Source organism: Acidihalobacter prosperus (genome assembly GCF_000754095.2).
GTDB lineage: Bacteria > Pseudomonadota > Gammaproteobacteria > DSM-5130 > Acidihalobacteraceae > Acidihalobacter > Acidihalobacter prosperus.
In genome coordinates, this window is sequence record NZ_JQSG02000002.1 from 392,333 (window position 1) to 564,464 (window position 172,132).

Sequence of the window (172,132 nt, forward strand, 5' to 3'; positions counted from 1 at the left end):
GGTGTCTTTCTGGATTACGTCTGCCCCTTCTGCCATATCGGCAGCGCGCGCCTGCTGCGGCTCGGCGAGCGCTTCGATCTGCGCGTCAACTGGATGTTCATCGAGCTGCGTCCGGAAACGCCGCCCGAAGGGCAGGGCCTGGACACGCTGCCCTACAGCGAGGCCGAGTTCGAGGTCATGAACCGCAGCCTGGCCGAACTCGCCGCCGAGGAAGGTCTCGCGCTCGCCCGGGATCGCCGTCTGGCCAATTCGCATCGCGCGCTGCTGCTCGCCGAGGCGGCCAAGTCGCTCGGCCGCGAACCCTTCTACCGGCTCCACCGGCGCCTGTTCGAGAGCCATTTCGCGCGCGCCCGCAATATCGGCGACGAGTCGGTGCTGCGGGACATCGTCGCGGCCTGCGGCCTGCCCGATTCCCTGCCCGACCAGGCCTGGTCGGATCCGTCGCTGGAGACCCGTCTCGCGCACTATCGCCAGATCGCCGCACGCCACGCGATATCGAGCGTACCCACCTATATCTTCGGCGATCGCGTGTTGAGCGGCGTCCAGCCTTTCGAGGCCTTCGAAGACGCCGCGCGCTCGATATCGTCGGGCTGATTCGCCCGTCGGGCAGGTCCCCTTTCAAAGGCCGTCGCCGTGCTGATAGAGTACGCGTCCGGTCCCCCATGCCACCGCGTTCGCGGGCGGCAGCGCATACCGCACAAGCACCCGGGCACGTCGCGCGACGCCAGCCCCTACGTCAAACCGTTTCGCATGAAGGAGTCGACGCGATGCTGAGACTCGTGGCCTCGTTGTTCAATCTGCTCTTCGGCATGTCGGTGCTGCTGACCGGCGTCGGGCTGCTCGGCTCGCTGCTCGGAATCCGCGCAGGGCTGGCCGGCTTCAGCAGCGAGGTCACCGGCGTGGTCATGGCTGCCTACTTCGCCGGCTACATCCTCGGCACCTATCTGTGCCCGCGCATCATCCGGCGCGTCGGCCATGTGCGCGCCTTCACCATCTTCGCCGCCCTGGGTTCGACGGTTTCGATCGCCCATGCGCTGTGGATCGATCCCTGGTTCTGGGGCGTCCTGCGCTTCGTCAACGGCGCCGGCATGGTCGGCCTGTACATGGTGATGGAAAGCTGGCTCAACTCGACGGTGAGCAACGAGGGCCGCGGCCGGCTGTTTTCGGCCTACGTCATGTCCACGCTGCTCGCCATGGGCCTTGGCCAACTGCTGCTCACGGTCGGTCCCGCCGGCAGTTTCGTGCCCTTCGCCCTGGTATCCATGCTGTTTTCGCTCGGTTTGATCCCGGTGGCGCTGACCCGCGTGCCGCAGCCCACCCCCATCGAGCACCCTAGCCTGCACCTGCGCCAGCTGGTCGGTTTTTCGCCACTGGGCACCGTCGGCACCCTGATTGCGGGCGTCACCAGCGGCACCTTCTGGGCGCTCGGCGCCGTTTTCGCCCACGGCGTCGGCCTCGCCACGGCCCAGATCGGCGCCTTCATGGCGGTCAGCATCGCCGGCGGCGCCTTCCTGCAATGGCCGCTCGGCAAGCTGTCCGACCGCTTCGACCGGCGTACCGTGTTGCTGTTCATCTGCGTGGGTGGCGCCCTACTGGCCACCGCCATCGCCCTTGTCGGCGCGCGCAGCCTGCCGCTGCTGCTGGCCCTGAGCTTCGTCTACGGGGGCTTCTCGTTCACGCTCTACGGCGTCAGCGTGGCGCACATGAACGATCAAATCCGTGTCGAGGACATGCTGGAGGCCTCGTCCGGCCTGTTGATGCTCTACGGCATCGGCGCGGTGGTCGGCCCGGTGCTGGGCGGTGTGCTGATGTCGCACTTTGGCAGCCCCAGCCTGCCCTTGTACCTGGCCTCGGCCTTCGCCCTGCTCGGACTGTTCGGGCTGTACCGCAACCGCGTCAGCGACGCCCCGCCGCGGGAGGAACAGGGGGAGTTCGTGCCGCTGGTCCGCACCTCGCAGGCGGCTATCGAATTGTCGCACCCGGAAGCGACCGCCGCCGATACCGGCGAAGCAGCGCCGGAGCGGCAAAGCGCGGCCTGATCCGCTTCAGCCCGCGGCGCGCCCGGCCCGGATCCAGCCAACCGCCGTGCCGGCCAGCAGCAGGACCGCGAGCAGGTACAGCAACGGTCGCGCCTGGGCATAGCCGCCGTCGTGGAAGAACAGGGCCAGCGCGCAGGCGACCAGCAGGGCGGTGAAGCTGCGGTGCGGCCACGGCCGCAGCCCCCAATGCCAGCGCCGCGCCCAGGCGACGCCCGCCCAGGCCGACAGCCAGCCGCCGAAGGCGCCGCCCAGCTCGTCGAGCGGCCAGTGTGCGCCCACCGCCGAACGCGACGCACCGATCAGCACCGCAAAACCCAGACAGGCTGCGCGCCAGCCGGCACCGCTGCGCGACAGTGCGAGCACCCCGGCAAGCACGAAGATCGTGGTCGTGTGCCCGGAGGGGAAGGAATTGGCGAGCAGCCGCGGACCGATCACGTGCACCAGATCCGGCGGCAGCAGCGCCGCCGGGCGAGGATGGTGCAGCAGCGGCTTGAGCACGTCGACCCACAGCGTTGCCGGCAGCGCGGCGAGAAAGACCGCCCACACGATATCCGGACGGCGCCGCGCCCAGGGCAGCAGCAGGGCGAAGGCGACGACCGTATCGCCGAACATCGTCAGGTTGGCCCACAACGCGTCGCCGGTGTATTCGGGCAGGCGATTGAGCCATTCGAAGACCCGCGCATTGGCGCCCAGGGCCGCAATAAGCGCGCCGAGGAGCAGCGCGGCCAGCGGCGGCGCCCAGCCCCAGGCGCCGGCGCCGCCGCGCGGCGCGGGATACGCGTCTGCGGTCCATCTGGAAACGCCTGTCACCTCTTCGTCCGAGTGGCTGCGAAGCCGCGATTGCAGCAACCCGCAGCCGCTTTGGCAAGCCCGCGCCGGCGTACGCCATTCCTGGCGCGGCTTTGGTAAAGTGATGCCCCTTCGGGGACCGCCCCGCAGCCCAACCCAAGGATCAGCCTTGTCCCGCCGATTCCTCAAGCTCGATGCTCCGCAGGCCACCGCGCTGCTGCTCGGCCTGATCACCCTGCTGCATCTGGCCGCCGGCGCCCGCGTGGGCCTCACCGGCGACGCCGCGCACTACGCCCTCTACGGCGCCAAGCTCGCCTGGAGCTACTTCGACCACCCGCCGATGATCGGCTGGCTGCAGGCTACCGTCGAACCCTTCTCGACGGCCAACCTGGCTCTGCGGCTGTGGCCGATCGCCCTCGGCACGCTCAGCGGCGCGGCGCTCTACCGCCTCGCCCGCCGTCTCTACCCCGAGCGCACGCCCTGGCTCGGCTTCGTCGCCGTGGCGGTGATGCAGTCGGCCGTGATCCTGTCGCTGATGGGCATCTCGATGCTGCCCGACGACCCGCTGCTGCTCTTCTTCCTGCTCGCCGCCGGCGCGCTTCATCGCACGCTGATCGAGGACGAGCCGCGTGCCTGGCTGTGGGTCGGCCTGTGGTTCGGGCTCGCCGGGCTTTCCAAATACACCGCCGTCGCGCTGGTGTTCAGCGCGATCTGGCTGATGATCTCCGAACGCCGCTGGGCGCATCTGCGCACGCGCTGGCCCTGGCTCGGCATCCTGATCGCCCTGCTCGCGATCCTGCCGGTGCTGGGCTGGAACGCCGCGCACGACTGGGTATCCTTCCGCTACCAGATCCTGCATGTCAGCGACCCCGACCGGCACTGGCGGCTGATGCACTTCGTCAAGTCCCAGCTGATCCAGTTCTTTTCCTACTCCCCCGGGATTTACCTCTTCGGCCTGATCGCCCTGGTGCACGCGTTACGCCGCCGCGACGACCCGCGCAACCGCCTGCTGCTGGCGATGACCGTACCGGTGTTCGTCATCATCGACGGCTCTTCCGGCACCACGGTCTCGCTGCCGCACTGGACCGCCGTGGCCTGGGCGGTGCTCAGCATCGGCATCGCCGCCTGGCTGCTCGACCACTGGCGACGGCGCGCGGTACGTATCGGCGCCGCCGCCTCGGGCGTCTATTCCGTGCTGCTGATCGGCGTGCTGCTGAGCGAGCTGATCCATCCCTGGATACCGTTCAAGGCCAACGCCTACCCCTTGGCCGACCTCTACGGCTGGCGCCGCGCCGCCACGCAGGCCGAGACGCTGCGTGCGCAGATGGCCGCGACGCCCGGCACGCGCCCCATGCTCTACGCGGGCAACTGGTCCTACGCCAGCCACATCGCCTGGTACGCCTATCCGCAGCCGGTGCAGATCACCGACCGCAAGATGCACCAGATGACCCTGTGGTACGGCAACGCCGCCGACGGCGGGCGCGGCATCCTGGTGGTGCCGCAGCAGTTCCACGGCCATGTCCCCGCCTGGACCGCCAAGTTCGCCCGCTGCGCGCCGGCCGGCGACCTGCCGATCCCGCTGGAGGGCAAGGTGGCGACGACCTACTACTTCTATCGCTGCGAGGGCTACCATGGCTGAGGTCGCGCAAGACCCGCGCCGCGCCGCGCTCGCGGACTGGCTGGCCGGGGTCGCGCCGGGGTCGCGCGATCTGCGCCCGGCCTCGGGCGACGCCAGCTTCCGCCGCTACTTCCGCCTCGACACCGACGGCGGCCCGCGCATCGCCATGGACGCGCCGCCCGCGCAGGAACCGCTGGCCCCCTTTCTCGACGTCACCGCACGCCTGGCTGCCGCGGGCGTGCACGTGCCGCGGGTGCACGCGGCCGACACGGACCTCGGCTTCGTCCTGCTCGACGATCTCGGCACGCGCCACTACCTCGACGCGCTCGATGCGGACAACGCCGACGCCCTCTACGGCGACGCCCTCTACGCCCTCGTGCGCATCGCCGCCGCCGACAGCGCCGGGCTGCCGCCCTACGACCGCGCGCTGCTCGCGCGCGAGATGGCGCTGTTCCCCGACTGGCTGCTCGACCGCCATCTCGGCCTCACGCTCGACGGCGCGCAGCGCGCGGCCCTGAACGCCGTCTGCGAGGCGCTGATCGCAAGCGCCCTGGCGCAGCCGCAGGTCTTCGTGCACCGCGACTACCACGCGCGCAACCTGATGCTCACCGAAGAACACAATCCGGGCGTGCTCGACTACCAGGACGCCGTGCGCGGACCGCTCGCCTACGACCTTGCGTCCCTGCTGCGCGACGCCTACGTGAACTGGCCCGAAGCGCGGGTGCGCGGTTGGGCGCTGGCCTACCGCGACCGCGCCGTCGCCGCCGGACTGTGCGCGCCGACGGCGGACGACGACTTCCTGCGCGCATTCGACCTCATGGGCGTGCAGCGCCAGCTCAAGGTGCTCGGCATCTTCGCCCGCCTGTGGCACCGCGACGGCAAGCCGGGCTACTTAGGCGACCTGCCGCGCGTGCTCGCCTACGTCGAGGCGGTCGCCCCGCGACATCCCGAAACCGCGCCGCTCGCCGCGCTGATCGGGCAACTCGACCTGCGCCGCCGGCTGCAGGAGGCCGCCCGCCCATGCGCGCGATGATCCTCGCCGCCGGCCGCGGCGAACGCATGCGACCGCTCACCGACACCCGTCCCAAGCCGCTGCTGGCGGCGGGCGGCGAGCCGCTGATCGTGCATCTGCTGCGCCGCCTGGCCGCGGCCGGCTACAAGGAGATCGTGATCAACCTCGCCTACCGCGGCGAGATGATCCGCGAGGCGCTGGGCGACGGCGCCGCCTACGGTGCGCACATCGCCTACAGCGACGAGGGCAAGACCGCGCTGGAGACCGGCGGCGGCCTGCGCCGCGCCCTGCCGCTGCTCGGCGACGCGCCGTTCCTCGCGGTCAACGCCGACGTGTGGTGCGACCACCCGCTCTACCCGCACGACCCCGGCGACGACCTCGCCCATCTGGTGCTGGTCGACAATCCGCCGCAGCATCCCGGCGGCGACTTCCACCTGCAGGGCGACCGCGTCGACGACGCCGGCGAGTCCCGCCTGACCTTCTCGGGCATCGGCTACTACCGCCCCGAACTCTTCGCCGGCACCCCCGACGACGCCTTCCCGCTCGCGCCGCTGCTGCGTCGCGCCATGGCCGCCGGTCGCGTCGGCGGAGAGCACCACCGCGGGCTGTGGCTGGACATCGGCACCCCCGAGCGGCTGGCCGATCTGGACGCGCGACTCGCGACCGGGCGTGCGCACGCCCCCCACGCCACCCCCCACCGGAGCTGAATCCATGGCCTTCGACCCGGCGCGCGTCAGCGCCTCCTTCGACTTCGACCGCGACACCCTGGACGGACTGCGCCGCGACTGGCTGACGCTGCTCGATCTCAGCGTTTTCGGCGCGGTGAAATCGAGCAAGATCGGCGCGGTCGACCGCCTGCGCCGGCGCCTGCTGGAAATTGGCGAAGGCCTGCGCTCGCTGACCAACGACCGCAGCTGGATTCCGCACCCTCGAGAACAGATCAAGGGCGCCATGGGTGCCAGCGTGAAGCTTCGCGACACCTTGCTCGGCCTCGAACGCGCCGCCCAGCCGCTCGACGGCGGCGACGATTTCCCGCGCTTCGAGCACGAACTGCTGGATTTCCGACGGCGCCTGCTGCAACTGATCGAGCGCCACGAAACCCTCTGGGCGGCCCTGCTCGACGAGCAGTACGAAGAAGACACCGAAGAAGACGACTAGTCAGCCAGTCCGTATGTCGGCGAATTGACGCCGCCCGTCGTGAAACGGCGACAGTTGCCGGCGCTGCGTCAGCACCCGCATGATGGACGTTAGCGGCCCGCATCGACGCAGGCTGCGACGACAACCGCACCTTCATGGAGGCATCATCATGCAACAACGTCCGCTGACACACGCACTGGGACGCATCGCCCTGGGCGCGAGCTTGGCCCTGCCGCTCTCGGCCTTTGCCGTACCCGGTTACTGGACCGACAGCGCCGGGCAGCTGGTCCACACCGGCAACGGCGAATGCGTGCGTACCGGCACCTGGAAACCGGCCGACGCCAACAGCAGCTGCGATGCCGATCTGATGCCCAAGCCGGCGCCGGCGCCCGCGCCGATGCCGACCGCCATGCCGGCGCCCAAGCCCGCACCGGTGATGCCGCCACCTCCCCCTGCACCGAAGATCATCACCCTCAACGAGCAGGCCAGCGGCAAGGCCCATCTGGGCTTCAACAAGTACAAGATCACGCCGGCGCAGCAGAAGCTGCTGGACGCGCAGCTCAAGTCGGTCGACCCGAACAGCGTGCAGTCCGTCGTCGTCACCGGCTACACCGACCGCATCGGCAGCAAGGCCTACAACATGAAGCTGTCGCAGAAGCGTGCCCAGTCGGTCGCCAGCTACATCGAGCAGCGCTACAGCATTCCGGCCGAGAAGATGACGGTGGTGGGCAAGGGGCCGGCCGATCCGGTGGCCACCTGCACCGGCGTCAAGGGTCGCGCGGCGCTGATCAAGTGCCTGGCGCCCAATCGCCGCGTCACCGTGGCGATCAGCTGGATGCACAAGGTCGTGCAGCATCCCGAAGGCACGATGACGGCACCCCAGCAGTAAGCTTGGGGTCCGATACGGCGGCGCCTCCCCGGAGGGAGGCCCGCCGTCCTATCTTCTAGTCGCCGGCCCGCCAAGCGCGCAGGCGATACCACATCAGACCCACCACCTCGTGCGCGACCTCGGCCATGGTGGTGGCCGCCCGCGTCTGTGGGATCCAGCCCAGCGCGCCGCGCTGTGCCCAGCTACGGTTGGCGAAGCCGACCGGCGCCGCCACCGGATCGAGCCCTGCATGACGGAAGGCCCACATCGCGCGCGGCATGTGCCATGCCTGGGTCACCAGCAACACTCGGGTGATGCCCAAGGGTTTGAGAATTTTCGCGCTCTCGCGCGCATTGCCCCAGGTACTGCGACTGCGCGTGTCTTCCCAGCGCGTCTTCAGGTGGAATTCGTCGGCGAGCACGTGCGACATCAGTTCCGCCTCACTGTAGCGTTCGCCAAACCAGTCGCGCCCGCCGCTGACCAGGATCGGCAGACCGCTGCGACGCGCCAGCCAGGCGGCATAACGCACGCGTTGCAGGGTCAGCAGGGTCACGGTGTCGCCGTCGCCATAGGCCGGCGCCGGGCGGCTGCCCCCGCCGATGACCACAATCGCCTGCGCATTGTCCGGCACCGTGCGCAGCGGTGGGTTGTGCGACTCCCACACGTCGGCCAGCGGATAGACCACCGCGGGGATGCTGCCCGCATAGGCGAGGACAAAGCCCACACCCGCAAGCGCGCCGCCTATCCGGCGCCGGCGCAGCAGCAGCAGAAGCAAGCCCAGCCCCAACACCAGCAGCGGGCCGGCCGGGGGCAGGATCAGCAATTCCAGCAAGGTTCTAGACCACATCACGGGGTTCCCTTGGCGCGTGCCTCACGCAACCACGACAGCAGCGTCTCGGCATCCATCGGCCGTGCGACGAGATAGCCCTGCAGCGCCGGGCAGCCGTGCACCTGCAGGCAGGCCCGTTGCGCTGGGGTCTCGACGCCTTCCGCAATCACGTCGATATCCAGTTCGCGCCCGAGCTGGAGGACCGTGCGTACCGCAACCAGGCTTCGCGGATCGTCCGGCAGGCGCTGCACGAATGTCTTGTCGATCTTGATGCCATCGACGTTGGCACGACTCAGGTATTCCAGGCGCGCATAGCCGCGCCCCCAATCGTCGAGTATCAACCGGTGCCCGGATTCGCGCAGCGACGACAACACCCGCTGCTGCGCAGGCGAGTCCTCGATCAGGACGTTTTCCAGGATTTCGAAGGCCAGCCACTCGCGATGCAGCAGCCCGCTACGCTCGATCGCCGCGGCCACCCGTGCCGGGTAGGTCTGATCCGAACACTGTGCAACCGAAAGATTGACCGCCACACGCATCATGTCCAGCCCGGCGCGCTCCCATCCACGGAGTTGCTGCAACACGGCATCCAGCACCCAGTCGTCCAGCTCGCGCATCATGCCGACGGCCTCGGCCGTCGGCACGAACTGGTCGGCGACGAGCAATCCCAGCCCGGGATGACGCCAGCGGACCAGTGCCTCCAGACCGAGCATGCGGCCATCGTCGCTTGCGACCACCGGCTGGTAATGCATCTCAAGCTGATCGCCGATGATCAGCGCGTGACGCAGATCGCGCTCGATGGCAACCTGCCGTTCGGCGTGCTCGCGCATCCAGCCCTCGAAGACCACGCAGCGGTTGCGGCCGTCGTTCTTGGCGTGGCGCAGCGCCCGATCCACGTTCTGCCGCAACACTTCGACGCGATCACCATCGTCCGGGAACAGCGCGACCGCTGCGCTCGCGGTCACATGGATCTGGCGGCCGTCGACCGAATAGGGCGATTCACCCAGCCGCTCCACCAAGCATCTACCGAGTCGCGCCGCTGATTCGCGATCGGCATCGCGGGCGATCACGGCGAATTCGTCGCCACCCAGCCGCGCCGCCAGCTCATCACGGCCGACGATCTTGCGGATGCGCTCGGCTGCCGCCTGGAGAATGCGGTCGCCCACACTATGCCCCTGAGCGTCGTTGACGCGCTTGAAGTGGTCGATATCGATGAACAGCAAGGCCGTGCGGGTCTGCTGCAACAGCAGCCCGGCCAGATATTCGTCGACACGGTAACGGTTCGCCAGCCCGGTCAGCGCGTCATGATAGGCCAGATGGCGCACCTGCCGCTCCAGTTCGCGCTGCTCGCCGACGTCCTGGAATACCGCGACATAGTACGTCCCGCTTCCCGCATCGCCGTCGACGCGCGCCACCGAGCCGGCCAGCGGGCAGGTGCTGTCGTCGCTGCGACGCAGCACCGTATCGCCGCGCCAGTACCCCTGACCGAGCAGCGTCCGGGTCATGGCACGCATACCGGAGCGCCGGCGCCCCCATGGCAGCAGCGCGTAGGCGCGGATACCCCGCAATGCCTGCGGCGCGTAACCCGATATGCGGCTGAAAGCCGGGTTGGCGGAGACGATGCGCCAGCGATCGTCCAGGATCACGATGGCGTCCGCCGAGCTGTCTACGGCGCGGATGTTGAGTTCGAGGCGCAGATCGCGGTGCGCATTGTCGGCTGCGTGAGCGATGTCCTGCGCGGTTTCGGCGAGCAGGCCGTGCAGACTCGCGTCGTCGCTGCTGGCCTCCAGCGACACCAATAGCACCGCCATGCCGCCGCCCGTCGGGTACAGCGGCAAGGCCGTCATGAGCCTGTCCGGCCGATCCGAGCAGGTGGCCGTGGCCGCACGCGCTTCGACGACGGCCTGGCGCAGCAGACGGTGGGTAGGACCCTCGCCGCGCCGTTCGCCGGCTGCGTACGGCGCGGCGCCTGCCATGGCCCGGACCGTGAAGGCGTCGTCCGCCGTCGAGAAGATACCGATCATCGCGCCCGTCATCGACGTTTGCGCGGTCAGCACGTCGCAGGCATCGCGCCACAGAGTTTCCTCGTCGGGGCGCTGTGCGATCAGCCGATTGAGCGCGCCCACCGCCCGATAATGCTGGGTCATGCGTCGCAGGGCCGATTCCGTGGCATTCGCGCGGTCCGCCTCGCCGCGCGCATGCCACGCCAGGCGGACGAAAAAATACAGCAGCGGCAGGCCGACCAGGGTGGTGGTGACGGCTGTCGTGACGATCACCGCAAACGGCAGGTACCCGGTCAACGCCAGGAAGACCAGAGGGGCGATGATCTCCGCGCCGGTCAGCGCGGCCGCCAGCCCGAATACCACCAGCCAGGTCCCCGGCAGGCGGCGGCCTCTCGGTCCAGACGGGCCGGCTGACGCTGCCTCGCTCATCGGCACCTGCTGGCCGGCGGGCTGGATGCCCGGCGGTTAGCCCCCAACCGGCGCCACATGCTCAGAGCACGCCGCTTGCCTGCCGGTCGGCATGATAGGAGGAACGCACCAGTGGCCCACTGGCCACGTGGGAAAAACCCATGGCTTCGCCGACGGCACGCAGGTGTTCGAATTCGGCCGGCGGCACGAAACGGCTGACCGGCAGGTGGTGGCGCGACGGCTGCAGATACTGCCCCAGCGTGAGCATGTCGACCCGGTGCGTCCGTAGATCGTGCATCACGGCCTCCACCTCTTCCAGGCTTTCGCCGAGACCGAGCATCAGCCCAGACTTGGTGAGCACGTCCGGATGCGCGCCCTTGAAGCGTTCGAGCAGCGTCAGCGACCATTGATAGTCCGCACCCGGGCGCGCCTGTCGATACAGACGCGGCACGGTTTCCAGATTGTGGTTGAACACGTCGGGCGGCGCGCTCGCCAGCGCTGCCAGCGCGGGTTCCAGACGGCCGCGAAAATCGGGCACCAGCACCTCCACCCGCAGCGAAGGGTTGAGCGCGCGCGCGCGCGCCACGCAGGCGGCGAAATGTGCCGCGCCGCCGTCGCGCAGGTCGTCGCGGTCGACCGAGGTGATCACCACGTAGGACAGCCCCATTTCGCGGATGGTGTGCGCCAAATGATCGGGCTCCTTCGCATCCAGTGGATTCGGACGGCCGTGCGCCACGTCGCAGAACGGGCAACGCCGGGTACAGATGTCGCCCATGATCATGAACGTGGCGGTGCCGTGATCGAAGCACTCGCCGAGGTTCGGGCAGGAGGCCTCCTCGCACACGGTATGCAGCGCGTTCTCGCGCAAAATCCGTTTGAGACGTTCAACGCGCGGGCCGCCCGGCACCTTGACCCTAATCCATTCCGGCTTGCGCGCCGGCCGCTCGGTAGGTGCGATCTTGATCGGTATGCGCGCCATCTTCTCGGCGCCGCGCTGTTTATGACCGCGTTGCGGTCCGCCCTTGGCGATCTCGCTCATGCCCTGTCGATTCCGTGATGACTGTGTCCAGAGGCGGCAGTGTACCCCAGTCGGCGGGCCAGGCGCTCGGCAAGCGCCTGGCCCGCCGTCCATAGATCGAGCGTGATGCCGTAGTCGGCCAGCCGCGCCACCTCGAGACCACGGTAGCCACAAGGGTCGATGCGCGCGAAGGGCGCCGGATCGAGATCGACGTTGAGCGACAGGCCGTGATAACTGCAGCCATGGCGCACGCGCAGGCCGAGCGCGGCGATCTTGCGCCCGTCCACATACACCCCGGGTGCCTCCCGGCGCGACTCGCCGGCGATACCGTGGGCGGCCAGCAGTTCGACCACGGTCTGCTCCAGGTTTTCCACCAGCGCGCGCACGCCGAGACGCAGGCGCCGCAGATCCAACAAAACGTAGAGCACCACCTGACCGGGGCCATGGTAAGTCACCTGACCGCCGCGATCGCTCTGCACCACCGGGATGTCGCCGGCATCACGCACATGCTCGGCGCGCCCGGCCTGGCCGAGCGTGAAGACCGGCGGATGCTCCACAATCCAGAATTCGTCGGCCGTATCCGCGCCGCGGGCGGCGGTGTAATCGCGCATGGCCTGCCACACGGCGGTGTAATCACGCCGCCCCATGTAATGCACGCGCAGTTCCGGCGACATGTCAGAGCGCCATGGTGACCAGTTCGCAGGCCGTCAGCGCACGGTAGATGGCATCGAGCTGCGCGCGGTCGGTGGCTTCGATGGTCACGGTAAGGCTGAGATAGCGCCCGCCGCGACTGAGATTCTCGCGCACCGCGTCGTCGTCGACCGTGGCCGCGTGCTCGCGGATCAAGGCGAGCACGCGGCCACGGAACTCGGGCACCGCGGGCCCGAAGACCTTGATCGGGAAACGGCAGGGAAATTCGAAGGAGGTCTCTGCCCCGTCCTGTTCCCGATCGCTCATGGACACTCGCCTCCGGCACGCAAGGCGGCCTTGCAGTCTTGGTACCACTCCGCCATGCGGCGCCACACAGGCCCAGGCCGGCCGTCGCCGACCGGCTGGCCGTCCAACCGGGTCACGGCCATCACCTCGCGGGTCGAACTGGTCAGCCAGATTTCGTCGGCGCGGCGCAGATCGGTTTCGGAAATCGCCCTTTCCGCCCACGGCAGGCCGTGGCGCTGCGCCAGTTCGAGCACCAGATCGCGCGTCACGCCGGGCAGTAGCGCGGGCCCCTTGGGCGGCGTCGACAACATGCCGTCCGCAACGATGAACAGACTGCTGGCGCTACCCTCGAGCACGGCACCGTCGCGCACCAGGATGGCTTCGTCGTCGCCGGCATCCAGCGCCGCCTGGCGCAGCAACACGTTCGGCAGCAGGGTGATCGCCTTGATGTCGCAGCGCGCCCAGCGCGTATCCGCCATCAACCGTGCCGACGCGCCCGTCTCGAGCCGTGCCGGCTCCGGTGCGCGCAGCGGATGGGTCATGGCAAACACCGTCGGCTTCACATCCGCCGCCGGGAAGGCATGGTCGCGTTTGACGTCCGCGCCCCGGGTCACCTGCAGGTAGACGCTGTGATCGCCGGGGCCGGCCGTCGCGACCAGCTCCTGCAGCAGTGCGCGCCACGTCGCACGGTCGTGCGGGTTGCCGATGCGGACCGCCGCCAGACTGGCGTCCAGGCGGTCTAGATGCGCTGTCAGACGGAAGAGATGCCCGCCATAGGCCGGGATCACCTCGTAGATGCCGTCGCCGAAGAGAAACCCCCGGTCGAGGACCGGCACGCAGGCTTCGGCCAGCGGCAGGAAGCGCCCGTTGAGATAGACGCGGCTCACCGCTGCGCCTATTTGTGCTCGAACCACTGCAGCACGGTATCGCGCACCCGCTGCCACAGATTGCCCTCGGGATCGGCCTCCAGCGCCACCAGCGGCACCTGCGCGACCGGCTTGCCGGCCAGGCTGACCTTGACCTCGCCCACGGTCTGACCCTTGGCAATGGGCGCCTTGAGCGTCGGGTCGAGCGTCATTTCGGCCTTGAGATTACGGTACTGGCCAGAGGGCACCGTGACGTAGAGATCCCGCATCAGCCCCAGTTTGACGTGCTCGTGCGCGCCGCCCCATACACGCGCCGTGTTCAGCGACTGGCCGGCACTGTACAGCTTGTGGGTGGAGAAAAAGCGGAAACCGTAGTTGAGCAGGGCTTCGGACACGCGCGCGAGGTTGATGTAGTTCTGCTCGCTGCTGGCCTTGGGCAGATTCACGCCCATCACCACAGCAATCAGCCGGGTGTCGTTACGCACCGCCGACGAAGCCAGGATGTAACCGGCCTCGCTGGTATAGCCGGTCTTGAGTCCATCGACGCTGGGATCGCGCCACAGCAACTTGTTGTAGTTGTACTGCTTGATCTTGTTCCAGGTGAACGATTTCTCCGAGAAGAAGTGATAATACTCGGGAAACTGGGTGATGATCGCGCGCGACAGCTTGGCCAGATCCAGCGCCGAGGTGTAGAGATCCGGCTCCGGCAGGCCGTTGACGTCGGAATAGTGGGTGTTCGCCAACCCCAGCTGTTTGGCGTAGGCATTCATCAGCGACACGAAGGCGCCGGTAGTGCCGGCCACGCCCTGCGCCAGCGCCACCGCGGCGTCGTTGCCCGAAGGCACCAGCAGACCCTGCAGCAACTCCTTGACGCTGACGGACGAGCCGGGGTTCAGGAACATCCGCGAGCCGCCCTGACGCCAGGCCTTGTCGCTGACGTGGAACTTGGTATCGAGCGTGATGCGCCCGGCCTTGAGATCTTGGAAGACCACGTAGGCGGTCATCAGCTTGGTGGTACTGGCCGGTGCGCGACGCTCGTCGGGATCCTTCTCGGCCAGAATCTGCCCGGTACGGTAGTCCATCAGCACATAGGATTTGGCACCGATCGGCGACATCGGCGGCACCGGCACGGGCAGTGGCGGCGTCGGGCCAGGAGCCGCCGGCGACGCGGCGAGCGCCTGACCGGCGAACAGGCTGACGAAAAGCAGGACCAACGAGCGGAACACTAGGCGCATATCAACGGACCTTGACGGGTGAACGAGGGAGGATGTGCATCGGGGCCTGCGATTCTAACCCCGGTGCCGCGATTGGGAAACGCCGACGCCTCATCTCACTCCACGCCGACGCGAAAATGCTGAATACCGAGCGCGTTCATGCGCTTGGCTGCGGCATCCGCGGCCGCCACGTCCGCGAGCGGGCCGAGACGCACGTAATACAGCGTCTGGTTGGGGCCAACCTGGCCGGACTGGATGATCATCGGCCCGAAACCGCGTAACGCCAGTTTGGCCTGGTAGCGCTTGGCATTGGCCAGTTCGCCGAAGGCGCCGACCTGGATGTAGATGTGCGGCGTCGGCCCGCCGTGAGCGGCATCCAGCGGCGGCGGCGGGTTGGCGGCGGGATTGCGCGGGTTGATCGCCTGCACTTCGACCAGCGCCGTACCCGGGCCGATCATGCCCAGCCGTTTCGCGGCGGTATAGGACAGATCGATGATGCGATTGGCCACGAAGGGGCCGCGGTCGTTGATCTCGACCACCACCTTCTTGCCGTTCTCGAGGTTGGTGACCCGCACCCAGGTGCCAAGCGGCAGCACCTTGCTCGCGGCGGTCATCGCATACATGTTGTACGGCACACCGCTGGCAGTCAGCTTGCCGTGGAAATTGGGACCGTACCAGGAAGCGATGCCGCGGCGTGAGTAGTCCTGGGCGGTCGGCAGCACGTAGTAGCGCTTGCCGAACACCACATAGGACTGACCGCCTCCGGAGGGTGGCGGACCCGCGCTCGGCGGCGGCACGACGGCACAGGCTGACATCAGCAACACCGGCGCGAGCGCCGCCGCTAGACGCCAGCGCGGGCCTTCGCATCTGCTCATGGCGCGTGTTTGCCGGCGGCCTCCGCCGCGCCGGCCGGATGCCGGTAAGCCTGTTCGATCGCTTCGCTGAGCTGGTACACCGCCATCGCATAGAGCGCGCTGGCGTTATAGCGCGTGATGACGTAGAAATTGCGCCCGGTCACCCAATATTCGGAATCCTGCCGCAGTTGCAGGCCGACCAGCGCATAGCGCCCTTCGGCCGGCAGGGCGCGGCCGGGGCGAACACCCGCCGCGGCCAGCATCTTGGGCGTCAGCTGAGGTTTGACGCTGCTGGACAGCCGCTCGTAACCCTTGCCCTTGACGCGTGCCGGCACCGCGACAAAGCCCCCCGCCTGCCAGCCGTGGCGGGCCAGATAGTTGGCGACGCTGCCGATCGCATCGACCGGGTCGTTCCACAGGTCGCGCTCGCCGTTACCGTCGAAATCGACCGCATAGTGTCGGTAGCTCCCCGGCATGAATTGCCCCTGCCCCATGGCGCCCGCGTAGGATCCCTTGGGCTTGAGCGGGTCGATGCCCTCCTGCCGCGCCAGGAGCAGGAACTGCGCCAGCTGGCGGCGGAAATAATCCGCCCGCGGCGGGTAGTCGAAACCCAGCGTGGCCAAGGTGTCGAACACCGGATAGCTGCCCATGCGCCGTCCGTAGAAGGTCTCGACGCCGATGATCGCGGTGACCACCTGCGGCGGCACGCCATAGGCCTTCTGCGCGCGTTCGAGCGCTGCGCGGTGCTGCTTCCAGAAGACCACGCCCTCGCGTATCCGCTTCTCGGTCAGGAATATCGGGCGGTATTTGTACCAGGGCAAGGCCTCGGCCGGGCGCTTCATGGCGGCGATCACCGCGGGCTGCGGCTGCGCCTTGTCGAACAGGCGTTCCAGATAGGCCTTGTCGAATTTGTCGTGGGTCACCAGCTGCTGGATGAAACTCTGCACCTCTGCACGATGCGCAAAACCGGCGTCGGCGGCGCGGGCGGCGGGCAGGCAAGAGGGGATGAGGACGAGCAGCGCGGCCAACCGGCGGACCGGGGCGGGGAGGAAGCGATTCAATGGGCCACCAATCTGCGATGCGAGTGTATGCCCATGAGCATACCGAAAGCCGCCAGGATGGTCACCATCGAGGTGCCGCCGTAGCTCACCAGCGGCAACGGCACGCCCACCACGGGCAGCAGGCCGATGACCATGCCGACGTTCACGAACACATAGACCGAGAACATCATGCTCAGGCTGCCGGCCACCAGGCGCGAGTAGGTGTCCTGCGCGCGCAGCGCGATATCCAGCCCACGCAACACAATGAACACGTACAGGGCCAGCAACAGCAGCACGCCGATCAGACCGAACTCCTCGCCGAACACCGAGAAGATGAAGTCGGTCGAGCGCTCGGGCAGGAAGTCGAGCTGGGCCTGGGTGCCGTTGAGCCAGCCCTTGCCGTAGACGCCGCCGGAACCCACCGCGATCATCGACTGGATGATGTGGTAACCGGCCCCCAGCGGATCGCGTTCGGGGTTGAGGAAGGTGAGTACGCGGTTGCGCTGGTAGTCGTGCATGAAATGCCAGATCACCGGCAGCGAGGCCAATCCCAGCAATACGAACGCCGCCAGCGTCCGGTATCGCAGCCCGGCGAAGAAGATCACGAACGCGCCGACCATGCCCACCAGCAGCGCGGTGCCGAGATCGGGCTCCTTGGCGATCAGCATCACCGGCAGCAGCACGATCACACCGGCGACCGTGAGCTGGCCCGGCGTCGGCGGCAGGGCTCGTTCGGCGAAATACCAGGCCAACATCATGGGTACGGCCAGCTTCATGACCTCCGAAGGCTGGAAACGCATGAATCCCAGGTCCAACCACCGCCGCGCGCCCATGCCGATCTGGCCGACCAGCAGCACGGAGACCAGCAGCAGCAGCCCGGCAAGATAGATCCATGGCGCCCACTGCCGCAGACGCTCCACCGGCACCTGGGCGATCAGGAACATCACCAGCAACGCGATCATCAGCCGCGTGGCCTGGCGGGTCACCATGTCCGCATTCTCACCGCTCGCGCTGTATAGGATGAACAGCCCGGTGGCGATCAGGGCCAGCAGCGCCAACAGCAGCACCGGATCGACATGCAGGCGGCGCAGCCAGTACGTCAGCCCCGAATCCATGCCCTGATGCCTCATGAGGCGTCGCCCGTCGCCGGCGCGCGCGTGGCCGTATCCCTGGGCTCGGTCGGCTGCAGATCGAGCTGCGTCGGCAGGTTCGACTTGAGCACCAGGCGTCCGTTGCGCAGCTCGGTGTTGTGCTTGAGGTAATAGTCGATCATCCGCCGCGCGACCGGAGCGGCGCTGACGTCGCCGCCGCCGCCATGCTCGACCACGACCGCGACCGCAATCAACGGATGATCGGCCGGAGCGAAGGCGATGAACAGGCCGTTGTCGCGCAGACGATAGGGAATCGTGCCTTCTCGGGCATTGTCGGAATGGATGTGCGAGGTCACCTGCGCGGTGCCGGTCTTGCCGGCCACCACGTAATCGAAGCCGCGGAACTGCCGATAGGCCGTGCCGTCAGGCCGCTGCGTGACATTGCGCATGCCCTTGAGCACCGCGCGCCAATAAGCGGCGTCCTTGAGGCGGATCGCCGGCAGCGTCTCGGGCGGACGCGCCCGGACGTCGCGGGTCACCGGATCGCGCACGGCGCGCAGCAGACGCGGGCGGAATCGCTCGCCGCGCATCGACAGCGCCGCCGTGGCATCGGCGAGCTGCAGCGGCGTGGCCAGCATGAAGCCCTGACCGATGCCCGCGACCACCGTGTTGCCGGGATACCAGACCGTATTTTTGGTGCGCCGCTTCCAGGCCGGCGTCGGCAGCAACCCGCCCATCTCGCCGGTAGTGTCGATGTCGGTTTGCCGGCCGAGCCCGAACCGCGACAGAAAATCGTGCATGCGCTCGATGCCAAGCTGATAGGCGAGTCGGTAGAAATACACGTCGACCGACTGGGTGATCGCCTTGGAGACGTCGGTCATGCCGTGGCCATAGCGGTTCCAATCGCGATACTTGCGTTTCGCCGGATCGCCGGGAATCTGCCAGTACGGGCCGCAGAAAATGCGCTGATCGGTGGTGACCACGCCGTTGTTCAACCCTGCCAGCGCCATGAACGGCTTGATCGTCGAACCCGGCGGGTACTGCCCCGCGAGTGCGCGATTGAACAGCGGGCGCCAATCATTCCCGCGCAGTTCGGCGTAGCGCTTGCTGGAAATGCCGTCGACGAACCAGTTGGGGTCGTAGCTCGGCGCACTGACCATCGCGAGCACGTCGCCGTTGCGCGGATCGATCGCCACGGCTGCGCCTTCGCGCCCCTCAAGCGCCGCCTCGGCGACGGACTGCAGCCCAGCGTCCAGGCTCAGGATCAGGTCGTCGCCCGGGACCGGTGGCTGATGCGACAGCACCCGGATCTGCCGGCCCTTGGCATTGACCTCGACCTGATCGTAACCGACCCGCCCGTGCAGGCGGGTCTGGTAGTAGGCTTCGATGCCGGTCTTGCCGTAATGCGTGGTGCCTTCGTAATTTTCCGCGTCGACCTTCTGCAGCTCGGCAACATCGATGCGGCTGACATAGCCGACCGCGTCCACCATCGCGCCGCCAAAGGGGTAGTAGCGACGCAGTCGCGCCTTGATGTCCACGCCAGGAAAACGATAGCGCTCGACCGCGAAGCGCGCCACCTCCTCGGGGCTCAGATCGAAACGCAGCGGCACGGCCTGGAAGGGCCACTTGCGGCGCATGGTCTGCCGGAAACGACGGATATCGTCGGGAGTGAGTGCGACGACCGACTTGAGTGCCTCCAGGGTGCGCGCCATGTCCGGCACCTGTTCGGGCGTGACGTCGAGGCTATAGGAAGGCACGTTTTCCGCCAGCAGCACGCCGTGACGGTCGTAGATCAGACCTCGAGGAGGCGGCACCGCCACGATATGCACGCGGTTGTCGTGCGACAGCGTGGCGTAGTGCTCGTGATCGATCACCTGCAGATAGATCAGGCGCGCAGCCATGGCCCCGTACAGGCCGACCACGACCAGCGCCATGACCAGGGCGCGCCAGGCGAACTGGCGGCGCTCCTGACGCGGATCCCTCAGCGACTGACGGTCGGACACGTCTCCCCCCCAGGTTCAGGCCCGGCTCAGCCCTTGGCGCGCGCGGCGCTTGACAGGATTTCGGCGCGTGCCGCCTCCAGCCCCTCGATACCGTCGACCTTGACCCATTTGCCTGCTTCCAGCGCCTTGTACTGCTCGAAGAAGTGCCGAATCTGGCCAAGCAGGAACTCGGGCAGGTCGTCCGGCCCCTTGATGTGCGCGTAGGCCGGATACAGCTTGTCGACCGGCACCGCGATGATCTTGGCGTCCGGGCCCTTTTCGTCGGTCATCTGCAACATGCCCACCGGGCGACAGCGGATGACGCTGCCGGCGTAGAGCGGGATCGGCGTGACCACCAGCACGTCCACCGGATCGCCGTCCTCGGACAGGGTGTGCGGTACGAAGCCGTAGTTGCAGGGATAGACCATGGAGGTGCCCATGAACCGGTCGACCATCAGGGCGCCGCTGTCCTTGTCGATCTCGTATTTGACCGGCGGCGCCAGGGCCGGGATCTCGATGACCACGTTGAAATCGTCGGGCAGGGCCTCACCGGCCGGCAGATTGGCGAGATTCATGATTGTCCTCAAGCGTTTGATGTATGAATGGATGGATGGCTGAGGGGCGGCGCGCCGGGACGGCCCCGCACGCCGGGAACGCGCCCTCTCAAGCGCTGCGGGGCATTATACCCGCGGCGGACGCCCGGCGCCTGCACGCATGCCGGGCGTCCGCCTTGCTTGCGCGCCCACCGGCCAGCCGGTATAAGTGGCGCCCACCATCTCCATTATTCAAGACGGCAGAGGTTCGCGCGGCATGAGGATCGTACTCCTGGGAGCGCCCGGCTCGGGCAAAGGCACGCAGGGCCAGAAACTGGTCGAACGCTATGGCATTCCGCAGGTCTCAACCGGCGATCTGCTGCGCGCCGCGGTCAGCGACGGCAGCGCACTCGGCCGCGAGGCCAAGGGCTATATGGACGCAGGACAGCTGGTGCCGGACAGCGTCGTTCTCGGCATGATCCGCGAACGCCTGACTCGCCCCGACGCCGCCCGCGGCTACATACTCGACGGTTTCCCGCGCAACCTCGTCCAGGCCGAAGCGCTCGACCAGATGCTTGCCGAAACCGGCCAGCCGCTGGATCTCGCGCTACTGATCGACGTCGACATCACCACGCTCAAGCAGCGCCTGCTCGGGCGGCTCACCTGCAGCGCGTGCGGGGCAGTCTACAACAGCTACACCTCGCCGCCGCGGCGTCCGGGCGTGTGCGATCAATGCGGCGGCGAACTGGTGCACCGCGCCGACGACAACGAAGCGACCATCGACAAGCGCCTCGGCGTCTATGAAGCGCAAACCATGCCGCTGATCGAATACTACGCCGGCGACAACCGCCTGCGCCGCATCGCCGGCATCGGCGACATCGACACCATCTTCGCGGCCATCACCGCCGACATCGAAGCCAGGCTGTCCCAGCAGACGGGCCGCTAGGCCGGTGCGGCACCTTTGCGACGGCGGGCCGCCCGCAACGTGCCGATGCGACTAGCCCGCTTCGCCGGCATCGCGCTGGCGGCGGTATCGCTGCACGCCCCCGCGGCCCATGCGGCCGGCGGTGAAATCGGCGAATGGGCGCTGTGCCCGATCGAGCCGCGGACGCCCGTACCGCGCTATGGCGACCACCTGGTGCATATCCATGCCGACCGCGCATTCCTGAACCCGCGCGGCGTCTCGCGGCTGGAAGGCCGCGTGCAGCTGACCCGCGGCGACCAGACCCTGCTGTCGGACGCGATTGACTTCGACAATGCCACCCAGCTCGCCATCTCGCCCGGCCCGCTGACGCTGGAAACGCCGGACCTTAAGATCAACGGGCAGCACGGACGTTACAATTTCGGCGGTCAGACCGGCACGCTCGACCTCGCCCGCTACCATCTTTACCCCGCGCACGCGCACGGCGAAGCCAGCCGCATCCGGCGCCTCGGGCCGGACCGGACCGCTCTCAGCCAGGCCACCTACAGCACCTGCCCCATCGGGCACCGCGCCTGGCAGCTGTCGGCCAGCGACGTGCACCTCGACCAGCACGACGATATCGGTACCGCACGCAATGTCCTGATCCGATTCAAGGGCGTCCCGATCCTGTACACGCCCTATCTGAGCTTCCCGCTGAGCAACCGCCGCAAATCGGGCCTGCTCCCACCGGTCATCGGCCAGACCACCAACGCGGGCTTCCAATATCAGCAGCCGATCTACTGGAACATCGCACCGCAGGCCGATGCCACCCTCACGCCAGAAATCTTCAGCAGCCGCGGTTTCGGACTCGGCACGCAACTGCGCTATCTCGGCACTCGCAGCTACAGCGAACTCAACACCAACTATCTACCCCATGACCGGCTCTACGGCGGCGCGCGCTATCTGTTCTCCTTCCGCCAGCACGCCAATCCGACCGACGACCTGTCCACCTACGTCGACTACAATCGCGTTTCCGACCCCAACTATTTCAACGACCTCGGCACCACGCTGCGCAACGTGGACACCACCTTCCTTGGCCAGGGCGCAGGCATGAGTTATTACGGCGGAGACTGGTCGCTGTCCGCCATGGGCCAGCAATACCAAGTGCTGGACCCCGCCCTGCCCGCCAGCGCCGCGCCTTATGCGATCCTGCCCCAGGTCGATTTCAATGCACGGATCCCCACGCCCGGCGACCGCCTGCGGCTGAGTCTGCGTTCGCAATGGTCGCGTTTCGAGCGCCCGGGCAGCGTGACCGGCAATCGGCTCGACCTGATGCCGACCGCGCGTCTGCCGTTGAGCGGCGCGGCCTGGTTCCTCACGCCCGCCGTATCCTATCGCTATACCGCCTACCAGCTGCAAAACCAGCTCCCCGGCGACCCGGCGGCCCCCAGTCGCAGCCTGCCGATCGCCAGCCTCGACGGCGGCCTCTATTTCGAACGCAGCGCAGGCGCGCACACCCTGCAGACCCTGGAGCCACGCCTGTTTTATCTGTATGTGCCCTACCGCAACCAGCAGGCATTGCCGGTGTTCGACACGACCGCCTTCCCGCTGACCTTCAGCCAGATGTTCGCGGACAACCGCTTCGTGGGCCCCGACCGCGTCAGCAACGCCAACCAGCTCACCGCAGCCCTCACCACGCGCTTCATCAACACCGACACCGGGCGCGAACTGATGAGCGCCAGCCTGGGCCAGATCTTCTATTTTCAGCCGCAGCTGGTTACCCTGCCAGGTCAGCCTGTCGATACCGCGCGGCGGTCGGATTATGTCAGCCAGCTCAACGTGGCCATCGCGCGCAACTGGTGGGCCAATGCCGGCATCAACCTGAACCCGACGACCCATGTCGTCGACACCGCCACCTTCAATGCCCAGTACCGGGTGTCACAGGACCAGCTCATCAATCTCGGCTATCAGTTCTATCGCCAGCAATACGATCAGGCCAGCGTGTCCCTGGCATGGCCGATCACCCAGCGCTGGCAGATCGCGACCAGCCTGAGCTATTCGCCACAGGCCAAGCGTCTGCTGCAGGCCTTCGCCGGCATACAGTACGATACCTGCTGCTGGGCCTTCCGCCTGCTCGCGCAGCGCTACCTCACGACCCTCAACGGCAGTTACAATGAGGGCATTTCCTTCGAACTCGTCCTCAAGGGGCTGGGCAATCTCGGCACCCCGATCGGCACCTATCTACAACGGACCATTCCCGACTATGTACCTCCTGCCTAAACCGATTTCGCGTCTCGTCCCAGCACTGCTCGCCCTGACACTCGCCTTCGCGGCGACGCCGGGCGCCCGTGCCGACACCTCGCCGCAGCTGATCGACCGCATCGTCGCCGTCGTCAACGACGGCGTCATCACCCAGCGCCAGCTTGACGAAAAGACAGCGGAAGTCGCGCAGCAGCTGCAGGGCTCCGGCGAGACCCTGCCCAGCCACCAGGTACTCGAACGCCAGGTACTCAAGCGCATGGTCGTCGACAAGTTGCAGCTGCAAACAGCCAAGCAGATGGGCATCCAGATCGACGACGCCACGCTCAACGACACGCTCAACACGATCGCCGCGAACAACAACATGACGCTTGACCAGCTGCATCGGCGCGTGGTCGCCAGCGGACAGCCCTGGCCGCGCTTCGTCCAGAACATCCGCGACCGCCTGACCGTGCAGAAACTGGAGCAGCGCGAAGTCGGCGACCGTGTCCACATCACCCACCAGGACGTGCGGGACTTCCTGGCGCAGCATGCCAACCAGCTGGATCCCGGTGTCGAATATCATCTGGCGCAGATCCTGATCCCGATCCCCAGCGCGGCCGACCCCAAACAGATCGAGGCGGCCCTGAACAAGGCCGAGGCCATCCGCAAACAAGCCGAATCCGGCACCGCCTTCAGCAAGCTGGCGATCGCCGACTCGGCCGGGCAGAACGCATTCAAGGGCGGCGACCTCGGCTGGATGACCTCCGACCAGATGCCGACCTATTTCGTACGCACCGTCAACGTGCTCAAGACCGGAGAGGTCAGCCGACCGATCCGCAGCCCCAGCGGCTACCACCTCGTCAAACTGCTCGGTACGCGCGGCGGCAAACAGGAGAAGATCACCGAATACAAGGCGCGCCAGATTCTGATCACGCCCAACGCCACCCTCACCAACGCTCAGGCCAAGGCCAAGATCGAACGCCTGCGCAACGAAATCCTGCACGGCGCCAGCTTCGCCAAACTGGCACAGGCCAACTCCATGGACCCCGGCAGCGCCGCCAACGGCGGTGACCTGGGATGGCTCAACCCGGCGCAGCTCGTACCCCAGTTCAGCAAGGTCATGGAATCGATACCGCTGGACCAGCTCAGCCAACCCTTCCATTCGCCCTTCGGCTGGCATCTGATCGAGGTCACCGGCAAGCGCGAGGTCGACAGCACCGAGAAAATGCTGCAGGCGCAGGCGCAGAACATCCTCTACCAGCGCAAGCGCGCCGAAGCGCTCGATATCTGGCTGCGCCGACTGCGCGACGAGGCCTACGTCGACATCCGGCTCGCCCCGTCCAGCGACGGCAAGCCAGCCGCCGCCGCGTCCTGAGCGCGTGAACCCGGCACCACTGGCGATCACCCCCGGCGAACCCGCCGGGATCGGCCCCGATCTGATCGCGCAGCTCGCACAGGTCCGGCGCTGCGACGACTGGGTCGCCGTCGCGGCGCCGGACCTGCTCGCACGCCGTGCCGAGCGACTCGGCCTGCAACTCGATCTGCAGATCGTCGAACCCGACATGCCGCTGCCGCCGGCACGCAAGGGCGCGCTGCGCGTGCTGCCCGTGCCGCTGCGACGCATCGAAACGCCCGGCCATCTCGACCCCGGCAATGCCGGCTACGTGCTCGACACCCTGCGCGAGGCCATCGACGGCTGCCTGCGCGGGACGTTTTCCGCCCTGGTCACCGGGCCGGTCCACAAGGGCGTCATCAACGATGCCGGCATCCCCTTCAGCGGGCACACCGAATTCCTCGCGGAACGCTGCGGCGGCGTCCATCCCGTGATGCTGCTCGCCGCCGGCAAGCTGCGCGTCGCGCTCGCCACCACCCATCTGCCGCTCGCGGAAGTCAGCGCCGCGATCAGCGCCGACAGGCTGACGCGCGTACTGCGCATCCTCGATCACGACCTGCGCGCCCGTTTCGGCCTCGCACACCCGCGCATTCTGGTCTGCGGGCTCAACCCCCATGCCGGCGAAGGCGGCCACCTCGGGCGTGAGGAAATCGACACCATCGCCCCGACCCTGGAATCTCTGCGCACCGAAGGCCTGAACCTCGTCGGTCCACTGCCGGCGGATACCCTGTTCACGCCGCGGCACCTGCCCCATGCCGATGCCGTGCTCGCCATGTACCACGACCAGGGGCTGCCGGTCCTCAAATACGCCGGCTTCGGCGAAGCCGTGAACATCACCCTCGGACTGCCGATCGTACGTACCTCGGTGGACCACGGCACCGCGCTGGATCTGGCGGGCAACGGGCGGGCCCAGAGCGGCAGCCTGGCGGCGGCCATCGATCTCGCCGCCGTGCTGGGCGCGCGCGCGACCGCGGCCGCATGAGCCACGTCCCGCGCAAGCGCTTCGGGCAGCACTTCCTGCACGACCACCAGGTCATCGAACGCATCGCCGCGGCCATCGCGCCCCGCGCCGAGGACGCCCTGATCGAGATCGGCCCCGGCGAAGGCGCACTGACCGCCGCACTGCTGGCGCGCATCGACCGTCTCGATGCGGTGGAGCTCGATCGCGACCTGGTACCGCGCCTGCGCACGCGTTTCGGCGGTCGTCTCGACGTGCACGAGGCGGATGCACTGCGCTTCGACTTCGCCGCCCTCGCACCGGCACAGGGGCTGCGCATCGTCGGCAATCTGCCGTACAACATTTCCACTCCGCTGATTTTCCATCTGCTCGAAGCCGCACCGCACATCCGCGACATGACCTTCCTGCTGCAGCGAGAGGTCGTGCAGCGTCTGGCCGCCACGCCCGGCAGCAAGCCCTACGGCCGGCTGTCGGTGATGGTGCAGTACCGCTGTCGGGCCGAGTCCCTGTTCGAGGTCGGCCCCGGCGCCTTCACGCCGCCACCGAAGGTCGATTCCGCACTGGTACGCCTGACACCCTGGCCGGCCCCGCCCCACCCGGCGCAGGACCCGCGCCTGTTCGCCCGCTTGGTCGAGCAGGCCTTTTCCCAACGCCGCAAAACCCTCGGCCGGGCGCTGCGAGGCCAGGTCGAGGCCGAAGATTTCGCGCAGGCCGGCATCGATCCCGTACGCCGGGCCGAAACGCTGTCGGTAGCCGAGTTTGTCGCCCTCGCCAACACAGCTCGAACTCGCACGGCCATCGGCAGTCCTAGTTCTTAGGACGCGCGCGACATCTCGGCAGCCGACGGACCGCAATCGCCGGCAACCGCGACACGCAGACTGCTAGACTTGCAGCAACCACCTGTCAGGGAGGCACGCATGTCGAACCCCACTCCGCCCAATGCGCTCGCCGAACTGGGCCAAAGCATTTGGCTCGATTACATCCGCCGCGACCTCATGAGCTCCGGCGAATTGCAGCGCATGGTGAGCCAGGAAGGGCTACGCGGCATGACCTCCAATCCCGCCATCTTCGACAAAGCGCTGTCAGAAGGCGGGCTCTACGACGCAGCCCTGGTCGAGGCCTACCGCAGCGACCCGCAACTGACGCCCCAGGAACTCTTCTTCGCCCTCGCGGTGGAGGACATCCGCGCCGCCGCAGATCATTTCGCCGACGTCTATCGCGCCAGCGGGCGTCGCGACGGCTTCGTCAGCCTGGAGGTTTCCCCCGAGCTTGCCCACGATGCCGACGCCACGGTCAACGAGGCGCTGGCGCTGCACAATCGGGTCAATCGTGCCAACGTCATGATCAAGGTGCCGGCCACCCGCGCAGGCCTGCAGGCCATTCGCCACCTCACCGAAGCGGGCATCAGCATCAACGTCACCTTGCTGTTCTCCGTGTCGCGCTATGCCGAAGTGGTCGAAGCCTATCTCGACGGCCTGGAAGCCCGCCTGGATCGCGGCCTTGCGCTGGGCGGCATCAGCTCCGTCGCGAGCTTTTTCGTCAGTCGAGTCGACAGCCTCATCGACGACCGTCTTGCGGAGCACCCAGCCCCCGAGGCGCAGGCCCTGCAAGGCCGTGCCGCCATCGCCAACGCACAGCTCGCCTATGCCCATTTCCTCGTCGTCGCAGAGAGTCCCCGCTGGCGACGTCTCGCCGAGGCCGGCGCCAACCCGCAGCGCCTGCTGTGGGCCAGCACCAGCACCAAGAACCCGGACTACCCGCCCCTGCTCTACGTCGATGAACTGGTCGGCGCGCAAACCGTGAACACCCTGCCGCCGGCCACCTACCGCGCATTGTTGCAGCGCGGCCAGGCGCCCGTCGCCACGCTGCCGGGCGACGTCGACGCCGCGCGCGAAGCCGTTTCGCGCCTCGCCGAGTTCGGCATCGACCTGCCAGCGGTCACCGACCGACTCGAAAGCGACGGCGTGGCAGCCTTCGCCGACGCATTCCAGCACCTGCTCGGCGGCATTGCGGCCCGCCTCGACCGCATCAAGGCCGATGCATGAAGGATGGTGCCCGCTGCCACACCCTCGCGGACGCCGACAGGCTTTACGCCGCCGTCGCCGACCGGGTAATCGCGCTGGCCGAGTCGGCCGTTGCCGCACGCGGCCGCTTTCACCTGGCCCTTGCCGGCGGCAACACCCCGAGACGCCTCTACGAGCGCCTGGCCGCGCGTGACGACACCGACTGGAACCGTTGGGAAATCTGGTTCGGCGACGAGCGCTGCGTGGCGCCGGAACATCAGGACAGCAACTACCGCATGGCACGCGAAACCCTGCTTGCGCATGTCCCCATTCCGGCCTCGCAGGTCCATCCGATGATCGCGGATCCAGCGATCGCACCGGAGCGCGCGGCCGCCGACTATGCCGATGCACTGAGCGCGCATCTGCCGCAGCAGGCCGGCTGGCCGATACTCGACGCCGTGCTGCTGGGGCTCGGCCCCGACGGGCACACCGCCTCGCTGTTCCCCGGCACGCCCATCCTGGACGTGCTGGACACGCCGGTCGCGGCGGTCCATGTGCCGCGCCTGTCCGCCTGGCGCATCTCGCTGACGCTACCGGTGCTGGCGCACGCGCGTCACCTGCTGTTCGTGGTGGAAGGCGCCGGCAAGAGCGACGTGCTGGCACGCCTCGCGCGCGGCCCCGCCGCCGGCGAGCCGCCGCTGCCGGTCGAGCGCGTCTCGGGACCACGCGCCGAGTGGTATCTCGATGCGGCCGCGCGGGGCAGCGCATGAGGTTGCTGGCCGGCGACATCGGCGGCACCAAGACCTTTCTGGTGCTCGCCCGCTTCGACGAGGAGGGCGGCATGGAACGCCTGCACGAGGCGCGCTATCCCAGCGCGGCACATGCGGATCTCGCGCCCATGGTCTCCGATTTCCTCGCCACCGCCCCTAGCGGCCCGCAGCGCATCGACGCCGCCTGCTTCGCGCTTGCAGGCCCGGTTCAAGACCAGGGTGGACACCAGCAGGCCCGCCTCACCAACCTGCCCTGGCAGCTCGACAGCGAACGCCTCGGTCGCGTCCTCGACATCCCCTACGTCGCCCTGATCAACGACTTCGCCGGCATCGGCCACGGCCTGCCGACTTTGTCCCCCGATGCGCTTGCGACGCTGCAGGCGGGTCTCCCTGATCCTGCCGCGCCACGCCTGGTGGTCGGCGCCGGCACCGGGCTGGGCGTGTGCACGCTCTGTCCTGTCGGCAACGGGCCGCCCCGCTTGCTCGCGGCCGAGGCCGGTCACGCCAATTTCGCGCCGGCAGACGCGCGCCAGCTCCGCCTTGCCGAACACGTCCTCGCCCGCGAAGGCCGCTGCACACGGGAACATCTTCTGTCGGGCGCGGGCCTGCGGCGCGTCTATGAATTCGTCTGCGCCGAAGCCCATCGCCCTCCCGGACCCGCCCTCGCCGCCGGCGATCCACCCGCCGCGATCGCTGGCGCGGCGCTGGCCGATACGGACCCGCTGGCCGCCGACGCGCTCTCGCTGTTCGTCGCAATCTACGCCGGCCAGACCGCCGACCTCGCACTCGCCGTGCTGCCCTTCGGCGGCGTCTATCTGGCGGGCGGCATCGCTCCCAAGATACTGCCGCGACTGCGCCAGCCCGACGTCGTCGCCGCCTTCACCGACCGGCCGCCCATGCAGGCGCTGCTTGACGCAATGCCCCTTCACGTCGTGCTCGACGAGCATGCCGGTCTCGCCGGTGCGCTCGAATACGCGCGTCGCCTGGCAGCGGCGGGCGCTGACAAGAGTTAAGACCGCGACCGGCGGTGCCGGTATAATGGCCCCATGACGACGACCCCAGACTATGCCATCGAAGTGGATGTGGAGACCGAATACCTGTCCGGCGAATCCGACCCGGCAGGCAACCGCTACGTCTTCGCGTACACCATCACCATCCTTAACCGCGGCGTCCATCCCGCACGCCTGCTCTCGCGCCACTGGCTGATCACGGATGCCGACGGCGCGATTCAGGAAGTACGCGGCCCCGGCGTGGTAGGCGAACACCCGTATCTGCGCCCTGGCGAAGCCTTCCGCTATACCAGCGGCACCCAGCTGCCCACCGCGGTGGGCAGCATGCAGGGCAGCTATCAGATGATCGCGGACGACGGCACCCGCTTCGACGCCACGATCGAACCCTTCGTGCTCGCGGCGCCGCGCACCCTGCACTGACCGCCATGTCGCTGCGTGGCGCCTACACTCTTTGGGCTCCCGTCTACGATGCCCTGCTGGCCAGCGGCACGCACGCGCTGCGCGCACGCAGCCTCCGGCGACTCGGCTCGCAAAGCGGGCGTGACATTGTCCTGCTCGGCATCGGCACCGGTCTAGACCTGCCCTCCCTGCCGCCCGGTAACCGCTATACCGGCATCGACCTCACGCCAGCGATGCTCGCCCGCGCAAATCGGCGCGCGCAGCGGCTGGATCTGTCGATTTCGCTACAACTCGGCGATGTCCATCGACTCGACCTGCCCGACGCCAGCTTCGACGCCGTGATCCTGCATCTGATACTGGCCGTGGTTCCCGACCCCGTCGCCTGCCTGCGCGAGGCCGCGCGCATCGCCAGGCCCGACGCGCCGCTGCTGATCCTCGACAAATTCCTCAAGCCCGGACAAGCGGCGCCGCTGCGGCGGCTGATCAACCCGCTGATGCGACGCCTGGCCACGCGCACCGATGTAGTCTTCGAGGCCGTGCTTGCCCAGGTACCCGGGCTGCGCCTCCTCGAAGACCGCCCCGTCGCCGCCGGCGGCTGGTTCCGCGAAATCACCCTGGAGCGGCGCTAGATGGCCGTGTACGCCATCGGTGACCTGCAGGGCTGCCTCGACCCGCTGCAGGCCCTGCTCGAACGGTTGCGTTTCGACCCCGCCGCCGACCGGCTGTGGCTGGTCGGCGATCTGGTCAACCGGGGGCCGCAGTCGCTCGAAACCCTTCGTTTCGTGCGGGCCCTAGGCGAGGCCGCGGTGTGCGTGCTAGGCAATCACGACCTGCATCTGCTTGCCCTGGCAGCCGGCGTCGGCACCCTGCGCCGCGGCGACACCCTGCAACCGGTGCTCGACGCGCCGGATGCGGCCGAACTACTCGGCTGGCTGCGTCTGCGCCCCCTGCTGCATCACGACACCGCACTCGGCTGGACCCTGGTACACGCCGGCCTGCCACCCGAGTGGGACGTGCCGCAGGCACGCGCCCGCGCCGCGGAGGTCGAGGCCGAACTGCGCGACGCACCCGCAGCGCTATTCGAGCACCTTTACGGCGACCAACCCGACCGCTGGTCGGAGACGCTCGGCGGCGCGGCGCGACTGCGCTTCATCGTCAACGCGCTGACCCGCATGCGCTACCTGGACCCTCAGAGACGCCTCGACCATCGCTGCAAGGACGCGCCAGGGGCGGCAGCAGACGGACTCACACCCTGGTTTCGGGTCGCCGGTCGCCGCAGCGTCGATGCGCGCATCGTCTTCGGTCACTGGTCCACGCTGGGACTGATCAACGAGCCCCACCTCGTCGCACTCGACACCGGCTGCGTCTGGGGCGGCACGCTCAGCGCGGTGCGCCTCGACGCCCCTCACCGCCCGCTCACCGCCATCCCCTGCCCTCAGGCCCACCGGCCCAATGGCGGGGCACGCTAACCGAAAACACCTGAATCCGGAAGCAGCGTCACTCAGCGGGAAATACGCGCAAGACATCCGATGCCTCGCCGAAAATCAACCGAAACGTCGCCCCAGAAACACAAAAGGCCTACCGGTCAAGGTAAGCCTTTCATCAAATAATGGCGCGCCCGGAAGGATTCGAACCTCCTACCACCTGGTTCGTAGTCAGTAATTTACCTGTTTCAGACAACATCAGCCAATCCCAATAAACAGTATATCTAGTTGATTTATATAGGTTAGAAATATCAACCCATCTCAGCTAGAATCACCAAAACTCAAGCCAAGTGTAACCCAAGGTGTAACCCAAGAATGCCTGGGTTACACATCTAGTCCATACGTATACGTAAACATATAGGTATACGTATAGGGCTACGTATAAGGCGCTACGTATAGGGGCTACCTGTAGGAAGACTGGCATGGGCAAACTGAACGCGAAGGTGGTACAGAACGCCAAACACAGCGGGCCGGGATTCGCCACCCTGCGTGACGGTGACGGGTTGGAGTTGCGTGTCAGGGCCTCGGGCACGAAGACCTGGTTCTTGCGCTATCAGTTCCAAGGTCAGCGCCGTGTACCGCGCATCGGCGACTACGGAGACGGAGAAGGCCTCCTCACGCTCAAGCAGGCGCGAGACGTGGCCGAGGACATGCGCCGCAAGCTGCGCGAGGGTGTCGACCCTGTCGAGGAACAAAAACGCATCGACGCCGAGCGCAAAGCCGCCGAGGAAGCCGAACGCGCCCGCCTTGAGGCTGAACGCCTAGCGCTGGAGAACCGACGCACCTTTGCGAAGGCTTTGGACCGCTGGGCAGAGCTGGAGCTATCCAAGCGCAAGGACGGCGGCGCGGAGAGCCTGAGAGCGCTTCGCAAGGACGTAGTACCGGTATTGGGCAATCGCACGCTCACCGAAGTCGGTCGGGGCGATGTGGTCGACATTCTGGACAGCATCACCAGCCGTGGGTCGCGGATCATGGCAAACCGTGTGTTCGGCGACCTGCGCCAGTTCTTCAACTGGTGCGATACCCGCGAGTGGATCGACCGCAACCCGCTGCGCGGCATTACCAAGGAGCGCATCGGCGGACGCGAAACGGAGCGTGACCGCGTCTTGTCACCGGATGAACTGGTGGAACTGCGCGACAAGCTGCCGAGCGCGAATTTGGAACTCCAAACCGAGGCCGCGATCTGGATCATGCTGTCAACGCTCTGCCGAGTCGGCGAACTGATTCAAGCTCAATGGGCGGACGTGAACTTTGAGGCAAGCACGTGGCGGATTCCGCCCGGCAACAGCAAGAACGCCCGCGAGCATCTCGTTTACCTATCCCCTTTCGCCCTGCGCTGGTTCAGAGCCTTGCACAAGCGCACGAAGTGGAGCGACTGGGTGTTGCCGTCCGTACTCAAGGACGGCGAGCACGTTTGCCTCAAGAGCATCACCAAGCAACTGCGCGACCGGATGCGCGACACCCCCATGAGCAACCGCACCAAGGCCACGGGGGCGCTGATCCTGAGCGAGGGGACATGGACGGCGCACGATTTGCGCCGCACGGGCGCAACGCTCATGGGCGAGCGCGGCGTTCTGTCCGAGATCATCGAGCGCTGCCTAAATCATGTGGAACCGAGCAAGATCCGCCGCACCTACCAGCGTCACGAATACAAAGCCGAGAAGCGCGATGCCTGGGAACGCCTGGGTGCGTATCTGGATGAACAGCTCAATGGCACCGCGCGCATAGTCGTGAACATCGGCGAGGCGATCAGATAGCGCCAGAGCACAAGACAACACCGTACAACCAAACCAATATCGATAAGGACAGGTCGTGGATGGCAACAAGGCAGGCACCAAGGGACGCATTGAATGCACGCAGGACGGTGACGAATGGGTAGCGCGTGACCTGGACACGGACGAATGCGCTTACGGTGGCACCCAAGCCGAAGCCCTCCTTGAACTCATTACCCAGAAGAAGCATGCATGGAATCAGTCGCAAATTTCGCCAGCACCCCAAACTGACGGCGCGCTATCCCAAGAGGCACAACTGAGGGACGACATATCCCAGATGTTTCGGACAGGGCGAGCTGCCATTGCGGATATCAAACAGATTCAGAAGCAGATGGCAGCGGACGGTCCAGGGGTACTCGCCGTTAATACGACATTGCGGCGACACTTCACCCAAATCTTCCGCATGCAAGCGCTTGAAGATGCGCTTTTGCTCTCGGAAACGAAAGATGCGGCCATCATGAACCTGCTGCTGATCAACGTGCTCGTGCTCAGCACAACGGTTTCGATATTCACGATACCAAGCCTGATGATCGCCACACAGGCTATCTCTTCCGAAGAACAAACCCTCATCAATGGGATAAAAAGCTACCTCGACTCCCTCACCGCGGTGCCGAATATCCTGGTGAACGAGCCGTTTGCGCAAAATAGGAAGAATCTTGAGGCCACAGTGGCCACGCATGAGAAGCAACTCGAATTTGCTCAAAAGGTCCTGAACTCCCCCCTTGGCACAGCCGGGAAGCTGGCTACTCGGGGAGGCGCAGCTAAAAACCCGGAAGGGGCCGCACGCGGCGCGCTGATACGTGCCCTAGATCAATGCATTCCGCCCAGCTACAGCAGCGAGCATGGTTACAACCGCTTTGCTCTGATCAAACAGCTCCTGGGCATCGCACGCATCGAGGCCAGTCCTGCCCTGATCCGACGGCTGATATATGGCTAAACAGTAAGCCGCCCTCGCGCCTTGCCAACTGTTTAATCGCCTGTAGGTAAACAGAAAATCCAATCAATCCGCCCGCTTCGCCTTACCAAAGGTGGCAATGACATGCTGACTCTACAACATCAACTGGAGTCAACGAATGCAAAGCCATCGCATCATCCGTAACAAGGCCGCCTGGAACTATCTGGGTATTTCTTCGAGTACCTACTGGCGCTTGATCAAGGCCGGCGAACTGCCCGCTCCTGTGCAAATCTCCAAACAGGCCTCCGGACAACCCGAGCATGTGCTGGTGTCCTTCATCGAACGCCGGGCAGGTGCCAAATGAGTCGAGGGCTGGCGCAGATAGATCAAAATTCCGAACTAGAACTGATCAACGCATCCAGCATTCAGCCTGAGCCGATTGACTGGCTGTGGCCCGGTTGGCTGGCACGCGGAAAGCTGCACATCCTCGCTGGCGCACCGAGCACTGGAAAAACAACGCTCACGCTGGCCATGGCTGCGATCATCACACGCGGCACAGCATGGCCGGATGGAGCACCTACGGCTCCTGGCCGCGTTGTCATCTGGTCCGGCGAGGATGATCCTGCGGATACGCTCACCCCTCGCCTGCTGGCAGCCGGAGCCGATACGGAGCGAGTCCACTTCGTTGGCTCAGTGCATGAGGATAACGGCGCACGCACATTTGATCCGGCAACCGACGTGGGCAAACTCGCGGAAGCGCTCGCCAAGCTCCCCGAGCCCCCTGCTCTGCTGATCGTGGACCCGATTGTGTCCGCTGTGGCCGGTGACAGCCATAAGAACGCTGAGACGCGCCGTGCCCTGGCCCCGTTGGTCAATCTGGCACAGCTTCAGGGCTGCGCCCTGGTCGGCATTACACATTTCACCAAGGGTACGGCAGGCCGCGAACCCTTGGACCGCGTGACCGGGTCGCTGGCATTTGGAGCATTGGCACGTATCGTACTGGTCACCGCGCGCCGCCCCGATGACCATCCTGAAGGGCCCGCGCGACTACTTGTGCGCGCCAAGTCCAATATCGGGATCGACGGTGGTGGTGTTCAGTACGAGATCGAGGAAACAGAACTCGCCCTGTATCCGGGCCTTTGCACCTCTCTTGTCCGTTGGGGCGACCCTATTGAGGGCACGGCGCGTTCGCTGCTCATATCGGCCGAGACGCTGTCGGACGACGGTATCGAAACACCCACTAGTGCACCGGAGAAGACGCGAGCCGAAACATGGCTGCGGGACTTTTTGAGCTCGGGCCCGCTGCCGTCCCAGCAGGTCATCAAAGAAGCCAGGCGCGAAGGTATCTCCGAACGGACGCTGCACCGAGCAAGGAACGCCCTCGGGGTCGAAAGCGTATGCACAGGGTTCGGCAAAGATCGCCAATCCAAGTGGGTCATGCCCAAAGGGACGTTCTCGGCATCTGTGCCAGCCATCTGCCAACAAAATTAGGGTGGCAGAGATGAGAACCATGGCAGAAATGGGTTCCTATGCGGGTTTCAGCCGGCAGGACTATTCAAAGCGGCCATGCCTGCCATCCGCCAATGTTTTGGAAAAGATGGCAGGCATGAAATTTACGCCGTTTGATTTTATTAGCGTCGCGCTAACGCAACGAAATATAGAACCATTTCGGTTACTGGGTTTTGACAAACACCCGTCTGGACTTCCCGTGGACCATCAGAAGCTCATCTCGAATAACGGCCCTACGATAGAGAGTCGCCACCTTTTTCAAACGACTGCGGCACATTTTGACAAGAGACTGACCGCTAATGGTCGTCGAGATCAGAAACTGAATCCGATTGAGGACAGATCTCCGCAGTCTGTCCCCTTCAATGGTTATCGAATACTCACCCGCAAACGTTTGGCGCGCTCTTTGAAAGCTTGCTCTCCACCTTCAAGGATATCGCACACGTGCTGCCGGATGTGGGGGTTTTCGAGACCCCCGCTCTCATACGTAATGAGCGGCAACTGTCCTTGTCTGTGCGGTCCGCACTTCGCCACGATCACCTGATCCGCATCGGTGTTCACCACCAAGTTGGCGTTGTGCGTAACAATGATGATCTGGCGTCCCTTCTTAGCGTCTCGGAAGCGATGCACCAGCTCTTGATAGATGGACTGAGGGTCCAAGTTCTCCTCAGGTTGGTCGATGATCAGTGGTCGGTCATCTTCCGCATCGACTGCCAAGTACAGCAGGAGCAAAACAATACCGCGCGTGCCCGGTGACAACTGCTCAATCTCTACACCGTCATACTGCACTCCGTAGCCAACGGTGATGTGATCGGTGCTATACAGCCAGTCTGAAATATTGCGTGCCCAAGCGCGTAACTCAGCGTTCTCCGGCATGTGGGTTCGGAGCGCCCCCTCATTGTCCCTAACGAAACGGAGCAAGGCGGCTGCGGCTTCTTCAGCGTCACCGGATTCCCATGACGCCAGCAGTCCAATGCGTGCCGACTTAAGCAACTCGCCGCGCCCCTTGAAAGGACCGGCCGTCCGTAGGTCCAACAGTGCCTCTCCCTTGGCAGCCCACTGAGCAAGGTTGACCTTCCGACGCACATTGAACGACAGCTTCGACAAGGAGCCGGCCGCCTCGTCGATACGCGTCTTTATAGGCGCGTAGAGATTCGCAAGTTCCTGCTCTTCCTCAACGATTGCTTCAAAGATGGCGGTATATGAGCTGCGTCGCGCTTCGATCAGCGCGCGAATCCGCTCGTCTGCACCGTGAATGCGTTCGATCTGCCGGACCACGTTGCGTAGCGCGGTCTCGGACTTGGTGATCTTTTCCGAGAGCGTGGCGAAGCGTTTGGCGTTCTGTTCGTCGACACCAACCAACTTGCGCAGGCGAGCGAGCTCCTGCTCAAGGAGTGAGAGCGGCTGATCTTCCAGGTTGGCGTTCTCGGGAATCAACGCAACAGTCGGATCAACATTGGTCTGAGCCTCCGAACCTGTTCTCACAGGGCCGTTCAGCGCAGCCACAGCAACTTTCGCTTGTTCGATGCGTTCAGTCAGCAATGCGTCGACCGGGCCGGCATAATCGAGCCTGAAGGCTTCCCAGTCAGAGGCGCTGAGATCGGCGTCCTCGCGCAGTTGTTTCAGGTCTGCGAGCAGAGATGACGCCTGACGGGCTCGGAAATCGCGCACGTCGTTTTGCAAGTGAAGCAGGGTTTGGTGTCGGCGTTTCGCTTGGTCTACCAATTGTCGCTTCGCATCGACCGCGAGCGATACCTGTTCATGACGCCTCGCGCGCTCTTCGTTGCCCTTGGCAACCAGCGATTTGCGGTCGGTTTTGTCCTTGTTGATCGCACGCGCCTTCTCGTCCCGCTCCTTCTCGAGTGCCTTGAGGGCGTCCTTTTTAACACGCTCGTCGGTGAGATCCGCTGATGCCTTGGTCAGGGCCTGTTGCTGACGCTCACGCTTCTGACGCGATGATTCCAAACGAAGGCCCAGAAACTCCTGGAAAGAAGTGGCGCCTTGTCGTTCATTGATTGGGTGGGCATTGAAGATCACCCGTTCGATCTCGGTGACCAACGCATCGTCCAAGCCTTCCGCTGAGCAGAGCTGGTCAACGAACTGCTGCGACAAATACTGGACATAAGGACTGGCCAGCATTTCCTCCATATCGGTCTGCGTAAGTTCATTGCCAGTTTGTTCACCAGACGCCCATTGCAGTTCGGCTTTACTGTTCCCAAGGTATTCTTTCGCGCGCAGGATAAAGGAACGCTCGTTCAAGTGAGGGGAGAGAGCAAGACCGCCTGCCGCAATTAGATCAGCTAAGGCGGTTTTTCCGGATCCTCGCGCGCCGATTACGGCAACCAGCCCCGAGTTCAGCACAACGCAATCGTTCGCAATCCAAGGGGCATTCGCTACAGACAGAGACCTAATGGTCTGGCCGTCCAATGCGCCGCGCGGTGGCTCGGCGCCGACAAAAACGCGTTCTCCGGGTTCTATGCAGGCCTGGCGTAGCGCCTCGAACACTAGGTCTCCCTTGATCCATGAACGGCGATCTCCATCAGGCTGTCCGACCTTGCTGACGGAATGCGCATCGGAGCCGTGCAGGCAGGGCTTGCAGCCGTTGTACTGGCTTTCGAGTTCTTCGACGGTGAGTGAACCCTTGCCCAGCCAAAAGCGGATCTGCTGAGGATTGGCGCTGAAGATAATTTGGGCAAGGCCCTCGACATTTTTTCGCTGCGCTGCGAACGAGGCGGTAGCGTCGCGCAGACCAGACGTCCCGTCCTTCTCTCCGCCGGCGACAGCGATTAGTGTGTTCTTTTTAACCCACTCGTTTTTTGACAATGCCTGCTTGAGCTGGTCGAAGTTCACCTTGAACTGGTTGGCGCCTTCGGATCGGGCCGCATCGTCATCTGTCAGATCGGGGTTATGGGCGCGGCCCAGGCGAATCAGGTCGCTGCGCTGGCAGCGGTAGGACTCTCCCAAATAGATGAATTCAAACTCCAACAGGAAACGTTTGATCCGGTCTACGTGGTCGACGTCGTGCGGTGAGAAGAGCAGGTGAATGTTGACTGCCGATGCCTTCCTCGTTTCGATGCCCAGTCGCAATTCAACGTTGGGAAAGATCAAGCCGACCCCGGACAGACGCCCACGGTGCTTTTCGTTGACAACCTGCTCGTAGCCTTCAATGCCGAAGTAGTCGGTGATCCCTATCGCACGAATCGGGGGGTTCGACGTTTCAATGGCGTCTAAGAACGCTGGCCAAGGATCCGAACCGGAATACTGATCGTTCAGAGCGGTGCCGGGCGTGTGGATGTGAGGGTCCCATCGATGCCAGACGGAGCCTCGTTCGCTTTGCACTTCGTATGATGTCTTCATCTGCTCCGGGGCGGGGGTCGGTTCTGCCCATCAGTCTGTAGGTTGCGTCGAGTCGATAAAACTGAACTAGAAGATGAATGCTACCAAGAGCGCAAACTCAGGCGTTCTCTTGTAGCCACTCTAAGTCGTCTCGTTGCCCACTTCGTCTCTAGTCGCCCTCTCCTGCAGGTCGTGTGCCGATCATAGTTCCGTCCGCTCTAGACAGCAAAACACCCGGTTAACGATCCACCTGAGCCGCAGCTTGCCTTAGAGCTCAGCGGAATTATCAGCCGCCGGGGTCAAAGCTGTGATCGGTCGGCTTGAAGAGTTGCTACCACACCTTAAAGCGATGCTCCTATGGCTTTTAGCCTGTCTGAGTACACACCTATCCGCATGCCCCCGGGTGTCGCGACCCGAAGGTACTTACCAATCGAATTAATGTTATTAGTGCCGATCTCAAGCCCCGAGTTCGTGCATGTCGGCCCAGTAACAAGAGCGCGAACCTTATTGTTCATGACTTTCCTAGAACTTGCACTGTTATGGGCAATGCAATTTCGGATAGCGTGCGCTGCATCGACTAGAGCCACGTCCGAAGCTGAGAGAGCGGAAAACGCCTTTTCATGAGTTGGCGCGAGCCACTCTTTAGCTCTTACTTGCATAGCCGCCACGTCTTTAAACGTTACATTCCAGCTGGTTGGATCAAGAAGATTTGAAAGTTGAGCGGACGCAATGTGCTTAGGACCGCTGAAGTTCGTGTGCGTTGCGTGCCAAGGCGAATACTTGTTACTTATAGAGTTTTTGATCTTTGATTCGATATTGGAGAGATATGTTTTGTTGCTGTTGTTTATATAGCCATGGAAGAGATCTGAGACCAGACACTCAAACTCTACATAAATTGAGGCGAGATAGTTCTCGCACAGGAAGTTTAGATCTGAAAGCTCTGTTGGCGTGCCCATCACGTGCGCGACTAAGCGATCGAACGACGCGCGTTTGGCAGTGATGCGACCAGAGTAGTCAGAGATGATCTTCTTCGTGTTGATCTTATTCACGAGAGCTCCCCTGCATTGGTTGGCGGGTGACCTGAGCTCCGAGAGCCCCACCAGTTCCCTAGACATTTTCGAGGCGTACATAGTTTCCGCATTCAGAAACAGACGGTCTAATGACGTAATCGGACGAAGGATCAGTGCCCGCTGTTTGGCCGGAATAAGGCCTACCGCACATCTACGCGTGCGATGCATGATCGGCCTGTTAACCCTGGCGATGACTGGATAACCGAGGCGCCGGTCTCCCTTACGCTGAGTGATGCCCGCGATAGGCTGCTGGGGCAATGTTGTATGAGGAACGATAACCGTTGAGTTCAACTAGGTCGTAACACTTCACTTCCCAACGGCTCGGGGATCTGAATGAAGGTCATAGCGCCCGCACATGACGATGAGGCCTCAACGCTTCTGAGCCCCTAGCCAGGCCCTTACGTCCGCGACGTGTAACCCAAGGTGTAACCCAGAGAGTGTAGAAATAAAAAAGGGATTAGAGACGAAATCTCTAACCCCTTGATTATATGGCGCGCCCGGAAGGATTCGAACCTCCGACCACCTGGTTCGTAGCCAGGTACTCTATCCAGCTGAGCTACGGGCGCGTAAAGGTGGCGAATTATGGTGAAGCTTTTCTTCGCCGTCAAGCTGACGCAATGTATCTATTTGTATATGGCGGAGAGAGAGGGATTCGAACCCTCGATGGAGCTTTTGACCCCATACTCCCTTAGCAGGGGAGCGCCTTCAGCCTCTCGGCCATCTCTCCAGTTTATCTCGACCTCCTCCCGCCTCTGGAGCGCGAGAGGGCGTAAGGATACCCGGCGGGGGACGATAGGTAAAGCCGGCTGGCATGGGCGTGTTAACACGCCCATGCCACGGGCTTCAATCGCCGCCCGCCCCTCCGACATCGCCGTCGGGCGGAACCTCGCCGTGAATACGCTGATAGACCTCCTCACGGTGCACGGTGACATCCTTGGGCGCCTTGATGCCCAGCCGCACCTGATTGCCCTTGACACCCAGCACGGTCACCTCGATGGCATCGCCGATCACCAGCGTTTCACCCACCCGACGCGTCAATATCAGCATCTCAGCCTCCTGCTCCTGTCGTCCGTCACCCGGACATTCCATCCGCCGACGGGGCGTCCCACCGACATGTGCTGCGACACGCGGTGGGCGGCCCGGCGCGAACTGCTCCGCATCAACCCGCCGAATCGTTCGTGCCGGCCATGCGGACGAGCATCGCCCTTGCGTCGATACGGCCCAGACTGCCTGGGTTAGGCATTCGGCAGGTCGGTACGTTCCTCAGGATGTCGGGCGAGATCGAAGGCATCGTGTAGGGCGCGGACGGCCAGTTCCAGGTATTTTTCCTGGACGACCACCGAAATCTTGATCTCGGAGGTGGAGATCATGAGGATGTTGACACCTTCCTGTCCCAACACACCAAACATCTTGCTGGCAATGCCGGCATGCGAACGCATGCCCACGCCGACCAGCGAAATCTTGGCGATGCGGGTGTTGCCGACCACCTCGCGCGCACTCATGTCCTTGACGACCTCGCGCAAACGATCCATGGCACGATCATAGTCGTTACGGTGGACTGTGAAGGTAAAATCGGTCAAACCTTCGGCACTGACGTTCTGCACGATCATGTCGACTTCGATGTTCAGCTCGGCAATCGCGCCGAGGATGCGATAGGCGATGCCAGGCTCGTCGGGCACGCCGGTGATCGTGAGCTGGGCCTCGTCGCGGCTGAAGGCGATGCCGGAGATCAGGGCGTCTTCCATGGTATTGTCCTCGAGGGTGATCAGGGTGCCGGGTCCGTCCTTGAAGCTGGACAGCACACGCAGCGGCACGTTGTACTTGCCGGCGAACTCGACCGAGCGGATCTGCAGGACCTTGGAGCCCAGGCTCGCCATCTCGAGCATTTCCTCGAAGGTGATGCGATCGAGACGGCGGGCATCGTCGACCACACGCGGATCGGTGGTATAGACGCCATCGACGTCAGTGTAGATCTGGCACTCGTCGGCCTTGAGGGCCGCGGCCAGCGCAACGGCGGTGGTGTCCGAGCCGCCGCGGCCAAGCGTGGTGATATGGCCCTCGGCATCGACGCCCTGGAAACCCGCGATCACCACCACGCGGCCCGCCTCCAGATCCGCGCGTACCCGCGCCTGATCAATGTCGAGAATGCGCGCCTTGTTATAGGCGCTGTCGGTGAGAATGCGCACCTGCGAACCGGTATAGGAACGCGCCGCACACCCGCGCCTGGCCAGCGCCATGCTCAACAGCGCGATGGTCACCTGCTCGCCGGTGGACAACAGAACATCGAGCTCGCGGCCACGCGCCTTGGGATCGATCGCATGGGCAAGCTCGATCAGCCGGTTGGTCTCGCCAGACATGGCCGACACCACGACCACGACCTGGTGCCCTTCGTCCACGAAGCCCTTGACCTTGTCGGCCACGGCCTCGATGCGTTCCGGCGCGCCTACCGAGGTGCCGCCGTATTTCTGAACAATAAATGCCATATGGATCCCGCAGTGGCGCCGTCAGCCGGCGCATTTCTATGGAGTCTCAGGAAGTGACGGCCTTGAGCTGCGTCTCGACCCAGGCGGGCACGGCCGCGAGCGCGGCGTCGAGACCCGAGGGATCGTTGCCGCCGGCCTGCGCCATGTCGGGGCGGCCGCCGCCCTTGCCGCCGACCTGGGTGGCGACGCTGTTGACGAGGTCGCCGGCACGCACGCGCGCGGTCTCGGCCTTGGTGACTCCGGCCACGATGCTGACCTTGCCGTCGGCCCCGACCGTCGCGAGCACGACGGCGGCGCGACCGAGCTGGTCCTTGAGGCGATCGACGGTCTCGCGCAACGCCTTCGGATCCACGCCGTCGAGACGCGTGGCCAGCACCGCGATGCCGTCGACCTCGACGGCACGCTGAACCAGTTCGTCGCCAGCCTGCGCGGCCAGCGTGCGCTGCGCCTCGTCCAGTGCCTTTTCCAGAGTGCGCTGGCGCTCCAGCAGCTGGCGCAGTTTATCGTCCAGGCCGTCGCGACCGGTCTTGAGCAGACCGGCGATGGCATCCAGGCGCTCGTCCACCGATTCGAGGTAGTTCAGCGCATTTTCGCCGGTGATCGCCTCGATACGGCGCACGCCCGCGGCGACGCCGCTTTCGGAGACGATCTTGAACAGCCCGATGTCGCCCACCCGGCGCACGTGCGTGCCGCCGCACAGCTCCGTGGAGAAGCCGATGCGCAGCACGCGCACGCGGTCGCCGTACTTCTCGCCGAACAGGGCCTTGGCGCCAGTCTTGCGCGCCTCGTCCAGCGACATCTCGTCGGCGCTCGCGTCCAGATTCTCGCGGATCTGGGCGTTGACCAGCCGCTCGACCTCGCGCAGCTCGGCCGCGCTCACCGGCGCGAAGTGGGCAAAGTCGAAGCGCAGGCGCTCAGGCGTCACCAGCGAGCCCTTCTGCTCGACGTGATCGCCCAGCACGCGGCGCAGGGCCTCGTGCATGAGGTGAGTGGCCGAGTGGTTGAGCACGATCGCCTGCCGGCGGGCCGCGTCGATGCGCGCCTCCACGCGGTCGCCGACGCGCAGTTCGCCGGACGCCACGCGGCCGACGTGGACGAAGGCGCTGCCGCGCTTGCGCGTGTCCTCGACGGCGAACTCGACGCCCTCTGCGCGCAGCGCGCCGGTGTCGCCCACCTGACCGCCGGACTCGGCGTAGAAGGGCGTGCGGTCGAGCACCACGCCGCCGCTCTCGCCCTCCGCCAGCCGCTCCACGGGCGCGCCGTCGCGCAACAGGGCGACGACCTCGGCCTGATCCTCGGCGCGAACGTAGCCGCTGAATTCGGTGTGCGCGTCGATCTGCGCCTGCTGGCCGTAATCGGCCCCGAAGCGGCTGGCGTCGCGCGACTTCTCGCGCTGCGCGTCCATGGCCTTCTCGAAGCCGTCCATGTCGAGCGCGAAGCCCTGCTCGCGGGCGATGTCCGCGGTGAGATCGACCGGGAAGCCGTAGGTGTCGTACAGGCGGAAAATCAGCTCGCCGGACAGCATGGCGCCGCCGAGGTCGGCCACCGCGTCCTCCAGCAGCTTGAGCCCCTTCTCCAGGGTTTCGGCGAAGCGTTCCTCCTCCTGCTCGAGAACCTTCTCGATGCGGTTCTGCGCCGCGGCGAGTTCCGGATAGGCCTCGCCCATCTCGTCGACCAGCGGCGCGACCAGCCGGTGGAAGAAGGGGTCGCGCAGGCCGAGACGATGGCCGTGGCGGGCGGCGCGGCGGATGATCCGGCGCAGCACGTAGCCGCGCCCCTCGTTGGAGGGCAGCACGCCGTCGGCGATCAGAAAGCTGCACGAGCGGATGTGGTCCGCGATCACGCGCAGGGACGGATTGTCGGTTTCCGTCATCCCGGCCAGCTTCGCCGCCGCTTCCATCAAGTGACGGAACAGGTCGATCTCGTAGTTGCTGTGCACGCCCTGGAGGACCGCGGCCAACCGCTCCAGGCCCATGCCGGTATCGACCGAGGGCTTGGGCAGCGGCGTCATCACGCCTTCGCGGTTGCGGTCGTACTGCATGAACACGAGATTCCATATCTCGATGTAACGGTCGCCGTCCTCCTCCGGGGAACCCGGGGGACCGCCGGCCACTTCAGGGCCGTGATCGTAGAAGATTTCGGTGCACGGACCGCAGGGGCCGGTATCGCCCATGGTCCAGAAGTTGTCGCTTTCGAACGGGCGGCCGCCGGGCTTGTCGCCGAGGCGGGTGAAGCGACTCGGGTCGACGCCGATGTCCTTGAGCCAGATGTCGGCGGCCTCGTCGTCGCTTTCGTAGACGGTCACCCACAGCTTCTCGGCCGGCAGGCCGAGGTCGGCGGTCAGGAACCCCCAGGCGAAGGCGATGGCCTCGCGCTTGAAGTAATCGCCGAAGCTGAAATTGCCCAGCATCTCGAAGAAGGTGTGATGCCGCGCGGTGTAGCCCACGTTTTCGAGGTCGTTGTGCTTGCCGCCGGCGCGCACGCAGCGCTGCGCCGTGGTAGCCCGGTTGTAGGGCCGCTGGTCCTGCCCGAGGAACACGTCCTTGAACTGCACCATGCCCGCGTTGGTGAACAGCAGCGTGGGGTCGTTGCCGGGCACCAGCGAGCTGGAGGGCACGGCTTCGTGCCCGCGCTGGATGAAGTAGTCCAGGAATCGCCTGCGCAGCTCAGCACTCGTGATCATGTCGGTCCATTGATAATTGAGGTCTAGTCGTCATCCCCGTCGCCCTCGTGGTCGAGAACGGTCGCCAGGGTGTCTGCGTCGAATCCGCGTTGTTGCATATGCCGCCAGCGCCGCGCGCGTTCGCGGTAGTCCGCCGGCGGTCCACTGAAATGCCGCTGGTAATACTGGCGCGCGCGGGCACGCCATGCTTCCGCATCGAGCGCCAGGGCCTCCCGGGCAGCGGCCTCGGAGGCGCCGCGCTGGCGCAATTCGGCCAGGATGCGCAAGGGGCCGTAACCGCGGTCGATCCGGCTGCGCACGTAGGACTCGACGTAGCGGACCTCGCTCAGCAGCCCCTGCGATTCCAACGCGTCGAGCGTCGGTTCGACCTCGTCGACCCCGAATCCGCGTTGCGCCAGCTTCCTAGCCAGCTCCGCGCGGCCGTGCTCGCGCCGGGCCAACAGCCCGAGCGCCAGCTCCCGCGCGGAAGCCTCAGGCGTCGACTTCCTGCCCGGCCGGCGCATGCTCGGCCTCACCGCCCCGTTTGGGCAACAGACGCTCGCGCAATGCGCGGTCGATCTCGTCCGCCATCTCCGGGTGCTCCTTGAGGAAATTGCGCACGTTGTCCTTGCCCTGCCCGATGCGCTCGCCGTTGTAGCTGTACCACGCGCCGGACTTGTCGATCAGACCCTGCTGCACGCCGAGCTCGATCAGCTCGCCCTCGCGCGACACGCCCTCGCCATAAAGGATCTCGAACTCGGCCTGCCGGAAGGGCGGCGCGATCTTGTTCTTGACCACCTTCACCCGGGTCTCGTTACCGACCACCTCGTCGCCCTTCTTGATCGAACCGATGCGGCGGATGTCCAGGCGCACCGAGGCGTAGAACTTGAGCGCGTTGCCGCCGGTGGTGGTTTCGGGACTGCCGAACATCACGCCGATCTTCATGCGAATCTGGTTGATGAAGATAACCAGGGTGTTCGAGCGCTTGATGTTGGCGGTCAGCTTGCGCAATGCCTGCGACATCAACCGGGCCTGCAAGCCAACGTGCGAGTCGCCCATCTCGCCCTCGATCTCGGCCTTGGGGGTCAGCGCCGCCACCGAGTCGACGACCACGAGATCGACCGCGCCGGAGCGCACCAGCATGTCCGCGATCTCGAGCGCCTGCTCACCGGTATCGGGCTGCGACACCAGCAGGTCGTCGACCTGCACGCCCAGTTTCTCGGCGTAGCTGGGGTCGAGCGCATGCTCGGCATCGACGAAGGCGCAGGTGCCGCCAGCTCGCTGGCACTCCGCGATGGTCTCCAGCGTCAGCGTGGTCTTGCCCGACGACTCCGGCCCGTAGATCTCGACCACGCGCCCGCGTGGCAGGCCACCGACGCCCAACGCCACGTCCAAGGCAAGCGAACCGGTCGATATCACCGCCACGTCGCGCGACGCAGGGCTGTCGCCCATGCGCATGACCGAGCCCTTGCCGAACTGCTTCTCGATCTGTCCAAGCGCCGCCGCGAGGGCTTTTTTCCGATTTTCGTCCACCTTGAACCCTCTCCCCGCCGGCCGTTCCGGCAACTGTCCGAAAGGCGTCGATTATCCCACAGATGGACCCGCCGACAAAGGCATGCCCGCATCCTGCGGATAGCGCGCCAGCACCTCGTAGCGCACGCCGGCAGGCGTATGGCGCGAGACCATCAGGGCGAACGCATCCGCCTGCCACTCGATCGGCGCGAACCGAGCCGCCGCCGGCATCTCGCGGGCCGCGTGCGAGAGGGTTACATGCGCGCGCAGGGGGCGCTCCTCCTGCATGGGTCCGCACGGAACGAGCGCCGCCGCCAGGCGCGCGGCCAACGACTGGAGGGCCGCATCGGCCGCGTGCGGCCCCAGCCACCAAACTCGGCTGCGCGCGAAGCCGTCCAGCCAATCGAGCCGGATTCGTATCGGCGAGAAGGCCACGCCGGCAGCGCGCGCATGCAGGCAGGCCAGCCGCGCAGGATCGGCCTCGCCAATGAAGACCAGCGTCAAGTGTAGATTGGCGGATGGGACGGCGCGGCCCGCCTGCGGCGGCAAGGCGGCGACCACGTCGCCCAATGCCCGCCTCGCCGCCTCATCGGGCAACAGCGCAAAAAAAACGCGCACGGCGTCCGTCATCCAACCCCGACGCGTGCAAGCAGCCCGCGCAGGGCTCTGTCGACCGCAGCACGTCTGACGGCGTCGCGATTTCCTTCGAATCGATGGCATTCGGCCTCGATCGTGCCGCCATTCTGCGCATAGCCGAACCAGACCGTACCCACCGGTTTATCCGAGCTGCCCCCCCCCGGACCGGCGATCCCGCTGACCGCGACCGCGATATCGCCACTTGCCCGCTCGAGCGCACCGGCGACCATCGCCCTGACGCATGCCTCGCTCACCGCCCCGGCGCTCGCGAATACGGACTCTGGCACTCCGAGCAAGGCCGCCTTCATCCGATTGCTGTAGGTCACGAAACCGGCCTCGAACCAGGCCGAGCTGCCAGACACGTCGGTCACCCGCTTGGCGATCCAGCCGCCGGTGCAGGACTCGGCCGTCACCAATCTCATCCCCCTGGCCGACAACGCCCTGCCCAGCAGCTCGGCGACATCCGATCTATCGTCCTGCATTGCCCCTCCCATGAACCCGCAACTTCCGTCACGGTCAATTCATCAGGAATATACTTCAATACATCAATCGTTTAACCCCAGCATCACGAGGTTTGCGATGTCTCTTGCAACCCGCCCCACGGTACCGCCGCACACGCACTGGCATCTCGAAGACGTCCCATTCCACGCCATCGACGGGCGCAGGATCGCCAGCGACACGTTCTACTTCGATCTTCTCGTATCCGCGTCCTTCGTGGAAATCACCACCGAACTCTACACGCACAATCTGATCGAATATTTCGAAGGCGACGACAACCTGCAAAACTGGCTCCGCACACAATGGCTGCCGGAGGAAATGCAGCATGGCCACGCCCTGCGCCGCTACGTTGCTGCCGTCTGGCCGGCATTCGACTGGGAGGTCGCCTATCGGGGCTTCTACGCCGATTACGCCCGCTTCTGCAAAACCGAGCTGCTCGGACCGACGCGCGGACTGGAAATGGCGGCCCGCTGCATAGTCGAAACCGGCACCGCCTCGCTATACACCATGCTGTATCGCGCCAGCCCCGAGCCTGTGCTGCGCGAGCTGGCCAAACGGATTCGCACCGATGAAACCTATCACTACCAGCGCTTCCATGAGGCCTTTCTGCGCTATCGCGAGGAGGAGGGCCTCCCGCGCCACGCCATTCTCAGGACCGTATTCGGGCGCATTCGCGAAATCGACAGCGAGGACGCCTATTTCGCCTTCAAGCATGCCTATCGCGCGCGCTGCGCCGACGGGGATTTCGACGCGGCCTATCGGCAGTTCAGCCGGCAGGCACGTCGACTCGCACGCGTCCACTACCCGTACCGCATGGCTGTGCACATGGGTCTCAAGCCGCTCGCCCTGCCGGATGCCGTACGCCGCCTGACCGAACCCATGGTACGCGCCGCCACCCGCTATCTGCTGAGCCGATGAGCCGATGAGCGACCGGACACGGCATGCCAGCATTGCTGGATTTGCTACAATTTTCATCAAAATCAACAAAATATACCAACACAACGCGATCCCATGAAGGCGTGACAAGACCAGACCGACGAAAAAGTGTGCTGCCAAGGCGCTGTTCAATGCGGCCGGCAGCCTGGGCATCCGGCTCGAGGCTCCGCCCTGCGATGCCCATGAAGCGCGCGTCTCGTCGATAACCGATTACACCGACGCCCAGCGGCTCGGCAATGCCATGCGCCACAGCGGCGTCGAGGCATCCCGCTACGTCTCTGCGCGGGATCCCGCGCGCGGCCGCAACCTGGTGATGTTCGCGCCCGACACGTTCAGCGCCCCCTCCCCCCGCGACCTGCGCGGATGGCACTGCACCACGACGAGCGATCGCGTCATCTTCGTTGCCGCGCACTGCGACGATGGCCGGCAATTCGAGCGCGACCTCTTCGAGGTCGACGTCGGCCTTCCCGCCCCAGCCCCCTGATACCCGACCTACCCAAGCACCCGATCGAGCGGCTACCATGGCGCGCTAAACGGCATCCGGCAACGGCGGGCATTCCATTGAACAAGGCACGAGAAAAGACCGCCAGCAAGAGCGGCGGCGAACACACACCGATGATGCAGCAGTATCTGCGCATCAAGGCGGAACAACCTGAGCGCCTGCTTTTCTACCGCATGGGCGACTTCTACGAACTGTTCTACGAGGATGCGCGCAAGGCCGCCAAGCTGCTCAACCTGACCCTGACCGCGCGCGGTCAGTCGGCCGGCGAGCCGATCCCGATGGCGGGCGTGCCGGTGCATTCGGCCGAGCAGTATCTCGCACGCCTAGTACGTCTCGGCGAATCCGTCGCGATCTGCGAGCAGATCGGCGATCCGGCAACCAGCAAGGGGCCGGTCGAGCGCGAGGTGGTCCGCATCGTCACGCCGGGCACAGTGACCGACGACGCTCTGCTCGACGCCCACCAGGACAATTTGGTGGCCGCCGTTGTCCCCGGCGCGGCGGGCGGTTACGGCGTGGCCGCGCTCGATCTCGGCAGCGGCCGCTTCAGCGTCTGCGTGCCGCAGGACGACGAGGCGCTGCTGGGGGAACTGGAACGCCTGCACCCCGCCGAACTGCTGGTGCCCGAAGGCTTCGCGCCGCCCGGCGGCGACCGCCCCGGTCTCACCCGTTATCCGCCCTGGCACTTCGAATCGGCCACCGCCTTCGAACTGCTGACGCGGCAATTCGGCACCCGCGACCTCAGCGGCTTCGGCTGCGACGACCTGGGCGATGCGATCGGCGCCGCCGGCGCGCTGCTGCAATACGCCGGCGAAACCCAGCGCAGCGCCTTGCCGCACATCACCGGCCTGGTGGCCGAACGCCACGACGACGCCATCATTCTCGACGCCATCACCCGGCAGAACCTGGAACTCGAACGCAACCTGGGCGGCGGCGAAACGCATACGCTGGTCAGCGTGCTCGATCGCACCGCGACGCCCATGGGCAGCCGCTGCCTGCGGCGCTGGGTCAACCGTCCGCTGCGCGACGCCGCCGTGCTACAGGCCCGCTACCAGGCCATCGGCACACTGATCGAAAGCGGCGCATATGAATCCCTGCATGAAGTGCTGCGCGGCGTCGGCGACATCGAAAGAATCCTCGCACGCGTCGCCCTCAAATCCGCCCGCCCGCGAGACCTCGCGACCCTGCGTCGCGCACTGGATACGATGCCGACATTGCACGGGATACTCGCGCCGCTGGACGCGCCGCTGCTTGTCCAACTGGTCACGGCACTCGACACGCACCCGCAGGTCCGCGATCTGCTGCGTGACGCGCTGGTCGAAGAGCCGCCCGTACTGATCCGCGATGGCGGCGTCATGGCCGCCGGTTACGATGCCAAACTCGATGAACTCCGCGCGCTCTCGGAAAACGCGGATCGGTTTCTGGTCGACCTGGAAGTGCGCGAACGCGAGCGCTGCGGCATCCCCACCCTCAAGGTGGCGTATAACCGGGTGCATGGCTACTACATCGAGATCAGCAAGGCCCAGGCCGCCAAGGCGCCGGCGGACTACTCCCGGCGCCAAACCCTCAAGGGCGCCGAGCGCTACATCACGCCCGAGCTCAAGGCCTTCGAGGACAAGGTCCTATCAGCCCGAGAGCGCGCACTCGCGCGCGAAAAGGCGCTCTACGATGACCTGCTGGACCTGCTGGCGCCATCGCTCGACAGCCTGCGCGACGCCGCTGCCGCGCTCGCCGCGCTCGATGTGCTTTGCGCCCTGGCCGAACGTGCGCGCAGCCTGGACTACACCCCCCCAGAACTGACCGACACCCCGGTCCTGCGCATCGAGGGCGGGCGCCACCCCGTGGTCGAGCAGGTACTGAAGGAACCCTTCGTCCCCAACGATCTCGACCTTGGCGACGCTCGCCGGATGCTGATCATCACCGGCCCCAACATGGGCGGCAAATCCACCTATATGCGCCAGACCGCCTTGATCGTGCTGCTCGCCCACATCGGCAGCTATGTTCCGGCCCGCCGCGCCCTGATCGGACCCATCGACCGGATATTCACCCGCATCGGCGCGGCCGACGATCTGGCCTCGGGGCGTTCCACGTTCATGGTCGAGATGACCGAAGCGGCCAACATACTGAACAATGCCACCCCCGACAGTCTCGTGCTCATGGACGAGATCGGCCGCGGCACCAGCACCTTCGACGGCCTCTCCCTGGCCTGGGCTTGCGCCCAGCATCTGGCCGAACACAACCGCGCGTTCACGCTCTTCGCCACCCACTACTTCGAGCTGACCACGCTGCCCGAGGAATGTCCCGGCGTGGACAATGCCCATACCGAAGCCGTCGAGCACGGCGACCAGGTCATCTTCCTGCATCGCCTCAATCCGGGCCCGGCCAGTCAGAGCTATGGTCTGCAGGTCGCTCGCCTGGCGGGTGTCCCGCCGGCGGTGATCCAACGCGCCAGGCAACGCCTCGCAAGACTGGAGGATCAGGCCGCGGCGGTTACCGAAAATACACAGCAATACAGCCTGTTCTCCGCGCCGGCGCCCGATCCCATGGCCGATGCGCTTGTGCGTTCATTACGCGAGACCGACCCGGACACGCTGACGCCACGCCAAGCACTGGACCTGATGTACCGATTACGCGACATGATCGACGACATCCACGAAGCTTGATCCGAACGCCCCCGGTGGAACCTGCCGGGCCTATTAACCGCGCGCCACCTCCAGAGCGCAACGAAAGGGGGGCGGCTCATCGATGAGGCGCGACAATGCGAAGGCGGCCGCCGGCCGCATGTGCACTACCACCATTTCGATATTGGCAATACCGCAAAGCGCATGCACCGCAAGCAGCCAGCGGTAGTAAACCTCATCGATCAGCGGCACGTTCTTGAGATCGTAGATCAGACGGCAAGCGGCGCGTCTCTGAATATGTGCCAGCAACGGCTCGAGATAGGCGTCGGGATCGGCCGGGTCGAGCCCTTCGCCGGGCTCCAGCAGGATATTGCCCAGGCCGATCCGCGTCAGGTGCATGCCCGAAAGCGTCGGCGTCTCGCGACCGTCAGCCGCCGGCACCCGACACCTCGATGCCCATCTGCCTGAATGCGAGCTTGAGTCCCTCCGACAACGTCGAGCGCGTGGTGACGGCACCAAGGTCGATGTTCAGGCTGGTGATCGCGCGCGCGATATCCGGCCGAATACCGGTCAGAATCGCCGTCGCGCCCATCAACCCGATCGCCCGGATCATCTGTATAAGATGGTGCGACACTTGGGAATCGATCGCGACCACACCCGTTACGTCGATCACCACGACCTGCGCCCGATCCGATTCGATGCGCGAAAGCAGTTTTTCCATGACCACCATCGTCCGCGAGGAATCCAGACTACCGATCACCGGCAACGTCAACACACCGTCCCAGATCTCCGTGATCGGGGTGGCTGTTTGTCGCAATTCCTCCTGCTGTGCCTGGATGGTTTTTTCTTTTTCCTGCAAATACACATGAAACACGTCAAGAATGATGTCGTTGAATACATTCGACAACAAAAGTGAAATATCGCGGATCAACTGAATATCCAGCCCTTCCTCAGCCTCGAGATTCCCGAGAAATACACGCTGCAGAAACTGGATGTACCTGACGAACTCGTCAAGCGTACCGCCTCGCATCAATATCTGGCGTGAACAAACCGTAAAGAACTGCCTTAGCGCCTTGAACTCAACACCCTCGGGATCAATCTCATCGCCTGCCTGCAGCACCACGACAAACAGCTCGAGGAACTCGAGGCTGTAGTCGTTGATTTCATCCTTGGATAAAAGATTGACCTCACCGAAGATGTCGTTTCCCTGCGCCTCGATGATCGCCGATATCTTTCCCACATTCGTCATCAACTGCTCGATAAGGGCGCGGTTTACCGCCTTTCTTTTTGTTTTATCGGAATTCATGTTTTCGCTCCCGCTGCGACATGGGTTCTCTGACAATGAAAAGCGAGCGGTCGTCATTGCCCCTCGATACTACCTGCCCCAGAAAAAAAGCTATCATCTGGGGGTGCAATTCCCAAAGCCCGGGAAACGTCGATAGCAGCCAATTTCTGCGCATGCCATCCGAAGCGCTCATGCACAAGTCGCCCGGCCGCATTTCGGCAAACTGGATATCGGCACGCCGGTGTGCATGCCCGAGTATGCCAGACGCGAGTGGCATCTCCCGGCGGACATTACCGCGCAAATGGTAGGCCGCCAAGTCGCCCACACCGCAAACCGCGACAGTGCCGGCCGACGAGTCCCATTCGCCAACGATGCCGACAGCGCCGCGTCCGCCGTGAAGATGATGGCCGATCTCGCGCAGCAGTACATCGAGGGACTCGCCCGACAGCAGCATTCGGCGTACGGGCGCCACGGCCTCGGCGGCGGCTTTGCCGTGACCCAACCCATCCAGATGCATCCAGCGCACGCGTTCCCGCAGCGGTTGCACATGCAGGCAATCGCCGTTGTAGCAATCGTCCTGATAAGCCCGCAGATACTGCCCGATATCCGACGCCCATTCGGACGCAGGCGCATCGTCCAGATGAAAACGCGCCCACACCGCCATGCCATGCCAGCCGGTCGCGGCGGATTCACGTACGGACTGGGTATAAAACGCACTATCGTCCGACAGCCGACGGACCGCCCCCAGACCCTTCCCCATGGTACCGGCAGTGGTGTAACCGTCCCGCTCGGCCAAAGCCAGATCGTTCACGCCTGGGCCGTAATCGAGCACGAATAGATCAAGCCCCCTGGGTTCATCCGATTCCCACAACTGGATGACACCCGTGCCTGTCGCGAATTTGAGCTGATTCGACGTCGTCTCATTGCATACGAGTTCCATGCGCTCCCGCGATGCGCTCGAAAACCCCATGCGCCTCGCCACCGCTCGCAGCCGTGAGCGCAACAGCACCTGATCACTTTCATCCTTGATCAGTTGTTCCACCAGCAACTTCACTCGGCGTGCTCCGAAACGGCCACACAGACACGTCCGCGCCCCTGGCGCTTCGCCTCGTATAACGCCGCATCGGCGCGCCCGATCAATGATTCGTGGCTGTCGGATGGCAACAGGCAGGCGATTCCGATGCTGACCCTGCCCAGCATCCCTGTGAGGATACTTTCAGCGATGCGGCGCGCGGTCTCCACACCGGCAAACACCATGATCGCGAACTCGTCCCCGCCCATACGGCAAGGGATATCGACATGCGATCTGACGTGTTCACGCATCACCTGCGCCATGCGCTTGAGGTATTCATCGCCATATTGATGGCCATTTTCATCATTGATCTGTTTGAAATAATCCAGATCCAGCATGATCAGGCAAAGCGGTTCCTGCTGACGTGCGCAGCGCGTGACCGCTTCCATCAGGCGATCGTCGTAAGCCCCTCGATTGTACAGTCCAGTCAGACTATCGGTTGCCGCTGCGCGAAGCGATGCCTGTAATTCCGCTTTTTTGCTCTCAAGTCTCGCTTCGAGTTCGGCAAACTCGGCGGCGGCACGCACCTTGGCATGTTCAAGCTCCATTTCAATCTGACGATTTCGGCGAACCAAGAGATCCGGATCGGTGGATTCGCTGGCCAGGCGAAGCTGTTCACTCAGAATCTTCAGCTGCTGCGTATCCGGCACCGGATCCAGCCTGCAAATCGAGACTCGCTTGCCGTTCCATTCGCAATACAGTGTTGCCTCGATGACCAGGAGCGAAATCTCCAGCCGCGCACCCACATGGCGATAGTCTTCACGCAGCCTGGGCATGAGATTCACCAGTATGGATGCGCTGGAAAACGCACTGGCGCCAAATGCCTCAACGGCCTCGAATACGAATCGTGCAAACCGGTAACGATCCGACTCGGCGACGATGGCCAACCTCAGCAAGGCGGTCATGAAAGGTATCGGGCCTCATGGGTGGGCGGACAGCATACTTATAGTCCACCCCGTACCGTCTTGCCGACAGCCAGGAAAACACGCGGTCGGACTCGCACGGGCTTAAGAATAGATTTAATATTGCGCCATTGGGCAGTCCGCCTGACGCAACACGCGCACGGCGGTACTTAGCATACTCTGAATCTGGAGAGCATCATGACGTTCGTCGTCACGGAAAACTGCATCAAATGCAAATACACCGACTGCGTGGAGGTTTGCCCGGTCGACTGTTTCCACGAGGGTCCCAACTTTCTCGTGATCGACCCGGACGAATGCATCGACTGCACGCTCTGCGAGCCTGAATGTCCAGCCGAAGCGATCTATCCCGAAGATGATCTCCCCGATGGTCAGGAACAATTCCTGGAACTCAACGCGGAACTATCCCGTAGCTGGCCTGTGTTAACGACACGCAAGGAAGCGCCGGCTGACGCCGAAGAATGGGACGGAAAACCCGACAAGCTGCAGTATCTGGAACGCTGACAAGCGCCGGCGGCCCCTCACGACGCAAAGGGGCGGGGGACTGTTGGGAAGCCGCCCCGCCCCTTTGCTTTCAGGTCAGCCCCCGCTCAGTCCAACTGATCGTGGTCGACCGTACCGACATCCTCACCGGCCATCTGGCGCTTCACGAACCCCACATCCTGCGCGTTCAAGGCGAAGGGGAAAGAGCGGATATCCGTGGGACTGGAATCGCCATAAGGCCGGTTGCACGCCGAGATTTCCTCGTCGGTCTTACCTGGGCAACCTGAGGTCTGGAAAGGCTTGCCCGATGCGATCAGGGCTTCAAGCTCGTCCTCGCCCATGCCGAAATCGATAATCTGCCCTTGCTCGTTGAAGCGCATGTCATCGATACGGCCACCAGCATAGTCGATGATGAAACGACCCAGCTGCACACGGCGCCACTGATCCTTCGGCACCGCAGGCCAGTCCTCCATCAAAGACCCCTGCTCGGGAAAGAAGGCGAACATGTGGTTGTGACCGCCCATGTCGCGCATCTTCTGGCAGATTGCCATCATTTCCTGCTCGGTCTCACCCATGCCGGCGATCAGGTGCGCACCAAACTTTTCAGGTCCGAAAATTTCGGCCGCCCATTCAATGGCCTGCCAGTACTTGTCCCAACGGTGCGGGCTGTCCACCGTCTTGCCACGCGTACGCTCGAAAATCTCCGGCGTAACCGCATCGAGCGCCACAGTGAAGATATCAGCCCCCTCATCCCGCAACGTGACCAGATCCTCGTACTTCATCGTCGTCGGATTGGAAAGAATCGAGACGGGGATGTGCGGAACCGCCTTCATCCACTTGCGCAGCAGCAAGAGCGTGTCATGATCGGAATTCGGGTGCGTAATCATTGAAATGCACATCCGCTCGAACTGACCCTTGTCGGCATTCGCCTTGACCCGTTCGATCACCTCATCGTAACCCACCGTCGGCCAGTCGACACGAATGAAATTGCGGTCGGCATAATCACGCGACTCTTCGCGATGCCGGGCAAGACCGCAATAACTGCAGTTCGCCCGGCATCCTTCCGGATAGGTGACCAGCAGGTTCAGACAGTGGGTACAGGATGTCCGGTGCATGCTGCCAGGCACCAACCCGAGCGTGATGGCCGCAGCGGTCGAAAGCTGCACGTATTCAGGAGAACGCATCTCCGGTGTTTTCACATGATAATCCGGGCGATAGAAATTCACCGGAATCGTCAGGGTTTCCGCGCTCGCACTCATTTACAATCCTCCAAAATATTCACATCCCATGAGCGGCGGCCCCGATTTGACCGCACGTTCCGTTTTACTTGCCTTGCCCGACACGGATTACCACGAACCCGTTAGGCTTCTACCGATGAAAAATATTCCGAAAACGCTATCCAGCCTTTACGCATGGTGTCATCGCTTTGCGCAGCCTGGGTACGCCATTGACGATTCAGGTAGGCACGCCGAGCCACGGCGCGCTCGATCGTCGCCTCGAACTGATCACGCACATCTTCTTCATAATCGTCGAAGGCGTCGTCCGCTCCACTCACAAAGGCGCCAGCGCACTCTCCTGCACGCTCGCCAGACACCACTGCCGCGGAGATACCGCCGCCCGTGATCGGATGCGTTAAGCCGGCGGCATCGCCCACGAACAGGCAGCGCTGGTGGACCAGCCGCTCACGCAAGCCCCCCACGGGAATCGCGCCGCCAGTGCGATAATAAATCTCCTCGCCGACCAGACCCGCGGCAACAAGTTGTCGATGCAGCGATTCGAGCGGCTTTTTCAGGTCGTCCTCGAAACGCCTGTCGGCGCCCAAACCCAGATTGGCCCTGTTTCCCTTGGGGAACAGCCACGCATACCCTCCGGGGTATTCGTCGGACAGCCAGATATCCGTATCCGCATATTGCGTCAGCAATGGCACCGTATACTGCCTGGTGTTCACGGTTGCCAGCGCGGGCAGGCCCAAGAGCTTCGCCACGGTCGAGTGCGGCCCATCGGCGGCGATCAGCACATCGTAGGAGACCGACTCCGTACCGTCCGCGTGACGCAACAGCGCCACACGTGCGGTCGGGTCCAGACGCTCGATCCGCGTCTGTACGCGCAGACGTGCACCCGCCTGTTCCGCCTGCTCGGCAATCGCCTGATCGAAACGCGCACGGTTGATCATGAAGCCAGGGAAATCCGATTGATGCGCTTCGCCGGATGGCAGTATGCTCTTCATGCCGCTGATGCGCTGATACAACACCTGATCCGCACGCGTGTAGGCGCCCATCGGCGTCGGCACAAACTCGGCGCATTGCACCGGCTCGCCGATCGACCGATTGCGCTCGATACCCAGCACCTCCAGGCCGGCCTCGGCCGCCTTGCGGGCAGCGGAAGCGCCCCCCGGCCCAAGCCCGACCACCAGTACCTGCACATGCGACATCAGTGTTCCCCCGGTGCCGCAACCGACTGCAAGGGTGTCTCATCGACAGCCAGCCGTATCAGCTTGATAAAATCTCCGGGCGTCAGGCGTAGCATCTGCGTCTGGGTGCCGGCAAAAAAACCATTGACGTTATCTTCCAGTGCCGTGATCGGCGTATCCTTCAGCGCCGCCTCGAGATCCAGCACCAGGCGGTTGGGACTGACGAAGAAATCGCCCGTGATCCACACCTGCTTGAGGTGGTTGCGTGAGCGATCAACCGCGACGCAAGCGCGCATAAGACCGCCTTCCGAGCGATAAACCGACTCCAGCATCGGCGCTTCGTCAATGGGCCGGTTATGCTGAAAAACCCATTCAGGAGAATCGATCTCCGCGAGCGCGTCGGCATATGCGCCCTGCTCGCAGACATTCATTTCAGACGCACTTTCGAAACGCACGCCGAATTCTTGCGCAAAGGCTTCCGTCATGGCCTGCTGTACGCGAGACATCGACGGCGCGCTACCGAGGAGCTCGCCCAGATTCACGACACGCTCGCGTGCGGAGGAAATGGCCTTGTCCGAAAGTTTCTCCGCAGGGATACGTAGCACCTTGAGCATTTTTTCGACGTCGAATTCGATCAGCAGAGTCCCCTGATACAAAATCGAATCCCCATCAAAAGCGCCGCCCGTGCCGGAAATTTTTCGACCGTCTACTTCTATATCATTGCGGGGTCGGAAATGCGCATCGACGCCCAGGCTCGAAATCCCGCTCGCTGCTGCCGTGCATATTCGCGATGCGATGGCTCCCATGTCGGCCGTACCCAACGTGCGTTTATCGAGATAAAGCTCCCATCCCAATTGCGTCTCGTCAAAATACAGCGCACCACCGCCGGTAAGGCGACGTTGGATGTCGATGTCCTGCGCCTGGCAGTAGTCGATGCGCAATTCCTGTTCCACATTCTGATGAAACCCGACGAGAGCCGATGGCGTAAATCTCAGAAATCGCAGAGTATGGGGAGATTTCCCCGCCTGGTGACAACTCAACAATGCCTGATTGATGGCGAAATTCTCCGCCGGGCGGCGCAGTCCGGTATCGATCACGCGCCAGGCTGCACCAGCGCGGACGCTCACGTCGAGCAGCACCCGGCAGCCGCGGCGTCGCTGCCCTGCTCGGCAACGATGCGGATACCGTTGAGGCCGTGACTGGCCATTTTGGCCATCCGCCGACGGTCACGCTCCTGCGCTATGATGGCGTCAAGATCGATATCGAGTCCTGAATCCACGCCTTCGATTGCCATAACCTCGTCCCCCACTGCGATCGAGCAGCAGGCTGGCGTAACCTTGACTTGGCGGTCCAATCGCGCGGCGAGTTCAACCGTACCGTCGGAAGGATGGGCAATGCCGTTCAGCCCCGCCATCACGGCATAGGTATCGATCTGCAACTTCGTCATGCCCGGCGGTCTCGCGCAACCCAGCAGCAGCGGAGTCTCCGGCAGCGCTTGTCGTGCATCCATGAAGAAACGACCGACCGCATGCGCATCCGGCGTCGCGAATGGGCGGCTTTCCGGAGCATAGAAAGGCATGACGACAACCAACACGACGGCGTCGGGCAGATGACGACGAATCATTTCCAAGGCGTTCCACTCGCCTAGCAGACGACCGTAATGCAGGCCGATGACGATATGCGGCACCACCTTCATGTTGGTCGCAACCAGATGTTCCAGTGTCTGCTCGAAATCATCGACACTGCGGCGCAGGTGGTAGACCTGCGTGATGGTGTCCTGCGAACCGATCACATCCATCATTGCAGCATCGATACCGGCTTGCTCCATGCTCAATGCGATATCCGCATCGACCAGCGCGGTATGCATGGCAATCTTGAAATCCGGAAACTCGTCTTTGATTCGGCGGATGGTGCCGTAGTATCGATCGTACTCGACTTGATTCTGATGGTTGGAGCCTCCGGTCAGCAGCATTCCCTGCGCACCATCTTCGATAATACCATTGACCACACGCCACAGATCTTCCGGCGTCCGCGCCGGCAGCATCGGCTCAAGTATCTTGGCCTTGCAGTGATCGCACTGCAGCTTGCAATCGCCGCCCGTGATCGACACCGCCGGCCATGCGCTCTTGCCGCAATCCTTCAGTTCCGAGGTCTGGAAAGCCTTGAACGTGGGCGTGTAGAAATTGATGCCTCGACTGGCACCCAAACCCGCACCGCCCCAGGACTGCTCTAGTTTGCCGACGAGCGACTCGTCGACCGGGACGTCCTCAAGGGGTTCAACGTGACGCAAACGATCAAGCCAATCGGACATGCCGCACAACCTCTTCATGGGGAGCCGATAGACGGTTCCGGAACCTGCGCCAACGGCGGGTGTCGGCCGGTCGGCCGATCGGACCCCACCGTCGATAAGGGGTACGTTCTCGACTGTTCCCCGAAGCGCCTCGCAGCGCCTCGGGGAACAGTCCACGCTACGACATCAGCAACCGCCGAACCCGTCTGCTTCCATCTTGGCCTCGAAAGCGGCAAGCGCATCTGCACCCGTGGTCAGGTCGGCGCTATCGCCAGACCAGTCGGCAGGCTTGATCTTGACCAGCCAACCTTCGCCATAGGGATCTTCGTTGATCAGCCCGGGCTGAGCAGAAACCGCGTCGTTGATCGCAATCACTTCGCCGGCAACCGGTGCCTTGGCCGGCCCCACCCACTTGCCGGACTCCACCGTGGCGCAGGACTTGTCCTTCTTGACGTCCTTGCCCACTTTTTTCGGGGTATAGGAGACAATCTGGCCCGCCAGCGAGCAGGCGTAGGAAGTCAGGCCGACGGTGGCAGAACCATCACTCTCCTGGCGCACCCACACATTGTTATCCACGCTGTACATCAGATCTTCCGGAATGTTGCAACCGCGCACCGCGCCCATGGAATTCCTCCTAAGTTTCGTATGTCAAAAGGCCCGACTGTCCAATAGTTGAGCCGGAATCGTGGTCAAAATGTGATCACATTGTCACTACGCAACACCAAATCCGCCAGCACGCTGGCCCTGGAGACATGATCCACTTCCTCGATCAGATCATTATCCTCATCGATTTTATAACCCGGCAAAGCAGGCTGGCAAACGTGCAGTGTCACGCCTGCCCTTTTGGCGTCGCGGATAAAATCGATGATTTTTTTCCCATCTTCCATTGCCGCAAATGACTCCGCCACGCCGCGCTGCATCAAACGAACGCCTTCCATGGTGAAAAAGACGTGCACCTCCACATCCATGGAGGCCATGATCGCCCCCAGGTAGAAAGGCGTAGCGCATCTCTGCGGCGTAGACGGACCGCTGGTCATCACGATAACGACGGTTTTCTCGTCGTTGTCGAGGTAATGGTCCACGTCGGCAGACACGCTCACCTCACCTTCCGCTGGCAGTGGATATCCTCGTCGCGTGCTCGCCGGCAATAGCCTTCATGGGCCTCGTCGCCGGTCAGGAATGCCTCCAACGCCGCATCCACCCCCGCACTCGCCTCGACGCGCGCTATCCAGGCATTGTAGGGATCGCTATTGAGCAGAACCGGGTTTTCGAGCACCTCGATATTCCCCTCCAGGATCACGCAGTGAATGAAATTGGGAATGGGGCCAGCCCATTTGCCGCTTTCAATCGTGGCGACAGGTTTGCCCGGTTCTCGAATCGTGCCAGGGCGTCTGACCCTGACATGCAGAATTTTGCCGGCGATGGTCTGGGAAATATCCGTCATGCCCACCGTCAACGAATCGTCGTGCTCGCGACGCAGCCAAATCTGGTATTCCGAGTCGTAATAGAGCTCGGAATGGAATTCGCAACCGTTGCACTCCATAAAACGCGCTGTCCGCTTGCTGGACGGATCGAACGAACCATCCGCCATAAAAAACGAAACAAGGGCGGGATCACCCCGCCCTTGTCATCCGGCGCAGTCAGATCACGCCCTTTTCCTTGAGGTAACCCACCGAGTCACTGATATTCTCGTGGATGCCGAGTTTGCGCGGCGACAAGCCCAGCGCCAACCCCAGCAACTGGGTGAAGTACAGAACCTTGACGTTGGTCTTGATCCCGAACTCGGTTTCCGCCCTGATCTGGTGCATTTCCAAACCCGAGTGGCAGGTTGGGCATTCCGTCGCGATCACCTCCGCGCCGGCATCCTCAGCCGCCTGAATGATGTTGAGCACCAGTTGGGTCGATGTATCGGAATCGGACAGGGTATGTGCACCGCCGCAGCAAGCCGTTTTCAGGGGGAAATCCACGTTGACGGCACCGGCCGCGCCCAGGAGGTCATCCATGAAATGCGGTTTGTAGCTCGACTCCGAACCGGGCCCCTGATCCTTCTCCGGGAAGATCTGGCGCGGACGGACATACATGCAGCCGTAGTAGTTGGCGATCTTGATACCGTTCAGGCTCTTGCTGATACGCTGCTTGATGCCCTCGGTGCCCAGTTCTTCCATGAGCCACTCGAGCAGATGCAATGTACGCACATCGCCTTTATAGACCGGGTCGTCCGCCTTGCGGGCGAGATCCTGCACGGTCTCCATCGCCTTTTCGGAGGTCGCAGTCTCGTATTCGGCTTTCTTCAGGTTATGGTAGCAACCGTTGCAGGGCGCCATCACGGCGTCGAGTCCCATCTGCTCACTGGCAATGGCCATATTGCGCGCGGACAGGTACGTCTGCAGCATCGGGTGAATATTCTTCACCTCCATGGCGCCGCAACAGTTGTAGTCCTTCAGGTTCTCCATTTCCAAGCCGAGCGCTTTGACCAAGGCGCGCGTTGACTTGTCGTAAGGTCCGCCGGATCCCTCCAGCGCACATCCGGGGTAATACGCAACCTTACCCATGTGCGGCCTCCTTCTGTTCCTGAACGTATGCCTTCAAGACCTCGCCCGTCTTACCCCAGGACTTGGTACGCGGCTTGGCAATGAAATTAAGCCCCATCTTGGCCATCTGCGCGATCGGCAGGTATTTCATCATTCGTTTCCCGAAAACGACCAGCCAGTCCTGCATCAGAGGCTGATTGGTTTTCTTGAAGAACCCCATCATGACACTGGCGTCTTCGATACGGCCAGTATGGTAAATCTCTTCCCAGAAGGTCTCGTCAAAGTGCGTCGAGGGAGTTTTTTCCGTGATGGACTGTTCTTCCATCCAGTGTGCCAGGGCTTTCATCACGCCTTCCGGCCGGACGTCCTTCGGGCAGATATTCGTGCACTTGTTGCAGGAAACGCACTGCCAGATGATGTCCTTGTCCTTGATGATTTCGTCCTTCAGCCCAAGGCGGGTGAGATAGATCCAATAGCGCGGATTGAACTGTACGTTCTGCGCGTACATCGTGCATGAGTTCGTGCAGGACCCGCACTGCCAGCAGCGATGTACATTCTCACCGCCCGCATATTTCTGTATCACTGCCTCGAAATCATCATCGTAGTCGCGGAGATATCGCGGGGTAATCATTGTATTCCACGAACCGGAAACGTCGACTCCGTCGACCACGAGCTTTTCTTCGGAAAGAATGCGCTCCGGTTCAATCAGTGATTTTTCATGAATCGCCATTATGCTCTCCGTAATAATCACACTAGCCAGTGACTAATGCAGCGTCGGCTCCCCGGCTTTGCCAATACCACGCCCCGTGGCCGGATCCACCCCTAGCAGCTTGATCAGCAGTTCGAGGGGGTGATGACTCTGGCCAAACTCGGCCTGAACCATACCCAATCCGCTAGACATCGCCTTCACGTAATCCGAATAGGCTTGCGCCAGCAACAAATCGATCAACATCGGTACATCGCGGTAAAAACCCGCTTCGGCCAGCATTTCTGCGAACCAGACCCTGGCACCTTCGAAGGTCTCCGCACGATTGTCGATGGGTATTTCCGGCAATCCGTCGTTGCCACGAATGAATTCGCGCAACGCGCCGCTCGCCGTTGCTTCGTCCCAAACCCAGCGGGTCATCAGCGGCATACCCTCAGGGTCGCGAAAATGCAGAATTTCAGCCGCAAGATCGCGCATCGCACGTCGTTCCTTCTTCATCTCCTCGGGCACCAACGACACGAACCCGAGCAGGCGGTCCTGCAGCGACTTATCGCCATAAACCAGATCGACCACGCCATCGCCAAGCGCTTGCGCGCCGATGGCAGCATGGATAGCGCCCAACTTTCGCCTCACCTGAAATACCGCAGCATACACGGCATCCAGTGTCTCCTGCGTAAGGCTCCAGCCGCTCGGGCGCTTCGCTGGGAAGGCCGCCCCGAACAAAAGGCATTTCGCGTTCAGTGATTCGATCAGGTTTTCCACGCCGCCGACGTCTTTCGACTGCTCCAGCAAGGCATTCAGCTTGCTTTCCGCAATCGATCGATCGAAATCAACGGCCAGCTCGGCGGGGACGATGGCGTCATCGCCCCCGCTTTGCTGCGCTGTGGCGTCAGCCTGCTTTTTGTACCAGAGCATTGAGGTCTGCCACCGCGCGCGAGCCTGCAGCCGCACCCTGCGAAATCGAATCGTCGATCGTCTCCGGCCCATAGGCCGCGCCGGCTGCGTAGATGCCGCGTCGAGTCGTGCCGCACGTGTTGGTGTAGTGCTCGGCACGCTCGATGAAGCCGTGCTTCTCGAGTGCGACGCCGAAAACGGAGGCGAGCTCGGGGTTCTCTTCGTTCGGGTCCATACCGATGGCGTGCACCACGATGTCGAAGGGAATGATGATCGGGCGCTTGACCAGCGTATCTTCGCCCTTGACCAGCAGGCGTCCGTCACCCGAAGCGGTCACTTCCGCAATACGGGCCTTCACGAACTTGGTCTTGAACTCTTCCTGCGATTTCCAGTAGAACTTGTCCTCGTACAGACCGAACGTACGAATGTCCATGTAGTAGATGAACACGTCGGTCTGCGGAGACAGCTCCTTGATCTCCATGGCCAGATTCGCCGAAACGGTGCAGCAGATCTTGGAGCACCACTCGCGGCCGATCTGGCGATCACGCGAACCGACGCAGAGCAGAATCGCAACACGCTCTGGCACACGGCCATCGGAAGGACATGCGATCTTGCCGGCCGACACCATCTGCTCCATCTGCGTCGTGGTCAGCACGTCCTCGAAGGTACCAAAACCCCATTCCGGCTTGTTGATCGAATCGAAGTGAGTGAATCCGGTCGCCAGAACCACCGCGCCGGCCTCAACCTTCTCGCCATTGCTCAGCGTCGCCGTGAAGCTACCCGGCTCACCGTCGAACTGGGTCACCTTCGCGCCCTTGTGCACGGTGATCGCCGCATCCTCTTCGACACGACTCACCATCCGACCGATGGCATCCTTCGCCCACTCGCCGGAGGGCACCAGCTTGGCATAACCGGAGAGGATGGGCGCGCCGCCCAGGATGTCCTCTTTTTCGACCAGTACGGCTTTGTATCCGGCCGCGCTCACCGTTGCAGCAGCGGACAGGCCAGCCGGACCCGCCCCCACTATCAGCACTGAATCCTGCATTACGCCTGTCCTCCGTATGCCAGCTCAGGGTTATAGAGATATTCGATGTTGCCCTTTTCGACTTCTTTCAGATATTCCTGGAAATTCTTCTTTGCTTCGGACCAGGAAATACCCATCTTCTCCACCAGGTCCTCGCAGGGCGAGGCATGCCACTGCAGTTGGACGATCTTGAACGGATCGGCGCCGCAGGCAAGCGCGGCGAACTGCACATCCGCCACGATCGGGATCGAGAAATTCTGGTCGTGCGCCTTGCCGATCCACTGGTTCTTGTCCATGGTCGTCACGCAGCCGGTATCGTTGGCCAGCATCACGTCGGCGTTCGCCTCCTCACGAGCTACGCGGATCTTGCGGTCCATCGTGAACGAGCGAGTGAATTCACGTTCGGAAATAATGTGCCGGAAACCGAAGCCGCAGCAGTCGTACCAGGTCGAGTAGTCGATCACCTGCGCACCGAGTGCCTGCGCCACCGAAGTGATGATCGCGGTACGGTTGCCACCCAGCACCTCGGGATCGTACACCGCATCCTCGTGCACCATCTTGTAATAGTGACAGGCCACGTGGGCGGTCGCGCGGATGTTGGAAACGTCGATCTTCTGAAGCTCGGACGCAATACGGTTACGCATCACGTGCACCCACTCGGAGTAGTGCACGATCTCTTCGGGGATCACCAGCTTACCGTCGACCAGACGCCCCAGCTTGCCGAGAATTTTGGTGACCTTCTCGCGCAGCTCGGCGGATTCGATCAGGTACTTGCGGATCTCCTTGTAGTTACCGAAGGATGTGCCGCAGTGGACCAGCGGGTAAAAGTGGCCCAGCTCATGTCCGTGCTGTTTTCCCGACACATAGGCCTGATGGAAGTTGCGCAGGAACACCGCGGCCAACGACTCCACGTTGCCGATGCCCGAACCGTGATAGTTCCAAGCCGTGCACGAGGTCTGGTCAGTCTCGTCGAGGTAATCCTTACCGGGAACAAAACCGAACTCGTTCATGAACCACAGCAGCGAGGTCGGATAGCCGGGAATATTGCCGCATTGGCCGCACGACTTGTGGTGCCACAGCTGCTTGGTGGGCACCTTCTTCTCCCAGCCAAAGAGCGTCCTGACAGCCATCGGCTCGTGTTCATCCGTGATGCGATGGATGATGATCTCGCCTTCCTTCTCCAGCTCGTACATATGCTCGCGCACATCGTCCATGCGCTCGCCAAGGTCCACCGTACGACGATCGACGTGCTTGCGCACCCAGTCCGTGGCGCGCACGGCCTCCTCGCGAGAGAGGTTGGTTTCCTGGAAGAAGGAACCGTGTCCGGCGATGCCGGTATCGGGGCTGCCATTCTGATCAGTTGGTTTCATAGCGACTCTCCTTGAATGAGGTCTGTCCGGCCCCTCGCCGCCATCGGCGGCCGCGGGGCCGGACGTGTATCAATCGTCGTCTTCCTGCTCCTCGAGCCATTCGTCGTACTCTTCGCGCTTCTCATCGATGAAGTCCTCGATGACGTCGAAGAGGTTCTCGTCCATCAGCTCAAGCGATTTCAGGACGCCGGTCATCTCCCAGATGGTGTACATCTCGACGGACGTCTTCAGGGAGACTTCCCACGCGGTTTCGACGGTTTGCAGCGTCTTCACGGGGATGGCCTTGCGCAGAACCGTCAGGTCGCCCTCGACCTTCTGGATGTTCGGACCCCAGTCGGGGAAATGGTCGGGCTGAATCATGTCGGGCGACAGCTGGTTACCCGTGGTGATCAGCTTGAGCATGACGCGACCGAAGGGACGCAGGACGTCCTTGGCGGACTGCATCTCATGCTTGATGGCCACTTCGCGCATGATCGCGACCAGCCCGCCCGGGGAGTTCTTGAAGGGGCAGCGCGCGGCGCAGGTCATGCACTGGGCACAGGCCCAAATCTTTTCCTGCATGGCGTCATAGATCTGCTCGACATTCTCGGTCCAAAGCAGCTGGACGATCTCGCGGGGGCTGTAGTCATAAAAATGAGCCGCCGGGCAGGTCGCGGTGCATATCCCGCAGTTCAGACACCCGTTGAGTTCGTTGTCGTACCTGAAATCTCCACGAATATCATCGTAGATTTGCTGCATCTCAGCATATGTCGCCATACAAGCACCTCACTTACGAATTATAGGCCAGCATCCTCACTGCAACATCGCTTGCCCGATCATCTGCCCTTCCGCCTGAGGACGGAACGTCTCTTCTGGTGACAACGGGCGCGTACGGACGGTTCCTTCTCTCACTCACTCAAATCGATACCGTCTCGGGCGGAGACAGGCGATGACCCGCCGACATCCAGCCCATGACGCCGGCGCGAAGATTGTAAACTTCGGCTCCGTGCCGCTGCGCGACGAAGGCGCAGGCCTGCGCGGAACGCGCACCGCTTTGACAGTAGAACACCAGGCGCGCGTCTCCGTCGCGCATCAACTCATCCAGCTTGACCGGCACCAGATGCAAAGGCATCAGCCGCGCACCCTCAATGATCCCGCGCGACATCTCGGCCGGCGTACGCACATCCACCAGACAGACGGACTCACCAGCCTCCATCCACTGCTTCAAGGTGCCGGCATCGACCTCATGAAATCCATACATGTCGCGGCGCTCCACCAGGGAATTAAGAATATTACCACATTCTGCTTATGTGGCCAGACGCAGGTCAAGACCCGCGCCCGTTGGGATTGTCGCTTATTAGAATCTGGTGTTACTCTAGATCAGTTTAGACATGACGGCAACGATGGCGCGAGCCAAGCGCCGCGCCGATTCCCAACGATCCCACTATGCAGGAGTCGAGGCATTGGACAAGAGCAGCTTTCGCGAAAACACCCGCTATGCCATCGCCATGAAGGACGAGAGCGGCAAACTTCGCCCCGCCAACATCTACGTCTACAAGCTCCATGACGACTTCATGGTCGCGCGATTCACCGACAAATCCGGCACGCTGCACAAGATCGCGTACGCCGACGTGACCAAGATCGTCAAAACCGTCGAAGTCGAGCCCCGCGCGCGCTTCTTCGTGCCGGACATCCTGCTCTCCGCCAAAACCTGGCAGGGCCGCACGTCGATGCAGGCTTACGGCTCCAGCCCCCGCGTCGGCAAGTGACCCTTGGTGGCGCGGCCCTCACGGTCGCGCCACCGGCCCCGGCGCAACCGACCACGTGGCCGCATCACGCCAAAGCCCATCTTTGCTGAAGCGCTGGCTGGCCTTCCTGGCCACCATTCCGCTCCTCCTTCCCTGCACCCTAGCCGACGCAGACCCTCTTTTTCCCGAACTGCCCACCCTCGGCGAAACGTCAAGCCGAAGCCTCACCATCGAACAGGAGCGCCGTCTCGGTCACGAGGCCCTGAACGAGATCCGCCAAAAACTCCCGTTACTGCAGGATCCGATCACCCAAGCCTACCTGGACGGGCTCGGCGCCCGACTACTCGCCAACGCGCGCCACGTACGCTTCGACTTCCGTTTCCTCATCATCGACGACCCTGCCATCAATGCCTTCGCCGCGCCCGGCGGCATCATCGCGATCAATACCGGCCTCATCAAGGCGACGCGCAACGAATCGGAACTGGCGGCCGTCATCGCGCATGAGATCGCCCACGTCACACAGCGCCACCTCGCCCGCAGCCTTGAACACGGTCAACAATTTGGCGTGCCATCGCTGCTGGTCGCTCTCGGCGCGATCCTGGCAGGCATACACGACCCCGCCCTCGGCCAGGCAGCGCTCGCCTCCACCGTGGCCGGCAACGCCCAGCGCCAGCTGAATTTCTCGCGCGCAAATGAACGCGAAGCGGACGATGTCGGCATGCGCATTCTCGCCGAGAGCGGCCTGGACCCAGCGGCCATGGCGCATTTCTTCGCCACGCTGTCGCGAAGCAGTCACACGGACGAGGGCAAATTGCCAGCGCTGCTGCTCACCCACCCGGCGACCGGAGAAAGGATCGCCGAAAGCGCTGCGCGTGCCGCACAGTATGGCGGGCGCTACCGTGACGACAGCCTGCGGTTCGCGCTTTTCAAGGCGCGCATCAGCGCTCTGACCACGCCGCCGGATCTTTTGATCGAAGCCTACGCGGACACGCCGCCGCACGCCACGGATGCCGCAACCCGCTACCGCACGGCGATCGCCATGCTCCGGGCCGGCCAGACGCCCACCGCCCTGATGCTGCTGAGAGCACTCCATCGGGCGTATCCGAATGACACCATGCTAACCGTCACCCTCGCCGACGCGCTTTCGTCGGCTGGCCGCGGCAGCGAAGCGATCACGCTACTCCGGCGCCTCGACGAGCTGTACCCCGAGCAGACGCTGGTGGTCACCAGCCTGGCCAATGCAATGCTGTCATCCGGGGATGCGGACGAAGCTTACGCCCTGCTTGCCAGACACACGCGCTACGGGCACGACCAGGCCACCACGCTACACCTACTCGCGCGCGCCGCGGCAGCCGCCGGCCACCCTGCGACCAGCCATGAGGCGCTGGCGCGCTATTACGCAAAAATCGGCGACTTCGCAGCCGCCAAACAACAGATCGAAATCACCCTGCAGCAAAACACCATCGACGAGACGGCGCGCGCGCGGCTACTCGCCGAGAAGGCGCGTATCGAACAGGCGGCGCGCCTGGCAGCCATGGAATAAACCCACAGCATGCGACATCTTTATCCTTGAAGAGAGCATCGTCGGAGCCAGCAGACAGGGCTCGCGGAAGGTGGCCTTCCTTGCTTTGCGAGGTGTTCAGGATATAGTTATAACGATGCGGACACATCAGGCTCGGCAACTCACGACACATGTGGCCCTGCATGCAACGATATCCGATAACGCCGTTACATTAAGACACAAGGCACAAAACGAAGGAGGCTGACAAATGCGGTACCCCGCGAAACTCATCTCGACTATGGCCTCGGCGGCCGTGTTGACTGGAAGCTTGTACGCTCTACCCGGTACCGCGAGTGCCAGCGAGCCCACGGCAGCCGATATTGCCCAGGGCAAGGCGCTGGCTTTCAACCGCTCGGAAGGCAACTGCCTTGCCTGCCACGCGATCAAAGGCGGCAACATGCCGGGTGATATCGGCCCGCCACTGGTCGCCATGAAGGCCCGCTTCCCGGATCGGGAAAAATTGTTCGCTCAGATCTGGGATCCGCGCCACAACAATCCGCAGACGGCGATGCCCCCCTTCGGCGCCAACCACATCCTGACGAAAGAGCAGATCAACAAGATCGTCGATTTCCTATACACCTTGTAACGAGAAACGGAGCATCACGCATGAACATGAAACGCCGAGTTTTCCTCAGGGGCACGTTTACCGCGAGCGCGATCGGCGTGGCGGTCGGGGCCGGTCTGCTGACGCCGCAGACGGTCTTGGCCGCCTGGCCCAAGGACGCATTCCGCACCAAGGACATGAAGGAAGCCATGAAGATCATCGACGGCACCGATGCCGTCGAGAGCGGGCATGTCACCGTGCACGCGCCCGATATCGCCGAGAACGGCGCCGTCGTGCCGGTCACGATCTCCTCAGACCTCAAGGGCGCCAAGACCGTATCGATCTTTACGCCCGACAACCCCTACCCGCTGAATTCAAGCTATGAGCTCATGGGTGCCATGCCTTATGTTTCCACCCGAATCAAATTGGCCAAGACCATGAAGGTGATGGGTGTGGTGCGCTCTGCAGACGGCAAGCTGTACAGCGCCAGCAAGGAAGTCAAGGTCACCATCGGTGGCTGCGGCGGCTGAACCAGCCATATCCAATTCAAGAGGGAACGACCAACATGCCTAGCAATACCATCCGAATCCGCGCGAAAATCAGCGGCGGCGTCACCGACGTCAAGAGCCTGATCAGCCATCCGATGACGACCGGGCTGCAAAAAGACAAGAAGACCGGCAAGGTAATTCCGGCGCATTTCATCGAACAGGTCACCGCCGAGCTCGACGGCAAGCAGGTTTTTGTCGCGAACTGGAGCATCGGTATCTCGACCAACCCCTTCCTGTCTTTCAAGGTTGAAGGCGGCAAGCCGGGGGAAACCCTCAAGCTGAGCTGGGTCGACAACAAGGGCGAGTCCGACTCGACCACGACCAAACTGTCCTGAAGGCTGTAAGGCGGTCGTGACGCAAGAAGGGGTGGCCGAACAGGCCACCCCTTCTTGTTTTTAGGGCACGCATGGCAAAGCTACCGCCAACACAACAACCGCATGCCGCGCATTTGCCAGCCCCCTGGTGAAGCCCCAGCAGGCTTCTAGAAATAGTGCTCGACTTGCAGCGAATAGCGGTCGCTGCCGTAGGTATAGATGCTAAACGTCGAATGCGCGTGGGTATGCTGATATTCGCCCACCAGATACCACCCGCTCGACAAACGATATTGCGCGCCCAGTGATTCCAGGTACCTATCGTCCACCCGCCGCTTGCTGACCAGATTTCCACCCTGGAGCGTGATGTCGGGTGAACCGTAACGGCTGTGCTGATAACTCGCGTGCGCGAAAATCTTGACCTTCCCCGATACCGGCCAGCTTGCGCGCAGATAGACCTCCTGGCGCGTCGGAGAGGCGCTGTAAAACTGGTTGCCGATTGTCAGATCTGAGCGGTTGTTGAGTTCCAACTCGTACCCGAGACGCAGCTTGAGCTGCCCCGGCGTCCAACGTGCCTGCGCACCCAACTGCTGCTGCCCCCCGGACAGATAGCCATAGGTCGCCAGCCCGGTAATCCTGCTATAACGGTAGCGCAGGCGAACCCGCCAATCCTCGCCGAGCGGATGCCACGCCCGAAATTCCAGTGAGTTGAACTGCTCGAATGCGCTGCCATGCAGATAGCTGTAATTGAGATAGGCAGCCGCCTCGGTCGCCCAGCCCGACATCGGCTGGCGGTAAGCCAAGCCCAATCTAGCAAGGGTCTGGTTATAGGCGCTCAGCGAGGAATAGCTGACATGGTAGACCGTACCGATGAGCCGCAGCCCATGGTCCGGCGTCCCCTGCAGCTGGCCGATAGCGCCGGCGAGCAGCTGCACGAAATTCGAACCTTGCCCCGCTGCGGTAATCAGATTGGAGCGCGACAACAACGAAACGTTGTTGTCGTAACCGCCGCCCAGATTGGCAAAACCCACCCAGCGTGGGGCCGGGCTGGCCGCCGTCGGATTCAGACGCTGGATCTGCTCGTAGGCCAGGGCCCTGATCTTGTCGGAACCCTCCGAGGCAGTTGCCCGCTTGAATGCCGCCATGGCTTGACGCTTTCGGTGCTCGGCGAGGGCTATCAGGCCAAGGTTGTAATGGGCTAGCGCCGCAAGTGCCGGCTCGCGGCTCAGTGCCTCGAATTCGCGGGCAGCCTCGCGGTAGCGCCCGAGTTTGAAATAGGTGGAACCCAGGTCGTAACGCAGGTTGGTGCTATCGATTCCCGAAGCCCGCGCCTTGAGAAAAGCCGATAGCGCGGCTTCGTAATCGCCTGCGCGAAAAGCCGTGACTCCCCTTCCGAAGGCGTCCATGCCTGGCGAGGCCTGGGCGACACCCGCAGATAATGCGAGGCATGTCGCCATGGCGATTGGCGCGAGCTTGAACCCCGGTCGCATCAAACACTCCCTGTGCAAGACGAAAAGGCACCGACTACCGGGCGCCTTTTCGCGATCGATTGTTCATCCGTGTTTAGACTAAGCGCTAGCGACCTTCAACTCAATCGGTATCGAGCTCCCTGTCTTGCGGAGCCTGGGCGCTTTGCTGAGCCTGATTCATCAGTTCTTGGGTCTGGTTGTGATTTTCCATCGCGCCCGCTTCCTGCCCGGCGCCCTGCCCAGAGAATTCCGGCGGCTCCGGCGCTTCGCCGACATCCGCGTGCCCTTCGCTTCCCTGGCGCTCGCCTTCCACATGAGCCAAGGCTCTGCGCGCGTCACTGCGACCCGCAGGCATCTCGATTTCATGTTCGATGACATCCCGCACGTCCTGCCCCGGGGCCACCACGCTGATGGTCACATCGAGCCCGTCGTCGGCCAGAACGGGTAATGGCAATGCCATGGCGAGGCAGAACGATGCGCCCGCCAACAGGATCAACAGGCCTTTACTTTCACTATGGCTTTTTATGATTGAAATTCGATTCGACATTATCCCACACCCATTCGCCCGGATGTTGCCCTTTAGATATTGGACATCGTACGGTTACCCTTCACGTGCACGCCCACCTGAATCTCCCGTGCATACTCGCCGTACTGGACCTCGGCCCTCAATACGCCGCGCCCGCTTCGCTCCGCGACCAGTGGCAGGCTCAGCAGGTTGCGGCCCTGCTTGAGCTGACCATGCCAGACGATTTCACGCTGCCCCGGGTGACCGGCCACTTCTACACCGGCGGGCAGGATTACGGTGAAACGCACGCCTTGCACAGGCTTCGAGGCATTGAACACCAGCCGGATCGTATCCTTGCCTTGTGCGAGCTGCACCGTCGGCGCCCCCCCTTCCTGAGCCTGCCGCTGCACGCCGATGCCAATAGCGATACCGGCGAGCAGGCTCGCGGCGACTGCCAGCCCTACCATGCGCTGGCGGATAGGCTTGCGCACCGAGGGCTGGCGCACGGCCCTTGCGATCGCACGATCGGCGAACCCGGCACGCATCGGCGGCACGGACAGCTTTCGCAGATCGCTCCAGACCCGTCGCTCCCAGCTCAACTGCTCACGGCAGGCCGGGCAGTAGGCCAAATGCTCATCCAGCTCGCGACGATCATCTGCAGAGATCGTGCCATCCAGATACCGATCAAAACGCCTACGATAGACTGGGCAGTTCATCGGTCATCCCCTCGTCCAAAAAATAGAGTTCCTTCTGACCCACCTTGCGAGCCATCAGGCTGTCCTTGAGCGCACGCCGAGCACGGAACAGGCGCGATTTGAGCGTCCCCACCGGAACATCCAGCGTTTCCGCCAGTTCGACCAGGCTGTAGCCCTCCACGTCATGCAGCATGAGCACCGCCTTCTGTTCCTCGTTAAGCGCCTCCATCGCCTCCATGATGTGCCCTTCGAGCAGGCCTCGTTCGACGGTGGTTTCCGGACCGGCCTCCGACGAAGCCATGCGATCCCAAACGCCGGTGCATCCTCCGTCATCCTCGGACTCGGCATGTAGATCCAGATGCCCGTGGGGGCTTCTTGCATGCCGGCGCCTCCCGTCGACGAACAGGTTGTACAGCGCGCGCATCAACCAAGGACGCAGCACATCGATCGCGGCCAGCTCCGTCGACTTCGGGTACAGTTTGATCAACAGATCCTGCACCAGATCCTCCGCATCGTCCTGATGTCCGGTAAACCGATAGGCCACCCGGTACAGGGTCTCGATGTGCGGAGCCACCAGCGCCTCGAAATCGTCGGGCGGCAGCGGTCGGCTAAACCATTTGCTGAGTCGTTGGCTGTTCATCACCTGTTGACACGGCAGATGTCTGAAAAAGGTTCCATGCCTGGTCCGCAGGACGGCCCGATCAATAGACTATCCGAATCAGCACATCATTCAAACTGATTGGTGGCCGGGATGAAGCCGCAAGGGCTCAGAAACCGGTCTTGACGCTGCCCAGATAAGCATCGGCGGGATAGCCCTGCCGCTCCCAGGTACCCGTGACCGGCTCGGCGGTGGCGACCACACGATCCACCCATTTCACCGACTTGTAGCCGTACATGCCCGGCACCACCAGGCGCAGCGGGAAACCGCCGCGACCAGGCAGCGGCTCGCCGGCGATACCGTAGGCCAGCATGACCCCACGCACCCGCGCCTGTTGTAGGCTGAGGCAGTCGACATACACGCCGTCGGCCGAATAAAAGGCGAGATAGCGCGCCTGCGGCAGCACACCGGCATGCGCCATCAAGGCCTCCACGGCGATCCCGTCCCAGGGCACGTCCGGCACGCTCCAGCCGGTGACGCAATGGAAATTGCTTCGAATCATTACCGGATCCAGTGCCCTGATCTCTTCGAGACGCATCGTGACCGGATGCTCGACCAGCCCGCCTATGGACAGCCGAAAGCCCACCGGATCGATCTCGGGGTAGATGCCGGTATAACTGTAGTGCTCGGGAAAGGCCCATTGCGCCGCCGCATCACTGGTGGCCATGCTGTCGACCCCGCCGGATGTCGGATCCGGCCTGCGCCGCATGCCGGCCAGCCCCAGCAGGCCAAAACTGGCGCCCACCAGCGACACGCCCATCGACAGGAAACGTCGCCGGGTGAAATCGACACGCCAGTTCAGCGGATGGCCGCTGCGTTGGAACGAGAAGGTGCGCAGAAACCCATGCACCAGCAGCCACGCCAACAGCGCATACGCCACCCAGCCATGCCAGCCGAAGGCGATGGCATTCCAGTACACGGGGAAGGTCGTGTCAAACCACAGCACGTAGCCGCTCACGCCGAGAAACAGACTTCCTGCGGACACCAGCGTCCAGTCGACGAGCCGCACGCGCCGCACCAGCCGCGGCGACGACAGCAGCGCAATCAGCAGGGCAACCAGAAAGGCCGTCCCCAGCCACACGTGCAACGCGTAGATGGTCTGCAGCCAGGGCAACAGCACCGCATGCAGATCGGGCAGATAGATCGCCACCCCGCTGAGCATCAGCACGATGAAGGACGCCAGCAGAAACACGTGGACGATGCGCAACGTCCACGGCCAGGTCCGCCGTCGCAACCAATCGCCGAGCGCCGGCCAGCGAACGGCCAGGGATTTGTGCGCCAGCAGGCCGATGCCCAGCAGGCCGAGCGGGACAAGACCCCAGAGATAAACAGGTGACGGCACGCTCATTGGATTCCCCCGGGTGACGGCCGCACGGCCGCGTTCAATCCTTAGACGTTTGAACGGGAAAAATATTACAGCGATTTAGTCGGTTATTTTTCACCCGTGGGCTTGCGCCCCTTGAGTCGCGCCAGAATCTCCTCGCGCGCCTCGCGCAGCATCGAGTCGCGATCCAGCGAATCGAGAATCTCGCGCACCATGCGCTTGGGCCCGCCCTCGCCCCAGGATTTGCCGGCCGCCAGATAACGTTCCGCCGCGCGGCCGACGACGTAGGTTGCGAAGTAGGCCACAGCGCCCTGCGCGGTACCCGTGGCCAGCGTGGAGAGGCCGCCGCTGCCCAGCTTGAGCAATCCGGCCACCAGGTTCAGCGTCCACGCCGTACCCATCAGCGCCGCGAGCTGTGCGGAGATCACCGCCACCAGACGGCCCGCCTCCACCCGCGAGAACGGCATGCCATAGACCCGGCTCAGGTGCACCACCATGCCGACATCCAGCATCACCGCCGCCACCAGATCGGCGCCCGGGATCGGATTGAAACCGACGGCCACCCCCTTGGACAGGCAATACAGGCGGATCACCCGTTCGCCGATCGCCTGCTTGGCCGCGAGGATGCGTTCGGCCACCCGTTCGCTCAGGCGGCCGGCGAAGAGACCGGCGTTGAGCGCCGCCAGAGTCTTGCCCTCGGCCTCGAGCACCGCCCACAGGCGCAGCTTGAGTTCGTCGACGTCGACCGGCGGACACACGCGTTCCTCGGTTTCGTGTCCCTGCGCATCCACGCGTATGCGGATGCGTTCGGCGGGTGCGGCGGAGGTAAGCACCAGCCGCTCCTCGGGCAGGCGGCCCAGCAGACGCGACAGCAATACCTGACGCAGGGTCGCGCGCTCGGCTTCGGTATAGCGGTCGGCCTTGTTCAGCACCAGAATCACCGCGCTCTGCTCGTGCATCACCCAGCCCAGAGCCTCGTGCTCGGCCGCGGTGAGGTCGCCGTCGACCACGAACAGCACCAGATCGGACTCGGTGGCCACCTCACGCGCCAGGCGCTCCCGCGCCTCGCCGGCCACCTCGTTGATGCCGGGCGTGTCGATGAGATAGACGCCACCGGCGTCGAAGGACTCCCAGCAGGCCTCCTCGCTGCGCCGGGTTTCGCCGTGCAACGGGCTGGTCGCAAAGCGCGGCTCGCCGAGCAATGCGTTGAGCAGGGCGGATTTGCCCACACTCACCCGCCCGAACACGGCCACGTGCACATGACCGTGCTCGATCTTGTCCAGCAAGCGCTGGACGCGCGCGTAGTCCTCGGCCAGTTCCTCGCGCACGCCGGCAGGCACGCGCTCGTCCTCGAGCAGTTCGCGCAGGCTTTCGCGCGCCAGCGCCAGGTGGCGCTCGCCGCCCTGCCCCGAGGTTACGTCTGCCCCCTCAGTCTCCGCGTCCGCGCTGATTCTTGACCAGCCACTCGGCCAGACGCCGCGCACGCGCTTCCAGATCTTCACCGAGCACCTCCCTGAATGCCTGGTCGACCGCGGTCTGATTCAGGCGACCGCGGGTTTCCAGTGTACGCGCCAGCGCACGCCCCAGCGCATCGAAGATCAACCCGTAGGCGATCGCCTGCACCACGCCGCCGACCACCGTGCCGAGGCCGGGAAAGGCCTTCAGGCCATTGCCCACCACGCTCAGCACCAGCGGCATCACCCGCCCGACCCGGGTCTGCACGCTCTTGAGAAACTGCTGGATGTCGATCGTCTGCACGGGAATCTCGTACAGCTCGCACAGCTCGCGCACCAGTGCCGTGCCGATGTAACCCTGCACCAGCACGTCCGCCCCCGGCGCCACCGTGGCCAGCGCCGCGAGGGCGGCCTTGCGCGAACTGGATCGGATCACCCGGTCGGCTGCCTGCCGCCGCCAGTCGCGCTCGGCCACCGCCAGCCTTTCGGCGGCGAGGGCGAAGATCGCACCGTCGCGCAGCCGTTCCAGCAGCTGCGGATCGCCGTCGACCGCACGCTGCAACGCATCGCGCAACGCCTCGACCTCCGGCGGCGCAGTGCGCAGCTCGCGCGTCTCGCCCCCGTCCGGCAAGGCCCGCAGCACCTCTCGCTGCGCGCCCGCACTGACCGCGACGACCGGCGCCGCCACGCCAGCCGCGGCGAGACGCTCGCGCAGACGCGCGGCCACGGTCTCCAGTTCGGCCGCGCCGTAGCGGTCGCTCTTGTTGAGCGCGAGCAGCAGCGGCTTGCGCAGCGCGGCCAGGCGTTCGAGCGCGGTCTGCTGGCTGCGCGTGAGGTCGCCGTCGGTCACGTAAACCACCAGTTGCGCGCGCCTCGCCTCCTCCGCGGCCAGCTCGTCCAGCTCGCCACCGACCTCGCCGGTGCCCGGCACGTCGGCCAGCACCAGCGCGTCGCCAGCCGGGCTTTGCCATCGGTAGTGACGCACCTCGCGGGTGACGCCCGCCTCGACGCCGACCTCCGCCTCGGCACCCGGAATCAGCGCGCGGATCAGACTGCTCTTGCCGACGCTGACCTCCCCGAACAAGGCCACATACAGATGGCCCGTGGCACGGCGCGCACCGAGTTCGGCCAACTCCGAACGTGCGGCGGCGACATCGATACCGCGCGCCTCGGCGGCCTGCAGACGCGCCTCCAGGCCGGTCTCGTCCAATGGCGCATCCGACAAGTCGGCGGACGCACGGCGGGGCGAACGCAACAGGCGGTAGAGCAGCCAGAAACCGGCGCCGAGGAAGACCACCAGCAGCACCCCGTAGGTCACGTAGACCCAGGGCGGCAGGGCCGACAGACGCTGCCAGACCCGCAGTGCGAGATCGGTGATCGCCAGCGACAGCAGGAGCGCCAGCAGCAGCACCAGCAGGAGGCCGAGTGCGAGCAACTGACGTAAACGAGGGGTCAGATTCATGCGCCGATTGTAGCGAGCCGCGGCGCCGGCGTCAGAGCGTGGGAAAATCCAGCGTCACCGCGAGTCCGGGCCCCGCATCGCCAAGACTCACCGTGGCGCCATGCAGCTGGGCAACGGCCTTGACCAAGGCCAGCCCCAAGCCGTTGCCGGGCGAACTGCGTGCGGCGTCGAGGCGCACGAAGCGCTGCATCACCCGTTCGTACTCCGCATCCGGGATACCCGGTCCGCTGTCGCTGACGCTCAATCTCACGTGCCCGCCTGTGCACGCCAGTTCCAGCCTGACGCGTCCACCGGCGGGCGTGTATTTAATGGCGTTATCCAGCAGATTGCCCACGGCCTGGGCGATCAGGTCGCGATGCCCGCTGACCCAGGCCTCGCCGCACCCGTCGATATCGAGCACGAGCCCCGCCTCCTCGGCGAGTGCGCCATAGAGTTCCCCCAGATCTGCAGTCAAGGCCACGAGTTCGACCGGCGAAAAATCCTTGCGACGCATGCCGGCCTCGGCCTGGGCGATGCTAAGCAGGGCGTTGAAGGTTTGAATGATGCCTTCAAGGTCCGCGACCGCCCCCTCGATCACCTCGCGATATTCGGCTGGCTCGCGTGCCTCCAGCAGGGCAACCTCAAGACGGTTGCGCAGCCGCGTCAGCGGACTGCGCAGATCGTGCGCGACGTTGTCGGTCACCTCGCGCATACCGCAGACGAGCTGGTCGATACGTCTGAGCATGGCGTTGAGCCGCTCTGCCAGCTCGTCGAATTCATCGCCACGCCCGGCGACCGGTATGCGCTGGGACAGGCGCCCAGCCATGATTTCGCCAGCAGCCTCGCTTACCGACTCCAGCCGGCGCAGCACGTTGCGCCCCATCAGCACGCCGCCAAGCAAGGACAGCAACGCAATCACGCCGACGCCCCAGGCCACCAGCGCGAAGGTGTGGTCGGCCAGCTGTTCCTCGCTGCTGAGCGCCTGGCCGATGAGCAGGGTCACGCCCTGCTTGAGCGGCGTGGCCAGGGTACGCACATCGACGTCGTCGTCGTCCGCGCGCTGCGGCTTGGGGATGCTCATGCTGTCGAGATTGATGTATCCGAAGCCGCCCGACCGCCCCAGCCCGTCCGGCCAGAACAGGAAGTTGCCCGCCAGATGCTGGCTGCCCTCGCCAAGCAGCAGCCAGAAGTGGCCGCCGGTCACTTCATCCCGCGTACGCCGGTTCACGGCCGCCTGGAGCGCCGACAGCCCGCCCTTGCGGTAATCGTGGATCAGCGCGTCGCGCTCGATGGCCAGCGCGGCATCCACCTGCGCGGTGATGTAGCGCGTGGTCGACCAGTAGATCACGCCCAGGGTGATCGCCGTCAGCAGACTGTAGAGCAGCACGTAGAACAGCGACAGCCTGAAGGCCGTGGTCTGGAACAGGCCGTAGCGGCGCGGCATTCGCCGTCTCAGCGGATTCACGCCAGCAACCCAGCGGACGGCAGCGCCTCAGTCCAGCGGGAGCTTGGCATCCCAGGTCTCGGTCAGTGCGCGTTTGCCATAAGCGAGGTGGGCGCGCACGCGCGAGGCCGCGTTGCCCTTCTGCTTGATCGTAAACTCCAGCCGCCAGTCACCGGTCGCCTCGTTCTTGGCCGTCCAGGATCTGATCAGCTTGGCGTCGCCGTCGACGGAGACCACTGGCTCGAGATGGACCCAGGCCGGCAGATCGTCGAGATCGCCGCCGCGAAAGTTGATCACGTAGGTCTCGTCGCCATCCGCCGCATGGCCGGAGCGGGTGCTGACTACATGTCCGAGCGGCGGCAGGGTCTGCTGGTCGCCCTGCCAGGCGATACGGTAGCTGAACTTCAGCTCCTCGCCCGGTTTGGGGCGATCGGCAGGTTCCCAGAAGGCGGTGATGTTGTCGTTGGTCTGGGTGCGCGTCGGCAGCTCCACCAGCACGACCCGGCCCTTGCCCCAATCGCCTCCGGTCGGCGTCACCCAGGCACTGGGGCGCTTCTGATACTCCATGCCCCAGGCCTGATAATCGGCATAGCGGCGCGCGCGCTGCATCAGGCCGAAGCCCTTGATCCCGTCGAATGACATCTCGTCCACGGCCAGGCGTTTGGGGTTGCGCAGAGGCATCCACAGCCAGCGTCCGTCGGCGGTCTCGATCGAGAGGCCATCGGAATCGTGCGCCGCACGCACCAGAGGATCGAAACGCGGACCGCCGTCGCGCCCCTGTAGATACATGCTGGTCAGCGGCGCGATGCCCAGGCGCTTGACGGATTTACGCACGAACAGCGTCATATCGACGTCCACCACCGTCTGCGTCCCCGGCTGCACCACGAAGCGATAGGCGCCGGCGAAACTGGGACTCGAGAGCAGGGCATAGAATTCCAGCTTATTCGCGCCCGGGCGGGGCGGAACGATCCAGAAATCGCGGAAATAGGGAAATTCCTCGGCATGGTGCGGCACCGCGGTATCCACGGCCAGGCCACGCGCCGACAGCCCCCAGGCCTGCCCCTTGCCCAGCGCGCGGAAGTAGCTCGCGCCGAGAAAAGAGAGAAACTCGTTGACCCCCGCCCCTTGGTTGAACGGGTAGTAAAGGCTGAAACCGGCCAGCGGCACCGGACCGGCGATCTGCTTGGCGACAGCCGTATCGAAATTGAAATCGCCAACCGGGAATTCCAGCGCTACCGGTTTGTCGCCCTCGAGCAGATGGATCTTCACGGCATGATGGAACAAATATCCAGCCGGGTAGAAGCTCGGATGCAGCAAGGCGGCATCGGGCCAGCCGGGCACCGCCCCCTTGAATCGCAGGCGTTCATAAGCCGGATAATCCATCCCGGTCAGCACCGTGGACACGGCCTTTGGCGGCTGGTAGGGATGCGCCGCGGCATTGCGCGCGCGCTTGACCAGGGTCGCCATGAAATCGGCCTCGGCTGGCTCGCTCACCGCGACCGGCCCGGTCGCCGGCGATGGCTGCGCGGCACGGGCTTCGAGGCTCGCAAACCGACGTTTGTAACGCGCCTCGTCCGCCGACAGACGGGCATCCGTGGCGGCCAGACGCCGGGCCAGGCGCGTCTGATCCGCGCTCATCGTCTTGAGGCGCGCATCGAGATCCGCCGCCAGCGCCTGGCGGGCCTGCCGCTCCGCCGCGACCTGCCCCTCAATGGTCGTACTATGAGCCAGGGCCGCGTCTGCCTTGGCAGACGCGCGTTCGACGGCCTGCGGCGTCGCGCAACCGCCGATCACCAGCACGGAGGCGCCCAGCACCAGCCACCGCATCGTACCGCGCGCGCGGCCCGTGCCCATCCCGTACCCGTCTTGCCTCATTCCGCCTCCTGTGTGACTGTCAGACGCCAGCGCTGCGCAAATTCCTCGCGTAGCGACCACACCCGCCAATGCAGCTCGCGCATGGCCGCGCCATCGACGAGCAGCTGCATGCGCGCCCGCCGGTCCAGCGCATCAGGCCCCTGCTTGAGCGCATCGAGCAGCAGCCTGCGGCGGCTTAGCGCCACCTCCTCGCTGATACTGCCGGTCCGATCCCGTAGCAGCGCGCAATGCATGGCGTTCACGCCGGGATCGACCACGGCGGCAACAAATCCGCCGCAACCACGCCCCGCACCGTCCTCGCGCTGCCGCGACGAGAGGGTTTGGAACGCTGCGAGCAGCGGCGGCGGCGTCACTTCCTCCGGCGTCAGCAGGATGCCGGCACGGCGTAGCGCGACGCCGGGACCCACCCGACTGGTCCAGACCGAAACGGGGATGGCGATCACCCAGGCGCCCATCACCGGAATCAGCCACCAGAAATAGCCTGGGCTGAGCAAATAGACTGCCGTCGCCCAGGCGAGGCCCAGCAGCGTGCCGGGCGCATGATGGCGCAACGCGTCCCGCCAGCCCGTGCTGGCATCGCCGCGCGTCTGGGTACCCCAGCGTACTTGACGGCCCAGCATGATGGCGAGCACGAACAAGGTATGAAACAGCATCCTGACGGGCGCCAGCACCACCGAAAACACGCTTTCCACGACGGCACTGGCCACCAGCCGCACGGGGCCGCCGAACTCGCGCGCGCGGCCGCGGATCAGGGCGACCAGCACCGCCAGCACTTTTGGCAGGAAGAGCACGGCGAGCGTGAAGCCGGCCAGGGTCACGGCCCAATGCGGGTGCCAAACCGGCCAGACGGGAAACAGCACGTGCTTGTCCGGAAAATAGTCCGGCGGTATCAGGGCGTGCAGCACCGCCTCAAGACTCGACAGCAGCAGAAACACGAACCACAGCAGCGAGGATACGTACGCCATGATGCCATTGAGAAACACGGCCCTGTGCGCCGGATTCAATCCGCTGGCGAACAGCAGGCGCATATGCTGCAGATTGCCTTGCGCCCAGCGCCGGTCGCGCTTGAGCTCGTCGAGCAGCGTCGGCGGGGCTTCTTCGTAACTGCCGTCAAGGTCGTGCGCCAGCCATACGCTCCAACCCGCGCGGCGCAGCAACGCCGCCTCGACGAAATCGTGACTGAGAATATCGCCGCCGAGCATGCCCTTGCCGGGTAGGCGCGGCAAGGCGCAATGGCGCATGAACGGCTCGATGCGAATGATCGCGTTGTGCCCCCAGTAGTGCCCCTCGCCGAGCTGCCAGAAATGCATGCCTGCGGAAAACACGGGGCCGTAAAGCCGGTTGGCGAACTGCTGCAAGCGCCCGAACAGACTGTTCTGGCGCACGGTCGAGGGCACGGTCTGGATCAGACCGACGCCGGGATTGGCGCGCATCGCATCAGCGAGGCTGGCCAGGGTCTCGCCGCTCATCAGACTGTCGGCGTCGAGTACCACCATGAATTCGTAATGCGCGCCCCAGCGACGACAGAAATCGGCGACGTTGCCGCTCTTGCGCTTGATGTTGTTGCGGCGGCGCCGGTAAAACACCTTGGCCGCACCACCGAGGCGCTGGCGCAGCCGTACCCAGGCAATTTCCTCGTCGACCCAGGCGTCGGGTTCGTCGCTGTCGCTCAGCAGGAAAAAGTCGAAGTCCTCGATGCGACCGCAGTCGCGCAACGAGCGGTACATCACCTCCAACCCGGCCGCCACCCGCTCAGGCTGTTCGCGGTAGGCCGGCATGATCACCGCGGTCCGCCCGCCGGCACGCCGATCCGCCGCCTCGGGCGGCGCAAGGGCGACCCAACGGCGCGCCCCGAACAGCAGCATCGCGGCCCCGAAGACCGAAGTCCACAGACCGATCGACACCCAGCCGAACAGCAGGCCAAAGACGATCGCCAACGCGTCGTCGATCAACGCAAACCCCGGATGCGGCAGGATACCCACCATGAATTCGCTGGCCACCACGCTGGGAATCAGCACCAGCAGCGCCAGCAGGGCACGCCGCCACAAGGCGGCACGTGCCCAGGGATAGGCGTGGGCGGGCGTTTCGTTCATGGCATCAGTCGTCCCACGATTCCGGCAGCATCGGGCGGCGGCGGATGGCAGGCAGCTCGAACAGGCTGTCGATCTGCAACGGGCAATCCGGCCTCTCGCCGCCTGTGTCGCTGGCCAGCCAGCGACACAGGCGGAACTCGGCATCCGCCAACATGCCGTCTCGGCCCGGCTCTCCGGCAGCCCAGTGGTCGGCCATCAGCATGCGCAGGCGTGCGAAGGCTTGCCCCGCATCCGCGCCGCCGCGCTGTGCGTGCGCGATCCATTCCGACGCCAGCGCCTCGGGTATCGACAACATCGAGAGATACCCACGCAGGCGACGCGCCAGATCCCGGCCGGCGGGCTCGTCGAGTTCGGCCCGATGCACGTGCGGACTCGAATCGGGGTCGTCGATCGGCAATTCCATGGCGTTGGCGGATTCCATCCGGAAGATTCCGGGGAGAGACGGCTATTCGATGGGGCCCAAACGGTAGCCGGCACCCCTCACGGTATGCAGCAGGGGCTGCGAAAAATCACGATCCATCTTGGCCCGGAGACGGGACACATGCACGTCGATCACATTGGTTTGGGGGTCGAAATGATAGTCCCATACGTGCTCCAGCAACATCGTTCGCGTCACCACGTGCCCCGCGTGCCGCATCAGGTATTCGAGCAAACGGAATTCGCGCGGTTGCAGATGGATGGCCTGTCCCGCTCGGGTCACGCGGTGACGGGCGCGATCCAGCACCAGGTCGGCCACCTCCAGGTGGTCGTCGACGGCCTGGTCGGCACGCCCCCGCCGTTGCAGGGCCTCCAGCCGCGCGAGCAGCTCGGAAAAGGCGTAGGGCTTGGCGAGGTAGTCGTCGCCGCCGGCCTTCAGACCGGTAACGCGGTCGTCGACCTCGCCCAGCGCGGACAGGATCAGTACCGGCGTGGCGCGACCGGCGGCGCGCAGCGCCGATATCAGGGAAAGCCCGTCAAGCCCGGGCAGCATGCGGTCCACCACGAGCACGTCATGCTCGCCGGACACCGCGCACGTCAGGCCATCCGAGCCGTCCGCAGCGAGATCCACCTCGTAGCCGCTTTCCCGCAATCCGCGCGCGAGATGGGCCGCCGCCTCCCGATCGTCTTCAACCACGAGTACACGCATGGGCGCATTCTACTCAAGCCCCGGGCGCGGCGCATTGCGATCCGTTAATTATTCGGTAATGACCGCAGCGGGGCGGTCGATGGCAAACTGAATGGGTTATTGCCCCGCCGGGGAAATCGTGTCACCAGACCTATAAAACGGCACACCACCCTAACCCTAAGGATGACCGCATGAGCTTCGCATCGAAATGGAGCCAACCGATACGCTGGCTGCACCTGGGCCTGTTTCTCACCATCACGGCGCAGCTGTTTCTGAGCCTGGTCATGGCCGGCCCCGACGACAAGCACCAGAGCCTGCTCGAACACAGCACGCTGATCGCCCACGAATACATCGGCCTGGTCGCCGCCGCCATCATTCTCGCGCACTGGGTCTATCTCGCGCTGGCCGAGCGCGTCACCTTCGAGCACCTGTTCCCCTGGTCTCGCGCCGGCCTCGCCGGCGTCTTCGCCGAGATCGGCGGGCTGTTGCGCGGCCGGCTGCCCGACGACAACGAACAGGCCGGCCTCGCCGGACTCATTCACGGCCTCGGCCTGCTGCTGGCCACCGCGATGGGATTCACCGGCACGGTCATGTACTTCCTGCTGCAGGCCGGCAAGATGGAAAGCACCGGCTACGACGTCGCCGTGTACATCCACGGCACGCTGGCCAACCTCATGTGGGCCTACTGGATCGGCCATGGCCTGATGGCGATCATGCATCAGCTCCTCGGCCATGACACCCTGCGCGGCATCTTCCGCCTGGGACGCTGATGTCGCGCTTCCCAGCAACGATTCTGCATGGGCTGGCGGCGATCGGCGTAGCCACGCTCCTGGGCGGCTGCGCAACCTACCGGCCGTCGCCGCTGCCCGTGCGTCCCGATCTGGCCGCCGCGCCCACGGACGCGCAGGGCGCACCGATAAAGGCCCTGAGTCTCGTGCAGGCCGCGCGCCGCGCGGTGGCCGACGATCCGTCCCTGCGCGCATCGCGCTTGAAGATCGGCGTCAGCGCCGCCGCCCTGTACCAGGCGGGACTGATCCCCGACCCGAGCTTCGGCTACAGCTTCGACCGCGTCACCTCGTCGGGGCCTGGTCTGGTCAACGCCTACAACGGCGGCCTGTCCGAGGATCTGAAATGGCTGGTCACGCGCGGCGCGCACATCGACGCCGCCCGCGCCGCACACCTGCAGCAGGTGCTGCAGGTCGCCTGGCAGGTCTGGCAGGTCAGCCAGCGGACCCAGCAGCTGTATGTCCGCCTCTGGTCATTGCAGCAACAGGCGCATCTGTTGACGCGTACCCGCCAACTGGAGCGGGCCCGGCAGCGGCATGTCGAGCGGGCGCTACGGCATGGCGACGTGACGCTGGATGCCGCCGCCGCCGACCTGGTCACCCTGACCAACACCGAATCCCAGCTTGCCCAGGTGCGTGAATCGATCATCACCACGCGCAGCACGCTCAACGGTCTGCTGGGCCTGCGCGCCGACGCGGCCTGGACCCTGACGGCGCCGCAGCCTGCGGCCGTTCCTGGCGCGCACGCCATCGACGCCGCACTGCGTGACTTGCCCCGACGGCGGCCCGACCTGCTCGCGCTGCAGGCCGGCTACCGCAGCGCGGACGATCGCTATCGCGCCGCCATCCTCGGCCAGTTCCCCGCGCTCAATATCGGCATCACCCGTGCCTCCGACACCTCAGGCATCAAGACCACGGGCATCGGCATCACGCTCAGTCTGCCCTTTTTCAACGGCAATCGCGGCCAGATCGCGATCACCCGCGCCACACGGCGCATGCTACGCGCACGCTATCAGGCCCGCCTGGACCAGGCGACCCGCCAGGCGCGCACGCTGGCCGCGCAACTGCGCACCGTCAGCGCAACCCAGCAGACCCTTGCCGACCGTCTGCCAGAACTGCGCCGGCTGGCCGCCAACGCCAGTCGCGCATTCGCCGCCGGCAACCTCGGCGGGGCAAGCTACATCGCCATCGAATCCAGTCTGATCGCCCGCGAGCGTGAAGCCATCCGCCTGCGCCAACAACGGATGGAAGATGAAATCGCGCTCGACGCCCTGCTCGGGCATGTGCCGACCGGGGCGCCCAAGCCCCCCTCAGCCACATGAAGTCCGCTACCGCCCGCAGCCTCGCATTCGCGTTCTGCGCCTGGCTGGGCGTCGCTTGCGCCCATGCGGACACAACCGCACAGGCAAAATCGACGCCGAGTGTGCTGATCCAGACCGGTCAGGTACGCCGCGAAGCGCTCGGCGCCATGCTTACGGTTTACGGACAAGTCGTGCCCGATCCCGAGCAGGTGACCGGCATCAGTGCCGCCCACGGTGGCCAGGTCACCCGTCTCTGGGTCGGCCTCGGGCAGCAGGTGACCGCCGGCCAACCCCTGCTGCAGCTGGCGACCGACCCCACCGCGCGCCTGGCCTTCGAGCAGGCGAAGGCGCAGGTGGCCTACGCCCGCAAGAAGCTCGCGCAGGTCAAGGGCCTGTTCGCCGAACAGCTGGCCACGCGTGCCGAGCTGGCCAAGGCCGAGCAGCAACTCGTCAATGCGCGCGATGCCCTGCGGGCCCAGCGCAGGCTGGGGGCCGATCGCGCGACCCAGACCCTGCGCGCGCCGCAGGACGCGATCGTCACCCAACTCAACGTCGCCCCCGGCGATCGCATCCGCGCAGGCGTCGCCCTGCTGGCGCTGGGCGCACGCCACCGCCTCTGGGTCAAACTCGGCATCGAGCCGGAGGACGTCGACCGCCTGCGCCCCGGCATGCACGTGACGCTGCAACCCGTATTCGGCAGCGCCCCGTCGTTCAAGGCCCGGCTGAGCCAGGTTCACGCCGTGATCAATCCGGCTACCCATCTGGTCGATGCCATTGCCCCCCTGTCCGGCCAGGCCACCCGTAACCTGATTCCGGGCATGTGGATGCGCGGCCACATCGCGCTTGCTCGCCGGACGGCGCTGACCGTGCCGCAGACGGCGGTGCTGCACGACGCGCGCGGCGCCTATTTGTTCGTGGTCGAGCCCGACCAGCATGCCCACCGGATCGATGTTGTCACAGGCCTTGAGGCTCGTGGACGAGTCGCCGTGAGTGGTCATGGAGTGCACGCGGGCCAGACCGTGGTCACCGTCGGCAACTACGAACTCCGCGACGGCCTGTCGGTGCGCACCGCCACGCCGCCGTCATGAGCGGGCGCGAACGCAGCTTCGCGGGCTGGTTGCTGGCTCACCGCCGCTCGGTACTGTTCCTGATGCTGCTGCTGGTGCTCGGCGGCATTTATTCCGCCCTGCGCATGCCCGTTTCCCTGTTCCCCGCCATTGCCTTTCCGCGCGTGGAAGTCTATCTCGACGCCGGCGACCGCCCGGCCAGCCAGATGGCGCTGGAAGTCACGCGCGTGGTCGAACGGGCCCTGCGCGGCGTACCCAAGGTCACCGCCATCAGCTCGGCCACCAGCCGTGGCTCGGCCGACGTCGATGTCCGCTTCAACTGGGGCACCGACATGCCGCGCGCGGTCCTGCAGGTGGAGGCGGCGCTCAATCAGGTGCTGCCGCGGCTGCCGGCCGGCACCCACTTCGAGGTCCATCGCATGGACCCGACCAAGTTCCCGGTGCTGGCCTACAGCCTGACCTCCACGCACCTGGGTCAGGTACAGCTGCGCGATATCGCGCGCTACCAGCTGGTGCCGCTGCTTTCCAGCGTGCAGGGCGTGCGCCGCATCGGGGTGATGGGCGGCAAGACCGCGGAATACCGCGTCACCGTCGATCCCGCGCGCCTCGCCGCCCTCGGCCTGTCCATGGGTGATGTCGAGCGCGCGCTCACCGCCGCCAACATCATCCGCGCGGTCGGCCGCCTGCAGGCCCACGACAAGCTGTTCCTGCTGCTCTCCGACACCCGCTTCAAGGACCTCGCCGAGATCCGCCACACCGTGCTGCGTACCGGCAAGGACGGCGTGGTGACGCTCGATGACGTGGCCACCGTGCGGCTGGCCACTCGCCCGCAATGGATCACGGTCACCGCAGACGGCCATCAGGCCGTGCTGGTGACCGTCTACCAGCAGCTCGGCGGCAACACCGTAGCCATCGACCGCGCGATCCAGGCGCGACTGAAATCCATAGAGCCGCGCCTGCCGGCCGATCTGCACATCCACCAGTGGTACAACCAGAGCGGGCTGATCCTCGATTCGGCGGGTTCGGTGCGCGATGCCATCATCCTCGGCGTGGTGTTCGCGACCCTGGTGCTGTTCCTCATTCCTGCGCAACTGGAAGCTCACTTTGATCGCGCTGCTGGTAGTGCCCGGCGTGCTCGCCGCCGCCAGCGCCCTGCTCTACGCGCTGGGCATGAGCTTCAACATCATGACCTTGGGCGGCATGGCCGCCGCGGTCGGCCTGATCATCGACGATGTGATCGTGATGCTCGAACACCTCGTCCGACGGCTGATCCAGCAGGGCCACGGCCCGCGCACGGTGCTCGACGCGGCGCGCGAATTCACCCAGCCGCTGGCCGGGTCGAGCACCGCGACGGTGATCATCTTCGTGCCGCTGGCCTTTCTCTCCGGCGTGACCGGCGCCTTCTTCAAGGCCCTGGCCCTGACCATGGCCACCTCGCTGATCATCTCCTTCCTGTTCGCCTGGCTGGCCCTGCCGCTGATCGCCGCCCGCCTGCTCGGCCCAAAGGACGCCCAGCACGACGCCGGCGGGCGCATCACCCGCGCCACCCAACAGGTATACCGGCGTCTGATGCAAGGTTTGATGCGTCGCCCGCTGTGGCTGCTCGCCGGACTGATCCCTCTGCTCGTCGCCGGCGCGATCGCCTTCGAGCACGTGCCCTCCGGCTTCATGCCACAGATGAACGAAGGCGGCTTCGTGCTCGACTATCAAACGCCGCCCGGTACCTCGCTGGCAGAGACCGACCGGCTACTCGACCAGGTCGCGCACATCCTGCGCACCACGCCTCAGGTCGACACCTGGTCGCGGCGTACCGGCACCCAGCTCGGCGGCGGGGTGACCGAGGCCAACCAGGGCGACTTCTTTGTACGCCTCAAGAGCCCGCGCGGACAGCAGGCGGTGATGGACCGCATCGCCCGGCGCATTCGCGACGACGTGCCGGGTCTCACGGTGCAGGACATGAACCAGCCGATGCAGGACCTGATCGGCGACCTCACCGGTTCGCCACGGCCGGTGGTCATCCGCCTGTTCGGCGACGACTGGCAGCAGCTCGTCAAGCTGGCACCGAAGGTGGCGGCACGCATCCGGCAGATCCGCGGGCTCAAGGAAGTGCAGGACGGGCTGGTAATCGCCGGCGACGCGCTCAATATCCGCGTCGACCGCGTCAAGGCCGCACTGGAGGGCCTGACGCCCGCTGCAGTCACCGCCCAGCTCGACGCCTACCTGAGCGGCGTCGTGACCACTCATATCCAGCAGGGCGAACAGATCATCGGCGTGCGCGTATGGACCGCAGAAGGTCTGCGCCAGAGCCGGCACCGCATCGAGCATCTGCTGCTGCGCGCGCCCGACGGCCACCAGGTGCCGCTGTCGCGCATCGCCACCATCCGCCGCGTGACCGGCGTGCCCGAGATCACGCGTTACGACCTCAAGCCGATGGTCGCCGTCTCCGCACGCATCGAGGGCCGCGGCTACGGCGGCGCCATCGCCCAGGTACGTCAGGCCCTGGCGGCGCCGGGGCTGCTGCCCAAGCACGTCTATTACACGCTCGGCGGGCTGTACAAACAGCAGCAGATCGCCTTCCACGCCCTCGGGCTTGTGTTTGCCGCCGCCGCCGCCCTGCTGTTCCTCGCCCTGCTGTTCCAGTACGAACGCTTTCGTGTTGCGCTGGCCATCATCAGCGCGCCGCTACTCGCGGTCTCGGGGGTATTCGTCGGCCTCTGGATCGGCGGTCAAACGCTGAACATCACCGCCTTGATGGGCATGACCATGATCCTCGGCATCGTCACCGAGGTTGCGATCTTCTATTTCTCCGAACTGGTCCTGCTCAGCGCCAGCCTGCCGCCGGCCGAGGCGTTGATCGAAGCCGGCGTCAATCGACTGCGACCGATCGCCATGACCACCTTGGCCGCCATCCTCGCGCTGCTGCCGCTCGCACTCGGCATCGGCCAGGGTTCAGCCATGCAACAGCCGCTGGCGGTCGCCATCATTGCCGGCCTGGTCGTGCAGATGCCGCTGGTGCTGATCGCGGTGCCCGTGATCTTCCGCCGCGTCTTGCGCGCCCGCCCGGAGGAACTGTTATCCTAATGCCCCAAATTCACTGGGCTTATCAATACGGGGCGCACGCACGAACCGCGAATCGGTTATCGTAATGCGCACGGCGCCCATACACATGACGACAAGGCAGGCGAGCGCATGATCCAAGGCCGAGGGTTCTGGCACTTCGCACGCGAGTTCATCGCCCACCCGCGCCAGACTGGCGCCCTGTTCCCCAGCTCACGCGCACTCGCACGCCGCATGGCCGGGCAGGTGCCGGAGGGCGAAGGCATCGTCATCGAGCTGGGTCCCGGCCTCGGCTCCGTCACCGCCGCCCTGCTCGCGCGCGGCGTCCCCGCCGAGCAGCTCTGGGCGATCGAATATTCCCCCCGCCTGGCGGCCCAGCTGCGGCAGCGCTTTCCCGGCGTGAACGTCATCGAAGGCGATGCGCGCCATCTGTCGCGGCTGATCGAACCGCGGCCGGAGCGGATCCGCGCGATCGTCTCCAGCCTGCCGCTGCGCAGCCTGCCCAAACCCACGGTACACGCGATCTTCGGCGAATTGCGCAAGGTCGCCGCGCCGAGCACGGTTTTCGTGCAGTTCACCTACCATTTCCGCAGCGCCTGCTCACGCCTGCCGATGGACTTCGTGCCCTGCCACCGCAGCTTCGTGCCGCTGAACCTCCCGCCCGCACGCGTGGACGCCTATTGTTATCAGAAATAGCCTCGCCTAGGCGCAGGAGGATATCGACATGCGACTCTACGACCTCGAAGTCTCGGGCAACTGCCACAAGATCCGCCTGATGCTGGGATTGCTGTCCCTGGACTACACGCTGCAGTCGCTGCAGCGCGACGACACCACCAGCGAATCCTTCCTCGCCATCAACCCGCGTGGGCAGGTACCCGTGCTGGAAGACGCCGGCGAAATCGTCTGGGACTCGATGGCGATACTGGTCTATCTGGCACGCCGCTACGGCAGTCCGCAGTGGCTGCCGGAAGAGCCGCTCCCGCTGGCTCGCGTCATGCAATGGCTGGCGGTATCGGAAAACGAGATTCTCTACGGCCTGGCCCGCGCCCGCGCAGTGCTCAAGATGGGACGCCCCTTCGATCTCGCGGAATGTCAGCACATGGGCCGGCGCGCACTCGACATTCTGGAGGCCCATCTCGCAGACCGCGAATGGCTGGCCTCCGAAGGACATCCCACCATCGCCGATGTCGCCTGCTATCCGTATGTCGCGCTGTCGCCGGAGGCCGGCCTGCCGCTGGCCGGCTATCCCGCGGTCCGCGCCTGGCTGGGGCGCCTCCAGGCGCTGCCGGGATATGTCGGCATGGCCGGCATCGACGACTACTGAGCGCGGCTCACTCGTCGTACTTCGGCGTCGCGCTGATGCGGTGAATGCTCAGGTCCGCGCCCAGGTACTCCTGTTCCTGGGTCAGGCGAATGCCGACGGTCAGCTTCAGCGCACCATAGACCGCCAGCCCGCCGCCGAAGGCGATGGCGACGCCCAGCCCGGTCCCCACGAGCTGTGACCAGAAACTCACACCGCCGGTGCCGCCCAGCGCCTTGAGGCCGAAGATGCCGGCGGCGATCCCGCCCCAGGCGCCGCACAGCCCATGCAACGGCCAGACGCCGAGCACGTCGTCGATGCGCCAACGGTTCTGCGTCAGCGTGAACAGCCAGACGAAAAGCCCCCCGGCCACGGCGCCGGTGATCAGGGCGCCGATGGGATGCATCAGGTTGGAGCCGGCACACACGGCCACCAGCCCCGCGAGCGGGCCGTTGTGCACGAAACCCGGATCGTTGCGCCCGGCGAGCAGGGCGGCCAGCGTGCCGCCGACCATCGCCATCAGGCTGTTGACCGCGACCAGGCCGCTGATGTCCTGGATGTTCTGCGCCGACATCACGTTGAAACCGAACCAGCCGACAGTGAGTATCCACGCACCCAGCGCGAGGAAGGGGATGTTCGACGGCGGATGCGCGTAGATCTCGCCCTCGTTGCCGTAGCGGCCATGACGCGGGCCGAGCATGAGCACCGCCGCCAGCGCGATCCAGCCGCCCATGGCATGCACCACCACGGAGCCCGCAAAGTCGTGGAACGGATGGCCGAAGTGCGCCGTGAGCCAGGCCTGGAAGCCCAGGTTGTCGCCCCACGTCAGCCCCTCGTAGAAGGGATACACCAGCGCCACCAGGACGAAGGTGGCGGCAAGTTGCGGATAGAAGCGTGCGCGCTCGGCGATCCCGCCGGAAACGATGGCCGGAATCGCGGCGGCGAAGGTGAGCAGGAAGAAGAAACGCACCAGCCCCCGGCCGTTGTCCTGGGAAAGCTCGCCGGCTGCATGCAGGAAATTGGTGTGATAGGCAATCGCGTAGCCGATGAAGAAATAGGCCAGCGTTGAAATCGAAAAGTCGGCCAGAATCTTGACCAGGGCGTTGACCTGATTCTTGCGTCTGACCGTGCCCACCTCGAGGAAGGCGAAGCCCGCATGCATGGCCAGCACGAGGACGGCGCCGAGTAACAGAAACAAGGTATCCAGAGCCGGGGTGAGGTTGTTCATCGCATATGCACCGATAGCCGCCCAAAAACGCACTATATTAGTGCATAGACGTTAGCTTGCACAGATTAAGTGCAATCCCGGATCTGCATCGTTGCGATACCTACATGGGCGTTGAAGATGGATACCGCCAGCGGATTCGTTCATCGAGGACTGAAGGATCTCGGATGGCGATTGACCACGCACAAGGCTGTAGTGACCGCTCTTGGTACTAGTCAGGATTAGCAGCACACGACCCCAAGCTGCCAGTTCCTTGTACGTGACGCGCTGTCGGTTCCAGGCTCAACAGCAGCCGTTCAACGCCAAGGGAAAGACGCGCGTGCTTTTTGCGCGTCGACCTTGACCCGCTTGTTAGCTTGCGCCAATGAATAGGTGACAAAAAGTATCATAATCAATGATTTCTATATTATGGTACCTTCGTTGTGCCTGCTTTACTTCTTCTGGCGATGAATTTTCCCAGCTGCCTACAACAAGTACCAGTTTTGGTTCTTTAACCTCAATACCATATTTCTCTTTAGCATGCTTCGCATTCTTAGGATAAGTAAAATACTCTTCATAATTTACAAGTTGCGCTACGCCTTCCTCGACATAATCTATGAATCGCCTTCTCTTTCTACCGCCTTTAGTAACATTTTTCTTTGCTAAAGCTGCCGTTTTGAGGTCGTAGATATCATAATATCCATCGGGCCTCCGAACTAACAAATCTGGGTTTATCGCAACATCCTCACAAGTACCATCATGTTCCAACCACTGTAAATATGGTTCGTATTCAAAATGCTCCGTTTTAAATGCGCTCTTTATTATTTCTGGGTGTAGCTTGAGGAACTCTCCAATTGTTGTTTCATGTAGCCCAGGTAATAGATACATGCTTTGTAGCTGTCCGGCTACTATAAGCTGTTCTTCAGGCTTGCCTTGAATGGTATGAACACCTTTTACTTCTTTTTCTTCTAAGCCTTTCTTGAAAAATTCAACCAACTTAGGCTTTGTGACTGTGCTTTTAAAAATATACGCAGCCAATATGTTTTTACACCTATATAAATGGCCCAGCCTATTTACGAGGATACTGTTTTCTATTAAGCAAGATTCGAAATTCTCCCCAAAAGAGAAAACGCTACCCTTACCACCAGTCCTATTAAGCTTTGACCCGTAAAGCTCAATTGTAGGAAAACGTTTTTCTAAAGCTTTGAAATCTGCTTTTTGCGCTAAACATAAAAATCTAAAACCATGATTACTACCATCCATGTGCACTAAAGGGTCTGGTTCAGAATCATCAAATTGACTTAGATAACGATAAATTGATTTTTCTTTATGCCTTTTAACGGTCAAGCCATTAAATATTTTCGTCACCCCAACAAGCTCCGCGACATAAAATCCTGAGCAGTTTGTAACTAGTAAGATATTTGGATATAAAACACTACCGCCATTTGAATCTAAGTTTCCATTGGCTTGCATTGTTGAAACGTATGCAAGATATTGCACCCAAATAGACTTAGTCTCTGTTACAAACGTTTCGAATATCATTATTATCCTTAATTCGACAAGTAAGCTAACAATAAATATAGAGACCCACGAAAACAGAGATTAACCAGCTGATTCTTCATCACTTTATCATTACCTCTATCTCTATATGCATGTATGAATACGGGGACACAACGCTAACGCCCATCCAGAGTTAGACTAACGACTGGTTCCCGCTGTAATCCTGCCGCCCAACGGGTTGATATGGCAGGAACATGAACGACCGGATGTAGCTGATTGCGGAAGTCTCGATAATTCAAACCAGTCATTTGTTTGAGACATCAAGCACCCCATGCATTGCTCACAGATAACGCATGGGGTTGAAGAATATCGCCTTAATTCCAAATCCGTCAGAGCGCGCCGTCGGCGCCTGCCTTGATGATTTTCATCAAGCCGGCAATCACCGAATCGGCACTCCTCTTGAGCGCCGGAGGCATCTTGCGGGACAGCAGCAATTTGGGGTTCAGCATGGTCAGCCAGTAATGGCCGTGCTTGCCTTGAACCACGGCGATGCGACAGGGCAGATAAGCGGCATAGGCCATATTGAAGGAGACCATTTCATAGGCCACCGTGGGCTTGCAAAACTGGTAGATGTCCAGCATGCGCACATGCTTTACGCCCATGGCCTTTAGCTGGGCGGACAGGTCCTGGTGCGCGACCAGTTTGAAGTTGAGGAAATTGGCGCGCAGCTTCATGGACTGGATGGCCTCACTCGGTGTGACACCCTTCGCCAAAGGCAGTTTGACGACCGTGGCCGGGATATCGATATGAGTCACTTTCTCTGCGAACGCAGGCTCTGCGCCCAGCAAGCCGACAACCAGCAACGAAATCAGGAAGGCACCCCATTTCACGGGGGAGAAATTACCGGGCATAACTGAATCTCCTGGGTGGATATCGGGCATTGCCAATTCATGTCTGGTAATGCCTCTAAGCGTTCGTTAGACAGCACGCATGAACTTTATATCCACACCACCAACGAGAGATTGCGACGATCACTCGCTGGCTCGGCAAGCCCGGCAGGGTCGATACCCATTCCGGGCATTAAGGCTGCCGTCCTGGTGACATAGGCAGGCAAGAAGCCCCTCCTTCAATGCATGAAAGGGGATTCGATGATTAGCCCCGAATATTCGAGGCATGCGGGATTTTTACGCGGGGTTGCTGAAGCTGGCGAGCGGGCATCGCACCAGCCTGGGTCAATCGGCAGCGTCGCGCGCTGAATCCTGGGTTCGGCCCACCACGGTCAAGCCGCGCATCGCGGGCTGTGTTATTGCCGGGCGAATCCCAAACGGCACATCGCGCCGACCTGGTGCGCACCCACTTGGGGCGCGTTCAGGTCTGAGGCAGCGTGACGCCTCGCTGGCCCTGGTACTTGCCGCCGCGATCCTTGTACGACACCTCGCAGACCTCATCCGACTCCAGAAAGAGCATCTGGGCGACGCCTTCGTTGGCGTAGATCTTGGCCGGCAACGGCGTGGTGTTGGAAAACTCCAGGGTCACATGGCCCTCCCACTCGGGTTCGAGCGGGGTGACGTTGACGATGATGCCGCAGCGCGCGTAGGTCGACTTGCCGAGGCAGATGGTGAGCACGTTGCGCGGGATGCGGAAGTACTCGACCGTGCGCGCGAGCGCGAAGGAGTTGGGCGGGATGATGCACACGTCGGACTGCACGTCGACGAAGCTGTTCTGGTCGAAGCCCTTGGGATCGACGATGGCCGAGTTGATGTTGGTGAAGATCTTGAACTCGTCGGCGCAGCGCACGTCGTAGCCGTAGCTGGAGGTGCCGTAGGACACGATGCGCTGCTCGCCGCTGTGGCGGACCTGGCCGGGCTCGAAGGGTTCGATCATGCCGTGGTCTTCGGCCATGCGGCGGATCCAGCGGTCGGACTTGATGGACATGCGTCGGCTCCGGGCCAGGGCGGCGCCGGAGCGCCGCGTGACGGTCAGCTGTTCTGGATCACAATGTTGGGGAACTTGCTGCTGTAGTCCTTGGACTGGCGGGCAAGTTGCGCGGCCGTGCGACGTGCGATGTCGCGATAGATCTCGGCAACGCGTCCGTCCGGATCGGCGACCACGGTCGGCTTGCCGCCATCCGCCTGCTCGCGGATACGGATGTCGAGCGGCAGCGCGCCCAGCAGTTCGACGTTGTAGTCCTCCGACATGCGCTGGCCGCCGCCCTCGCCGAAGATGCGCTCCTCGTGGCCGCAGTTCGAGCAGATGTGGATGCTCATGTTCTCCACGATGCCGAGCACCGGCACCTCGACCTTCTCGAACATCTTCAGACCCTTGCGCGCATCCAGCAGGGCGATGTCCTGCGGCGTGGTGACGATGACCGCGCCGCTGACCGGAATCTTCTGCGACAGCGTGAGCTGGATGTCGCCGGTGCCCGGCGGCAGATCGATCACGAGGTAGTCGAGCTCGCCCCAGCGGGTTTCGGAAAGCAGCTGCTCCAGCGCCTGGGTCACCATCGGACCGCGCCAGATCATCGGCGTCTCCTCCTCGATGAGGAAGCCGATGGACATGGCCTTGATGCCGTAATTCTCCATCGGTTCGAGCATGCGCCCGTCCTTGGTCTCCGGCTTGCCCTCGATGCCCAGCATGCGCGGCTGGCTGGGGCCGTAGATGTCCGCGTCGAGCAAGCCCACGCTGGCGCCCTCGGCGGCCAGGGCCAGGGCAAGGTTCACCGCAGTGGTGGACTTGCCCACGCCGCCCTTGCCGGAGGCGACGGCAATGATGTTCTTGATTCCGGCCAGCGGCTTGAGGTTGCGCTGCACGGCGTGCGAGACGATGGACCATTTCACGTCGACCTCGACCCGCTCGACGCCGGCAATGCGACCGACGCATTCGCCGATCTCGGCCTGGATGGCCGGCACGCGCTCCCTGGCGGGATAGCCGAGCACCACATCGACGGCCACGCGCGCCCCTTCGATGCGGATGTCGCGGATCTGGCCGGCAGCGACCCGGTCCTTTTCGAGATAGGGATCCTGAATTTCCTTCAGGGCGGTTTCGACCTGCAAACGGGATACGTCAGCCATCGCGTACGTGCCTCCAAGAATCGTGTCAGGGCCGGGCGACCCAAGCTGCGGGCGATTGTACACCATGCCCCCGCCCCCCGATAAACCGCATGAATGCAGGGTTTGCGACCACGCGCGCATGGCCCGTCGGCGCCGGACCTGATATGTTTACAGGCTTTTCGAAACGCGGACGAGCCATCCCATGACGCGCGACATCCTGGTCACCAGCGCCCTGCCCTACGCCAACGGATCGATTCATATCGGTCATCTGGTGGAATACATCCAGACCGACATCTGGGTACGCTTCCAGCGCATGCGCGGACACCGCTGTTTCTATGTCGGCGCAGACGACGCGCACGGCACCCCGATCATGCTGCGCGCCCAGGGCGAGGGCATCACGCCCGAGGCGCTGATCGAACGCGTCGGCGTGGAACACCGCGCGGACTTCGACGATTTCGGCATCAGCTTCGACAACTACTACAGCACCCACTCGCCCGAAAACCGCGCCTTCGCCTCCGACATCTATCTGAAGCTGCGCGACGCCGGACATATCGCGCGGCGCACCATCAGCCAGTTCTACGACCCCGAGCAGAAGATGTTTCTGCCCGACCGCTTCATCAAGGGCGGTTGCCCGCGCTGCGGCGCGCCGGACCAGTATGGCGACAACTGCGAGGTCTGCGGCGCGACCTACGACGCCGCCGAACTCAAGGACCCGCGCTCGGTGCTCAGCGGCGCCACGCCGGTTAAGAAGGACTCGGAGCATTATTTCTTCCGGCTGTCCGATTTCGAGGACATGTTGCGCAAGTTCGTGCGCGGCGCCACGCAGACCGAAGTCGCGAACAAGATGAACGAGTGGCTGTCCACCGGCCTGAACGACTGGGACATCTCGCGCGACGCGCCCTATTTCGGCTTCGAGATTCCCGATGCGCCGGGCAAGTATTTCTACGTCTGGCTGGATGCGCCCATCGGCTATATGGCGAGCTTCAAGCAGCTCTGCGCGCGGCTGGGGCTGGAATTCGACGACTGGTGGAAGGCTGACGCCAAATCCGAGCTCTATCACTTCATCGGCAAGGACATCCTGCGTTTCCACACCCTGTTCTGGCCGGCCATGCTCAAGGGCGCCGGGCTGCGCATACCGACCGCCATCTACGCGCACGGCTTCCTCACCGTGGACGGGCAGAAAATGTCCAAGTCGCGCGGCACCTTCATCAAGGCGCGCACCTATCTGGATCACCTCGACGCCGAGTACCTGCGCTACTACTTCGCGGCCAAGCTCGGCGCCGGCGTCGACGACCTCGACCTCAACCTCGAGGACTTCACCGCGCGCGTGAACGCCGACCTCGTCGGCAAAGTGGTCAACATCGCCAGCCGCACCGCCTCGTTCATCGCCAAGCGCTTCGACGGCAAGCTGTCCGACACCCTGCCCGAACCCGACATGTACGCCTCCTTCGCCGCCTCGCGCGACGAGATCGCCGAACACTACGAACGTCGCGAATTCGGTCAGGCCATGCGCAAGATCATGGGACTGGCCGACCGCGCCAACCAGTACATCGACGAAAACAAGCCGTGGGTGCTGATCAAGGACCCGGAGCGGGCCGCCTCGGTCCAGGGCACCTGCACCCAGGGGCTCAACCTGTTCCGCGTGATCGTGAGCTTCCTCAAGCCCGTGCTGCCGCGCGTCGCCGGGAAGACCGAAGCCTTCTTCGGCGCCGGCGAACTGGCCTGGGACGACATCGCCGAACCGCTGCTCGCGCGCCGCATCAACGCCTTCGAGCCGCTCATGACCCGCATCGAGCCCGCCGCCATCGAGGCCATGATCGAGGCCTCCAGGGAAGACCTGCAGGCCGCCGCGCCCAAGCCCACGGGGCCGCTGGCCGACGATCCGATCCGTGACGAGATCGCCTACGACGACTTCGCCAAGCTCGACCTGCGCGTCGCGCGCATCGTCAAGGCCGAGCACGTCGAGGGCGCCGAGAAGCTGCTGCGCCTGACCCTCGATCTCGGCGGCGAGACGCGCAACGTATTCGCCGGCATCAAGTCGGCCTACGCACCCGAGGACCTGGAAGGCCGGCTCACCGTCATGGTCGCCAACCTCGCCCCGCGCAAGATGCGCTTCGGCGTGTCCGAGGGCATGGTGCTGGCCGCCGGCCCCGGCGGAAAGGACCTGTTCGTTCTCAATCCGGACGAAGGCGCGGAACCGGGCATGCGCGTGAAATGAGGCGCGGCGGGGCCGACACGTCCAAACCAAGGAGGAACGCCCCATGAGCAAAACCCAACCCCTGGCCATCGTCGCCGGCGTGGGCCCCGGCCTTGGCGCCGCGCTGTGCCGACAGCTCAGCGCGGACGGCTATGCCGTGGTCGGCCTCGCGCGCACCCGCCACTACACCGACGAACTGGCTGCGGAACTCCAGGCGCGCGGCGCCGACGCGCTCATGCTGGCCTGCGATCTCACCGACGAAACGGCGGTGCGTTCGGCGCTGAGCGAGGCCGTGGAACGCTTCGGCCCGCCCGAGGTGCTGGTCTACAACGCCGGGGCCATCGCCATGCACGCCTTCGCCGAGACGCCCGTGGAGGATTTCGACCGCCTGTGGGCGATCAACTGCCGCGGGGCCTTCCTGTGCGCCCGCGAGGTCGTGCCGCCCATGCTGGCCCGCGGCCGGGGCTGCATCCTGTTCACCGGCGCCAGCGCCGCGACCAAGCCGGCCGCCCGTTTTGCCGCCTTCGGCGCCGCCAAGTTCGCGCTGCGCGGCATGGCCCAGTCCATGGCCCGCGAACTCGGCCCGCAGGGCATCCACGTCGCGCACGTGATCATCGACGGCATGATCCTGACACCCAAAAACCGCAGCCGGCCCGGCGTCAGCGCGGACAACGCCCTGGACCCGGATGCCATCGCCCGCACCTATCTGGCACTCATCCACCAGGACCGCTCCGCCTGGACGCAGGAGATCGACCTGCGCCCCGACGTGGAAAAATTCTGAGCGCCGCGCAGGCAGGAACGGCATTCAAAACGGCGCACCGATTCGCGGCTGCCTGTTCTTGAATACGCGCGCGAGCGCAGCTATGCCGCTTCGAATCTCAAGCCCGAGGGACGCGAAGCTCCACATCGGTGCACGAACCAACGATTCCTCGCGCTTATGGTGCGCACACGCCTCTCACCCCGAGCAATGCCCTGACGGCACGACAGCCGGCAGCCCTCGCCTCGAAAAAATATATCCAAGCAAATAAGTGGGTTAAAGGCCGAGCCTGGTCATGGACCCGCCGTATGCCACCGTCATGGCATAGAACATGCTCTATTGCTTAGCGCACTAAGCATTAGGACACCGACCTACCCATGATGACGCATCCCAGCTACGACCGCCCGATACACCGGGACGTGCGCGCAGCATGAACTACGACCATCTGCTGCATTACCTTGCCATGCCGGTGTTGTGGCACGGGCTATGGCTGGCCGTGGTCATCGCCGTCTGTTCGTTCGGCGCCGCGCTCGTGCCCGGACTGCTCGTGGCGATTGCGCGCATGTCCAACAATGCGCTGCTGCGCGTGCTGCCCGCCCCTTTCATCTGGGTCATGCGCGGCACGCCCGTGTTGCTGCAGCTGCTGTTCTGGTACAACGTCCTGCCATTGCTCGGCCTGCGCCTGAGCGCACTCATGACCGCGATCCTCGGCCTCGCGCTCAACGAGGTCGCCTTCATGGCGGAAATCTTCCGCGGCGGCCTGCAGTCGGTGAAGCGCACGCAGCGCGACGCCGCCGCGGCACTCGGGCTGACGCCGTTCATGGTCATGGCCCGCGTCGTGCTGCCGCAGGCGCTCAGGGCCATCGCGCCGGCCATGGGCAACGAGGCGATCACGGTCCTGAAAAACACCTCGCTGGCCTCGGTCATCACGGTCGGCGAACTCACGCTGACCAGCGAACAGGTCGTGTCGACGAACTTCGAATACGTCGAGGTGTTCACCGCGGCCGGGTTGCTCTACCTGCTCGCCACCACCGCGATCTCCCTCGCGCAGCGGTATTTCGAAAACCGCCTCAACTACGAACGCCACACGACCCCGCTGGGCCCTCGCTCCAGTGTCCCGACGGCGGATGCCGTCGGCACGGCGAGCGCCGCCCAAGCGAGGCTCCCCTTGTCCGAAACCCCGCATCCCGCGGCACGACCGACACCGTCCGGTCAGACCTTCGTGGAGATCAGGCACGTCCGCAAGTCCTTCCACGGCAACCTGATCCTGCGCGACATCACGCTGAAGCTCGACCAGGGCGAAATGGTCTTTCTCATCGGTCCGAGCGGTTCGGGCAAGACGACCCTGCTGCGCACGATCAATCACCTCGAATCCATCGACAGCGGCGAGATCCTGGTCGACGGCCAGCACATCGGCTACCGCCAGACGTCCGCCGGCCTGCGCCCCTCGCGCAGCGCCGCCCGCGACCGCGCGCGGGTCGGCGTCGGCATGGTGTTCCAGCACTTCAACCTGTTCGACCACATGACCGTGCTCGAAAACATCGTCGAGGCGCCGATCCGGGTGCACGGCATCGACCGCGCCACGGCCTACCGCGAGGCGCGCGAACTGCTCGCCTGGGCCGGCCTGAGCGAGCACGAACAGCGTTACCCACACCAGCTCTCCGGCGGCCAGCAGCAGCGCATCGCCATCATCCGCGCCGTCGCCACGCATCCGAAGCTGATCCTGTTCGACGAACCGACCTCCGCGCTCGACCCCGAACTGGTCAACGAGGTGCTGGTGCTCATGCGCAAGCTGGCCGCCGCCGGCATGACGATGGTCATCGTGAGCCACGAAATCGTGTTCGCGCGCGACTGGGCGGATCGGATCGTGTTCATGGAAGACGGGCAGATCGTCGAGCAGGGCAGCCCGGACGAGCTCTTCAACCGCCCGAAAAGCGCCCGCACCCGCGCCTTCATCGAACTCGTCGAAGGTCGCCTGGGCCACCACGCCGAACCCACTCCCATCGAGGCCGCGCCATGAACGTCGCAGAACCCGGAGACTTCGTCCTCGCGCCCGCAGGCTGCGTCGCCCTGGCGCTGCGCGCGGGGCAGTCGCTGCAGATCACCGACCTGGAAGGCCAGCAGGTCGCGGACATCGTCGCCTTCACGCGCCCCGAGCTCGACGACCGCCTGTGGGTCTCGAACACCGTGCGCCTGAACGGCACCGTGTTCCTGACCGCCGGGCACGTGCTCTATTCGGAGCTCAGCCGGCCGCTGCTGCGCATCGTCGAGGACACCTGCGGCCAGCACGACATCCTCGCCGGCTCCTGCAACGCGGAGATCGACAAGGTGCGCTACGGAGTCGACGGCCACCACGGCTGCGTCGAGAACTTCGTCGAGGCCCTGTCCCCCTGGGGGCTGACGCGGGCGGACATTCCGATGTCCTTCAACGTGTTCATGAACTGCCCCGTCGCCGCAAGCGGAGAGTGGCGCATTGCCGAACCGGCCTCCAAGCCCGGCGACTTCATCCGCTTCGCCGTCGAGACCGACGTCCTGCTGGCGATCTCCAACTGTCCGCAGGACCTCAACCCCTGCAATGCCGGGCACCTGAAGCCGCTCGGCATCACCGTTTCATAACTACTAAAAGCGCATCGCCAGGTGGAGTTGTTCCCTATGTATGCAACGAAAACCCAAACCTACGCATCGACTCTTTCAATTGCATCGCGGAGACAGCCATGAGGATCAACAAACGCACACAACGCATCGTCGCCGGCACGCTCGCCCTGCTCGGCCTGGGCCTGGGCGCCTACTCGATGCCCGCGCAAGCCGCCAAGACCTACGTCATCGCCACCTCGGCGGACTTCCCGCCGTTGAGCTTCCGCTCGCCCAAGGACCCGGCGAAGATCGTCGGTTTCGAGATGGACATGATCAAGTCCATCGCCAAGCACGCCGGCTGGAAATACAAGATCGTGACCAGCGACTTCAGCGGTCTGATCCCGGCCGTGCAGAGCGGTCGCGTCGACATGGTCGTGTCCGACGTGTACCACACCGAGGCCCGCCAGAAGATCGTCGACTTCGTCGACTACCTGAAGAACGGCTTCGGCATCATGGTCAGCGCGGCCAACGCCGGCAAGATCAAGTCCTACGCCGACCTGTGCGGCATGGACGTCGGCGTCCTGACCGGTAGCGCCCCCGAGTTGCAGGCGGTCCAGGCCGCCAGCGAGGCGAACTGCACCTCCAAGGGCAAGCCGGCCATCAAGCCGCGTTCCTATCCCGCGGTGGCACAGGAACTGCCGCAGCTGGAGAACGGCCGTCTCGGCGGCATCTTCGAGAGCGTCAGCACGCTGGGCTACGTCGAGACGCAGAATCCGGGCAAGTTCCACATCGCCGTCATCGACCCCGACACCACCAACGCCGGCATCGTGCTGAAGAAGGGCAGCCCGCTGGTGGCCGCCGTGCAGAAGCAGATGCACTGGTATCTCGGTTCGGCCGCCGCCAAGGCGGATGCGAAGCGCTGGGGCCTGCCGGTCAGCACGCTGCTCGCACCGTAAGCGGCCGTGGCCGGGCGGCGCGGCGTGAGGCCGTCGCCGCCCGGACCGGCAAACGACGTCCCTGACGCCAGGGCACCACGAAGAGGCACGAGAGGCACATGAAGCAACAAGGCATCGGCGCGCGACTGCTGCGCAAGGAGGACGACCGCTATCTGCGCGGGCGCGGCGAGTTCATCGCCGACATCGTCCTGCCCGGCCAGTGCGAAGTCGCGTTCCTGCGCAGCCCGCTGGCGCATGCGCGCATCCGCGGCATCCACGTGCCCGAGGCGATCGCCGCGCAGACCTTCACCGCAGCCGATCTCGCGGACGTGCAGGCCATCCGCGCCGTCTCCAAGCTGCCCGGCTTCCGGGTCTCCGAGCAGCCCGTGCTGGCCGCCGACAAGGTCCGGCACGTGGGCGAACCGCTCGCGCTGTGCTTTGCCGAGGACCGCGCCGCCGCCGAGGACGCCGTCGGCCTCGTCGAGGTCGACTTCGAGGAACTGCCCGCCGTGCACGACATGCTGCAGGCGCGCGAACCGGACAGCCCGCTGCTGCACGAGGACTGGGACCGCAACGTGTTCCTGGAGACCTTCGTCGACGGCGACATCGAGACGCCCGCTGCACACGCGGCCGCGAGCGTCACCCGCGAATACCGCACCGCCCGCCAGTGCATGGCTCCCATCGAGGGCCGCGGCGTGGTGGCCTACTGGGACAGCCGCAAGAACCTGCTGACCGTCTACACCTCCACGCAGATGCCGCACGTGGTGCGCTCCGGCCTGTCCGAATGCCTCGGCCTGGAGGAGGACGCCATCCGCGTGATCGCGCCCGACGTCGGCGGCGGCTTCGGCTACAAGGGCATCCTGCTCGCAGAAGAGGTCTGCCTCGCCTGGCTGACCCTGCGCCTCGGCCGCCCCGTCCGCTGGATCGAGGACCGGCGCGAACACCTCATCGGCAACGCCGACTGCCGGGAGCATCACTACCGCATCACCGCGCACGCCGACGCGAACGGCAAACTGCTCGCGCTCGACGCCGAGGTCACGGTCGACTCCGGCGCCTATTCGGCCTATCCGTTTTCCGCCTGTCTGGAGGCCGCCCAGGTGGCGAGCATCCTGCCCGGCCCGTACGACTTCAGCGGCTACCGCTGCCGCACCTTTTCCGCCGCCACCAACAAGTGCGCCATCCTGCCCTACCGCGGCGTGGCCCGTACCGGCGTCTGCTACGCCATGGAGCTGACCCTGGACGCGCTCGCCCGCGAGCTCGGGCTGGAGCCCTGGCAGGTGCGCATGGCGAACCTGGTGCCGCCCGAAAAGATGCCGTTCGACAACATCACCCGCAAGCACTTCGACAGCGGCGACTATCCCGAATGCATGCGCCGGGCGGTCCAGGCCATCGATCTGGACGCCTGGCGCGAGCGCCAGCGCACCCCGGAACCCGACGGCCGTCTGATCGGCGTCGGCTTCTCGATCTACTGCGAGCAGAGCGCGCACGGCACCTCGGTGTACTCGGGCTGGGGCATCCCCATGATCCCCGGCTACGAGGAGGCCTTCGTGCGCGTCACCCCGAACGGCGGTCTGGACATCCGCGTCGGCGTACAGTCGCACGGACAGAGCATGGAAACCACCTTCGCCCAGCTCGCGCATGAGATTCTCGGCGTGGACACCGACCGCGTGCGCGTGATGCACGGCGACACCGCCGACACCGCCTACTCCACCGGCACCTGGGGCTCGCGCTCGATGGTGATGGCCGGCGGCGCGGTGGCCACCGCCTGCGACGCGCTGGCGGCGCGCCTCAGGACCGTCGCGGCGAGCATGCTCGGCGTCGATCCCGAGGGCATCGTCCTGGCCGACGGCGAGGCCCGCAGCCAGGGCGGCAGCCTGTCGCTGCGCGAGCTGGCCTACCTCTGGTATCGCCGCCCGCAGGACCTGCCGCGCGGTCTCGGGGTCACCAGCCTGGAGACGAACGCCGCCTACAAGCCCGTGCACGACCACGGCGTGTTCAGTTATGCGGCGCACGCCGTGGCGGTCGCCGTCGACCCCGAGCTGGGCACGGTCGAACTACTGGATTACGCGATCGTCGAGGACGGCGGCGTGCTGGTGAACCCGATGGTGGTCGACGGTCAGATCATCGGCGGCACGGCCCAGGGCATCGGCACCGCGCTGTACGAGGAAATGGCCTTCGACAGCGCCGGACAGCCGCTGGCCTCGACCTTCTCCGACTACCTCCTGCCCGGCGCCTGCGAGATGCCGGACATCCGCATCGAACACATGGAAACGCCCTCGCCCTACACCCGCTTCGGGGTCAAGGGCGTCGGCGAGGGCGGCGCCATCGCCCCGCCTGCCGCCATCGGCAATGCGGTGAACGACGCGCTGCGCTTCGTCGGCGCGGAGATCACCGAGACCCCGATGACGCCCCGGCGCATCCTCGCGGCGATCGCCCGCGCCACGCAACCCGACACGGAGACAGGCACATGAAACCGGCGCCGTTCGAATACGTCCGCGCCGCCAGCCTGGACGAGGCGGCTGCGCTGCTGCGCCGGGGCGACCTCGACGCTCGGCTGATCGCCGGCGGCCAGTCGCTCGGGCCCATGCTGAACCTGCGCCTGGCGCAACCCGGCCTGCTCGTGGACATCACCGGCGTGCCGGAACTGCTCGCCGCCGAACGGACCGCGGACGGAGTCTACCTCGGCGCCTGCGTGACCCACGCCAACGTCGAGGACGGCCGCGTGCCCGATGCCACCGGCGGCATCCTCGCCCGGGTCGCGGGCGGCATCGCCTACCGCGCGGTACGCAACCGCGGCACCCTCGGCGGCAGTCTGGCGCACGGCGACCCCGCCGGCGACTGGCCCTGCGTACTGCCCACGCTGGGTGCCGTACTGCAGATCGACGACGGCCGCAGCACGCGCGAGCTGCCGGCCGGCGCCCTGCTGCGCGCCGCCTTCGAACCCGCGCTCGCCCCCGGCGAACTCATTGCCGGCATGCGTCTCCCGACCCTGTCCCCAGCCGCGCGCTGGGGCTACTACAAGCACTGCCGCAAGCCCGGCGAACTGGCCGAGGCCATGGCCGCGGTGCTGTGGGACCCCGAGCGCGACATCCTGCGCGTCACCCTCGGGGCGCTCGACGACGCCCCCTGCGCGCTCGACGACGCGAGCGCACTGTTCGGCCGCAGTGGCAGCCGCCTGAGCGACCGCTTCGACTCCGACGCGGTCGACGCGCTGCTGCAGTCGCGCGGCATCGACGACCCCATCGCCCAGCAGATGCACCGCGTGGTGCTGCGCCGCGCCGTAGAGAGGGCCTGCGCATGACCGCCATCGCGATCAACCTCAACGGCCGACGCTTCGAGGCCGACGTCTCCCCGCGCACCCAGCTGGCCGAACTGCTGCGCGACAAGGCGCTGCTCACCGGCACCCATCTCGGCTGCGAGCACGGCATCTGCGGCGCCTGCACGGTGCTCGTAGACGGCGCCCCGGCACGCGCCTGCATCACCTACGCGGTCGCCTGCGACGGCGCGGACGTGGTCACCGTCGAGGGCCTGGACGACGATCCACTGGCCGCCGAATTGCGCGCCGCCTTCCGCGAGCAGCACGCCCTGCAGTGCGGCTTCTGCACGCCGGGCATGCTGATCACCGCGCGCGACATCGTCGCCCGCCTGCCGGGCGCCGACAGCGACCGCATCCGGCTCGAACTGGCCGGCAACCTGTGTCGCTGCACGGGCTATCTCGGCGTGATCCAGGCCGTGAAGCAGGTGGTCGACGCACGCGGCGAGGTTGCGCCCCTGCTGCCCGCCGAACGGCTCGGCCCGGTGGGCGCCCGCCCCTGCGCGCAGGCCGTAGCGCCGCCGACACCCATCGCGACGACGCCCGAAACCGTTGCCAAGGTCGCACCGGTTCCCGTCGCTTCCGCACCTACGGACGGCCCCGCGCCGCAGCACGCGCTCGCACGCAGCCTGGCCGTGACCGCGCCCGTGGATGCCGTGTGGGCGCAGTTCGCCGACGTCGTCGCCCTGTCGCGCTGCCTGCCCGGCGCCGAGTTCGGCGCCCCCGACGCGCAGGGCGTGCTGCACGGCCGCCTGCACGTAAAGTTCGGCCCCGTGCGCGCCGCCTTCGAGGCCAGCGCGCGCCAGACGACAGAGCCCGCCGAACGACGCGGGCGCCTCGTCGGCCAGGGCCGCGACCGGCTGACCGGCACGCGCGTGACCGCCGAGATCGCCTATGCCCTGCACGCGGCCGACGCGGACACGCGCGTCGACATCGAAGTGCGCTACGGCCTGTCGGGACGCCTTGCGCAGTTCGCGCGCGGCGCCCTGGCGGAGCGTTTCGCCGACCGGCTGACCGCCGACTTCGCGTACAACCTCGAACGCCTGCTCGCCGGCGCGCCGCCCGACGCCACCGCGCCGGCAGCGGACGGACTGTGGGCGCGCCTGCTGAAATGGCTGCGCCTTAGCAACACCTGATTCCGCACACCAAAGGCCACACATCCACGCCAAGGGACGCCCCGTGAACCAGACCAGCACCGACGACTACGACCTCATCCTGCGCGGCGGACGCGTGATCGATACCGCCAGCGGATTCGACGCCGTGGCGGACCTCGCGATCCGCGACGGGCGCATCGCCGCCCTGGCGCCGCACCTCGAGGCCACGCCCGGCGCGCGGGTGATCGACGTCGGCGGCAAGCTCGTGACCGCCGGCCTGATCGATACCCATGCGCACGTGTTCCAGCACGTCACCGGACGCTTCGGCCTGAACCCCGATCTGTGCGGCGTGCGCTCGGGCGTCACCACCCTGGTCGACCAGGGCGGCCCCAGCCTGATGACCCTGCCCGCTTTCCGCCACTACGTCTCGGAACCCGCCGACAGCAGTGTGCTGTGCTTCCTCTCAGCCTACCTGGTCGGCGGGCTGGAGGGTCACCACTACGCGCAGCTCTACGGCCCCGAGATGGTCGACGTGAAGCGCACGATCAAGATCGGCCGCGAGAACCGCGATCTGGTCAAGGGCATCAAGGCGCATGCCGAGATCGGCGGCAAGTCGCGCTGGGGCATGGACGTGATCAAACAGGCGGCCGAGATCGCCGTCGGCATCGACGTGCCGCTCTACATCCACCTCGGCCAGCTGTGGCCGGAGCGCGAGAAGGGCGTGGTCGACCCGGACAGCGTGATCGAGGAACTGGTGCCCATCATGCGGCCCGGCGACGTGCTCGCGCACCCCTTCACGCGCCACCCCGGCGGTTTCATCTCCACCAGGACCGGCGAGGTGCATCCGATCGTGGAGGCGGCGTTGGCGCAAGGCATCCGCGTGGACGTGGGCCACGGCTCGCACTTCAGCTTCGAGATGGCGGAGAAGGTGCTCGCCCACGGCATCCGGCCCTACACGCTCGGCGCCGACATGCACGGCTACAACACCTACGCCGGCGAGGACGGCGCGGACGACCGCGAGAGCAATCCCTTCTACGGCGCCCAGCGCTTCTGCCTCACGCTGGCCATGAGCGAGCTGCTGGCGCTCGGCATGCCGCTGCACGACGTCGTCGCCACGGTCACGCAAAACGCGGCCGCGCTGCTGGGCCTGTCCGACGAGATCGGCAGCCTGCAGCCCGGATTGCGCGCCGACGTCAGCGTGCTCGATCTCGCCGAGGGCGAATTCCGCCTGCGCGACAACGGCGGGGCCGAGGCGACGGCCGCGGCCCTGTTCGTGCCCGCGCTGACGCTGAAGGACGGCCGGCCCATCGAGGTCGACAGCCCGGTGGTGGTGCGCCCCGAACACCTCCACTGAAACGGGCACGGATGCAACAGGAGGACGCGTGCGGATGCATGAACCCGACATCCAGGACGACAGCGAAGACGAGAACGGCAGCAACTACGCCCAGCTCGCCTCCCGGCCCGGCTTCCTGATCCGGCGGCTGCACCAGATCCACGTCGCCCTGTTTCTCGAGGAATGCCGGGAATTCGGCATCACCCCCGTGCAGTACAGTATGCTCACCGCGCTGCACGAGGGCGCGCTGGATCAGACCGGCCTCGCCAACCGGGTCGGCATGGACCTCGCCACCACCACGCATGTGCTGAAGCGCATCGAAGCGCGCGGCTGGATCACCCGGACCCGCAACGCCGACGACCGCCGTCAGCGCATCGTCCAGCTCACGGACACCGGCACGACCCTGCTGCAGGACATCGACCGTTTCGCGCGTCGCGCGCACGAGCGCACCGTCGCCCACCTCGGCGCGGAGGATCGGGCGCGTTTCACGGACTACCTGATCCGTCTGGTCGAGGCCAACAACCGCTACTCGCGCGCGCCGATCAAGCTGTCATGACCGCCGCCACCAACACCCCGGAAACCCTGACCGCCGCCGAACGCGTCGCGGGCGTCAGGCCCGAATGGCGCAATACGGTGCCCGCCGGCCCGACCCTCGGTCTGCGCGAGGGCGAACTGCTGCACGCCGGTCCGCCCATTGATACGCCCGAGGACCTCTGCCCACCGCTGCGCCATGCGGTCTGCGCCGCCCTGGTGTTCGAAGGCCTGGCTGGGAACCTTGAGGCGGCGGATGCACTACTCGCGGCGGGGAAGGTCCGGCTGCGGCCGGCGCAGGATCTTGGCGTCGCCACGCCGCTCGCCGCCGTCGTTTCATCGTCCATGTGGCTGCATGCGGTGGTCGATGCCGCGCACCCCGGGCGCGTGGCCTACGCACCGTTGAACGAGGGCCCGGGCCCGGCACTGCGCTTCGGCCTGGCAACGCCCGAGGTCGTGGCAAGACTGCGCTGGGTCCACGGCACGCTCGCGCCCGCCCTCGCCGATCTGCCCGAAGCGATCGAACTGCTCCCGCTCGCCGCCGAGGCGCTGGCGCAGGGAGACGAACTGCATGCCCGCGTCGGCATCGCCTCGGGCCTGCTGGCGGACCGGTTGCACCCGGACCGGCTCGACGAGGCGTCGGCGTCCTTTCTGCGCGCCCACACCCACCTGTTCCTGAACGCGTGGATGGCCGCGTGTCTGTGCATGCTCTCGGCCGCGCGCGACTACGGCAAGGGCGATCTGGTGATCGCCGCGGGCGGCAACGGCAGGACCTTCGGCATCCAGCGCGCCAGTGCGCCGGGCGAGTGGATCGCAGCGCCCGCATCGCCGCCCCTCGGCCCAACGCTGCCCGACATGCCGCCCACGCTCGAGAGGCTCCCCACCATCGGCGACAGCGCCCTGATCGATGCGCTGGGTCTGGGCGCCATGGCCCTGGACGCCGCGCCGGCGCACGCGGCGAATTTCGATCCGGCACGGGTCGCGGCACTGGCCGAAACGGCGAACGCCGTGCTGCTCGCCCGCCACCCCGTCCTCGGGCGCAAGGTCGGCCTGGATGCGGCACGGGTCACGCCGACACACCTGCCGGGCGTCTGCCTGGCCGCGCTGGATGCGCAGGGCGTGCGCGGACTGGTCGGATTCGGCATCGCCGCCCACCCGGCAGCCCTGTATGGGATGGCGGGCGACGGGGATGCGTGATGAGACCACACCCCGACACGCAACCCATTCGCAGCTTGCCAAGCATGGATAAATTCCGCCAAGAATGATTCAAGCCCAACAAATGATTTCGCATGAAAATCCATACCAATAAAAACACGCATGAAATACGCAGGAACAGCCGGCCGTTGAATAGGCATTGCGTCCCATGACAGCCCAGCCGTCAGGTCATTTCTGACCCATCAACATGACAACGGAGATCACGGTGAAAAAATTTACGTACGCCATATTCGCACTGCTCGGCCTATTGGCATTCGAGTCGCCGGCCCATGCCGCCCAGCTCACGAAATTCACGTTCGCGGGTGATTCATGGCCCGGTTTCGCCCCGATCTGGGTGGCGGAAAAGGAGCATTTCTTCAAGGGCATCGAATTCAAATACATCAACATGGAATCCGGCCGCGATGCGCTGCTGCTCGCAGGCAAGCTGGACTCCACCAACCTCAGCATGAATCAGGTCATTGAAAATTACCGGAAGGGTTACAAGACCCCCATCGTGCTGCCGATGGATTATTCCGACGGTGCCGATGCGATCCTCGCGGACAAGAGCATCAAGTCGGTCAAGATGTTCAAGGGTCAGAAAATCGCCCTGAACACGATGTCCTACTCCGAACTCCTGCTGCTGGGCGCGCTCAAGCACGCGGGCCTCAACCTGCATGATGTCTCCCAGGTCAACATGGAGGCCAACGCCGTCCCGACCGCGCTGATGTCGCACACGGTCAAGGTCGGCGTGACCTGGCAGCCCAATGTCAGCGTCGCACTGAGCAAGGACAAGAACGTCCGCGTGATCTTCTCGTCGCACGACGTGCCGGGGCTGGTGACGGACAACATCGTGTTCGCCGAGGGCTACGCCAAGGCGCACCCCATGGTCGTCAAGCACATCATCGAGGGCTATCTGGCGGGCTTGAAGTTCATCAAGACCCACCCGGAGGCCGCCTACAGGATCATGGGCGACAGGATGGGCGTGAGCCCCAAGCTCGCGAAGAGCATCTACCTCGGCGTGCACAACGTAACGCTGCCCGAAATGAAGACCATGTTCTCCGGCATGGGCGCCATGTCGTACAAGGTCAGCATCGGCGACGTGCTGCAGGTCATGAAATTCCAGAAGGAGGTACCCATGGCGTACAGCCCCGACTGGAAGATGTTCGTGGACCCGCATTACGTGGACGCCATGACCCACACGTCCTGACCGACGCGCAGGCGACCGCCCGACCGGACGGTCGCCTGCCACTATCGCCCAGATGCCCATACCGATGACGGATGCAGAATGGTCCCAGCGAGTCCGGCTGGCCGCGGCCTATCGGATCGCCGCGCTCGAAGGCATGGACGACGGCGTGTTCAACCATTTTTCCTGCGCCGTGCCCGGCGAACCGCAGCACTTCCTGCTCAAGCCCTTCGGGCCGCTGTTCTCGGAGGTCACCGCCAGCGGATTGATCAAGGTCGATGCGGAAGGACGCGTGGTCGCGGGCGAAGGCGAATGGGAACCGACCGCCTTCCACATCCACGCCCGCATCCATGCCGGCGTGCCGAGGGCGCGCTGCATCTTCCACACGCACATGCCCTACGCAACGGCCCTCGCCTCCCTGGCCGACATGCGCCTGCTGCCGGTCAACCAGAGCAGCCTGCGCTTCGTCCGCAGAACGGCCTACCTGGAAAATTACGGCGGCCTGGTGCTCGACGACGGCGAGGCGAACCGGATCGTGGAGGCGCTTGCCCGGTATGATGTCCTGCTGATGGCCAACCACGGAGTCACCGTCATCGGCGACGACATCGAGGGCTGCGTGTACGACCTGCATTACCTGGAATGGGCCTGCCGCGACCAGTACCTTGTGTATGCCTCCGGCCAGCCGCCTCGGTTGATTCCCGATGCCGTCGTCGCGCGCACCGCCGAACAGATGATCGAGGAGAAACGAATGGCCAAGGCGAACCACTTTGCCGCCATGCTGCGCCGTCTGGACGCCGTCAACCCAGGCTACGACCGATAGCCACGCCGGACACGCCTCTTCGCGGACGCTCGTCTGACGTGATTGATTCCGCTGACGTTTATTCCGAGAAAAACAACCTCCCGGTTGCGGCACCGCCGTCACCCGCTCGGCGTTCCCCGGCCGGTCCGTCGGCGTACTCGCGACCGTGCGCGTGGCCGGCCGTACAACACGATGCGCCGTTCGCCGCCATCGGCCATCCGGACCACGCCGCGGCGGCGCACGTCCTCAACGGGATATTGCGTGAACTGCGCGCCGCGAAGACGGCCTGATCAGTCATCGGCAGGCAGTCGGCCCAGACGTTCGTCGAACACCCAGAGGTAGGGGGCAAAGGTCTTTTGGGCGATGGCTTCGCTGGTCAGCCCGAAAGGTTCGGCTGTTGCCTCGGCATGGCGGCCGGCATCCGCGATGCGCCAGGGCCTGGAACCTCGGCAGCACGTGGTAGCCAGGGAATTCCACGGCGCCTCGGTCCAGCCAATGTAGCGAGTTTTCGTAGTCGCCGATATTGCGGTAGGACGAGCCAAGGCCGACATAGGCAGGCAGTCGGCGCGATTTGCGCAGGCCGAGGACCAGAGCCTGTTCGTACAGCGGGATCGCCTCGCTTTCCCTGCCCGCCTTGTCCAGGGCAAAGGCCGCATCCAGAATGTCGTCGGCGTCCATGGCGCTCCTTCCTGCCGCCCGGTTGCGGCTATTGCGTTTGGATGCGCCAGCGGGCGGAACATTGCGCTCGCGCGGTGCAGGCTTAGATGAAACCCAGCACCGCCCCTTCGATCGCGGCCTTGTCGATCACCTCGCCCTGGGTGACCGGCTTGTCGAACAGGGCCTGGATGCGCGCGGGGATGCGGGTACCGGCGCGCGCCGCAATGGCCGCGAGGGCGTCGATGTCGCGGGCCCCGGTCTCGCCGGTCAGTGCGTTGGCGATGGTCGGCGAGAACTTGGTCCACTCGGCGGTGGAGTAGGCGATGGTGACGAGCGGCCGCTCGCGGCAGGTGTCGTAGGCCTTGAAGCAGGTGGCGGTGTGCGGGTCCATGAGGTAGCCGCCGTCGAAGGTCTCGCGGATGTAACGCCGGCCCTCGTCGTCGTCGCACCAGTCGGCGGCGAAGATCGCCTGCAACCTGGCGAGTTCGTCGGCGGCAAGCTCGTAGTAGCGTTCCTCGTCCAGCTGCCGCATCAACTCGCGGGTGCGTTCGGGACCGTAGAGGTCGAACAGCACGCGCTCGACGTTGGAGGACTTGAGAATGTCCATGGCCGGCGAGCTGGTGGGGATCACGCCGCGGCTGCGCAGGTCGTAGCGGCCGTTGCGGATCAGTTCGGTGAGCACGTTGTTGCGGTTGGAGGCGATCAGGATCTTTTCCACCGGCAGCCCCATGCGCATCGCGTAGTAGCCGCCGAGGGCGTTGCCGAAGTTGCCGCTGGGCACGTCGAGGTAGACCTTGTCGCCGAGCGCGATTGCGCCCTGGCGCACCAGTTCCAGGTAACTGTGGATGTGGTAGATCTGCTGGAACACGATGCGTCCGAAGTTCACCGAGTTGGCGGCCGAGAGCAGGGTGTGCTTTTCCTTCAGCCTGGCGCGGAAGGTGTCGGAGCCGAGCAGGTTCTTGAGCGCCGACTGGGCGTCGTCGAAGTCGCCGTGGATGCCGATGACCTTCAGGTTGGCGGCGTCCTCGGTGACCATCTGCAGGCGCTGCACGTCGGAGGTGCCGCCGTCGGGGTAGAGACAGGCGACCTTGACGTTGGGCCGGTTCTTGAAGGTCTCCAGCGTGGCCGGGCCGGTATCGCCGCTGGTGGCGGCCATGATGAGATAGTGCTCGCCGCGACGCTGCGCCAGCGCCGACAGGATCGCACCGAAGGGCTGCAGGGCCATGTCCTTGAAGGCGCGCGTGGGGCCATGGTACAGCTCGCTGACGTAGAGATCGTCGCGCACCCTGACCACCGGAACCGGGTTGCTCGGGTCGTCGAAGCCGTCGTATAGGCCCAGCGCCTCGTCGATGAGGGCTGCATCGACGTCGAGCTCGAAGGCGGCGAGCACGTCGCGGGCGAGGGTCTTGTAGTCGCTGTCGAGGTGTGCGCGCAGGAATTCCAGGCCCAGTTGCGGCAGCCGTTCGGGCACGTAGATGCCGCCGAAGGACGACATGGGATTGAGAATGGCCTCGGAAAAGGCGACCCGAGCCGGACGCCGGCCGTCGTTGCCGCGGGTTTCGATGAAGTGCATGGCGGACCCTGGGGATATGACAAGCGCGCGATTATAACCGAGCCGCGAAACGCGCGTCCGGCTGGCCTGCCGCCCCCGCTCGGTGGCCGCGCATTGTGCACGGCTGATGCCCGCCTACGCCGTCACGCCCCCATGACGGCGGCGCGACTCAAGCGGCCGCAGGCAACCGCCGGGCGGGCGACAGCGCCTGCGCCAGTGCGCTGTCCTCGCCGTCGAACAGTTCGGCGAGCAGCTCGCCCGTCGTTGGCCCAAGGGTCAAGCCCTGATGGCCGTGTCCGAAGTTGAACCAGAGCCCTGGGTGCAGAGGCGCGGCGCCGACCACGGGTAGCATGTCCGGCATGCAGGGACGATGGCCGAACCACGGCTGCGCCTCGACCGGCTCGCCGAGCTCGAGAATCTCGCGCGCCGCCGCCCGGCCGCGTTCGAGTTGACGCGGATTGATGCTCCCGCCGCGCGCCACGATTTCCGCGCCGGTGGTCATGCGCAGACCCTGCTGCATCGACGACAGCACCACACCGTTCGCAACGTCCATCAAGGGGCGGTTCAATGGCGTCGGGTGTTCGAAATGGCGATGATAGCCGCGCTTCCAGACCATGGGCACGCGATAGCCGAAACGGGCCAGCAGATCCGGCGACCAGGGTCCCAGCGCGACAACGGCGGCGGCGGCCTCGAACGCGCCGCCGTCTCCGGGCACGCGCCAGACATTGCCCTGGCGTTCAAGCCCGGCGGCATCGCCCGTGACCAGTCGCCCGCCGCGCGCCTGGAATAGACGCACATAGGCCTCGACCAGCGCGGCCGGGTCGTTGGTCGACCAGCTGTCGGTCCAGTGCACCGCACCCGCCAAGGACTTGCGCAGCGCCGGCTCCTCGACCATCAGCGCGGCGCCGTCGAGCAGGCGCGAAGCGACGCCATAGGTCTGCCGCAACCGTTCCGCCTCGCGCGTCGCCCCATCAAAGGCCCGGGCCTCGCGATACACCTGGTAAAAACCGGCGCGGCGGATCAGCCCCTCCGCATCGGCCGCCGCGATCAACGGCGCATGGTCGTCGGTCGAACGGGCGATCAGCTGCGCGTAGGTCCGCGCAATGGCGCGATGCCGCGGCGTGGCCGACGCGCGGAAATAGGACCACAGGGCCGGCGCGAAACGAAACACGTCGCGCAAGTGATATGTCACGTCGTTGCTCTGGCCCGTCAGGTAGCGCCACAGGGTCGGCAGTTCACGCGGAATGGCGTACGGTTCCACGGCCTCCCGCTGAATCAGCCCCGCGTTACCGTAGCTCGTCTCCCGCCCAGGCTCGCGGCGGTCGACCAGCGTGACCGCATGTCCGCGTGCCTGCAGCGCGAGTGCCGTGCCGATACCCACCATACCGGCCCCGAGAACCAATACCTCGGCCATCCTTTCCACCCCGTTCAGCCCGCAAAATGGCATCATGCGTCGGCGGCAAGGGACAATTCAATCCTTGCGGCATCGCGCGGCCCAAGAGAACGGGCGCGCGATGCGTCTTATCGGTAGAATGCGCGCCATGAACACTCTGGAAATCGCCTGCAACGCCCTGGCCACGATTGGCCGCGAATGCCACGCGCGCGGCTGGGTGCCGGCCACGGCGGGCAACTTCTCGGCGCGGCTCGACAACGCGCGCATCCTGATGACCCGTTCGGGACGTCACAAGGGACACCTGGATTCAGGCGACTTCATGCGCCTGGACAGCCTCGGGCAACCGCTGGACGAAGGCACGCCGTCGGCCGAGGCGGGACTGCATCTGTCACTCTACCGGCGCTGGCCCGAGGTCGGCTGCGTGCTGCACACCCATTCCCCGCGCGCGACGGTGCTCTCGCGCCGCCGCGGCAAGCAGATTGCCCTGGCGGGCTACGAGGTACTCAAGGCCTTCGACGGCATCCAGACTCACGAGGCGGAAGTGACGTTGCCGGTATTCGACAACGATCAGGACATCCCCCGCCTCGGCGCGCGCGTCAATGCCTGGCTGGACCGCCACTCGATGCCGCCGGGCTACCTGATCCGCGGGCATGGTCTTTATACATGGGGCCGCGACATCGCCGCCGCCGAGCGCCATCTGGAGGCGCTCGAATTCCTGTTCGAGTGCGAATTGCTGGCCAATCGCTAGGAGCAAGCCATGAGCCGACTGAGCATCCATCCGCAGGACGCGTCCACGCCGCCGCGCGTCCTGACCGAATTCGACGACATTGCCGACGTGCTCGGCGGGGTCGGCGTCCGTTTCGAGCGCTGGGCCGCCGACGCGCCGCTGTCGCGGGGCGCCGGGCAGGAAGAAACCCTGGCCGCCTACCGCAACGACGTCGAGCGACTGATGACCGAAAGCGGCTACCGCTCGGCGGATGTGATCAGCCTGACGCCCGATCACCCGCAACGCGACGCCCTGCGCGCCAAGTTCCTCGACGAGCACACCCACGGCGAGGACGAAATCCGCTTTTTCGTCGAAGGCCGGGGGCTTTTCTACCTGCACATCGACGGGCGGGTGTACGGCGTGCTCTGCGAGAAGGACGACCTGATCAGCGTGCCCGCGGGCACGCCGCACTGGTTCGACATGGGCCCGCGCCCGCACTTCATCGCCATTCGACTGTTCGGCAATCCAGACGGCTGGGTCGCTCGCTTCACCGGCGACCCGATCGCGGAGCGCTTCCCTCGGCTTGAGGGCTGACGTCTTGATCCGCGCCGTCATCACCGACATCGAGGGCACGACCTCCAGCCTCGCCTTCGTCAAGGACACGCTGTTTCCCTACGCCGCCCAGGCTCTGCCGGATTTCGTCCGCCGGCATGGGGACGACCCGGAAGTCGCCGCGCTACTGGCCGAAGCGGCAGCGGAAGCCGGCGTGGAGCAGGGGCCGGCGGTCGTCGACACCCTGCTCGGCTGGATACGCGAGGATCGCAAGGCCACGCCGCTCAAGGCGCTGCAGGGTCTGATCTGGGCGGAAGGCTATGCCGACGGTCGCCTGCGCGGCCACGTCTATGCCGACGCCGCCCGCCGCCTGCGCGCCTGGCACGCCGCCGGACTGCGCCTGTACATCTACTCGTCCGGCTCGGTGCGTGCGCAGCAACTGCTGTTCGCGCATACCGCCTTCGGCGATCTCACGCCACTGTTCGACGGCTATTTCGACACCCGCATCGGCGGCAAGCGCGAAGCCGCCAGCTACCGCGGCATTGCCGCCGCACTGACACTGCCGCCGGCCGAGATGCTGTTTCTTTCGGATGTCTGCGCGGAACTGGATGCGGCGCGCGAGGCCGGTCTGCAGACGCGCCAGCTGCTGCGCGAAGGCGTCGATCCACGGCCCTGCGGACATCCCCAGTCGACCGATTTCGACGAGGTCGCGCGGGACCAGGCAGGCCTCGCCACCGTCAACGTATCGGCGGGCTAGTCACGGCCTCGTGCACGGCGACATCGCCGCCGCCCACCGCCTTGACCCGGTACATGGCCTCGTCCGCATCGCGGATGGCGGATTCGCTGCCCACGGACTCGGGGCCAAGCAGGCGCACACCGATGCTGGCGCCGATCTCGACCGTGACTCCGCGCGTCTCAATGGCTTCGCTAACCAGGCGGATCAGCTTGCGCGCGGCTTCCTCCGCCCTGACCCGGGCGATCGCGGCGTCCGGCGACAGCTGATGCAGCAGGACCACGAACTCGTCGCCTCCGAGCCGACTGACCAGATCCTCGCGGCGGGTCGCCGACAGCAGGCGCTGCGCGGTGACGATCAGCACGATGTCGCCGAATTCGTGGCCGTGGTTGTCGTTGATGGCCTTGAAGCCGTCGAGATCCACCAGCAGCAAGGCCCCGTAGGCCGGCGAACGTCGATAGCCCGCCAGCGCGCGCTCCAGGTAATCGGCCAGCAGGCGGCGATTGGGCAGGCGCGTCAGTGGATCGTGGTAGGCCAGATGCGTGACCTGGCGCAGCAGCGCGTCGTGCGCGGTGATGAACGGACGCACCACCCACAGATAGATCAGCGGGATCGATATCAGGCCCAGCAGCGCCGCATCGAGCAGGGTTTCCGTCAGCGAGTGGATGCGCAGCGGTACGATCGCGAGCGCCAGCATGATGGCGCCCTCCACCAGGACGATGATCAGCGAGATGCGCAGAATCACCTTACGAACGGTGAGCACCTCCGCAGCCACGGCCTGCCTGTGATCCGCACCGCCCCCTGTAGCCACCAAGCCGTCTCCCCTCGTCCGCGTGGAACCGCCCTTCCCGGCCAACTATAAACCAGCGTCAACCGCGCAACCCATCGGATAAGTTCGGGACGATCTCTACGAGGTCCGTTTCGCCGAAATCCACGCCGGCCTGGGACAACAGCGTCGTCACCTGCCCTCGATGATGCACCTGATGCAGGAACAAGTGCAGCAGGAGATCGCCCAGCAGGCGCACAAACGGCTCCCCCCGTGTGTTTTCATAGTGCAGCGGCAACTCCAGATCGGCCTCGCCAAGACTCGCGCACCAATCGCATAGCACGTCGTCAAGATGGCGCCGCACCGGAACGAGCGCCTCGAAAACGGGATAAAGACATTCATCGAGCGCCTGCGGCCGGGGCATCGACGACAGCGCATCATGCAAGGGAAGGCCAGCCTCGTGGCGGGAAAAACGCCCCAGCCAGAGCAGATCCCCCACCAGCAGATGGTTCAGAGTGCCGAGCACCGAGCCGAAAAAGGCGCCGCAGTCGGCATTCAGCGCCTCGACATCGAGCCGGGCACAGACCGCGTACTGCCGGGCGTTCATCAGGCGGTTGTAGTCGGCCAGCAGTCGCATCCGTTGCGTTCCCATCCTTGCCCCCAGCCGCCGCCCATGTCCGGGGCGCGTCACGCAAAGTGTAGCGCAGCGTGGTTGCGTCCCGCCGCAGGCTGCCGGATACTTGCCCGCCCGTTTCAACCGACTGGCGCAAGCCGATGCCGCCTACCGCCGCCATCCTGTCGGGGCTGCTCCTGACCGGGCTCATGCTGACAGGATCGATCCTCGCCTTTCGACTGGCCGCACGGCGACGCGCAGCGGCACGCGCCCCGCTGGCCGAGCGGCTCGACGCACTGCTGCCCCAGACGCAGTGCGGCCAATGCGGCTACCCGGGCTGCCGTCCCTATGCCGACGCCATCGCCGCCGGCGCGGCGGACATCAACCAATGTCCGCCGGGCGGCGAAGCGGGCGTACGCGCCCTGGCCCGCCTGCTCGACCGCGCCCCCAAGCCGCTCGATCCCACGCACGGCGTGACGAAACCGCGTGCCGTGGCGCGCATCGACGAAGCGGCCTGTATCGGCTGCACGCTGTGCATCCAGGCCTGTCCGGTGGACGCTATCGTCGGTGCCGCCAAGCGCATGCACACGGTGATCACAGCCGAATGCACCGGCTGCGAACTCTGTCTCCCGCCCTGCCCGGTGGACTGCATCGCGCTGCTGCCCGCCCCACCCGATGCCTGGCGCTGGCCGCACGCCGTCAGCCCGCACCGCCAGGCCCGCCAGCGCGCCGAGCGCGCACGGCAGCGTTACCAGGCACGGCAACGCAGGCTTGCCGCAGAACGGCTTGCGCGCGAGGCGAGGCTCGCGCGCAAGCGTCTCCCACCCGCGCCGGCGGCGGTGGCCGAAGATCCCAGGCAGACCGCCATCCGCGCAGCGGTCGAGCGGGTCAGAGCCAAAAAGGCGGCCATCAGGGCCGCCGCACGGCCGACGCCCCCGCAGGATCAAGACTGAGCCGCCGAGGATGTAATTCGGCAAACTCTGATATACTTCGGTGCCCTTGAAAGACCTTATGGTCGGCAGGGGCACGCCCCGCCGGCAGTCGAGATGCATGGCTGAAGCGACCGTTTCGAACATCCGACCGCAAGACCGCAGGCACTGCACCCAGGCCTCGTCGAACGGTCAGACCAACGGGGATTTTCCGGTCCGGCAGCACCGGACCGCGTGCGTCGTGGCGGGCTGCCACGATCGCGCAGAGCGTTCCCATAACGACATCGACGCATAGGAGAACCAGAGTATGTCCGGCCACTTTCCCTTCGCGGGTACCCGCGGCACCCGTTACGGCCTTGCCCCCCGCATGACCATCAGCGCCTTCTACGAGAAGCAGCAGTTCAACTACACGCTGCAGGAAGCCTATTACAAGTGGTGGTACGACTGGACCAAGGCCTTCGTCGAGCAGGATGCCGACCTCAAGGCAACCATGGGCGACCGCTTCAACCATTACCCCATGGGCCAGCATTCCGAGCACAGCTTCCATCTCAACGACCGTTACTGGGCGAGCTGCATGGACGACCTTGGCGCCTTCATCCGCAACACCGTCTTCCCCAAGCTGGACGACAAGGCCATGCACAAGCTGGAAGCGGATCACGACAAAATGCTCAAGGACCTCAAGGCCCGCGTGCAGGAAAGCGGCTACGAACCGGCCCCCGACGTCGGCCACTTCCGCCACGTCTGAGCCTGCCCGGGAATCGTGTTCCGCGCGTCCGATCAGGGCGCGCGGAACACGCAGCGGATGAACAACGACACCCGACGACAATTCTTCGAGCGCCTGCGCGCCGCCAACCCGGCACCGACCACCGAGCTGCACTTCAGCACGCCGTTCGAACTGCTGGTGGCGGTCGTCCTGTCCGCGCAGGCCACCGACAAGGGCGTGAACAAGGCCACGGCGCGGCTGTTCCCCGTCGCCAACACACCGCAGGCCATCCTCGATCTCGGGCTCGGCGGCCTCAAGGAGGCCATACGCACCATCGGCCTCTACAACGCCAAGGCCGAAAACATCATCAAGACCTGCCGGCTGCTGATCGAACGTCACGGCGGCGAGGTGCCGCGCGAACGCGCCGCGCTGGAAGCCCTGCCCGGCGTGGGCCGCAAGACCGCCAACGTGATCCTCAATACCGCCTTCGGCGAACCGACCATCGCCGTGGATACACATATCTTCCGCGTGTCGAACCGCACTGGCCTCGCGCCGGGCAAAAACGTGCTTGAGGTCGAGAAGCGTCTGCTCAAGGTGGTGCCACGCGAATTCCGCCAGGACGCCCATCACTGGCTGATCCTGCACGGCCGTTACGTCTGTACCGCACGCTCGCCCAAGTGCCCGAGCTGCACGGTCGCCGATCTCTGCGATAGCTGGCGCCGTGCGTCGCCGCATCGCGCACGCAGTGCCACCCCCTAGCGCGAACAGGCCTTAGCCACGCGCGCGCGTATCGAGCAGTTCCCGCGCCGCCAGGATCAGATCGCGCGGCACGAAACCAAACGGCGAGCGGCCGCCACCCGCCTCGCACCACGACCAGGCCGCACGCAAACCGTATAGCCAGATCAGCGCAGCATCGTGCCCGCCGAGGTCGCCCAGCACACGCCGCGGCAGCAGCCGGCGCGCCAACCGATCGAGCGCCTCGCCATCAGGTCCATTCGCCAGACCGGCGATACGCCGCAGTTCGAGCGCCATCTCGAGCCGCAGCCGCCGTCGTCGCCGCAAGCGGCGGGCGATGCGCACATAACGGTGCACCTGATCCAGCAAGGGCGCCTGGGCGTAATCGGCGACATCAAGGGTGGCCAGCCGCAGAAAGTCGCTCAGCCCGGAGGCCAGCGCGCGGCGTCCGCCCAGCGCGAATTCGGTGGATGCCGCGTCCAGCCGCAGAACCACCGTGACGATCCGCGGCCGTACAGACCGTGGCAGCCCTTCGCGGGCGTAGCCGGCTGCCTGAACCATGGCCGCGACGGCCAGCGCGCGATCTCGCATCGCCTCGTCGTCGCGGCGCCGGCCGCGCGCACCGTGCAGCCCTCCGAGCAAACCCAGCGAGAGCGCCGCGATCAGCAGCCGGCCCGGCAGATCCAGCAATGCAATCTCTCCTGCGCGTGCGTTGCAGGCGGGTACGAACCGGGCGGTGCCCCTGGCGGGCACCGCCCGGCATGCCGGCCTAGTCGCCGAGTACGGGCTTGCGATCGCCCTCGCCGTAGAAGGCGTAGGCTTCCTCGCCATGCACCGCATCGTCGCCGATCAGCAGGCTTTCCTCGTCCATTCGCAACGGCGTGATGAAGGAAATGATCTTGAGCAGCACCGCGGTCATGACGACATTGAGCACGATGATAAAGGCGGCACCGAGGATCTGCAGCAGGAACTGATGGAAATTGCCGTAGAGCCAGCCGCCCGGCGTGCTCAGCCCAAACGCCTTGCACAAATCGGGTGTCGCCAGGATGCCTGTGAGCAAACCGCCCAGCACCCCGGCGACGGCGTGAGTGTGGAATACACCAAGAGTATCGTCCACCTTGCGGAACAGACTCATACGCTTGCCCAGCACGTTCATGGTGAACCACGGCACGCTGCCCGAAACGAGGCCGATGACGATCGCCCCGTAACCGTTGACCACGCCGGCCGCCGGCGTGATCGCGACCAGACCGGTGATCATGCCCTGGATCGCGCCGATCACCGAAGGCTTCTTGAAGTACATCACGTCGATGATCGTCCAGGTCAGCAGGCTCACCGCGGTTGCGATATTGGTATTGAGCACGGCGACGCCGGCATCGGCGCTGGCCGAATAGGGGTCGCCGCCGTTGAAGCCGTCCCAACCCAGCCACAGCAGGCCGGCGCCGACCAGCGCCAGCAGGATATTGTTGGGCAGGAAGCTTTCACGGTCGCGCGGCAGGCGCGGCCCGATCATCGCCGCGGCCACGAAACCCGCGATGCCGGCCGAGAGATGGATCACGTAGCCACCCGAGTAGTCGATGACGCCCAGTTGCGCGAGCCAGCCGCCGCCCCACAGGCTGAAGGCGCCGACGCAATAGGAAAAGGTCAGCCACAACGGCACGAACAGCACCCAGGCCTTGAAGCTCATGCGCCCCAGCACCGAGCCGGCAAGAATGATCAGGGTGATCGCCGCGAACACGAACTGGAAGAAAATCATGGTCGCCATGGGAAACGCGGCCGTGGCGCCGGCGGCGGGTATATCCGCCTGCGAAAGTTCGTAATGCCCCATCAGCGCCGGCGACGGCATGCCCAGGAACGGCCAGAGCTTGGGGCCGAAGCCCATGTTGTAGCCCCAGAGTATCCAGGCCACCAGTACCGCCGCAAAGGCGTAAAGCGCCATGAAGGCGGAATTGATCGCCCATTTTTTCTTGACGATGCCGCCATACAGCACCACCAGTCCCGGCACGCTTTGCAAGCCGACGATCGTGGCCGCGGCAAGCTGCCACGCATTATCACCCGTATTGAGCCAATGACCCGCCATCTCTACGCTCCTTGTCCGTCATGAGTAGAAAATCGCGCTCGATCCAACGCGAAAATCGCCACTCAAACAGGCAATTTGCGTACCATTCAATAACCCCAAGCGGCCTCGCCAAACAAACATAATATATTGTTTTTTCTAATTAAATAAAGCGCAAATCCGGTGCAGCGAAACGCATGCGCGCACCCAAAAAATACATCCGAAATTTTTATTTATAAAAACTTATTCGGAGCCGGCCGGCGGGCTTCAGCCCACCCCGATGGCCAGTGCGCCCATCAACAGGCAGTAAACGGCATAGGGCCTCAATGCGCTCACTTCGTGGCCGCTGAACCAGCGCATCAGGAACCAGGTCGAGAGCCAGGCGAACACCCCGGCCAGCAGCCCTGCAAGCACGATGACGTGCAGCAGGCCGCCGGGTATGCCGTGATGCAACAGCTTCGGCACCTCGAGCACGCCGGCGGCGGCGATGATCGGCGTGGCCAGAAGGAAGGAAAAGCGCGCAGCAGCGGCGTAGTCGAGGCCGGCGCCGAGCCCCGCGACCAGCGTGGCGCCCGAGCGCGACATGCCCGGGATCAGTGCGACGGACTGGGCGACACCGATGAGTACGGCCTTGCGCCAAGTCAGGGTGCCGAGTCCGCCATCCGGCGTACGCCGTTTCAGGCTGTCGCCGATCAACAGCATGAGGCCATTGACCATCAGGAAGATGGCGGCAAGCTCGAACAGACCGAACAGACGGCTGATCTGATGATGCAGGGCAAGCCCGATCAATCCGGCGGGAATGGTCCCGACCACCAGCATCCAGAACAATCGAGCCTCCGCATTGTTCGCGCCTCCGCGCGCGCGCCACAAGCCGGCTAGCAGCTGCCACCAGTCGCGCCAGAAATAAAGCAGCAACGCCGAGGCCGTGCCCAGATGCAAAACCACGATGAAGGGCAGAAACCAGGGAGCATCGCGATCGAGCGGCCAATGCAGCATGCCCGGCACCAGAACACTATGCCCCAGGCTGCTGATCGGAAACAATTCGGTCACGCCCTGCAGGACGGCCATCAGAAACAGGTGCAGGCTGGAGGGTTCGGTCACGATGGTCTCTCGGCTGTCAAACGGTTCGCCAGTCTAGCGAAGCCCCGGGCGGCGGCAAAGCGTCGCGGATGACGATTTCGCAAGACTGCACCGACGCTCGGGACGCTTGAAGCTTTGCGCGGGCGCCAGCATAGTTGTGCCCCTGCGCGAGACAACATCAGGAAATGCTCATGGACCAATGGTTGGAAGGCCGTGTCATCGAGAAACGGCAATGGACGGACAAGCTGTTCACCCTGCGTATCGAAGCGCCCATGGATTCGTTCAAACCCGGACAGTTCGCACGCATCGCGCTAGACATCGACGGCGAGCGCATCGCGCGCCCCTACTCGTGCGTCAACACGCCCGACGAACCCTATCTCGAGATTTACTACAACACGGTCGAGAACGGCCCGCTGACCACTGCGCTGCTGACGGTCGACGTGGGCGACACCCTCTGGGTCGGTCGCGCGGCCTCCGGCTTCTTCACGCTCGACGAGGTGCCTGATGCCGAGAATCTGTGGATGATCTCCAGCGGCACCGGGCTTGGCGTGTTCATCTGCCTGCTCAAGACGGAGGCGACCTGGCAGCGCTTCACCAATATCCGCCTGATCCATGCCGTACGCCACGCGCAGGAACTGAGCTATCGGGAAGCCATCGACGGGTTTGCCGCCGCCCACCCCGGACGCTTCGACTATGTCCCTTTCGTCAGCCGCGAGTCTGCCGCCGAGACTCTTGAGGGACGCATCCCGCAGGCCATAGAGGATGGCAGGCTGGAGGCGCGGGCAGGCCTGCGCTTCGATCCGGAAAATACTCAGGTGATGATCTGCGGCAATACGGACATGATCCGCGACACCAGCACGGCGCTCAACGCTCGCGGGCTGCGCCGCAACCGACGCAGGGACCCGGGGCATATCACCACCGAGAAATACTGGTAGCCGGCCGGCGGCCCGCGCCGCTCAGTCTGGACCGTGCAGCACCGGCTCGACCCGCTTGAGCGCATCCGCTCCGCCCCTCAGCACCAATACGTCGCCGGCCTCGATTCGCATCTCGTCATCGGGATGCTCGCCGCGAATGCCACCGCGGCGGATCGCCTCCACCCGCACGCCGGCGGCGTCGAAATCCAGGGCAGCCAAGGTGCTGCCCACGGCGCGGCTTTCCGGGTGCACGGTGACGCTGTGCAAGCGTTCGCGCAGGGCCTCGGCCTCGCCCGCGAATAGACCGCGCAGGCTGCGGTAGTGATCCGCGCGTTCCTGCTCGATACGCTCGCTGATCAATTCGTCCGGCACGTTCAGGCGCTGCAGCAGCACACGTGCGAGCAGCATGCTCGATTCCAGCGTCTCGGGAACGACCTGGGTCGCGCCGGCCTGTTCCAGGCTTTCCAGATCACCCTCGTCGCGCGTGCGCACCAGAATCGGCAGGTCGCCGCGCCGCTTGCGCGCGGCCTCGATGATGCGCTGCGCGGTATGCGCGTCGTCGAAGGTGATGACCATCGCACGTGCGCGACCCAGTCCGGCGGCGCGCAAAATCTCGCCATGGGTGCTGTCGCCATAGAACACATGCTCTCCAGCCTCCCAGGCATCGCGGATCAGATAGGGATCGAGATCCAATGCCACGTAATCGATGCCGTCCGCACGCAGAAAGCGCGACAGGTTCTGGCCGATGCGGCCGAAACCGCAGATGATGACGTGGTCGCTCAGTTCGCGTGCGGCCCAACCGAGATGACGGGTCTCGGTGTAACGGCCCTTCAAATACGAGCGCGAGAACAGCGCCTTGGCCATGCGGCCGTTGTAGCGCAACAGCGGCGGCGCGATCAGCATGCTCAAGATGATGGTGGCAAGAATGGCCTGACTGTCGGTGGGCGACAGCAGCTGGCGGTTGAGCGCCAGGGCCAGCAGCGCAAAGCCGAACTCCCCACCCTGGGCCAGCGCCAGACCGGTACGCAGCGCAACGCCGTTCTCGTACCCCGCCCAACGCGTGAGCGCCATCACCAGCAGTCCCTTGCCCAGCACCAGACCGACCAGCATCAGCAATACCAGCGGCCAGACCTGGATCAGGGTGTGCAGATTCAGCTGCAGTCCGATGCTGATGAAAAACACGCCCATCAGCACGTCGCGGAAGGAACGGATGTCGGTTTCGATCTGATGCTTGTATTCGGTTTCGCTCAGCATCATGCCCGCAAGAAAGGCGCCCATCGCCAGCGACAACCCCAAGCGATAGGTCAGCCAGGCGGCCGTGAGCGTTACCAGCAGCACGGTCAATGTGAACAATTCCGTGGAGCGGGCGGCGGCGATCACGTGAAACAGCGGGCGCAACAGCCAGCGCCCCGCCGCAAGCATGATGGCGAGCGCCAGGGCGCCCTTGAGCAAGGCAATGCCGAGCGACAGCCACAAGCCTTCCAGCGCGCCGCCCGCCAGTATGGGTATGGCCACCAGGAAGGGCACCACCGCCAAATCCTGGAACAACAGCACGCCGAGCGCCAACCGGCCATGCCGTGAATGCATTTCCAATTGTTCGTTGAGCTGCTTGACCACAATGGCGGTCGATGACATCGCCAGGGCGCCGCCGGCTACCAGCGCTCCCGCCCAATGTACCCCGGACAGCCAGGCGATGCCGCCGCCCGCCAACGTGGACAGGAGCACCTGCGCGCCGCCCAGGCCGAGCACCACGCGGCGCATCGCGAGGAAATGCCCGATCGAGAATTCGAGCCCTATGGTGAACAGCAGGAATACCACGCCGATTTCGGCCAGCAGGTGAATCAGTTCGCTGTCCTGCAGCAACCCCAGCGCATGCGGACCAATGACGATCCCCACGAACAGGTAGCCCAGTACCGGCGGGAGGTGCAGGCGCCGAAACATCGAAACGCCGAGCACCGCGCAGGCCAGCAAGATCAGGACCCCTTCAATGGCGTGGTGTTCCATCCCTCCCCCTAAACGGTATGACGCGCCCGGGCAATGGCGCTTCCGCTGGCGCCTCGGGCGCAGTACGGCTCGGCCAGTCGGCTCTTACCAGCTGCGGCGACCGCCCCAGGCAGACCGCCTCGCCCTGGCGGCGGTCTTGTCCGTCCACACTGAATTCGAAGCCATAGGTGCGACGTACACGCACCCTCCCTTCTGTATCCCGTGCGAGCCCCAGACGGCGCACCGTAACGGTTTCGTCGAGCAGCTGCACCTGCTCCTTCGTACAGGCGCGCCGACAGGCCCCGAGCGCCGCCTCGCGGGCGCGCAGCGACGCCAGCCACCACCACACCAGTAAGCCCAGTATCACCAGCAGAGACATGCTCATGGGAACCGAGTGTACCCCAGCGGGGATACGCAACGGTGCGGGGAATGTGGCAAAGTGTGTAGCGAATCAACCCTCGGAATCCCCATGACGCCCACAATCGAGCAGCTGTCCGATCTGGTCGCCAGCACGGCATGCGGCGAGCTGAAACCCCGCTTCCGGCACGTCGCCGCCGAGCGCAAGGCGGACGGCAGCCTGCTGACGGAAGCCGACCTGGCGATGGACCGCGCCCTGCGCGATGCCCTGACACGCGCCTGGCCCGACATCGATTTTCTCAGCGAGGAGATGGCGCCATCCGACCAGGCCGCCCGCCTCGCCTCCGGGCGCCCCGTCTGGTGTCTCGATCCGCTGGACGGCACCAGCAACTTCGCTGCCGGCCTGCCGCTGTATGCGGTATCCCTGGCGCTGCTCGCAGAAGGCCGGCCCACGCTCGGCGTCGTCTACGATCCGGAGCGCGACGAATGCTTCACCGCCACCCTCGGCGGCGGCGCCCATCTCAACGGCCGAGCCCTGCCGACACGGACAGTGCGGCAGACGCTGCAACGCGCGGTCGGCATGGTCGACTTCAAGCGCCTGCCCGCCGCGCTCGCCGAGCGACTGGTTCGAGAACCGCCCTACCACTCGCAACGCAACCTCGGCAGTTGCGCCCTTGAGTGGTGCTGGCTTGCGGCCGGGCGCGGCGACTTCTATGTCCATGGCGGTATGCGCCTGTGGGATCTCGCTGCCGGCAGCCTGATACTGGCGGAGGCCGGCGGCCAGGCACGGACGCTCGACGGCGAGACCGTTTTCCGCCCGACAACGACCGCCCGCTCCGTGGTTGCGGCCCGCGATACCGGGCTATTCGAAACGTTGTGCCACACCCTGACCATCCCCGCGAGGCAAAGCGCATGAGCGACAAACCGGACATCTCCGCACATGAGGCCGACTGGCGCGAAAAACTTGCACCCGAGCAGTATCGTATCGCCCGGGAGGGCGGGACCGAAGCGCCCTTCACGGGCTGCTACTGGGATCATCACGAGACCGGCCTGTATCGCTGCGTCTGCTGTCACGCACCACTGTTCCGCAGCGAGGAGAAATTCGATTCGGGCAGCGGCTGGCCAAGTTACTGGCAACCCGTCGACGACACCGCCGTCAGCACCCACGAGGACCACAGCCACGGCATGCGCCGCGTCGAGGTTCGCTGCGCCCGCTGCGACGCTCATCTCGGTCATGTCTTTCCGGATGGGCCTGCGCCCACTGGGCTACGCTACTGCATCAACTCGGCATCGCTCGATTTCGATCCCGGCGACGCAACTTGAGGACGCCCTCGCATGAGTGAAATCCAACACTGGCTGAGCGGTCTGCGGCATCTGCTGCCAGGCTTCATCCTTTTACTCGCCGGGGCTCTGGCCATTCTGTTGCTGCAGCGCTGGCTCGGCCGTGCGCTGGCCCGCCTGCGCCGGCACACCCCGATATCCATCGACACCGCATTGTTCCTGCAACGACTAGGCGCCGGCCTGCTGTGGACCGTGCTCGCCCTCGTCGCATTGCGTTTCATGGGCATCAATGTCGACGGGCTCTGGGCAATCATCGCCAGCACGCTCGCCGTGGTTGGCGTCGGCCTGCTCGCGGTCTGGACCATGGTCAGCAACATCACCGCCAGCCTGTTCATCTGGATCTGGCGGCCCTACGAGCTGGGCGAGCGTATCGAGCTGCTGCCGGACGGACTCAAGGGGCGCGCGGTCGACCGCAGCCTGATGTTCACCGAAATACGCGAAGAGGACGGCAGCACCTTGATGGTGCCCAACAACCTGTTTTTCCAGCGCGTCATCCGCCGCGCGCCCAACGACGGCCGCAAGGCCGCGCTCGAGCGCTGGGAAAGCGAGGACCCCGGCGCCAATCCATGAGCGCCTAGCACTGCTCCCAGGGCAGCCCCTCGAAACGCCAACCGGCCAGCGTGCTACGCCGATGATGGGCATCCAGCGGCCCCTCGAACCCGCCTTCGACGTAGTAAATCCGCGCAAACCCCGCATCGAGCAGTGCCTGCCCCGCTTCCAGGGACCGGCGCCCACTGCGGCAGATCAACACCACGGCGGGACAGTTGCCGTCGATGCAACGGCTGCCGCCGAGCATCAATTCGCGCAACTGGGCCACGAAACGTGGGTTTGGCGTCCAGTCGGGTTCGTCCAGCCAGGCGATATGCACCGCGCCCACTGGATGCCCGACCATGAGGTATTCCATGGTCGAACGCACGTCGACCAGCAGGGTTTGCGGTTCTTCCTGCAACAGCCGATTGGCCTCGACAGGCATGAGTGCCGCCGGTTTGCGCGCTTCCCCGTCGCTCATGCGTTCACGCGCCGCCGACGCGGGCTTGTCCATATATTATTAATATCCATGGATACGAAATATAAATGATGACCCCGCGATTGTCACCGCCGGCAACGCCTTACAACCTCACCCGGCAATCACCCGGCGCCGGGTCGCGGCGCCAAAATCGAGATCGGGACCGCCCGGTATGAGTCCTCGCGGATTGAGCTCCGGGTGACTGGTGTAGTAATGGCGCTTGATGTGATCCATGTTGACCGTATCGGCGATCCCGGGCGCCTGGTAAAGCGCGCGCGTGAAATCCCAGAGCTCGGGGTAATCGACCAGACGCCGTTTATTGCACTTGAAGTGGACGTAGTACACGGCATCGAAGCGGACCAGGGTGGTGAACAGACGCCAATCGGCTTCGGTGAGGTGGTCACCGGCCAGCCAGGGCTGATCGCGCAGACGCGCCTCCAGGCGATCCAGCGTCCCGAACAAGCCCATGAAGGCGCGCTCGTAGGCTGCCTGGGATTCCGCGAATCCGGCCCGGTAGACGCCGTTGTTGACGTTGTCGTAGACCTCCGCGTTGATCGCGTCGATGATGCTGCGCAACTCGGCGGGATAGTAGTCGGTCCCCGGTTTCGCGAGCGCCGAGAAGGACGCATTGAGCATGCGGATGATCTCGGAAGACTCGTTGTTGACGATGGTTTCACGTTGCTTGTCCCAAAGCACCGGCACGGTCACGATCCCGCTGTAGTCCGGTTGCGCACGCACATAAAGCCGGTACAGGTAATCGGCATCGTGCAGCGCATCGCCCTCGGCCCCCGGATAACGATCGAATGACCAACCATTGGGTCCCATGTAGGGGTGCACCACGGAATACGAGATCGCCGACTCCAACCCTCTCAGCGCCCGGAAAATCATCGTCCGGTGCGCCCACGGACAGGCATGTGAGATGTAGAGATGGTAGCGGCCGGCCTCGGCAGGGAAACCACCCTCCCCGCTCGGCCCCGGGCGGCCGTCCTTGGTGATCCAGTTCCGGAACTGCGAGTCCATACGCACGAACTCGCCATTCTCGGTTTCGTGCGCCATCCAGTCGCTCTGCAGTTCGCCCTTGATCAGCAGACTCATTTCCGCCTCCTCAGTCGCGCCGGGCCAAGCCGTCCAGGCTGATGCGCCCGGCGCCGACCACGGCCACCACCAGCAGGCCGCCGGCGAAGGACAGATCGCCCATCAGCAGGATTTTCTGCATTCCGTTGGCGATGTCGTGGTGGAAGATGATCGCCGTGACGATGCTGAAGGCAGAAAGGGCGAGCGCAATCCAGCGGGCCTGCCAGCCCAGCATCAGTGCGACACCGCCACCGACCTCAAGAAGAATCACCAGCGGCAGCAGCACCGAGGGCACGCCGTATGCGGCCATGTATTGAGCGGTGCCATGATAGGCCAGGATCTTGTCCACGCCTGCTATTACGAATATCTGCGCCAGCAGGATGCGCCCAACGAGCATGGCAAGGTTACGCATGTCAGACTCCTTATAATCAGCAAGGGCCGCACTGTATGTGCGGCCCTTGCTAGGTTATGGCAGATACCCTGGGGCGCCGCCGGAAATTCCTGAGCAAGTCGCTCAGAAAATTTGCACGGCGGCGCGCTGTCCGGCCGTCAGGAAGCCAGCGCCTCGTCCTCGTCTCCGAGCAGCGGGTAGACACCGTCGGCGTCATGCACCTCATGCCCCGTCAGCGGCGGGTTAAACACGCACAGGCATTCGAAATCGCTGATCACATGAAGATTGTGTTCCTCGTGCCCGTCGAGGGTATACAGCGTGCCCGGGGTGATCCGGTAACGCTTGCCATCCGCCAGGGTCTCGATCTCGGCCTCGCCGGAGATGCAATACACCGCTTCGACGTGATGCTTGTACCAGATATGCGTCACGCTGCCGGCAAACAGCACGGTGTGGTTCAGCGAAAAGCCGACACGGTCCGCGCGTACCAGCAGGCGATTGCTCTCGAAGGTGTCGGTCCGCACCGACTTTGACGTGCCGCGCACGTCCTCGACCTGTTTGACGATCATGTTGCTGACTCCCTGTCTCTTGGTTCAAACGGCTTCGTCGAGCACCGCCTGCGGCGCACCCAGCACGTCGCGAACCGCGGCACGCAGCAGTTCGAGGCCGGCCTCCAGCTCGCCCTGCTCGATGGTGAGCGGCGGCATGAACTTGGCGACTTCGTCGTCCGGGCCGGCGGTCTCGTGGATGAGCCCGTGCTTGAAGGCCGCCTGCGAGAGCTGCTTGGCCAACGCGGCTTCGGTGCACACCAGTCCCTGCATCATGCCGCGCCCACGCACCCCGGAAAAACTGTCCGGATAGGCCGCCGCGAGGGCATCCAGCGCCGCGCGCAGTGTCTTGGCGCGGGCCGCGATATGCGACTCGAACTCGCCCGTCTCCCAGAAATCGAGTGCCGCGGTGGCCGTCACGAAGGCCGGATTGTTGCCACGGAACGTACCGTTATGCTCGCCGGCATCCCAGAGGTCGTGCTCGGGGCGAATGAGCGTGAGTGCCATCGGCAGACCGTAGCCGCTGATGGACTTCGACAGACAAACGATATCGGGACGGATGCCGGCTTCCTCGAAGCTGAAGAAGCTGCCCATGCGGCCGCAGCCGGCCTGGATATCGTCGACGATGAGCAGCATGTCGTAGCGCCGGCAGAGCGCCTCCAGGCCGCGCAGCCATTCGGGTTCGGCGACATTGATGCCGCCCTCGGCCTGCACGGTCTCGACGATCACCGCTGCCGGCAGATCAACGCCGCTGCCGTTGTCGCTGAGGAATCGGTCCATGTACTCGATGGTATCGGTATCCTCGCCGAAGTAGCCACTGTAGGGCATGGTATCGCTCAAGGTCAGGGCGACGCCGGCACCGCCGCGCTTGAAGGCGTTGCCGGTTACCGACAGCGCTCCCAGGGTCATGCCGTGAAAGGCGTTGGTGAACGAAATCACCTTTTCGCGACCGGTGATCTTGCGCGCCAGCTTGAGCGCGGCCTCGACTGAGTTGGTGCCCGTCGGCCCCGGGAACTGTACGCGATAATCCATGCCACGCGGCGCCAGGATGACGTCGCGAAAACGTTCCAGGAATTCCGCCTTGGCGCGCGTGGCCAGATCGAGCCCGTGCGTGATGCCGTTGCGTTCGATGTAGTCGATCAGACGTGCCTTGAGCGCAGGGTGATTGTGGCCGTAGTTGAGCGCGCCCGCGCCGCTGAAGAAGTCGGTATAGCGGCGACCGTCGACGTCGTAGAGATGGGCGCCCTCCGCGCGGTCGAAAACCACCGGGAAGTTGCGAATGTAACCGCGGACCTCGGATTCCAGGGTTTCGAATATCTCCATCATTGCCTTACCTCGCTGAGTCGGTTCAGGACGGGACCCCCGAGCGGACGCTCGCGGTAGGGGGGTGAAAACGGGCCGATATGGATGCGCGGCTCGGGTTCGTGCCCATCCGGGAAATGGTGAGCCTCGAAGCCGTCGCTCTCCAGCATCGGCGCACTCAGCTCGTTGGCGAGCGAGGCAAACAACGCGCGCGAGGCCTGATTGCCGGGCTCGATGGTGGCTTCGACATGGCGCAGGTCGTCGTGCCGGGTCAGGACATCCCGCAGCAGACGCTTGGCCAGCCCCTGTCCGCGCGCACGCGGAGCCACGCCGATCTGCCAGACGAACCACACATCGGGACGTTCGGGCGGGCGGTAGCCGGTCACGAAGCCGGCCAGCCCGTCGGCATCCTCGGCCACGGCGGCGGTATCCGCATAATCGCGGCATTGCAGCAAGTAGCAATAGGCCGAATTGATGTCCAGTACGCCCGAATCGCGGACCAGGCGCCAGATGCGTCGACCATCGCTGAGCTTCGGTTTTCGAATCTTCATGCAGTGACTCCCTTGGAATCGTCTTTATTGGTGCGCTTGCGCGGCGCGGACAAACCGGCATCCGTAATCGGGCCGCTGGTCAGCAGGGGTGCCGCATCGATATCGCCGGCGTCCATCAGGCTTGCGATGCGCTGTAGCGAAGAGAGCAGCAGCGTGCGCTCCCAGTCGGCGAGCGTTTCCAGGCGCGCGGCAAAGCGCTCCTGCAACAGCGGCGGTGCGTGACGAAAGATCTCGACCGCCTCTTCGGTGGGACTGACGTAGACCCGTCGCTTGTCGACGGTCGAGCGGTGCTTGGCGACCAAGCCATGGCGCTCGAGGCGCTGCACGATTTCGGTTGTGGTGGCCTGCCCCAGCGTGACCTGCCGCGCCAGATCCCCGACCGTCAGTTCGCCGGCCGAGATCAACGCCTTGAGCACCATGGCCTGCGGACCGGTCAGCCCGTGGGTGTGGGCCAGACGGCGCGAATGGATGTCCACCGCCCGCATGATGCGCCTCAACGCCACCATGATTTCGTCGCTGACGCTCTGATTCAGTTCACTCATGGCGCAAATTATATTGTGTACGATTTAATTTCTCAAGCCGAAGACCCCAAAAGCGCACTCGAAAGAGGCATTATAGGCTTTTATTATCATCAACTTGCGCAATAATAGTGCGAATTATCGCCTTCAAGATCCAAAACCGGTGGCAACCGTCATCAAAATTTAATTTGTTCACGAACTATATATCGAGTGGTAAGGCCCATGCCTTACGATGGCCGGGCGCGGCATGGAAACAGGCGTGACGCGCCCACACGGGGGCGTCCGGCGCCGCGAGCCGGGCGACCAAGGGGTGGAGGATCATCAGGGGAGGGATGCCCGCAGTGACTGCGGGCAGTCGGCGCAACGATCAGCTGTTGGCGAAATACGCCGCGATGTACTCGTCCAGGGTCTCTCGCTCGCCGGCTTCCAGAGCCGTCTGGCTACGCCTGGACTCAACGGCCAAGCGCTCGAAGAACGCCTGACGGGCGACCGGCAAGGATTCTTCCAGAAAAAAGTCGCGATGCGATTCGGACATCCGCAGAGCAAATGCGTGGAAGCCTTCGCCACGCTCGCGCATTTCGCGCAACATGCGTGCCGACGGCGTCTCCTCCGGGTCCAGCACCTTTGCGCGTTGCCGCTCGAGCGCTTGGCAATAGATACCCCCGCTGCCGCCGTCGAGCAGCTCGCAGAATGCCGCCATCATGTCCAGCAACTCCAGCGCCCAGGCGCGCATGTCGCATTCACGCCCCTCGCGCAGCAGGCTCAAGCCGGGCTCGCGCCCGCGATGCGCCACACGCAGGAAATTCTCGTCTATGCCCCGGCGCTCGTCCCGCCCCACCAGCGGGCTGTCGCAGAACAGCGCAAAAATCAAAAAGGCCTCGATAAAACGCATCTGTTCCGGGCTCACGCCCAGCGGGTGATAGGCATTGACGTCAAGCGAACGCAGCTCGATGTAGCGGACACCTCGGCGGCGCAGGGCAAGAGACGGGCGCTCGCCGCCCTCAAGCAGCTGCTTGGGACGCACGCTGCTGTAGTATTCGTTTTCGATCTGCAGGATATTGCTGTTGAGCTGGCGGTACTCGCCATCGACCTTCACGCCGATCTCCGCGTAGCGGGCACTCGGCGTACGGATGGCGCGCTCAAGACTGTCGATGTAACTGTCCAGCGAGTCGTAGCACACCTTGACGCCACTCTCGCCCTCCTTCGCATTGGTATAGCCGATGTCGCCCATGCGCAGCGAGGTGGCGTAGGGCTCGTAATGGGTGTGCTGGTCGAAACGCGGCAACCGCGTATCCCTCCCCTTGAAGAAAGAGGCGCATACCGCGGGGGACGCGCCGAACAGATAGGGCATCAACCAGCCGAAGCGTTGCAGATTACGCAGCATGCCCATGTAGGTCGCGGACACGAAATCGGCCTGACCGACGGTCTCATCAACGCCTTCGAGCGTCCGGAACATGGGCCAGAACGCGTCGCGCATGGAAAAGTTGAAGTGCACGCCGGCGATGACTTGCATCACCCGGCCATACCGGTAGCCCAGCCCCCGACGATAGATATGCTTCATCCGCCCTGCGTTGGACTTGCCGTACTCGGCGATGGGGATGCTCGCCTCGCCGCTCAGCACGCAGGGCATGCTGGTCGCCCACAAAAACTCGTCGCCGAGGTGACCGTAGACGAAACGGTGCGTATCGCAGAGGAATTGCAGGGTTTCGGCACTATCGTCGCCCGGCGGAGTGATCAGTTCGAGCAACGCCTCGGAGTAGTCGGTCGTGATGTAGGGATGCGTCAGCGACGATCCCAGAGCCGATGGATGCGGCGTCTGCGCGATCGCGCCGTCGGCCCGCACGCGCAGGCTCTCCTTCTCCAGGCCGATCCGGTTGCGGCAGGCCAGCTCGGCCTCGCCCTGATCCATGAGTCTGCGTAAACGGCGTTCGGCTGAAGCGTACAAAATAGGGAATCCTGCATTCGATGTAGACGCGCCGGCAGTGGCCGGGCGCATTCTAGCGCATACGTCCGCGACCGGTGTTCGGCGGTTGGCGGCGGGCGCCTCCAACGGCTAGTATCCATAGCACCAAGGTGCGCCATTTCAGCACAACGCCAATAGACCGCACAACGGCTTGAGGGACCAGCCATTCGCACGCACCACCCATCGAACACGCCCGCCCGTGCCGCACGCCGGCTGTGGTGGCCGCTGGCCGCGCTGTTCATCACCGGCGGCCTCGCCATGCTGGCCGGCGTCAGCCTGTGGGCGTGGCAGCAGACCCGTTCGGAAATGCTCAGCAACCTGCGCGTGGTCGCGCAGTTCGTGTCCGACAACGCCCAGGCCGTCTTCGACGAACTGGGCAACGACCTCCCTTATCTGAGCCGGCAGTTGCGACGGGAACAGGGCGATCTCGCCGCTCATTACGCCCTGCTCAAGACCTACCAGGACTTTCACCCCAGCGTCGCCAGCATGGCCCTGTTCGCCCCGGACGGCAAAATGCTGCTCAACACGGACCGCCCCTTCGGCAGCCGCCTACCCGACCCGCGCGACAATCCCTCATTCGGCGCCAGTCTGCGAGCCACGCTGGACGCGAGCGGCCCCTGGATCGGCCTGACCCAGTTCGGGCTGGTCCTCGGCGCCTGGCGCATACCCGTGCGCTACGTGGTCCGCCAGCCTGACGGCGAACCCATCTACATCATCCAGGCCGCGGTACTGCTCAAGCACATCACCTCGGCCTGGGCCCACATGACCCTGCCGACGGACACTGCCATCGGTCTGATCCGCACGGACGGCTACCATATCGCCCGCCTGCCCACCTCGGATCCGCAACGCATCTACAGTACGCGCATGACGGGTGCGCTCATCCAGCAGCTCAACCGCCACCCGGAAGCCAAGATCGGCGCCTACCAGGGCAAGGTACAGACCGACGGCACGCGACGCCTGGGCATCTACGTACACCTTTCGCGCTTCCCGGCCGTGGCTTACGCGAGTCTTTCATCCCATCAGATCGTGCTCGACTGGGGCCGGCGCATCACGCCTTTCGTCACGCTCGGCGTGCTTAGCATCGTCGGTTTCCTCGGCCTCGCCTATCTGCTGATCGCACGCGAGCAGCGGCACGCCACCGAACTGAGCGTACAGTCGCGCCGGCAGGTGCTCACCGGGCTTCCCAACCGGATCGGTGCCCAGGAATGGATCGAGTCCGAGCTCAACCGCGGCTGCATCACCCTGAGCGTGCTGCAGATCGACCTGCTCAATTTCAAGGACATCAACACGGCGCTGGGTACCGAAGCGGGCGACCGCGTACTGCAGGAAATCGCACGTCGCCTGCGCATGCACGCCGAACGCCTCAACGGCTTCGTCTCGCACCTCGATGCCGACGAGTTCCTGCTCGGCCTGCCCGGCTCCGGCCTGATCAACGCCCATGCGGCCGCACAAGCCATCCGCCGGACCGTCAACTCGCCCTATGAAATCGAGGGACGCACGCTGCGCCTGCAGGCCAGCATCGGCATTGCCTGCATTCCCGACGACGCCCACAGCGCGGCCGGCCTGCTGCGCGCGGTGGATGCGGCACTGCACGCGGCCAAGCGTGGGCAATCGGGCGTCTCCTTCTACGACCCCCAGGCCGGCCGCCTCAGCGATGCCCGGGTCAGCTTCCAGCATGCGGTCGAGCGCGCACTGGAGCACGATGAATTCAGGCTCTACTATCAACCGATCATCGACCTCGCCAGCGGCCGGATCGTCGGCGCCGAAGGCCTGATACGCTGGCACGACCCCGAGCGCGGCCTGCTGCCGCCGAGCGAATTCATCCCCCTCGCGGAAACCACCGGCTGGATCGCCCCGCTGGGGGAATGGGTATTCCGGCGCGCATGCTCCGACGCCAAGGCCTGGCAACGGATCGGCCTCGACCTGCGTATTTCGGTCAACCTGAGCGCCTCGCAGTTCAACAGCCCCGAACTGATCGAACAGTTGCAAACCGAGCTCGATGTCGCGGAACTCGCCGCCCGGCACATCGAGCTCGAAGTCACCGAGACCGCGGTCATGGACGACGTGCTGCACAGCGCCGAAATCATGCGCAAACTCAGCGCACTCGGCCTGCGCCTGGCGATCGATGACTTCGGGACCGGCTACTCCTCGCTCGCCTACCTGCGCAAGCTTCCGGCCCAGACCATCAAGATCGACCAGAGCTTCATCCGAGACATCGACAACGACCCCGAGGACCTGGAAATCGTGAAGGCCATTGTGGCCCTGGCGCACGTGCTGGGCCGCCACACGCTCGCCGAAGGCATCGAAACAGAGGCCCAGTACCAGTTGCTCAAGGAGCTGGGCGTCGACCTCGGACAGGGGTACTGGTTCAGCCCGCCCCTCCCGGAACCGAAATTCCTGGAACGCGCGCTCGGCTGGCAACATCAGCCCGACAGCGCGATCAGCGGCGACTAGCTGACTGAGCTAACGGGGAATCATCGATGGCGAGCAGGTCATGGCCAAGCCGAGCATCACTCGGCCGCGGATGCAGAGCCCGCCCGAGAAGGACACACACCCGCTCACCGCTTCGAATTCCGTTCGCCGACCCTCCCCAGCGCTCTCCGTTTTACCGGCTGCCCGAGCAATTCAGCCAATTGCATGTGGCTCGCCTCACGGATGAAACCGCGGCTCAACCGTCGCTGCGACGGCAGTATCAGCCGCATCAATGCCTCATCGACGAACAGGCACTGCTCGGCATCTGGCGAATAGGCGCGGTCAATGCTGACACGCATGATCCGCCCAAGATTCAGCCCACGCCCGTCGTCGAGCAGTAGCAAATGCGGGAAAAGACGCCGGGCCGGATCCGGTCGGGGGAAATCGATGACGCCGAGCAACTCATACGCCCGGCCACTGGCGCTCGCACTCGGCAACGGCGTATCGAAGCGAGCCTCGAGCAGGTAGATCGGATGCCCGACGGCATCGCGCAAGCGGGCAACCTGGCGATCGTATGCGGCCGCCGGCCAGAGCAGGACATCCTCCGCATCGGACCGCGTCGCACCGTCCGAAGAGAACGCTCGATCGGGATCCCGCCCATCCGCCGTCATCATCCGCCCGCCTTCTCATCGCGCCAACACCGAACGCGCCGTCTATGATGTCGGAAGCGATCAGCCGAATCGGAATCCCCCATTACCCGCCACTCCGGGAGAACATCGCATGAAACGCATCAGCGCCCTTGCACTGACCCTCTGCCTATTCATGTTGGCCGAATCCGCCGCGCAGGCACAAGGCAATGGCATCGTGACCCTGCGCAGCCATCATAGCGTCGCCGTAACCCTCGACCGGCTCGAACAGGCGCTCAAGGCCAAGCACATGACCATATTTGCGCGAATCGATCATGCCAAGGGCGCGCACGGCGTAGGCCTAGCCTTGCGCCCGACCGAGCTGCTCATCTTCGGCAACCCCAAGATCGGCACCCGACTGATGGAATGCAATCAGATCGCGGGCCTCGATCTGCCGCTCAAGGCGCTCGCCTGGCAGGACGCCAAGGGTCAGGTATGGCTAAGCTACAACAGTCCTGAATATATCGCCAAACGCGACCGGCTGGGCCGATGCGGCAGACAGGCGGTCAACATCATGCGCAAGGCCTTGCATGGCTTCGCACGGGCCGCAACCCACTGACGCGTGACAGGCCCGACGCGAGTCGTATGCGGAGGGAAGCAAGATGGTGGGCCGTGTTGGGCTCGAACCAACGACCATCGGATTAAAAGTTCTGCCATAAATCAATAACTTAGCGCAAATCAAGCACTTAGTAAGCAAACTGTCGCAAACATAATATAGGCTGTTTGTTAATACAAAACAATGACTTAGCGCTAACGACTGCAAACTAGGTTTTTCTAGCGGATGCACCGCGAGTGTACCGCGAGCGCGGGGTGTACCCCACCCCTAATCCACCACGATCACGAAGCCGCCCTTGAGGCGGCTTTTTTTGTTTTCGAGTTTCGCGCTTGCGTTTTTGGGGACATAGAGAAAATGGACTTGAGGCCGCCGGACTGCGCAGGAAATTGAGAAAAAGGCCCGTATTTAGGGTTATTTAGACATTTTTGCGCTGTTTGGCGGGTTGAGAATAGCTACTACAGCAAACCATAGGAGAGATAAGGCTATGGACCTAATCCAAGAGAAACAAAAAAAGATAGAAGAGATGTACGGGACAGACCTGCTTTCATATTCGCGGGTCGCTGAAATCATCGGCCTAAAGACTGATTCGATCAGAGCTATTTGCGGGTCGACGATCAGGAAAGAGCAGCCCTGGGTGAAGAGATTGCAGGCAGGAAAAGTCAGGATGGGGAGAAGGGTCTTTTTCCAATCCTGGGCTGTTGCGCGGGTTTGGCGCCTGGGAAACTCCCCTCTGACACCAGAAGAAGAACGGTTAACAAGTGAGGGCGCGGTTGCCGCCGCGCCCTCCGCCCAAAACCCTTGCCCCCGCTGAGAGAGAAAGAGAAGAGGTAAAGATCATGGGTAAGCAGCACTTTACACCCACGCGCGCCGGCGGGGAAGCGACCCCGCCCCATTCCATCGAAGCCGAACAGGCTGTCATCGGCGGACTCATGCTCGACAATGCGACCTGGGATCAGGTAGCCGATCTTGTCAGCGAGGCCGATTTCTACCGGCACGATCACCGCTTGATCTTTGGGGCGATCCGGGCCTTGGCCGAAGCCGGGCGGCCGGTAGACGTGGTCACTCTGGCCGACGCCTTGGAACGGGCCGACGCCTTGGAACAGGCTGGCGGGCTGGCCTATCTCGGCCTTCTGGCTCGAGATACTCCCAGCGCTGCCAACGTTCGCGCCTATGCAGATATTGTGCGCGAGCGATCTGCGCTTAGGCAGATCGCGGCGCTCGCCCAAGCCTCCGCGGCGCGAGCGTTCGAGCGGGGAACTGCTGCGCTGGAAGCGCTTGAAGAGCTTAGGGAGGAAGCCGACTCACTAGCAGAGCGGGAAGCGGCGCGGGGGGGTAGGGACACGTCTCTCAAGGCCGCGCTCCGGGCCGCACTCGATTGCATCGAGCTTCGCCATGAAGCGGGGGCTCTTCCAGGTCTGGCGACCCCTTGGCCTGACCTGGACGACATCACCACAGGCCTGCATCGGGGCGAGATGATTGTCCTGGCTGGCCGGCCATCGATGGGTAAAACGGCCTTGGCACTGAACGCCGCGCAGCACGCGGCGGAAAACGGCGCGCGGGTAGCTGTCATCTCGCTAGAAATGACCGCGGCCGGCCTTGCGGACCGCATGATCGCCGCCGCCAGCGGCCTGCCTCTCTCTCACATTCGAGACCCCAGAAAACTGGACGGCGGCGGGGAAGCCGCATGGGCGCAGCTGACGGCTGGGGTGGCTAGGCTGTCAGCCATGGAGGGAGAGCTATCCCTTGATGATCGCCCGGCCCTGACCATCCCCCAGATTCGCGAGTCCCTGCGCGGTATGCGAGCCAGCATGGGCGGCCTTGATCTGGTCGTAGTGGACTATCTGCAACTCGTTGTTTCAGAGGGTGAAAACCGCACGCAGGAGGTGTCCAAAATCTCGCGCGGACTCAAGGCCATCGCCAAGGATTTTGACGTGCCGATGGTCGCGCTCTCACAGTTGAACAGGGGCCTTGAGCAGCGTACGGACAAACGGCCAACGCTGGGCGATCTTCGCGAGAGCGGCCAGATCGAGCAGGACGCCGATCTCATCGCCTTCATCTACCGCGACGAGGTCTACAACGAGGACAGCCCGGACAAGGGGACGGCAGAGATCATCATAGCCAAGCAGCGCAACGGCGCCACGGGCACGGTGCGGCTCGCATTTTTGGGTGAGACGTGTTCATTCAAGCCACTGGCGCGGGATTGGAAGCGACCGCCGCCGCCGATGGCGGAGGCTAAAAGAGGATGGTCCAATGACGCGCCATGGTGAAATGATAACCACGGCGGGCCACGCCTGCCGGGTGCCGATTTTCGCCCCCGTGCGCCGGGTCGGGCGCGGCCTAGTGAGACAGCGCGTCGAATCCGCCTGGGGGCATGCGACCATCACCGGCCATCTGGGCCAGCGCGAGCGCGACGCACTCGACTCAGTGTGCGAGGCGGCTCAGGCGTGGCGCCCGGAGTCCACGGGCGACGTGACCGCCCTGGTGGACTCCGCCCGACTGCGGGCCAGCCTGGGCTGGGATCGATGGAAATATTCGCAGATCAGGGACGCCCTGCGCGCGCTACGTGCCGCCGAGATCGAGCTCATCATCCACGGTGAGCGATCAGAGTGGAGTGGGATCATCACCCACATTGTCGAGGCCGGCGACCCCCCGCCGGAGCGAGTGGGATCACGGTCGCGCTGGAGAACCGCGCCGCCGGTTCCTGAGCCTGGCCGTACATCGCCCAGGGACGGGATGATGTGGGAAATCACGATCTCGCGGGCATGGATTGCGCTTATGCGGCGGTTGCAAGTACGTTACCCGGCGGCCGTATTCCACATGCGTTACGGCGTAAGCCAGGCCGCCGCCCGCTTCATACTGTCCCACAAGCCGGGCGCGACAATGCGGATCGATACCGTGCTTGACGCCGTGGGCGTGCAGAGCAGAGACCGGGCCCGCGCACGGCGCGAACTCGCCGCCGATGCGTCGCTCATGGCAACGGCTGGCGTTCACATCGACTGGGCGGCTGGCGTCATGACGACGCACCCAGCCCCGGAGACGACGCGCCCAGCCCCGGAGACGACGCGCCCAGCCCCGGAAAATACGCGCCCAGCCCCGGAGCCTATAGATCTATAGGCCCTATAGGCCTATAGGAGGCAGCCGCCGCCGCTTGCGGGCGCGGCGGCTGCCAGAGGCCAGAGGTCGACAAATAGCCGTCTTCGGCCGCGTCCAGGCCCCATCCGCTTGGCTGATCAACCACGGCCCAACTCCTTCATCTGCGTGACGCCACCAAACACCGGCCCGGTCTCCCGTACCCGACCGTTACCCGTCAATGCACTGACCTGACCGTACAACTCCTTCGCACTCCACTCCGCTCGCTGCTCCATCCTTATCGCTTCGCCCATGATCTCGCTTCGACGACCCTCGCATTCCAGCAACCTCACGACCACCGTATCCACATCCCGCGCGGCATCCTTGACCCCGAATACGCCCGCGCCAGTCCAAATATTTTCCAATTAATTTCCCGCTAAACCCCGCTTTAACCCACTTTAATACACGCTTAAAAACTCGTTTGCAATTGTTAGCAAATAGGGGGTTTTTTCACCTTATAGCTCATGGTCTAATTAGCCAAGACAGCCGGTTAAGCTGGCTGTTTTGAGCGAAGCACTCGGAGGTTCTCATGACCATGACTTTGACTATCGATAAAGAATTGCCTGATGAAACGGTCGCGCCGTTGTATTTCCGCTTTGATGGCGCGTTTGAACCCGGGCTGGCGCATTTGTGCCTGACCGAAAATGGCCATGTTTTTTTTGCGACGAACGGCGAACCGGGCGGCGGAGTACCGATGCATGTCCATGAAAAGCGAACGCTGCAATGGAGTGTGTCACCTTATCTGAACCGCGAAAGGGCGCTTGCGCTGCTGGATGACTCCGGCCTTCAGGCCGCGTTGGAGCGAGTGCATCGTGGTCATTCCGTGCATAGGCGCGCTTGTGGGCCGACAGATGTGAGCTTTACTGAAGACGCCAAGGCGGCTACACAGGACGTACAAGCTATCCTCGATCTCGCGTGCGCCGAGCCTGAGAATTTGGTGCAGGTGTGGGATCTGGACGACTGGCTATTCTCTAATGGGCTGCACGAGGCTTGGCCTGCAGACGTACCGCTCGATAAGGCGTGTGAAGCGCTGGAACTGGCGGCGGTGGAAGATGAGCCTCATGCCCACGTCAGCGGAGCCTCGAAGGCAAACATTCGAGACAGCTTGATCGACCGCGTCACGTGGTGCGAAGACATCGAGGACCTGACTGGCGAGCATCTGAAGACACGCCTAGAAAATCGCCCAAGCGACTAGCATCATAACGACGAAAAACGAAAACGTGGCCGGGATACACCGGCCTTTTTTGCGCCTGGTGTATTGCTCCAAAGCCAAAAACAAACAAAGATCGCGGCGCGGCGGCTGCCGGTGCCCGACGCAAGTTCTGCGACGCAAACGCGAGGCCGCTGACGCTGACGCTGAACCGTATTAGTTTGATTGATAATTGACATGTTTAGTCATCTTTCTCTTAAGTTTTCGTCTAACTTCGGTAGGCGTTTAACAAGCCGCTGCGTCTCCACGCTCACTCGCACTACCCGCTTGACCAGATCGACGATGTAGCGCGGATCGTTGTGTTCGTCACACCACAGGTTCGGGTCGTTCTTGATACTGCTGTCCTTGGCTGTCGTGACCTGATAGCGCTCCATCACCCATTCAATCGCGGACTTGCCGTTGACGACATACTCGAATGCCTCTGGCGGGATGCCTTCCAGGGTCAGTTCGCTGTTGTAGATGATCTTGGATTTGTCCTTCTTGCTGGGAAACCGCATCTTCGCCACGCGGTAATTCGGCTGTTCAGGAGCATCCAGCAGACCGTGCTGCTTCTGTTTGTAGCGCTCTTCCAGCGGCCACGGCTCAATCGTTTCATAGTTCAGGTGCAGGTCGGCCAGCTTGCGGCCCGCCGAGGCAAATGCCCTGAACGTCTCGATGCTGGCAGGCTTAGGAATACGGGGCAGCATGCGCTTGAGGTCGGCGGCATACTGCTGCCGATACTCCGGCGAGTGCAGCAGTCCGTAGACGTGATAGAACAGGTCTTCTTTGGTGATCGAGTCGTCACCGTAATGCTTGCGATAGGCTTCCAGGGCTTCGTCTGTGATTCCATCACGGCGCACGTAGCCGTCACTGTCTGGGACGGCGTCATCCTGCTGCTGGAACAGGTCTGAATCGCCGGATGGTCTATCTTTGTCCGTTTTTTCGTAGACATATAGAGGGAAAAATTGACCTGCCTGAATCAGATTCAAGTCTGGAACACAATCTACTATCAAGCACGAATAATCCTTGGTTACTCCAACGCCAGATACTGAGATCGCCAGATTCTGGTGACGCGGTGTTGGGAATAGGCGTGGCATCTGATACACCATGTCGTTCAGGCGACGATTGAAATACGACCACGCTTTCGTAAACGGCCTATAAATACTCATCACAACAGAGTTCTGCTCAAGGTCGTATTTCCGTCCACGTTCGGCATCGGACTTCAAGCCACGCGACCACTTGATCCGCTTTGGATCGCTGTCCACGATGGTATCGACATCCGGCTTTTCCGTCGCTCCAGCACATGCGGCAGCGTAGCGGTCTACCTCGGTGTTATAGTTGTCGATCATTCGCCGCATGTTGCTCTCAAGCGCCACACGCGAGAAGTTGTAGGCCCAGTCGTCGCGGCTTGTTGAGATTCCACGCGAGTATGTCTCGAAGATCGTTGCAGCGTCTTTGTCGCTCTTGTCTCCAAGCGCCACGAACCCCTCAAACTCCGGATTCCGCTGATTGATCCAGTCACCCGCCTCATTCGGCGTGATGCGCGTCCACGGCACCTTGTCGACGCTGCCAAAGTCCGCAATGCGGCTGAGCTTTTCTTCACGATCCAGATAATCACCGATGTCTCGATAGAACAACTCACATGGGCCGGTATGCGCAGGGTTTTTCACCATCAAGATAATCGCTACCGTGTTGCGTGAACCCGACCCAAACACCTTGCCGCCTTCTTTTCGAGAAAGTTCACCAGCAGTGCGCTGATTTCCTCTCAAATTAAACACATACAGATGGCTGAATTCCTGTGTCAGGCGCTTGCGCAGTCCATCTGCCGTGTTGCCGTCGATGAAGGAGCCGTTCGTCACAAAGGCGACCACGCCCTCCTTGCCGATACGGTCAGAGGCCCAGCGCATCGCCTTGATTTCGGATGCGTAGAGGCTGTTCTTGTTTATCGCAGACGACTGTGCCGCATAGGTTACGCGGATACGCTCATCCAGCTTCGGGTATGCCTGATTCTGGTTGTTATCGTTGGCGCTTGTCTGTCCGGCGGAATACGGCGGATTGCCGATCACCACCCGGATGGGCTGCTTCTTCTGCCGTTCAACCCGCTCGGCGTTCTCTCTGGAGAACCCACCCTCCAGATGATCACTCTGATCAGCCTCGTACATCTGGAACGTATCCGTCAGCACGATGCCATCGAACGGCGCATTCTTGCCGCTCACGCCGTGATAGGCCGTCTCGATATTGACCGCTGCCACATAGTAGGCCAGCAGCACGATTTCATTGGCGTGTAGTTCGTTCCGATATTTGCGCTCTATGTCGTCTGGCTTGATAAGACCAGATTGCAGCAGGCGCACGATGAACGTGCCCGTTCCCACAAAGGGATCGATGATCTGCACGTCAGGCGACGATACGCTAATGCCGAAGTGCTTGTTCAGGACAGCCTCGACGCTGTGAACAATGAAGTCCACCGGCTCGATAGGCGTGTAGACGATGCCCAGCCGCTCGGCCATGCGTGGGAAGGCATTGTTAAAGAAGGTGTCGTACAGGTTCTTGATGATTTCCTGACGAGACTTGTCGCTCTTGGCGAGCGCCACGCGGCCGCGCACGTTATCGTAGAACCGTTCCAGATCGTCCGTTTCGCTGTCCACGCCATGATCATCGACGTGATCGATGATTCGCTGCATGGCTTGGGAGATGGGGTTGTCGTCCGAAAATCCGCGTCCCTCGAACAGTGCATCGAACACCGGGCGGGTGATGATGTGCTGGGCCAGCATCTCGATGGCTTCTTCCTCTGAGATACCGGGATTGATGTTCTTGCGTAGCCCCTTGAGGTAGGCGTTGAACGCCTTGCGCCCGTTGCTGTAGGGCCGCTCGATCAGCTTTTCGATGCGTTGGGTGATCCTGTGGGCGATCTGGGCCACGCTCTTGGCCCATTCGGCCCAATACTCACGGTCGCCCAGCTTGCGCGGGATCGCGGCGTACACGGCCTGCTGGATGTCCTCGACAGGAACAAGAGGAATGTCCAGCGGAAGCTGCCCGCCGCCTCCCTCGCTGCCTTTGCCTCCTTTGCCTCGCCCAATGACCTTGATGCGCCGCCGGAACTCCGCTTCATCGACCAGGCGTTCATCATGCGCCCGCAGCGCCTTGATGACTTTCCAGATGCCCTTAAACTGCGGATTACTCTCAAGATAACTGTTGTAGTCCTTGACCTTTTTTGTCGGGATCGCGACCGGCAGGATGATGTACCCATACTGCTTATCGGGCGCTTTGCGCATGACGCGGCCGACCGACTGCACGATGTCCACAATGGATTCTCGGGTGTCGAAGAACACCACGGCATCGAGCGCCGGCACGTCCACACCTTCGGACAAACACCGGGCATTGGACAGGATGCGGCACTGGCCTGCGTCGGGTTCATCCTTGAGCCAGTCCAGTTCGTCCTTGCGCCGGGCCATGTTCATGGTGCCGTCCACATGATGTAATGTGGCATTCACCATGCTGTCGTCGTCTTCGTGCTCCTGGCGGTAGAGCCTGACCAGATCGGCAAAGACTTTCGTGGCCTCATGGGACGCCTTGATCGACTTTGAGAACGCCACGGCCCGGCGCATCGGCGCGGTGTCTTCCTCCAGATCGCTGACTTCGCCATCGTCGATGACTTTCAGGCCCTGCTTGGATAACCCCTTCCAGCTACCGATGATGCGCGTGGCAAAGTCGATGTCCACGGCATTTTTCTCGTCGATCTTGTAGGCGTTGTTGAAACTGTTGGCGACCGATGCCATGCGGTCTTCGTCCACCGCGACGATCAGCACCTTGTACTCGGCCAGCAAGTCGCGCTGCACGGCCTGCCCGAAGCTCAGGCGATAGAACTCGGTGCCAAAAGTGGCCTCATCGTCCATGGAATAGAGTACGGCGTTCTTCTCACCGGCTTTGGTTTTGCTCGCTTCGGCGAAGATGCGCGGCGTCGCCGTCATGTAGAGGCGCTTGCTGGCCCGCAGCACGGCATTGTCATGGACTTTCACGAAATCGGACGCATCTTCCTTGGGAAGCGTCAGTCCGGTGGTTCGGTGGGCCTCATCGCAGATCACCAGATCGAAGGCCGGCAGACCGCCGCTGCGCTGCGCGTCGATGACGACCTGAATCGACTGGTACGTGGAGAAAACCACACGGCGGCGCGTGTGGCGTTGCCCAGCCTGAACGATGGCGCGGCCCAGCCGGCGCGCATCCGTGGTGGCCGGATACGCCAGTTCCGCCGTCTTGATGTCCTCTTCCTCGCGGCCCACGCGCGAGTCGGAGCACACCACGAAGGCATCGAAGGGCTGTTCGGCTTCGGCTGACCATTCACGCAGGGTCTGCGATACCAAGGTGATGGAGGGCGCAAGGAACAGCGTCAGGCCGGTATCGGGCGTAACGGTTTCGTTCAGACGCAGCGCGGTGAAGGTCTTGCCGGTGCCGCAGGCCATGATGAGCTTGCCCCGATCAAGCCCGGCGAAGCCGTCCACGGTTTCGCGGATGGCCTCCTCCTGATGCTCGCGCAGGTGCTTGCGCGTCCGGCGCTTCATCTGCTCCGGTTTGAGGACATCCAGCTCTGACCAATCGACGGGGGCTTCCGCGAGGTCTTCGCGATACAGAATGCCGAAGTTCGGTTGATCCGCAATGACGCCTTCCGCGCCTTTGCCCAGCCGAGCCGTTGTGCTGACGAACAGCCGGTAGGCGAAGGACTGCTCTATGCCGTCAACGGTGAAGACCTTGGCGCTGTCGGCGAGGAAGGACGAGACGTGCGCCTTGTCGAGCGTCGAGCCGGCGTCGTAGAACTTGCACTGGATCGCCCAGAAGGTGCCCTCGTGCGTTTGGCCGACCAGATCGATGCCGGTGTTGTCGGCTTTCCAGTCGGCGGGACGTTGCGGCCACTCCGCCCAGGTCCAGACGTGGGCGAGCGTGTTGGCATAGGTCGGGTCGGTCTTGAGGTACTGGACGATCAGGCGTTCAAACAGCTTGCCTTTGTGGAGTTCGTCATGGGATCGAGCGCGTAAGTTATCCAGAACTGCATCGATGGAATCTGGCCGTGCCGCTTCGTCCATTGCGCATCCCCTTGGCGGTTGACTCTATGTGTCTAAGGGCGCCAAGGATACATCAAACGACGTTTGCTCACGGCAGCGAGGCAGCACAGTCCGAGACAGCCCGAGGCAGCCCGAGTCCTCGTTCTTCGCGGCCTTCATTCATTCTAGTGTTGATCGAGAAAGCGTCTACCTCCCTGTCCGCTGTCGGCCATATTGTCCCCAGCATGTCCTGTCCCTGCGTATGTGGTGTCAATCATGCTGCTGTTGACGTGGATAGGCCGTGATTTCTTTCCCCTGACGGTCACAGCGATGATCGTCGAGCTAGGTGCTTCCTGCCAAGGACAAAATCTCGGCTGAACATTGGTGCGCCAGCGCGCCCATCGCCCAAATATTTTTCAAAAAATTTCCCGCTAAACCCCGCTTTAACCCACTTTAATACACGCTTAAAAACTCGTTTGCAGGCGTTAGCAAATAGGGGATTTGTTCGCGTGCTCGCTTCTTAAATAATCAGTTCAGACAGCTGGTTAAACCTGCTGCATGAATGAAATTATTAAGGAGCCAAAAAATGAAAAATCTTCAAATGTTCGTCGCCTCCGCCGCCATGGCGGCTGCCATCCCCGCCGCGCATGCTGGGACGACCGACCACGTTTCAATTTTCGCTGGCGATGCCAGCCAGGGTGCGGTGTTTTCTCAGACCTGGGGAAATCCCTCCTTTGGCCCCTGGGCGCGAGTGGGCAGCACCATCAAGAGCTTTTCTGCTCCTCCCTCCCTTAGCTCCTGTCCTCCTCGATGCCTGACCGGAGTGGTGTTTTTGACCGGCACCACTACCCCGCCCCCTTCCCGCCGGTCGGCTCAGGGATCGGCCGATGCGACTGTCAACGGAACGATTGGCTTTGCTTATCTGCCGCTGGTGGACCTGGGCAGCGGCTTCAATGGAGGCCTGTCCGGGTCGATCTCACCGACCCTGACGATCACCCAGCAGGCCAAGGCCCTGGGTGGGCTGGGCTTCACCGGGCGCCTCGATCTGGCGGACGGCTTCGCCCAGGCCCGGCGCGCGGGCTGGCGTCTTGAGCAAGTACAGGCCCCGGTGACGGTGTCGGCCGGCGTGCGCTACATCCCTTTGATAGGCATGGATTATCTGTCCGCCAGCGTGGGCGAAATCCAGCCGCAAGGCCCGGCCGCTCCCCGTGCGCGCGGGGTGGTCGCCTCTCTGGTCATCCATGCCCCGCGGTGGAATGCGAAGGTCTCCGCCCAGCGCCTGCCGGGCGGCAGCGAGATTCCCCTGGCTTATCAGCCGGTCGGCCCGGCGCGGCTGGTGGGAGACAGCTATGCCTCGCAGGTGGTGGCCGTGTCTGGTGCGTGGAAGGTGCCGGACGGTGCGGTGGTCACTGCCACCGCCGCAGACGTGGACGGCGGCAAAGACATGCAGGTGGAGATGGGCGTGCGGATGCGATTTTAACAGCCAACCCGCCCGGCAAAACCGGGCGGGACTTGCGTTATTCGGAAATTCTGGAAAATGGCAGTAGGTAATTTTTAGGTAATTTTTGAGGGTTTCGTCATGGCGTTCTACCGCACGGATTTTTACCAAAACCTTCCCACTCCCGGCGACCGCGCGGACGCGTTCGACCAGTGGCTGGCAAGCCAGCGAGGACCCGTCCACCCCGTGATCCAGCGGGTCGTGGAGAAGTCCAGGCAGGGGCGGTACGACGCAGAGCAAGAAATGATGCTGTGGGGGCCGTGGGCGCGATTTTTGGAGATTTTGAAAATCAGAAATTTGCGCTGGTGGCACCTGCATGGCGGGCCGTGTCGGCAGGTGACGCATATCACCCATACCCCCCGCGCGCGCGGTTGGGGATGGGCTGCGGTGATCGGGCTGGCAATGCTGCTCGCACCGATCTTCTCGTGATTTTCTATGACGTGGATTCCGTCATATCAAATAGGTGGTGAATGACATGAATAAGAAAATGTTTTTAGTAACCCCCGTGCTTGCCGCGCTGCTGGTGAGTGGATGCGCGAGCTACCGGGCGGATGAGTACCAGGGTGGACTGCAAGCCATGCAAACCCTGACAGGCGTCGTGGTGAATGATCGTGTGGTGCACATCCAGGCCCCGCGCGCCGGGGTAGGCAGCATGGCCGGAGCCGCCATCGGCGGCATCGGCGGCGCGGCTCTGGCGCACGGCTCGGGCGGCCTGGGCCAAGCCCTGGCCGGCACGGTCGGAGCCATCGCTGGCGGGATCGTCGGGCAGTCCGTGGAGAGTCAGGCGACCGGCCCGGCCCAGCAGGTGACGGTGCAGCTCGCTGGAAGCGGACGGCTTTTGACTGTCGTCGAGCAAGGGCCACTGCTTCACCCAGGCGAAGCGGTTGGCATCACCATTTCCCCCCGCGGCCGCGCGCGAGTTTTCCCAATGCCGCAGGAGAAGGCCAAGGGAGGGGCAAATGAATAAAAGGACGTTGGTCTTGATCGGCGCGGGCGTCCTGGGAGGCCTGACCTTGGCTGGGGGCTGGGTTGTCTCTAGCCAGTCTTCCAAGACTATTCCCACAGTGGACATCTTCCCTCCCGCTCCCTACGTCCCGCCGCGCGGCGAGGCGGTAGTTAGACATGGAACTGTGTCCTTGGTGGGTGATCGCGCAGCTCAAATAGTCCTGGACTCCGGGAGAATAGTGGTGGCCCAAAACCCGTCTGGCATCCCCCTTAGCTCGGGAGAGAGGGTGGATGTGAAGCAGACCGGCGAGCGGTTTCGCGTTGTGGGAGGCAGCCATGGATGAGCGGACAAAACCCGAGATCCGTCGCGCGGCTTGCCCGCGCTGCGGGGATGATCTCAAGCGCGTGTGGTCCTCCAAAAAACAGCGGTTTTACTGGCTTTGCCTGAATGGCGAGGATGAGTGCGGTGCGATCTATTCAGACGATGGCGGCGAGCCCAAAACGACGCAGATCACCAAGGAAGCCGTGCCGGATTTGACGTGTCCTGAGTGCGGACAAGCGTCACTGGAATATATCGAAGGCGCCAAGTTCGGCGCGTTTTTGAAATGCCCTGACTGCGAAGCGACTTTTGATCTTGCAGACCAAAGCCTGCCACCGTCTCAAGAAAACCTGGCTCCGCTCTGCCCGGATGACGAAGGCCACGGACACATGAAACGGCGCTCGGGCAGGAATGGCGCCTTTTGGGGCTGCCGCCGCTTCCCTGAGTGCCGTGGCACGCGGCAGATAGAGGATGAGGGCTGATGGGACGCATCACCGAAACCGATTCGGCCGGCCAAGTCGCCCTGCGCTGGTCCATCCGCGCGACGGCGGCGGTCGCCATGACCATCTATTGCCTGCATTGGGTAATGGATGATCGTGAATGGCGGGGCCTGATGACGTGGCTGCACGAGGGCGGCCGCTTCCCCGCATGGGCGATCTTTTCGCCCTGGGTGGCGGGGGTGCTGATGGTGACAGGCGCATGGCTTTTTGTGTGGGCATGGCGGATGCCAAGCAGAAAACGCTCGCAGAAAACCGAACGCGGCGCACGCGCCGCGACGGCGGAACAGTTGAGAAAAATGACGGAGAAAGTGAAATGACCAAGGAAATTTTTCGATTGGTTTTGAGAGGTGGCGCTGCCTTTTTTGCTGGTGCGGTCACGGCCGCCGGCGTCGGCGGTTGGGTTTTTGTGGGCGCGGGGCTTCTGGCCCTCGCGAATCGCGCGATCTGGCGGCAAACGGCGAATTTTGCGGACAGTCTCAGATGGGCGATCCGCGCGCCATTGATCGCCTGGGATGTGCTGGTCTCGATAGGCGCAGTCCAGAATCTGATCGCCCACCCTCCTACCCTGGGTGGGCTGGGAACTGATGCTCTCTCGATTATTTATGGATTGATCCTGCTCTCGCCTTTGGTCGCTTTCTTTTACCGCCACCGCATCGCCAAGGCGCTCGGCATCGGTCGCGCTGAGGAGGAACACAAGCGCGGCAGCAAGGCCGCTACGGCCGAAGATCTGGCGGCGATGACTCGGGAGCAAGACTGAAATGTGGCCCTGGCAGAAACCTCAGAAACCCCGCCCGCGCAGCGACCGAATCCAGATCGGCGGCGTGCCCGTGCCGCCGAGTTTGGAGCCGCTGCACTTCCTGATCGCAGGCAGCACAGGTACGGGCAAAAGCCAGGCGATCAGCGCGAATCTAGACGTAATTCGTGAGCGCGGCGACCGCGTGATCATGGCTGACCCCGGCGGGCAATATATGAGCCGGTGGTGGCGCGAAGGCGACACCATCCTTGCGCCGCTGGACCAGCGGTCGGTGCCGTGGTCGCCTTTCTCGGAAATGCGCGGTCAGGAAGACGCGGACAGAGTGGCGAAGTCGATCATTCCCGATATTGAAACAAGCGGCGACGCAGCAGAGTGGCAGAAATACTCGCAAGGCCTTGTGGCCGCAATTTTGGAAAGGCTGTGGGAGTCTGGTGGCGCGGCAAATGAGAAATTTGTGCGTCTTTTGACCGTCGCCAAAAGCGATGAAATCGAAGCGATAGTCCAGGGGCTCCCTGCTCAAACGCTTTTCGATACCGGCGCCGCAAAAATGTTGTCGGCGGTGCGCGGCATCATCGGATCGGCTCTCCCCGCGTACAGGTTTTTACCGCCGGATGCGGGCGCGGATGCGTGGTCGATTCGGCGATGGATAGAAGGCGGCTCGGGTTGGCTGTGGCTGCCCTATAAGGACAGCCAACGCGCGGCCATGGCACCGCTGATAAGCGCATGGCTCGGCGAAGCGGTGTCGGCCATCCTCGATCTGGAACCTAGCCGTGAACGGCGAATCTGGCTGGTGCTGGATGAGGTCGCGCTTTTGGGCAAAGTGCAGGCGCTGTCCGACGCACTGACCAACGGGCGGAAATATGGCCTGCGCGCCATTTTGGGCCTGCAATCTGTCGCGCAACTTCGACAAGTCTATGGCCGTGAGGGCGCGACCGTCCTGCTGTCGTGCCTATCCAGTCAAGTGATTTTAAGGTCGCCTGATCCCGAGACGGCCGACACGATGAGTAGGGCGCTCGGCGAGCACCAGATCAGTCGCGAGCACAGCAGCCATGGGCCAAGTGGGTCGAGCACATCAGAGCATGTGGTGATCGAGCGCGCCGTGCTGCCGAGTGAACTGCAATGCCTGCCGGATCGGGTGGGATATTTGAAACTGGCGGGTGATTATCCACTGGCAAAAGTGTCGATTGGTATCACTCACAAAGAGCCTGCGGTGCCCTCATTCATCCCCCGTGCCGCAGCGCAGAAAGCGCCGCCGCCGGTGGTGAAGGAAGTGCAGCAGGAGAGCACTGCGCCCGACGAAAAGATCGTCGCGCCGGGGCTGTCACTCGAACTCATCCCCGCAACATGCGCGGGCGAAAACCTGAGACATATCCTCACTGCTGATCAGTGGCAGCGCCTCCAAAAGCGCACGGCTGCCGAAGCTGGCGGCGTGTGCGAAATCTGCGGAGGTGTGGGCGACAAATGGCCGGTGGAAACGCATGAGGTGTGGAGCTATGACGATCAAGCCAAGGTGCAAAAACTAGAACGACTGCAAGCCCTTTGCCCTTCCTGCCATCAGGCAAAACACCTTGGCCATGCCGCGCAGAAAGGGCAAGAGCAGGAAGCGATGAAGCGACTGGCTGAACTGAATCAGTGGGACGCTGAAACCGCACGAAAGTACATCGATCAGGAAATGAAGATTTGCCGCGAAAGATCGCGGCATAAGTGGACTCAGGATCTCCAAATCCTCGAGTCGAAGTACGACCTGAAAATCCCGAAAGGAGAATGAAGATGACTGAATGGAACGACGGAAACACACCCACCGGCGATGAAAATCTTTGGTATCTACTGACCCAGGTGCCGCCGGAAGATCGCGAAGATTGGGACCCCAAGATCAGAATGAGCGTCGAGGGTCTTGAGGCGCAGATGGCAAAACAGGCGGCGGCGGACGCTGACAACGAACGGCCCGCACCCGCGAATGTGATCGCGGCTCGGGAGCTAATGGCGGGTGTGGAACTTGATTTCTTTTACGTCACGAAGCTGCTGGAAAAAGTGCTCGCCCGGTGCGTCGATCATGCGACAGCGATCGACGGATTTTGGACCAAGGAGCGCGCGCAGGAATGTCTCGGACCGGTGATTCGTGATGCGGACATTGAGGCCGAAATTCGGGAAGTTTTCCGCGGTCTCGTGCTTCAAATCCTGTTCGTGATCAACCATGAACCGCAGCACTGAAACTCAAACCAAAACCCCGGAATTCGGGTCGGAAAACCCGGCCGCTGGCGCGGCCGAGTTTTCCTCACACCCCTGCACCTTCCGTGCAAACACCGCAACCCGCAAAGCCAGTACTGGCGCGGCTTGCGGCTGTTAACACCCTGAAAACAGGTGCAGGGCTAAATCCATCTAAGCCATTGAATTGACAGCAAAATAGGTGTTAACACGATGAACGCAAAGACGATGAGCAAATCCGAACGACTGCTGATGCAAATCGAATCGCTGAAAAAGGCCGCGAAGGAAGCGGAGAAACGCGAGCGCGAACAGCGGAAACAGGCGATTGCCAGGGCGGCCGTTAAGGCCGGAATCGACAAGCTGGACATCCCGTATTCTGAACTTGAGGCCGCGTTCCGCGAACTTGTCCAGAAACTGGAATCCGCTTGCGTAATTCAGGAACCGGGAGAAGATCGTGGCGAAGAAACAAGCGAGGAAGTCGAAGATGAAAACCAAGACGATTTCAGTGCGACTTAGCCCAGGCATGGAAATGGCGCTGCGCAAATTCCCCGGCAAAACGGACTCGGATCGCGTGCACGCCGCGCTCGTCCAGGGCGCGCTGGCGGATGAAATTCTCGACGGCGTAGCGCGCGAGATTCATTCACTGCGACCAGTGATCACGGATGAGGTGCGCAGGGCAATGGCAGACGTTCTAGGCGGCAAGGATTTGAGCGATGACTAGCAAAATGGTGGGTGTGCGCCTTGACGCCAGCGGCCTCGCCGCTCTGCAAAAATTCCCAGGCGAAACCGACTCGGAAAAACTCCGTGCAGCCGTGATGCGCGGCACGATTATCGACGAATGGCGGCGCACTCAGGAGGCCTTGCTGGAAGCCCATCGAAAGGGGCTGGCGATGATGATCAAGGAAGCGATGAAGGATACGGCGGAGGCCGTCGCAGACATGGAGCGCGAGATCATGTCCGCCCTCCGAGACCTGCCGACCCCGGATGAAAAAGTCGCCAAGAAGATCGCCGGCAGCCTGTCCCGCGTGATCGCCCACGGCATCATGCCGCAGGTCGACATGGGCCGGAAAGAGCCGCTGAGAAAAGAGATTGCGGCCCTTGCCCATGCATCGGGAGAACTCGACGAATGATGAGCGTTTCGGCCCGCAACGCGGGCACGGCCAAATCGTACTACGCCCACCTACAGACCGACGCGCACCGCGCCGGCGGCGAGGCCGAGCGCGAAGATTACTATTCCAAAGACGCGGCCGGCGAATGGTTCGGCGAGGGCGCGGAAGCGATGGGCCTGACCGGCGCTGTAGCGGTTGCTGACTTCCACGCGCTGGCGGATGGATACCACCCAGAAACAGGTGAAGCACTCGTGCAAAACGCGGGTGAGCGCGACAGGGTCGCGCTGTACGACTGCACGTTTTCCGCACCAAAAAGCGTGAGCAATGTCTGGGCCGTCGGCGACGAAGAAACGCGCGCCACCGTCGAGCGTGCGCACGATGAAGCTGTGCGCCAAACGCTCGCAGAAATGCAAGAGCGCTTCATCAGCACCCGACGCGGCCAGGGCGGCTCGGAATTTGAAAAAGTCGGCATGGTCGCAGCCATGTGGCGGCATGGTACGTCGAGAGAACTGGACGAAGATCTGCACACCCACGCAACGATCATGAACGTCGCGGCGCGAGCCGATGGCACATGGGGAACCCTGGACGGCCGCAGTCTCTACGAGCATCAAAAGATCATGGGTGCGGCGTACAGAATTCATCTCGATGAGAAGCTGCGAGAAGCCGGTTTTGCCACCGAACGCGATGGGGAGAGTTTCCGGATCTCGGACGTTCCGCAGTCGCTCGAAAAAGCATCAAGCACCCGACGCGAACAGATCCTCGAAGCCATGGCCGAGCGCGGCGTTTCAGGCGCAAAGGCCGCACAGGCGGCGGCGCTGGATACTCGAAAGGCGAAAGACCACAACCAAGATATTGACCAACTCCGCGAACGCTGGAAAGCACGAGCCGCCGAGCACGGCTTTGATGCAGATAAAGCGCGTGGCGCGGGCGAACCGATCCCCCCAGCAGAGCGTCGGGCATCGGTGGAATTCGTGCAAGAAATCGTGACGCAGAACAAAGCCGTTTTCACTGAAAAGGATCTCGAATACGCCGCACTGGTCGCCGCCCAAGGCATGGGCCGTGGTAGAGAAGATGCGCGAGAGCTTTTTCACGACACGCTGGCTGAATGCGTGATCCTCCGCGCGCCTGACGGAACGACGCGCTACAGCACCCCCGAACTGGTCCAGAAAGAGCGCGAAACGATGGAAACCGCGCAAGCCGGGCGCTTCAAAACAGACTGGACGCTGACCCCGGAGACCGTCGCCCAGGCGCGGGCGAAAGCCGAAGCGGCAGCAGGGCACGCACTGAGCGACGAGCAGGCAAAGGCGCTCGAATATCTCACCACCGGGCGGGGCCAAATACAGATCCTCGTGGGCGACGCAGGAACCGGCAAGAGCACCACCATGAACGCCGTGCGTCAGGCATATGAGGATGCGGGCTACACAGTGATCGGCGTCGCGCCGCAGGGAAAGCAGGCGGCGGATCTAGGTCAATCGGCGGGCATGGAAAGCAAGACCATTCATCGACTGCTGAGCGAAATCGAGCGCGGCAAAACCCGGCTCGACGAGCGCACCGTGATCGTCGCGGATGAGATGGGCAAAACCGATTCGCGACTCATGCACGACCTCACCCAAGCAGCCGACCAGTCCGGCGCGAAGGTGATCATGCTGGGCGATCACAAGCAAATGCAGCCAGTCGGGCCGGGCGCGGTTTTTCGCCATCTGGCAGATGCTGAGAAAGGCGTCGGCCATGTCCGGCTGGAAGAAATCCACCGCCAGCGCGACGCAGGCGACCGTGAGGCAGTGCGCAGCATGAGCAAGGGTGAGAGTGCGCAGGCGCTGTTGCATTTCATCGACAAGGGCCAGGTCAGCATCGAGAAAAACCACCGCGCGGCCGTCAAGGAGATCGCGCGGAAGTGGGTGGATGCGGCGCAGGAGGTCGGCAAAGAAAAAACGCTTGCTCTGGCATCGACGAACCAGAGAGTAAGCGACATAAACCAGGCCGTCAGAGCGGCGCTTAAGAATGGCGGCGAACTGCAAAACGGGCAGACGTTTGAAGCCGTCCGTGAGCTTGGCTTAGATCCAGAAACCAAGCAAATGCGCACGAGTACCGAGCGCACGGAGTATGCCCCCGGCGACCGTGCGCTGTATGCAGGCACGAACGACTACGCGTCGGACCTCCGACGCGGCGATCTCGGAACCGTGGTCGGCGTGGACGAAAGAGGCGTAGCGGTAAAACTGGATCGGGACGAGAGCGTGAAGCTGATCGACCCCGAGAAACAGGATCTGCGCCACGGCTATGCCATCACCGCTGACCGCTCGCAGGGCGCGACGGTGGAGCGCGTCGTGGCCTACGCCACCAGCGATTCCATCCACCGCGAAATGAGCTACGTCATGGCCTCGCGCGCAAAGGAAAGCACTGAGTGGGTGACCACCGAAGCGCAAACAAAGAAGATCGAGGACAAGACCCCGCCGACAGAGCGGATGCTGTCCTGGGCGGACGATCTCGCCGCCCGTGGTGAAGCGCCGGCGCTGACTGACGAGCAACGCGCCAGCTTCGCCGCCGTGCGCGATCACCTTGACCGATACGCGGACTATCAGATAGGCCGCGAGGGTGGCTCGCAGACCGGCCTTGCCGACGAGAAGCTTGAGCGCTTTAGGGACGTGGTGGAGGCCATGAGCGTGAGCAGGCAGAAGGAATCCACTCTGGATTATGAAGCCCCGGCCATCGACCGTGACCGCGAGCGAAACGATCAAATGCCGGAGCGCGAACACGGTAATGATCGTGAGCGCGCCACGGAGCGCGACCGCGACGAAGCGCACGAACGGCATCAGCCGACCGGCTGGGACGAGAAAGCGATCAATGCCGCCGCCGAGATCGAGGCGCGGCAGGCGGACAAGGCCTCAGAGCGTATGGCGGTCGAGTGTCTTAAGGACTACCAAGCAGCGGCCGACCTGCACAGGCAGGGGCGGCATCTCGAACGGCAGGCCGAGAGCGAGCCAGACAAGGATCGTGCAGCGGAACTTCGCGACATGGCCCGTGCCGCGCACGGACAGGCGGAGGGCGTGCGCCTGCACGCGGACCACAAGCGCGACTGTCTCCCGGACGAATACCGGCAGGTCGTGAAGGACGCGGAGCGGGAGGCCCGCAGGGACGAGAAGCAGGCGGCGAAGCAGGAAGATCGTGCGGCCACCCACTATGAGCGAGCCGCCGAACATGCGGCGCGTGCAAATGACTGGAAGGAATCTATCCCGTCTCAAGCCCTGAACGCCGCTGAGGCGCGGCTCGAACGCTGGATGGCGGAACGCGCCGCCACCGCCGCCAAGGAAGGCATGTCGGCAGGTCGTCAGGATCGCAGAGATGGCATCGAGGACGTGCGACAGATGACGAAGGATCGGGAGCAGGAACGCCAGGCCGAGCGCCAGGCGGCAAGAGAGGCGAGCCGCGAGCGCGGCCGCGAACAACAGATAGAGAGGTGAACGACATGGGCATGAGCAGCGACAGTGAAAAACCCAATCAGCAGACGCGGCCGGAACATCAGCCGGCGGATCGGCTGAAACCTACCCCGCCTGATCTCATCAAGCAGCCCGAGCCGCCGAGCGGCGCGACCAAGGCGGACCAGATCAGCCATGCTGTCGGCCACCATGATCCCAACAAGGGCAAGGCCATGGATCGTGACCTGGATTTTGGGCTGTAGCCATGGGCGCGGGGCTTATTCTCGATCTCGTGCGCGGGCTGCTATGGGGCGCCGGCTTCGCCATCGCGCGCGCGCTCTGGCTGCCGATCCTGCTGGCGCTGCTGGTGCTGGGCGGCTGGGCGTGGTGGTGGTCGGCAGTCCACCACCTCCCCCTCCTGGATGGTGCCCAGCACATCCTGGGATGGGCGCGGCAGACGGCCGCATGCGTCATCCCAGCCGCAAGGAGATACCCATGACATCAAGACTCAGCGGATGGATAGAGGGCATCGCCATGGCTTTGCTGGTCGGCTTGCTATGGGCAGGCGTATCGCTCACATGGCTGGCGATCCCCCTTGGGTTGTTTTTATTACCCACGTTTCTTGAGGAAGATGAAAATGAACAAGGCAGAAAAGGCAAGGATAACCGCTGAGGCCATGGCAGGCGTGCAGGATCTCTTTGCCTCCATTGACCAACCAAGAGAAGCCCCGCCGGCAACCACCGTGCCCAAGACCATCCCTCCAGGCGCCGTGCGTGATCTCGTGGAGGCAGAACTGTCCCGCCCCGCTCCCAGGGGCGGGTACTTCCGTGGACTGGCGGCGGTGGAGATCGACAAGAAGATCAGAGCCGAGTTGATGCGGCTCGCAGCAGAATACCGATAACCCCTCCCTCTAAGGGGCGCTGCCCCTCGCGTCTGTCAAGGGTGCGCTTTGCCCTTCGGCCCGGCCCGTGTCCTGCTCCCTGCGGTCGTGTGGGCCGCGCCAGCCGGCCCTCCCGGCCCTTGACCTTTGCTACCCCCGCGCTTCGCCAGCGTGGCAGGAGCCATGCGCGGCATGACCCCATGCCCGACCAAAGGCGAGGCAAAGACAATGAACCAGCAAGCGATCGACTTCGGCGGTTTTGTTCAGGATGCAGCGGGCAACTATGAGATGGCACGAGCCGTCAGCCCGGACGAGATCATCCACCAGGCGCGGCAGATCCTCGCTGAGCGTGTGAAACGAGAGAACGTCATCGACAGCCCGCAGACCGCACGGGACTTTGTGACGATGAACCTGTCGGCACGCGAACGCGAGGTGTTCGCGGTGCTTTGGCTGGACAATCGCCACCGCGTCATCGCCTTCGAGGAACTGTTCCAGGGAACGATTGATGGCTGCTCGGTCTATCCCCGTGAGGTCGTGCGCAGGGCCTTGGAACACAACGCGGCGGCCTATGGCGGGCCATGGGATCGAAAGGCGTTACGCATCGGATGGCGGTTCACGCCTTACTTCGGCGTGTATGCGAAGTACAGCCGGAACCGGTTCCAGTTGAATGGACAGACCATCAGTGGCCCCGTTGAGACGGTCGGCATCCGCTTGGGCTGACACCATGGCCCGGCCTCTGCCGGGCCTTTCTTTGTCCGTGTCCCGAAACGGGACAAAACCGTCCCGATAGTGGACACTGAACCGCCGGATTGTCCAAAAGTTGAACAATTTTCGCTTTATCTGTCCCGAAACGGGACAAAAGCGTCCCGATAAGGGACGCCCAGCGTCCACATCGGGGACGCCATCGAGCTTTCCCTACCCTTTGCAAGGGGCATACTCCGCGAGGGCAAAGCGCGTGAAACGCTCTGTAAGCGCATATGAGCGCTTTTGAGCGATTTAAGCTAGGGGATGTAGCCAAAACCAAGGAAAACGCGCCAGAGGCGCTAAAAACGGCCTTAGTCGAGCTTTTCCACCAGGTCTTCGGCTCTCAAATGCGTATATCGCCGCAGCATCTGCATGGACTTGTGGCCGCTGATGGCAGCGACTTCCTGATCCGATAGGCCGCGCTCCACCAGTCGGGACACGGCCTCATGCCGCAGGTCGTGGAACCGCAGGCCCTCGATGCCCGCGCGCTTGAGCGCGTGCGCCCAAACACGGTTGATCACATACGGCCCGCGCTCGGGGTTCTCCCGCCCGGCCTGCCCGCGCTTCGGTTCGCCGGGGAACACCAGCGGCGAACCCCGCCGCAGTGGACACGTCAGCGCGTCCCGCAGCACGTCCACCGCCGCACGAGATAGAGGCACAGTGCGCGCCGAACCGTTCTTGGTCATGCTCAGGCGAACCACGCGGCGGTCAAGGTCCACCTGGTCGGCGGTGAGGCTCAGTATCTCTCCCTGCCGCATGCCAGTATGCAGCGCCAGGCGAACTACGGCGCCCAGCATGGGGTTTGAATGCTCATCGCAGGCTGCCAGCAGCCGCCGTTCCTCGTCACCCGTCAAGCGCCTGTTCCGGCCCTCGCTCGGCTTAGGCCGGCGGATATGCTGAACGGGGTTGATCGTGAGCCCCAGACCCCACTCGCGTATTGCAGTCGAGTACAGATGCCCAAGCAGGGCCAGTTCGAGGCGCACGGTGGACGCCGACAAAAGGCGCCCGGTTTGCGGGCTGATGGTTGCCAGGCGCTTGTCGCGGTAGTCGGCGACTATGTCCGGCGTGATGGCGGCAAGCGCATACCGACCAAGCGCTTCGCGCAATGGCAAGGCATGATGCGCTTCGCGTGCAGCGGTAGAGCTTTTCTTGGTGGGCGTGACCTCGCGCAGATACCTATCAAGCGCCTTGTCGAGCGTCATGCGCTCACCATGGCTGCGCTGCACGTACAGACCTCGCACCATTTGATCTTCTGTGGTGCGTGCCCAGTCTTCCGCGTCGCGTTTGAGGCGGAACGTCTTGATGGTGGTCGGCCAGCCCTGGCGGCGGATCATCGCCTTCCAGGTGCCGCTTTGAGTCTTGGTGATGGTCGCCACGGTACACTCCGGTACAGGTCAAAGTGTACCGAAATTGTACCGCAGGACTTTGAGACTTTTCGAGAGTTGCCGTAAGTCTTTGATTTTATGGTGGGCCGTGTTGGGCTCGAACCAACGACCATCGGATTAAAAGTCCGGTGCTCTACCAACTGAGCTAACGGCCCATAGCAAGCTGCGCAGTATAACGCCTCTGGCGCGTCCCCGGAATCCCGGAGCGCACCAGAGGCATGCAACAGCCCGACTGGCTAACGGACTAGACCGCCTCGAGCTTGCGCAGCTTGCCTGGCACCAGATGGAAGTCGGCCAGCGCCGCGACCAGCGCGCTGAAGAAGGTGGCCTCGCCTTCGTAGACCATGCGGTAGTACTCGATCTTCATCGTCAGCGCGCTCCCGAAGATGATCGAGATCAGGGTCATGTACGAGCCCAGCGCCAGAGTCGAAACACCGGTCACACCCTGGCCGATCGTGCAACCCATGCCCAGCACGCCGCCCACGCCCATCAGGAAGCCGCCCACGATATGGCGAGCAAAATCGGTCACCGAGGAGAACCACTCAAGCCGCAGCTTGCGCGTGAACAACGCGTACAGGAAGGAACCGAGCACCACGCCCAGCGCCACCATCATGCCGAAGGTCACGAGCTTGGACTTGAAGCCCGCGCTGAGGAAATACAGCACCTGACCACTCGGCGAAACGAAGGTGAACGACTGCGCACCCGGCGCCGCCGGCGGCGTATCCATGAATTCGATGTCGCTCAGCCAGTGCTGACCGACAGGCCCGGCGGTCAGCCACCACCCACCGACCACGATGAGGCCGACGATCAGACCGCCGATCACATTATCGCGACTGCCGCGGAAATCGCTCGAGCGCAACGCCCACACAATCAGCGCGAGACTCAGGAGCACGCCGACCACGTAGCCGACCACCTGCGGCGAATGGATACCGAACATCGCCGCAAGAATGCTGCCGATGCCCTGGTTGCTGGCTCCGAAACTGCTGACGTCGATGAAGGCCGGGGTCATCCACTTGAGGAAGACGTGATAGCCGAAATTGGTATACATCATCAGATAGGCGCCAACGCCCATCATCGCGAACACGAACAGCGACTTGATGTTGCCTGCGCCGATCCGGACCATGGTTTTGTTGCCGCAGCCGCTGCCCAAGGTCATGCCGACGCCGAACAGAAAGCCGCCGACCAGATAGCGCGGCCACGCCAGCGAGCTGGTCAGGTATGGCGGAAAGGATTTGCTGTTGTCGGCGACCATGGACATGTTGGCCTGACCGGTCCACTGCAGGATGAGCACGCCCGCGATCGCCACCGCGATCGCAAACATCCAGGCGCGAATGCGTCCCGTGTCGCCCATGTTGACCCAGTCCGATACCGCGCCCATGGTGCAGAAATTGGTCTTGTTCACCACCGCGCCCATGACCACTGCCAGCCCGAGCCCCCCGAGCAAGACCTGTTGTGTCGTTGTCAGATCCATTAGCCGTCCCTCTGCAAATAAGTTCTCATTGTAGTCGCGCAGGGCACACTCGGCCCTGCGGCCTGATCGATCGCGAACACTAGGATGCGTCAGGCCCGTTTTTTATTCCGGCATGTTTTATTCCGGCATGCGCCGCGCCCTTCAGCCCTGGTATCGGGTCGGGTCCGGCACACCAGCGTCATCGAAGCCTGCCGCGCGCAGCCGGCAGGCGTCACAACGGCCGCAGGCTCGGCCGGCATCATCCGCCTGATAACAGGAAACCGTTTGCGCATAGTCGACCCCAAGCGCCATGCCGCGTCGGATGATCTCCGCCTTGGTGTCCTCGATCAGCGGTGCATGAACATGGATCCGTCGGCCTTCCACGCCGGCCTTGGTCGCCACATTTGCCAAGCGCTCGAAGGACTCGACGAAGGCCGGGCGACAATCCGGGTATCCAGAGTAGTCCACCGCATTCACGCCGACGAAAATGTCCTGGGCCTCCAGTACTTCGGCCCAGCCAAGCGCGACCGAGAGGAACACGGTATTGCGCGCCGGCACGTATGTCACGGGAATGCCCTCGCCCGGCAATTCGGGCACGTCGATGCTTGCGTCGGTCAGCGCGGAACCGCCGATCGCGCCGAGATCCAGTTTGATCACGCGATGCGCCGCCGCACCGCCGCGCATTGCCACCTCATGGGCGGCGTGCAGTTCCGCCGCATGGCGCTGGCCATAATCGAAACTCAGTGCATAGCACTCGAAACCGGCCGCGCGCGCGATGGCCAGCACGGTGGCGGAGTCGAGCCCGCCGGACAACAGGATCACAGCCTTGTTCATCGCCCCGGTGTGTCTCCCCATAGGTATTTGTGCAATTGAATCTGGAAACGCACCGGCAGGCGATCGGCCAATATCCATTCGGCCAGCAGCGCCGGCTCAAGCTCGCCGTGCACTGGCGAAAACAGCACCTCGACGCGCGCCGCAAGATCGAATGCCTTGAGCTGGCTTCGAGCCCACTCGTAATCGGCACGCCCGTAGATCACGAATTTGACCTGATCATGCGGACCCAGGTGACGCAGGTTCTCCAGGCGGTTTTTCCCCGCCTCGCCGGAATCGGGACATTTGAGATCGATCACCTTCACCACTCGCGGGTCCACGCCCGCCACGTCCAGTGCGCCGCTGGTTTCCAGCGAAACCGCATGGCCGGCATCGCACAAGGCCGTGAGCAGGGGCAGCGCGGCCCGCTGCGCCAGCGGCTCGCCGCCCGTCACCGTGACGTGGCGCACTGCATGCTCCGCCACCACCTTCAGCACCGCTTCGACCGACATGGATGTGCCGCCGGAAAAGGCGTATGCGGTATCGCAGTAGCGGCAGCGCAGCGGGCACCCCGTCAGCCGCACGAACACGGTCGGCCTGCCGACGTCGCGCGCCTCTCCCTGCAAGGAAAGGAATATCTCGGTGATACGCAGGCGGTTGAGTGCCGATGGCTCGGCGACCGGCTCGGCGCGTGTCTGGCTAGTGACCTTCACGCTGCATGCGTCTCAGGCGATCGGCAGCCAGTCGGGCCGCACTGGTACCGGGATAGTTGTTCACCACGTTCTGCAACGTCTTGCGCGCATCAGGCCACTGCTTGAGTTCGTATTGGCTGTAGCCGATCTTGAGCATCGATGCCGCGACCTTGTTGCTCTGCGGGTATTGGTTTACCACCAGGCGGAATTGCGCGAGCGCCTGATTGAAATGCTGCTCGACATACAGCGCCTCCCCCATCCAGTACGCCGCATTGGGCACATATGGACTCTGCGGATACTGCTTGATGAAGGTCTTGAAGGCATCGATGGCCTCATGATAATGGCTGTTCTTCAGCAGATTGAAGGCCTGCTGGTAGGCATCGAGGCCATTATTGCCGCTACTCGCTGGCGCGGCCTGTGCCTGCGGCGCGGTGGTGGCGGCGGCAGCCTGTCCCGTCTTCGCGACCGGCATCGGCGTGTTGCCGCCTGTGGCGGGCGTACCCGACGTGCCCGCACCGGACGATGCGCCTGCACCACCTGAAACCGCAGCCTCAAGCGCCTGCAACCGCTGATCCGTATTCATATACAGCTCGCGCTGACGCTTGCGCAGGTCATCGATCTCGTGCGACAGCTCCTGATTTTGGCCGCGCAACTGACGAATTTCCTGCTGCAGACCGGTGATCTGTTGATAGAGCTGGATCACCGCCTGGCTGTCGTCTGCATACGCGGGAAGGCTGGGGGCGGCGAATGCCGCCCCCAGCAGAACTGCAGGTACCCATTGAACTGAACGCATAAATCGAGTTCCGTCGTCTGTTGGCTTACTGCCCCGTCGTCGATGACGGCGAGCTGCCATTACCCATCATGGACTGGCCACCGCTCATCGATCCGCCCGTCGACGCCGAGGACGTTGTCGGCGTTGCATTCATCGGCGAATCGCCGCTGACCGGCAGCCCCGGATAGACCAGATCCACGCGGCGGTTCTTCTGCCAGCAGGCCTCATTCTGCTGCAGGCAGACCGGATTGTCTTCGCCATAGCTGATAATGTCGAGCTGGCTGGGCTTCACGCCCTGCAGTTCCAGCAGCTTGGCCACCGCCTGCGCGCGCCGCTCGCCGAGTGCCATGTTGTAGGTGTGCGAACCGCGATCATCGGTATTGCCTTCAAGCTTGATCGTCGTGGCGGGATGCGCGGACAGGTACTTGGCGTGCGCACTGATGATGGAAAGATACTGAGGCGCGATCGCACTGCTGTTGAATGCGAAATAGATCGTGCGCTTGAATAGCGGGCTGGCAGGATTGCTGAACTCGCTCGCGCTCATCCCACCCTGGCCCTGCAAAGCATTAGCCTGTCCCTGCTCACCCGTCGTACCGGTACCCGCTCCCATGCCGGCCGCGCCGCCGGTCGATGCCGGCTTGACCGTTTGCGAAGTCGGCGCGCAGGCGCCCAGCGTAGCGGCCAGACCGGCAACCGCCAGAACCCTGTACAACTTGTTCATAACCACTCTCCTTGGAAAGCCCGTAATGGGATACATATCCCGTTCAACTACCTAATTGCCATACGGCGACCAGGCCGGCTGGCTGACGTACTCGGGTCCACTCAGACGCTGACGGACACGGCCGTCGACGCTGACCACACCCAATACCTTCTTGCCGCCATCGACGGTGCTGTAGATGATCATTGCGCCGTTGGGCGAAAAACTCGGCGCATCGTCCAGAGGACCCTGGGTCAGTACCTGCATCTGCCCGGTGCCCAAATCCATCACCGCGATCTGGAAGGCGCCGCCGGCCTGGTGCACGAAGGCGATCTTCTTGCCATCGGGGGATACGCTGGCGCCGGCGTTGTAATTGCCGTCGTAGGTCAGACGCTGCGCAGGACCGCCGTCCAGTGTCTTGACGTAAAGCTGCGGCGAACCGCCCCTGTCCGAGGTGAAGACGATGGATTTGCCATCCGGCATCCAGGCCGCGCCGGTATTGATCGACGGGTCGTGCGTCACCTGCGTCAACTTGCGGGTGGCGAGGTTCATTACGTAGACCTCGGCGTGACCGTCGTGCGTCAATGTCAGCGCCAGCCGCGTGCCATCCGGCGAGAAGGCCGGCGCGCTGTTGAGTCCCGGCTGCCCGGAAATCAGCTCGCGCTTGGCCGTTGCGAGGTTCTGCAGATACAGCTTGGGGCTGCCGGAGGCAAAGGAGACGTAGGCGATGTACTTGCCATCCGGCGACCAGGCCGGCGAGGAAAGCGGCCGGGGCGACGAATAGACCACTTGCGGATCATGACCGTCGTAATCGGCCACCATGATCCTGAATCGCTGTATGCGGCCGTCTTGCACCTGGGTGCTGACATACGCGATGTGCGTATTGAAGGCCCCACGCTGCCCCGTGAGCTGCTGATAGACCAGATCGCTGATCCGGTGGGCTGCCTGACGCAGCTGACCGAGTTTGGCCTGGAAGCGATAGCCGAGCAGCTGCTGGTTCTGCAGGGTATCGAACAGCTGGAAGTGCACGCTGTACTGACCGCCGCCGAGCGATTCGAGCCCGCCGATGACCACGTCCCCGACCCCCATTTTGCTCCAGGCCGTGTTGTTGATCTGGCTCGGCTGCGTCGGCTGCTGCGGCATCTTGCCAGGCGGTACTGGTGCAAACAGGCCGCTGCGCGCCAGATCGTCGGCGACGATATGCCCGATACGCTGCGGCGGCTGCCCCGTCCCGGACCAGCCGAAGGGCACGACGCCTATCGGCGTCGCGCCCACGGCACCCTGAGTAATCGTGATATTGAGCGCGGCGTGGGCCGGCATCCATGCCAGACCGAGCAGCAGACACAGAAATACCGTAAGTCGTCGTATGAGCATCGTCATCTCTGAGGCTTGAAGTCGAATATCAGGGTACGCTGAAAGACACTTGGATTGGGAGCAAGCGGCAATGGTTCCGAACGCCGGACCGCGACCTCGACCGAATGCTTGAACAACTCGTCTCCGGTGCAGTCGGTGATCTGCAGGCTGAGAATATACCCCGCCGGGTCCTGCTGGACCATGACACGGCAGCTCTGTCCCGGCTGGTACCCCGGCGGTATCACCCAGTTGTTTTGAACCCGCGCCTGGATAGCCGCCAACCACGAATTCTGTAGTTTTTGGTTGCGCGCGGCGGTCGCCGCCATCTGTTGTTTTTTGAGCGCAGCCGCCTCAGCCGCGATCTGCGCCTGCAGGCGTCGTTTCTCAGCCGCCTCCTCGGCCTTGCGCTTGGCTTCCGCCGCCGCCTGGGCCTTTGCCGCCGCCTCGGCCTT

At 64.0% G+C, this 172,132-nt stretch carries 168 protein-coding genes, 3 tRNA genes and 1 pseudogene (1 of these 172 only partly in view); 83 read left to right on the forward strand and 89 right to left on the reverse strand.

Annotation, left to right across the window (positions count from 1 at the left end; translation table 11 throughout):
- Nucleotides 1-594, forward strand: the 3' portion of a protein-coding gene (locus THPRO_RS05900) for a DsbA family oxidoreductase (protein WP_038088369.1). Its footprint begins 51 nt before the window's first position; 594 of the gene's 645 nt are visible here — the last part of the coding sequence; its start codon lies off the left edge, out of view; the stop codon is at nucleotides 592-594.
- A gap of 173 nt (nucleotides 595-767) precedes the next feature.
- Nucleotides 768-2,039: an MFS transporter gene (locus tag THPRO_RS05905; RefSeq protein WP_052064167.1), complete on the forward strand. Its 1,272-nt coding sequence runs from the start codon at nucleotides 768-770 to the stop codon at nucleotides 2,037-2,039.
- A gap of 6 nt (nucleotides 2,040-2,045) precedes the next feature.
- Here the strand turns inward: THPRO_RS05905 and THPRO_RS05910 are convergent, their stop codons facing one another.
- Complete coding sequence (locus THPRO_RS05910) at nucleotides 2,046-2,849, reverse strand: phosphatase PAP2 family protein (protein ID WP_065089399.1); 804 nt, start codon at nucleotides 2,847-2,849, stop codon at nucleotides 2,046-2,048.
- Between the two features lie 148 nt (nucleotides 2,850-2,997).
- On the opposite strand from THPRO_RS05910, the gene THPRO_RS17150 reads away from it, so the two are divergent.
- The 5 genes from THPRO_RS17150 (at nucleotide 2,998) to THPRO_RS05935 (ending at nucleotide 7,484) form a co-directional block, all read left to right on the forward strand.
- Nucleotides 2,998-4,467, forward strand: coding sequence for a glycosyltransferase family 39 protein (locus THPRO_RS17150; RefSeq protein WP_065089347.1), 1,470 nt, complete (start codon nucleotides 2,998-3,000; stop codon nucleotides 4,465-4,467).
- Nucleotides 4,460-5,479 (forward strand): aminoglycoside phosphotransferase family protein, encoded by a 1,020-nt coding sequence (locus tag THPRO_RS05920; RefSeq protein WP_065089348.1) that lies wholly within the window; start codon nucleotides 4,460-4,462, stop codon nucleotides 5,477-5,479. The genes THPRO_RS17150 and THPRO_RS05920 overlap by 8 nt, the downstream gene beginning before the upstream one ends.
- Nucleotides 5,467-6,165, forward strand: coding sequence for an N-acetylmuramate alpha-1-phosphate uridylyltransferase MurU (gene murU, locus THPRO_RS05925; RefSeq protein WP_082954470.1), 699 nt, complete (start codon nucleotides 5,467-5,469; stop codon nucleotides 6,163-6,165). Before THPRO_RS05920 ends, murU begins: the two co-directional genes overlap by 13 nt.
- 4 nt (nucleotides 6,166-6,169) lie before the next feature.
- Complete coding sequence (locus tag THPRO_RS05930; protein WP_038088375.1) at nucleotides 6,170-6,616, forward strand: hypothetical protein; 447 nt, start codon at nucleotides 6,170-6,172, stop codon at nucleotides 6,614-6,616.
- A 148-nt stretch (nucleotides 6,617-6,764) separates the two neighbouring features.
- The gene (locus THPRO_RS05935; RefSeq protein WP_052064171.1) at nucleotides 6,765-7,484 is read left to right on the forward strand and encodes an OmpA family protein; all 720 of its coding nucleotides are present in this window, start codon (nucleotides 6,765-6,767) and stop codon (nucleotides 7,482-7,484) included.
- Between the two features lie 55 nt (nucleotides 7,485-7,539).
- Here THPRO_RS05935 and THPRO_RS05940 read toward each other — a convergent pair whose 3' ends face one another.
- From THPRO_RS05940 to ppa, 12 genes are all read right to left on the reverse strand, one after another.
- The gene (locus THPRO_RS05940; protein ID WP_038088378.1) at nucleotides 7,540-8,310 is read right to left on the reverse strand and encodes a YdcF family protein; all 771 of its coding nucleotides are present in this window, start codon (nucleotides 8,308-8,310) and stop codon (nucleotides 7,540-7,542) included.
- A complete protein-coding gene (locus tag THPRO_RS05945) occupies nucleotides 8,310-10,721 on the reverse strand; it encodes a putative bifunctional diguanylate cyclase/phosphodiesterase (RefSeq protein WP_065089350.1) in 2,412 nt (803 codons plus the stop codon). Before THPRO_RS05945 ends, THPRO_RS05940 begins: the two co-directional genes overlap by 1 nt.
- 61 nt (nucleotides 10,722-10,782) lie before the next feature.
- A complete protein-coding gene (lipA, locus tag THPRO_RS05950) occupies nucleotides 10,783-11,739 on the reverse strand; it encodes a lipoyl synthase (protein WP_038088388.1) in 957 nt (318 codons plus the stop codon).
- Nucleotides 11,736-12,392: a lipoyl(octanoyl) transferase LipB gene (gene lipB, locus THPRO_RS05955; protein ID WP_065089351.1), complete on the reverse strand. Its 657-nt coding sequence runs from the start codon at nucleotides 12,390-12,392 to the stop codon at nucleotides 11,736-11,738. Before lipB ends, lipA begins: the two co-directional genes overlap by 4 nt.
- A gap of 1 nt (nucleotide 12,393) precedes the next feature.
- A complete protein-coding gene (locus THPRO_RS05960) occupies nucleotides 12,394-12,675 on the reverse strand; it encodes a YbeD family protein (RefSeq protein WP_038088391.1) in 282 nt (93 codons plus the stop codon).
- The gene (locus THPRO_RS05965) at nucleotides 12,672-13,541 is read right to left on the reverse strand and encodes a D-amino acid aminotransferase (RefSeq protein ID WP_038088394.1); all 870 of its coding nucleotides are present in this window, start codon (nucleotides 13,539-13,541) and stop codon (nucleotides 12,672-12,674) included. Before THPRO_RS05965 ends, THPRO_RS05960 begins: the two co-directional genes overlap by 4 nt.
- 8 nt (nucleotides 13,542-13,549) lie before the next feature.
- Nucleotides 13,550-14,755, reverse strand: a complete 1,206-nt coding sequence (locus THPRO_RS05970) for a D-alanyl-D-alanine carboxypeptidase family protein (RefSeq protein ID WP_065089352.1) — start codon at nucleotides 14,753-14,755, stop codon at nucleotides 13,550-13,552.
- Between the two features lie 95 nt (nucleotides 14,756-14,850).
- The gene (locus THPRO_RS05975) at nucleotides 14,851-15,609 is read right to left on the reverse strand and encodes a septal ring lytic transglycosylase RlpA family protein (RefSeq protein WP_052064173.1); all 759 of its coding nucleotides are present in this window, start codon (nucleotides 15,607-15,609) and stop codon (nucleotides 14,851-14,853) included.
- Nucleotides 15,606-16,649: a lytic murein transglycosylase B gene (mltB, locus tag THPRO_RS05980; RefSeq protein ID WP_161489937.1), complete on the reverse strand. Its 1,044-nt coding sequence runs from the start codon at nucleotides 16,647-16,649 to the stop codon at nucleotides 15,606-15,608. The genes THPRO_RS05975 and mltB overlap by 4 nt, the downstream gene beginning before the upstream one ends.
- The gene (gene rodA, locus THPRO_RS05985; protein ID WP_038088396.1) at nucleotides 16,646-17,743 is read right to left on the reverse strand and encodes a rod shape-determining protein RodA; all 1,098 of its coding nucleotides are present in this window, start codon (nucleotides 17,741-17,743) and stop codon (nucleotides 16,646-16,648) included. The genes mltB and rodA overlap by 4 nt, the downstream gene beginning before the upstream one ends.
- 11 nt (nucleotides 17,744-17,754) lie before the next feature.
- On the reverse strand, nucleotides 17,755-19,722 hold the full coding sequence (mrdA, locus tag THPRO_RS05990) for a penicillin-binding protein 2 (RefSeq protein ID WP_065089353.1): 1,968 nt from the start codon (nucleotides 19,720-19,722) through the stop codon (nucleotides 17,755-17,757).
- Nucleotides 19,723-19,748: 26 nt separating this feature from the next.
- Nucleotides 19,749-20,276: an inorganic diphosphatase gene (gene ppa / locus THPRO_RS05995; RefSeq protein WP_038088400.1), complete on the reverse strand. Its 528-nt coding sequence runs from the start codon at nucleotides 20,274-20,276 to the stop codon at nucleotides 19,749-19,751.
- A gap of 235 nt (nucleotides 20,277-20,511) precedes the next feature.
- On the opposite strand from ppa, the gene THPRO_RS06000 reads away from it, so the two are divergent.
- The 15 genes from THPRO_RS06000 to THPRO_RS06070 all read left to right on the forward strand — a co-directional run bounded on the left by THPRO_RS06000 (nucleotide 20,512) and on the right by THPRO_RS06070 (nucleotide 35,551).
- A complete protein-coding gene (locus THPRO_RS06000) occupies nucleotides 20,512-21,180 on the forward strand; it encodes an adenylate kinase (protein ID WP_038088403.1) in 669 nt (222 codons plus the stop codon).
- A gap of 45 nt (nucleotides 21,181-21,225) precedes the next feature.
- On the forward strand, nucleotides 21,226-23,415 hold the full coding sequence (locus tag THPRO_RS06005; RefSeq protein WP_082954472.1) for an LPS-assembly protein LptD: 2,190 nt from the start codon (nucleotides 21,226-21,228) through the stop codon (nucleotides 23,413-23,415).
- Entirely contained in the window at nucleotides 23,399-24,751 is a 1,353-nt protein-coding gene (locus tag THPRO_RS06010) for a peptidylprolyl isomerase (RefSeq protein ID WP_065089354.1), read from the forward strand. Before THPRO_RS06005 ends, THPRO_RS06010 begins: the two co-directional genes overlap by 17 nt.
- Nucleotides 24,752-24,755: 4 nt before the next feature.
- A complete protein-coding gene (pdxA, locus tag THPRO_RS06015) occupies nucleotides 24,756-25,751 on the forward strand; it encodes a 4-hydroxythreonine-4-phosphate dehydrogenase PdxA (protein ID WP_065089355.1) in 996 nt (331 codons plus the stop codon).
- Nucleotides 25,748-26,545, forward strand: a complete 798-nt coding sequence (gene rsmA, locus THPRO_RS06020) for a 16S rRNA (adenine(1518)-N(6)/adenine(1519)-N(6))-dimethyltransferase RsmA (RefSeq protein WP_038088406.1) — start codon at nucleotides 25,748-25,750, stop codon at nucleotides 26,543-26,545. The genes pdxA and rsmA overlap by 4 nt, the downstream gene beginning before the upstream one ends.
- A gap of 99 nt (nucleotides 26,546-26,644) precedes the next feature.
- The gene (tal, locus tag THPRO_RS06025; protein ID WP_065089356.1) at nucleotides 26,645-27,772 is read left to right on the forward strand and encodes a transaldolase; all 1,128 of its coding nucleotides are present in this window, start codon (nucleotides 26,645-26,647) and stop codon (nucleotides 27,770-27,772) included.
- A complete protein-coding gene (pgl, locus tag THPRO_RS06030) occupies nucleotides 27,769-28,500 on the forward strand; it encodes a 6-phosphogluconolactonase (RefSeq protein WP_038088409.1) in 732 nt (243 codons plus the stop codon). The genes tal and pgl overlap by 4 nt, the downstream gene beginning before the upstream one ends.
- The gene (gene glk / locus THPRO_RS06035) at nucleotides 28,497-29,513 is read left to right on the forward strand and encodes a glucokinase (protein WP_038088412.1); all 1,017 of its coding nucleotides are present in this window, start codon (nucleotides 28,497-28,499) and stop codon (nucleotides 29,511-29,513) included. Before pgl ends, glk begins: the two co-directional genes overlap by 4 nt.
- Before the next feature lie 33 nt (nucleotides 29,514-29,546).
- A complete protein-coding gene (gene apaG / locus THPRO_RS06040; RefSeq protein WP_038088415.1) occupies nucleotides 29,547-29,930 on the forward strand; it encodes a Co2+/Mg2+ efflux protein ApaG in 384 nt (127 codons plus the stop codon).
- 5 nt (nucleotides 29,931-29,935) lie between these two features.
- Nucleotides 29,936-30,538 carry a class I SAM-dependent methyltransferase gene (locus THPRO_RS06045; RefSeq protein WP_038088418.1) on the forward strand — a complete coding sequence of 201 codons (603 nt, stop codon included), beginning with the start codon at nucleotides 29,936-29,938 and terminating at the stop codon, nucleotides 30,536-30,538.
- A complete protein-coding gene (locus THPRO_RS06050) occupies nucleotides 30,539-31,378 on the forward strand; it encodes a symmetrical bis(5'-nucleosyl)-tetraphosphatase (RefSeq protein ID WP_038088421.1) in 840 nt (279 codons plus the stop codon). It begins immediately after the preceding gene.
- Nucleotides 31,379-31,815: 437 nt separating this feature from the next.
- Nucleotides 31,816-33,150: a tyrosine-type recombinase/integrase gene (locus tag THPRO_RS06055; RefSeq protein ID WP_052064177.1), complete on the forward strand. Its 1,335-nt coding sequence runs from the start codon at nucleotides 31,816-31,818 to the stop codon at nucleotides 33,148-33,150.
- A 55-nt stretch (nucleotides 33,151-33,205) separates the two neighbouring features.
- Complete coding sequence (locus tag THPRO_RS06060; protein WP_038088424.1) at nucleotides 33,206-34,102, forward strand: hypothetical protein; 897 nt, start codon at nucleotides 33,206-33,208, stop codon at nucleotides 34,100-34,102.
- Nucleotides 34,103-34,238: 136 nt separating this feature from the next.
- A complete protein-coding gene (locus tag THPRO_RS17155; RefSeq protein WP_038088427.1) occupies nucleotides 34,239-34,424 on the forward strand; it encodes a helix-turn-helix transcriptional regulator in 186 nt (61 codons plus the stop codon).
- Entirely contained in the window at nucleotides 34,421-35,551 is a 1,131-nt protein-coding gene (locus tag THPRO_RS06070; RefSeq protein ID WP_052064178.1) for an AAA family ATPase, read from the forward strand. The genes THPRO_RS17155 and THPRO_RS06070 overlap by 4 nt, the downstream gene beginning before the upstream one ends.
- A 384-nt stretch (nucleotides 35,552-35,935) precedes the next feature.
- Here THPRO_RS06070 and THPRO_RS06075 read toward each other — a convergent pair whose 3' ends face one another.
- The 11 genes from THPRO_RS06075 to THPRO_RS06120 form a co-directional block, all read right to left on the reverse strand.
- Nucleotides 35,936-38,923, reverse strand: a complete 2,988-nt coding sequence (locus tag THPRO_RS06075; protein ID WP_038088430.1) for a TrlF family AAA-like ATPase — start codon at nucleotides 38,921-38,923, stop codon at nucleotides 35,936-35,938.
- A 320-nt stretch (nucleotides 38,924-39,243) separates the two neighbouring features.
- Complete coding sequence (locus THPRO_RS16620) at nucleotides 39,244-39,951, reverse strand: hypothetical protein (protein WP_145930707.1); 708 nt, start codon at nucleotides 39,949-39,951, stop codon at nucleotides 39,244-39,246.
- A 510-nt stretch (nucleotides 39,952-40,461) separates the two neighbouring features.
- Nucleotides 40,462-40,538: transfer RNA gene (locus THPRO_RS06080), tRNA-Arg, on the reverse strand.
- Nucleotides 40,539-40,606: 68 nt separating this feature from the next.
- Nucleotides 40,607-40,699 (reverse strand) — tRNA-Ser (locus THPRO_RS06085).
- Nucleotides 40,700-40,815: 116 nt separating this feature from the next.
- Nucleotides 40,816-41,019 carry a carbon storage regulator CsrA gene (csrA, locus tag THPRO_RS06090; protein WP_038088432.1) on the reverse strand — a complete coding sequence of 68 codons (204 nt, stop codon included), beginning with the start codon at nucleotides 41,017-41,019 and terminating at the stop codon, nucleotides 40,816-40,818.
- Nucleotides 41,020-41,207: 188 nt separating this feature from the next.
- Nucleotides 41,208-42,455 carry an aspartate kinase gene (locus tag THPRO_RS06095; protein ID WP_038088435.1) on the reverse strand — a complete coding sequence of 416 codons (1,248 nt, stop codon included), beginning with the start codon at nucleotides 42,453-42,455 and terminating at the stop codon, nucleotides 41,208-41,210.
- Between the two features lie 46 nt (nucleotides 42,456-42,501).
- A complete protein-coding gene (gene alaS / locus THPRO_RS06100) occupies nucleotides 42,502-45,138 on the reverse strand; it encodes an alanine--tRNA ligase (RefSeq protein ID WP_201786946.1) in 2,637 nt (878 codons plus the stop codon).
- Nucleotides 45,139-45,161: 23 nt separating this feature from the next.
- Nucleotides 45,162-45,641 carry a regulatory protein RecX gene (locus THPRO_RS06105; RefSeq protein ID WP_038088440.1) on the reverse strand — a complete coding sequence of 160 codons (480 nt, stop codon included), beginning with the start codon at nucleotides 45,639-45,641 and terminating at the stop codon, nucleotides 45,162-45,164.
- A complete protein-coding gene (recA, locus tag THPRO_RS06110; protein ID WP_038088443.1) occupies nucleotides 45,610-46,650 on the reverse strand; it encodes a recombinase RecA in 1,041 nt (346 codons plus the stop codon). Before recA ends, THPRO_RS06105 begins: the two co-directional genes overlap by 32 nt.
- Before the next feature lie 51 nt (nucleotides 46,651-46,701).
- Nucleotides 46,702-47,247: an RNA 2',3'-cyclic phosphodiesterase gene (thpR, locus tag THPRO_RS06115; protein ID WP_161489938.1), complete on the reverse strand. Its 546-nt coding sequence runs from the start codon at nucleotides 47,245-47,247 to the stop codon at nucleotides 46,702-46,704.
- Nucleotides 47,248-47,255: 8 nt separating this feature from the next.
- The gene (locus THPRO_RS06120) at nucleotides 47,256-47,747 is read right to left on the reverse strand and encodes a CinA family protein (protein WP_065089357.1); all 492 of its coding nucleotides are present in this window, start codon (nucleotides 47,745-47,747) and stop codon (nucleotides 47,256-47,258) included.
- A 97-nt stretch (nucleotides 47,748-47,844) separates the two neighbouring features.
- Here THPRO_RS06120 and THPRO_RS06125 point away from each other — a divergent pair, with 97 nt between their 5' ends.
- The 3 genes from THPRO_RS06125 to mutS all read left to right on the forward strand — a co-directional run bounded on the left by THPRO_RS06125 (nucleotide 47,845) and on the right by mutS (nucleotide 51,861).
- The gene (locus tag THPRO_RS06125) at nucleotides 47,845-48,681 is read left to right on the forward strand and encodes a ferritin-like domain-containing protein (RefSeq protein ID WP_065089358.1); all 837 of its coding nucleotides are present in this window, start codon (nucleotides 47,845-47,847) and stop codon (nucleotides 48,679-48,681) included.
- A gap of 169 nt (nucleotides 48,682-48,850) precedes the next feature.
- Complete coding sequence (locus THPRO_RS06130) at nucleotides 48,851-49,183, forward strand: RES domain-containing protein (RefSeq protein WP_269085351.1); 333 nt, start codon at nucleotides 48,851-48,853, stop codon at nucleotides 49,181-49,183.
- 131 nt (nucleotides 49,184-49,314) lie between these two features.
- On the forward strand, nucleotides 49,315-51,861 hold the full coding sequence (gene mutS, locus THPRO_RS06135; protein WP_065089402.1) for a DNA mismatch repair protein MutS: 2,547 nt from the start codon (nucleotides 49,315-49,317) through the stop codon (nucleotides 51,859-51,861).
- A gap of 33 nt (nucleotides 51,862-51,894) precedes the next feature.
- Here the strand turns inward: mutS and THPRO_RS06140 are convergent, their stop codons facing one another.
- Genes THPRO_RS06140 through THPRO_RS06155 form a run of 4 tightly spaced genes read right to left on the reverse strand, consistent with a single transcriptional unit; the run spans nucleotide 51,895 to nucleotide 55,081 of the window.
- Nucleotides 51,895-52,260: a hypothetical protein gene (locus tag THPRO_RS06140; RefSeq protein WP_236717258.1), complete on the reverse strand. Its 366-nt coding sequence runs from the start codon at nucleotides 52,258-52,260 to the stop codon at nucleotides 51,895-51,897.
- On the reverse strand, nucleotides 52,247-53,125 hold the full coding sequence (locus THPRO_RS06145) for an STAS domain-containing protein (protein WP_038088447.1): 879 nt from the start codon (nucleotides 53,123-53,125) through the stop codon (nucleotides 52,247-52,249). Before THPRO_RS06145 ends, THPRO_RS06140 begins: the two co-directional genes overlap by 14 nt.
- A complete protein-coding gene (locus tag THPRO_RS06150; RefSeq protein WP_236717259.1) occupies nucleotides 53,112-54,158 on the reverse strand; it encodes an ATP-binding protein in 1,047 nt (348 codons plus the stop codon). The genes THPRO_RS06145 and THPRO_RS06150 overlap by 14 nt, the downstream gene beginning before the upstream one ends.
- Nucleotides 54,155-55,081 (reverse strand): GGDEF domain-containing protein, encoded by a 927-nt coding sequence (locus THPRO_RS06155; RefSeq protein WP_065089360.1) that lies wholly within the window; start codon nucleotides 55,079-55,081, stop codon nucleotides 54,155-54,157. The genes THPRO_RS06150 and THPRO_RS06155 overlap by 4 nt, the downstream gene beginning before the upstream one ends.
- Before the next feature lie 195 nt (nucleotides 55,082-55,276).
- On the opposite strand from THPRO_RS06155, the gene fdxA reads away from it, so the two are divergent.
- Nucleotides 55,277-55,600: a ferredoxin FdxA gene (gene fdxA / locus THPRO_RS06160; RefSeq protein WP_038088450.1), complete on the forward strand. Its 324-nt coding sequence runs from the start codon at nucleotides 55,277-55,279 to the stop codon at nucleotides 55,598-55,600.
- Between the two features lie 86 nt (nucleotides 55,601-55,686).
- Here fdxA and THPRO_RS06165 read toward each other — a convergent pair whose 3' ends face one another.
- The 14 genes from THPRO_RS06165 to THPRO_RS06230 all read right to left on the reverse strand — a co-directional run bounded on the left by THPRO_RS06165 (nucleotide 55,687) and on the right by THPRO_RS06230 (nucleotide 68,044).
- Complete coding sequence (locus tag THPRO_RS06165) at nucleotides 55,687-56,838, reverse strand: radical SAM protein (protein WP_038088453.1); 1,152 nt, start codon at nucleotides 56,836-56,838, stop codon at nucleotides 55,687-55,689.
- A 101-nt stretch (nucleotides 56,839-56,939) separates the two neighbouring features.
- Entirely contained in the window at nucleotides 56,940-58,010 is a 1,071-nt protein-coding gene (locus tag THPRO_RS06170; protein ID WP_038088455.1) for a geranylgeranyl reductase family protein, read from the reverse strand.
- Nucleotides 58,010-59,116, reverse strand: coding sequence for a lipoate--protein ligase family protein (locus THPRO_RS06175; protein ID WP_038088701.1), 1,107 nt, complete (start codon nucleotides 59,114-59,116; stop codon nucleotides 58,010-58,012). Before THPRO_RS06175 ends, THPRO_RS06170 begins: the two co-directional genes overlap by 1 nt.
- A complete protein-coding gene (locus THPRO_RS06180; RefSeq protein ID WP_038088457.1) occupies nucleotides 59,113-60,300 on the reverse strand; it encodes a radical SAM protein in 1,188 nt (395 codons plus the stop codon). The genes THPRO_RS06175 and THPRO_RS06180 overlap by 4 nt, the downstream gene beginning before the upstream one ends.
- A 165-nt stretch (nucleotides 60,301-60,465) precedes the next feature.
- Complete coding sequence (gcvH, locus tag THPRO_RS06185) at nucleotides 60,466-60,903, reverse strand: glycine cleavage system protein GcvH (protein WP_082954476.1); 438 nt, start codon at nucleotides 60,901-60,903, stop codon at nucleotides 60,466-60,468.
- A gap of 65 nt (nucleotides 60,904-60,968) precedes the next feature.
- On the reverse strand, nucleotides 60,969-61,373 hold the full coding sequence (locus THPRO_RS06190) for a DsrE family protein (protein ID WP_065089361.1): 405 nt from the start codon (nucleotides 61,371-61,373) through the stop codon (nucleotides 60,969-60,971).
- Between the two features lie 2 nt (nucleotides 61,374-61,375).
- A complete protein-coding gene (locus THPRO_RS06195; protein ID WP_038088703.1) occupies nucleotides 61,376-61,822 on the reverse strand; it encodes a glycine cleavage system protein H in 447 nt (148 codons plus the stop codon).
- Nucleotides 61,823-61,919: 97 nt separating this feature from the next.
- Nucleotides 61,920-62,831 (reverse strand): CoB--CoM heterodisulfide reductase iron-sulfur subunit B family protein, encoded by a 912-nt coding sequence (locus THPRO_RS06200; RefSeq protein ID WP_038088460.1) that lies wholly within the window; start codon nucleotides 62,829-62,831, stop codon nucleotides 61,920-61,922.
- Nucleotides 62,824-63,540: a 4Fe-4S dicluster domain-containing protein gene (locus tag THPRO_RS06205; RefSeq protein ID WP_038088461.1), complete on the reverse strand. Its 717-nt coding sequence runs from the start codon at nucleotides 63,538-63,540 to the stop codon at nucleotides 62,824-62,826. Before THPRO_RS06205 ends, THPRO_RS06200 begins: the two co-directional genes overlap by 8 nt.
- A 33-nt stretch (nucleotides 63,541-63,573) precedes the next feature.
- Nucleotides 63,574-64,431, reverse strand: coding sequence for a hypothetical protein (locus THPRO_RS06210; protein ID WP_038088704.1), 858 nt, complete (start codon nucleotides 64,429-64,431; stop codon nucleotides 63,574-63,576).
- Nucleotides 64,406-65,434: a CoB--CoM heterodisulfide reductase iron-sulfur subunit A family protein gene (locus THPRO_RS06215; RefSeq protein ID WP_038088705.1), complete on the reverse strand. Its 1,029-nt coding sequence runs from the start codon at nucleotides 65,432-65,434 to the stop codon at nucleotides 64,406-64,408. The genes THPRO_RS06210 and THPRO_RS06215 overlap by 26 nt, the downstream gene beginning before the upstream one ends.
- A 20-nt stretch (nucleotides 65,435-65,454) precedes the next feature.
- Entirely contained in the window at nucleotides 65,455-66,804 is a 1,350-nt protein-coding gene (locus THPRO_RS06220; RefSeq protein ID WP_038088462.1) for a heterodisulfide reductase-related iron-sulfur binding cluster, read from the reverse strand.
- A gap of 69 nt (nucleotides 66,805-66,873) precedes the next feature.
- The gene (locus THPRO_RS06225) at nucleotides 66,874-67,542 is read right to left on the reverse strand and encodes a 4Fe-4S dicluster domain-containing protein (protein WP_038088706.1); all 669 of its coding nucleotides are present in this window, start codon (nucleotides 67,540-67,542) and stop codon (nucleotides 66,874-66,876) included.
- A gap of 157 nt (nucleotides 67,543-67,699) precedes the next feature.
- A complete protein-coding gene (locus tag THPRO_RS06230; protein WP_038088707.1) occupies nucleotides 67,700-68,044 on the reverse strand; it encodes a rhodanese-like domain-containing protein in 345 nt (114 codons plus the stop codon).
- 130 nt (nucleotides 68,045-68,174) lie between these two features.
- On the opposite strand from THPRO_RS06230, the gene THPRO_RS06235 reads away from it, so the two are divergent.
- The 5 genes from THPRO_RS06235 (at nucleotide 68,175) to soxZ (ending at nucleotide 71,519) form a co-directional block, all read left to right on the forward strand.
- The gene (locus THPRO_RS06235) at nucleotides 68,175-68,552 is read left to right on the forward strand and encodes a hypothetical protein (RefSeq protein ID WP_236717261.1); all 378 of its coding nucleotides are present in this window, start codon (nucleotides 68,175-68,177) and stop codon (nucleotides 68,550-68,552) included.
- A 55-nt stretch (nucleotides 68,553-68,607) separates the two neighbouring features.
- Nucleotides 68,608-70,074 carry a beta-barrel assembly-enhancing protease gene (locus THPRO_RS06240; RefSeq protein ID WP_082954477.1) on the forward strand — a complete coding sequence of 489 codons (1,467 nt, stop codon included), beginning with the start codon at nucleotides 68,608-68,610 and terminating at the stop codon, nucleotides 70,072-70,074.
- Between the two features lie 226 nt (nucleotides 70,075-70,300).
- Nucleotides 70,301-70,678 carry a sulfur oxidation c-type cytochrome SoxX gene (gene soxX, locus THPRO_RS06245; RefSeq protein WP_082954478.1) on the forward strand — a complete coding sequence of 126 codons (378 nt, stop codon included), beginning with the start codon at nucleotides 70,301-70,303 and terminating at the stop codon, nucleotides 70,676-70,678.
- A 20-nt stretch (nucleotides 70,679-70,698) separates the two neighbouring features.
- Nucleotides 70,699-71,166, forward strand: coding sequence for a thiosulfate oxidation carrier protein SoxY (gene soxY, locus THPRO_RS06250; protein ID WP_038088468.1), 468 nt, complete (start codon nucleotides 70,699-70,701; stop codon nucleotides 71,164-71,166).
- A gap of 35 nt (nucleotides 71,167-71,201) precedes the next feature.
- Nucleotides 71,202-71,519, forward strand: a complete 318-nt coding sequence (gene soxZ / locus THPRO_RS06255) for a thiosulfate oxidation carrier complex protein SoxZ (protein ID WP_038088471.1) — start codon at nucleotides 71,202-71,204, stop codon at nucleotides 71,517-71,519.
- A 146-nt stretch (nucleotides 71,520-71,665) separates the two neighbouring features.
- Here soxZ and THPRO_RS06260 read toward each other — a convergent pair whose 3' ends face one another.
- From THPRO_RS06260 to THPRO_RS06315, 12 genes are all read right to left on the reverse strand, one after another.
- The gene (locus THPRO_RS06260) at nucleotides 71,666-72,985 is read right to left on the reverse strand and encodes a tetratricopeptide repeat protein (protein ID WP_145930709.1); all 1,320 of its coding nucleotides are present in this window, start codon (nucleotides 72,983-72,985) and stop codon (nucleotides 71,666-71,668) included.
- 100 nt (nucleotides 72,986-73,085) lie between these two features.
- On the reverse strand, nucleotides 73,086-73,511 hold the full coding sequence (locus THPRO_RS06265; protein WP_038088483.1) for a hypothetical protein: 426 nt from the start codon (nucleotides 73,509-73,511) through the stop codon (nucleotides 73,086-73,088).
- A gap of 32 nt (nucleotides 73,512-73,543) precedes the next feature.
- Nucleotides 73,544-74,185, reverse strand: a complete 642-nt coding sequence (locus THPRO_RS06270) for an anti-sigma factor family protein (protein ID WP_082954479.1) — start codon at nucleotides 74,183-74,185, stop codon at nucleotides 73,544-73,546.
- Nucleotides 74,163-74,804 carry an RNA polymerase sigma factor gene (locus tag THPRO_RS06275; protein WP_052064185.1) on the reverse strand — a complete coding sequence of 214 codons (642 nt, stop codon included), beginning with the start codon at nucleotides 74,802-74,804 and terminating at the stop codon, nucleotides 74,163-74,165. The genes THPRO_RS06270 and THPRO_RS06275 overlap by 23 nt, the downstream gene beginning before the upstream one ends.
- 127 nt (nucleotides 74,805-74,931) lie before the next feature.
- Nucleotides 74,932-76,170, reverse strand: a complete 1,239-nt coding sequence (locus THPRO_RS06280; RefSeq protein ID WP_082954480.1) for a molybdopterin-dependent oxidoreductase — start codon at nucleotides 76,168-76,170, stop codon at nucleotides 74,932-74,934.
- 83 nt (nucleotides 76,171-76,253) lie between these two features.
- Nucleotides 76,254-77,648: a GTP-binding protein gene (locus THPRO_RS06285; RefSeq protein WP_236717262.1), complete on the reverse strand. Its 1,395-nt coding sequence runs from the start codon at nucleotides 77,646-77,648 to the stop codon at nucleotides 76,254-76,256.
- Entirely contained in the window at nucleotides 77,575-79,062 is a 1,488-nt protein-coding gene (locus THPRO_RS06290) for a GTPase (RefSeq protein ID WP_065089364.1), read from the reverse strand. The genes THPRO_RS06285 and THPRO_RS06290 overlap by 74 nt, the downstream gene beginning before the upstream one ends.
- 31 nt (nucleotides 79,063-79,093) lie before the next feature.
- Complete coding sequence (locus THPRO_RS06295) at nucleotides 79,094-80,485, reverse strand: ATP-binding protein (protein WP_038088490.1); 1,392 nt, start codon at nucleotides 80,483-80,485, stop codon at nucleotides 79,094-79,096.
- Between the two features lie 48 nt (nucleotides 80,486-80,533).
- Nucleotides 80,534-82,360, reverse strand: coding sequence for a glucan biosynthesis protein (locus THPRO_RS06300; protein WP_082954481.1), 1,827 nt, complete (start codon nucleotides 82,358-82,360; stop codon nucleotides 80,534-80,536).
- A complete protein-coding gene (gene mdoH / locus THPRO_RS06305) occupies nucleotides 82,357-84,453 on the reverse strand; it encodes a glucans biosynthesis glucosyltransferase MdoH (RefSeq protein WP_038088493.1) in 2,097 nt (698 codons plus the stop codon). Before mdoH ends, THPRO_RS06300 begins: the two co-directional genes overlap by 4 nt.
- Before the next feature lie 4 nt (nucleotides 84,454-84,457).
- Nucleotides 84,458-84,874 (reverse strand): hypothetical protein, encoded by a 417-nt coding sequence (locus tag THPRO_RS06310; RefSeq protein ID WP_038088496.1) that lies wholly within the window; start codon nucleotides 84,872-84,874, stop codon nucleotides 84,458-84,460.
- Between the two features lie 24 nt (nucleotides 84,875-84,898).
- Nucleotides 84,899-85,579 carry a response regulator transcription factor gene (locus tag THPRO_RS06315; protein WP_038088499.1) on the reverse strand — a complete coding sequence of 227 codons (681 nt, stop codon included), beginning with the start codon at nucleotides 85,577-85,579 and terminating at the stop codon, nucleotides 84,899-84,901.
- Between the two features lie 170 nt (nucleotides 85,580-85,749).
- On the opposite strand from THPRO_RS06315, the gene THPRO_RS06320 reads away from it, so the two are divergent.
- From THPRO_RS06320 to THPRO_RS06345, 7 genes and pseudogenes are all read left to right on the forward strand, one after another.
- Nucleotides 85,750-86,328, forward strand: a complete 579-nt coding sequence (locus THPRO_RS06320) for a cytochrome b/b6 domain-containing protein (RefSeq protein WP_065089365.1) — start codon at nucleotides 85,750-85,752, stop codon at nucleotides 86,326-86,328.
- Nucleotides 86,328-87,665 carry a TolC family protein gene (locus THPRO_RS06325; protein WP_052064190.1) on the forward strand — a complete coding sequence of 446 codons (1,338 nt, stop codon included), beginning with the start codon at nucleotides 86,328-86,330 and terminating at the stop codon, nucleotides 87,663-87,665. Before THPRO_RS06320 ends, THPRO_RS06325 begins: the two co-directional genes overlap by 1 nt.
- The gene (locus THPRO_RS06330; protein ID WP_052064191.1) at nucleotides 87,662-88,732 is read left to right on the forward strand and encodes an efflux RND transporter periplasmic adaptor subunit; all 1,071 of its coding nucleotides are present in this window, start codon (nucleotides 87,662-87,664) and stop codon (nucleotides 88,730-88,732) included. Before THPRO_RS06325 ends, THPRO_RS06330 begins: the two co-directional genes overlap by 4 nt.
- 62 nt (nucleotides 88,733-88,794) lie before the next feature.
- Nucleotides 88,795-89,730 (forward strand): annotated as a pseudogene (locus tag THPRO_RS17485) (efflux RND transporter permease subunit); the annotation flags it as partial.
- A gap of 85 nt (nucleotides 89,731-89,815) precedes the next feature.
- Nucleotides 89,816-91,792, forward strand: a complete 1,977-nt coding sequence (locus THPRO_RS17165; protein WP_201786947.1) for an efflux RND transporter permease subunit — start codon at nucleotides 89,816-89,818, stop codon at nucleotides 91,790-91,792.
- Nucleotides 91,793-91,900: 108 nt separating this feature from the next.
- Complete coding sequence (locus tag THPRO_RS06340; RefSeq protein ID WP_065089366.1) at nucleotides 91,901-92,464, forward strand: class I SAM-dependent methyltransferase; 564 nt, start codon at nucleotides 91,901-91,903, stop codon at nucleotides 92,462-92,464.
- Between the two features lie 28 nt (nucleotides 92,465-92,492).
- Nucleotides 92,493-93,092 (forward strand): glutathione S-transferase family protein, encoded by a 600-nt coding sequence (locus THPRO_RS06345; RefSeq protein ID WP_038088502.1) that lies wholly within the window; start codon nucleotides 92,493-92,495, stop codon nucleotides 93,090-93,092.
- Nucleotides 93,093-93,099: 7 nt separating this feature from the next.
- On the opposite strand, the gene THPRO_RS06350 is transcribed toward THPRO_RS06345, so the two are convergent.
- From THPRO_RS06350 to apbC, 5 genes are all read right to left on the reverse strand, one after another.
- Nucleotides 93,100-94,296: an ammonium transporter gene (locus THPRO_RS06350; protein ID WP_065089367.1), complete on the reverse strand. Its 1,197-nt coding sequence runs from the start codon at nucleotides 94,294-94,296 to the stop codon at nucleotides 93,100-93,102.
- A gap of 348 nt (nucleotides 94,297-94,644) precedes the next feature.
- Nucleotides 94,645-95,814, reverse strand: a complete 1,170-nt coding sequence (locus THPRO_RS16240) for a Shedu anti-phage system protein SduA domain-containing protein (protein WP_082954482.1) — start codon at nucleotides 95,812-95,814, stop codon at nucleotides 94,645-94,647.
- Nucleotides 95,815-96,161: 347 nt separating this feature from the next.
- On the reverse strand, nucleotides 96,162-96,683 hold the full coding sequence (locus THPRO_RS06355) for a DUF302 domain-containing protein (protein WP_161489939.1): 522 nt from the start codon (nucleotides 96,681-96,683) through the stop codon (nucleotides 96,162-96,164).
- A 457-nt stretch (nucleotides 96,684-97,140) separates the two neighbouring features.
- Nucleotides 97,141-97,707 (reverse strand): dCTP deaminase, encoded by a 567-nt coding sequence (dcd, locus tag THPRO_RS06360; protein WP_038088505.1) that lies wholly within the window; start codon nucleotides 97,705-97,707, stop codon nucleotides 97,141-97,143.
- A 44-nt stretch (nucleotides 97,708-97,751) separates the two neighbouring features.
- Nucleotides 97,752-98,843: an iron-sulfur cluster carrier protein ApbC gene (apbC, locus tag THPRO_RS06365; protein ID WP_038088508.1), complete on the reverse strand. Its 1,092-nt coding sequence runs from the start codon at nucleotides 98,841-98,843 to the stop codon at nucleotides 97,752-97,754.
- Between the two features lie 181 nt (nucleotides 98,844-99,024).
- Here apbC and metG point away from each other — a divergent pair, with 181 nt between their 5' ends.
- The 13 genes from metG (at nucleotide 99,025) to THPRO_RS06430 (ending at nucleotide 114,753) form a co-directional block, all read left to right on the forward strand.
- Nucleotides 99,025-101,040 carry a methionine--tRNA ligase gene (gene metG, locus THPRO_RS06370; protein WP_065089368.1) on the forward strand — a complete coding sequence of 672 codons (2,016 nt, stop codon included), beginning with the start codon at nucleotides 99,025-99,027 and terminating at the stop codon, nucleotides 101,038-101,040.
- Nucleotides 101,041-101,083: 43 nt separating this feature from the next.
- Nucleotides 101,084-101,800, forward strand: coding sequence for an SDR family NAD(P)-dependent oxidoreductase (locus THPRO_RS06375; RefSeq protein ID WP_038088511.1), 717 nt, complete (start codon nucleotides 101,084-101,086; stop codon nucleotides 101,798-101,800).
- Nucleotides 101,801-102,206: 406 nt separating this feature from the next.
- Nucleotides 102,207-103,796: an amino acid ABC transporter permease/ATP-binding protein gene (locus THPRO_RS17555; RefSeq protein WP_038088513.1), complete on the forward strand. Its 1,590-nt coding sequence runs from the start codon at nucleotides 102,207-102,209 to the stop codon at nucleotides 103,794-103,796.
- Nucleotides 103,793-104,392 carry a DUF1989 domain-containing protein gene (locus THPRO_RS06385; protein WP_052064194.1) on the forward strand — a complete coding sequence of 200 codons (600 nt, stop codon included), beginning with the start codon at nucleotides 103,793-103,795 and terminating at the stop codon, nucleotides 104,390-104,392. Before THPRO_RS17555 ends, THPRO_RS06385 begins: the two co-directional genes overlap by 4 nt.
- Before the next feature lie 98 nt (nucleotides 104,393-104,490).
- The gene (locus THPRO_RS06390; RefSeq protein WP_038088516.1) at nucleotides 104,491-105,306 is read left to right on the forward strand and encodes an ABC transporter substrate-binding protein; all 816 of its coding nucleotides are present in this window, start codon (nucleotides 104,491-104,493) and stop codon (nucleotides 105,304-105,306) included.
- 98 nt (nucleotides 105,307-105,404) lie between these two features.
- On the forward strand, nucleotides 105,405-107,756 hold the full coding sequence (locus THPRO_RS06395; protein WP_065089369.1) for a xanthine dehydrogenase family protein molybdopterin-binding subunit: 2,352 nt from the start codon (nucleotides 105,405-105,407) through the stop codon (nucleotides 107,754-107,756).
- Nucleotides 107,753-108,586: an FAD binding domain-containing protein gene (locus tag THPRO_RS06400; RefSeq protein ID WP_038088719.1), complete on the forward strand. Its 834-nt coding sequence runs from the start codon at nucleotides 107,753-107,755 to the stop codon at nucleotides 108,584-108,586. The genes THPRO_RS06395 and THPRO_RS06400 overlap by 4 nt, the downstream gene beginning before the upstream one ends.
- Complete coding sequence (locus THPRO_RS06405) at nucleotides 108,583-109,734, forward strand: 2Fe-2S iron-sulfur cluster-binding protein (protein ID WP_065089370.1); 1,152 nt, start codon at nucleotides 108,583-108,585, stop codon at nucleotides 109,732-109,734. Before THPRO_RS06400 ends, THPRO_RS06405 begins: the two co-directional genes overlap by 4 nt.
- A gap of 43 nt (nucleotides 109,735-109,777) precedes the next feature.
- Entirely contained in the window at nucleotides 109,778-111,046 is a 1,269-nt protein-coding gene (locus tag THPRO_RS06410) for an amidohydrolase/deacetylase family metallohydrolase (RefSeq protein WP_038088519.1), read from the forward strand.
- A 34-nt stretch (nucleotides 111,047-111,080) separates the two neighbouring features.
- Complete coding sequence (locus tag THPRO_RS06415; protein ID WP_052064197.1) at nucleotides 111,081-111,581, forward strand: MarR family winged helix-turn-helix transcriptional regulator; 501 nt, start codon at nucleotides 111,081-111,083, stop codon at nucleotides 111,579-111,581.
- Nucleotides 111,578-112,753 (forward strand): oxamate carbamoyltransferase subunit AllG family protein, encoded by a 1,176-nt coding sequence (locus THPRO_RS06420; protein WP_065089371.1) that lies wholly within the window; start codon nucleotides 111,578-111,580, stop codon nucleotides 112,751-112,753. Before THPRO_RS06415 ends, THPRO_RS06420 begins: the two co-directional genes overlap by 4 nt.
- A gap of 223 nt (nucleotides 112,754-112,976) precedes the next feature.
- A complete protein-coding gene (locus THPRO_RS06425) occupies nucleotides 112,977-113,957 on the forward strand; it encodes an ABC transporter substrate-binding protein (RefSeq protein ID WP_161489940.1) in 981 nt (326 codons plus the stop codon).
- Between the two features lie 52 nt (nucleotides 113,958-114,009).
- On the forward strand, nucleotides 114,010-114,753 hold the full coding sequence (locus tag THPRO_RS06430) for a class II aldolase/adducin family protein (RefSeq protein ID WP_065089372.1): 744 nt from the start codon (nucleotides 114,010-114,012) through the stop codon (nucleotides 114,751-114,753).
- 273 nt (nucleotides 114,754-115,026) lie between these two features.
- Here THPRO_RS06430 and THPRO_RS06435 read toward each other — a convergent pair whose 3' ends face one another.
- The 3 genes from THPRO_RS06435 to THPRO_RS06445 form a co-directional block, all read right to left on the reverse strand.
- Complete coding sequence (locus THPRO_RS06435) at nucleotides 115,027-115,410, reverse strand: tetratricopeptide repeat protein (protein ID WP_082954484.1); 384 nt, start codon at nucleotides 115,408-115,410, stop codon at nucleotides 115,027-115,029.
- Between the two features lie 82 nt (nucleotides 115,411-115,492).
- Complete coding sequence (gene thrC / locus THPRO_RS06440) at nucleotides 115,493-116,962, reverse strand: threonine synthase (RefSeq protein WP_038088525.1); 1,470 nt, start codon at nucleotides 116,960-116,962, stop codon at nucleotides 115,493-115,495.
- Nucleotides 116,963-117,110: 148 nt separating this feature from the next.
- Nucleotides 117,111-118,355: an NAD(P)/FAD-dependent oxidoreductase gene (locus THPRO_RS06445; RefSeq protein WP_065089406.1), complete on the reverse strand. Its 1,245-nt coding sequence runs from the start codon at nucleotides 118,353-118,355 to the stop codon at nucleotides 117,111-117,113.
- Between the two features lie 127 nt (nucleotides 118,356-118,482).
- Between THPRO_RS06445 and THPRO_RS06450 the strand changes: the two genes are divergently transcribed.
- The 3 genes from THPRO_RS06450 to mtnC are packed head-to-tail and all read left to right on the forward strand — an operon-like array spanning nucleotide 118,483 to nucleotide 120,349.
- A complete protein-coding gene (locus tag THPRO_RS06450; RefSeq protein WP_038088722.1) occupies nucleotides 118,483-119,082 on the forward strand; it encodes a methylthioribulose 1-phosphate dehydratase in 600 nt (199 codons plus the stop codon).
- A 9-nt stretch (nucleotides 119,083-119,091) separates the two neighbouring features.
- Nucleotides 119,092-119,634 (forward strand): 1,2-dihydroxy-3-keto-5-methylthiopentene dioxygenase, encoded by a 543-nt coding sequence (locus THPRO_RS06455; protein ID WP_038088528.1) that lies wholly within the window; start codon nucleotides 119,092-119,094, stop codon nucleotides 119,632-119,634.
- Entirely contained in the window at nucleotides 119,624-120,349 is a 726-nt protein-coding gene (mtnC, locus tag THPRO_RS06460) for an acireductone synthase (protein WP_407922444.1), read from the forward strand. The genes THPRO_RS06455 and mtnC overlap by 11 nt, the downstream gene beginning before the upstream one ends.
- Here the strand turns inward: mtnC and THPRO_RS06465 are convergent.
- Nucleotides 120,330-121,136, reverse strand: a complete 807-nt coding sequence (locus THPRO_RS06465; protein ID WP_145930710.1) for a GGDEF domain-containing protein — start codon at nucleotides 121,134-121,136, stop codon at nucleotides 120,330-120,332. The genes mtnC and THPRO_RS06465 overlap by 20 nt on opposite strands.
- Before the next feature lie 58 nt (nucleotides 121,137-121,194).
- On the reverse strand, nucleotides 121,195-121,743 hold the full coding sequence (locus tag THPRO_RS06470) for a DinB family protein (protein ID WP_038088531.1): 549 nt from the start codon (nucleotides 121,741-121,743) through the stop codon (nucleotides 121,195-121,197).
- A 122-nt stretch (nucleotides 121,744-121,865) separates the two neighbouring features.
- Here THPRO_RS06470 and rsxB point away from each other — a divergent pair, with 122 nt between their 5' ends.
- The 3 genes from rsxB (at nucleotide 121,866) to nth (ending at nucleotide 124,095) form a co-directional block, all read left to right on the forward strand.
- Nucleotides 121,866-122,657 (forward strand): electron transport complex subunit RsxB, encoded by a 792-nt coding sequence (gene rsxB, locus THPRO_RS06475; protein WP_201786948.1) that lies wholly within the window; start codon nucleotides 121,866-121,868, stop codon nucleotides 122,655-122,657.
- Between the two features lie 283 nt (nucleotides 122,658-122,940).
- Complete coding sequence (locus THPRO_RS06480; protein WP_038088534.1) at nucleotides 122,941-123,378, forward strand: hypothetical protein; 438 nt, start codon at nucleotides 122,941-122,943, stop codon at nucleotides 123,376-123,378.
- A gap of 57 nt (nucleotides 123,379-123,435) precedes the next feature.
- The gene (nth, locus tag THPRO_RS06485) at nucleotides 123,436-124,095 is read left to right on the forward strand and encodes an endonuclease III (protein WP_038088537.1); all 660 of its coding nucleotides are present in this window, start codon (nucleotides 123,436-123,438) and stop codon (nucleotides 124,093-124,095) included.
- A gap of 12 nt (nucleotides 124,096-124,107) precedes the next feature.
- On the opposite strand, the gene THPRO_RS06490 is transcribed toward nth, so the two are convergent.
- The 3 genes from THPRO_RS06490 to THPRO_RS06500 form a co-directional block, all read right to left on the reverse strand.
- A complete protein-coding gene (locus tag THPRO_RS06490; protein ID WP_065089373.1) occupies nucleotides 124,108-124,761 on the reverse strand; it encodes a hypothetical protein in 654 nt (217 codons plus the stop codon).
- Nucleotides 124,762-124,840: 79 nt separating this feature from the next.
- Nucleotides 124,841-126,148, reverse strand: coding sequence for an ammonium transporter (locus tag THPRO_RS06495; protein WP_038088545.1), 1,308 nt, complete (start codon nucleotides 126,146-126,148; stop codon nucleotides 124,841-124,843).
- Between the two features lie 243 nt (nucleotides 126,149-126,391).
- A complete protein-coding gene (locus tag THPRO_RS06500) occupies nucleotides 126,392-127,225 on the reverse strand; it encodes an undecaprenyl-diphosphate phosphatase (RefSeq protein ID WP_201786949.1) in 834 nt (277 codons plus the stop codon).
- A 170-nt stretch (nucleotides 127,226-127,395) separates the two neighbouring features.
- Between THPRO_RS06500 and THPRO_RS06505 the strand changes: the two genes are divergently transcribed.
- Nucleotides 127,396-128,139, forward strand: a complete 744-nt coding sequence (locus THPRO_RS06505) for a ferredoxin--NADP reductase (protein ID WP_052064220.1) — start codon at nucleotides 127,396-127,398, stop codon at nucleotides 128,137-128,139.
- A 21-nt stretch (nucleotides 128,140-128,160) separates the two neighbouring features.
- Here the strand turns inward: THPRO_RS06505 and THPRO_RS06510 are convergent, their stop codons facing one another.
- Complete coding sequence (locus THPRO_RS06510; protein ID WP_038088551.1) at nucleotides 128,161-130,122, reverse strand: monovalent cation:proton antiporter-2 (CPA2) family protein; 1,962 nt, start codon at nucleotides 130,120-130,122, stop codon at nucleotides 128,161-128,163.
- The gene (locus THPRO_RS06515) at nucleotides 130,103-130,486 is read right to left on the reverse strand and encodes a DUF3301 domain-containing protein (RefSeq protein WP_065089374.1); all 384 of its coding nucleotides are present in this window, start codon (nucleotides 130,484-130,486) and stop codon (nucleotides 130,103-130,105) included. The genes THPRO_RS06510 and THPRO_RS06515 overlap by 20 nt, the downstream gene beginning before the upstream one ends.
- 84 nt (nucleotides 130,487-130,570) lie before the next feature.
- Between THPRO_RS06515 and THPRO_RS06520 the strand changes: the two genes are divergently transcribed.
- Genes THPRO_RS06520 through THPRO_RS06530 form a run of 3 tightly spaced genes read left to right on the forward strand, consistent with a single transcriptional unit; the run spans nucleotide 130,571 to nucleotide 132,369 of the window.
- Complete coding sequence (locus THPRO_RS06520) at nucleotides 130,571-131,374, forward strand: inositol monophosphatase family protein (RefSeq protein WP_038088554.1); 804 nt, start codon at nucleotides 130,571-130,573, stop codon at nucleotides 131,372-131,374.
- Nucleotides 131,371-131,781, forward strand: coding sequence for a peptide-methionine (R)-S-oxide reductase MsrB (gene msrB, locus THPRO_RS06525; RefSeq protein WP_038088557.1), 411 nt, complete (start codon nucleotides 131,371-131,373; stop codon nucleotides 131,779-131,781). The genes THPRO_RS06520 and msrB overlap by 4 nt, the downstream gene beginning before the upstream one ends.
- A 12-nt stretch (nucleotides 131,782-131,793) precedes the next feature.
- Complete coding sequence (locus THPRO_RS06530) at nucleotides 131,794-132,369, forward strand: mechanosensitive ion channel domain-containing protein (RefSeq protein ID WP_052064207.1); 576 nt, start codon at nucleotides 131,794-131,796, stop codon at nucleotides 132,367-132,369.
- A 4-nt stretch (nucleotides 132,370-132,373) separates the two neighbouring features.
- Here THPRO_RS06530 and THPRO_RS06535 read toward each other — a convergent pair whose 3' ends face one another.
- The 8 genes from THPRO_RS06535 to gshA form a co-directional block, all read right to left on the reverse strand.
- Entirely contained in the window at nucleotides 132,374-132,808 is a 435-nt protein-coding gene (locus THPRO_RS06535; protein WP_145930730.1) for a rhodanese-like domain-containing protein, read from the reverse strand.
- A gap of 108 nt (nucleotides 132,809-132,916) precedes the next feature.
- Nucleotides 132,917-133,900 carry a glutathione S-transferase family protein gene (locus THPRO_RS06540; RefSeq protein WP_065089375.1) on the reverse strand — a complete coding sequence of 328 codons (984 nt, stop codon included), beginning with the start codon at nucleotides 133,898-133,900 and terminating at the stop codon, nucleotides 132,917-132,919.
- A gap of 10 nt (nucleotides 133,901-133,910) precedes the next feature.
- Nucleotides 133,911-134,291: a DoxX family protein gene (locus tag THPRO_RS06545; protein WP_038088563.1), complete on the reverse strand. Its 381-nt coding sequence runs from the start codon at nucleotides 134,289-134,291 to the stop codon at nucleotides 133,911-133,913.
- A 137-nt stretch (nucleotides 134,292-134,428) separates the two neighbouring features.
- Complete coding sequence (locus THPRO_RS06550; RefSeq protein WP_038088565.1) at nucleotides 134,429-134,836, reverse strand: ectoine synthase; 408 nt, start codon at nucleotides 134,834-134,836, stop codon at nucleotides 134,429-134,431.
- A 24-nt stretch (nucleotides 134,837-134,860) separates the two neighbouring features.
- The gene (gene ectB / locus THPRO_RS06555) at nucleotides 134,861-136,141 is read right to left on the reverse strand and encodes a diaminobutyrate--2-oxoglutarate transaminase (protein WP_038088568.1); all 1,281 of its coding nucleotides are present in this window, start codon (nucleotides 136,139-136,141) and stop codon (nucleotides 134,861-134,863) included.
- Nucleotides 136,138-136,668 carry a diaminobutyrate acetyltransferase gene (ectA, locus tag THPRO_RS06560; protein ID WP_065089376.1) on the reverse strand — a complete coding sequence of 177 codons (531 nt, stop codon included), beginning with the start codon at nucleotides 136,666-136,668 and terminating at the stop codon, nucleotides 136,138-136,140. Before ectA ends, ectB begins: the two co-directional genes overlap by 4 nt.
- The gene (locus THPRO_RS06565; protein ID WP_038088571.1) at nucleotides 136,665-137,210 is read right to left on the reverse strand and encodes a MarR family winged helix-turn-helix transcriptional regulator; all 546 of its coding nucleotides are present in this window, start codon (nucleotides 137,208-137,210) and stop codon (nucleotides 136,665-136,667) included. The genes ectA and THPRO_RS06565 overlap by 4 nt, the downstream gene beginning before the upstream one ends.
- Before the next feature lie 343 nt (nucleotides 137,211-137,553).
- Nucleotides 137,554-139,095, reverse strand: coding sequence for a glutamate--cysteine ligase (gshA, locus tag THPRO_RS06570; RefSeq protein WP_052064208.1), 1,542 nt, complete (start codon nucleotides 139,093-139,095; stop codon nucleotides 137,554-137,556).
- Between the two features lie 312 nt (nucleotides 139,096-139,407).
- Between gshA and THPRO_RS06575 the strand changes: the two genes are divergently transcribed.
- Nucleotides 139,408-141,603, forward strand: coding sequence for a putative bifunctional diguanylate cyclase/phosphodiesterase (locus tag THPRO_RS06575; protein WP_065089377.1), 2,196 nt, complete (start codon nucleotides 139,408-139,410; stop codon nucleotides 141,601-141,603).
- A gap of 104 nt (nucleotides 141,604-141,707) precedes the next feature.
- On the opposite strand, the gene THPRO_RS06580 is transcribed toward THPRO_RS06575, so the two are convergent.
- Nucleotides 141,708-142,235: a hypothetical protein gene (locus tag THPRO_RS06580; RefSeq protein ID WP_236717263.1), complete on the reverse strand. Its 528-nt coding sequence runs from the start codon at nucleotides 142,233-142,235 to the stop codon at nucleotides 141,708-141,710.
- Nucleotides 142,236-142,341: 106 nt separating this feature from the next.
- Here THPRO_RS06580 and THPRO_RS06585 point away from each other — a divergent pair, with 106 nt between their 5' ends.
- From THPRO_RS06585 to THPRO_RS17170, 3 genes are all read left to right on the forward strand, one after another.
- A complete protein-coding gene (locus THPRO_RS06585) occupies nucleotides 142,342-142,806 on the forward strand; it encodes a DUF302 domain-containing protein (protein WP_038088576.1) in 465 nt (154 codons plus the stop codon).
- Nucleotides 142,807-143,639: 833 nt separating this feature from the next.
- Nucleotides 143,640-145,070 (forward strand): replicative DNA helicase, encoded by a 1,431-nt coding sequence (gene dnaB / locus THPRO_RS06590; protein WP_065089378.1) that lies wholly within the window; start codon nucleotides 143,640-143,642, stop codon nucleotides 145,068-145,070.
- Nucleotides 145,054-145,917 (forward strand): hypothetical protein, encoded by an 864-nt coding sequence (locus tag THPRO_RS17170; protein WP_201786950.1) that lies wholly within the window; start codon nucleotides 145,054-145,056, stop codon nucleotides 145,915-145,917. The genes dnaB and THPRO_RS17170 overlap by 17 nt, the downstream gene beginning before the upstream one ends.
- Nucleotides 145,918-146,033: 116 nt before the next feature.
- On the opposite strand, the gene THPRO_RS06600 is transcribed toward THPRO_RS17170, so the two are convergent.
- The gene (locus THPRO_RS06600) at nucleotides 146,034-146,297 is read right to left on the reverse strand and encodes a hypothetical protein (RefSeq protein WP_038088578.1); all 264 of its coding nucleotides are present in this window, start codon (nucleotides 146,295-146,297) and stop codon (nucleotides 146,034-146,036) included.
- 164 nt (nucleotides 146,298-146,461) lie between these two features.
- On the opposite strand from THPRO_RS06600, the gene THPRO_RS06605 reads away from it, so the two are divergent.
- Nucleotides 146,462-147,127, forward strand: coding sequence for a hypothetical protein (locus tag THPRO_RS06605; RefSeq protein WP_038088580.1), 666 nt, complete (start codon nucleotides 146,462-146,464; stop codon nucleotides 147,125-147,127).
- Nucleotides 147,128-147,327: 200 nt separating this feature from the next.
- Here the strand turns inward: THPRO_RS06605 and THPRO_RS06610 are convergent, their stop codons facing one another.
- Entirely contained in the window at nucleotides 147,328-152,196 is a 4,869-nt protein-coding gene (locus THPRO_RS06610) for a DEAD/DEAH box helicase (RefSeq protein ID WP_038088583.1), read from the reverse strand.
- Nucleotides 152,197-152,740: 544 nt separating this feature from the next.
- Here THPRO_RS06610 and THPRO_RS16630 point away from each other — a divergent pair.
- The 17 genes from THPRO_RS16630 (at nucleotide 152,741) to THPRO_RS17560 (ending at nucleotide 164,497) form a co-directional block, all read left to right on the forward strand.
- A complete protein-coding gene (locus tag THPRO_RS16630) occupies nucleotides 152,741-153,634 on the forward strand; it encodes a hypothetical protein (protein ID WP_145930711.1) in 894 nt (297 codons plus the stop codon).
- Nucleotides 153,635-153,733: 99 nt separating this feature from the next.
- Nucleotides 153,734-154,081 (forward strand): hypothetical protein, encoded by a 348-nt coding sequence (locus THPRO_RS06620; RefSeq protein ID WP_038088589.1) that lies wholly within the window; start codon nucleotides 153,734-153,736, stop codon nucleotides 154,079-154,081.
- 46 nt (nucleotides 154,082-154,127) lie between these two features.
- Nucleotides 154,128-154,619 carry an outer membrane lipoprotein gene (locus THPRO_RS06625; RefSeq protein ID WP_052064210.1) on the forward strand — a complete coding sequence of 164 codons (492 nt, stop codon included), beginning with the start codon at nucleotides 154,128-154,130 and terminating at the stop codon, nucleotides 154,617-154,619.
- A 314-nt stretch (nucleotides 154,620-154,933) separates the two neighbouring features.
- Nucleotides 154,934-155,398 (forward strand): topoisomerase DNA-binding C4 zinc finger domain-containing protein, encoded by a 465-nt coding sequence (locus THPRO_RS16955; RefSeq protein ID WP_082954486.1) that lies wholly within the window; start codon nucleotides 154,934-154,936, stop codon nucleotides 155,396-155,398.
- The gene (locus THPRO_RS06630) at nucleotides 155,398-155,733 is read left to right on the forward strand and encodes a hypothetical protein (RefSeq protein WP_065089380.1); all 336 of its coding nucleotides are present in this window, start codon (nucleotides 155,398-155,400) and stop codon (nucleotides 155,731-155,733) included. Before THPRO_RS16955 ends, THPRO_RS06630 begins: the two co-directional genes overlap by 1 nt.
- The gene (locus THPRO_RS06635) at nucleotides 155,730-156,173 is read left to right on the forward strand and encodes a hypothetical protein (protein WP_065089381.1); all 444 of its coding nucleotides are present in this window, start codon (nucleotides 155,730-155,732) and stop codon (nucleotides 156,171-156,173) included. The genes THPRO_RS06630 and THPRO_RS06635 overlap by 4 nt, the downstream gene beginning before the upstream one ends.
- Nucleotide 156,174: 1 nt before the next feature.
- Nucleotides 156,175-157,938: a type IV secretion system DNA-binding domain-containing protein gene (locus tag THPRO_RS06640; RefSeq protein WP_065089382.1), complete on the forward strand. Its 1,764-nt coding sequence runs from the start codon at nucleotides 156,175-156,177 to the stop codon at nucleotides 157,936-157,938.
- A gap of 2 nt (nucleotides 157,939-157,940) precedes the next feature.
- Complete coding sequence (locus THPRO_RS06645; RefSeq protein ID WP_145930712.1) at nucleotides 157,941-158,381, forward strand: hypothetical protein; 441 nt, start codon at nucleotides 157,941-157,943, stop codon at nucleotides 158,379-158,381.
- Between the two features lie 207 nt (nucleotides 158,382-158,588).
- Nucleotides 158,589-158,891 carry a hypothetical protein gene (locus THPRO_RS06650; RefSeq protein WP_038088600.1) on the forward strand — a complete coding sequence of 101 codons (303 nt, stop codon included), beginning with the start codon at nucleotides 158,589-158,591 and terminating at the stop codon, nucleotides 158,889-158,891.
- A complete protein-coding gene (locus tag THPRO_RS06655; protein WP_145930713.1) occupies nucleotides 158,860-159,096 on the forward strand; it encodes a hypothetical protein in 237 nt (78 codons plus the stop codon). The genes THPRO_RS06650 and THPRO_RS06655 overlap by 32 nt, the downstream gene beginning before the upstream one ends.
- 13 nt (nucleotides 159,097-159,109) lie before the next feature.
- On the forward strand, nucleotides 159,110-159,505 hold the full coding sequence (locus THPRO_RS06660; RefSeq protein ID WP_145930714.1) for a hypothetical protein: 396 nt from the start codon (nucleotides 159,110-159,112) through the stop codon (nucleotides 159,503-159,505).
- Nucleotides 159,502-162,942: a MobF family relaxase gene (gene mobF / locus THPRO_RS06665; RefSeq protein WP_065089384.1), complete on the forward strand. Its 3,441-nt coding sequence runs from the start codon at nucleotides 159,502-159,504 to the stop codon at nucleotides 162,940-162,942. The genes THPRO_RS06660 and mobF overlap by 4 nt, the downstream gene beginning before the upstream one ends.
- A gap of 5 nt (nucleotides 162,943-162,947) precedes the next feature.
- A complete protein-coding gene (locus tag THPRO_RS06670) occupies nucleotides 162,948-163,160 on the forward strand; it encodes a hypothetical protein (RefSeq protein ID WP_038088615.1) in 213 nt (70 codons plus the stop codon).
- A gap of 2 nt (nucleotides 163,161-163,162) precedes the next feature.
- The gene (locus THPRO_RS06675) at nucleotides 163,163-163,396 is read left to right on the forward strand and encodes a hypothetical protein (protein WP_038088618.1); all 234 of its coding nucleotides are present in this window, start codon (nucleotides 163,163-163,165) and stop codon (nucleotides 163,394-163,396) included.
- Nucleotides 163,393-163,569: a hypothetical protein gene (locus tag THPRO_RS16960; RefSeq protein WP_161489942.1), complete on the forward strand. Its 177-nt coding sequence runs from the start codon at nucleotides 163,393-163,395 to the stop codon at nucleotides 163,567-163,569. The genes THPRO_RS06675 and THPRO_RS16960 overlap by 4 nt, the downstream gene beginning before the upstream one ends.
- Complete coding sequence (locus THPRO_RS06680; RefSeq protein WP_145930715.1) at nucleotides 163,535-163,798, forward strand: hypothetical protein; 264 nt, start codon at nucleotides 163,535-163,537, stop codon at nucleotides 163,796-163,798. The genes THPRO_RS16960 and THPRO_RS06680 overlap by 35 nt, the downstream gene beginning before the upstream one ends.
- Nucleotides 163,799-164,065: 267 nt before the next feature.
- Nucleotides 164,066-164,497: a JAB domain-containing protein gene (locus tag THPRO_RS17560; protein ID WP_456236353.1), complete on the forward strand. Its 432-nt coding sequence runs from the start codon at nucleotides 164,066-164,068 to the stop codon at nucleotides 164,495-164,497.
- Nucleotides 164,498-164,832: 335 nt separating this feature from the next.
- Here the strand turns inward: THPRO_RS17560 and THPRO_RS06690 are convergent, their stop codons facing one another.
- The 9 genes from THPRO_RS06690 to tolA all read right to left on the reverse strand — a co-directional run.
- Nucleotides 164,833-165,897: a tyrosine-type recombinase/integrase gene (locus THPRO_RS06690; protein ID WP_038088624.1), complete on the reverse strand. Its 1,065-nt coding sequence runs from the start codon at nucleotides 165,895-165,897 to the stop codon at nucleotides 164,833-164,835.
- A gap of 88 nt (nucleotides 165,898-165,985) precedes the next feature.
- Nucleotides 165,986-166,061, reverse strand: a tRNA-Lys gene (locus tag THPRO_RS06695).
- Nucleotides 166,062-166,150: 89 nt separating this feature from the next.
- Nucleotides 166,151-167,377 (reverse strand): YeeE/YedE family protein, encoded by a 1,227-nt coding sequence (locus THPRO_RS06700; RefSeq protein ID WP_065089386.1) that lies wholly within the window; start codon nucleotides 167,375-167,377, stop codon nucleotides 166,151-166,153.
- Between the two features lie 141 nt (nucleotides 167,378-167,518).
- Entirely contained in the window at nucleotides 167,519-168,190 is a 672-nt protein-coding gene (queC, locus tag THPRO_RS06705) for a 7-cyano-7-deazaguanine synthase QueC (RefSeq protein WP_038088633.1), read from the reverse strand.
- Nucleotides 168,187-168,879: a 7-carboxy-7-deazaguanine synthase QueE gene (queE, locus tag THPRO_RS06710; protein ID WP_052064213.1), complete on the reverse strand. Its 693-nt coding sequence runs from the start codon at nucleotides 168,877-168,879 to the stop codon at nucleotides 168,187-168,189. The genes queC and queE overlap by 4 nt, the downstream gene beginning before the upstream one ends.
- Entirely contained in the window at nucleotides 168,866-169,651 is a 786-nt protein-coding gene (ybgF, locus tag THPRO_RS06715) for a tol-pal system protein YbgF (protein WP_161489943.1), read from the reverse strand. The genes queE and ybgF overlap by 14 nt, the downstream gene beginning before the upstream one ends.
- 25 nt (nucleotides 169,652-169,676) lie before the next feature.
- Nucleotides 169,677-170,351 carry a peptidoglycan-associated lipoprotein Pal gene (gene pal, locus THPRO_RS06720; protein WP_052064215.1) on the reverse strand — a complete coding sequence of 225 codons (675 nt, stop codon included), beginning with the start codon at nucleotides 170,349-170,351 and terminating at the stop codon, nucleotides 169,677-169,679.
- Nucleotides 170,352-170,402: 51 nt separating this feature from the next.
- On the reverse strand, nucleotides 170,403-171,701 hold the full coding sequence (tolB, locus tag THPRO_RS06725; protein WP_236717264.1) for a Tol-Pal system beta propeller repeat protein TolB: 1,299 nt from the start codon (nucleotides 171,699-171,701) through the stop codon (nucleotides 170,403-170,405).
- Between the two features lie 2 nt (nucleotides 171,702-171,703).
- Nucleotides 171,704-172,132, reverse strand: a 429-nt coding sequence (gene tolA, locus THPRO_RS06730) for a cell envelope integrity protein TolA (protein ID WP_065089388.1), incomplete at its 5' end; no start/stop codon positions are given.

Excerpts from the sequence above, each read along its gene's own strand:
- THPRO_RS05905 (WP_052064167.1), top strand. The coding sequence starts at position 768 with ATGCTGAGACTCGTGGCCTCGTTGTTCAATCTGCTCTTCGGCATGTCG.
- THPRO_RS05920 (WP_065089348.1), top strand. The coding sequence starts at position 4,460 with ATGGCTGAGGTCGCGCAAGACCCGCGCCGCGCCGCGCTCGCGGACTGG.
- murU (WP_082954470.1), top strand. The coding sequence starts at position 5,467 with ATGCGCGCGATGATCCTCGCCGCCGGCCGCGGCGAACGCATGCGACCG.
- THPRO_RS05930 (WP_038088375.1), top strand. The coding sequence starts at position 6,170 with ATGGCCTTCGACCCGGCGCGCGTCAGCGCCTCCTTCGACTTCGACCGC.
- THPRO_RS05935 (WP_052064171.1), top strand. The coding sequence starts at position 6,765 with ATGCAACAACGTCCGCTGACACACGCACTGGGACGCATCGCCCTGGGC.
- THPRO_RS05940 (WP_038088378.1), bottom strand. The coding sequence starts at position 8,310 with ATGTGGTCTAGAACCTTGCTGGAATTGCTGATCCTGCCCCCGGCCGGC.
- THPRO_RS05945 (WP_065089350.1), bottom strand. The coding sequence starts at position 10,721 with ATGAGCGAGGCAGCGTCAGCCGGCCCGTCTGGACCGAGAGGCCGCCGC.
- lipA (WP_038088388.1), bottom strand. The coding sequence starts at position 11,739 with ATGAGCGAGATCGCCAAGGGCGGACCGCAACGCGGTCATAAACAGCGC.
- lipB (WP_065089351.1), bottom strand. The coding sequence starts at position 12,392 with ATGTCGCCGGAACTGCGCGTGCATTACATGGGGCGGCGTGATTACACC.
- THPRO_RS05960 (WP_038088391.1), bottom strand. The coding sequence starts at position 12,675 with ATGAGCGATCGGGAACAGGACGGGGCAGAGACCTCCTTCGAATTTCCC.
- THPRO_RS05970 (WP_065089352.1), bottom strand. The coding sequence starts at position 14,755 with ATGCGCCTAGTGTTCCGCTCGTTGGTCCTGCTTTTCGTCAGCCTGTTC.
- THPRO_RS05975 (WP_052064173.1), bottom strand. The coding sequence starts at position 15,609 with ATGAGCAGATGCGAAGGCCCGCGCTGGCGTCTAGCGGCGGCGCTCGCG.
- rodA (WP_038088396.1), bottom strand. The coding sequence starts at position 17,743 with ATGGATTCGGGGCTGACGTACTGGCTGCGCCGCCTGCATGTCGATCCG.
- ppa (WP_038088400.1), bottom strand. The coding sequence starts at position 20,276 with ATGAATCTCGCCAATCTGCCGGCCGGTGAGGCCCTGCCCGACGATTTC.
- THPRO_RS06000 (WP_038088403.1), top strand. The coding sequence starts at position 20,512 with ATGAGGATCGTACTCCTGGGAGCGCCCGGCTCGGGCAAAGGCACGCAG.
- THPRO_RS06005 (WP_082954472.1), top strand. The coding sequence starts at position 21,226 with ATGCGACTAGCCCGCTTCGCCGGCATCGCGCTGGCGGCGGTATCGCTG.
- THPRO_RS06010 (WP_065089354.1), top strand. The coding sequence starts at position 23,399 with ATGTACCTCCTGCCTAAACCGATTTCGCGTCTCGTCCCAGCACTGCTC.
- rsmA (WP_038088406.1), top strand. The coding sequence starts at position 25,748 with ATGAGCCACGTCCCGCGCAAGCGCTTCGGGCAGCACTTCCTGCACGAC.
- tal (WP_065089356.1), top strand. The coding sequence starts at position 26,645 with ATGTCGAACCCCACTCCGCCCAATGCGCTCGCCGAACTGGGCCAAAGC.
- pgl (WP_038088409.1), top strand. The coding sequence starts at position 27,769 with ATGAAGGATGGTGCCCGCTGCCACACCCTCGCGGACGCCGACAGGCTT.
- glk (WP_038088412.1), top strand. The coding sequence starts at position 28,497 with ATGAGGTTGCTGGCCGGCGACATCGGCGGCACCAAGACCTTTCTGGTG.
- apaG (WP_038088415.1), top strand. The coding sequence starts at position 29,547 with ATGACGACGACCCCAGACTATGCCATCGAAGTGGATGTGGAGACCGAA.
- THPRO_RS06045 (WP_038088418.1), top strand. The coding sequence starts at position 29,936 with ATGTCGCTGCGTGGCGCCTACACTCTTTGGGCTCCCGTCTACGATGCC.
- THPRO_RS06050 (WP_038088421.1), top strand. The coding sequence starts at position 30,539 with ATGGCCGTGTACGCCATCGGTGACCTGCAGGGCTGCCTCGACCCGCTG.
- THPRO_RS06055 (WP_052064177.1), top strand. The coding sequence starts at position 31,816 with ATGGGCAAACTGAACGCGAAGGTGGTACAGAACGCCAAACACAGCGGG.
- THPRO_RS17155 (WP_038088427.1), top strand. The coding sequence starts at position 34,239 with ATGCAAAGCCATCGCATCATCCGTAACAAGGCCGCCTGGAACTATCTG.
- THPRO_RS06070 (WP_052064178.1), top strand. The coding sequence starts at position 34,421 with ATGAGTCGAGGGCTGGCGCAGATAGATCAAAATTCCGAACTAGAACTG.
- THPRO_RS06075 (WP_038088430.1), bottom strand. The coding sequence starts at position 38,923 with ATGAAGACATCATACGAAGTGCAAAGCGAACGAGGCTCCGTCTGGCAT.
- csrA (WP_038088432.1), bottom strand. The coding sequence starts at position 41,019 with ATGCTGATATTGACGCGTCGGGTGGGTGAAACGCTGGTGATCGGCGAT.
- THPRO_RS06095 (WP_038088435.1), bottom strand. The coding sequence starts at position 42,455 with ATGGCATTTATTGTTCAGAAATACGGCGGCACCTCGGTAGGCGCGCCG.
- alaS (WP_201786946.1), bottom strand. The coding sequence starts at position 45,138 with ATGATCACGAGTGCTGAGCTGCGCAGGCGATTCCTGGACTACTTCATC.
- THPRO_RS06105 (WP_038088440.1), bottom strand. The coding sequence starts at position 45,641 with ATGCGCCGGCCGGGCAGGAAGTCGACGCCTGAGGCTTCCGCGCGGGAG.
- THPRO_RS06120 (WP_065089357.1), bottom strand. The coding sequence starts at position 47,747 with ATGCAGGACGATAGATCGGATGTCGCCGAGCTGCTGGGCAGGGCGTTG.
- THPRO_RS06125 (WP_065089358.1), top strand. The coding sequence starts at position 47,845 with ATGTCTCTTGCAACCCGCCCCACGGTACCGCCGCACACGCACTGGCAT.
- mutS (WP_065089402.1), top strand. The coding sequence starts at position 49,315 with ATGATGCAGCAGTATCTGCGCATCAAGGCGGAACAACCTGAGCGCCTG.
- THPRO_RS06145 (WP_038088447.1), bottom strand. The coding sequence starts at position 53,125 with ATGAATTCCGATAAAACAAAAAGAAAGGCGGTAAACCGCGCCCTTATC.
- THPRO_RS06155 (WP_065089360.1), bottom strand. The coding sequence starts at position 55,081 with ATGACCGCCTTGCTGAGGTTGGCCATCGTCGCCGAGTCGGATCGTTAC.
- fdxA (WP_038088450.1), top strand. The coding sequence starts at position 55,277 with ATGACGTTCGTCGTCACGGAAAACTGCATCAAATGCAAATACACCGAC.
- THPRO_RS06165 (WP_038088453.1), bottom strand. The coding sequence starts at position 56,838 with ATGAGTGCGAGCGCGGAAACCCTGACGATTCCGGTGAATTTCTATCGC.
- THPRO_RS06170 (WP_038088455.1), bottom strand. The coding sequence starts at position 58,010 with ATGTCGCATGTGCAGGTACTGGTGGTCGGGCTTGGGCCGGGGGGCGCT.
- THPRO_RS06180 (WP_038088457.1), bottom strand. The coding sequence starts at position 60,300 with ATGTCCGATTGGCTTGATCGTTTGCGTCACGTTGAACCCCTTGAGGAC.
- gcvH (WP_082954476.1), bottom strand. The coding sequence starts at position 60,903 with ATGGGCGCGGTGCGCGGTTGCAACATTCCGGAAGATCTGATGTACAGC.
- THPRO_RS06195 (WP_038088703.1), bottom strand. The coding sequence starts at position 61,822 with ATGGAGTGCAACGGTTGCGAATTCCATTCCGAGCTCTATTACGACTCG.
- THPRO_RS06200 (WP_038088460.1), bottom strand. The coding sequence starts at position 62,831 with ATGGGTAAGGTTGCGTATTACCCCGGATGTGCGCTGGAGGGATCCGGC.
- THPRO_RS06205 (WP_038088461.1), bottom strand. The coding sequence starts at position 63,540 with ATGGCGATTCATGAAAAATCACTGATTGAACCGGAGCGCATTCTTTCC.
- THPRO_RS06210 (WP_038088704.1), bottom strand. The coding sequence starts at position 64,431 with ATGCTCTGGTACAAAAAGCAGGCTGACGCCACAGCGCAGCAAAGCGGG.
- THPRO_RS06220 (WP_038088462.1), bottom strand. The coding sequence starts at position 66,804 with ATGAAACCAACTGATCAGAATGGCAGCCCCGATACCGGCATCGCCGGA.
- THPRO_RS06225 (WP_038088706.1), bottom strand. The coding sequence starts at position 67,542 with ATGCAGCAAATCTACGATGATATTCGTGGAGATTTCAGGTACGACAAC.
- THPRO_RS06230 (WP_038088707.1), bottom strand. The coding sequence starts at position 68,044 with ATGTATGGATTTCATGAGGTCGATGCCGGCACCTTGAAGCAGTGGATG.
- THPRO_RS06235 (WP_236717261.1), top strand. The coding sequence starts at position 68,175 with ATGACGGCAACGATGGCGCGAGCCAAGCGCCGCGCCGATTCCCAACGA.
- soxX (WP_082954478.1), top strand. The coding sequence starts at position 70,301 with ATGCGGTACCCCGCGAAACTCATCTCGACTATGGCCTCGGCGGCCGTG.
- soxY (WP_038088468.1), top strand. The coding sequence starts at position 70,699 with ATGAACATGAAACGCCGAGTTTTCCTCAGGGGCACGTTTACCGCGAGC.
- soxZ (WP_038088471.1), top strand. The coding sequence starts at position 71,202 with ATGCCTAGCAATACCATCCGAATCCGCGCGAAAATCAGCGGCGGCGTC.
- THPRO_RS06260 (WP_145930709.1), bottom strand. The coding sequence starts at position 72,985 with ATGCGACCGGGGTTCAAGCTCGCGCCAATCGCCATGGCGACATGCCTC.
- THPRO_RS06265 (WP_038088483.1), bottom strand. The coding sequence starts at position 73,511 with ATGTCGAATCGAATTTCAATCATAAAAAGCCATAGTGAAAGTAAAGGC.
- THPRO_RS06270 (WP_082954479.1), bottom strand. The coding sequence starts at position 74,185 with ATGAACTGCCCAGTCTATCGTAGGCGTTTTGATCGGTATCTGGATGGC.
- THPRO_RS06275 (WP_052064185.1), bottom strand. The coding sequence starts at position 74,804 with ATGAACAGCCAACGACTCAGCAAATGGTTTAGCCGACCGCTGCCGCCC.
- THPRO_RS06280 (WP_082954480.1), bottom strand. The coding sequence starts at position 76,170 with ATGAGCGTGCCGTCACCTGTTTATCTCTGGGGTCTTGTCCCGCTCGGC.
- THPRO_RS06290 (WP_065089364.1), bottom strand. The coding sequence starts at position 79,062 with ATGAATCTGACCCCTCGTTTACGTCAGTTGCTCGCACTCGGCCTCCTG.
- THPRO_RS06295 (WP_038088490.1), bottom strand. The coding sequence starts at position 80,485 with ATGCCGCGCCGCTACGGCCTGTTCCAGACCACGGCCTTCAGGCTGTCG.
- THPRO_RS06300 (WP_082954481.1), bottom strand. The coding sequence starts at position 82,360 with ATGAGGCAAGACGGGTACGGGATGGGCACGGGCCGCGCGCGCGGTACG.
- mdoH (WP_038088493.1), bottom strand. The coding sequence starts at position 84,453 with ATGAACGAAACGCCCGCCCACGCCTATCCCTGGGCACGTGCCGCCTTG.
- THPRO_RS06310 (WP_038088496.1), bottom strand. The coding sequence starts at position 84,874 with ATGGAATCCGCCAACGCCATGGAATTGCCGATCGACGACCCCGATTCG.
- THPRO_RS06315 (WP_038088499.1), bottom strand. The coding sequence starts at position 85,579 with ATGCGTGTACTCGTGGTTGAAGACGATCGGGAGGCGGCGGCCCATCTC.
- THPRO_RS06320 (WP_065089365.1), top strand. The coding sequence starts at position 85,750 with ATGAGCTTCGCATCGAAATGGAGCCAACCGATACGCTGGCTGCACCTG.
- THPRO_RS06325 (WP_052064190.1), top strand. The coding sequence starts at position 86,328 with ATGTCGCGCTTCCCAGCAACGATTCTGCATGGGCTGGCGGCGATCGGC.
- THPRO_RS06330 (WP_052064191.1), top strand. The coding sequence starts at position 87,662 with ATGAAGTCCGCTACCGCCCGCAGCCTCGCATTCGCGTTCTGCGCCTGG.
- THPRO_RS06340 (WP_065089366.1), top strand. The coding sequence starts at position 91,901 with ATGATCCAAGGCCGAGGGTTCTGGCACTTCGCACGCGAGTTCATCGCC.
- THPRO_RS06345 (WP_038088502.1), top strand. The coding sequence starts at position 92,493 with ATGCGACTCTACGACCTCGAAGTCTCGGGCAACTGCCACAAGATCCGC.
- THPRO_RS06350 (WP_065089367.1), bottom strand. The coding sequence starts at position 94,296 with ATGAACAACCTCACCCCGGCTCTGGATACCTTGTTTCTGTTACTCGGC.
- THPRO_RS16240 (WP_082954482.1), bottom strand. The coding sequence starts at position 95,814 with ATGATATTCGAAACGTTTGTAACAGAGACTAAGTCTATTTGGGTGCAA.
- THPRO_RS06355 (WP_161489939.1), bottom strand. The coding sequence starts at position 96,683 with ATGCCCGGTAATTTCTCCCCCGTGAAATGGGGTGCCTTCCTGATTTCG.
- dcd (WP_038088505.1), bottom strand. The coding sequence starts at position 97,707 with ATGTCCATCAAGTCCGACCGCTGGATCCGCCGCATGGCCGAAGACCAC.
- apbC (WP_038088508.1), bottom strand. The coding sequence starts at position 98,843 with ATGGCTGACGTATCCCGTTTGCAGGTCGAAACCGCCCTGAAGGAAATT.
- metG (WP_065089368.1), top strand. The coding sequence starts at position 99,025 with ATGACGCGCGACATCCTGGTCACCAGCGCCCTGCCCTACGCCAACGGA.
- THPRO_RS06375 (WP_038088511.1), top strand. The coding sequence starts at position 101,084 with ATGAGCAAAACCCAACCCCTGGCCATCGTCGCCGGCGTGGGCCCCGGC.
- THPRO_RS17555 (WP_038088513.1), top strand. The coding sequence starts at position 102,207 with ATGAACTACGACCATCTGCTGCATTACCTTGCCATGCCGGTGTTGTGG.
- THPRO_RS06385 (WP_052064194.1), top strand. The coding sequence starts at position 103,793 with ATGAACGTCGCAGAACCCGGAGACTTCGTCCTCGCGCCCGCAGGCTGC.
- THPRO_RS06390 (WP_038088516.1), top strand. The coding sequence starts at position 104,491 with ATGAGGATCAACAAACGCACACAACGCATCGTCGCCGGCACGCTCGCC.
- THPRO_RS06395 (WP_065089369.1), top strand. The coding sequence starts at position 105,405 with ATGAAGCAACAAGGCATCGGCGCGCGACTGCTGCGCAAGGAGGACGAC.
- THPRO_RS06400 (WP_038088719.1), top strand. The coding sequence starts at position 107,753 with ATGAAACCGGCGCCGTTCGAATACGTCCGCGCCGCCAGCCTGGACGAG.
- THPRO_RS06405 (WP_065089370.1), top strand. The coding sequence starts at position 108,583 with ATGACCGCCATCGCGATCAACCTCAACGGCCGACGCTTCGAGGCCGAC.
- THPRO_RS06415 (WP_052064197.1), top strand. The coding sequence starts at position 111,081 with ATGCATGAACCCGACATCCAGGACGACAGCGAAGACGAGAACGGCAGC.
- THPRO_RS06420 (WP_065089371.1), top strand. The coding sequence starts at position 111,578 with ATGACCGCCGCCACCAACACCCCGGAAACCCTGACCGCCGCCGAACGC.
- THPRO_RS06430 (WP_065089372.1), top strand. The coding sequence starts at position 114,010 with ATGCCCATACCGATGACGGATGCAGAATGGTCCCAGCGAGTCCGGCTG.
- THPRO_RS06435 (WP_082954484.1), bottom strand. The coding sequence starts at position 115,410 with ATGGACGCCGACGACATTCTGGATGCGGCCTTTGCCCTGGACAAGGCG.
- thrC (WP_038088525.1), bottom strand. The coding sequence starts at position 116,962 with ATGCACTTCATCGAAACCCGCGGCAACGACGGCCGGCGTCCGGCTCGG.
- THPRO_RS06445 (WP_065089406.1), bottom strand. The coding sequence starts at position 118,355 with ATGGCCGAGGTATTGGTTCTCGGGGCCGGTATGGTGGGTATCGGCACG.
- THPRO_RS06450 (WP_038088722.1), top strand. The coding sequence starts at position 118,483 with ATGAACACTCTGGAAATCGCCTGCAACGCCCTGGCCACGATTGGCCGC.
- THPRO_RS06455 (WP_038088528.1), top strand. The coding sequence starts at position 119,092 with ATGAGCCGACTGAGCATCCATCCGCAGGACGCGTCCACGCCGCCGCGC.
- THPRO_RS06470 (WP_038088531.1), bottom strand. The coding sequence starts at position 121,743 with ATGGGAACGCAACGGATGCGACTGCTGGCCGACTACAACCGCCTGATG.
- rsxB (WP_201786948.1), top strand. The coding sequence starts at position 121,866 with ATGCCGCCTACCGCCGCCATCCTGTCGGGGCTGCTCCTGACCGGGCTC.
- THPRO_RS06480 (WP_038088534.1), top strand. The coding sequence starts at position 122,941 with ATGTCCGGCCACTTTCCCTTCGCGGGTACCCGCGGCACCCGTTACGGC.
- nth (WP_038088537.1), top strand. The coding sequence starts at position 123,436 with ATGAACAACGACACCCGACGACAATTCTTCGAGCGCCTGCGCGCCGCC.
- THPRO_RS06495 (WP_038088545.1), bottom strand. The coding sequence starts at position 126,148 with ATGGCGGGTCATTGGCTCAATACGGGTGATAATGCGTGGCAGCTTGCC.
- THPRO_RS06505 (WP_052064220.1), top strand. The coding sequence starts at position 127,396 with ATGGACCAATGGTTGGAAGGCCGTGTCATCGAGAAACGGCAATGGACG.
- THPRO_RS06510 (WP_038088551.1), bottom strand. The coding sequence starts at position 130,122 with ATGGAACACCACGCCATTGAAGGGGTCCTGATCTTGCTGGCCTGCGCG.
- THPRO_RS06515 (WP_065089374.1), bottom strand. The coding sequence starts at position 130,486 with ATGAGCATGTCTCTGCTGGTGATACTGGGCTTACTGGTGTGGTGGTGG.
- THPRO_RS06520 (WP_038088554.1), top strand. The coding sequence starts at position 130,571 with ATGACGCCCACAATCGAGCAGCTGTCCGATCTGGTCGCCAGCACGGCA.
- msrB (WP_038088557.1), top strand. The coding sequence starts at position 131,371 with ATGAGCGACAAACCGGACATCTCCGCACATGAGGCCGACTGGCGCGAA.
- THPRO_RS06530 (WP_052064207.1), top strand. The coding sequence starts at position 131,794 with ATGAGTGAAATCCAACACTGGCTGAGCGGTCTGCGGCATCTGCTGCCA.
- THPRO_RS06535 (WP_145930730.1), bottom strand. The coding sequence starts at position 132,808 with ATGAGCGACGGGGAAGCGCGCAAACCGGCGGCACTCATGCCTGTCGAG.
- THPRO_RS06540 (WP_065089375.1), bottom strand. The coding sequence starts at position 133,900 with ATGAGTCTGCTGATCAAGGGCGAACTGCAGAGCGACTGGATGGCGCAC.
- THPRO_RS06545 (WP_038088563.1), bottom strand. The coding sequence starts at position 134,291 with ATGCGTAACCTTGCCATGCTCGTTGGGCGCATCCTGCTGGCGCAGATA.
- THPRO_RS06550 (WP_038088565.1), bottom strand. The coding sequence starts at position 134,836 with ATGATCGTCAAACAGGTCGAGGACGTGCGCGGCACGTCAAAGTCGGTG.
- ectB (WP_038088568.1), bottom strand. The coding sequence starts at position 136,141 with ATGATGGAGATATTCGAAACCCTGGAATCCGAGGTCCGCGGTTACATT.
- ectA (WP_065089376.1), bottom strand. The coding sequence starts at position 136,668 with ATGAAGATTCGAAAACCGAAGCTCAGCGATGGTCGACGCATCTGGCGC.
- THPRO_RS06565 (WP_038088571.1), bottom strand. The coding sequence starts at position 137,210 with ATGAGTGAACTGAATCAGAGCGTCAGCGACGAAATCATGGTGGCGTTG.
- gshA (WP_052064208.1), bottom strand. The coding sequence starts at position 139,095 with ATGGATCAGGGCGAGGCCGAGCTGGCCTGCCGCAACCGGATCGGCCTG.
- THPRO_RS06575 (WP_065089377.1), top strand. The coding sequence starts at position 139,408 with ATGCTGGCCGGCGTCAGCCTGTGGGCGTGGCAGCAGACCCGTTCGGAA.
- THPRO_RS06580 (WP_236717263.1), bottom strand. The coding sequence starts at position 142,235 with ATGATGACGGCGGATGGGCGGGATCCCGATCGAGCGTTCTCTTCGGAC.
- THPRO_RS06585 (WP_038088576.1), top strand. The coding sequence starts at position 142,342 with ATGAAACGCATCAGCGCCCTTGCACTGACCCTCTGCCTATTCATGTTG.
- dnaB (WP_065089378.1), top strand. The coding sequence starts at position 143,640 with ATGGGTAAGCAGCACTTTACACCCACGCGCGCCGGCGGGGAAGCGACC.
- THPRO_RS17170 (WP_201786950.1), top strand. The coding sequence starts at position 145,054 with ATGACGCGCCATGGTGAAATGATAACCACGGCGGGCCACGCCTGCCGG.
- THPRO_RS06605 (WP_038088580.1), top strand. The coding sequence starts at position 146,462 with ATGACCATGACTTTGACTATCGATAAAGAATTGCCTGATGAAACGGTC.
- THPRO_RS06610 (WP_038088583.1), bottom strand. The coding sequence starts at position 152,196 with ATGGACGAAGCGGCACGGCCAGATTCCATCGATGCAGTTCTGGATAAC.
- THPRO_RS16630 (WP_145930711.1), top strand. The coding sequence starts at position 152,741 with ATGAAAAATCTTCAAATGTTCGTCGCCTCCGCCGCCATGGCGGCTGCC.
- THPRO_RS06620 (WP_038088589.1), top strand. The coding sequence starts at position 153,734 with ATGGCGTTCTACCGCACGGATTTTTACCAAAACCTTCCCACTCCCGGC.
- THPRO_RS06625 (WP_052064210.1), top strand. The coding sequence starts at position 154,128 with ATGAATAAGAAAATGTTTTTAGTAACCCCCGTGCTTGCCGCGCTGCTG.
- THPRO_RS16955 (WP_082954486.1), top strand. The coding sequence starts at position 154,934 with ATGGATGAGCGGACAAAACCCGAGATCCGTCGCGCGGCTTGCCCGCGC.
- THPRO_RS06630 (WP_065089380.1), top strand. The coding sequence starts at position 155,398 with ATGGGACGCATCACCGAAACCGATTCGGCCGGCCAAGTCGCCCTGCGC.
- THPRO_RS06635 (WP_065089381.1), top strand. The coding sequence starts at position 155,730 with ATGACCAAGGAAATTTTTCGATTGGTTTTGAGAGGTGGCGCTGCCTTT.
- THPRO_RS06640 (WP_065089382.1), top strand. The coding sequence starts at position 156,175 with ATGTGGCCCTGGCAGAAACCTCAGAAACCCCGCCCGCGCAGCGACCGA.
- THPRO_RS06645 (WP_145930712.1), top strand. The coding sequence starts at position 157,941 with ATGACTGAATGGAACGACGGAAACACACCCACCGGCGATGAAAATCTT.
- THPRO_RS06650 (WP_038088600.1), top strand. The coding sequence starts at position 158,589 with ATGAACGCAAAGACGATGAGCAAATCCGAACGACTGCTGATGCAAATC.
- THPRO_RS06655 (WP_145930713.1), top strand. The coding sequence starts at position 158,860 with ATGAAAACCAAGACGATTTCAGTGCGACTTAGCCCAGGCATGGAAATG.
- mobF (WP_065089384.1), top strand. The coding sequence starts at position 159,502 with ATGATGAGCGTTTCGGCCCGCAACGCGGGCACGGCCAAATCGTACTAC.
- THPRO_RS06670 (WP_038088615.1), top strand. The coding sequence starts at position 162,948 with ATGGGCATGAGCAGCGACAGTGAAAAACCCAATCAGCAGACGCGGCCG.
- THPRO_RS06675 (WP_038088618.1), top strand. The coding sequence starts at position 163,163 with ATGGGCGCGGGGCTTATTCTCGATCTCGTGCGCGGGCTGCTATGGGGC.
- THPRO_RS16960 (WP_161489942.1), top strand. The coding sequence starts at position 163,393 with ATGACATCAAGACTCAGCGGATGGATAGAGGGCATCGCCATGGCTTTG.
- THPRO_RS06680 (WP_145930715.1), top strand. The coding sequence starts at position 163,535 with ATGAACAAGGCAGAAAAGGCAAGGATAACCGCTGAGGCCATGGCAGGC.
- THPRO_RS17560 (WP_456236353.1), top strand. The coding sequence starts at position 164,066 with ATGGCACGAGCCGTCAGCCCGGACGAGATCATCCACCAGGCGCGGCAG.
- THPRO_RS06700 (WP_065089386.1), bottom strand. The coding sequence starts at position 167,377 with ATGGATCTGACAACGACACAACAGGTCTTGCTCGGGGGGCTCGGGCTG.
- queC (WP_038088633.1), bottom strand. The coding sequence starts at position 168,190 with ATGAACAAGGCTGTGATCCTGTTGTCCGGCGGGCTCGACTCCGCCACC.
- ybgF (WP_161489943.1), bottom strand. The coding sequence starts at position 169,651 with ATGCGTTCAGTTCAATGGGTACCTGCAGTTCTGCTGGGGGCGGCATTC.
- pal (WP_052064215.1), bottom strand. The coding sequence starts at position 170,351 with ATGAACAAGTTGTACAGGGTTCTGGCGGTTGCCGGTCTGGCCGCTACG.
- tolB (WP_236717264.1), bottom strand. The coding sequence starts at position 171,701 with ATGCTCATACGACGACTTACGGTATTTCTGTGTCTGCTGCTCGGTCTG.